Below are 230,686 nucleotides of genomic sequence, written 5' to 3'. Positions count from 1 at the left end.
CAACCCCGCCACATACGCGGCGGCCAACTCACCGATGGAGTGCCCGCCGACCACCTCCGGGCGCACCCCGAACGACTCAGCCAGACGGAACAACGCCACCTCGACCGCGAACAGAGCAGGCTGGGCGAACTCCGTGCGCTCCAGCAGCTCGGCATCCGAGCCGAACATGACGTCCTTCAACGGCCGGTCCAACAACCCGTCCAGGTGCGCACACACCTCGTCCAGCGCATCCGCGAACACAGGGAACGCCTCGTACAACTCCCGGCCCATACCGACCCGCTGACTGCCCTGCCCGGTGAACACGACCCCAAGACGCCCCTCGACCACCGAACCCGACACCACTCCCGGCCCGTGGCCGCCGGAGGCCAGTGCCTCCAGGCCGGTCAGGTACTGCTCGCGGCTCCGGCCGAGGACGACGGCGCGGTGTTCGAGGGAGGAGCGGCCCGAGAGGAGGGACCAGCCGACGGCGACCGGGTCGGCGTCGGTGTGCGTGACGACGTGCTCGCGGAGGCGGTCGGCCTGGGCGCGCAGCGCGTCGGCGTTGCGGCCCGACACCAGCCAGGGCAGGGCGGTCGTGGGCGTGCCGGTGACCGGCTGGGCCGCGGCCGTGGGCTCGGCCGTCGGTGCCTGCTCGACGATGACGTGGGCGTTGGTGCCGCTCACGCCGAACGAGGACACGCCCGCGCGGCGGGGGCGCCCGGCCTCCGGCCAGGCACGCGCCTCGTCGAGCAGCGCCACGGCGCCGGCCGACCAGTCGACGTGCGTGCTCGGCTCGTCCACGTGCAGGGACTGCGGCAGGACGCCCGCACGCATCGCCATGACCATTTTGATGATTCCGGCGACGCCCGCGGCGGACTGGGTGTGGCCGATGTTGGACTTGATGGAGCCCAGCCACAGCGGCTGCTCGGCAGGGCGGTCCTTGCCGTAGGTGGCCAGGAGCGCCTGGGCCTCGATGGGGTCGCCGAGGGTGGTGCCGGTGCCGTGGGCCTCGACGGCGTCGACGTCGGCGCCGGTGAGTCCGGCACCGGTGAGGGCGGCGCGGATGACGCGCTGCTGGGACGGGCCGTTGGGGGCGGTCAGGCCGTTGCTGGCACCGTCCTGGTTGATCGCGGAGCCACGGACGACCGCGAGGACTTCGTGGCCGTTGCGGCGGGCGTCGGACAGGCGCTCCAGGAGCAGCAGGCCGACGCCCTCGCCCCAGCCGGTGCCGTCCGCGGCCTCCGCGAAGGGCTTGCAGCGGCCGTCGGCGGCGAGGCCGCGCTGGCGGCTGAACTCGTGGAAGGCCGCCGGGCTGACCATGACGGTGGCGCCGCCCGCGAGGGCGAGGTCGCACTCTCCCTGGCGCAGGGCCTGCGCGGCCAGGTGCAGGGCGACGAGGGACGACGAGCAGGCCGTGTCGACGGTGACGGCCGGGCCTTCGAGGCCGAAGGAGTACGAGAGGCGGCCGGAGATGACGCTGGTGGCGTCGCCCGTCATGAGGTAGCCCTCGACGCCTTCCGGCGCGTTGGCCAGGCCCGCGGACCAGCCCTGGGCGCAGGCGCCGACGAAGACGCCGGTGCTGCTGCCGTGCAGGGCCGACGGAGCGATGCCCGCGCGCTCGAAGAGTTCCCAGGAGGTTTCCAGGAGGAGCCGCTGCTGCGGGTCCATGGCCAGGGCCTCGCGCGGGGAGATCCCGAAGAGTCCGGCGTCGAACTCGGAGACGTCGTAGAGGAATCCGCCCTGCGCGGCGAAGCTCGCCTCGGCGGCGCGGCCCTCCTCGGGTTGGAAGAGTCCGTCGGGGCCCCAGCCGCGGTCGGCGGGGAAGACGGAGATGGCGTCGGTGCCGTCGGAGACCAGGCGCCAGAGGGCGTCGGGGCTGGTGGCGCCGCCGGGGTAGCGGCAGCTCATCGAGACGATGACGATCGGGTCGTCCTCGACTCCGGCGCCCGTTCCGGCCGGGGCGACCGTCCCGCTCGGGGCCGCGCCCGGCTTGCTGTCGCCGGTCAACTGCGCCCGCAGGTAAGCAGCGAGGACGGCCGACGTCGGGTAGTCGAAGACAAGGGTGGTGGGGAGCTTCAGGCCGGTCGCGGCGGCGAGGCGGTTGCGCACCTCGACGGCCGTGAGCGAGTCGAACCCCAACTCGCGGAAGGCGCGCCCGGGTTCGACGGCTTCCGCGCCCGCGTAGCCGAGGACGGAGGCCGCCTGCCCACGCACCAGATCGAGCAGCAGTCGCTCCTGCTCGCGCTCCGCGAGACCCGTGAGCCGGTCGGCCCACTCCGAGCCCGTGCCCGAGCCCCGCGTGGGCGACACGACCGCCGTCTCGGGCCCGGCGAGCGCCCGCCGCACCTCCGGCAGGTCCCCGAGGAACGGGCTCGGCCGCACCGACGTGAACGAGGGCACGAACCGCTCCCAGTCCACGTCCGCCACGGCCAGGAACGTCTCGTCGTACGCGACCGCCTGTGCGAGAGCCGCCACCGCGCGCTCCGGCGCCATCGCCGTCACGCCCCGGCGCCGCAGGTGCTCCTCGGCCTCCTCGGCCGCCGCCATGCCGCTGCCGCCCCAGGCGCCCCAGGCGACGGAGGTGGCACTGAGGCCGCGGGCGCGGCGGGCCTCGGCGAGCGCGTCGAGGTAGGCGTTGGCCGCCGCGTAGGCGCCCTGGCCCCCACCGCCCCACACGCCGGAGTTGGACGAGAACAGCACGAACGCGTCCAGCGCGTCGCTGTCGAGGAGTTCGTCCAGGTGCGTGGCACCGGCCGTCTTCGCGCCGAACACCTCCGCGATGTCGGCGGGGGTCATGTCCTCGACGGTGTACGCCGGGCTCACGCCTGCCGCGTGGAAGACGGAGCGCAGGGTGCGGCCGTCGGCGGCCAGACCCTCCAGGAGCCCGGCGACGGCGTCACGGTCGGCGATGTCGCAGGCCGCGAGGGTGACTCCGGCGCCCAGCTCCTCCAGCTCGACCTTCAACTCGGCGGCGCCCGGGGCGTCCGGGCCACGACGGCTCGTCAGGACCAGGTGCTCGACGCCCGCACGGGCCAGCCAGCGCGCCACATGCCCGCCGATCGCGCCGGTACCGCCGGTGACCAGCGCGGTGCCGCGCGGCGACCACTCCGGCTCCGTACCCGTGCCGGTCTCCAGGGGGGCGTGCGCGAAGCGGCGTGCGAAGACGCCCGTGTCCCGCACCGCGAGCTGATCCTCAGCGCCCGAGCCCGCACCGGAATCCGAGCCCGCGTTCGCGCCCGCAAGGGCCGCCGCGAACCGCGATGCGACGCGCTCGCCGTACGCCTGCGGCAGGTCGATCAGACCGCCCCAGCGGTCCGGGTGCTCCAGGGCCACGACCCGGCCAAGACCCCACAACTGCGCCTGGGCGGGGCTCTCCACGCGGTCGCTGCGCCCGATGGACACGGCACCGGAGGTCACCGCCCACATCCGAGCGCCGATCCCGGTGTCGCCGAGTGCCTGCACCAGCACGACAGTGCCCGCGAGACCGACGGGCACGCCCGGGTGCTCCGCGTGCGCGGACGTGTCGAGCCCCAGGAGGGACACGACACCGGCGGGCTCCGTACCGTCGGCCGCCACCGCCTGCCGCAGGCGCTCGGCCAACGTCTCACGCGTCAACTCCTGCGAAGACACGGCCAGTTCCGCGACCTCCGCACCGGCACGCGTCAGCGCGTCGACGGCGCCCGCCGCCCACTCCCGTTCCGTGGCGCTCTCCGGTACGACGACGAGCCAGCGCCCCGAGAGCGCGGCGGTCGGAAGTCCGCTCGGCAGCGGCTTCCAGGTGACCCGGTAGCGCCAGCCGTCGAGCGTGGACCGCTCGCGCCGCTGCCGCCGCCAGGACGCGAGCCCCGGCAGGACCGCGCTCAGCGAACGCTCGTCCACGTCGACGAGCGTGGACGTCAACTGCTCCAGGTCCTCGCGCTCCACGGCCTCCCAGAACCGCGACTCGACCTCGTCCACGCTCAGCGCGGCGGCCTCGTCGTCCGCGTCGCCGTCCGGGGCCACCATCCAGTAGTGGTCGCGCTGGAAGGGGTAGGTGGGGAGGTCGACGGTGGTGCGGGGGCCGGGGAAGAGGGCGCTCCAGTCCAGCTCCGCGCCGTGCGCGTGTGCTTCGGCGAGGGAGGCGGCGAGGCGGTCGGCGCCGCCTTCGTCGCGGCGCAGGGAGCCCAGGGTGGCCGCGGGGCTGTCCGTGGCGTCGATGGTCGCCTGCACCGGGACGGTGAGCACCGGGTGCGGGCTCATCTCGACGAACAGGCTGTGGCCTTCGACGAGGAGGCCTCGGGTGGCGTGCTCGAAGAGGACGGTCTGACGGAGGTTGCGGTACCAATAGCCCGCATCCATCGGAGTGTTGGCGTCCAGCCACTCGCCGGTCAGGGTGGAGTACAGCGGGATCCGCGCCGCCTGCGGGGTCACCGAAGCCAGCGTCTGGGCTGTCTGGGCCTCGATCTGCTCCACGTAGGAGGAGTGGGAGGCGTAGTCGACGGGGATGGTGCGGGCGCGGATGTCCTGGGCGACGCACTGGGCGACCAGCTCTTCCAGGGCCTCGGGCTCGCCGGAAACGACCACCTGAGCAGGACCATTGACGGCGGCCAGCTCGATCCGCCCGTCCCACGCGGCGATCAGCGCACGCACCTCGCCCTCGGGCAGCGGCACGGACACCATCCCGCCCTTGCCCGACAGCTCACGAATGGCGAGGCTCCGCAGCGCCACGACACGCGCCGCATCCCGCAAGGTCAGCGCCCCCGCGACGCACGCGGCGGCGATCTCACCCTGGCTGTGCCCGACGACAGCGGCGGGCTCCACACCCGCCGCACGCCACACCTCGGCCAGCGACACCATCACCGCGAACAACACCGGCTGGACCACATCCACCCGGTCGAAGTTGTCCCCGCTCAGCTCATCGAGCAGATTCCACTCGACGAACTCCGAGAGCGCGTCCCCGCACTCCCGCATCCGCTCCGCGAACACCGGGCTGGAGTCGAGCAGTTCACGCGCCATCCCGGCCCACTGCGACCCCTGCCCCGGGAACACGAACACCGGACGGACCGATCCACCCAGCGCCCGCCCAGTGACAACGCTCTTGGCAGTCGCGTCGCCCTGGGCCAGCTCGGCAAGCCCGGCGAGCAGCTCGTCCCGATCACCGCCGAGGACCACAGCCCGATGCTCGAACCGCGACCGCGACACCGCCAACGACCAAGCCACATCACCCAGTTCGAGGCCGTCCCGCGCGAGCAGAAGTTCCCGCACCTGTCCCGCCTGCGCCCGCAACGCCTCCGGCGACTTCGCCGACAACGCCAGCGGGACCACACCCGACACGACCGAAGAGACCGAAGGCGCGAGGGGCTCTCCAGCCTCAGCCTTCCCGGGCTCAGGCTTCCCGGCCTCGCCGGACTCCGGCTCATCGACCGGCGCCTGCTCCACGATGACATGCGCGTTCGTACCGCTGACGCCGAACGACGAGACGCCCGCGCGGCGCGGCCCGCTGCCCTCGCGGCCCGGCCATTCGCGGGACTCGGTGAGCAGCTCGACGGCCCCGGCCTCCCAGTCCACCTGGGGGGTGGGCTCGTCCACGTGCAGGGTCTTCGGCAGGACGCCCTGCCGCATGGCCATCACCATTTTGATGACGCCGCCGACTCCGGCAGCGGCCTGGGTGTGGCCGATGTTGGACTTCAACGAGCCGAGCCACAGGGGCTGTTCCTCGGAGCGGTCCTTGCCGTAGGTGGCGATGAGGGCCTGGGCCTCGATGGGGTCGCCGAGCGTGGTGCCGGTGCCGTGGGCCTCGACGGCGTCGATGTCGCCCGGCTTCAGGCCGGCGCTGGTGAGGGCGTCGCGGATGACGCGCTGCTGGGACGGGCCGTTGGGCGCGGTGAGGCCGCTGCTGGCGCCGTCCTGGTTGACGGCGGAGCCGCGGACGACGGCGAGGATCTTGTGGCCGTTGCGGCGGGCGTCCGAGAGGCGTTCGAGGAGCAGGAGGCCCGCGCCCTCGCCCCAGCCGGTGCCGTCGGCGGAGGCGGCGAAGGACTTGCAGCGGCCGTCCGTCGACAGGCCGCGCTGGCGGCTGAAGTCGACGAAGGTGCCCGCCGTGGGCATGACGGTGACGCCGCCCGCGAGGGCGAGGGTGCACTCGCCCTGGCGCAGCGCCTGGGCGGCCAGGTGCAGGGCGACGAGGGAGGACGAGCAGGCCGTGTCGACGGTCACCGCGGGGCCTTCGAGGCCGAGGGTGTAGGCGACGCGGCCGGAGACGACGGAGCCCGCGTTGCCGGTGCCGATGTAGCCCTCGACGCCTTCCGGCAGGGCGTGCAGGCGCGTCGCGTAGTCGTAGTACATGACACCGGCGAAGACACCGGTGCGGCTGCGGCGCAGCGAGACCGGGTCGATGCCCGCGCGCTCGATGGCCTCCCAGGCGGTCTCCAGGAGGAGGCGCTGCTGGGGGTCCATCGCGAGGGCCTCGCGCGGCGAGACGCCGAAGAACGAGGCGTCGAACTTGGGGGCGTCGTAGAGGAAGCCGCCCTCGGCGGTGGTGCTGGTGCCCTGGTTGTCCGGGTCCGGGTCGAACAGTTCGTCCGTGTCCCAGCCGCGGTCGGTGGGGAACGGGGAGATGGCGTCGGTGCCGTCGGCCACGAGGCGCCACAGGTCCTCGGGCGTGGTCACGCCGCCCGGGTAGCGGCAGCTCATGCCGACGATGGCCACGGGCTCCTGGCGGTTGTCCTCCAGTTCGCGCACCCGGCGGCGGGCGTCGCGCAGATCAGCCGTCGCCCGCTTCAGGTAATCGAGGTACTTCTCCTCGTCCGCCATTTACAGCGCCTCCTCGAAGCGGCCGGGACGGTCGGTGTCCGAGCCGGTGTCTGAGCTGTTCGGATGTGATTCCGAAGGGGTCTGAAGTTCGTTGTCGAGCAGGTCGAAGAGTTCGTCGGCGGTGGCGCCTTCGAGGTCTTCGCGCTCCCGGTCGTCGTCCGCGACGGTGCCGCGGTCGGTGGGGCGGGAGCTGTCCCAGGCCGTGAGGAGGGAGCGGAGCCGGTCGGCGACGCGGTCCCTCTCGGTGCCGCCCGCGCTGTCGCCCACGGCCTTGAGGACGCTCTCCAGGCGGTCCAGCTCGCCGTCCAGGTCACCTGGGTCGACGGGGCCGCCGGGGAGTGCGCCGACCGTGGTGGGCAGTTCCTCCGACAGGTGCTCGGCGAGGGCCGCCGGGTTCGGGTAGTCGAAGATCAGCGTGCTGGGCAGCCGGAGTTCGGTCTCCGCGGTCAGGCGGTTGCGCAGTTCGACGGCCGTGAGGGAGTCGAAGCCGAGCTCCAGGAAGCCGCGGCTGAGCTCGACTGCGTTCGGGGACGCGTAGCCGAGCACTCCCGCCACGTGGGTGCGGACCAGGTCGAGCAGGATCCGGTCGCGCTCGGCGCCCGGGCGGCCCGCGAGGCGGTCCGCGAGGGATTCGGCGCGGGCGGCCGCGGGTGCGGTGTCCGTGCCGGAGCGCGCACGCCGGACGGTGGGCCGGACGAGGCCGCTGAGCAGGGCGGGGACGGCCTCCGGCGGCTGGGTGCGCAGCGCGGCGGTGTCGATGCGGATCGGTACGAGGGCCGGGTGCTCGCTCGCCGGGGCGAGGTCGAGCAGCGACAGGGCCTGTGCGGTGTCGAGCGCGAGGACGCCTCCGCGTGCCATGCGCTTGAGGTCCGTGTCGGCCAGGGTGCCCGTCATGTCGCTGTCCTGGGCCCACAGGCCCCAGGCGAGCGACGTGGCCGGGAGGCCGTGGGCGCTGCGGTGCTGGGCGAGCGCGTCCAGGTAGGCGTTGGCGGCCGCGTAGTTGGCCTGGCCCGGGCCGCCGAAGACTCCGGAGGCCGAGGAGAACAGGACGAACGCGGACAGGTCCAGGTCGGCCGTCAGCTCGTGCAGGTTCAGGGCCGCGTCCACCTTGGGGCGCAGGACCGTCGCCAGGCGCTCGGGCGTCAGGGACGTCACGACGCCGTCGTCGAGGACTCCGGCCACGTGCACCACCGCCGACAGGTCCGCGCCCCGCTCCGCGAGGAGGGCGGCCAGGGCGTCGCGGTCGGCGACGTCGCAGGCGGCGACGGTGACGCCGGTGCCCAACGCGGCCAGTTCGGCCTGGAGTTCCACGGCTCCGGCGGCGTCGAGGCCGCGGCGCGACACCAGGAGCAGGTCCTGGACGCCGTGCCGTTCGGCGAGGTGCCGCACGACGACCCGTCCCAGGCCGCCGAAGGCGCCGGTGACCAGGACCGTGCCCGTCGACCAGGGCGTGGGGGCGTCCCCGGCCGGGGTCAGGGCGGCCCGGGCGAGGCGCGGCACCCACACCTCGCCGTCGCGCAGGGCGACTTCCGGCTCGGCGGAGGCGAGGGCGGCGGCGAGCGGAGACGCGGTGGCCGGGCTGGTGGCGGAGTCGGCGCCCGTGTACGCGTCCAGGTCGGCGTCGGCGAGGACGAACCGGCCCGGGTGCTCCGACTGCGCCGAGCGCACCAGGCCCGACACGGCGGCGGCGACCGGGTCAGGCGCGGCCGCGTCGGCACTGTCGGCGCTGTCGACCACCACCCCACCCCGCGTGAGCACGACGAGGCGGGACGTCTCGAACCGCTCGTCGGCCAGCCATCCCTGGACCACGCCCAGCGCGTCGGACAGCGTCGCGGAGACGTCCTCGGGGCGGGCCAGGCCGTCACGTCCGGTGGTCTGCGAGCCGCCGGGCGACCACACCACGGCCGCCGGAAGCTCCTCCCCCGCGTCCACGGCCGCGCCCAACGCAGCCAGATCGGCGTACGACGTCGCCGTCGGCACCGTACCGGCGTCGCCGAGCAGCGCCAGGGACACCGGCTCGGCGGCGGTGGCGGCGGGCTGCCGCTTCCACTCGACGCGGAACACCGAGTCCGCGTGCGGGTCGGCCCCGCTCATCCGCTCGATGAGCTCCTTCGACATGGGGCGGAAGAGGAGGGCGGCCACCGAGGCGACCGGTGTGCCGGCGGAGTCGGCGACCTCCAGGGAGACCCCGTCCGTGCCGTTCGGCCGCAGCCGTACGCGGACGGTGGCGGCCCCGGCGGCGTGCAGGGTGACGCCGGTCCAGGTGAAGGGCAGGCCTCCCGCGGCGGGCTTGTCGTCTTCGCTCCGCGTGACCGCGCTCGCGGCGCGGGCGTGCAGGGCGGCGTCGAGGATCGCCGGGTGGAGGCCGAAGGAACCGGCCGTCGTGTGCTCGTCCTGCTCCAGCTCGACTTCGGCGAACACCTCGTCGCCGCGCAGCCAGGCTCCGCGCAGACCCTGGAACACGGGCCCGTAGTCGAAGCCCGCCTCGGCCAGGTCGCCGTAGAGCCCGTCGACCGCCAGCGGCTCCGCGTCGCGCGGCGGCCAGGTGGTCAGGTCGGCGGAGACCGCGGCCGTCGCGTTCGTCGCCGCGTCCGGTGCGGACTCGGTCAGGGTGCCGGTGGCGTTCTTGGTCCAGGTGTCGGCCGCGAGGCCCTCGGCGGCGGCGCCCGGCTCCGGGCGGGAGTGCAGGCTCAGCGGCCTGCGCCCGGTGGCGTCGGGCGCCTCGACGCGCAACTGCACCTGGACGCTGCCCTGTTCGGGCAGTACCAGCGGGGCCCCGAGCGTCAGCTCGTCGAGCGTCCCGCAGCCGACCTGTCCGCCCGCGTACACGGCCAGCTCGACGAACGCGGTGCCCGGAAGCAGCACGCGCCCGGCGACGGCGTGGTCCGCCAGCCACGGATGCGTGGCCAGGGACAGGCGCCCGGTGAAGACATAGCCGTCGGTGTCGGCCAGCGGCATCCCGGCCCCGAGGAGCGGGTGCTCCGCGGAGACGAGCCCCGCCGACTCGACGTCGGCCGCCCCCGCGGTCTGCCGGAGCCAGTAGCCCTGGTGCTGGAAGGCGTACGTGGGCAGGTCCACACGTACACGGGTCCCGGCTGTGGCGTACAGCGGAGCCCAGTCGACGTCGACTCCGCGCACGTGTGCCTTGGCGAGGGCGGTCAGGAACGTGTCCGGCTCGGGGCGGTCCTTGCGCAGGGCCGCGATGAGACCGGCCTGCGCGTCCGGGTCCGTGACGGTGTCGTGCGCCATCGCCGTCAGTACGGAGTCGGGGCCCAGCTCGAAGAGGCTCGACACGCCCTGGCCGGTGAGGGTGGCGAGGCCGTCGTGGAAGCGGACGGCCTCGCGGATGTGGCGGACCCAGTAGTCGGGGTCCTTCAGCTCGTCCGGGGTGGCGAGCTGACCGGTCAGGTTCGACACGACCGGAAGGCTGGTGTCCTGGTACGTCAGCTTCTCGGCGACCGCACGGAAGTCCTCCAGGACCGGGTCCATGAGCGGCGAGTGGAAGGCATGGGACACCTTCAGCCGCCGCACCTTGCGACCCTCACCACGAAGCTTCTCCTCCAGGCCCCCCAGCGCGACCCGCTCACCGGAAAGCACCACCTGCGACGGCCCATTCACCGCCGCCAGGCCGACACGATCCTCCAAGCCCTCAAGCAACGGCAGCATCTCGGCCTCGGCCGCCTGCACGGCCAGCATGGCCCCACCCTCAGGCAGCGACTGCATCAACCGACCGCGCGCGGCCACCAGTCGAGCCGCATCTTCGAGAGACCACAGCCCGGCCACATACACGGCCGTCAGCTCACCGATGGAGTGCCCACCGACCACCTCCGGCCGCACCCCGAAGGACTCGGCCAGGCGGTAGAGCGCCACCTCGACGGCGAACAGCGCGGGCTGCGCGTACTCCGTGCGCTCCAACAACTCGGCATCCGCACCGAACATGACGTCCTTCAACGGACGCTCCAGCAGCCCGTCCAGGTGCGCGCACACCTCGTCCAGCGCATCGGCGAACACAGGGAACGCCTCGTACAACTCACGCCCCATACCGACCCGCTGGCTGCCCTGCCCGGTGAACACGACCCCAAGACGGCCCTCGACCACTGAACCGGTCACAACACCCGGACCACTGGCGGCAATCGCCCCCAGCCCGGCCAGGAACTCCTCGCGTCCCTCACCGAGCACAACCGCCCGGTGCTCAAGCGCCGCCCGCCCGGACAGCAGAGACCAGCCCACACCGACAGGCTCAAGGCCCTCGTGCCCGGCGACGTGCTCCCGCAGCCGCTCGGCCTGCGCCCTCAGCGCCTCAGCGCTGCGACCCGACACCACCCACGGCACGACCGTCGTCAGCGGCGCGTCGAGCACCGGTCCAGTCACCTCGGCGGGCTCCGTCAACGGCGCCTGCTCCACGATCACATGGGCGTTGGTGCCGCTCACGCCGAACGACGACACACCAGCGCGACGCGGCACGCCCCCGTCCCGCTCGGCCCACTCCCGGGCCTCCGTCAGCAGCTCGACAGCCCCCGCCGACCAGTCCACGTGCGAGCTGGGCTCGTCCACGTGCAGGGTCTGGGGCAGTACCCCGTGGCGCATGGCCAGGACCATCTTGATGATGCCCGCGACACCGGCGGCGGACTGGGTGTGGCCGAGGTTGGACTTCACCGAGCCGAGCCACAGCGGCTGCTCGGCGGGGCGGTCCTGGCCGTAGGTGGCGAGGAGCGCCTGGGCCTCGATCGGGTCGCCGAGGGTGGTGCCCGTGCCGTGCGCCTCGACGGCGTCCACCTCGGCGGCGGACAGGCCCGCGTTCGCGAGGGCGGCGCGGATCACACGCTGCTGGGACGGGCCGTTCGGCGCGGTCAGACCGTTGCTCGCGCCGTCCTGGTTGACCGCGGAGCCGCGGACGACAGCCAGCACCTCATGACCGTTGCGGCGGGCGTCGGACAGGCGCTCCAGGAGCAGCAGGCCGACACCCTCACCCCAGCCCGTGCCGTCGGCCGCCTCGGCGAACGCCTTGCAGCGGCCGTCGGCGGCGAGGCCGCGCTGGCGGCTGAACTCGATGAACGCGCCGGGGTTGGACATGACCGTGACGCCGCCCGCGAGGGCTAGGTCGCACTCACCCTGGCGCAGTGCTTGCGCGGCCAGGTGCAGGGCCACCAGGGACGACGAGCACGCCGTGTCCACCGTCACCGCCGGGCCCTCAAGGCCGAACGCGTACGACAGGCGGCCGGAGATGACGCTGGTCGCGCCGCCCGCGAGGAGGTAGCCCTCGACGCCTTCGGGGGTCTCCCGCAGGCCTGAGCCGTAGCCCTGCGAGGACGCGCCGACGAACACACCGGCCTGGCTGCCGTGCAGCGTCGCCGGGTTGATGCCCGCGCGCTCGAAGAGTTCCCAGGAGGTTTCCAGGAGGAGCCGCTGCTGCGGGTCCATGGCCAGGGCCTCGCGCGGGGAGATCCCGAAGAAGACCGGGTCGAACTGGTCGGCCTCGTGGAGGAATCCGCCCTGGCGTGCGTAGCTGGTGCCGCGCTGCTCGGGGTCGGCGTCGTAGAGGGCCTCCAGGTCCCAGCCGCGGCCGCCGGGGAAGTCGGACATCGCGTCCGCACCGTCGGCGATGAGGCGCCAGAGGGCGTCGGGGCTGGTGGCGCCGCCGGGGTAGCGGCAGCTCATCGAGACGATGACGATCGGGTCGTCCTCGACTGCCGTAGAACCGGCCGAGGTCATGGCCGCGCCCGTGGCGGTGCGCCCGGCGTCCTGCTCGCCCACGAGCCGCGCCCGCAGGTGGCCCGCGAGGACGGCCGACGTCGGGTAGTCGAAGACGAGGGTGGTGGGGAGCTTCAGGCCGGTCGCGGCGGCGAGGCGGTTGCGCACCTCGACGGCCGTGAGGGAGTCGAAGCCCAACTCGCGGAAGGCGCGCCCGGGTTCGACGGCTTCCGCGCCCGCGTAGCCGAGTACCGAGGCCGCCTGCCCGCGCACCAGGTCCAGCAGCAGCCGCTCCTGGTCCGCCGTCGACAGGGCCGCGAGCCGGTCGGCCCACTCGGAGCCGGTGGCGCCCTTCTTCTCGGCGGCCGACGTGGCCTCGGGCTCGGCGAGCGCGTGCCGGACCTCCGGCAGGTCCCCGATGAGGGGGCTCGGCCGCACCGACGTGAAGGAGGGCGCGAACCGCTCCCAGTCCACGTCGGCGACGGCCAGGAACGTCTCGTCGTACGCGACCGCCTGCGCGAGGGCAGCCACCGCGCGCTCCGGCGCCATCGCCGCGAGGCCGCGACGCCGCAGGTGCTCCGCGCCGTCGTCCCCGGCCATGCCGCCACCGGCCCACAGGCCCCAGGCGACGCTGGTCGCGGTCAGGCCGCGGGCGCGGCGGGCCTCGGCGAGCGCGTCGAGGTAGGCGTTGGCCGCCGCGTACGCGCCCTGACCGCCACCGCCCCACACACCGGAGTTGGACGAGAACAGCACGAACGCGTCCAGCGCGTCGGCGTCGAGGAGTTCGTCCAGGTGCGTGGCACCGGCCGTCTTCGCGCCGAACACCTCCGCGATGTCCGTCGCGGTCATCCCGTCCAGGGGCTGCGTCTGGCCGACGCCCGCCGCGTGGAAGACGGAGCGCAGGGTGCGGCCGTCGGCGGCCAGGCCCTCCAGGAGCCCGGCGACCGCGTCACGGTCGGCGATGTCGCAGGCCGCGACGGTGACCTCGGCGCCCAACTCCTCCAGTTCGGCGCGGAGTTCAGCCGCTCCGGGCGCGTCCGGTCCACGACGGCTCGTCAGGACCAGGTGCTCGACACCCGCACGGGCCAGCCAGCGCGCCACATGCCCGCCGATCGCCCCCGTACCGCCGGTGACCAGCGCCGTGCCGCGCGGCGACCACTTCTTCGACGCCTCGGCCGACTCGGCCCGCACCAGGCGGCGCACGAGCACGCCGGAGCCGCGTACCGCGAGTTGGTCCTCGTCCTGCCCGGCGAGGGCCGCCGTGAGGCGGGCGCCCGCGCGGGTGTCGTACGCCGACGGGACGTCGATCAGGCCGCCCCAGCGGTCCGGGTGTTCCAGGGCCACGACCCGGCCAAGACCCCACAGCTGCGCCTGTGTCGGATTCTCGATCCGGTCGCTGCGACCGGTCGACACCGCGCCCCGGGTGACCGTCCAGAGCCGCGCGCCGATCCCGGCGTCGCCGAGGGCCTGCACGAGCGCCACGGTCCCGGCCAGGCCGACCGGCACACCGGAGTGCTCGGCGTGCGCGGTCTCGTCGAGGCCGAGCAGCGACACCACACCGGACAGCTCACCGGAGGCGACCTCCGCGAGCCGCACGGTCAGCGCCTCGCGCGTCAACTCGTCGACTGATGCGCGCAGTTCGACCGCTTCGGCACCGGCACGCTCCAGCGCCTCGACGGTGTCGGCGACCCACGGCTGTTCCGTCGCGCTCTCCGGCAGCACGACCAGCCAGCGCCCGGAGAGCCCGGACGTCGGCAGGGCGCCGCCGGTCAGCGGCTTCCAGGTGACCTGGTAGCGCCAGGCGTCGACGGTGGAGCGCTCGCGGCGCTGCCGCCGCCAGGAGGAGAGGACGGGCAGCATCTCGCCGAGCCCGGCGGCGGAGCCGTCCGCCATCTCCAACTCGGCGGCCAGTTGCTCCAGGTCCTCGCGCTCGACCGCGTCCCAGAACCGGGACTCCACCTCGTCCACGGTCGACGCCGCCGCGTCATCGGGGACGGCGAAGTCGGGCCAGTAGTGCTGGCGCTGGAAGGCGTACGTGGGCAGGTCCGCGATGACGCGGGCGCCGGGGACGAGGGCCTTCCAGTCGAGCCGCGCGCCGTGCACGTGTGCCTCGGCGAGGGACGCGGCGAGGCGGTCGGCGCCGCCCTCGTCGCGGCGCAGGGAGCCCAGGGTGGTCGCGGAGCTGTCGGCGGCGTCGATCGTGGCCTGCACCGGGACCGTGAGGACGGGGTGCGGGCTCATCTCGACGAACAGGCCGTAGCCCTCGGCGAGCAGGCCGCGCGTCGCGTGCTCGAACAGCACGGTCCGGCGCAGGTTGCGGTACCAGTAGCCCGCATCCATGGGCGTCTCGGCGTCCAGCCAGGCGCCCGTGAGCGTGGAGAACAGCGGGACCGTCGCCGTCCGCGGAGCCACGTCCGCGAGCGCCTCGGCGATCCGCTCCTCGATCTGCTCGACGTACGCGGAGTGCGAGGCGTAGTCGACGGGGATGGCGCGGGCGCGGATGTCCTGGGAGACGCACTGGGCGACCAGTTCCTCCAACGCGTCGGGCTCACCGGAGACCACGACCTGGGCGGGGCCGTTGACGGCCGCGACCGAGATGCGGTCGTCCCAGGCGGTGATCAGCTCACGCACATCCTGCTCCGGCAGCGGTACGGACACCATGCCGCCCTTGCCCGACAGCTCGCGGATGGCCTGGCTCCGCAGCGCCACCACACGGGCGGCGTCACGCAGGCTCAGCGCACCCGCCACGCAGGCCGCAGCGATTTCACCTTGGCTGTGACCGACGACGGCGGCGGGCTCCACACCCGCCGCACGCCACACCTCGGCCAGCGACACCATCACGGCGAACAGGACCGGCTGGACCACATCCACCTGGTCGAAGTTGTCCCCGCTCAGTTCGTCGAGCAGATCCCACTCGACGAACTCGGAGAGCGCGTCACCGCACTCCCGCATCCGCTCCGCGAACACCGGTGACTCGTCCAGGAGTTGGCGCGCCATCCCGGCCCACTGCGACCCCTGCCCCGGGAACACGAACACCGGGCGCCCGGCGCTCTCGGCGCGCCCGGTGACGACCCCGGCGGCCGTGAGGTCGCCTTCTGCGAGGCGGTCGAGCCCCGCGAGGAAGTCCTGCCGGTCGCGTCCGACGACGGCGCCCCGGTGCTCGAAACGGGACCGCGCCGTCGCCAACGACCAGACGACGTCGTCCAGTTGGAGGCCGGTGTCGGTCAGGAGCCGTTCCCGCAGCCGGGCGGCCTGCGCGCGCAGCGCCTCGGGGGTCTTCGCCGACAGGGCCAGCGGCACCGCGGCGAGGAGCGGCTCGGCGCCGTCGGACGTCTCGTCCGGCCGGACCGGCTCGTCGGCTGTCGGGACCTGCTCGACGATGACGTGGGCGTTCGTCCCGCTGACGCCGAACGACGACACACCGGCGCGGCGCGGCGCGCCGCCGTCCCGCTCGGCCCACTCGCGGGCCTCGGTCAGCAGCTCGACAGCGCCCGCCGACCAGTCGACCTCGGGGGTCGGCTCGTCCACGTGCAGGGTCTGCGGCAGGATGCCGTGGCGCATGGCCATGACCATCTTGATGACTCCGGCGACACCGGCGGCGGCCTGCGTGTGCCCGATGTTCGACTTCAGCGAGCCGAGCCACAGCGGCCGGTCGGCCGGGCGGTCCTTGCCGTACGTGGCGATCAGGGCCTGCGCCTCGATGGGGTCGCCGAGGGTGGTGCCGGTGCCGTGGGCCTCGACGGCGTCGACGTCCGTGGTCGTGAGGCCCGCGTTGGCGAGGGCGGCGCGGATGACGCGCTGCTGGGCGGGGCCGTTGGGCGCCGTCAGGCCGTTGCTCGCGCCGTCCTGGTTGACGGCCGAGCCGCGGACGACCGCGAGCACGCGGTGGCCCTTGCGGCGGGCGTCGGACAGGCGCTCCAGGAGGAGCACGCCGACGCCCTCGCCCCAGCCGGTGCCGTCGGCGGCGGCAGCGAAGGACTTGCAGCGGCCGTCGGCGGCGAGGCCGCGCTGGCGGCTGAACTCGATGAACGTGCCGGGCGTCGACATGACGGCGACGCCGCCCGCGAGGGCCATGTCGCACTCGCCCTGGCGCAGGGCCTGCGCGGCCAGGTGCAGGGCCACGAGGGACGACGAGCAGGCCGTGTCCACCGTCACCGCCGGGCCTTCGAGGCCGAAGGAGTACGAGATGCGGCCCGAAGCGACGCTCGCGGCGCTGCCGTTGCCGACGTAGCCCTCCAGGTCGTCGAGGCCGCCGGGGGCGCTCAGGAGGTGGGTGGCGTAGTCGTTGTACATGACGCCGACGAAGACACCGGTCGAGCTGCCGCGCGCGGTGGCCGGGTCGATGCCCGCCCGCTCGAACGCCTCCCAGGTGGTCTCCAGGAGGAGCCGCTGCTGCGGGTCGATGGACAGGCCCTCGCGCGGGGAGATGCCGAAGAAGGCCGGGTCGAAGTCGGCGGCGTCGTAGAGGAAGCCGCCTTCGCGCGTGTAGAAGGAGCCCGCGCTGTCCGGGTCGGGGTCGTAGAGCGCGTCGACGTCCCAGCCGCGGTCGCCGGGCAGGTCGCCGATGGCGTCGACGCCGTCGGCGGTGAGGCGCCACAGGTCCTCGGGGGTGCTGACGCCGCCGGGGTAGCGGCAGCTCATCGACACGATCACGATCGGGTCGTCGTCCGTCGAGGCCGTGGCCGCCGTCGGCCGTGCGGTGCCCTGGGCGGGCGCCGTGGCGTCGGCGCCCAGGACCTCTTCGAGGATGTGGCGGGCCAGGACGGTGGCGGCCGGGTAGTCGAAGGCGAGGGTGGCGGGCAGGCGCAGGCCGGTCGCCGCGGTGAGGCGGTTGCGCAGTTCGACGGCGGTGAGCGAGTCGAAGCCGACTTCGCGGAAGGCGCGGTCGGGCGCGACGGCGTCGGCCGACGGGTAGCCGAGGACGGCGGCGGCGTGGCCGCGTACGAGCGTGAGGACTTCCTGCTCGCGGTCCGCCTCCGGGAGCGCGGCCAGGCGCTGGGCGAGTGCGGAGCCCTCCTGTCGGTCCGCGGCGGCGGTGCGCCGCTGGGGTGCGCGGACCAGGGTGCGCAGGAGCGGCGGGACGCCGCTTCCGGCGGCGGCCTGGGCGCGCAGCCCCGCGAGGTCGAGGCGGACCGGGACGGTCAGGGGGTGGTTCGCGGCGTGCGCGGCGTCGAAGAGGTCCAGGCCCTCCTCCGAGGTGAGGGGGGCCGCTCCGGCACGCGTCCTGCGGTCCAGTTCGCCCGCTCCGAGGTGGGCGGTCATCTCGCTGGCCTCGGCCCACAGGCCCCAGGCGAGGGAGGTCGCCGGGAGGCCGTGGGCGCGGCGGTGCTGGGCGAGCGCGTCCAGGTAGGCGTTGGCGGCCGCGTAGTTGGCCTGGCCGGGGGTGCCGAAGACACCGGCGGCGGAGGAGAACAGCACGAACGCGGACAGGTCGAGGCCGGCCGTCAGCTCGTGCAGGTTCAGGGCCGCGTCGGCCTTGGGGCGCAGGACGGTGTCCAGGCGCTCGGGCGTCAGGGCGGTGACGACGCCGTCGTCGAGGGCTCCGGCGACGTGCACGACGGCGGAGAGGCCGGAGCCGACCTCGTCCAGGAGGGCGGCGAGTGCGGTGCGGTCGGCCGTGTCGCAGGCGGCGAGGCGCACGCGGGCCCCCGACTCCTCCAGGTCCTCGCGGAGTTCGGCGGCGCCGGGCGCGGCGTCACCGCGGCGGGAGACGAGGAGCAGGTCGCGGACGCCGTGGCGGGCGACCAGGTGGCGGGCCATGAGGGCGCCAAGGGTGCCGGTGCCACCGGTGATCAGGACGGTGCCGTCACCCCAGGGGCCGGTCTCGGCGGTGGACGCGGAGTCGGTCCCGGCAGCGGTGGCGGAGTCGGTCTCGGCAAGCGGTACGCGGGCCAGGCGCGGCGCGCGCAGGGCGCCGTCGCGGAGCGCCACCTCGGGCTCGTCCGTCGTGAGGGCGGCGGCGACCAGCGCCTCGCCCGCGCCGGTGGCGGCGTCCTGGTCCGGGTCGAGGTCCAGGAGGACGAAGCGGCCCGGGTGCTCGGACTGTGCCGAACGCAGCAGGCCCCACACGGCGGCGGCCACGGGGTCCGGGGCGGCGGTGGCGACCGCGCCGCGCGTCACCACGACGAGCCGGGACTCCTCGAACCGCTCCTCACCGAGCCAGCCCTGCACGACCTCAAGAGCCCGCTCCAACTGGCCCCGCACCGCGCCGAGTTCGGCCGCTCGGCCACTCCCGGCGGACGCGTCGGTGGCCGTCAGGAGCGGCAGGAACAGCGTCGCGGGCTGCTCGGCTCCGTCGTCGAGCGCGGCGGTCAGGGCCGCCAGGTCCGCGTACGTGTGGCGTACGAAGGGCAGGGCGGCGCCCGCGTCCGGACTGCTGTCGCCGAGGAGCGCCGCCGCGGCGAGCTGCCCGGCTCCGTCCATGGGGGTGCCGAGGGTCGTCCACTCCACCTGGAACAGCGCGTCGCGCCGCGCCGAACCGGTCAGTTGCTCCTCGGACAGCGCGCGCAGCGCGAGCGACCCGACGGAGACGACCGGCTGCCCGGTGGCGTCGGCGGCCAGCAGGGTGACGGTGTCCGCCCCGGCGGCGGCGACGCGCACGCGGAGCGTGGTGGCGCCGGTGGCGTGCAGGGTGACGCCGGACCAGACGAACGGCAGGTGCGCGCGGTCGGTGCGGGCGATGAAGTCACCGAGCCCGATGGCGTGCAGGGCGGCGTCGAAGAGCGCCGGGTGCAGCCCGAAGGACTCCGTGTCGGCGTGCGCCTCCTGCGGCAGGTCGATCTCCGCGTACACGTCGTCGCCCTGCCGCCAGGCGGCGCGCAGGCCCTGGAAGAGCGGGCCGTAGCCGTGCCCGTTGGCGGTGAGTCGCTCGTACAGGTCGGACACGTCGACGCGCTCGGCCCCCGCGGGCGGCCACACGGACAGGTCGGCGGCGGCCTCGGTGGCCGCGGGGGCGGTCGGCAGCAGGCTGCCGGTGAAGTGGCGTGTCCAGGGGGTGTCGTCGGCGTCGTCCTGCGGGCGCGCGAACAGGCTCAGCTCGCGCCGCCCGGCGCCGTCCGGGCCGCCCACGGAGATCTGCAGCTGGACGCCGCCCTGCTCGGGGACGACTAGGGGCGCTTCCAGGGTCAGCTCTTCGAGGTGGCCGCAGCCGACCTCGTCGCCCGCGCGCAGGGCGAGTTCGACGTAGGCGGTGCCGGGCAGCAGGATCGCCCCGTCGACCGCGTGGTCCGCGAGCCACGGGTGCGTCTGCGTCGAAAGGCGCCCGGTGAACAGGTACCCGTCCGCGTCCGCGAGCGCCACGGCGGCCCCGAGCAGCGGGTGCCCGGCGGCACGCAGCCCCGCGAACACCACGTCACCGGCTCCGGCGGGCGCGGCCTTCGGCCAGTAGCGCTCGCGCTGGAAGGGGTAGGTGGGGAGGTCGACGGTGGTGCGGGGGCCGGGGAAGAGGGCGCTCCAGTCCAGCTCCGCGCCGTGCACGTGGGCTTCGGCGAGGGACGCGGCGAGGCGGTTGGCGCCGCCTTCGTCGCGGCGCAGGGAGCCGAGGGTGACGGCCTGGCTGTCGGTCGCGTCGATGGTGGCCTGGACGGGGACGGTCAGGACCGGGTGGGGGCTCATCTCCAGGAACAGGCCGTGGCCCTCGGCCAGGAGGCCTCGGGTGGCGTGCTCGAACAGGACCGTCTGACGCAGGTTGCGGTACCAATACCCAGCATCCATAGGGGTGTTGGAGTCCAGCCACTCCCCCGTGAGCGTCGAGAACAGCGGCACCTCGGCCACCTGCGGGGCCACCCCGGCCAGCGCCTCGGCTATCTGCGCCTCGATCTGCTCCACGTACGAAGAGTGCGAGGCGTAGTCGACGGGGATGGTGCGGGCGCGGATGTCCTGCGCGACGCACTGGGCGACCAGCTCCTCCAGCGCCTCGGGCTCGCCGGAAACGACCACCTGAGCCGGGCCGTTCACAGCGGCCAACTCGATCCGCCCGCCCCAGGCGGCGATCAGCGCACGCACCTCACCCTCGGGCAGCGGTACGGACACCATGCCGCCCTTGCCCGACAACTCACGAATCGCCAGACTCCGCAGCGCCACCACACGCGCCGCATCCCGCAAGGTCAAGGCACCCGCCACACACGCGGCAGCGATCTCACCCTGACTGTGACCCACCACAGCAGCAGGCTGAACACCCGCCGCCTGCCAGGTCGCAGCCAGCGACACCATCACCGCGAACAACACCGGCTGGACCACATCCACCCGGTCAAACCGATCCCCGCTCAACTCATCGAACAGATCCCAGTCCACGAACTCGGACAGCGCCTCCGCACACTCCCGCATCCGCCCCGCGAACACCGGACTGGAATCAAGCAGCTCACGAGCCATCCCGGCCCACTGCGACCCCTGCCCCGGAAACACGAACACCGGCCGGACCGAACCACCCAGCACCCGCCCGCTGACGACGTTCTGCGCGCCCGGACCGTCCTGAGCCAGGGCCTCAAGCCCGGCGAGCAGTTCGTCCCGGTCCCGCCCGAGGACAACGGCCCGCTGGTCGAACCGCGACCGGGCGACAGCCAACGACCAGGCCACATCGCCCAGTTCGAGTTCGCCCCGCGCGAGCAGCAGCTCCCGCATCCGCTCGGCCTGGTCCCGCATCGCACCCTCGGTCTTGCCCGAGAGGACCAGCGGCACGACGCCCGACAGCACGGCCGAAGAGGACGGCGCGGCGGCGGTCTCGGCTTCGCCCGGCCCCGTCTCATCGCCCGGCGTCTGCTCCACGATGACGTGCGCGTTCGTACCGCTGACGCCGAAGGACGAGATGCCCGCGCGGCGCGGCGCGCCGTCCTCGCGCTCGGCCCACTCCTGGGCCTCGGTCAGCAGGGCGACGGTGCCGGAGGACCAGTTGACCTGGGAGGTGGGCTCGTCGACGTGGAGGGTCTGCGGGAGCACTCCGGCGCGCATCGCCATGACCATCTTGATGATGCCCGCGACACCGGCGGCGGCCTGGGTGTGGCCGATGTTCGACTTGATGGAGCCGAGCCACAGCGGCTCGCGGCCGCCTGCCGGGGCTTCGGGGCGCTCCTGGCCGTAGGTGGCGATGAGGGCCTGGGCCTCGATGGGGTCGCCGAGCGTGGTGCCGGTGCCGTGGGCCTCGACGGCGTCGACGTCCGCCGCGGTCAGGCGGGCGTTGGCGAGGGCCTGCATGATGACGCGCTGCTGGGACGGGCCGTTGGGGGCGGTCAGGCCGTTGCTGGCGCCGTCCTGGTTGACGGCGGAGCCACGGACGACGGCGAGGACCTGGCGGCCCGCGCGGCGGGCGTCGGAGAGGCGCTCGACGAGGAGCATGCCGACGCCCTCGCCCCAGCCGGTGCCGTCGGCCGCGTCCGCGAAGGCCTTGCAGCGGCCGTCGGCGGCGAGGCCCTGCTGGCGGCTGAACTCGGTGAAGACGCCGGGGGTGGAGATGACGGTGACGCCCGCGACGAGGGCCATGCCGCATTCGCCCTGGCGCAGCGCCTGCACGGCGAGGTGCAGGGCGACCAGGGAGGAGGAGCAGGCCGTGTCGACGGTGAGGGCGGGGCCTTCGAGGCCGAGGGTGTAGGCGATGCGGCCGGACTCGACGGCGGCGGCGTTGCCGGTGCTCACATAGCCCTCGACGTCCTCCTCGGCTTCGAAGAGGAGCGGGGCGTAGTCCTGTCCGTTGGTGCCGACGAATACGCCGGTGCGGCTGCCGCGCACCGTCGCCGGGTCGATGCCGGCGCGTTCGAGTGCCTCCCACGCGGTTTCCAGGAGGAGCCGCTGCTGCGGGTCCATGGCAAGGGCCTCGCGCGGGGAGATGCCGAAGAATGCGGCGTCGAATTCGGCGACACCGGTCAGGAAGCCGCCGTGCGCCGTGGAAGTCGTTCCCTGCTTTCCCGCGGCGTCCGGGTCGTAGAGGGATTCGAGGTCCCAGTTACGGTCCGTGGGGAGGCCTGAAATGGCGTCCCTGCCCTCGGAAAGGAGTCGCCACAGATCTTCGGGGCCACCCACGCCGCCGGGGAAGCGGCAGCTCATCGCTGTGATCGCGATGGGCTCCTGAGCAGCGGCCTCGATGTCCTTCAGACGTTGCTGCGTCTGATGCAGGTCCGCCGAAACCCACTTGAGATAGTCGCGCAGCGTCTCTTCATTCGCCATCAAATGTCACCTGTTCAGGACGTGTGCCGCACCCTCTGGCATACAACGGACCTGTCCGCAGCCGTTTTCTCGATGACGCTATGGGGGCCCCATACGACCAACAACCCCTACCCTCCCCCTACTCGCCCCTACGGGATTGCCTCGAAATGAGGCCGGGGGCGAGTGCGTGAGCAAAGGGGGTGGGTAGGGGCTGCCGTTTCAATTAATTACCTTGACGGGCGCTCCTTGTCCATCCTTCGACGAAGACGCGGTTTATCGCTGTGGGGTTGTCAGCCCCTGCCGAGTTGCTTCTTGATGAATTCGAGCATCTCGTCGTCGCTGGCGGCGGCGAGTTGTTCGCCGACGTCGGGGGTGCCGGTGGTGGTGGCGGTTCCGGCGCCCGGCTGCCCGCCCGCGCCATTGGCTGTGCTCTTCCAGCGGTCGAGTGCCGCCTGGAGGCGCACGGCGACCTTGGTGCGGGTGATCTCGTCGGCGGATCCGGCCGCCGCGAGGCTGCCTTCGAGCCGGTCGAGGTCGCCGAGCAGAAGCAGGGCGGGGTCGGCTGCGTCCGGGGCGAGTTCGGTGCGCAGGCAGTCGGCGAGTGCCGTGGGGGTCGGGTGGTCGAAGACCACGGTGGCGGGCAGGACGAGGCCGGTGAGGGCGTTGACGCGGTTGCGCAGCTCGACGGCGGTGAGGGAGTCGAAGCCCAGCTCGCGGAAGGCGCGGGTGGGTTCGACGGCTGCCGCGCCGCTGTAGCCGAGGACGGCGGCGACCTGTTCGCAGACCAGGTCCAGGAGCAGCCGGTCCTGTTCGGGCCGCGCGAGTACCGCGAGGCGCGCCGCCAGGTCCGGGCCGCCCTGTCCCGCGGCGGTTCCGCCGACGCCGGTTCCGGTGTCGCCGGTGCCGGACAGGCGTGCCGCTTCCGCTTCCGGCAGTTCGGCGTAGAGCCTGCTGGGCCGGACGGCGGTGAAGGCGGGTGCGTACTGCTGCCAGTCGACGTCGGCGACGAGGACGGCGGTGCGGTCCTGGGCGAGCAGTCGCTGAAGGGCGACGACGGCGCGCTCCGGCTCCAGGGGTGGCAGAGCCCCGCCGCGCAGTCGTTCCGCGGCCACTCCCTCGGCGGCCATGCCGCTGCCCGCCCACGGGCCCCAGGCCACCGAGGTGGCGGTCAGGCCCCGGGCCCGGCGGGCGTGGGCGAGCCCGTCGAGGTAGGCGTTGGCGGCCGCGTAGCTGCCCTGTCCCGCGCCGCCGGCCACGCCGGCGAAGGAGGAGAACAGGACGAACGCCGACAGGTCGAGACCGGCCGTCAGCTCGTCCAGGTTGCGGGCCGACTCCGTCTTCGCGCGGAAGACGGTCGCGAGCCGCTCGGGTGTCATCGCGTCGAGGACGCCGTCGTCGAGGACACCGGCCGCGTGGAACACGCCGGTCAGCGGCGCGTCGGCGGGGATCTCCGCGAGGAGGCGCGCGAGCGCGTCCCGGTCGGCGGCGTCGCAGGCCGCGACGGTCACGCGGACGCCCGACTCCTCCAATTCGGTACGGAGTTCCTGCGCACCCGGCGCGTCCAGGCCCCGCCTGCTGGTCAGGACGAGGTGGTCGGCGCCCTCGCGGGCGAGCCAGCGGGCCACGTGGCCGCCCAGGGCGCCGGTGCCGCCGGTGACGAGCACGGTGCCGTGCGGCGCCCACGCGGCGGCCGGTTCACCGTCGTGCGGGGCGCGCACCACGCGGCGCCCGAACGCGCCGGAGCCGCGCACCGCCACTTGGTCCTCACCGGCCCAGGCGCCCCCGATGACCCGGCCGAGCCGGGACAGGGCGGCCGTGTCGGCGGTGTCGGGCAGGTCGACCAGACCGCCCCAGCGCTCCGGGTACTCCAGGGCGGCGACCCGGCCGAGACCCCACAGGGCGGTGCGGGCGGGCGCGGTCCGCGCGTCGGCGTGTCCGACGGCGACGGCGTCGCGGGTGGCGCACCACAGGGGTGCGTCGACGCCGGTGTCGCCCAGGGCCTGGATCAGTGCCAGCGTGAGCGCGACCTCCGCCGGTGCGGCACCGCCGTCACCGGCCGCGTCGGCTTCCACGTCGTCGGCGGCGAGCAGCGACAGCACACCGTCGAAGGCGGCCACGTCGGCCGCCGCGCCGAGTGCGGCACGCAGGGGTCGGGCGAGCGCGTCCCGGGTGGTGGCGTGCGCGGGCACCTCCACCGTCACGAGCCGCACGTCGTGCTCGGCCATGAGGGCGGCCACGGCCGCGCGCCACGACGCGCCGTCCGCGCTGTCCGCGCTGTCCGCGCTGTCCGCCGGACCGTCGATCTGTCCGTCGGCCTGACCGTCCGTCCCGTCGGCCGTCCGGCTTTCCGGTACGACGACGAGCCAACTGCCCGTCAGCTTCCCCGCCGCCGACTCGGTGAGCGGCGTCCAGGACTCGTGGTAGTTCCACTGGTCGAGGGTGAAGGTCTCGCGCCGCTGCTTCCGCCAGGCGGTCAGCGCGGGCAGGACCTCGGTGAGCGGGGCGTCGTCCGGCACCTCCAGGGTCTTGGCCAGTTCGGCCAGATCCGCGCTCTCCACGGTCTCCCAGAACCGCGACTCCACCTCGTCCACCGCACCGGAGCCCGCCAAGCCCGTCGTGTCCGACGCCGCCTCCAGCCAGTAGTGCTCGTGCTGGAAGGCGTACGTGGGCAGGTCCACGCGGCGCCGCGCCTCGGCCGGTGCGTACAGCGGCGCCCAGTCGGCCTCCGCGCCGCGCACCTGGACCTTGGCGAGGGCGGTCAGGAACGTGTCCGCCTCGGCGCGGTCCTTGCGCAGGGCCGCGATGAGACCGGCCTGCGCGTCCAGGTCCGTGATCGTGTCGTGCGCCATCGCCGTCAAGACGGCGTCCGGGCCCAACTCCAGGAGTGTCGAGACTCCCTGGCCGGTGAAGGTGGCGAGGCCGTCGTGGAAGCGGACGGCCTCGCGGACGTGGCGGACCCAGTAGTCGGGGTCCTTCAGCTCGTCCGGGGTGGCGAGCTGACCGGTCAGGTTCGACACGACCGGCAGGACGGTGTCCTGGTACGTCAGCTTCTCGGCGACCTTGCGGAAGTCCTCCAGGACGGGGTCCATGAGGGGTGAGTGGAAAGCGTGCGACACCTTCAGCCAGCGGACCTTACGACCCTCACCACGAAGCTTGCCCTCCAGGCCCTCCAGCGCGGCCCGCTCACCGGAAAGCACCACCTGCGAGGGGCCGTTGACAGCGGCCAGACCGACATGGTCCTCCACGCCCTCAAGGAGCGGCAGCACCTCAGCTTCGGCCGCCTGCACCGCCAGCATGGCCCCACCCGCAGGCAGCGACTGCATCAACCGGCCACGCGCGGCGACCAGTTGAGCCACGTCCTCCAGGGACCACAGCCCGGCCACATACGCAGCCGTCAGCTCACCGATGGAGTGCCCACCGACAACCTCCGGCCGCACCCCGAACGACTCGGCCAGACGGAACAGCGCCACCTCGACCGCGAACAGAGCAGGCTGGGCGAACTCCGTCCGCTCCAGCAGCTCGGCATCCGAGCCGAACATGACGTCCTTCAACGGCCGGTCCAACAACCCGTCCAGGTGCGCACACACCTCGTCCAGCGCATCCGCGAACACAGGGAACGCCTCATACAGCTCACGCCCCATACCAACCCGCTGACTGCCCTGCCCCGTGAACACGACCCCAAGACGGCCCTCCACCACCGAACCCGACACAACACCCGGCCCCTGGCCACCGGAGGCAACCGCCCCCAGCCCGGACAGGAAGTCGTCACGGTCTCGACCGAAGACCACGGCGCGGTGTTCGAGGGAGGAGCGGCCCGTGGCCAGGGACCAGCCCGCGTCGGCGAGTCCGGCGCGGTCGGCGGCGAGGGCCGGGTCGGCGACGAGGCGTTCGCGCAGGCGGGCTGCCTGGGCGCGCAGGGCGTCGGTGGTGCGGGCCGAGAGCTGCCAGGGGACGGCGGTGCCGGTGGTGTGCACCTCGCCGGGGCCCTGGGGGGTGGTGGGCTTGCGCCGGGGGGCCTGTTCCACGACGACGTGGGCGTTCGTGCCGCTGACGCCGAAGGAGGAGACGCCGGCGCGGCGCGGGGCGCCGTCCCGGTCGGGCCACTCGCGGGCGCGGTCGAGCAGCTCCACGGTTCCGGCGGACCAGTCGACGTGGGTGCTGGGCCGGTCGACGTGCAAGGTCTGCGGGAGCATGCCGTGGCGCATGGCCATCACCATCTTGATGATGCCCGCGACACCGGCGGCGGCCTGCGTGTGCCCGATGTTGGACTTCACCGAGCCGAGCCACAGCGGCCGGTCGGCGGGCCGGTCCTGGCCGTAGGTGGCGATCAGGGCCTGCGCCTCGATCGGGTCGCCCAAGGTCGTGCCCGTACCGTGGCCCTCGACGGCGTCGATCTGCTCGGGCGCGAGGCGGGCGTTGGCGAGGGCCTGGGTGATGACGCGCTGCTGGGACGGGCCGTTCGGGGCGGTCAGGCCGTTGCTGGCACCGTCCTGGTTGACCGCGGAGCCACGGACGACCGCGAGGACTTCGTGGCCGTTGCGCCGGGCGTCGGACAGGCGCTCCAGGAGCAGCAGGCCCGCGCCCTCGCCCCAGCCGGTGCCGTCGGCGGCTTCCGCGTAGGGCTTGCAGCGGCCGTCGGTGGCGAGGCCGCCCTGGCGGCTGAACTCGTCGAAGGCGCCCGCTGTCGCCATGACGGTGACGCCGCCCGCGAGGGCGAGGTCGCACTCGCCCTGGCGCAGGGCCTGGGCCGCGAGGTGCAGGGCGACCAGGGACGACGAGCACGCCGTGTCGACGGTGACCGCCGGGCCTTCGAGGCCGAACGCGTACGACAGGCGGCCCGAGATGACGCTGCCGGACGTGCCGGTCATGAGGTGTCCCTCGACGCCTTCGGGGACGCTGTCGAGTCCGGTCGCGTACCCCTGGAAGCCGGAGCCGACGAAGACACCGGTCGAGGTGGAGCGCAGGGACTTGGGGGCGATGCCGATGCGTTCGAAGAGTTCCCAGGTGGTTTCCAGGAGGAGCCGCTGCTGCGGGTCCATGGCGAGGGCCTCGCGCGGGGAGATCCCGAAGAGTCCGGCGTCGAACTCGGAGGCGTCGTACACGAAGCCGCCCTCGGGCTTGTACCGCGCGGCGCCGTCGAGGTCCCAGCCGCGGTCGGCGGGGAACACGGAGATGGCGTCGGTGCCGTCGACGAGGAGTTGCCACAGCCCCTCGGGGGTGGTGGCGCCGCCGGGGAAGCGGCAGCTCATGGACACGATGGCGATCGGGTCGTCGGCCACGTCTGCGGGCACCGCCACCGGGGCGGGGGCCGCTGTCGCGGCGGTGGTTCCGCCGGACAGCTCCGCCAGCAGGTGGCGGGCGAGGACCTCGGGCGACGGGTGGTCGAAGACGGCCGTCGCGGGCAGTTGGATGTCGGTGGCTGCGGTGAGGCGGTTGCGCAGTTCGACGGCGGTGAGGGAATCGAAGCCCAGCTCGCGGAAGGCGCGGGTGGGTTCGACGGATTCGGCGCCGCCGTAGCCGAGTGCGGCGGCCGCCTCGGCACGTACGAGGTCGAGGACCAGGCGCTGCCGCTCGGGCTCGGGGAGCCCGGTGAGGCGTGCGGCCCACTCCGAGACCGGGCCGCTGTCGCCCGCCGGGGCGGCCGTCGCCCGCTGCCGCTCAGGGCGCAGCGCGGGCAGGCCGCCGAGGAAGGCGCTCGGGCGGGCGGCGGTGAAGGTGGGCGCGAACCGCTCCCAGTCGACGTCCGCCACGGTCAGGCACGTCTCGTCGGACGCGAGTGCCTGGGCGAGCGCGCCGACGGCCAGGTCGGGGGCGAGCAGCGCGACGCCGCGGCGGCGCAGGTGCTCCTCGGCCTCGGCGGTGGCCGCCATGCCGCTGCCGCCCCAGGCGCCCCAGGCGACGGAGGTCGCGCTCAGGCCGCGGGCGCGGCGGCGTTCGGCGACCGCGTCGAGGAAGGCGTTGGCGGCGGCGTATCCGGCCTGGCCGCCGCTGCCCCAGACGGCGGCGATGGAGGAGAACAGGACGAAGGCGTCGAGGTCCGCGTCGGCGAGGAGTTCGTCGAGGTGGGCCGCGCCCGCGGCCTTGGCGGCCAGCGCGTGGGCGAGGTCCGCCGGTGCGGTGTCGGCGAGGGCGACGGCGGGGCTCACCCCGGCGGCGTGGAAGACGGCACGTGGGCCGCGCCCGGCCGCCTCCAGATCGGCGAGGAGTGCGGCGACGGCGTCGCGCTCGGCGACATCGCAGGCAGCGACGGTGACCTCGGCCCCCAACTCCTCAAGTTCCGCCTTGAGTTCGGGGGCGCCGGGCGCGTCGAGGCCGCGCCTGCTCGTGAGGACGAGGTGGTCGGCGCCCGCGCCCGCGAGCCAGCGGGCGACGTGCGCGCCGAGCGCGCCCGTACCGCCCGTGATGAGCGTGGTGCCGCGTGGCGCCCAGTCCCGTGCCGGGCGGGCGGCCAGCGGTGCGTGCGCGAGACGGCGTACGAAGATGCCCGAGCCGCGCACGGCGACCTGGTCCTCGAAGCCGCTGCCGCCGCCGCCCGCCGACCCGTCGGCGGGGATGCCCGCGAGGGCGGTGGCGAGCCGGGTCACGGTACGGCCGTCCGGGGTCTCGGGCAGGTCGACGAGACCGCCCCAGCGTTCCGGGTGCTCCAGGGCCACGACCCTTCCCAGGCCCCACAGTTGGGCCTGCGCCGCGCTCGTGAGCCGGTCGCTGCGGCCGGTGGAGACGGCTCCGCCGGAGACCGTCCACAGCTTCGCGTCGACTTCGGCGTCCCCGAGGGCCTGGACGAGCGCCAGGGTGCCCGCGAGGCCGAGGGGAAGCTCGGGGTGGGCCGGGTGAGGGTCTTCGACGAGGGCCAGCAGGGAGACGACACCGGCGAGTCCGGTCGCCGCGTCGGAGGCACCGGAGACGGAGGACGCCTCAGGCGCGCCGGGCACGTGCTCACGCAGGCGCGCGGCGAGCGCCTCACGCGTCAACTCCGCACCGCCGAGCCGTACTTCGGCGACGCTCGCACCAGCCTGCGTCAACGCGTCGGAGACACCGGCGACCCACGGGTGCGCGGCGGCCTCCTCCGGTACGACGACCAGCCAGCGCCCCGTGAGGACGGGCCCCGGAAGAGCCCCGCCCGCCAACGGCTTCCACGTGACGCGGTAGCGCCAGCTGTCCACGGTGGACCGCTCGCGCTTCTGCCGCCGCCACGACGACAGGACCGGCAGGACGGCACCCAGTTCGGCGGCGGACCCGTCCGCCACCTCCAGCTCGGCCGCGAGGCCCTCCAGGTCCTCGCGTTCCACGGCCTCCCAGAACCGCGCCTCCACCTCGTCGGTCGCGCCCCCCGGCGCTCCGCTCGGCGTGCGCCCGTCGACGAGCCAGAAGTGCTCGTGCTGGAAGGCGTACGTGGGCAGGTCGACGATGGCGCGGGCACCGGGGAAGAGGGCCTTCCAGTCCAACTCCGCGCCGTGCGCGTGGGCTTCGGCGACGGCGGCCATGAGCCGGTGGGCGCCGCCCGCGTCCCGGTGCAGGGAGCCGAGCGCGACGGCCGGGGCGCCGGTGGCGTCGACGGCGGCCCGGACCGCGGTGGTGAGCACCGGGTGCGGGCTCATCTCCGCGAACAGCCCGTGGCCCTCGGCGAGCAGCGCGCGGACGGCCTGCTCGAAGCGGACGGTGTGCCGCAGGTTGCGGTACCAGTACCCCGCGTCCATGGGGGTGCCCACGTCCAGCCTCTCCCCCGTCAGCGAGGAGAACACCGGCACGTCGGCCGGGCGGGACACCACCGGGGCGAGGACCTGCGCCAGGTGCGCCTCGACGGCTTCGACCTGCGCGCACTGCCCCACCGCGAGGGCATCGACCTTGACGCCCTGCTCGGCGCACCGCGCCACCAGTTCGTCCAGGACCTCGGTCGCGCCCGAGACGACGGTCTCGGCGGGGCCGTTCACGGCGGCGAGTTCGATCCGGCCGTCCCAAGCCGCGATCAGCTCACGTACCTCCTGCTCGGGCAGCGGCAGGGACACCGTCCCGCCCTTGCCCGACAGTTCACGGACCGCCAGGCTCCGCAGGGCCACGACACGAGCCGCGTCCTGCAGCGAGAGCACTCCCGCGACGCACGCGGCCGCGATCTCACCCGGGCCGTGGCCGACGACGGCGGCGGGCTCGACGCCGGACGCCTGCCACACGGCCGCCAGGGACACCATCACGGCGAACAGCACCGGCTGGACGACATCCACCCGGTGGAAGTGCTCCCCGCTCAGCTCGTCGAACAGATCCCACTCGACGAACTCCGCGAGCGCGTCACCGCACTCCCGCATCCGGTTCGCGAACACGGGCGACTCGTCCAGGAGTTGGCGAGCCATCCCGGCCCACTCGGTCCCCTGCCCCGGGAACACGAACACCGGGCGGACCGTGCCGCCCTGGGCCTGTCCGACCACGACATGCCCGGCGCTCACGCCACCAGCCGTGCCATCGCCCCACGAGGTCGTGCCGTCGCCCCGCGCAGTCGGCTGGTCGCCGCGCGCCAGCCGTTCGAGGCCGGCGAGCAGCTCGTCCCGGTCCCGGCCGAGGACGACACCCCGGTGCTCGAACCGCGACCGTGCCACCGCGAGGGACCAGCCGACCTCGGCGACATCCGACTCGACCTGGGCCAGCAGGTGTTCATGGAGCCGTCCGGCCTGCTCCCGCAGTGCCTCCGGGGTCTTCGCGGAGAGGGCGAGGGGGGTCACGCAGGTGGGCGGTTCGGCGTGGCCGGAAGGCTCGTCCGGCTCGACCGGGGTGTCCGTCGGTGCCTGCTCCACGATCACGTGGGCGTTGGTGCCGCTCACTCCGAAGGCCGAGACGCCCGCGCGCCGGGGCGCGCCGTCGGCGTACCGCGGCCAGTCGCGTGCCCCCGTCAGGAGCTCGACGGCACCCGCCGACCAGTCCACCTCGGCGGAGGGGGCGTCCACGTGCAGGGTCTTGGGCAGCACACCGTGCCGCATCGCCATGACCATCTTCATGACGCCCGCGACACCGGCGGCGGCCTGCGTGTGCCCGATGTTGGACTTGATGGAGCCGAGCCACAGCGGCCGGTCGGCCGACCGCTCCTTGCCGTACGTGGCGAGGAGCGCCTGCGCCTCGATCGGGTCGCCGAGGGTCGTGCCCGTGCCGTGCGCCTCGACCGCGTCGACGTCGCCGGGCGTGAGGCCCGCGTTCGTCAGGGCGGCGTGGATGACGCGTCGCTGGGAGGGGCCGTTGGGGGCGGTCAGGCCGTTGCTGGCGCCGTCCTGGTTGACGGCGGAGCCACGGACGACCGCGAGGACGCGGTGACCGTTGCGGCGGGCGTCCGAGAGGCGCTCGACGAGGAGCATGCCCACGCCCTCGCCCCAGCCCGTGCCGTCCGCCGCCTCGGCGAAGGCCTTGCAGCGGCCGTCCGTGGCGAGGCCGCGCTGACGGCTGAACTCCACGAAGGTCGCCGGGGTCGACATCACGGAGACGCCGCCCGCGAGGGCCATGGTGCACTCGCCCTGGCGGATCGCCTGCGCGGCGAGGTGCAGCGCGACCAGGGACGACGAGCAGGCCGTGTCCACGGTCACCGCGGGGCCTTCGAGGCCGAAGGTGTACGAGATGCGGCCGGAGGCGACGCTCGCGGCGTTGCCGATGCCGAGGTAGCCCTCGACCTCGTCGGGGACGTGGTCGACCCCGGCGGTGTAGTCCTGGCCGTTGGTGCCCGCGAACACGCCGATCTGGCTGCCGCCGAGCGTCGCCGGGTCGATCCCGGCGCGCTCGAAGGCCTCCCAGGAGGTCTCCAGGAGGAGCCGCTGCTGCGGGTCCATGGCGAGGGCCTCGCGCGGGTTGATGCCGAAGAACTTGGCGTCGAACTGCCCGGCGTCGTAGAGGAATCCGCCTTCGCGGACGTACGAGGTGCCGGCGCGCTCGGCGTCGGAGTGGAAGAGGCCCTCGGTGTCCCAGCCGCGGTCGGCGGGGAAGTCGGCGATGGCGTCGACGCCGTCGGCGACCAGGCGCCACAGGTCCTCGGGGCTGCGGACGCCGCCGGGGAAGCGGCAGCTCATGCCGATGATGGCGAGGGGTTCGTCGTCCGCGGCCGCGCCGGTGGTGGCGGGCAGCGGGGTCGCGCTCTCGTCACCGAAGAGTTCGGTGTGCAGGTGGGCCGCGAGCGCGGTCGCCGTCGGGTAGTCGAAGACCAGCGTCGTGGGCAGCCGCAGGCCGGTGGCGGCGCCGATGAGGTTGCGCAGTTCGACGGCCGTGAGCGAGTCGAAGCCCAGTTCCCGGAAGGCGCGGGTGACGTGCACGTCGTCCGCGCTCGCGTGGCCGAGGACGTCGGCGGCCTGCCGGCGCACCAGGTCCAGGAGGGCGGCCTCGCGGTCCGCGGGGGCCAGGGCGGCGAGGCGGTCGGCGAGCGCGTTCGCGGGGGCGGTGGCCGTGCCGGTGGCGTCGGTGCCGCTCGTGAGGGCCGCGTGGGCCTCGGGGATGTCCGCGAAGAGGCGGCTGGGCCGGGCGGCGGTGATGCCGGGCGCGTACTGGGCCCAGTCGACGTCCGCGACGACGGCGAGCGCCTGGTGGCCGCCGAGCGCCTGGTGCAGGGCGGTGATCGCGAGGTCGGGGTCCATGGGGGGCATCACGCCGTGCCGCAGCCGCTCGGCGGCCGCGCCCTCGGCCGCCATGCCGCTGCCGCCCCAGGGGCCCCAGGCGACGGAGGTCGCCGCGTGCCCGGCGGACCGCCGGGCCTCGGCGAGGGCGTCGAGGGCCGCGTTGGCGGCGGCGTAGCTGCCCTGGCCCGCGCCGCCGACGACACCGGCGAGGGAGGAGAAGAGGACGAACGCCGACAGGTCCGCGTCGCGCGTCAGCTCGTCCAGGTGCCGGGCCGACGCGACCTTCGCGCGGAACACCGAGGTCATCCGCTCCTCGGTGAGGCCTTCCAGGACGCCGTCGTCCAGGACACCCGCCGTGTGGAACACGCCGGTCAGCGGCGCGTCGTCGGGCAGGTCGGCGAGCAGGGCCGCGAGCGCCGCGCGGTCGGCGACATCGCACGCCGCGACCGTCACGCGTACGCCCGACTCCTCCAGTTCGGTACGGAGTTCCCGCGCACCCGGCGCGTCGATGCCGCGACGGCTCGTCAGGAGCAGGTGCCCGGCGCCCGCGCGGGCCAGCCAGCGCGCCACATGGCCGCCCAGGGCGCCCGTGCCGCCGGTGACGAGGACCGTGCCGCCGTCGGCGGACCACTCGGCCCCCGGCGCGTGCTGGGCGGAGGCCGCGCCCGGCGCCGCGTCGCCCAGAGGCGCGCGGACCAGTCGCCGCGCGAAGACGCCGGAGGCGCGTACCGCGATCTGGTCCTCGCCGGACCAGTCCGACGGGCCCGCCGAGCCCGCCGAGCCCGACGACGCCGAGCCCGCCGGTCCCGGCGAAGAGGCGAGTGCCTGGGTGAGGTGGGTGACCGCCGTGGTGTCGGCGGTCTCGGGGAGGTCGATCAGACCGCCCCAGGACTGCGGGTATTCGAGGGCGGCGACGCGGCCGAGGCCCCAGACGGTCGCCTGTGCCGGGTCACCGGCGGGCTCGGACGGCGTCGTCGCCACCGCGCCGCGGGTCGCGGCCCAGACGGTGGCGGTGCTGCCGGAGTCGCCGAGCGCCTGGAGCAGAACGGCCGTGCGCAGGGCGGCGGTCGGCGCCGCTGCCGTGTCGAGGGCCGATGCCGTGCCAGGTGCCGCGGTGTCGGGAGCCGATGCCGTGTCGGGCGCCGATCCCGTGCCATCGCCGGACTCGGCGGTGAGGGCGAGGAGCGAAAGGGCGCCGTCCCACGCGGCCGCCTCGTGCCGGCCGAGGAGTGCGGCGAGGGCCGCCCGGTCGGTGGCGGCGGCGGCCGGGACGCGCACCACCGTGACGCGGGCGCCGCCTGCGGCGAGGGCGCGCTCGGCCGCGCCGCTCCAGGCGTGGCCGGCGTGCTCGTCGGGGACGAGCAGGGCCCAGGTGCCGGTGAGGACGGGGGTGTCGCCCGGTTGCCGGGGCGGCAGCGGGTTCCAGGTCACGCGGTAGCGCCAGCTGTCCAGCGTGGACGTGGCTTGCCGGCGGCGGCGCCAGGCGGTGAGGGCGGGCAGGACCGCGGTCAGCGGGGCGTCGTCGGGCACGTCCAGGGCGCCGGTGAGCTCCGCGAGGTCCTCGTGCTCGACGGCCTCCCAGAAGCGGGCCTCGGCGTCGTCGGACAGGGCGGTCGCGGGGGTGGCGGCCGCGGCGGCCGGTGCGGTGGTGTCCAGCCAGTACCGCTGGTGCTGGAAGGCGTACGTGGGCAGGTCGACGCGGCGCCGGGCGCGCGTCGGCGCGTACTGCGGGGTCCAGTCGACGGTGGCGCCGCGCACGTGCAGCCGGGCGAGGGCGGTCAGGAACGTGTCGGGTTCGGGCCGGTCGCGGCGCAGCGCGGCGACGAGTCCGGCCTGGGCGTCGGAGCCGGTGAGGGTGTCGTGGGCCATCGCCGTGAGGACGGCGTCGGGGCCGAGTTCGAGCAGGGTGGTGACGCCGAAGCCGGTGAGGGCGCCGAGCCCGTCGTGGAAGCGGACGGCCTCCCGCACGTGCCGCACCCAGTACTCGGGGTCCTTGAGCTCGTCGGCGGCGGCGAGGCGCCCGGTCACGTTCGACACGACCGGGAGCGTCGGGTCCTGGTAGGTGAGCCCCTGGGCGATCTGCCGGAACTCGTCGAGCATCGGTGCCATCAGGGGTGAGTGGAAGGCGTGGCTGACCTTGAGCCAGCGGGTCTTGCGGCCCTCGGCGCGCAGTTGTCCCGCGAGGTCCTCCAGGACGCCGCGGTCGCCCGAGAGCACCACCTGGGCGGGGCCGTTGACGGCGGCGAGGCCCACCCACTCGGCGACCTCCGCGAGCAGCGGGGCGACGTCGGCCTCGGACGCCTGCACGGCGAGCATGGCGCCGCCCCGGGGCAGGGCCTGCATCAACCGGCCGCGCGCGGCGACCAGTTGGACCGCGTCCTCCAGGGACCACAGCCCGGCCACATACGCGGCCGTCAGCTCGCCGATGGAGTGGCCGCCCAGGATCTCCGGGCGCACCCCGAACGACTCGGCCAGACGGAACAGCGCCACCTCCACGGCGAACAGCGCGGGCTGCGCGTACCCCGTCTGCTCAAGGAGTTCGGCGTCCGTGCCGAACACGACGTCCTTCAGGGGCCGGTCGAGAAGCGGGTCGAGGTGTCCGCACACCTCGTCCAGGGCCGTGGCGAAGGCCGGGAACGTCTCGTACAGCTCACGCCCCATGCCGATCCGCTGGCTGCCCTGGCCGGTGAAGACGACGCCGAGGCGCCCCTCGGCGACCGAGCCGGTCACCGTGCCGGGGGCGGCGGGGCCTTCGGAGGCGAGGGATTCCAGGGCGCGCAGCAGTTGGTCACGGTCCTCGCCGAGGAGGACGGCCCGGTGTTCGAAGGCGGAGCGGCCGGTGGCGAGGGTCCAGCCGATGTCGGCGCGCGCGGCGCGGTCGGTGGCGAGGTCGGTGCGGTCGAGCAGGCGCTCGCGCAGCCGGGCGGCCTGGGCGCGCAGCGCCTTCGCAGTGCGGCCGGACAGGGGCCAGGGCGTCGGGCCGACGGCGGGCGGCAGGTCGGTGCCGGGGGCTTGGGGGGCGCCGTCCTGGGACTGGTCGGGAGCGTCCTGCGCCTGCTCCTGGGTGACGTCGGCGGGGGCTTCCTCGACGATCACGTGTGCGTTGGTGCCGCTGACGCCGAACGAGGAGACGCCCGCGCGGCGCGGCGCGTCCTCGCGGCCGGGCCAGTCGCGGGGCTCGGTCAGCAGCTCGACCGCTCCCGCGGTCCAGTCGACGTGCGACGACGGCTGGTCGACGTGCAGGGTCTGCGGCAGCAGCCCGTGGCGCATCGCCATGACCATCTTGATGACGCCCGCGGCGCCCGCGGCGGCCTGGGTGTGCCCGACGTTGGACTTGACGGAGCCGAGCCACAGCGGCCGGGTGCGCGGCCGTCCCTGCCCGTAGGTGGCGAGGAGCGCCTGGGCCTCGATGGGGTCGCCGAGGGTGGTGCCCGTGCCGTGCGCCTCGACGGCGTCCACGTCGCCCGCCGTGAGGCCCGCGTTCGCCAGGGCCGCGCGGATCACGCGCTGCTGGGCGGGACCGTTCGGGGCGGTCAGGCCGTTGCTGGCGCCGTCCTGGTTGACGGCCGATCCCCGTACGACCGCGAGGACTTCGTGCCCGTTGCGGCGCGCGTCGGAGAGGCGCTCCAGGAGCAGCAGGCCGACGCCCTCGCCCCAGCCCGTGCCGTCCGCGGCCTCCGCGAAGGCCTTGCAGCGGCCGTCGGCCGCCATGCCGCGCTGGCGGCTGAACTCGACGAAGGCGGTGGGCGTCGACATCAGGGACACGCCGCCCGCGAGGGCGAGCCCGCACTCGCCCTGGCGCAGCGCCTGCGCGGCGAGGTGCAGGGCGACCAGGGACGACGAGCAGGCCGTGTCCACGGTGACGGCGGGGCCCTCCAGGCCCAGGCTGTAGGAGAGACGGCCGGAGACGACGGCGGCGGTGTTGCCGGTGCCGGAGTAGCCCTCGGTGCTGTCGGCGGCCTCGGCGACGACGGCCGTGTAGTCCTGGCCGTTGGTGCCGGTGAACACGCCGGTGCGGCTGCCGCGCAGGCTCAGCGGGTCGATGCCCGCGCGCTCGACGGCCTCCCAGGCGGTCTCCAGGAGGAGGCGCTGCTGCGGGTCCATGGCGCGGGCCTCACGCGGCGAGATGCCGAAGAAGCCCGCGTCGAACTCGTCGGCGGCGTACACGAAGCCGCCCTCGCGGGCGTAGGTGGTGCCCTGGTGGTCGGGGTCGGGGTGGTAGAGCCCGGCCACGTCCCAGCCGCGGTTGGCGGGGAAAGCGGACACCGTGTCCACGCCGTCCCTGACGAGTCGCCACAGCTCCTCGGGGGTGCTCGCGCCGCCGGGGAAGCGGCAGCTCATCGCGATGATCGCGACCGGCTCCGCGTCCTTGGACTCGAGTTCGCGCACTCTCCGACGAGTCGTGTGCAGATCCGCCGTCACCTGCTTGAGAAGGCGGCGGATTTTGTCGTCGTTCACCATCTGGCCTAGCTCCTAGAGACAGTTCGGAGAGGGGAGAGTCGTGGGGTGAGGAGAGGGGCGGAGGGGAGCCCCGGGGTGGGCGAGGGGGCGGCGCGCCCCTACGAGCCCCGGCGCGGGCGGCACGTCATGAGATCCCGAACTCCTTGCTGATGAAGTCGAACATCTCGTCGTCCGTCGCGGACTCCAGCTCGCTCGCGACCTCGGCGCCCTCCTCGCCGTCCTGGCCCCGGGTGCACCGGTCGAGCAGCACCCGCAGCCGTTCGGCGATGGTGGCGAGGTCGGTGTCCGACGGCGTGCTCTCGGCGAGGCCCAGCTCCAGGGTGTCGAGCTGGGACAGGAGAGCCGCCGGGTCGGCCCCGTCGGTGCGCAGTTCGGCCTTGAGGTGGCCGGCGAGCGCGACGGGGGTGGGGTGGTCGAAGACGAGGGTGGTGGGCAGGGGCAGGCCGGTGGCCGTGCCGAGCGCGTTGCGCAGTTCGACGGCGGTGAGGGAGTCGAAGCCCAGCTCGCGGAAGGCGCGGGCGGGTTCGACCTGCTCGGGGCCCCGGTAGCCGAGGACGGCCGCCGCGTGGGTGCGTACCAGGTCCTCCAGGAACCGGTCCCGCTCCGGCTCGGACAGCGCGGCGAGCTGCCGGGCGAGGTCCGTTCCGGTGCCGTCGGCGCCGTCGCCGGGTCCGGCCGTGCGGTCCCGCAGGGCGCGGGCCTCGGGCAGGTCGGCGAAGAGCGGGTTGGGGGTGAGGCCCGGGCCGCCCGCGAGGTACTGGTCCCAGTCGATGTCGGCGATCACCGCGGTCGGCGCCTCGTGGCCGAGGGCCCGGCGCAGCGCGGCGACGGCGAGGCGGGGCTCCATGGGCGGCACGGCGCCGCCCCGCAGCCGCTCGGCGGCCACCGCGTCGGCGGCCATGCCGCCACCGGCCCAGGCGCCCCAGGCGATGGAGGTCGCCGTGAGGCCGTGCGCCCTGCGGTGCTCGGCGAGCGCGTCGAGGGCGGCGTTGGCCGCGGCGTAGCCGCCCTGTCCGGCGCCGCCGGAGAGGGCGGCGAAGGAGGAGAAGAGCACGAACGCCGACAGGTCGAGCCCGGCGGTCAGCTCGTGCAGGTGCCGCGCGGAGCGCACCTTCGCCCGGAAGACGGTGGCGAGGCGCTGTGCGTCCATCCCGTCGATGACGCCGTCGTCGAGGACTCCCGCCGTGTGGAACACCGACGTGAGCGGCGTGTGCGCGGGGATGTCGGCCAGGACGCGCGCGAGGGCGTCCCGGTCGGCGGCGTCGCAGGCGGCGATGGTGACCTCGGCGCCCAACTCTTGCAGTTCGGCGCGGAGTTCGGCGGCTCCGGGCGCGTCCGGGCCGCGCCTGCTGGTCAGGACGAGGTGCTGGGCGCCGTGGGCGGCGAGCCAGCGTGCGATGTGGCCGCCGACGGCTCCGGTGCCGCCGGTGACAAGGGCGGTGCCGTGCGGCGTCCACCCGGGCCGCCCGTCGAGGGCGTCCCCGCCTCGCCCGTCGCGCACGAGGCGGCGGGCGAACACCCCGCTGCCGCGTACGGCGAGCTGGTCCTCACCGGCCCAGCCGCCACCGAGGACGCCGGCGAGACCGGCGAGTTCCCGCGCGTCGGCCGCCTCGGGCAGGTCGACGAGGCCGCCCCACAGCTTCGGGTACTCCACGGCCACCACCCGCCCCAGACCCCACAGCGAGGCCTGTTCGTGGCCGGGCACCGGGTCGGTGCCGCTCACGCCGAGCGCGGCCCGGCTGCCGAGCCACAGCGGCGCGCCCAGGTCGGCGGCGTGCAGGGCCTGCACCAGGGTGAGGGTGGCGGCGAGGCCGCGGCTCACCCCGCCGCGTACGACGTGCTCCGACTCGTCGACGGCCAACAGGGAGAGCACACCGGCGAGTCGGCCACCCACAGCATCCGCTTCCTTGCGCAGCCGCTCGGCGAACTCCTCACGATCGGCGGCCCCTTCGGTGTCGACGACGACGGTCCGCACGTCGGCTCCGCGCCCGCCGAGCGTGTCCTCGACGGCCGCCGTCCAGGCGGCGTCCGCGCCGCGGTCCGGCACGACGAGCAGCCACGCGCCGTCAAGGCTCGGCGCGGAGGCCTGGCCCAGGGGCTGCCACGAGACGCGGTAGCGCCAGGCGTCCAGCGCGGAGGTCTCGCGCCGCTGCCGCCGCCACGACGAGAGCACCGGAAGCACCTCCCCCAGCGCGGCCACGCCACTGGCCTCGCCCTCGGCGCCCAGTTCGGCGCTCAGCGACTCCAGGTCCTCCCGCTCCACGGCCTCCCAGAAGCGCGCCTCGACCTCGTCGGCACCGAACCCGGTGCCACGGGCGCCGGTCGCCGGAGCCGCCTCCAGCCAGTAGCGCTCGCGCTGGAAGGCGTACGTGGGCAGCTCGACGCGGTCGCGGGACTCGGCCCGCGCGTACAGGGGCGTCCAGTCGACGTCGGCGCCTCGCACGTGCAGCTGCGCGAGGGCGGTCAGGAACGTGTCCGGCTCGGGTCGGTCCTTGCGCACCGCCCCGACGAGACCGGCCTGCGCGACCGGATCGGTGACGGTGTCGTGCGCCATCGCCGTGAGCACCGAGTCCGGGCCAAGTTCCAGGAGCGTCGCGACACCGAAGCCGGTGAGGGCGGTCAGGCCGTCGTGGAAGCGGACGGCCTCGCGGATGTGACGGACCCAGTACTCCGGGTCCCTGAGCTGGTCGGCTTCCGCCAGTTCACCCGTGACGTTGGAGACGACGGGCAGCTTCGGGTCCCGGTACGTCAGTCCTTGCGCGACCTTGCGGAAGTCGTCGAGCGCCGGGTCCATGAGGGGTGAGTGGAAGGCGTGGGAGACCTTCAGCCAGCGGACCTTGCGGCCTTCGCCGCGAAGCTTCTCCTCCAGGCCCTCCAGGACCGTGCGGTCACCGGAGAGCACCACCTGCGACGGCCCGTTCACGGCCGCCACGCCCACGCTCTCCGAGAGACCGTCCAGGAGCGGCAGCACGTCGGCCTCGGCGGCCTGCACCGCGAGCATGCCCCCGCCCGCCGGGAGCGACTGCATCAACCGACCACGCGCGGCGACCAGTTGGGCCACGTCCTCCAAGGACCAAAGACCGGCCACATACGCAGCCGTCAGCTCACCGATGGAGTGCCCACCCACGACCTCGGGCCGCACCCCGAACGACTCGGCCAGACGGAACAGCGCCACCTCAACGGCGAACAGTGCGGGCTGCGCGTACCCCGTCTGCTCCAGCGCGTCCGCGTCCGTGCCAAACATGACGTCCTTGAGCGGCCTCTCCAGCAACGCATCCAAGTGCGCGCACACCTCGTCCAGCGCATCGGCGAACACGGGGAACGTCTCGTACAACTCACGCCCCATACCGACCCGCTGGCTGCCCTGCCCGGTGAAGACAACCCCGAGACGGCCCTCGACCACTGAACCGGTCACAACACCCGGCCCGCCGGAGGCAATCGCCCCCAGCCCGGCCAGGAACTCCTCGCGTCCCTCACCGAGCACAACCGCCCGGTGCTCAAGCGCCGCCCGCCCGGACAGCAGAGACCAGCCCACACCGACAGGCTCAAGGCCCTCGTGCCCGGCGACGTGCTCCCGCAGCCGCTCGGCCTGCGCCCTCAGCGCCTCAGCGCTGCGACCCGACACCACCCACGGCACGACCGTCGTCAGCGGCGCGTCGAGCACCGGCTCAGCCACCTCGGCGGGCTCCGTCAACGGCGCCTGCTCCACGATCACATGGGCGTTGGTGCCGCTCACGCCGAACGACGACACACCAGCGCGACGCGGCACGCCACCGTCCCGCTCGGCCCACTCACGGGCCTCCGTCAGCAGCTCGACCGCCCCCGCCGACCAGTCCACGTGCGAGCTGGGCTCGTCCACGTGCAGGGTGCGGGGCAGGACGCCTTCGCGCATCGCCATGACCATCTTGATGACTCCGGCGACGCCCGAAGCGGCCTGGGTGTGGCCGATGTTGGACTTGATGGAGCCGAGCCACAGCGGCTGCTCGGCGGGGCGGTCCTGTCCGTAGGTGGCGAGGAGCGCCTGGGCCTCGATCGGGTCGCCGAGGGTGGTGCCCGTGCCGTGCGCCTCGACGGCGTCCACCTCGGCGGCGGACAGGCCCGCGTTCGCGAGGGCTGCCCGGATGACACGCTGCTGGGACGGGCCGTTCGGCGCGGTCAGACCGTTGCTGGCGCCGTCCTGGTTGACGGCCGAGCCCTTCATGACGGCGAGGACTTCGTGGCCGTTGCGCCGGGCGTCGGACAGGCGCTCCAGGAGGAGCAGGCCGACGCCTTCACCCCAGCCCGTGCCGTCCGCGGCTTCCGCGAAGGGCTTGCAGCGGCCGTCGGCGGCGAGGCCCTGCTGCTTGCTGAACTCGTCGAAGGCGGTGGGCGTCGACATGACGGTCACACCGCCCGCGAGGGCCATGGTGCACTCGCCCTGGCGCAGTGCTTGCGCGGCCAGGTGCAGGGCCACCAGGGACGACGAGCACGCCGTGTCCACCGTCACCGCCGGGCCCTCAAGGCCGAACGCGTACGAAAGGCGGCCGGAGACGACGGCTCCGGCGTTGCCGGTGAGGAGGTAGCCCTCGACGCCCTCCGGGGGCTCCACGCCGTCGCCGTATCCCTGGTAGCCGGAGCCGATGAAGACACCGGTCTGGTCGCCCCGCACGGAGGTGGGTGCGATGCCCGCGCGCTCGAACAGCTCCCAGGAGGTCTCCAGGAGGAGCCGCTGCTGCGGGTCGATCGACAGGGCCTCGCGCGGGGAGATGCCGAAGAAGGCGGCGTCGAACTCGGCGGCGTCGTAGAGGAAGCCGCCCTCGGCCTTGTACGCGGCCGCGCCGGAGTTCTCCCAGCCTCGGTCGGCGGGGAAGACGGAGATGGCGTCGGTGCCGTCGGAGACCAGGCGCCACAGGGCGTCGGGGCTGGTGGCGCCGCCGGGGTAGCGGCAGCTCATCGACACTATGGCGATGGGGTCGTCGGCGGGCGCGGGGGCGGCCGCCGTGGTCGCGGTGCCTCCCGGCTCGCCGTCGCCGACGACCTCGCGGAGGAGGTGGGCGGCGAGGACGTGGGCGTTGGGGTAGTCGAAGACGAGGGTGGTGGGGAGCTTCAGGCCGGTCGCGGCGGCGAGGCGGTTGCGTACCTCGACGGCCGTGAGGGAGTCGAAGCCCAACTCGCGGAAGGCGCGCCCGGGTTCGACGGCTTCCGCGCCCGCGTAGCCGAGGACGGCGGCGGCCTGTGCGCGGACCAGGTCGAGGACCGAGCGCTCCTGCTCGGCCGCGGGCAGGGCGGCGAGCCGCTGCGCCCACTCGGAGCCGGTCGCGGGGGTCCGCGCGTCGGGCGCGGTGGCCGTCTCGGGTCCGGTGAGCGCGCGCCGCGCCTCCGGCAGGTCCCCGATGAAGGGGCTCGGCCGCACCGAGGTGAAGGCGGGAGCGAACCGCTCCCAGTCCACGTCGGCGACGGCCACGAACGTCTCGTCGTAGGCGATCGCCTCGGCGAGCGCCGCGACCGCGCGCTCGGGTGCCATCGCCGTCACGCCGAGGCGTCGCAGCGCCTCCTCGGCGTCCTCGCCGGCCATGCCGCTGCCGCCGCCCCACAGGCCCCACGCCACGGAGGTGGCGGTGAGGCCGCGGGCGCGCCGGGCCTCGGCGAGGGCGTCGAGGTGCGCGTTGGCGGCCGCGTAGGCGCCCTGGCTGCCGCTGCCCCACACGCCCGCGTTGGACGAGAACAGCACGAACGCGTCGAGGGCTCCGGTGTCGAGGAGCGCGTCGAGGTGGGCGGCGCCCGCGACCTTCGCCTCCAGGACGTCGGCGATGTCGGCGGCGGTCATGTCCGCGAGCGGCTGCTCCTGGCCGACGCCCGCCGCGTGGAACACGGAGCGCAGGGTGCGGCCCTGGGCGGCCAGGTCGTCGAGGAGCCCCGACACGGCGTCCCAGTCGGCGATGTCGCAGGCGGCGACGGTGACTTCGGCGCCCAGCTCCTCCAGCTCCGCCTTCAGCTCGGCGGCGCCCGGGGCGTCCGGGCCGCGACGGCTCGTCAGGACCAGGTGCTCGACGCCCTCACGGGCCAGCCACCGGGCTACATGCCCGCCGATCGCGCCGGTACCGCCGGTGACCAGCACGGTGCCGCGCGGCGACCACTCCGGCTCCGCGTCGGCTCCGAGGGCCGTCTCCAGGGGGGCGTGTGCGAAGCGGCGTACGAAGACACCCGTGTCCCGCACCGCGAGCTGGTCCTCGGCGCCGGAACCCGCGCCCGCACCGGAATCCGAGCCCGTGTTCGCGCCCGCCACGATCGCGGCGAACCGCGAAGCGGCACGCGCGCCGAAGGCCTGCGGCAGGTCGATCAGACCGCCCCAGCGGTCCGGGTGCTCCAGGGCCACGACCCGGCCAAGACCCCACAACTGAGCCGCGACCGGGCTCACGTCCCGGTCCCCGCGCCCGGTGGCGACGGCTCCGCTGGTCACCGCCCACATCCGCGCGCCGATCCCGGCGTCACCGAGGGCCTGCGCCAGGGCGACGGTGCCCGCGAGCCCGACGGACACGGCCTCGTGCCCGTCCTGCGGGGACTCGTCGAGCCCGAGCAGCGACACCACACCGGCCAGGTCCACCCCGGTAGCGCCCCGCAGCCGCTCGGCGAGCGTCTCGCGCGTCAACTCCTGCGCGGACAGGCTTAGTTCCACGACCTCCGCGCCGGCGAGCGCCAGCGCGTCGCGTACGCCTGCCGCCCACGGGTGCCGCTCACCGCTCTGCGACTGTACGACGAGCCAGCGTCCGGAGAGCCTGGAGGCCGACAGGGCGCCACTGGCCAGAGGCTTCCAGGTGACGCGGTAGCGCCAGCCGTCGAGGGTGGACCGCTCGCGCCGCTGCCGCCGCCAGGACGACAGGACGGGCAGGATGGCTCCCAGCTCGGCGGCGTTCTCGTCCGCCATCTCCAGCTCGGCCGCAAGCTCCTCCAGGTCCTCGCGCTCCACGGCCTCCCAGAACTTCGCCTCCACGTCGGCCACGGCGGACAGCGGCGTGCCGTCGGGCACCCCGCCGTCCGTCAGCCAGTAGTGCTGCCGCTGGAAGGCGTAGGTGGGCAGGTCGACGACGGTTCCGGCACCCGGGAAGAGGGCCTTCCAGTCCAACTCGGCGCCGTGCACGTGCGCTTCGGCGAGGGACGCGGCGAGGCGGTCGGCGCCGCCTTCGTCACGGCGCAGGGAGCCCAGGGCCGTGGCGGTCTCCTCGCGCCCGGCGGCCTCGATGGTGGCCTGGACGGGGACGGTCAGGACCGGGTGGGGGCTCATCTCCAGGAACAGGCCGTGCCCCTCGGCGAGGAGGCCTCGGGTGGCGTGCTCGAACAGGACCGTCTGACGCAGATTGCGGTACCAATAGCCCGCGTCCATCGGGGTATTGGAGTCCAGCCACTCCCCCGTGAGCGTCGAGAACAGCGGCACCTCGGCCACCTGCGGGACGAGCCCCGCCAGCGCCTCGGCTATCTGCGCTTCGATCTCCTCCACGTAGGAGGAGTGCGAGGCGTAGTCCACGGGGATGGTGCGGGCGCGAATGTCCTGCGCGACGCACTGCGCGACCAGCTCCTCCAGCGCCTCGGGCTCGCCGGAAACGACCACCTGAGCCGGGCCGTTCACAGCGGCCAACTCGATCCGCCCGCCCCAGGCGGCGATCAGCGCACGCACCTCACCCTCGGGCAGCGGCACGGACACCATCCCGCCCTTGCCCGACAACTCACGAATCGCCAGACTCCGCAGCGCCACCACACGCGCCGCATCCCGCAAGGTCAGCGCCCCCGCAACGCACGCGGCAGCGATCTCACCCTGACTGTGCCCCACCACAGCAGCAGGCTGAACACCCGCCGCCTGCCAGGTCGCAGCCAGCGACACCATGACCGCGAACAACACCGGCTGGACCACATCCACCCGGTCAAACCGATCCCCGCTCAACTCATCGAACAGATCCCAGTCCACGAACTCGGACAGCGCCTCCGCGCACTCCCGCATCCGCTCCGCGAACACCGGACTGGAATCAAGCAGCTCACGAGCCATCCCGGCCCACTGCGACCCCTGCCCCGGAAACACGAACACGGCACGTCCAGCGCCGCTCCGCGCCCGCCCCGCCACGACATGCGCGGCGGTCGCGTCGCCCTGGGCCAGCTCGGCGAGCCCGGCGAGGAGTTCGTCCCGGTCCCGGCCGAGGACGACGCCGCGGTGCTCGAACCGCGAGCGCGCGACGGTCAGCGACCAGCCGAGGTCGGTCAGGCCGATGCCGTCTTCGGCGAGGAGTCGCCCGCGCAGCCGTTCCGCCTGCGCCCGCAGGGCGCCTTCGCTCTTCGCCGACAGGGCCAGCGGGACCACGCCAGGGACGACCGACGGCTTGCCGGTCGGGGCGGGGCCGTCGCCGTGGTCGGCGGGCAGTCGTTCCTCCACCGGTGCCTGCTCCACGATCACGTGCGCGTTGGTGCCGCTCATGCCGAAGGAGGAGACGCCCGCGCGCCGCGGCCGCCCCACCTCCCGCTCGGTCCATTCGCGCGCCTCGGTCAACAGCTCGACGGTCCCCGCGGACCAGTCGACCTCGGTCGTCGGCGTCTCGGCGTGCAGCGTCCTGGGCAGGATGCCGTGCCGCATCGCCATGACCATCTTCATGACGCCCGCGACGCCCGCGGCCGCCTGGGCGTGCCCGATGTTGGACTTGACGGAGCCCAGCCACAGCGGCTCCTGGTCGGCGGGCCGGTCCTTGCCGTAGGTGGCGATGAGGGCCTGGGCCTCGATGGGGTCGCCGAGGGTGGTGCCGGTGCCGTGGGCCTCGACGGCGTCGACGTCGGCGCCGGTGAGTCCGGCACCGGTGAGGGCGGCGCGGATGACGCGCTGCTGGGACGGGCCGTTGGGGGCGGTCAGGCCGTTGCTGGCACCGTCCTGGTTGACCGCGGAGCCACGGACGACCGCGAGGACCTGGTGGCCGTTGCGCCGGGCGTCGGACAGGCGCTCCAGGACCAGCATGCCCACGCCCTCACCGACGCCGAAGCCGTCGGCGCCCTCGGCGAAGGGCTTGCAGCGGCCGTCGGCGGCGAGGCCGCGCTGGCGGCTGAAGGCGACGAGCGTGTCGGCGTTGGCCATGACGGTGGCGCCGCCCGCGAGGGCGAGGTCGCACTCTCCCTGGCGCAGCGACTGCGCGGCCAGGTGCAGGGCGACGAGGGACGACGAGCAGGCCGTGTCGACGGTGACCGCCGGGCCCTCCAGGCCGAAGGAGTAGGAGATACGGCCGGAGATGACGCTGGTGGAGTTGCCGGTCATCAAGTGGCCTTCGAGGCCGTCGGGGATGACGCGGACGCTCTCGCCGTAGCCCTGGGACGAGGCGCCGACGAAGACGCCGCCCGCGCTGCCGCGCAGCGTGGCCGGGTCGATCCCGGCGCGCTCGAAGGCCTCCCAGGAGGTCTCCAGGAGGAGCCGCTGCTGCGGGTCCATGGCAAGGGCCTCGCGCGGGGAGATGCCGAAGAACACGGCGTCGAACTCTCCGGCGTCGTGCAGGAAGCCGCCGCCGCGCGAGTACGTGGTGCCCTGGTGGTCGGGGTCGGGGTCGTAGAGGGACGCGGTGTCCCAGCCGCGGCCCTCGGGCAGCCCGGAGGTGGCGTCGGCGCCTTCGCCGACGAGCCGCCACAGGTCCTCGGGGCTGGCGACGCCGCCGGGGAAGCGGCAGCTCATCGCGACGATGGCGATGGGCTCGTCGGCGACCGCCGCGACCGGTGCGGCCGAAGCCGCGGCGGTGTCCGTGTCGGCGCCGGTCAGTTCGGACTTGAGGTGGCGGGCGAGGGCGAGGGGGCTCGCGTAGTCGAAGACGAGGGTGGCGGGCAGGCGCAGGCCGGTCGCCTCGTTGAGGCGGTTGCGGAGTTCGACGGCGGTCAGGGAGTCGAAGCCCAGGTCGCGGAAGGCCCGCTCGGTGTCGACCTGGTCGCCGGAGGCGTAGCCGAGCACGGCGGCGGCCTGGCCGCGCACGTGGTCGAGGAGCGCCCGCTCCCGCTCGCCGTCGGGCAGCCCGCGCAGGCGCCGTACGAGGGCCGGGGCGTCGCCGCCGGACGTGTCCTGCCCCGCGGCGGCACGCCGGGCGGTGCCCTGGACGAGGCCGCTGAGCAGCGGCGGCAGGTGCCGGCCGTGCGCGGTGCGCAGGGCGGCGGTGTCGAGGCGCACGGGGACGAGGGCGGCGGCGTCCAGGCCGAGTGCGGCGTCGAGCAGGCCGAGGCCCTGTTCGGTGCTGAGGGGGGCGACGCCGGAGCGGGTCATCCGGTCGAGGTCGTCGGCGCTGATCTGCCCGGCCATGCCGCCGCGTTCGGCCCACAGGCCCCAGGCGAGGGAGGTCGCGGGCACACCCTGGCCGCGCAGGTGCTGGGCGTAGGCGTCGAGGAAGGTGTTGCCCGCCGCGTAGTTGCCCTGTCCGGCGCCGCCGAGGACGCCCGCGACGGAGGAGAACAGGACGAGGGCGGCGAGGTCGGCGTCCCGGGTGAGGGCGCGCAGGTTGAGGGCCGCGTCGGCCTTGGGCCGAAGGACGCGGTCGAGCTGGTCGGCGGTGAGCGAGGAGGTGATGCCGTCGTCGAAGACGCCCGCGGTGTGCACGACCGCGGTGAGGGGGTGCTCGGCGGGGACCCGGGCCAGCGCTTCGGCGAGGGCGTCCCGGTCGGCCGCGTCGCAGGCGACGACGTCGATGGTGGCGCCGGACTCCTCGATGTGCGCGGCGAGTTCGGCCGCGCCCGGCGCGTCGGGGCCGCGGCGGCCGAGGAACAGCAGGTTGCGGATGCCGTGTGCGGCGACGAGATGGCGGGCGACGAGTCCGCCGAGGCCGCCGGGGGCACCGGTGACGAGGGCGGTGCCCTGCGGGTTCAGGGCGGAGGCCTCGGGATCGCCGTCGTGGGCGCCGAGGTCGCGGGTGAGGCGGGGGACGAGTACGGCTCCGGCGCGGATCGCGCACTCGGGCTCGCCGTGCGCGTACGCGGCGGGCAGCGCGCGCAGCGACTCGGGGGCGCCGTCCACGTCGGCGAGGACGAACCGGCCCGGCTCCTCGGACTGCGCCGAACGCAGCAGGCCGAGGACCGCGGAGTGCGCGAGACCGGGCAGCGGCTCGTCGTCGGTGACGGCTGCGGCGCCGCGGGTCAGGACGACGAGGCGGGCGTCGGCGAAGGCGTCGGCCGCGGCCAGCCACTCCTGGACGAGGGCGAGGGCGTCGCGGGTGGCGGCGTGCACGGAGTCGGCGTCCGTGTCGGCGTCAGCCGCTGTGCCCGCGGAGGCGTCTGTGGCTCCGGCCGCGACGACGACACCCGGGACGGACGCGGTGCCCGCGGCCACCGCCTCGGTGAGGTCGGCGAGTGTCGGGTACGAGGTGGCGTCGACGCCGTCCGCGCCCAGGAGGCGGCACAGCTCTTCGGCGTCGGTGCCGTCCGCGCCGAGCACGGCCCAGGGGGCGGCCGTGGCGGCGTCCGCGCGGGCCGGGTCGGGGGTCGACGCCCGCACCCAGTTGACGCGGTACAGGTGGGTCACCCGGGTCCGGCGGGCGGCGAGGCCCTGCCGGACGTCGACGGGGCGGGACACCAGCGAACCGATGCGTGCGACCGGGGCACCGGAGTCGTCGGCGAGCAGCACGGAGACGGTGTCGCCGCCGCTGCCCGAGCGGGACAGCCGTACGCGCAGGGACTTCGCCCCGTCCGCGTACAGCGCCACGTCGCTCCACGAGAACGGCAGCCGGGGCGAGCCGCCCTCGTCACCGTCGGAGGGGTCCTGCGCGAGGTGTGCCGCCTGGAGCGCGGCGTCGAGGAGGACCGGGTGCAGGCCGAACCGTCCGGCCTCGTCGCGCCGCTCCTCGGGGACGCTCACTTCGGCGAACACCTCGTCGCCGAGCCGCCAGACGCCGCGCAGCCCCTGGAACGCGGGGCCGTACTGGACGTCGGCGGCGGCGAACTCCTCGTACAGGCCGTCGATCGCGACCGCGTCGGCGCCGTGCGGCGGCCACTGCGCGAGGTCGAACTCGGAGGCCTCGGCGGACGCGTCGCCGAGTGCGAGGACGCCGGTGGCGTGCCGGGTCCACGGCTCCGGCTCCGCGCCGTCCGTGTCGGGGCCGCTCTCCGGCCGCGAGTGGAAGCTCAGCGACCGCCGCCCGGAGGCGTCGGCGTCTCCCACGGTGAGCTGAAGCTGTACGCCGCCCGTCTCCGGCACGACCAACGGCGACTCCATGGTCAGCTCTTCGACCAGGTCACAGCCCACCTGGTCGCCCGCGCGCGTCGCCAGCTCCACGAACGCGGTCGCGGGCAGCAGCACGACACCCGCCACGGCGTGATCGGCCAGCCACGGGTGCGTGCGCAGCGAGAGCCGCCCCGTGAGCAGATGCCCGTCCCCGCCCGCCAGCGGCACCGCCGCCCCCAGCAACGGGTGCCGCGTGTCACCGAGCCCCGCAGCGGTGACATCGCCCGCCGTGAGGTCCGCGTGCAGCCAGTAGTGCTGGTGCTGGAAGGGGTAGGTGGGGAGGTCGACGGTGGTGCGGGTGCCGGGGAAGAGGGCACTCCAGTCCAGCTCCGCGCCGTGCACGTGGGCTTCGGCGAGGGACGCGGCGAGGCGGTTGACGCCGCCTTCGTCGCGGCGCAGGGAGCCGAGGGTGACGGCCTGGCTGTCGGTCGCGTCGATGGTCGCCTGCACCGGGACGGTCAGGACCGGGTGGGGGCTCATCTCCAGGAACAGGCCGTGGCCCTCGGCCAGGAGGCCTCGGGTGGCGTGCTCGAACAGGACCGTCTGACGCAGATTGCGGTACCAATACCCCGCATCCATAGGGGTGTTGGAGTCCAGCCACTCCCCCGTGAGCGTCGAGAACAGCGGCACTTCGGCGGCCTGCGGGGTCACCCCGGCCAGCGCCTCGGCTATCTGCGCCTCGATCTGCTCCACGTACGAAGAGTGCGAGGCGTAGTCCACCGGGATCGTCCGCGCACGGATGTCCTGCGCGACGCACTGGGCGACCAGCTCCTCCAGGGCCTCGGGCTCGCCGGAAACGACCACCTGAGCAGGGCCATTGACGGCGGCCAGCTCGATCCGCCCGTCCCACGCGGCGATCAGCGCACGCACCTCGCCCTCGGGCAGCGGCACGGACACCATCCCGCCCTTGCCCGACAGCTCCCGGATCGCCAAGCTCCGCAGCGCCACCACACGCGCCGCATCCCGCAAGGTCAGCGCCCCCGCGACGCACGCGGCGGCGATCTCACCCTGGCTGTGCCCCACCACGGCCGCAGGCTCCACACCCGCCGCGCGCCAAGTCGCCGCCAGCGACACCATCACCGCGAACAGGACCGGCTGGACCACATCCACCCGGTCGAAACGCTCACCACTCAGCTCATCGAGCAGATCCCACTCAACGAACTCCCCGAGCGCCTCACCGCACTCCCGCATCCGCTCCGCGAACACCGGACTGGAGTCAAGGAGTTCACGAGCCATCCCGGCCCACTGCGACCCCTGCCCCGGAAACACGAACACCGGACGGACCTTGCCCTTGGCGCCCAGCGCACGACCGGACACCACCCGCGTGGCCGTCGCGTCGCCCTGGGCCAGCGCCTCAAGTCCGGCGAGCAGCTCGTCCCGATCACCGCCGAGGACCACAGCCCGATGCTCGAACCGCGACCGCGACACCGCCAACGACCAAGCCACATCACCCAGTTCGAGGCCGTCCCGCGCGAGCAGAAGTTCCCGCACCTGTCCCGCCTGCGCCCGCAACGCCTCCGGCGACTTCGCCGACAACGCCAGCGGGACCACACCCGACACGACCGAAGAGACCGAAGGCGCGAGGGGCTCTCCAGCCTCAGCCTTCCCGGGCTCAGGCTTCCCGGCCTCGCCGGACTCCGGCTCATCGACCGGCGCCTGCTCCACGATGACGTGCGCGTTCGTACCGCTCATGCCGAAGGAGGAGACGCCCGCGCGCCGGGGCAGCCCGGGCTCCCGCTCGGGCCACTCGCGGGACTCGGTGAGCAGCTCGACCGTGCCCGCCGACCAGTCGACCTCGGAGGTCGGGGCGTCCACGTGCAGGGTCTTGGGCAGGACGCCCGCCCGCAGGGCCATGACCATCTTGATGACACCGGCGACGCCGGCGGCGGCCTGCGTGTGACCGATGTTCGACTTCAACGAACCCAGCCACAAGGGCTGTTCCTCGGAGTGCTCCTTGCCGTACGTGGCGAGGAGTGCCTGCGCCTCGATCGGGTCGCCGAGCGTGGTGCCCGTGCCGTGCGCCTCGACGGCGTCCACGTCACTGGCGGACAGGCCCGCGTTGGTGAGGGCGGCGCGGATGACGCGTCGCTGAGAGGGGCCGTTCGGGGCGGTGAGGCCGTTGCTGGCGCCGTCCTGGTTGACGGCCGAGCCACGGACGACCGCCAGCACCTTGTGGCCGTTGCGGCGGGCGTCGGACAGGCGCTCGACGAGGAGCATGCCGACGCCCTCGCCCCAGCCCGTGCCGTCCGCCGCGTCGGCGAACGCCTTGCAGCGGCCGTCGGCGGCGAGACCGCGCTGGCGGCTGAACTCGACGAAGGTCTCGGGTGACGACATGACGGTCACGCCGCCCGCGAGGGCCATGGTGCACTCGCCCTGACGCAGGGCCTGCGCGGCCAGGTGCAGGGCGACCAGGGACGACGAGCAGGCCGTGTCGACGGTGACGGCGGGGCCCTGGAGGCCGAGGACGTAGGAGAGGCGGCCGGACATGACGCTGGTGGTGTTACCGGTGAGGAGGTGGCCCTCGACGCCTTCGGGGGCCTGGCGGACGCCCTCGCCGTAGCCCTGGTAGCCGGAGCCGACGAACACGCCCGCGCGGGTGCCGCGCAGGGTCGCCGGGTCGATCCCGGCGCGCTCGAAGGCCTCCCAGGAGGTCTCCAGGAGGAGCCGCTGCTGCGGGTCCATGGCGAGGGCCTCGCGGGGCGAGATGCCGAAGAAGGAGGCGTCGAACTCGCCCGCGTCGTGCAGGAATCCGCCCTCGCGGGCGTAGAAGGTGCCCTGCTTGTCGGGGTCGGGGTCGTAGAGGGACTCGACGTCCCAGCCACGGCCTTCGGGGAGTTCACCGATGGCGTCGGCGCCGTCGGCGACGAGCCGCCACAGGTCCTCGGGGCCGCGCACACCGCCGGGGAAGCGGCAGCTCATGCCGACGATCGCGATGGGCTCCCTGGAGGCCGCCGCGAGCTGCTGGTTCTGCCGTCGCAGCCGCTCGGTCTCCTTCAGAGACGCGCGCAGCGCTTCAACGACCGTGTCCGAAGGCCTCGTCATGTCCGGCTCCACATCCGTGCTGCGTCCATTCGTGCTGCGTCGGCTCGCGCCCCGGCTCGCACCGTGTGTCGTTCGGCGGCTCGTGCCGCGTCCTGCGCTGCGTCTCGCACTGCGTCCCACACGGGGTCGTGCGCTGCGTCTCGTACTGGGTCAGGAATCACTGTTGTCCAAGGCCAGCTGGATCAGGTTGGCCACGTCCATGGCGTCGATGGAGGCGTCCGCGTCGTCGTCATCGGCCGGGGCCGCGCCCGCGTCCGGGGCGGCGAGGCCGAGGAGGGCGTCCAGGAGGCCCGCCTCGCGGATACGGGCGATCGGGACGGCCGCCAGAGCACGGCGGACCTCGGCGTCGGCCGGGTCGTCGGCCCCGCCCACGTCGCCCTCGGCGTCGTCCATGGCGTCGGGCAGGAGTTCGGCGAGGAGCTCCAGGGCCAGCTCGCCGGGGGTCGGGTGGTCGAAGACGAGGGTGCTCGGCAGGCTCAGGCCGGTCGCGGCGTTGAGTCGGGTACGCAGTTCCACGGCGGTCAGGGAGTCGAATCCGAAGTCCTTGAACGCGCGGTCCTCACGGACGGCTTCCGTGCCGGTGTGGCCGAGTACGGCCGCGACTTCCGTGCGCACCAGCTTCAGGACGGTCCGCTCGCGCTCGGCGGGCGTCGCGTCGGCGAGCCGGTCGCGCAGGGCGGCCGCCGCGTCGGCGGCTCCCTCGGAGGTGCGTGCGCCCGCGTCGCCGGACGCGGCGTCGAGGGCGCGGCGGGCCTCCGGCAGGTCGTCGAGCAGCGGGCTGGGCCGCCGCACGGTGAAGGCCGGGGCGAACCGCTCCCAGTCGACGTCGGCGACGGTGACGAGCGGGTCGCGCCGGTCGAGCGCGTGCCGCAGGGCCGCGATCGCCGACTCGGGCCGCATGACGGGCAGGCCGCGCTTGCTCAGGTGCGCCGCGGCGGCGTCGTCGCCCGCCATGCCGGAGCCGCCCCACGGCCCCCACGCCACCGACGTCACGGCCCGCCCCTGGGCCCGGCGGCGCTCGGCGAGGCCGTCGAGGAAGGCGTTGGCGGCGGCGTACGCGGCCTGGCCGCCGCTGCCCCACACTCCGGCGATGGACGAGAACAGCACGAAGGCGTCCAGCGGCGTGTCGCCGAGCAGGTCGTCCAGGTGCGCCGCGCCCGCGGTCTTCGCGGCGACGATCTCCGCGAAGTCCTCGGGCCCGGTCTCGTCGATCATCCGGTCCTGGCCGAGGCCCGCCGCGTGCACGACGGCACTCAGCGGCGCGTCGGCGGGGATCTCGGCGAGCAGCCGGGCGAGGGCGTCACGGTCGGCGACGTCGCAGGCCGCGACGGTGACCTTGGCGCCCAAGTCCTCCAGTTCGGCGCTGAGTTCGGCGGCTCCGGGCGCGTCCGGGCCGCGCCTGCTCGTCAGTACGAGGTGCTGGGCGCCGCCGCCCGCGCACCAGCGTGCGACGTGGGCACCGAGGGCGCCGGTGCCGCCGGTGATGAGGACGGTGCCGCGCGGCCGCCAGGGGGTGGCCGGTGCGGTGCTCCGGGGCGCCCGGACCAGGCGGCGCACGTGCACACCCGAGGGGCGGACGGCGAGTTGGTCCTCGGCGAAGCCGGGGGTGGCGGTGCGGGTGAGGAGGGTGGTGAGGAGGTCGCGGGCGCGGGCGGGGACGGTGGCTTCGGAGGCGTTCGTGGCGTCGCCGGTGGCGTCCGCCGTCTCCTTGGCGCCCGTGGTGCCGGTGTTGGCGCCCGTGGTGCTCGTGCTTCCCGTCGTCTCCGCGAGGTCGATGAGGCCGCCCCACACGTCCGGGTGCTCAAGGCCCACGACCCGGCCGAATCCCCACGCCTGCCCCTGCGTGACACTGCGTACGGGATCGGTGTCGCCGACGGACACGGCGCCGGACGTCGCGATCCACAGCCGCCCGCCGACCTCGGCGTCGACGACGGCCTGCGTGAGCGCGAGTGTCGCGGCCATGCCCCACGTCAGGGCGGGGGCGTCCGGCTCCGGATGATCGTTCGCGTCCTCGTCGCCGGGTACGGCGTGGCCGTACGGCCGCTCGTCCAGGGCGAGCAGCGACAGCACACCCGCCACGGCGGCGCCGCAGTCGGAGGCCGCGGCCCCCGCACCGGGCTCCCGCAGAAGCTGCGCCATCGCCGTACGGTCGACGGCCCCGTCACCCACGACGACACGCCGGACGTCCGCGCCCGCAGCGGCGAGCGCCTCTTCGGCGGCCGCGCTCCAGGGGTGTCCGACCGCACCGGCCGGTACGACCAGCGCCCAGGTCCCACCGAACGCCGGACCAGTGCCCGACGGCTGGTCGCCGGACAGCGGCTTCCAGGTGACCCGGTAGCGCAGGGCCTCCACCTGGTGCTGTTCCTGCTGCCGCCGTCGCCAGGTCGCGAGCGCGGGCAGGACGGACTTCAGCGAGGCCTCCTGGTCCAGTTCCAGCGTCTCCGCGAGACCTTCCAGGTCCTCGCGCTGCACGACCTCCCAGAACTCGGCGTCCACACCACCGCTGCGGTCGTCGGCCGACGGACCCGAGGCCTTCGCTTCCGGCCAGTAGGTCCGGTGCTGGAAGGCGTACGTGGGCAGGTCGACGCGGCGCCGGGACTCCGTGGTGCCGTACAGGGGTGTCCAGTCGACGTCGATGCCGCGTACGTGGAGGTGGGCGAGGGCGGTGAGGAAGGTGTCGGGTTCGGGGCGGTCCTTGCGGGCGGCGGCGACGAGTCCGGCCTGGGCGGCCGGGTCGGTGAGGGTGTCGTGCGCCATCGCCGTCAGGACGGCGTCCGGGCCCAGCTCAAGAACAGTGGTGACGCCGAAACCGGTGAGAGCGCCGAGTCCGTCGTGGAAACGGACGGCCTCACGAATGTGACGGACCCAGTACTCCGGGTCCCTGAGCTGATCGGCCTCCGCCAGTTCACCCGTGACGTTGGAGACGACGGGCAGCTTCGGGTCCCGGTACGTCAGCCCCTGCGCGACCTTGCGGAAGCCGTCCAGCGCCGGATCCATCAACGGCGAGTGGAAGGCATGAGAGACCTTCAGCCAACGGACCTTACGGCCCTCACCCCGCAGGGTCTCCTCCAGACCCTCCAGGACCGTGCGGTCACCGGAGAGCACCACCTGGGCGGGCCCGTTCACGGCCGCCACACCCGCACGCTCCTCCAGACCCACCAGCAGCGGCAGGACCTCCGCCTCACCCGCCTGCACCGCAAGCATCGCTCCGCCCGCCGGGAGCGCCTGCATCAACCGACCGCGCGCAGCGACCAGTCGAGCCGCATCCTCCAGCGACCACAGCCCCGCCACATACGCGGCAGCCAGCTCACCAATCGAGTGCCCGCCCACAATCTCCGGCCGCACCCCGAAGGACTCCACGAGCCGATACAGCGCCACCTCGACGGCGAACAGCGCAGGCTGCGCGTACCCCGTCTGCTCCAACAACTCGGCATCCGCACCGAACATGACGTCCTTCAACGGCCGGTCCAACAACCCGTCCAGGTGCGCACACACCTCATCCAGCGCATCCGCGAACACAGGGAACGCCTCATACAGCTCACGCCCCATGCCAATCCGCTGACTGCCCTGCCCCGTGAACACGACCCCGAGACGGCCGTCCGTCACGGAGCCCAGCACGGCTCCCGGTCCGCCCGACGCGACGGCGTCCAGTCCGGTCAGGAGTTCTTCCCGGCCGTGGCCGAGTACGACGGCCCGGTGCTCGTGCAGGGCGCGGCCCGAGAGAAGCGACCAGGCCACGTCGGCGGGCTCCCACTCGGCGCTTGCGGTCAGGTGCTGGACGAGCCGTCCGGCCTGGGCGCGCAGAGCCTCCGCGCTGCGGGCCGACACCAGCCACGGCACGGCAGTCACCGGAGTGGCCACGTCGGCGGCTTCGGCTTCGTCGGTGGGGTCGGCAGTCCCACCGGACTCGGCGGACTCCGTCCCCCGCGCCTGCTCCACGATGACGTGCGCGTTCGTCCCGCTGACGCCGAACGACGACACACCCGCGCGACGCGGCGCACCGCCGGCACGCTCGGCCCACTCCCGGGCCTCCGTCAGCAGCTCGACCGCCCCCGCCGACCAGTCGACGTGCGTGCTCGGCTCGTCCACGTGCAGCGTGCGCGGCAGCACCCCGTGGCGCATGGCCATCACCATCTTGATGACGCCCGCGACACCCGCGGCGGCCTGCGTGTGCCCGATGTTGGACTTGACCGAGCCGAGCCACAGCGGCTGCCCGGCGGCCCGCTCCTGCCCGTATGTGGCGAGCAGCGCCTGCGCTTCGATGGGGTCGCCGAGGGTGGTACCCGTGCCGTGGGCCTCGACCGCGTCCACGTCGGCGGGCGTGAGGCGGGCGTTCGCGAGGGCCGCGCGGATGACGCGCTGCTGCGACGGGCCGTTCGGCGCCGTCAGGCCGTTGCTCGCGCCGTCCTGGTTGACGGCCGAGCCGCGCACCACCGCGAGGACCTGGTGGCCGTTGCGGCGCGCGTCCGAAAGGCGTTCCAGGAGGAGCAGGCCGACGCCCTCGCCCCAACCGGTGCCGTCGGCGGCCTCCGCGAAGGCCTTGCAGCGGCCGTCCGCGGCGAGGCCGCGCTGGCGGCTGAACTCGATGAACGCGCTGGGCGTGGACATCACCGTGACGCCACCGGCGAGCGCCAGGTCGCACTCGCCCTGCCGCAGCGCCTGCGCGGCGAGGTGCAACGCGACGAGGGCGGAGGAGCACGCCGTGTCGACGGTCATGGCGGGGCCTTCGAAGCCGAAGGCGTACGAGAGTCGGCCGGAGACGACGCTGGCCGCGTTGCCCGTGCCGATGTACCCCTCGGCGCCTTCGGGGGCGTCCTTCAGGAGGTCCAGGTAGTCCTGGCCGTTCGTGCCCGCGAACACGCCGGTGCGGCTGCCGTGCAGGCTAGGGGGTGCGATCCCGGCGCGCTCGAACAGTTCCCACGCGGTCTCCAGGAGGAGCCGCTGCTGGGGGTCCATGGCGAGGGCCTCGCGCGGGGAGATCCCGAAGAAGTCCGCGTCGAACGCGCCCGCGTCCGGCAGGAATCCGCCCTGCCGGGCGTAGGTGGAGCCGGGCGTCGCCGGGTCGGGGTCGTACAGCGCCCCGGTGTCCCAGCCTCGGTCGGCAGGGAACTCCCCCAGCGCGTCGACGCCGTCGGCGACGAGCCGCCAGAGGTCCTCCGGGTCCCGTACACCGCCGGGGAAGCGGCAGCTCATCGACACGATGGCGATGGGCTCGTCGTCGACCGGGCCGGTGGGCGCGACCGCCGTGGGCGTGGCGGTGTCGGGGCTTTCGCCGGTGAGGAGGAGGCCGGAGAGGTAGTCGGCGACGGAGCTCGGCGACGGGTAGTCGAAGACGAGGGTGGCCGGGAGGGTGAGGCCGGTCGCGGCGCCGAGGCGGTTGCGGAACTCCACCGAGGTCAGCGAGTCGAACCCGAGCCCCTTGAACGCGCTGTCGCCGGGCACCGCCTCCGTACCGCCGTGCCCGAGCACCGCCGCGGCCTGGGTCCGCACCAGGTCGAGCAAGGCCCGCTCGGCGTCCGGGCGCGGAAGGGCGGCCAACTGGTCCTTCAGGGAGGTGACTTCACCGTCGCCCGTTCCGGCGGAGCGCTCCGCGCGGGCGGTCGCCGTCTCCGGCAGGTCGTCGAAGAGGGTGCTGGGCCGGGTGGCCGTGAAGCCGCCGGCGAACCGGTCCCAGACGATGTCGGCGACGACGAGGGCGGCGGTGTCGTGGCTTCGGGCGCGGTCGTTCGTCGCCCGGCGCAGGACCTCGATGGCACGCGAAGGGTCCATCACGGGCAGGCCCGCTTGGCTCATCCGCTCGTCGGAGCCGTCGTCGGCGGCCATGCCGCTCCCGGCCCACGGGCCCCAGGCGAGCGAGAGCGCGGGCCGTCCGGCGGCGCGACGCTGTTCGGCGAGGGCGTCCAGGAAGGCGTTCGCCGCCGCGTAGTTGCCCTGGCCGGGTGCGCCCACGGTCCCGGTGAGGGAGGAGAAGAGGACGAAGGCCGACAGGTCGGCGTCGCGGGTCAGCTCGTCCAGGTTCCGGGCCGACTCCACCTTGGCGCGGAACACGGAAGCCATCCGGTCCGCCGTCAGGCCGTCGAGGACGCCGTCGTCCAGAACACCCGCGGTGTGGAACACCCCGGTCAGCGGCACATCCTCAGGAATCTCCCCCAGGACCCGCGCCAACGCCTCCCGGTCCGCCGCGTCACACGCCGCGACCGTCACCCGCACACCCAACTCCTCCAACTCCGCACGGAGTTCCGGCGCACCCGGCGCATCAAGACCACGACGGCTCGTCAACAGCACATGACCGGCACCCGCACGCGCCACCCACCGCGCCACATGACCACCCAGCGCACCCGTACCACCCGTCACAAGCACCGTGCCACCATCGGCCGACCACTCCCCCACCGACGACTCACTCAACGACGCGTCGCCGAAGGCCGCACGCACCAGCCTGCGTACGAACACACCCGAGCCACGCACCGCCACCTGGTCCTCACCCGACGAGGCCCCGAGGACCTGGGTGAGCCGGGACATCGCGCGCGCGTCGGCCGTCTCGGGCAGGTCGACCAGACCGCCCCAGCGCTCCGGGTGTTCGAGGGCCACGACCCGGCCCAGGCCCCACACGGCCGCGCCGTCGGTGTGGGCCACGGAGTCGGAGGCGCCGACGGAGACCGCGCCCCGCGTCGCCACCCACAGCGGCGCGGACACGGCCGCGTCGCCGAGGGCCTGCACGAGCGCGAGGGTCGGGAGCACGTCGGCCGGCGCGCACGCGAGGAGGGAGAGGACTCCCGTCACGGCCGTGCCGTCGGCGGCGTCCTGGCCGTGGTCCGCGAGGACATCGGCCACCTGCGCCCGCAGCGTGTCGCGGTCGGCGTCCCGCGTGTCCACCCGCAGGACCCGCGCACGCGCTCCGGCCTGCTCCAGGGCGCGCACGGAGGCGTCGAGCCACGGCTCCTCCGTCGCACCGGCGCGGGCGACGACCAGCCAGGTGCCGGTGAGCCCGGCCCGCGACTGCTTGGCGAGCGGCTTCCACGCGATGCGGTACTGCCAGCGGTCCAGCTCGGACTGCTCGTGCCGCTGCCGCCGCCAGGCCGTCAACGCGGGCAGCACGGACCGCAGCGGCGCCTCCTCGTCGACGTCCAGCGCTCCCGTCAGGGCCGCGAGGTCCTCGTCCTCCACGGCCTTCCAGAAACCCGCGTCCGCGGGGTCGAACCCGTCCCCGGTGACGCCGGGGACCTGCTCCAGGGGGTTGAGCCAGAGGTGCTGGTGCTGGAAGGCGTACGTGGGCAGGTCGACGCGGCGGCGCGCCTCGACGGGCTCGAAGAAGCGGGACCAGTCGACGGTGGTGCCGCGTACGTGGAGGTGGGCGAGGGCGGTCAGGAACGTGTCGGGTTCGGGGCGGTCCTTGCGGGCGGCGGCGACGAGACCGGCCTGGGCGGCCGGGTCGGTGAGGGTGTCGTGCGCCATCGCCGTCAGGACGGCGTCCGGGCCCAGCTCAAGCACAGTGGTGACGCCGAAACCGGTCAGGGCCGTCAGGCCGTCGTGGAAACGGACGGCCTCACGGATGTGACGGACCCAGTACTCCGGGTCCTTGAGCTGCTCCGTGCCCGCCAGTTCACCGGTCACATTCGAGAGCACGGGCAGCTTCGGGGTCTGATACGTCAGCCCCTGCGCGACCTTGCGGAAGCCGTCCAGCGCCGGATCCATCAACGGCGAGTGGAAAGCGTGCGAGACCTTCAGCCAACGGACCTTACGGCCCTCACCCCGCAGGGTCTCCTCCAGACCCTCCAGGACCGTGCGGTCACCGGAGAGCACCACCTGGGCGGGCCCGTTCACGGCCGCCACACCCGCACGCTCCTCCAGACCCACCAACAGCGGCAGGACCTCCGCCTCACCCGCCTGCACCGCAAGCATCGCTCCGCCCGCCGGGAGCGCCTGCATCAACCGACCGCGCGCAGCGACCAGTCGAGCCGCATCCTCCAGCGACCACAGCCCCGCCACATACGCAGCAGCCAGCTCACCAATCGAGTGCCCGCCGACAACCTCGGGCCGCACCCCGAAGGACTCCACGAGCCGATACAGCGCCACCTCGACGGCGAACAGCGCAGGCTGCGCGTACCCCGTCTGCTCCAACAACTCGGCATCCGCACCGAACATGACGTCCTTCAACGGCCGGTCCAACAACCCGTCCAGGTGCGCACACACCTCGTCCAGCGCATCCGCGAACACAGGGAACGCCTCGTACAGCTCACGCCCCATGCCAATCCGCTGACTGCCCTGCCCCGTGAACACGACCCCGAGACGGCCGTCCGTCACGGAGCCCAGCACGGCTCCCGGTCCGCCCGACGCGACGGCGTCCAGTCCGGTCAGGAACTCTTCCAGCTCCCGGCCGAAGACGACCGCCCGGTGCTCGTGCAGGGCGCGCCCCGAGAGCAGCGACCACCCCACATCGACGGGCTCAAGGTCCGCACGCCCGGCCGCATGCTCCCGCAGCCGCTCGGCCTGCGCCCGCAGCGCCTCAGGGCTGCGACCCGACACCAGCCACGGCACCACACCCGTGGCCCGCGCCACGGCGCCCGGCTCGACCGGCTCGGACGTCTCCGCGGGCTCCTCCACGGACGCCTGCTCCACGATCACATGCGCGTTGGTCCCGCTCACGCCGAACGACGACACACCCGCGCGACGCGGCGCACCGCCGTCGCGCTCGGCCCACTCCCGGGCCTCCGTCAGCAGCTCGACAGCGCCCGCCGACCAGTCGACGTGCGAGTTCGGCTCGTCCACGTGGAGGGTGCGGGGCAGGGTCGCGTGCCGCATGGCCATGACCATCTTGATGACGCCCGCGACTCCGGCGGCGGCCTGGGTGTGGCCGAGGTTCGACTTCACCGAGCCGAGCCACAGGGGCGAAGTCCCGCCAGTGGTGGCTTCGGGGCGTTCCTGGCCGTAGGTGGCGAGGAGCGCCTGCGCCTCGATGGGGTCACCGAGGGTGGTGCCCGTGCCGTGGGCCTCGACCGCGTCCACGTCGGCGGGCGTGAGGCCCGCGTTCGCCAGGGCCGCGCGGATCACGCGCTGCTGGGCGGGGCCGTTGGGGGCGGTGAGTCCGCTGCTTGCGCCGTCCTGGTTGACGGCGGTGCCGCGGACGACGGCGAGGACCTGGTGGCCGTGTCGGCGGGCGTCCGAAAGGCGTTCCAGGAGGAGCAGGCCGACGCCCTCACCCCAACCGGTGCCGTCGGCCGCCTCCGCGAAGGCCTTGCAGCGGCCGTCCGCGGCGAGGCCGCGCTGGCGGCTGAACTCCACGAAGGTGTCCGGCGTCGACATCACCGTCACCCCCCCGGCGAGCGCCATGCTGCACTCGCCCTGGCGCAGCGCCTGCGCGGCGAGGTGCAGCGCGACGAGCGAGGAGGAGCAGGCCGTGTCGATGGTGACGGCGGGGCCTTCGAGGCCGAAGGTGTACGAGACGCGGCCGGAGGCGATGCTGCCCGCGCTGCCGTTGCCGAGGTAGCCCTCGAACTCCTCCAGGCCCTCGGGGCTGCTGAGGATGCGGTTGCCGTAGTCGCCGTACATGACGCCGACGAACACACCGGTCCTGGAGCCCCGCACGGACAGCGGGTCGACGCCCGCCCGCTCGAAGGCCTCCCAGGTGGATTCCAGGAGGAGGCGCTGCTGCGGGTCGATGGCGAGGGCCTCGCGGGGCGAGATGCCGAAGAACGCGGGGTCGAACTCCGCCGCGTCGTGCAGGAATCCGCCTTCGCGGGCGTAGCTCTTGCCCGCGCGGGTCGGGTCGGGGTCGTGGAGGTCCGCGTCCCAGCCCCGGTCGTCCGGGAAGGGGGAGATCGCGTCCCCGCCGTCGGCGACGAGCCGCCAGAGGTCTTCCGGGCCGCCCACGCCGCCGGGGTAGCGGCAGCTCATCGCGACGATGGCGATGGGCTCCCGGCTCACCGACTCGGCGTCCTGTAGACGCTGCCGGGTCTGATGCAGATCCGCGGTAACTCGCTTGAGGTACTCGCGGAGTTTCTGCTCGTTCGCCATTTCGGTGCGACTCCTTCAACGCAGAGGGCCGACCCCATCACATCGGCGGGAGGGCAGGGGCAACAACCCCTACCCTCCCCCTACGGACCCCTTGAGGAATTTCCAGGAATTACTTTCAGGAGACGCCGAGTTCGTTGTCGATGAAGTCAAACATGTCATCGTCGTCGGCGTCTTCGAGCTGATCCGCGATGGCGGGCCCCGCGGCCGTGCCCGGCTCAGCGGTGTCGAGCCTGCCGAGCAGCGCCCGCAGCCTGCCGCGCACCGCGGTCCGTTCGTCGCCTGCCAGGACGCCCGCGGCCAGCGCCGCTTCCAGCCCGGCCAGCTCGGCGATCACCCCGCCGGGCCGCGCTCCCGCGACCGGCAGCGCCGACTCCGTACCGCTCGGCAGGCTCTCGTCCAGATAGGAGGCGAGTGCCGCGGGCGACGGGTAGTCGAAGATCAGGGTGGCGGGCAGGCGCAGTCCGGAAAGGGAGTTCAGCCGATTCCGGAGTTCCACCGCGGTGAGCGAGTCGACGCCCAATTCCAGGAATCCACGGGTGGCCCCTATTGCCTCGGGCCCGGAATGCCCGAGCACCGTCGCCACATTACCCCGCACGACGTCGAGCAGGACCCGTTCCCGCTCCTCGGGGGAAAGTCCCGCCAATTCCCTGACGAGGGCGGGGCCCGTGCCGTTCGGCTCGGCCGGGTTCCCGGGGCGCGCGAGCGCCCTGTCGACGCGGCGGGCCGGGGCGGGGACGAGGTCCGCGAACACGGGCTGTACGCCGTCGGGTCCGGCGGAGGCCCGCAGGGACGCGGTGTCCAGGCGCAGCGGTACGAGGACCGCGGGGGCGTCGTCGCGCGGCGGTGCGGGGGTCGACGGGGCCGAGGTCAGGGTCACGGCGGCGTCGAGGAGCGCCAGGCCCTCCTCCGTGGAGAGCGCGGCCACGCCGCCCCGCGCCATCCGCCCCAGGTCCGCCCCGGCCAGCTTGCCCGTCATGTCGCTCTCCTGCGCCCACAGGCCCCAGGCGAGGGAGGCCGCCGGGAGGCCCTGGCTGCGGCGTACGACCGCGAGGGCGTCCAGGACGCTGTTGGCGGCCGCGTAGTTGCCCTGGCCGGGGCTGCCGAGGACTCCGGCGGCGGAGGAGAACAGGACGAACGCGGACAGGTCCAGGTGGGCTGTCAGCTCGTGCAGGTTCAGGGCCGCGTCCACCTTCGGGCGGAGCACCGTGTCCAGGCGTTCCGGTGTCAGCGACGTGACCACGCCGTCGTCGAGTACGCCCGCCACGTGGACGACCGCCGACAGTTCACCGCCCGCCTGCTCCAGGAGTGCGCCCAGTGCCGCGCGGTCGGCCACGTCGCACGCGGCCACGGTGACCCGCGCGCCCGTCGCCTCCAGCTCCGCGCGCAGTTCGTCGGCGCCCGTGGCGGCGGCGCCCCTGCGGGAGACCAGGAGCAGGTCGCGTACGCCGTGCCGCTCGGCGAGGTGCCGCGTCACGACGCGTCCCAGGCCGCCGAAGGCGCCCGTGACGAGGACGGTGCCCGCACCGAACGGAGCGGTCGCTTCCGGGGCCGGAGCGGCTGCTTCCGCGGCTGGGGCGCCGGCGACCCGGGCCAGTCGCGGCACCCACACCGCGCCGTCCCGCACCGCGGCCTCGGGCTCACCCGAAGCGAGCACGGCGGCCAACGCCGACGAGGCCACCGAACCGGCGTCCATGAGGACGTCCACGTCCGCACCCGCGAGCGCGCCCGCGTCCGCGTCGATATCCGCGTCGATGTCCACGCCGGTGTCCGCGTCCACGAGGGCGAACCGCCCCGGATGTTCCACCTGCGCCGACCGCACCAGCCCCCAGATCGCCGCGGCGGCGGGGTCGACGTCCGCGTCCATGCCCCCGGCGGGGACCGCGCGGCGCGTCACGACCACGAGCCGCGCGTCCTCGAACCGCTCGTCGGCGAGCCACGCCTGTACCACTTCGAGGGCGTCGGCCAGCGTCGCGGAGACGGCCTTCGGTCCCGCGAGCCCGGCACCCCCGGCGGCCGACGTCCCGCCCGCGCGCCACAGCACCGCGGCGGGAAGCTCCTCCCCCGCCCCGAGCGCCGCGCCCAGGGCGGCGAGGTCCGCGTGAACCCGTGCGCCCGGCACCGCCTCCGTGTCCCCGATGAGCACCAGCGGCACCTCTTCGGCGGCCGCGGTCCCGGCCTGCGGCTTCCACTCGACGTGGAGCAGCGAGTCGCCGACAGGGCCACCCCCACGGAGCTGCTCGTCCGAAACGGGGCGCGACACCAGCGAGTTGACGGTGGCGACCACCTGCCCGGCCTGGTCGGCGAGTGTCAGTGTCACGGCGTCCGCTCCGGCGCTGCGCAGGCGCACCCGGACCGTTGCGGCGCCCGCCTGGTGCAGCCGTACGCCGCTCCAGGCGAAGGGAAGGCCGAGGCCCTGGCGTTCGTCGTCGCCGTCCTGTGCCCTGGGCAGCAGCAGGGTGGCGTGCAGCGCGGCGTCCAGCAGGGCGGGGTGCAGGGTGAACGCCTCGGCGTCCGACTCCTCCGGCAGGGCGACTTCGGCGAAGACCTCGTCGCCGCGCCGCCAGGCCGCGCGCAGCCCCTGGAACACCGGGCCGTAGCCGTAGCCCGTGTCGGCGAGGCGGTCGTACAGCGAGGCCGCGTCGTCGATCGGCTCCGCGTCGCGCGGCGGCCACTCGGACAGGCCCTGGGGCTCTTCCTCGTCGGCCTCGGCGGCCAGGAATCCGGCCGCGTGCCGGGTCCACGGGCCCTCGGGGTCGGCCTCGTCGCGCGAGTGCACGCTCACCGGGGCACGCCCGTCGTCGTCCACCGCGCCGACGCTGACCTGCAACTGCACGGCGCCACGCTCCGGCAGCACCAGCGGAGCCGCCAACGTCAGCTCCTCAAGCACCCCGCAACCCACCTCGTCACCGGCCCGCACGGCCAACTCCACGAACGCCGTCCCCGGCAGCAACACCTGCCCGCCCACGGCGTGATCCGCCAGCCACGGATGCGTGGCCACCGACAGACGACCCGTGAACAGGTACCCGTCCGTACCCGCAAGCGGCACGGCCGCCCCAAGGAGCGGGTGCCCGGCCGACACCAGCCCCGTACCCGACACGTCGCCGACCGCGCCGACGGCCGCACTCGGCCAGTAACGGCGCCGCTGGAAGGCGTACGTGGGCAGGTCCACACGCTGACGGGTCCCGGCTGTGGCGTACAGCAGAGCCCAGTCGACCTCGACTCCGCGCACGTGCAACTGCGCGAGAGCCGCCAGGAAGGTGTCCGCCTCGGCGCGGTCCTTGCGCACCGCGGCGATCAGGCCCGCCTGCGCGTCCGGGTCCGTGATCGTGTCGTGCGCCATCGCCGTCAGCACGGAGTCCGGGCCCAGCTCAAGGAGGCTGGACACACCCTGCGCAGTGAGGGTGGCGAGGCCGTCGTGGAAGCGGACGGCCTCGCGGACGTGGCGCACCCAGTACTGCGGGTCCTGGAGCTGAGCGGCTTCCGCCAGTTCGCCGGTCACGTTCGAGACCACCGGCAGCGCGAGATCCTGGTACGTCAGGCTTTCGGCGACCTTGCGGAAGTCCTCCAGGACGGGGTCCATGAGGGGCGAGTGGAAGGCGTGGGACACCTTCAGCCAGCGGACCTTGCGGCCCTCACCACGAAGCTTGCCCTCCAGGCCCTCCAGCGCGGCCCGCTCACCGGAAAGCACCACCTGCGACGGCCCGTTCACCGCCGCCACACCCACACGCTCGGAGAGACCATCCAGCAACGGCAGTACGTCCGCTTCGGCGGCCTGCACCGCGAGCATGGCCCCGCCCTCGGGCAGCGACTGCATCAACCGACCACGCGCAGCGACCAGTTGGACCGCGTCCTCCAGGGACCACAGCCCGGCCACATACACGGCCGTCAGCTCGCCGATGGAGTGGCCACCGACGATCTCCGGGCGCACCCCGAAGGACTCGGCCAGGCGGTAGAGGGCCACCTCGACGGCGAACAGCGCGGGCTGCGCGTACCCCGTCTGCTCCAACAGCTCGGCATCCGAGCCGAACATGACGTCCTTCAACGGCCGGTCCAACAACCCGTCCAGGTGCGCACACACCTCGTCCAGCGCATCCGCGAACACAGGGAACGCCTCGCACAACTCACGCCCCATACCGACCCGCTGACTGCCCTGCCCCGTGAACACGACCCCAAGACGGCCCTCCACCACCGAACCCGACACAACACCCGGCCCGCCAGAGGCCACCGCCCCCAGCCCGGCCAGGAACTCCTCCCGCTCCCGCCCGAAGACGACCGCCCGATGCCCATGCAGGGCACGCCCCGAAAGCAGCGACCACCCCACACCGACGGCATCGAGGTCCTCGCGCCCGACGACGTGGTCCCGCAGCCGCTCGGCCTGGGTCCGCAGGGCGTCCGTGCTGCGGCCGGATACGAGCCAGGGCAGCGCGTTCGTCGACGCCACGACCGGAGGGGCGATCTCGGCGGGCATATCCGCCTGCGCCTGCTCCACGATCACATGGGCGTTCGTCCCGCTCACGCCGAACGACGACACGCCCGCACGACGCGGCGCACCCCCGTCCCGCTCGGCCCACTCCCGGGCCTCCGTCAGCAGCTCAACCGCCCCCGCCGACCAGTCCACATGGGAACTCGGCGCGTCCACGTGCAGGGTCCGCGGGAGTACGCCCTCCCGCATCGACATCACCATCTTGATGACGCCCGCGACACCGGCGGCGGCCTGCGTGTGCCCGATGTTGGACTTGATGGAGCCCAGCCACAGCGGCCGGTCGGCCGACCGCTCCTTGCCGTACGTGGCGAGGAGCGCCTGCGCCTCGATCGGGTCGCCGAGGGTCGTGCCCGTGCCGTGCGCCTCGACCGCGTCCACCTCGGCGGCGGACAGACCGGCGCTCTCCAACGCGGCACGGATGACCCGCTGCTGGGACGGCCCGTTCGGGGCGGTCAGGCCGTTGCTCGCGCCGTCCTGGTTGACGGCCGAGCCGCGGACGACAGCCAGCACCTCATGACCGTTGCGGCGGGCGTCGGACAGGCGCTCCAGGAGCAGCAGGCCGACGCCCTCACCCCAGCCCGTGCCGTCCGCCGCCTCGGCGAAGGCCTTGCAGCGGCCGTCCGTGGCGAGGCCGCGCTGGCGGCTGAACTCCACGAAGGTGTCCGGCGTCGACATGACGGTCACGCCGCCCGCGAGCGCCATGTCGCACTCACCCTGCCGCAGGGCCTGCGCGGCCAGGTGCAGGGCCACCAGGGACGACGAACACGCCGTGTCCACGGTCACCGCCGGGCCTTCGAGGCCGAAGGAGTACGACAGGCGGCCGGAGACGACGCTGGCCGCGTTGCCCGTGCCGAGGTAGCCCTCGCCGCGGTCGGGGGCCGTGCGAAGGACGTCTTCGTAGTCCTGGCCGTTGGTGCCGGAGAAGACGCCGGTGCGGCTGCCGCGCAGGGTCGCCGGGTCGATGCCCGCGCGCTCGAAGGCCTCCCAGGCGGTCTCCAGGAGGAGCCGCTGCTGCGGGTCCATGGCGAGGGCCTCGCGCGGGGAGATCCCGAAGAAGTCCGCGTCGAAGTCGGCCATGTCGTGGAGGAAGCCGCCCTCGCGGACGTAGCTCGTCCCCGCGTGGTCGGGGTCGGGGTGGTAGAGCGACTCGACGTTCCAGCCGCGGTCGTCCGGCATGTCGCCGATGGCGTCCTTGCCGTCGCTGAGGAGCCGCCACAGGTCTTCGGGGGACCGTACTCCGCCGGGGAAGCGGCAGCTCATCGCCACGATCGCGATGGGGTCACCGTCCACCGCGCCCGCCCGCGCCGGAGCGGGCGCCGGGGTGTCGTCGCCGTGCGGCGCGAGGTCGCCGAGGAGTTCGTCGCGCACGTGCGCGGCGAGGGCCTCGGGGGTGGGGTGGTCGAAGATCAGTGTCGCCGGGAGGTGGAGTCCGGCCGCCGCGCCGATGAGGTTGCGCAGTTCGACGGCGGTCAGCGAGTCGAAGCCGAGGTCCTTGAAGGGGCGGGTGGCGTCGACGGTCTTGGTCGCGGGGTAGCCGAGGACGGTCGCCACCCGTTCGCGTACCAGATCCAGGAGCGCCCGGTCCCGCTCCGCCGCCGGTAGCGCGGCGAGGCGTTCCGCGAGCGGGAGCGTGGAGGTGGCGGAGGTGGTGGACGCGGTCGCGCCACGGGCGCCCGCCGTCGAGGGCCCGGCCGGGCCGCCGGGGAGTGTGAGCTGGTCGAAGAGGTGGTTCGGACGGGCCAGGGCGTAGGTCGGCGCGCAGACGTCCCAGTCGACGTCGGCGAGCGTGACCGCTGCCGTGATCGGCCCCGCCTGGGCGTCGGGCCGTCCGGCGGCCGCCAGTGCGGCGGCCATCGCGGCGACCGCCAGGTCCGGCTCCATCGCGGGCATGCCGCTGTCCCGTACGCGCTGCTCGACCACGCCGCCGTCGACGGCCATGCCGCCGCCGGCCCACGGGCCCCACGCGAGGGACAGCGCGGGCAGGCCGAGTGACCTGCGGTGCTGGGCGAAGGCATCCAGGAAGGCGTTCGCCGCCGCGTAGTTGCCCTGGCCGCCGATGCCCATGGAGCCCGCGACGGACGAGAAGAGCACGAACGCTGTCAGCTGTTCGTCACGGTGTGTCAGCTCGTGGAGGTTCAGGGCCGCTTGGGCCTTGGGGCGGAACACGGTGGCGAACCGGTCCGCCGTCAGGCCGTCGAGGACGCCGTCGTCCAGAACACCCGCCGTGTGGAACACCCCGGTCAGCGGCACATCCTCAGGAATCTCCCCCAGGACCCGCGCCAACGCCTCCCGGTCCGCCGCGTCACACGCCGCGACCGTCACCCGCACACCCAACTCCTCCAACACAGCACGGAGTTCCGGCGCACCCGGCGCATCAAGACCACGACGGCTCGTCAACAGCACATGACCGGCACCCGCACGCGCCACCCACCGCGCCACATGACCACCCAGCGCACCCGTACCACCCGTCACAAGCACCGTGCCACCATCGGCCGACCACTCCCCCACCGACGACTCGCCCAGCGCCGTACCGCCCGAGGGCACGCGCACCAGCCTGCGCGCGAAGACGCCGGACCCGCGCACCGCCACCTGGTCCTCACCGGAGGCCGAGGCGGCGGCCAGGGCGTCGGCGAGCCGCAGCCGCGACCGCTCGTCGGCGCGTTCGGGCAGGTCGACGAGGCCGCCCCAGAGCTGGGGCTGTTCCAGGGCGGCGACGCGGCCCATGCCCCACACGGGGGCCTGCGCGGGAGCCGTCAGACGGTCCGAGCGGCCGGTGCTGACGGCGCCGCTGGTAGCGGCCCACAGGGGTGCCGCCACGTCCGCGTCACAGAGGGCCTGGAGGAGGGCGAGCACACCTTCGAGGCCGACGGGGACGGTCGGGTGCGCCGAGCCCTCGGAAGCGTCGAGGGCCAGCAGGGAGAGCACGCCCTGGGGGCGGCCCGCGCCCGACTCGGCCTGTGCGTCGAGGAGTTCACGGAGCTTGCCGCCGAGGACGTCGCGGCGGGTCTCGTCGGGGCGCACCGCAATCCGGACCACGCGCGCGCCACGGGCCGCGAGCCCCTCGGCCGCGGCGGCGACCCACGGGTACGCGTCCTCGTCCGCCGGCGCGACGACCCACCACGTACCGTCGAAGGCCGCCGGGGCGAGGCCGGTCAGCGGCTTCCACGACTCCTGGTAGAGCCACCGGCCGACCGTGGAGGCCTCGCGGCGCTGCCGTCGCCACGACGAGAGCACCGGAAGCGCCTCGCCCAGCGCGGCCATGCCGTCGGCTGCGCCCTCCGCGCCCAACTCGGCGCTCAGCGACTCCAGGTCGCCGCGCTCCACGGCCTCCCAGAAGCGTGCCTCCACCTCGTCGACGCCGAGCCCGCCGCCTCGGGTGACGGCTGCGGCGGACGCGGACAGGTCGAGCCAGTAGTGGTCGCGCTGGAAGGCGTACGTGGGCAGGTCGACGCGGCGGCGGGTCTCCGTCGGGGCGTACAGCGGCGCCCAGTCGACGTCGCGGCCGCGCGCGTGCAGTTGGGCGAGGGCGGCGAGGAACGTGGCCGGTTCGGGGCGGTCCTTGCGCACCGCCGCGACGAGACCGGCCTGCGCGTCCGGGTCCGTGATCGTGTCGTGGGCCATTGCCGTCAGTACGGAGTCCGGGCCAAGCTCCAGGACGGTCGACACGCCCTGCGCGGTGAGGGCGCCGAGCCCGTCGTGGAAGCGGACGGCCTCGCGGACGTGCCGCACCCAGTACTCCGGGTCCTGAAGCCGATCGGCTTCCGCCAGTTCACCGGTCACGTTCGAGAGGACCGGCAGCTTCGGGTCCTGGTACGCGAGCCCCTGCGCGACCGCGCGGAACTCGTCCAGGATCGGGTCCATCAGGGGCGAGTGGAAGGCGTGGGACACCTTCAGCCAGCGGACCTTACGGCCCTCACCACGAAGCTTCCCCTCCAGGCTTTCGAGGGCCGTGCGGTCGCCGGAAAGGACCACCTGGGCGGGGCCGTTCACGGCTGCCACACCCACGCTCTCCGAGAGGCCGTCAAGGAGCGGGAGTACGTCCGCCTCCGCCGCCTGCACGGCCAGCATCGCGCCGCCCGTCGGCAGGGACTGCATCAACCTGCCGCGCGCGGCGACCAGTTGAGCCGCGTCCTCCAGGGACCAAAGACCGGCCACATACACGGCCGTCAGCTCGCCGATGGAGTGGCCACCGACGATCTCCGGGCGCACCCCGAAGGACTCGGCCAGGCGGTAGAGGGCCACCTCGACGGCGAACAGCGCGGGCTGCGCGTACCCCGTCTGCTCCAACAGCTCGGCATCCGTGCCGAACATGACGTCCTTCAGCGGCCGGTCCAGCAACCCGTCCAGGCGCGCACACACCTCGTCCAGCGCATCCGCGAACACAGGGAACGCCTCGTACAACTCCCGGCCCATACCGACCCGCTGACTGCCCTGCCCGGTGAAGACGACCCCAAGACGCCCCTCGACCACCGAACCGGTCACAACCCCCGGACCACCGGAAGCAATCGCCCCCAGCCCGGCCAGGAACTCCTCCCGCTCCCGCCCGAAGACGACCGCCCGATGCTCATGCAGGGCACGCCCCGAAAGCAGCGACCACCCCACACCGACAGGCTCAAGGTCCTCGCGCCCGGCCACGTGTTCCCGCAGGGTCTCCGCCTGCGCCCGCAGCGCCTCAGCGCTGCGCGCCGACACCACCCACGGCACGACGGCCGTGACGGGCGCGTCGCCGACGGGCTCGGCCACCTCGGCGGGCTCGACCGCCTGGGCCTGCTCCACGATCACGTGCGCGTTGGTCCCGCTGACGCCGAACGACGACACACCCGCACGACGCGGCGCACCGCCTTCGCGCCCCGGCCACTCCCGGGCCTCCGTCAGCAGCTCGACCGCCCCGGCCTCCCAGTCCACATGGGAGCTGGGCTCGTCCACGTGCAGGGTCTGGGGCAGTAGGCCTTCCCGCATCGCCATGACCATCTTGATGACGCCCGCGACACCGGCGGCGGCCTGCGTGTGCCCGATGTTGGACTTGATGGAGCCCAGCCACAGCGGCTCGCGCCCGGCAGGGCCCTCCGGCCGCGTCTGCCCGTACGTGGCGAGCAGCGCCTGGGCCTCGATGGGGTCGCCGAGGGTGGTGCCCGTGCCGTGGGCCTCGACCGCGTCGATGTCACCGGCCGACAGTCCGGCGCTCTCCAACGCGGCGCGGATGACCCGCTGTTGGGACGGCCCGTTCGGGGCGGTCAGGCCGTTGCTCGCGCCGTCCTGGTTGACGGCCGAGCCGCGGACGACAGCCAGCACCTCATGACCGTTGCGGCGGGCGTCGGACAGGCGCTCCAGGAGCAGCAGGCCGACGCCCTCACCCCAACCGGTGCCGTCGGCCGCCTCCGCGAAGGCCTTGCAGCGGCCGTCCGTGGCGAGGCCGCGCTGGCGGCTGAACTGCACGAAGGTGTCGGGGGACGACATGACGGTCACGCCGCCCGCGAGCGCCATGTCGCACTCACCCTGGCGCAGCGCCTGCGCCGCGAGGTGCAGGGCCACGAGCGATGCCGAGCAGGCGGTGTCGACGGTGACGGCGGGGCCTTCGAGGCCGAAGGCGTAGGAGAGGCGGCCGGACATGACGCTCACCGCGTTGCCGGTGAGGACGTGGCTCTCGATGTCCTGGGGGACGGCGGCCATGCGGGAGATGTAGTCGTCGCCGTTGGAGCCGACGAAGACGCCCGCGCGGGTGCCGCGCAGCGTCGTCGGGTCGATGCCCGCGCGCTCGAACAACTCCCATGAAGTTTCCAGGAGTTGGCGCTGCTGCGGGTCCATGGCGAGGGCCTCGCGCGGGGAGATCCCGAAGAAGTCCGCGTCGAACTCGCCCGCGTCGGAAAGGAAGCCGCCCTCACGGACGTAGGTCTTGCCCGCGCGGTCGGGGTCCGGGTCGTAGAGATCGGCGAGGTCCCAGCCGCGGTCGCCCGGGAACTCGCCCATGGCGTCACGGCCCTCGGCGACGAGGCGCCACAGGTCCTCGGGGCCGCGCACGCCGCCGGGGAAGCGGCAGCTCATCGCGACGATGGCGATGGGGTCGTCGTCGCTGGAGGTGGTGCCCGCAACGGCGCCACGGGGCTCCGCGGCGGCCCCCGTCGCGTCGGGGCCGAAGGTCTCCTCGGCCAAGTAGGCGGCGAGCAGGGCGGAGTTGGGGTAGTCGAAGACGAGGGAGGCGGGCAGGCGCAGGCCCGTGGCCGCCTGGACGCGGTTGCGCAGTTCCACGGCGGTGAGGGAGTCGAAGCCCAGCTCGCGGAAGGCCCGGCCGGGGTCGATGGCCTCGGGGGCGGCGTGGCCGAGGACGGCGGCAGCCTGGGCGCGGACGAAGGTGACGAGGGCCGCGTCGCGCTCCGCTCCGGGGAGTGGGGCGAGCTGCCGTATCCAGTCGGGTCCTGTGACGGTGTGGCCGGTGGTGTCGGGGGTGGCGTCCGCCGGGGCGGCGGTCCGCTCCCGCACCTCGGGGATCTTGGCGAAGAGGGGGTTGGGGCGGGACGCGACGAAGCCCGGCAGGAAGGTGTCCCAGTCGACGGCGGCGACTACGACACTGGCGTCGCCGCGCCCGACGGCGTCCCGCAGGGCGGCGACGGCCCGCTCGGGCGGCATCGGCGGCATGCCGTCGCGCCGGGTCCGCTCGGCGCGCACGGCGGTGTCGGCGAGCCCGCCGCCGTCCCAGGTGCCCCACGCGATGGAGGTGGCGGGCAGGCCGTCGGCTCGGCGCTGTTCGGCGAGGGCGTCCAAGTAGGCGTTGGCGGCGGCGTAGTTGGCCTGACCGGCGTTGCCGAGCGCGCCGGACGCCGACGAGTACAGGACGAACGCGTCCAGGTCCAGGTCCCGGGTGAGGTCGTGCAGGACGGCGGCCGCCGGGGACTTGGGGCGCAGCACGCCCTCGAAGCGTCCGGGGGTGAGGCCGTCGACGGTCCCGTCGTCCAGGATCCCGGCCGTGTGCACGACGGCCGTGAAAGGTGCGTCGGCGGGTATCCCGTCCAGGACCCGCGCCAGCGCGTCCCGGTCGGCGGCGTCGCAGGCCGCCACGGTGACGCGTACGCCCGACTCCTCCAGTTCGGCGCGGAGTTCGGGGGCGCCGGGCGCGTCGAGGCCCCGCCTGCTCGTGAGGACGAGGTGGTCGGCGCCCGCACCCGCGAGCCAGCGGGCGACGTGCCCGCCGAGGGCGCCCGTGCCGCCCGTGACCAGGACGGTGCCGCGGGGCGTCCACGGGGTGTCGCGGGTGAGGTCGGCGCCCGCCGCCTCGCCGCGCAGGAGACGGCGTACGAAGACGCCGGAGCCGCGCACCGCGAGCTGGTCCTCCACGGCGGTGCCGGGGGCGTCCGCCTGGGGGCCGTCGGTGGCCGCGGTGAGGATCGCGGTGAGGCGGGCACCGGCACGGGTGTCGTAGGAGCGGGGCACGTCGACGAGTCCGCCCCAGCGGTCGGGGTGTTCGAGCGCGGCGGTCCGGCCGAAGCCCCACAGATGGGCCTGGCCGGGGTGGTCGAGGCGGTCGCTGCGGCCCGTGGAGACGGCTCCTTGGGTGAGGGCCCACAGACGGGCCTCGGCTCCGGTGTCACCGAGGGCCTGTACGAGGGCCAGCGTGGCGGCGAGCCCGGCGGGCACGGCCTCGTGCCCGGCCAGGGGGGACTCGTCGAGCCCGAGGAGGGAGAGGACTCCGGCTAGGGGGGCTCCGCCACGGCTCACGTCAGCGGCGGGACCAGCTCCGGGAAGGCCCGCGTCGGCGCCGAGTTCAGCGCCGTCCGAGCCCGCCTCGGCGGATGGGGCGTCCTCAGGCCGCGTACCCGCGCCGGACACCCCACCATCGCGCCCGGCGGCGGAACCCGAGCCCTCGCCGACCGCACCGCCGTCACGGGACACACCACCCCCGGCCGCCTCCCGCAGCCTCTCGCCCAGCAGCTCCCGCGTCGCCTCGCCCGCCGCCACGCGCAGCTCGACCGGCTCGGCGCCGGAGCGTGCCAGGGCCTCGACGACCCCGGTCGCCCACGGGTGGTCCGCCGCGCTGTCGGGCAGGACGACCAGCCAGCGCCCCGAGAGGCGGGCCGACGGCAGGTGGCCGCCGGGCAGGGGCTGCCAGGCGACCCGGTAGCGCCAGCTGTCGATGACGGCACGTTCGCGGCGGCCGCGCCGCCACGCGGACAGGCCGGGCAGGACCTCGCTGAGCGCGCCCTGGGCGACGCCCCCGAGCGTGGTCGTCAACTGGTCGACGTCCTCGCGCTCGACGGCCTCCCAGAAGCGGGCCTCGACCTCGTCCGCGGCGGCGGGCTGCGCGGCGTCGGACGTGCGCTCCTCGGTCAGCCAGTAGTGGCGGCGCTGGAACGGGTACGTGGGCAGGTCGACGACGGTGTGCTCGCCGGGCAGCAGGGCGTGCCAGTCAAGGTCGGCGCCGAGCGCGTGGGCCTCGGCGACGGAGGCGAAGAGACGGTCCGCGCCGCCCTCGTCGCGGCGCAGCGAGCCGAGGGTGGCGGCCGGGGTGCCCGCCTCGTCGATGGTGGCCTGGACCGGGACGGTGAGGACCGGGTGCGGGCTCATCTCCAGGAACAGGGTGTGGCCCTCGGCGAGGAGGCCGCGGGTGGCCTGCTCGAAGAGGACGGTGTGGCGCAGGTTGCGGTACCAGTAGCCCGCGTCCATGAGGGTGTCGTCGGTCAGCCAGTCGCCGGTGAGCGTGGAGTACAGCGGCACGTCGGGCGAGCGGGGCGCGACGGGGGCGAGGACCCGCGCCAGGTGCTCCTCGATGGCTTCGACGTGGGCGGAGTGGGAGGCGTAGTCGACGGGGATGGTGCGGGCGCGGATGTCACGGGCCACGCAGCTCGCGACCAGCTCCTCCAGGGCTCCCGTGGCGCCGGAGACCACCACGTGCGAGGGGCCGTTGACGGCGGCCACGGACAGGTCGTCGCCCCACTGGGCGAGGATGGCGCGCACCTGCTGCTCGGGCAGCGGTACGGAGACCATGCCGCCGCGGCCGGACAGTTCGAGGATGGCCTGGCTGCGCAGGGCGACCACCCAGGCCGCGTCCTCCAGGGACAGCGCGCCCGCGACGCACGCGGCGGCGATCTCGCCCTGGCTGTGCCCGACGACGGCGGCGGGCTCGACACCCGCGGCCCGCCACACGGCGGCCAGGGACACCATCACGGCGAACAGGACCGGCTGGACCACGTCGACGCGGTCGAAGTTGTCCCCGCTCAGCTCCTCGAACAGGTCCCAGTCGACGAACGGGCCGAGCGCGTCCGCGCACTCCCCCATGCGGTCGGCGAACACCGGTGAGGAGTCGAGGAGTTCACGCGCCATCCCGGCCCACTGCGAGCCCTGCCCCGGGAACACGAACACCGGGCGGACCGTACCGCCTTGCGCGCGCCCCGCGACCACGTTCCGCGCGGTCGTGTCGCCCTGCGCCAGCGCCTCAAGCCCGGCGAGCAGCTCCTCCCGGTCCCGCCCGACGACGACACCCCGCCGCTCGAACCGCGACCGCGCCACCGCCAACGTCCATGCCACATCGCGGGGTTCGAGGTCGGCGTCGGCCAGCAGGCGCGCGCGCAGCCGGGCGGCCTGCGCCCGCAGCGCGGGCTCGGTCTTGGCCGAGAGGGACACGGGGACGAGGCCGGGGACGACACCAGGGGCGGCAGGGGCGACGTCGGGCGCGGCGTCGGCGGCGAACGCGTCATCGCGTACGAGAGCGGACACGTCATCGCCTACGAGTGCGGGCGTGGCTTCCACGACAGGCGCGCCCTGCGGCGCACCCCCGGACTCCCCCGCCGGCAGCTCCTCCACCCCCGGAGCCTCCGCCGGCTGCTCCACCGGCGCCTGCTCCACGATGAGGTGCGCGTTCGTCCCGCTCATGCCGAACGACGACACACCCGCGCGCCGGGGTGCCCCGTCGGCCCGCTCGGGCCACGCCCGGGTCTCGGTCAGGAGCTCCACGGCCCCCGCGGACCAGTCGACGTGCGTGCTCGGCTCGTCCACGTTCAGGGTCTTCGGGAGCAGGCCGCGGTCGATCGCCTGGACCATCTTGATGACACCTGCGACGCCCGCGGCGGCCTGGGTGTGGCCCACGTTGGACTTCAGCGAGCCGAGCCACAGCGGCTCCTGGCTCTCGGGGCGGTCCTTGCCGTACGTGGCGATCAGGGCCTGCGCCTCGATGGGGTCACCGAGGGTCGTGCCCGTGCCGTGCGCCTCGACGGCGTCGACGTCCGCGGGCGTGAGGCCCGCGTCGGCCAGGGCGGCACGGATGACGCGCTGCTGGGCGGGGCCGTTGGGGGCGGTCAGGCCGTTGCTCGCGCCGTCCTGGTTGACGGCGGAACCACGGACGACGGCCAGGACCTGGTGGCCGTTGCGGCGCGCGTCGGACAGGCGCTCCAGGACGAGCATGCCGACGCCCTCGCCCCACGCCGTGCCGTCCGCGGCCTGCGCGAACGGCTTGCAGCGGCCGTCGGGCGCGAGGCCGCGCTGACGACTGAAGGCCAGGAAGGACCCCGGTGAGGCCATGACGACGACGCCGCCCGCGAGGGCGAGGGCGCACTCGCCCTGCCGCAGGGCCTGCACGGCCAGGTGCAGGGCGACCAGCGACGACGAGCAGGCCGTGTCGACGGTCATGGTGGGGCCCTGCAGGCCCAGGGTGTAGGCGATGCGGCCGGACGCGACGCTGGCGGCGGTGCCCGTGACGAGGTAGCCCTCCAGGCCGTCGCCGGCGTCGCTGAGGCGGGGGCCGTACTCCTGGGTCTCTGCGCCGACGAACACGCCGGTTCCGGAGTCGCGCAGGGCGGCGGGGTCGATGCCCGCGCGCTCCAGGGCCTCCCAGGACGTCTCCAGGAGGAGGCGCTGCTGCGGGTCGGTCGCGAGGGCCTCGCGGGGCGAGAGGCCGAAGAAGTCCGCGTCGAACTCGCCCGCGTCGTGCAGGAAGCCGCCTTCGCGGACGTAGCTGGTGCCGGGGCGGTCGGGGTCGGTGTCGTACAGGGCGGCGAGGTCCCAGCCTCGGTCGGCGGGGAAGCCGGAGATGGCGTCCACGCCGTCGGCGACCAACTGCCACAGCTCGTCGGGGGTCTCGACGCCGCCGGGCAGGCGGCAGCTCATGGCGACGATGGCGATGGGCTCGTCGTCGGCGCGCCGGGCCGCGGCGGGCACGTAGCCCGCGTCGGCGCTGTCGAAGAGTTCGGCGCGCAGATGGCGGGCGAGGGCGTCGGCGCTCGGGTAGTCGAAGACGGCGGTGACGGGCAGCTTGAGACCGGTGGCCCGCTGCAGTCGGCGGTGCAGTTCCACGGCGGTCAGGGAGTCGAGGCCGAGGTCGAGGAAGGGGCGGGAGAGGTCGCCGGGTGTGCGGGTGCCGTCCGCGCCGCCGAGGACCGCGGCGACCTGCTCGGCGACCACGGCGCGCAGCCGCCGTTCCTGTTCCGCGCGCGGGCGGCCTTCAAGGGTGTCGCGCAGTTCTTCCGCGGGAGTGGGGGCCTTCGCGTGAGAAGGGGTCTCCGGGTGAGGCCGGGCCTCCGGGTGAGAATGGGCTGCGAATTCCTCGAAGTCGCTCATTGTTCCACTCCGTAGCACCGGCCATGATGGCTTTCAACAAATCCCTGACTGCACTCCGGGCGAAATTCTCTGATGGTGCGAAGGGTCCTGCGGACTCCGCGAATCCGAGAATCCTCGACGATTCCCCGACACTCCGCGGATTCCTGCGGCCGCATGGATTCCTGAGGTTTCTCAGGAACACCGGTATCCCCGCCCCGACTTCAGACAGATTTGCCCACAATACCTGTGCAGGCTAACAGTGCGGCCTTCGTCGCCCCTACCCCTAATCGGCCCCTATGACGTCCGAGTGCGGGGCGGATATAGGGGTGTTCGCGATTCCCGCCCGGCCCTAGGGTCAGGATCGTGGAAAACGCTGTCCGGGTTGAGAATCTGGTGAAACAGTACGCGTCCAACGCACGCCGCGTGGTCGACGGCCTGAGCTTCGATGTGTATCGGGGCGAGGTGTTCGGACTGCTCGGCCCCAATGGCGCGGGGAAAAGCACCACGGTGGGGATGATGACCACCCGGGTGCGGCCGACTTCGGGCAGCGTCGTGATCGACGGTGTCGACGTGGTCGCGCGGCCGAGAGAGGCGAAACGCGTCCTCGCGGTGGTGCCGCAGCGCAACAACCTCGACCGGTCCCTCTCGGTGCGTCAGAACCTGCTGTTCCACGCCACGTACCACGGCATCCCGCGGGCCGAGCGACGGCAGCGGGCCGATGAACTCCTCGACCAGATGGGCCTGTCGGACTACCGCAAGTCGAAGGTCGACGACATGTCCGGCGGTCAGGTGCAGCGCGTGATGATCGCCCGCGCCCTGATCCACCGCCCGAACGTCCTGTTCCTCGACGAGCCCGCGACCGGCCTCGACCCACAGGCGCGCCTGTTCGTGCACGAGCGGGTCGCCGAACTCGCCGAACGCGGCGTGACGGTGGTCGTCACCACCCATGACATGGACGAGGCCGCCAAGCTCTGCGACCGCGTCGGCATCGTGGACCGGGGCACCCTGCTCGCCCTCGACACCCCGGAAGGGCTCGGCAAGCTGCTGCCCGCGCACTCGACGCTGGCCCTGACGGTGGAGTCGCCGCAGGGCGCCACGCCGGTGGTGAAGCTCCTCTCCGACCTTCCCGGGGTGCGGCAGGTCGACGAAGTGGACCCGGAGAACCCGCCCGCGGAGGGCGGCTTCCGGTTCCGCATCTATACGGACACGGAGCCGGTGGCGGCGCTCCAGCCGGCCCTCGCGGCGCTGACCGGCGGGGACTTCCGGGTGACGGACGTCGGCGTCGGAAAGGTGTCCCTTGAAGACGTCTTTCTCCACCTCACCGGAAAGAATCTGCGATGACTACGTCGGCCACGGCCGCACCGGCCTCGCGGCAGTTGCACACGTTCGGCGCCATCATGTGGCGCGACGTGTTTGTCGCCCTGCGCCAGTTCCCCACGTTCATCGGCCAGGCCATCATCCAGCCGTTCTTCACACTCTTCGTGTTCGGTGTGCTGCTGAGCGACGCGGGCTATGTGGACGGCGACTACAGCGCGGTCCTTCTGCCCGGCGTACTGGCCCTGAACGGATTCCTCGGCGGCATGCAGAACACGGCGCTGCCGCTCGTCGTGGACTTCTCCTACACGCGTGAGATCGAGGACCGGCTTCTTTCGCCGATCTCGCTGAGCCTGGTGGCCGTCGAGAAGATTCTGTTCGGCGCGCTGTACGGGTTCGTGGCGTCCCTGATGATGACGCCCGTCGGCATGGTCCTGCTGGATCTGTCGTGGCCGATCAGCAAGACCGTCCCCGCGCTCGGCATCGCCGGGCTCGGCGCTCTCGCGGGCGCCTCGATCGGCCTGTGCCTCGGCACGTCGGTGAGCAGCGACAAGGTGGACGTGATGTTCACGCTGGTCCTGATGCCGCTGCTGTTCACGGGCTCGACGCAGTTCCCGCTGGTCGCCCTGGACGAGGTGCGCTGGTTCCAGGTGATCTGCGGCGCCAATCCGCTGTCGTACGCCAGTGAGGGCATGCGGGCCGTGACGTCCCCGAACGTGGAGCACGTACCGCTGCCGATCACACTGATCGTGCTCGTCGGGTCGATCACGCTGTTCGCGTCCATCGGCATCCGCGGGTTCCTCAAGCGCGCACAGACATAAGAGGGACGGACAGGCACAGCGGAAGGGCCCCGGAGCGGTTGCGCTCCGGGGCCCTTCGTCCGTCCTCGCCGGGACAGGAGCCCGGACGGGAGCCGCTCAGTCCTCGGGCAGGTCGACCGGCGCCAGCTCCGCGAACAGGTCGCCGGGTCCGGGGTTCAACGGCATGGTGGCGCCGCCGAGATGACGCTGCACGCCCCAGACGGCGTTGAGGCCCGTCGTCACGGCGCCCTCGGCGAAGCCCGCCGTCCAGGAGACGTCGTCACCGGCGAGGAAGAAGCCGCGCTGACGTGGCGTCAGTTCCTCCTGCATGAAATGGGTGAACAGCCGCCGCTGGTAGCGGTAGTGGCCCGGCAGGTTCGCCTTGAAGGCGCCCTGGAAGTGCGGGTCGGTCTCCCAGGTCACCGTGCGCGGAGGCGCGATGACGCGGGAGCGGATGTCGACGCCGGGGTAGATGTCGGCGAGCACGTCGAGGACGCCGTCCAGGCGCTCCTCGGGGGTCAGCGGCGCCATCTTCAGGGAGTCGTCGTTCCAGGTGTACGACAGGCACATCACGCCGGGGCGGTCGGGGCCCTCGTCGAAGAGGTAGACGCCGCGCGGCATCCGGTCGGTGAGGGTCGTGCTCATCACGTCCCGGCCGGTGCGCGGGTCGCGTTCGCGCCAGAACGGGCGGTCCACGAGCACGAACAGCTTGGAGGAGCCCATGTAGTGGCTGCGCTCCACCGCCGTCCACACGGGCGTGGGCAGCAGCGCCTGGTCGCAGCGGACGTTGGTGACCAGGGTCCGCTTGTGCGGGGTGAAGACGGCCGCCGCGAAGGCCTGGGAGCCGCCGCCCCGCTCGTGCACGGTGATGCCGCGCGAGGTGCGCTCGATGCGGGCGACGCCGCCGCGGGGGCCGCCGCGGTGCAGGGACTCCAGGGACGTGCCCGCGGGCCAGTGGGCGGCGTCGTCGGGGGCGTGCGACCACAGCCGCAGGGGCAGTTGCTGGGAGCCGCCGACCACGAGCCGGTGGTCGTCCTCGGCGCCGGTGTAGACGACCCGCAGGATCTCCAGCATGGAGTTGGGGAAGTCGGTGTCCCAGCCGCCCGCGCCGAAGCCGACCTGACCGAAGATCTCCCGGTACTTGAAGGACTGGAAGGAGGGCGACTGCGCGATGAAGCCGTAGAAGGACTGGTCGTCGAGGGCGCGCACCAGCGGGTTCCAGATGGCCTTGATGGCGGCGGTGTCCCGGCGGCGGATCGCGTCGTCCATGGCGAACAGCTCGGCGTGCTCCTGGAGCGTCTTGTCCCAGGCCATGCCGACTTCCTGGTAGACGTCGGGGAGTTCGGTGGCCCGCCGGGCGTAGTGCCGGTCGCCGTTGAGCGCGACGACGGTGCTGCCGCTCGCTGCGGTCAGCGGGTTGGGGAAGGGCCGGGTCTCGAGGCCGACCAGGTCCAGGTAGTGCCGCAGGGCGAGCGCCGATGCGGGGAAGCGCATGGCGCCGAGCTCGGCCACGGCGTCGGGGTGGCTGTCGAAGGCCGCGGAGCGCATGCGGCCGCCCATCTGCCCGGTTTCGTACACCACGGGCCGCAGCCCGAGGCGCAGGAGCTCATAGGCGGCGACGAGGCCCGATATCCCGGCCCCGATCACCGCAACCGGTGTCCCGAACTCCGCTTCCGGTATTTCGCCGAGCCCGTGCGCGCTGGACAGCCATTCGTCGTAGGCGAAGGGAAAGTCCGGGCCCAGCATGGTAATGGATTCTGCCGCGCCGGGACGCGAACTGCCGTTGAGGGCAACCAACGGATACTCCTCTGACCGTGGTGGAGGCCGGCCCGGCGGTACGTTCAGACGGCCGCGGTGAGCCGGGCTGCGGCAGCAGGAGAAGGGTCTGCGACGTACGCGGCCGAGCCTTGCCCCACGGGGCCGTCGGGCTCGCGAATCGCCTCCGATACACGGCGCGTCTGACGGTGCCCTTGATTATGACGACGGCGCACGGGGGCGGAGAAACCCCTCAACATCCCCTTACGCCTCCTACGTTCACGCACCGGGCGCCCCAGGGGCACCGCGGGCCACCGTGGCGACGGGGCCGAAAAAGACGCGCGACACGCAATGAGTACTTTAGTAGCCAGGCCTCGATCCTGAAGACTGTACGAAAGTCAGGAGACGCCTTGGAATGATCTATGGTGTCCGCACCACGCACCCCCACACAGTCCCCGTGTACCCAACTGTGCAACATTCGCAATGAAGGAGAGGCTTCATGCATCGAGGGTCGGACGGCCGAAGGTTCGCGGTGCATGATCACCGGCCGGGCGGCGCGCCCGGCGGAGCCCGGTCGGAGCCCATGGCCCTGGAGGTACGGCACACGACGGACGGCGGATCGGAGGCGTGCGGCAGCGGTTCGGGGGGCCGGGAGCGCGTCCTGCGGATCGAGCCGCACACGTGCGTGGCGGCGGTCTCCGACGACGACGCGGCGGACCGCTTTCTGGCGCGGCTGCTGTGCGACGACAGACCCGGCCGTGCCGTGTCGGTCCACGGCCTGGACCCGCGCGCCGACCCGACGGCCGTGCGACGGCTCGTCGGTGTCGTGTCCGTGGGCATGCCGCTGCCCGAAGTGATGGTCCACGAAGCGCTGGTGGCCGCGGGCAGACACAAAGGGCTCTCGCCGGAGACGGCCACGCAGCGCACGGCGGACTTAACTGACGTCCTCGGGCTGCGGGCCGTCGAGCGGGTGCCCGTGTCCGGGCTCTCCCCGGGGCAGCGCTCGCGCACCGCCCTGGGGTGCGCGCTGCTGCACGTACCGAAGTTGCTGTTGCTGTGTCATCTTCTGGACGACGTGGACAGCACGTCGGAGAAGATCATCTGTCGGGTGCTGAGCCGCTACACGGCATCCACCGGGACCGTGGTGTTCTCCACCCGCTCCTGGCAGATCGCACACGCCATGGCGGACCGCGCCTTCGCGGTCCACGACGGCGAGATGTGCCTCGCCTGCCGGTCAGCCGCTCACTGACCGACTCGGGCCCGCGCGCCGCCGGTCACGCTCCGGGCGGCCCGCCCCTTCCGGTTCTCCACGCCTCCCCAGGTCATCGGACATTCAGCTCCGTTTCCCCAGCGGATCGTTGACCGTGGAGAACCATCAGCACAACGTTGTCATCGCGCGACGGACCGTGGCCGGTCATCTCCTCGGCACACCGTTTCAGCCGTATCGGCGCACCGCGTCAGGGGATGTCAGCACGCCGTGTCGGCGAGCAGATCGTGTGGCAGATCCTTGCGCCGTGACACGTTCAACTTGCGGTAGACCCGCGTCAGATGCTGCTCGACCGTACTGACGGTGATGAACAGTTTCCGTGCTATCTCCCGGTTGCTGTGCCCGAAGGACGCCAGTGAGGCCACGCGCCGCTCCGCGTCGGTCAGTTCCTCCGAGGGGCAGCTCTCGCCGTTGCCCGTCGGCCGGTCCACCGCGCTCACCTCGCCGTCGCCGTACGGCAGCAGCTGCTCGCACAGCGCCTCGGCCTGGGCGTCGCGCGCGATGCGCCAGGCCCGCCGCGCCATCATGCGCGCCTGGCCCAGCTCGCCGAGGGCGTGGTGGGACCGGCTGAGCGCCCCGAGGACCCGCACCAGTTCCAGCCGGTCCTCGCACTCCTCCAGCTCCTCGATCGCCTCGTGCAGCGCGTGGTGGTGGCGCCGCAGTCCGGCGACCTCGGCGAGCACCCGCAGGGTCAGCGCGCGCGTACGCGACTGTCCCGGGCCGCACTTGGCCAACTGCTCCTTGACGAGCCGGTCGGCCTCGGCCTCGCCGCCGGTGCGCAGGTGCATCTCCGCGGCGGCGGACCGCCAGGGGATGAGCGCGGGCTGGTCGATGCCCCAGCGCGTCATCAGCTCCCCGCAGGTGAGGAAGTCGTCCAGGGCGGGCCGGACCCGGCCGGTGGCCGCGTAGAGCTGGCCGCGGGCGTGGATCAGCTCCAGGCCGTAGCGCGTCTCCGGCAGGCCGTCGGGGACGTGGTGGTCGAGGTAGGTCATCGCCTGGTCGTACTGCCCCATCGCGGTGTGCGCGGAGACCAGGGTGGCGAGGACCGAGCCGATGCCGACGCCCCAGCCGAGCGGTGTCATCCACGCGAGCGCGTTGACGGCGTAGCGGACGGCGTCCCCGGCGTTGCCCTGCCGCAGCGCGATCTTCGCCCTGACCGCGGACAGGGGTGCCTGCCAGCCCGGGCCGCCGAGCTTGGTGGCCTCGCGAAGGAGCGCGTCGCACCAGTGCGCGGCGTGGGTGAGCCGGTCGGAGTAGATGAGGACGTTGAGCGAGCAGGTCAGCGCCTCCAGGTTGGCGTCGTTCAGCGGGGTGCCCTGCAGCACGGCCTCGGCGAGGTCGGCGGCGTGCGGGTCGACGCCGCGGGTGAGCACCGTGTTCAGGGCGGCGCCTGCCCGGCTGCGGGGGTCGCTGCCGCGTCCGGTGACGGCGTCCGCGTTGCTGTGCGGGGCGGGCCAGTTGTCGGGGCCGACGCGCTCGCGCAGCGCGGGGTAGGTGGTGCGTACGGCACCGGCGGCTAGGTACGCGGAGACGGCGGAGGTCCCTTCGTACGCGCCCTGGCACTTGCGGGCGATCTCGGCGGCCTCGTCGAACCTGCCCTGCCAGAGCAGACCCGCGAGGAGCGCGGGCACGGCCTGCTCGGTGAGCCAGCCCTCGTCGAACGCGGCGCGCAGGGCGCGCAGATGCGGGCCGACGGTGGACGGGCGCACCCGCCAGACGCAGCGCGTCAGTTCGGCCAGGATCTCGCTGCGCCGCGCACCGCGCGGGCAGGCCTGGTCGGCGAGCTGGAGGCAGGCGATGGCGAGCGAGACGTCCTCGTCGCGCCGGGCGCGGGTGGCCGTCTCCCACAGCACGTCGAGGGACTCCTCGTCGGTGACCTCACCGGCGGCGACGATGTGCCGGGCGACGACGGGCGGTTCGGCGCCGCCGCGGCGCAGCAGGTCGGCGGCGCGGCGGTGCAGGTCGATCCGGTCGTCGCGGGTCAGGTCGTCGAGGACGGCGGTTCTGGCCAGCGGGTGCCGAAACGTTCCCGCCTCGGCGAGGCCGGCCGACTCCAGGACGCGGCGGCTGAGCGTGACGGTCTCGTGGTCGAGTTCGAGCAGTCCGGCGAGTGTCGTGTCGGACGCGGCGTCGTCCAGGATCGCGAGGCCGCGGGCGACCGCGAGCACGGAGTCCTCGCCCCGGTGCAGGCAGCTGAGCACGGACTGGCGGTAGGCGTCGCCGACGGTGAGGGCGTGCAGGGCGGGCAGGGAGGGGTCGGTGGGGGGACGGTGGGCGAGGATGTCGTGGGTCAGGGCCCGGATCAGCAGGGGGTTGCCGCCGCTGACGCGGTGGACTTCGGGGGCGAGGCGGCGCGCGGTGGCCTCGTCCAGGTGCTCGCGCAGCATCTCGGCGGTCGCGCGCTCACCGAGGGTGGCGAGGCGCAACTGGGTCAGCCGGGGGTGGCGCAGCAGTTCGGCGCTGAACATGGGGCGTTCGGCGCGCGGCCCGGTGCGCAGGCCGAGCACGATCACCAGGGGCTTGACGCGCAGTTCCCGCATGGCGTGCTGCAGGCACTGCAGGGACGGGATGTCGGCGTACTGGACGTCGTCGACGAGGATCGCGAGCGGCCGGCCCTGGGCCGTGGCGTGCAGGGCGGCGGTCAGCGACCGCATGACGTGGGCGCGGACGTGCTCCTCGCGTTCACAGTCGGGGTCGCGCAGCATCGCGGTGAACCTCGCGTCGTCGAGCAGTTGCTCCACGCGCGCGGTCGCGCCGTTCTCTCGCTCTTCCCCCTGCTCGGGCCGCGCCCGGCCGTCCCGCTCCGCCGGGTCCAGGGGCCCCTCGGCCCGGCCCGCGTTCAGGAGCAGTTGGCCGAAAACAGCCATGGGGGTCCTGCGCTCGGCTCGTAAACCCGTCGCCCTGACGACCGTGAGCCCTCGCGCCTCGGCCTGGTCGGCGACGCCGTTCAGCAACTCGCTCTTGCCGGTGGCCACCGGCCCTCTCACCACAACAACACGGGAAGGCCCCTCCGCGCTGTTCGCCAGAACCTCCTCCAAGAGAGCCCATTCATCGACTCGCTCGACCAGGCTCATTGTGCGGTTTCCTCCCCGTAAGAAATTATCGCAAAGTGCACTGGTGCCTTATTTGCATAACGCACTCTCAAGTATCCACTGGAACCGCTTCGCAGGATACCAGGGCATATTCCAGATATCTCTCCCGTGCTTCTGGCGGCACTCAGTCAACAACACAACTATGACTGAAACTTGACGACGAGGTAGCCCCGAAAGAAGTGAGCCCACCCCCCAAATCCACCACGACTCGCAACGTTCAGCCCTCCCCACTCCGGCCCTGGATGTGGTATTGGGCCGCGCGGAGGCCGCCCGCACATACGGAACTTTGAATTCCAATTGAAAGAAAGGAGAAGAAGAACCAGCCATGAGGCCAACGACACAGTGATCATCCAGCCACCCTGTCCGGAAACACCCCTGGCCACGCGCGCGGCCAGGGAACCGGTCGGCAGACCCCTCGTACCCGCCCGGCGCCGGTCCAGTACTCCCGGCCTCCAAGCGGAGCGACTCATACCGCCCTCCGCGCGCCACGTCTAACACCTCGCGGCGCAACCGGCGTTGACCTCCAGGCGGGTCCGCCGGGCCCCTCCCCCGGGCGCGGCCGTTAAGGATGCGTTAGGCGCTCGTGTCCGGGAAAGTTCCTCGCGGAGACTCCGTAACGGTCCGCTGAAGACAATCCAGAGGCAATTTGACGGCAAAATTCACCAAGGAAGTCCATGGTGTTCAGGCGGCTTCGGGAGCTGCACACCGGTTGTGCAACCGGAACCACCACTGCACACCCGGTCCATACCTGTCGGCGCTGCCAGATGCGTCACATTGTTACGTCGCCGTTTCTGGCCAACGGTCATTTCGTGAGGGTTGTACGGAGCCCAACTCGCCTCCGATGTACGCGAACTCGGGAGTACGGCGGCGTCCCGGCCACGCGCCGCGCCGCACCGGCCCGTCGGGCGGGCCCTAGGGGACGGATAGGGGTGGAGCGCCGCAGGAGCCGCGGATAGCCTCCGGCAGGAGGAATCACCGAGGGTCTCCGGCACCGTGGCGCGGGCACGACGGACGCCACCCCTGATCCTCCGGAACGCGGCTCGGCTCCCGGACGACGGCCACCCCCGGCCGACGGCCTTCTCCCCCGCTCGGTCACCGGGGCTCCCGTGCCCAGCAGACAGGTTCACCGCCCGCAGCCGGCCCCGGTCGGTCAGGGCACGCCGATGCGACGCGCAGGCGCGCAGACCGTAGAGGACGACCATGGCGAGAATGCACACCGCGGGCTCCACCACCACCCGGAGCGTGCCGCGGCAGGCGGACGCACCCCACCAAGGGAGCGTGCCCCGATGAGCGCGTCCGGCCCCGGCGCAGAGGAGACCGAGGGCCGCGGGCCCACCGCCCCGGAAGAAGTCGCCGCCCTGGAAGAGGCCGTCGCCCTGGAAGAAGTCGCCGCCCTGGACGGGGCCGCCGCCCTCGACCCGGCCCTCGCCCCGGACGGAGCCCGGACCACCGTCACCGTGATCATCCCGACCTTCAACGAGGCCGGGAACGTCGAGGAGTTGCTGAGGCGCCTGGCCGCCGGGCTGCCCGCGCACCTGGAGTGCGAGGCCCTGTTCGTCGACGACAGCTCCGACGACACCCCGGCCGCGATCGAACGCGCGGCCCTCACCTGCCCGTTCCCCGTGAACGTCATCCACCGCGAGGTGCCGACGGGCGGCCTGAGCGGCGCCGTGGTGGAGGGCATGAAGGCCGCCGCGTCCGAGTGGATCGTCGTCATGGACGCCGACCTCCAACACCCGCCGTCCCTGATGCCCGAGCTGATCGAGACCGGGCGCCGCGCGGGCGCCGACCTCGTCGTGGCCAGCCGGTACGCGGGCGGCGGCAGCCACGCCGGGCTCTCCGGCCGCTACCGCGTCGCCGTGTCACGCACCTCGACGCTCGCGACCAAGGCGCTGTTCCGCTCGGCGCTGCGGGGCATCAGCGACCCGATGAGCGGCTTCTTCGCGATCCGCCGCAGCACGGTGCACGCCCACTCCGACATCCTCAAGCCGCTGGGCTACAAGATCCTCCTTGAGCTGGCGATCCGCTGCCGGCCGCGCGTCGTCGCCGAGGTGCCGTTCTCCTTCCAGGAGCGGTTCGCGGGCGAGTCGAAGTCGACCGTGCGCGAGGGGCTGCGGTTCCTCGCCCACCTGGTGTCGCTGCGCACCGCGACCCCGGTGGCGCGGATGGTGGTCTTCGGCCTCATCGGCCTGACCGGCTTCCTGCCGAACCTGTGCGGCCTCGCCGCGCTCACCGCCATGGGCCTGCACTATCTGCCCGCCGAGGTGGTGGCCAACCAGTTCGGTGTGCTGTGGAACTTCCTGCTCATCGATCTGCTGCTCTTCCGCGACCGGCGCGGCCACCGCCACTGGGCCGACCGCCTCGGCCGGTTCGCGCTGCTCGCCAACGCCGACCTGGTCCTGCGCATCCCGCTGATCGCGCTGCTCGTCGACGGCGTGGGCATGTCGGTGCTGCCCGCCACCGCTCTGGCCCTCCTGACGACGTTCGTCATCCGCTTCATCGCCACCGAGCTGTTGGTCTATCTGCCCCGGCGCGGCCAGGCCAAGGGCGCCGACGCTCCACCCGCGCGAGCCGCGTCGGCGCGGGACGGCCTCGGGACCACGGAAGACCTGGACAAGCTGGACAAGCTGGACAAGGCGGAGGGCCGGGAGAAGGAAGGCACGCCATGACCCTCGGGACACAGCACAGTCGTACGGGGGCCGAGGCGCCGCGCTCCGCCACGCGGCCGCTTCCCGCCGCGGAGCCGATCCCCACCCCGGCGCCGCCCGCCCTGCTCGCGCGCATCGTGCCCGAGGACGTCGTCTGCCGCGAGGCCTTCGGCGACCCGGACGGCGTCGCCCTGCACCCCGACGAGCAGGCCCTCATCGCCCGGTCGGTGCCGTCGCGGCGCGGCGAGTTCACCACGGGCCGCCACTGCGCGCACCGCGCCCTGACCGCCCTCGGGCAGCCCGCCGTGTCGATCCTCCCCGACGCGAAGGGCTGTCCGGAGTGGCCCGACGGCGTCGTCGGCAGCATCACGCACTGCGACGGCTACCGCGGCGCGGCCGTCGCCCGTACCGCCCGCGTCCGCTCGGTCGGCATCGACGCCACCCCGGGCGAGCCCCTGCCCGACGGCGTACTGGAGGCGGTGGCACTGCCCGAGGAGCGGCGGCGGGTGGGCGAACTCCTGGCCCGGTGGCCCGCGGTGCGCTGGGACCGCGCCCTGTTCAGCGCCAAGGAGAGCATCTACAAGACCTGGTATCCCCTGATGCGCGCGCCCCTGGGCTTCGAGGAGGCCGACGTCACCTTCCACCGGTCGCAGGCCCCGGACACGGGCACCTTCACCGCGCGGCTCCTTCCTCCCGTACGGGAACGGGGCTTCCCGCAGGAGCTGACGGGCCGCTGGCTGGCGCGGGACGGCCTGGTCCTCACCGCGATCACGCTGCGCCCGGCGGCCTGAGCCGGGGCGGCGGGGCAGCGCTCGGGCGTCCGCCGGGCCGGGGACGCACCGGCGGACGCCTCAGCGCAGGACCCGCTGCGACAGTTCCTCGATGAGCGTGTCCGTCGAGTACGGCGCGAGCAGGTCGGGCACGGTCAGGTCGTCCACGATCAGGCCCAGCATGCCGAGGTAGAGGAGCACGACGCCGGTGCGGTCGCCGGGCAGGCCCGCGCCCAGGTGGAAGGCGATGTTGGCGTCGAGCTGCTCGGCCATGAACTGGGTGAGCTCGGCGTGCAGTTCGGGGCGACGGGTGGCCTCCAGGCGCAGTTCGAGCAGCGCGAGGTGGCTGGCCCGGTCGGCCCGCGTCCGCTCGAGGAGCTGCTTGAGGAGCGTCACGACGAGGGCCGAGTCCGGCTTCTCGCTCATGGTGTCGGCGAGCGCGGCCTCCTCCGGCGTGAGCCGCTCCAGGATGCGCCGCATGACCTGCGCGAGGAGTTCCGCGCGGTGCGGGAAGTAGTTGCTGGCGGTGCCCTTGGGCACCGCCGCCTCCGCGTCCATGGCTCGCAGCGTCAGCCCCCGGGACCCCTCGCGCGCGAGCACCTCGATCGCTGCGTCCAGCAGCGCGGTGCGCCTGGCCGGGTTCTGTCGCATGACGGTCCTCCCCTGTCCTCTCCTGTACTTCCAGTGCGGCGGCACCCCACCCTAACCACTGCGGGCGGAGTGCCCTGCACGTGGCGGTCCCACGGCCGCGGCGCCGTCGTGGACCTTCAGGCAGGGGGCCGGAGTTCTTGCCCTGCCGCGGTCGCGCAGGTCGTCCACCACCTCGGCGCAGGTGGAGGGGTCGTCGACCTGGGGGCGTGTACGCGCGCAGCGCCTCGGTCAGGCCGTTGCGGGTCAGGCCCTCCTCGGCGACGGCGAGCCGGTTCAGGGCCGTCCAGTGCCGCGGGCTGGTGCCGAGGGCGGACTGTTCGGCGTTCATGAAGGCGATGACCGCGGTGTGCGCGGCGCCGGTCCAGTACGCGGCGGGCTGGTCGGCGAGGTGCTCCGCGTCGTGCTCCCGGGGCGGCTCGGCACCGTGTCGCCGAGGTCGCCGAGGTCGCCGAGGTCGCCGAGCAGCGTCCCCGCGGGCACGCCGAGGACATTGGCGGCCGTGGCCCCGCCGCATCGGACCGGCAGGGCGGAGACCACCGCCGCGTCAGACGACCACGGCCACATCCGCGCCGTCGGCCGGGTCGGCGCAGCCCGCCGGGTCGCCGCAGTCCCCCGCGATCACGCAGCCCACCGCACCCGCACCGCCCTCCGTGTCCGGCTTCCCCGCGAACTGCGTCCGGTACAGCTCCGCGTACCGCCCGTCGACCGTGAGCAGTTCGTCGTGCGTGCCGCGCTCCACGATCCGCCCGGCCTCCACGACGAGGATCTGGTCGGCCGCCCGCACGGTGGAGAGCCGGTGCGCGATGACCACCGCCGTACGGTCCGCGAGGGCCTCCGCGAGGGCCTCCTGCACGGCGGCCTCGGACGTGTTGTCGAGGTGGGCGGTCGCCTCGTCGAGGATGACCACCCGCTGCTGGGCGAGCAGGAGCCGCGCGATGGTCATGCGCTGCCGCTCACCGCCGGAGAGCCGGTAGCCGCGCTCGCCGACCACCGTGTCGAGGCCGTCCGGCAGCGACCGCACCAGGGTGTCGAGGCGGGCCCGGCGCAGCACGTCCCACAGCTCGTCCTCGCTCGCTCCGGGCCTGGCGAGCAGCAGGTTGGCGCGGACCGACTCGTGGAAGAGGTGGCCGTCCTGGGTGACCATGCCGATGGTGTCGCGCAGCGAGTCGGCCGTCAGGTCGCGCACGTCCTCGCCGCCGACGCGTACGGCTCCGGAGTCGGCGTCGTACAGGCGCGGAAGGAGTTGCGCGATGGTGGACTTGCCCGCGCCGGAGGAGCCGACGAGCGCCACGGTCTGGCCGGGTTCGGCGCGGAACGACAGGCCGTGCAGCACCTCGTCGCCGCCCCGGCCGTCGAGGGAGGCGACCTCTTCCAGGGAGGCGAGGGAGACCTTGTCGGCGGAGGGGTAGCCGAAGCGGACATCGTCGAACTCGACGGCGACGGGGCCCTCGGGCACGGTCCGTGCCTGCGGCTTCTCGTCGATGAGGGGCTTCAGGTCGAGGACTTCGAAGACCCGCTCGAAGCTCACCAGGGCGCTCATCACCTCGACGCGCGCCCCCGCGAGGGACGTCAGCGGCGCGTACAGCCGGGTCAGGAGCAGTGCGAGCGAGACGACGGCGCCCGCTTCCAGCGTGCCGTCGAGGGCGAAGTACCCGCCGAGTCCGTAGACCAGGGCGAGCGCGAGCGCCGACACCAGGGTCAGGGCGGTGATGAAGGCCGACTGCGCCATGGCGGTGCGGACCCCGATGTCGCGCACCCGGCGGGCCCTGGCCGCGAACTCGTCGGACTCGTCGGCGGGGCGGCCGAACAGCTTGATGAGGGTGGCGCCGGGCGCCGAGAACCGCTCCGTCATGCGCGTGCCCATGGCCGCGTTGTGGTGCGCAGCCTCCCGCTGGAGGCGGGCCATCCGGGTGCCCATGCGGCGCGCGGGCACCACGAACACCGGCAGCAGCACCAGCGCGAGCAGCGTGATCTGCCAGGACAGGGCGAGCATCACGGCGAGGGTGAGGACGAGGGTGACGAGGTTGGACACCACTCCGGAGAGGGTGTTGCTGAACGCCCGCTGCGCGCCGATCACGTCGTTGTTGAGGCGGCTGACGAGCGCGCCGGTGCGGGTGCGGGTGAAGAAGGCGACCGGCATGCGCTGCACATGGTCGAAGACGGCGGTGCGCAGGTCGAGGATCAGGCCTTCGCCCAGGTTCGCCGACAGCCAGCGGCTGAGCAGTCCGAGGCCGGCCTCGGCGATCGCGATGACGGCGATGAGCACGGCGTAGCGGACGACGGTCGAGGACTCGGCCCCGGACACGATGGCGTCGACGACACGCCCGGCGAGGACGGGAGTCGCCACGGCGAGCAGCGCGGTCACGACACTCAGCAGGACGAACTGGGTGATGCGGCGGCGATGCGGAGCGGCGAAGGCGGTGATGCGGCGCAGCGTGGCGCGTGCGAAGGGTCGGCGTTCCTGCTCGGCGTTCATGACGCTGTGCAGTTGGGTCCAGGCTGTGGTCTCCATGCTCATAGGCAGCACCGTAGAACCTGAAGTTATCTTGAGGTCAAGCGTCGCACCCCGCGCCCCGGGCTCCCCTGTCACATCTATTGACCCTCCTGTAACCGGCACGTACTTTCGCTTCAATTCTTGAGCGCATCACTCCGGTTACTCGTGTCCTGACGTGAGAAGGCGAACGCATGCGAGATGTACGAAGGCGCACTGTGCTGTCCGCGATCGGCGGCACCGCCGTCGCGGGCGGTGCTCTGAACTCCACGGTCGCCGAGGCGGCGCCGACCGCACCCGCCCCGGGCGCCGCCGCCGGGGATCGCGACACCGCCCACGACGGCAAGGTCCGGCGGCTCCTCGACCGTATGACTGTCGAAGAGAAGCTGGGCCAGCTCCAGCAGCTCGCCTGGTCCTGGGACACCGGCCCGGGCGGCGGTGAGACCAAGGACGTGGAGGACGCGGCGCGCGCCGGACGCCTCGGCTCGGTGCTCTCGATCTTCGGCGCCAAGAGCAGCAACGCGCTCCAGCGCATCGCGGTCGAGGAGTCGCGGCTCGGCATCCCGCTGCTGTTCGGCCTGGACGTCATCCACGGTTTCTGGACGACGTTCCCGATCCCGCTCGCGCAGGCGGCGAGCTTCGACCCGGACGTGACGCGGACGGACGCCGAGGTGTCCGCGAAGGAAGCCCGTTCCAACGGCGTGCACTGGACGTTCTCACCGATGATGGACGTCACGCACGAGCCGCGCTGGGGCCGTATCGCCGAGGGGTGCGGCGAGGATCCGTACCTGACGGCCGAGTTCGCCGCCGCCAAGGTCGAGGGCTACCAGGGCCCGGGCAAGGGCGAGTTCGCCGCCAAGGACCGGGTCGCCGCCTGCGCCAAGCACTTCGTGGCGTACGGCGGGGCCGAGGGCGGGCGCGACTACAACACGGTCGACGTGTCGGAGTCCCGGCTGCGCAATCTCTATCTGCCGCCGTTCAAGGCCGCCCTGGACGCGGGCGCCGCCACGGTGATGGCGTCCTTCAACACCGTCGGCGGCGTCCCCGCGCACGGCAACTCCCACACCCTGACCGGCATCCTCAAGAAGGAGTGGGGCTTCGACGGAGTCGTCGTCAGCGACTGGACCGGCGTCCAGGAGCTGATCGCGCACGGCTTCGCCGAGGACGGCGCGGCCGCCGCCCGGCTCTCGCTGAACGCGGGCGTCGACATGGAGATGGTCAGCACCAACCTCCGTGACCACGGCAAGAAGCTGCTGCGCGCCGGGAAGATCAGCGAGCGCCGTCTGAACGACGCGGTCGCCCGTATCCTGCGGCTGAAATTCGCCCTGGGTCTCTTCGACCGTCCTTATGTCGACGAGGACGCGGCGATCGACGGGCCGACCGCCGCCACCCGCAAGGCCGCCCGCGAGAGCGGCGCCCGCTCGATGGTGCTCCTCAAGAACGAGAGCGCCGGGGGCGGCGGCAAGGTGCTGCCGTTGAAGTCCACCGCCAAGTCCATCGCCGTCGTCGGCCCGTTCGGCGACTTTGACGACCTGCTCGGCACCTGGGTGGTCCCGGCCGCCGCGAAGAAGTACCCGTCGGTGAAGGTCCTCGACGCGGTGCGCCGCGCGGCCCCGGACGCGAAGGTCACGTACGCGCGCGGTGTCGACCCCGAGGGCAAGGACACCGGCGGCATCCCGGCCGCGGTCGCCGCCGCGAAGGCCGCCGATGTGACGGTCGTCGTCGTGGGCGAGCCGCCGTCGATGAGCGGCGAGGCGGCGGCGCGCAGCGACATCGGTCTGCCCGGCGCGCAGGAACGTCTCGTCGAGGCGGTCGCGCGGACCGGCAAGCTGTTCGTGGTCGTCCTGGTGGGCGGCCGCCCGCTGACCATGGGCGGCTGGCTGGAGTCGACGCCCGCCGTCCTGGAGGCCTGGCACCCCGGCGTCGAGGCCGGGAACGCCATCGCCGATGTCCTCTTCGGCAAGGTCAACCCGGGCGGCAAGCTGCCCGTGTCCTTCCCGCGCACGGTCGGCCAGATCCCGATCCACTACAACCACGAGTCGACGGGCCGCCCCTACGACGCCGACAACAAGTACACGTCAAAGTACCTGGACCTGCCGCCGGACCCGCAGTTCCCCTTCGGCCACGGCCTCAGCTACACGACGTTCGAGATCGGCGCGCCGAAGCTGAGCCGCGCCGCCGTCCCCGCGGGCGCCCTGCGAGACGGCGACACCCTGGAGGTGTCGGTCACCGTCTCCAACACCGGCCGCCGCAAGGGCGACGAGGTCGTGCAGCTGTACGTCCACGACGTCGCGGCGAGCATCACCCAGCCGGTGCGCAAGCTGCGCGGCTTTCGCCGGGTCACGCTCGGCGCGGGCCGCTCCACCGTCGTCCGCTTCCGGCTCGGCGCGGCGGACCTGGGCTTCTGGACGAACGACACGCACGGCGAGTTCCTCGTCGAGGAGGGCAGGTTCGACCTGTACGTGGGCAACAGCTCCACGGCGAAGAGCAAGGTCACGCTGGCGGTGACGTGAGCGGGACGCGGTAGGCGGGGGTGGGCGACGCCGGGCCGCCCGCCCCTCTCAGCCGAGTTCCAGCGTGGTGATCCCGAAGACCCGCTCGCGCGCGAACTCCCGTACCGGGCCCGTGTACATGCGCGCCGTCTCGAACGACGGCTTCATGCCGCGCCCCTCCGCGAGCGCGACGGCCTGAGTGTTCGTCTCCGGTACGTCCAGGGCGACGGCCGCGCCGCCGGACTCGGCCCCGAGCGCGTCGAGCAGCGCCTCGGCGTCGGCGCGGGTGTCGGCGAACAGCGGGCCGACGCGCGGTGAGTCCCGGCCCGGGCGCAGCACCCCGTACCCGGTGACGCGGCCGTCGACGACGCTCGCCAGCGCGGGGTGGCCGGGCGCGGTCAGCCAGACGTCGAGGAACCGGGGCCGGTCGGCGGGGTAGCAGGCGCTGTCGTACGCGGCGACGGCGCCAAGGCCCACGTCCGCCACGGGTTCGATGTGCGCGGGCGGCGGGCCCGGCGCGCCCAGGGGGCCGACGTAGCGCAGGCTGCCGTGCTCCCGCTGGAAGCCGGAGCGCCGGTAGTTGTCCTGCTGCGCCGGAACGCCGTCGAGGCCGACGACCCGGTCCCCGGCGTGGGCGAGGGCGGTCCGCCAGGTGGTGAGGCCGTGGCCGCGGCCGCGCAGGTCGGGGCGGACCAGGTAGAAGCCGAGGAAGGCGTACGCCGGGCCGTAGGTGACGACGGAGATCGCCGACACCGGCTCGCCGTCGACGCGGCCCACGAAGAACCCGTCGGGATCCTGCGCGAAGAACGCCGCCGCGTCGCCGACACCCGGGTTCCAGCCCTCCCGCGCCGCCCACTCGGTGACCGTGCGCCAGTCGTCGGGCGTCGCCGTCGAGACGACGAGCTGTCCGGGGGCCGCGTTCTCCATCGCCGCACCTTCCTCGAACGGGGGTTCCGCCTGCTTGCACGGGTGGGCCGCCCCCTGGAACGGGGGTTGCGCCCGCTTGACCGCGTGGTCCGCCCGCCTGACCGGGCGGTTGTGCGCAGCGGGCCCATCCTGCCCCGCCGGGCGCGGTCGCATCCGGCCCACCGAGCCGATCAAGCCGTCCGTGTCACCGGGCCGGCCCCCGAGGGAGTCACCGGGCCGGCCCCGGCAGCCCCATCGCGTCGGCCAGCGCCTCCATCTCGGCCTTGAGCAGCGTGCCGGGGCGGTGCCCCATCCCCCCGAACAGGCCCTGCACTTCAAGGCTGACGATCCCGTGCAGCCGGGCCCACGCCGTCACCGTGCCGGCGAGTGCCGTCGCCGGGTCGACGTCCGGGGCCCATGCCTTGACCCACTCCTCGACGGCCGGGGTCTCGTTCAGCCAGAAACGCATCTCCGCGCGCAGTTCGAGGGCGGCGCCCGCGCAGTTCCCCTGCCCGAGCACGCCGAGCAGCGGGCCGAGCACCGCGCGGGCCCGGTCGGTGGTCTCCGGGGGCGCCTGGTAGCCGGGGGACGGCGTACCGGCCAGGAGCTGGTAGACGTGCGGCGCCCCGATCGCCCAGTCGCGCAGCGCCGTGCCGAGGGCGAGGAGCCGGTCCCGGGGCGGGGCGTCCGCCGCGCCGTCGGCGGCCTCGCGCATGGCGACGGCCGCGGCGTCGTAGCCGTCGCAGATCAGCTCGGTGAGGAGGTCGTCGCGGTTGCGGAAGTACTTGTAGAGGGCGGGGCCGGTGAGGCCGAGCCCCTTGGCGACGGCGTTGAGGCTGAGCGCGGGCGCGCCGCCCGCCCGGATCTGTTCCAGGGCGGCGGCCTTGATCTCGCCGCGCACCTGGTCGCGGTAGCGCTGGCGCGGGGTTGAGGGGTCTGCCACGGCGGTGGCTCCCTTCCTTGTCGCTCGACTATCACTGTGGTTAGAGACTCTAACTCAAGGAAGAGGGGCTTGACAGGGCTTCGAGTGCGGGCCATTCTCCAGTTAGAGCTTCTAACCGAAGCGATAAGCACTACCCGCCGAGAGAGGCAAAACCATGCGCGAGACGCACACGATCGAGAACCAGCCGACGACCACGCAGACCACGACCACGCAGACCACGGCGCCCGCCGCCGGGACCGTCGCGACCGAGGTCGTCCTGCCCGGCGTCGTCGAGCCCGACGGGCTCGAGGTCCGGCACGTCGCCGCCCCCACCCCCGGCCAGGGCGAGGTGCTGCTCGCGATGGAGGCCACCGGCGTCTCGTTCGCGGAGCAGCAGATGCGGCGCGGGAAGTACTACGACCAGCCGCCGTTCCCGTTCGTGCCGGGGTACGACCTGGTGGGCCGAGTGGTGGCGACCGGCCAGGGGGTCGAACCCGCGCTGGCCGGGCGGCGGTTCGCGGCGCTCACCAAGACCGGCGGCTGGGCGAGTCACGTCGTGGTGGACGCGGCGGACCTCGTCGAGGTGCCGGACTCCGTGGCGTCGGCGGACGCCGAGACCCTCGTGGTGAACGGCATCACGGCCTGGCAGATGCTGCACCGCACGGCCAGGGTCGAGGCGGGCGACACGATCGTCGTGCTCGGCGCGAACGGCGGCGTCGGCTCCGCCCTCGTGCAGTTGGCGCGGATCGCCGGTGTCCGGGTGATCGGCACGGCCTCGCGGCGCCACCACGACAAGCTCCGCGCGCTCGGCGTCACCCCCGTCGACTACCGGGACCCCGACCTGCACGGGCGGCTGCGCGGCCTCGCGCCGCACGGCGCGCGGGCGGTCTTCGACCACGTCGGCGGCGACGGCATCGTGGACTCGTTCCGGCTGCTCGCACCGGGCGGCACGCTCGTGTCGTACGGCACCGCGTCCACCCGCGACGCCGCCGGGTCCTCCAAGGCCCCCGTCCTGAAGCTCTTCGCACGCCTCGCGCTGTGGAACGCGCTGCCCAACTCGCGCCACGCGCACTTCTTCAACATCTGGGCCGGGCGCCGCCGCGCCGACGCCTTCCGCGCCCGGCTCGGGGCCGACCTCGGGCAGGTCTTCGCGCTGCTGGCGGAGGGAAAGCTCGAGCCGCAGGTCGCCGCGCGGATCCCGCTGTCGCGGGCGGCCGACGCGATGCGGCTCGCGGAGTCCGGCACGGTCACGGGCAAGGTCGTCCTCGTACCGGACGAGGTACGGGAAGAGGCGCGGGAAGAGGTGCGGGACGGTCAGTCCGGGCGATGAGGGGCCACGGACGCAGCCGGCGGCCAAGCCTCGGCAGTGTCCGGCGACTCCAGGGCACCGGGGGGACCTTGCCTCCGGAGGCGGCGGTCGGCGCGGGTGGTGACCACCAGGGCCAGCACGGTCACCGCGGACAGCAGGACCCAGACCACGGTGAAGCCGCCGGTCAGGTCGCGGAGCAGGCCGAGCGCGGGCGGCATCACGACGATGGCGACCTGGTTGCCGGACATGGCGAGGCAGAGGGTGAACCCGGTCCGGCCCGCGGGGGCCGACTCGGTCACGTGGGCGACCCAAGGGCCGTACCAGCCGAAGCCGAAGAAGCCGAGCCAGACGAGCACACCGCAGGCCAGGGCTGGGACGCGGCCCGGCGGAGTCATCAGCACCACCATCCCCGCGACCACGGCGACCACGCACAGGGCCATGGTGCCGTGCCGACCGGAGGGGCCGCGGTCGCTGCGTACCGCGAGGGCGACGCGGCCGACCACGCCCGCGCCCTGGGCTGCCACCAGGACCAGGGCCGCCGTCCCGGCTCCGACCGAGGCCGCCTCGTGCAGGTGCAGGACGGCCAGGACACCCACGGCGTACTGCACCGAGATCAGACTCGTCCCGGACAGCACGATCGTCACCATGGAGGGTGCGCGGAGCAGCCGCAGCCGGGCGGCGAGTCGCGCGGAGAGCGGAGAGCGGAGTGGAGGGTCGCTTGAGCGCGGGTCGAGGTGCGGGCGGCGCGGACCAGGCCGAGGGGGGTGGACAGGGTGGGCGAGACGGATGCCGTGGACGACACGGACGGCGCGGACGACACGGACGGCGTGGACGACACGGACGGCGGCCGCCGGTAGCCGCCCACGAAGACGCCCGCCCCGAGCAGCGCGACGCCGGCGCCGACGACCAGCAGGACGCAGAGCAGCGGGACATAGCCGGGCGCGGCGCTCCCCGCGCCACGGATCCCGGTCGCCCGCGGCCGGACCCTCGCCCCTCGCGGACGGATCCCCGTCACCCGCGGCCGGGCCCTGGCCTCTCGTACGTCGTCCCATGCGGATCAGGCCGCCGCAGGACCTGGACCGCACCCTGGAGGCGCTGACCGCGTGGGAGGAGGTCGTCGACACCGCCGACGAGGAGACCCGCGCCGGGCTGCTCAACCGGATGCTGGCGGCTGCCACCGCCCACCCGCGACTGACCGACCACGCCGGCACGGGCCGGCACCTGCACTACCGGGACGACGAACAGCCGCTCGGCCCGCTGCTGTTCAAACTGATCTCCGTGGGCACGGCGCTGCACCTGACGGGTCGGGGCATGCACCGGCTGCGGCGGTGCACCGCGACGGAGTGCACCACGATCTTCGCCGACACCTCCCGCACCGGGCGGCAGCGCTACCGCTCACAGCGGTGCGCCAACCGGGACGCGGTTCGCCGCCACCGGGCGCGCGCTCTCTCCTGAGCCCCGGCCGCCCCCTCACGCCCCCTCAACTCCCTTCAAAACAGGACGCTTTCAGACATTCGTCCGAAAGTTTCGTCCGGGGTGCCCCGTCGCGGCGATCCGCCGATGAGGATCGACGGAGCCGTCCGGGGCAGGTTCCGGACGGACGACCCCTGATCAGGGAGGAACTTTGGCATCACTTCCCCCGGCTCCCGGGAAGCGCCGCCCCGGCACCCCCACGCCGCCCGAACAACTGCTCTTCGGTGGGCGGTTACGCGGCTCATGGGGCTGGACCACCCATGAACTGGCGCGCCTCAACGCGTCGTTCCTGTCGATCCTGCGGCAGATCCCGCGCCTGTTCCGGCACACCGTGACACTCGCCTGGCGCGCCGACCCACTGGCGCTCGTGGTGGTCGCGGTGGCCCAGCTCGGCCAGGCCGCGGCGACCGCGTTCGGGCTGCTCGCCACCAACCGCGTCCTGGTGTCCCTGTTCGCCGCGGGCCCCACCGCCGACCGGGTGCGCGACGCGCTGCCGTCCCTGGTGTGGGTGGCCGCCGCCAGCGCGTTCGCGGCGACGCTGCGCGCCGTGTCGTTCGCGGCGGCGGGCCGCCTCGGCCCGAAGGTGGAGCGCGTGGCGGGGCTCTCCATGATGAAGGAGGTCATCCGGGTGGAGATGGAGCACATCGAGCGCTCCGACTTCCACGCGGTCCTCGACTCCGGACAGCACGGCCAGACCGCGGCCCGCCGTCTCATCGAGCACACCCTCGGCATCGTCGAGGCCCTGATGGCGCTGCTCGCCGTCAGCGGGGTCCTCGCCGTGCTGCACCCGGTGCTGCTTCCGCTGCTGCTCGCGGTGGTGGTGCCCAAGGCCTGGGGCACGGTGCGGGCCGCTCGGCGCACGTACGAGTCGGTGCAGATCTGGCTCGAACACGTGCGCCAGCAAGGGGCGTTGCGGCGTCTTCTCATCTCGCAGAAGGCGGCGCCGGAACTGCGGGTGCACGGCGCGGGCCCGTTCCTGCTCGACCAGTTCGACCAGATGGCGGCGCAGGCCGCGGACGAGCAGACGCGCCTCGCGCACCTGGAGGCCCGCACCGAGCTGGCCACGTCCGCCCTGTCGGGCCTGACCGCGGGTGGCACCTACGCCCTGCTCGCCTGGCTCCTGACGACCGGTCATCTGCCGCTGGCGTCCGGCGCCACCGCCGCGCTCGCGCTGACCAGCGGCACGGCGGGACTGCGCCGCATGGTGTCGCACATCCACCACCTCTACGAACAGAGCCTGTTCATGAACGACTTGATCCGCGCCCGCGAGGAGGCCAAGAAGCGCGCCATCCCCGCGACCGGCGTCCCGGTGCCGCGGCCGCCCGCCGTGATCGAGTTCGACCGGGTGAGCTTCCGCTACCCCGAACGGGAGACCCCGGCCCTCGACAACGTGTCCCTGACCATCCGCAAGGGCCAGGTGATCGCGCTGGTCGGCGCGAACGGATCGGGCAAGACGACCCTGAGCAAGCTCCTCGCGGGCCTCTATCTGCCGACGTCGGGCGCCATCACCTGGGACGGCACCGACCTGTGCGCGCTGCGCCGCGACGACGTCTTCGACCATGTGGCCCTGGTCCTGCAGGACTTCCAGCGGTGGCCGTTCACCGCCCGCGCCAACGTCGCCATCAGCCGCCCCGGCGACATCCACGACACGGCACGGCTCGACGCGGCGGCCGCGTACGCCGACGCGCACCGCGTCCTCGACGACCTGCCGCACCGCTGGGACACCCTGTGCGAAAAGGGCTACGAGGGCGGCGTCGACCTGTCCGGCGGCCAGTGGCAGCGCATCGCCCTGGCCCGCGCCTACTTCCGCGACGCCGACATCCTCATCTGCGACGAGCCGACCAGCAGCATGGACCCCGCCGCCGAGATCGACGCCTTCCGCAAGATCCGCGCGCTCGCGTCGGCCGACCAGACCATCGTCCTGGTCACGCACCGCCTGCACAGCGTCAAGGAGGCCGACGTGATCTACGTCCTCGACGAGGGCAGACTCGTCGAGCAGGGCGACTTCGCCACGCTGATGTCCGCCGACGGACCGCACCTGTTCCGGCGCCTGTTCGAGCTCCAGTCGCTCCAGTACCGCACCGACACCCTCGACGCCGTGCCCACGCAGCGCCGCCGGACCCGGGACGCTACGCCGGACCAGTCCCCGGCGGGCGGCGCAACCGGCTGAGCCGCAGGGCCAGTTGGAGCTCCAGGGCCCGGTCGGGACTGTTCCAGTCCGGGCCCAGGAGGCGTGCGGCGCGGTCCAGGCGCTGCACGACGGTGTTGACGTGGACGTGCAGCGCGTCCTTCGCGCGGGACAGGCTCGCGCCCGCCTCGAAGTAGGCGTCGAGGGTGCGGACGAGTTCGGTGCCGCGCCGGGTGTCGTAGTCGATGACGGGCCCGAGGACGCGCTGGACGTAGCCGTCGATGCCGTCGACGTCCGTGTGGTCGCCGAGGAGTACGCCGACGAACCCCAGGTCGGACAGGCTCGCGCCCTGGCCGGTGCGGCCGAGGACCGTCAGGGCGCGCAGACACCGCAGCGCCTCGGCATGGACGGCGGGCAGCCGGGCGGGGCCTTCGGCGGGTCCGGCGGCACCGCACGTCACGGGCGCCCCGACGGCCCGGCCGAGGTCGGCGGACAGGCGCTCGGCGAGCGGCCCGGGCGCGGCGGTGGGCGCGAGCAGGACGACATGGCCGCCCTGGGGTCCGGCGAGGCCGCGCAGGGTGCGGGCGTGCCGGGCGGCCTCGGTCAGCAGGCGGGTGCGCAGGTCGGGTTCGCAGGTCAGGACGAGGACGGAGGTCGGTTCCGCGAGGTCGACGCCGAGGCGGCGGGCGCGCAGGCAGAGGCGTCCGGCGCGGCGCGGGTCGGTGGCGTGGGCGGGCTTGAGCAGGTCGTCGAGGAGTTCGCCGCGCACCCGGTCCTCCGCCTCGGCCACGGAGCGGCGCAGGAGCAGCAGCAACGCCGTGTCCAGGCCCGCGCGTTCGAAGAGGCGCCGGTCGCTGTCGGTGAGGTCGGGGCGGCCACTGAGCGCGATGCTGCCGAGTGGTTCGGGTCCGGCGAGCACGGCGGACACCCAGACGCCGTCGACGGCCACGGCGTGCCCGCTGGCGCGGGACGCGGCCACGCCCCGCGCGGGCGCGGTCGCCGAATCGGCGCCGACGCGGGCGAGTTCGGTGCCGTCGGCGTCCTGGACGACGAGGCCGCCGTCGAGGAGCGCGGCTATCTCGGCGGCGAGGTCGGACACGTCGCCGCCGCGGAGGACCAGGTCGGTGAGCCGGTCGTGGGTCTCGGCGGCGCGCCGCATGGCCTCGCTCTGGGCGTGGGCGGTGGCGGTCGCCGCGTTGAGTTCGACCAGGGCGGCACGGGTCTCCTCCAGGAGGCGCGCGCTGTCGATGGCGACGGCCGCGTGGTCGGCGAGCGAGGCGAGCAGCGCGATCTGGTCGGGGGCGAAGTCGCGCGGGGTGCGGTCGGCCGCGTACAGGACGCCGATGACGCGGCTGCCGACGCGCAGCGGTACGCCGAGGATGCCGCGCAGGCCCTCCTCGCCGACGCCCGCGTCGATGACGGCGGTGTGCTTGAAGCGGGTGTCGGCGCGGTAGTCGGCGCTGGCGTAGGGCCGGGCGGTCTGCGCGACAAGCCCTCCGAGCCCCTCCCCCATGCCGAGCCGCAGGAGCTGGAACTTCGCCGACGTGGAGCCGTCGGTGACTCGCATGAAGGTGTCGCCCTCGGTCGGGTCGTTGAGGGTCAGGTACGCCACGTCGGTGCGCAGGAGCAGCCGTGCCCGGCGCACGATGGCGCGCAGGACCGCGTCCAGGTCGCTGAGGGCCGCGAGGTCGCCCGCGGTGTCGAACAGCGCGGACAGTTCGGCCTCGCGGCGCCGGTGCTGGTCGAGGGTGCGGCGGATGCCGAGGGCGGCCTCGGTGGCCGCCTCGACGCGGGCCAGTTCCGCCGGGCCCGCCCCCGCGTCCCGGGCCGCGGCGGAGGCGGCGGCGAAGCTCTCGGCCGGGGCCTGCCGCCCGAGCAGGTCGAGCAGGTGCCACAGAGCGTCGGCCACGGTGTCGCCGGGGGCCGTCGGCGCGGTGGTGCGGGGGCGGGCGGATGCCATGGGTGGCGGCTGCCTTCCGACGTGCGGTGCGGGGCTTCAGGAGGGTTCGCCGGAGCGTACTGCCGTCTCCTCGGTACGCGCAGCGGGTGCGTCTTCGGTACGCGCGGCGGGTGCGGCGGACCGTACCGGCGCCGGGTTCGGGCCCGCCGTCGGCAGGTCGCCCGCCTCGGTGCGCAGGTCGCGGCCCCGGGTCTCGCGGGCGAGGGCCACGGTCACCGTCGTCACCACGGCGGCCAGGGACAGATAGAGGGCGACGGGCACGGAGGAGTCGTACTCCTTCAGGAGTTCCACGGCGATGATCGGGGCGAGGGCGCCCGCGACGATCGAGGCGAGCTGGGAGCCCATGGAGGCGCCGGAGTAGCGGACCTTGGTGTCGAACATCTCGGAGATGAACGCGGCCTGCGGCCCGTACATGGCGCCGTGGAACAGCAGCCCCACCGTCACCGCCGCGGTGATCACGGAGAACGACTCCGAGTCGACGAGCCCGAAGAACGCGAAGGCCCACAGCGCCATGCCCACCGACCCGATGAGCGTCACCGGGCGCCGCCCGATCCGGTCCGAGAGGGCGCCCCAGGCGGGGATGGTGACGAAGTGCACGGCGGAGCCGATCAGGACGGCGTTGAGGGCGGTGCTCTTGGGCAGGTCGAGGTGTTTGGTGACGTACACGAGCACGAAGGAGGTGAGGACGTAGTACGAGATGTTCTCGCCGAAGCGGGTGCCGATCGCGGTCAGGACCTCCCGCCAGTTCCTGCGGAACACCTCCACGACGGGCGGCTCGTCCTTGGCCCCGTGCGCGGCGGCCGCCTCGGCCCTGGCCTGCGCTTCGAGGAAGACCGGCGACTCGGAGACGGACAGGCGGATCCACAGGCCGACCATCACCAGGACGCCGGAGAGGAGGAACGGCACCCGCCAGCCCCACGCCTGGAACGTGGACTCGGACTGCACGGCGGCGAGCAGCGCGAGGACACCGGTGGCCAGGAGGTTGCCGCCGGGGGCGCCCGACTGCGGCCAGGAGGCCCAGAAGCCGCGGTGCTTGTCGCCGCCGTGCTCGGAGACGATCAGCACGGCGCCGCCCCACTCTCCGCCGAGCGCGAAGCCCTGCACGAGGCGAAGGACGGTCAGGAGGATGGGAGCGCCGACGCCGATCGCGTCGTACGTGGGCAGCAGGCCCATCGCGAACGTCGCGCCGCCCATCAGGAGCAGGCTGAGCACGAGCAGCTTCTTGCGGCCGACCTTGTCGCCGAAGTGCCCGAAGACGACGCCGCCGAGCGGCCGGGCGAGGAAACCGATGGCGTAGGTGATGAAGGCGATGAGGGTGCCGGTGAGCGGGTCGGCCGTGGGGAAGAAGATCTCGTTGAAGACGAGTGCGGCGGCGGAGCCGTAGAGGAAGAAGTCGTACCACTCGATGGTGGTGCCGACGAGGCTGGCACCGACGATCTTGCCGATGCTGCTGCGGGGACGGGCCATGGGGATCACCGGGTTTCACTCGCGGGTGGCACAGGCATGAGCGGGGGTGTGCGGGGAGGTCGTGGGCGGGCGGGCCGGTCAGGTGGCCGCCCAGCCGCCGTCCATCGAAAGGGACGTGCCGGTGACGAAGCCGCTGTGGGGGCCGCACAGCCACAGGACGGCCGCGGCGACCTCCTCGGGTTCGATGAGGCGCTTCAGCGGTGAGCGGGCGAGCAGCACCTCGGCGACGACGGCTTCGTCGCTGATGCGGTGGGCGGCGGCCTGGTCGTGGATCTGCCCCTGCACGAGCGGGGTGCGTACGTAGCCGGGGCTGACGCAGTTGCTGGTCACGCCGTGCGGGGCGCCCTCGACGGCGGCGACCTTGCTCAGGCCCTCAAGGGCGTGCTTGGCGGCGACGTAGGCGCTCTTGTAGGCGCTGGCGCGGTGGCCGTGGACGCTGGAGATGTTGACGACGCGACCCCAGCCGTGCGCGTACATGTGCGGCAGGCTCTGCCGCAGGAGCAGGAACGGGGCGGTGACCATCACCTGCTGGATCAGCGCGAAGCGCCCGGGCGGGAACTCGGCGATCGGCGCGATGTGCTGGAGCCCGGCGCTGTTGACGAGGATGTCGACGTCGGTCGGCAGCGCGGCGACGGCGTCGGCGTCGGCGAGGTCGGTGGTGTGCGCGTGGCCGCCGACGGTGTCCGCGACGGCCTTGGCGGCGGCCGCGTCGACGTCGACGACGTGGAGTTCCGCGCCCGCCGCCGCGAGGGCCACGGCGCAGGCGCGGCCGATGCCGCTGCCCGCGCCGGTGACGAGGGCGACGCGGCCGCTGAGGCCGACGGCGCCCGGGGCGGCCGGAGCCGGGGTGTCCCGCATGGGGTGAGGTCCGCTGGTCATGGCCGGAAACATAGGCACGGCGCGGGGTGGCGCCCATGTGGCCCGGCACCACACTCTGGCCCGGACCCATGGCGTCGACCGCCAGGGGCGGGGTGTGCCTCCCGGTGGGGTCGCCGCCTCGGCCGCTTGCGTTCAACTCGGGTTGAGGGGCAAGGGTGGCGTGCCACCGGCCGCCGGTCCTCGGCGGCGTACGCGGAGGTGGAACATGAGCGAACCCTTGACCCGGCCCCTGGCCCCGACCCTGTCCGGGACCGCACTCGCGCTGCGGGACGGCACCGTGACCAGCGTCGGCCTCACCGAGGCGGCCATCGCGGCGGCCGAGCGGCACGACGGGGCGCTCGGGGTGTATCTGGCGCGGTTCGACGAGCGGGCGCGCGCGGCCGCCCGGCGCGCGGACGAGGAGCTGGCGCGCGGGATCGACCGCGGGCCGCTGCACGGGATCCCGTTCGGCGTGAAGGACACGATCGCGGTCGCCGACGGGCCGACCACCGCGCAGAGCCTCGTCCACGACCGGGCCTGGTGGGCCGGGCGGGACGCCCCGGTGGTGGCACGGCTGCGCGCGGCGGGCGCGGTCATCACGGGGAAGACGACCGCGATGGAGTTCGGCTGCGGACTCCCCGAGGAGGACAAGCCGTTCCCGGTCCCGCGCAACCCGTGGCGGCCCGACCTGTGGGCCGGGGGGTCGAGTTCGGGCTCCGCGAGCGGGGTCGCGGCGGGTCTCTTCGCGGCCGCGCTCGGCAGCGACACGGGCGGGAGCATCCGGATGCCCGCGGCGTTCTGCGGGGTCAGCGGGTTGCTGCCGACGTTCGGGCGGGTGCCGGCGGCCGGGTGTGTGCCGCTCGCGTACAGCCTCGACCGGGTGGGGCCGCTGGCACGGGGCGCGCGGGACTGCTCGGCGGTGCTGAGCGTGCTCGCCGGGGGGCGGGACGGCGGCGGGGCGGCGTCCGGCGGCGGGGCGGCGGGCAGTGGCCGTGGGACGGCGGGCAACGGCGGCGGGAAGGCGGGCCGCGGGAGCCGGATGACTGCGGGCGGCCTCGAAGTGCCGTTCACCGAGCCCCGGTTCGGCGGTGGTCTGGACGGGCTGCGCGTCGGCGTCGCGCGCGAGCACCACTTCCCCGCCGACGGCGACCCCGCGCTGCCCGGGGTGTTCGACGCGGCCGTGTCGGTGCTCACCGGTCTGGGCGCGGACGCGGTGGAGGTGCGGCTGCCGTACTGGCGGGAGCTGATCACCACGGTGTTCGTGACGGCGGCCGCCGAGGGGCTTGCCCACCACCGCGCCGGTCTGTCGCGCCGCTGGGACGACTACTGCGTGGCCGCGCGCGGGCTCCTCGCGACGGGCGCGCTCGTGTCCGGCGCGGACTACGTCCAGGCGCAGCGCGTGCGGACGGTGGCGCAGCGGGCCGTGGACGCCCTGTTCGCGGACGTGGACGTGCTCGTGTGCCCGACCGCGTCGATCGGGGCACCGCCGTTCGACGCCCTGGCGGACGCGGCGGGCCACCAGGACCACGCGGGCGTGTTCGGCAAGGTCCACACGCCGTACTGGAACGCGCTGGCCAACCCCGTCCTCGCGGTGCCGATGGGCGTCACAGGGGCCGGGCTCCCGCTGTCCCTGCAGATCGCGGGGCCGGTGGCGGACGAGGCGACGGTCCTGCGCGTCGGGGACGCGTTCCAGGAGCGCACCGACTGGCACCGGCGCGCCCCCGGTCCTGCGGCGTACGCGGCGCGGGCGTCGGGCGGCCCCACCGCCGCGGAGGGGCGCGCATGACCACCGACCACGGCGGGAGCGCCGACCGGCAGGACATCGGCGTCCGGGTGCGGAGCCTGCTGGCCGCCGCCGGACTGCCCGCGGGCGAACGGGAGATCGCCGGGCTCGTGGCGGCGTACGCCGTGCAGCGCCCGGCCGTGGACGCGCTCTTCGCCGTACCGGACGCGTCCGACGCTCGGCCCGTGCTGCGCCGGGAGGTCGTCGTGCCGCGCGACTAGGGCCTGTCCGACGGGTCGGCGCGGCCCAGGGGGACGGTCGCGCGGAAGTCGGGGCAGCGTTCCAGGTCGTCGCCGTGGGTGCAGGAGAGCAGATGGCCGAGGTAGGTGCGGGCGGCTTCGAGGCGGGCGATGTGGGCCTGGAGCGCGGCGGCGCGGGCGTGCACGGTCCGCTGCCAGTCGGCGGCGGGGTCGTCGCGGCGCAGCAGGGTGTCGATCTCGTCGATGGACATGTGGCCGGTCTCCCGCCACAGCTTGACGAGTGCCACGCGGTAGACCTGCTCGGTGTCGAAGTACCGCCGTCCGGAGCGCCGGTGCGGCGCCACCAGACCGCGCCGCTCCCAGTAGTGCAGCGTGGACAGCGGCAGTCCGAAGCGGTCCGCCACGTCCCGTATCGGGGTGAGGTCGTCCATGACCCCATGGTCCATGGGTCACCGGGCCCGCGCGTGCGCGCGGGCCCGGTGGTGCCGGTGAGGGGCGGTCGCCCGCCCCTCACCGGCGGGGTCAGGCGGCGTTCACGGTGTTCTGCGGGGCGACCTTGCCGAGCTTGTCGACGGCCTGGTAGTAGGTCCAGGCCAGCGCGTCGCAGGAGACCTTCTTGGCGCCGCTGTAGGTGGCACAGACCCGCTTCAGGTCCGCGTAGAAGGCGCTGTCGACGCGGGCCTTGTTGGCGTCGAAGGTGCCCATCTCCTTGTAGTTGCGGTAGCCGAAGTCGTGCCGGGCACAGGCCGTCTGGAACGGGAAGCCGAACGGGTTGTCCGGGGAGGAGGAGCAGTAGTCCGTGGACCAGTTGAACTTGTACGCGCTCCACGCACCCTGGTTGTTGCGGGCCGAGACCCACGTGTTGTAGCTGCCCGCGTCGGTCTGCGTCCAGCGGCTGAGCACCTGCGCCTTGTCCGCCGGGACGGCGGACGCCGGGGCGGCCGCGAGGCCCGTTCCGAGGGTGAGGGCAGCGGCGCTCACGGCCACAGCGGCGAGTCGACGACGCATAGGGATCCTCCTTGTGGGGGTCATGACACGACTCCGGGCCCGAGTGCGCGGAGCCATGGCTTTCATTGATCACCGCCGGCCTGTCGGCCGGCGGTCGTGCGCGCCGCGTGGGGGTGGCGCCCCGATGACGGGTTCTTGACGGCATCTGAGCCATACGCCAGGGGACTTGGCCCCAAACCACCACGCTGACGCTGTCGGGGCACACGCTCACGCGCGTGCCTCAGAGCGGGGAGTGCTCCTGCCATACGACGGACACGACGCACTCCCCCTCCGGCGGGACGCCCACGTACTCGACGTGCCGCGCCACACCGGACGTTCTTGGTTCCCGGCACCGGCCCCGGGCGAGGGCGCCCGAACCCGCCGCGAGCCGGGCCGGTTTGCGGGCCCGCAGCAGCGCCTCGCGGTCCTGCCCGCCGGGCACCGCGAGGCCGAGGCCCACCGGCGCCGCCGCGAGCGCCAGCACGACGAGGTCGCCGTGCGCCGCGGTGGCGACGTACAGGGGCGGCCTGCCCCGCGCGCTCGCCGTGCGCCCGTGATCGGCGCCGCAGTGCGGACAGGGACCCGCGTCGACGGCGATGCCCTGCGGCGCCGCGCCCAGACACGAGGCCAGGAGCAGCCGCAGTCCGGCGCGCTCGGCCACGTACCGCCGCCGCTCCGCCGCGTCCCCGGGCAGCCGGGCGCGTTCGCCGGCGCTCAGGGTGTCCTCGCGGGCGGGCACGACCGCCGGGTCCTGCGCGGACACCAGCAGCGTGCGCAGGACGACCGTGCCGACGGGCCGGGCGACCTGGGGCAGCGGCACGCCGAGGTCGAGTGCGGGCGCGGGCAGCGGGACCTTCGCCCGGCCCCAGCCCCCGTCGGGGTTGGCCGACGGCACCGAAGGCACCACGGCACCGTCCTCGGCCTCACTCATCGCGTCCCCTCTCGCCGGAAGCCCGCCGGAAGCCCGCCGGAAGCCCGCCGGAAGCCCGCTGCTGCCCGCCGGACCCCGCCCGTTCCCGCCCCGTTCGCACCCGTTCCCGCTCATGCTTAAGGCCGTGCCGCCGCGATCCGCTCCACCATCGACACGAATTCACCCGTCTTGGCGTCGAACCGGGGTGACGCCATGTAGCCCCGGGTGTCGGAGATGCTGTTGAGGCCGCCGATGTAGCCCGAGCCGGTGTCGTAGTCGTAGTCGAGCAGCCAGGGTGAGCCGCTGGAGCCCGGCGTCATGTTCGGGCACTCGACCTGCCACATGTTCATCGGCGGGACCGTCGGCTCGATCAAGTCCTGGCAGAACTCCTGGTGTTCGCCGTCGTAGGGCGGCCCCGAGTAGCCCATGACCGACACCTCCTCGCCGGTGCGCGCGTCGGGCACGATCTGGTAGCCGCCCGCCGCGTCGAAGACGGTCTCGCCCTTGGCGTTGTCATTGGTGATGACCAGGCCGTAGTCGTGCTCCCAGTCCGGCTTGGCGCCGCTGCTCCACAGCGCGGAGGTGGCGACGTTCCAGGCCGTGAACCGGCCGAAGGGCTCGCTGCCGCCCTCGCGCGCCGGGATGAACACGACGTTCTTCGTCCAGTTGCCGCCCGGCCCCTCGTGGAGGCAGTGCGCGGCGGTCAGGACGAGGATCTCCGAGTCGCTGTCGACCGCGGTCGCGGTGCAGTGGTCGGGCTTGCCGTTGGCGTGCTCGAACACGAGCTTGCCGACGGCGGTGGAGTGCGGTCCGGCCGCCGCGAGGCGCGGGTCGGCCCGGTCCACGGCCGGCGCCGGGGCCTTCTTCTCGCCGGTGGCGCGGCGGACCCGCTCCGGCGTCCAGTAGTCGAGCAGCGCCTGCTCGCGCTGCGCGGCCGTGCCGCCCTCGGCGCCGGGCACGTCGACGACGGCCGCCCTGCTGACCACGCCGGGGGTGTCGTCCGCCGCCCGCGCGGGCGTGGCCGCGGCGAGTCCGGCGGCGGAGACGGTCAGGGCGACGAGCAGGGTCCGTACGCGGCCGAACCGGGAGCTCCCGGCTCTGTCCCGTCCGCCGGACACGCTTGAGTCCTCAGACACAGTTGAGTTCCTTTCGTGGCGCGCCCTGGGTGAAGCGCTCCGCGGAGAGGGCCGAGACGTCGACGAAGGGCCGTCGTCCCAGGTAGAGATCGCGGACGACCTCGCCGACCGCGGGCCCCTGGAGGAAGCCGTGGCCGGAGAAGCCGGTCGCGTACAGAAAGCGGCCGGGGCCGGGGGCCTCGCCGATCAGCGCGTTATGGTCGGGCGTGACCTCGTAGAGTCCGGCCCAGCCCGTGACGACCTCCGCCTCGGCGAGCCGGGGCGCGCGCAGGGCCATCGCCTCGGACAGGCGGGGCAGCCAGGCGTCCGAGCGGGACAGGTCGAACCCGGAGGGCTCGTCGGGGTCGGACATGCCGAGCAGCACGCCCCGGCCCTCGCCGTGGAAGTAGAAGCTGGTGGTGAAGTCGATGGTCATGGGCACGCGTTCGGGCCGGTCCGCCAGCGGTCCCGTCACCAGGACCTGCCGCCGGTAGGGCCGTACGGGCAGGTCGACCCCGGCCATCGCGCCGAGCGCCGCCGACCAAGCACCGGCCGCGCAGATCACCGTGCCGGCCGTGACCGTGCCGCGTTCGGTGACCACGGTGGTGGCCCCCGAGAGGCCCACCGCCCGCTCCATACCGCTGACCTGACAGTTCGTCAGAAGCCGGGCGCCGTACCGCCGGGCGCCGACCGCGTAGCCGAGAACCACCGACTCCGGCGCGCAGTAGCCGTCGTCGGGCGAGTACGCCGCGGCCAGCACGCCGTCCGTGGAGATCAGCGGGGACAGCGCGCGGGCCTCGGCCGGGTCCAGCATCCGGCTGGGCACCCCGAACTCGTTCTGGACCGCCACGTTCCGCTCGAAGGCCGTCACGTCCTCGGGCCGGGAGAGCAGGAAGAGATAGCCCTCCCGGTGCAGATCGATCTCCTGACCGGGACGGTTGCCGAAGTCCTGGAACAGCTCCAGGCTGCGGGCGCCCAGCTGGATGTTGACCGCGTCCGAGAACTGCCCCCGGATGCCGCCCGCCGCCTTGCTCGTGGACCCCGAGCCCAGTGCGTCCCGCTCCAGGAGCAGCACGTCACGGACCCCGGCCTCGGCCAGGTGGAAGGCGATGCTGGTGCCCATCACCCCGCCGCCGACGATCACCACGTCGGCGGCGGGCGGCAGCTCGGCCGCGGGTACGCGCGCCCCCATCAGCCCGCCAGCTCGGCGGCGCCGTCGGGCAGGAACGCGGGCATGTGGCGCGGGAGTTGGCCCCACACGCGTGGAGTGAAGAAGTGCCCGCCCGGCAGGACCGCCCGTGTGAAGGGCCCCTCCGTCAGCTCCTCCCAGCCGTCGTGGGCGGGCGTCAGCTCGTCCTCGCCGACCATGAGGTGCAGGGGCGCGCGCAGCCGGGGCGCGCGCCGGAACTCATAGGCGGCGTACGCCTCCAGATCCATGCGGAGCAGGTCCACGGCCATGGCGAGCAGGTCGGGGTCGCTGACGACCGACTGCGGCAGGCCGCCGCCCGCCTCCAGGGACGCGGCCAGCTCCTCGTCGGAGGCCGTCGCGAGCTTGGCCGAGCGGACCCCCGTCCAGTGCTGCGGCGCGATGTGCCCGGAGAGGATCACGCTCTCGGGGCCCTGGGCGCCCCGCTCCTGGAGCAGGCGCGCGGTCTCGAACGCGAGCAGGGCGCCCATGCTGTGGCCGTACAGCACGTACGGGGAGCGCACCTCGGTGGCGACGGCGTCCGCGCAGTCCTCGACGAAGCCGTCCCAGCCGCCGGTGATCTCGTCCGCGTACCGGTACTCGCGGCCCGGGTAGCACAGGGTGCGCAGCTCCACCTCGAGCGGCAGCAGCCGGGCCCAGGGCCGGAAGGCGACGGTGCCGCCACCGGCGAAGCCCATGCAGACGAGCCTGCGCGCCGCCCAGGGGCGTGGCTGCGGTCGGGCGATGCGGTTCATGCCTGGTCCTCCGCGGCGATCTCCTTCAGGACGGCGCGCAGCGCGCTGACGCCGAGGTCGAGCTCGGTCTCGGTCACCGACAGCGGCGGCCGCCAGCGCAGCTCGCGCACGCCCGAGCCGAGGAAGATCACTCCGTGGCCGCTGTACGCGCGCTGCAGGACCCGGTCGCGCAGCGCGCCGTCGGTGAGCGTGATCGCGCACATCAGGCCGCGGCCGCGCGGGGCGGACACCAGGTCGGGGAACTCGGCGGCGATCTCGCGGAGCTGGCCGACCAGATGGGCGCCGGTGCGGGCCGCGTTCTCGAACAGGCCCTCCTCGCGGACGACCTTCATGATCCGGGTGGCCCGGATCATGTCGACCAGGTTGCCGCCCCAGGTGGAGCTGAGCCTGCTCGACGTACGGAAGGCGTTGCCCTCCACCTCGAGCACCCGGCGCCCGCCGATGACGCCGCACACCTGGGTCTTCTTGCCGAAGGCGATCACGTCGGGGCGCAGCCCGAGCGCTTCGCTCGCCCAGCGCTCACCGGTGATCCCGAAGCCGCTCTGCACCTCGTCGGCGACGAACAGGGCGTCGTTCTTCCGGCACAGCTCCGCCATCGCCTTCAGGAACTGCGGCCGCAAGTGGCGGTCGCCGCCCTCGCCCTGGATGGGCTCGAAGACGAAGCACGCGATCTCGTCGGCGAACCGGTAGAAGGCCGCCGCGGCGGCGTCCAGGGCGGCCTGCTCCTCGGGGAACAGCTCCGGCTCGTCCCAGCGGCTCATGTCGTTGACGGCCGGGCTCGGGATGCGCGGCCAGTCGAAGACGGGGAAGTCGCGGATCTTGGACGGGTCGGTGTTCGTCAGCGACATCGTGTAGCCGCTGCGGCCGTGGAAGGCGCGCTCCAGGTGCATGGCGCGCGAGCCGCGCACGGCGATCCCGCGGGCGGCGTTGTGCTGCGTCTTCCAGTCGAAGGCGACCTTCAGGGCGTTCTCGACGGCGAGCGCGCCGCCGTCGATGAAGAAGAGGTACGGCATGTCGTCGGAGCCGAGCAAGCCGATGAACTCCTCGACGAAACTGGCCTGTTCGCGGGTGCCGTAGTCGGGGTTGGCGGGCTTCATCCGGGCCGCGGCGAGGAACGCGTCGTCGAGTTCCGCGTCGCCGTGCAGGGCCGGATGGTTGTGTCCGAGCGGCGCCGATGCGTAGAACATCGACATGTCCAGGTAGCGGGAGCCGTCCCGCTCGTCCACCAGCCAGCAGCCCTGGCTGTTGCGGACGTCCAGAATGATGTCACCGAAGTCCCCGCTGACGTGGTCGCGCAGCAGGTCGATCCCGGCCTGGCTCATGGCTGTCCCCTTGTCCTGTGACGTGGCGTGTGACTGGTGCTGTGGCGTGGTGTGCGACGGGTGTGGCGCTGTCGCGTGCGGTGCTGTGTGGTGCGGTGTCGGCGCGTGCGGTGCGTGGTCGTTCACGGGTCGCGGGCGGCGCGCGCCGTCAGGCCCGGGCCGTCTGCTGGCGCGTGCGCACGCTGCGCGGCCGGATGTCCGTCCAGACGCGGTCGATGTGCGCGACGCACTCCTCGCGGGTGCCGCTGGTGCCCTCGCGGTGCCAGCCGAGGGGCAGTTCGCGGTCGGCCTCCCAGAGGGAGTACTGCTCCTCGTCGTTGCGGACGACGTCGTAGCGGGGCGCTTCGGACATGGCTGTCTCCTTGAAACGTGGTGAGGCGTGGTGAGCGGGAACGGGTGCGCTGGGCGTGCGTGACCCGGTGCGGTGGGGGGTGTGGTGGAAGCGGTCAGAGCGCGGCGGGTTCGGCCGCGGGGCGGGCCGGTTCCGTGAGCTCGGCGATGGTGCCGCGGTCGAGCTTGAGGATCTGGTCGGCGATGTTGAAGTAGCGGTCGTCGTGAGTGATGGCGATGACGGTCTTGCCGCGCTTGCGCAGCGCGGGCAGGACCTCGGTGTAGAAGAACTCCCGGAACTCGGGGTCCTGGTCGGCGGCCCACTCGTCGAACAGCAGCACCGGCCGGTCCGAGAGCAGCGCCGCCACCAGGGCGAGGCGTTTGCGCTGCCCGGTGGACAGGGAGATGGTGGAGAACTCCCCGTCGCGCACCGTCACCTTGCTGTCCATGCCGAGCTGGGCGAGCAGCCGGTTGGCCTCCTCGTCGCCGTCGGGGTGGGCCGGCAGGGTGCGGAAGAGGTGGACGTCGGCGAAGACCCCGGCGACGCTCCCCCGCAGCTCCTCGACCCGGTCCCCGGCCACGGGCGTGCCGTCGAGGACGATCTCGCCCGCGCTCGGCGGGTAGAGGCCGCACAGCATCTTGGCCAGCGTGGTCTTGCCGCTGCCGTTGCCGCCGATCAGACAGGTGAGGGTGCCGGGGGCGAACCGGGCGTCGATCGGGCCGACTTGGAAGCCCGTCTCGTCCCCGGCGGTGTCGTAGTGGAAGACCGCGCCGCGCAGCCGCAGCTCGGCCCCCGCGTCCTGCTCGGCGTCGGCCCGCTCGGGGGATCGCAGGCCGCTCTCGTCGCCCAGGTCGAGCGCGTCGAGGGAGCGCAGTGCCGTCCCGGCCCGGCCTAGTGCCGGGATCAGGTTGAGGACCGTCACCAGCGGGGTGTTGATGTAGATGACGGCGAGGGTGAAGCCGGTCAGGTCGTCGGCGGGGATGTCGAAGTGGGGGCCTGCGAACAGCATGATGCCGATGCAGGCGAGGAAGAGCAGCTGCCCCCAGGAGCCCGCGATGGTGTAGAGGCCCACGCCCCGGGTGGTGTCCCGCACCAGGAGCTTGCCGGTGGCGCCGACGCCGCCGTCGAGGACCTCGTCGCGGCGGCCGCGGTCCAGCTTCAGCTCCTTGGCGCCGCGCGTGACGCTCTCCAGGTGGCCGTGCATGGCGTCCTGGTGCTCACGGGCGCGGCGCAGATGAACTCCGGCCCGGCGTACGGGGAGTTGGTAGAGCAGCAGGCCGACGGCGAGCACGCCGATCATGCCGAGCAGCATCTTCCAGGACAGCACCCCGATGTAGACGAAGGCGCCGATGACGATGGAGCCGTTCATGGAGAGCAGCGGCACGCTGCTGACCGCGCTGGTGATGATCTGGACGTCGTCGGTGAGGGCGGACTGGAGCCGGGCGGGGCCGATGCGCTCGATGCGGCGCATGCCGCTGTCGAGGATCCGGCGGCACAGCTCCATCCGCAGCTCCTGGATGGAGCGCTGGGCGAGTCGGATCAGCAGGATGGACGAGACGGCCCCGGCGAGCATCACGGTGAGCGCCGCCGCGATGAAGGCGGCGAGCAGCCCGGTGCCCGGGTCGTCGAGCCGTTCGAGCACCCGCTGGAGCACCGCGATCAGGGCCACGGTCGCGCCGCCCGAGAGCAGGCCCGCGACCACCGCGGCGATCACGGTCGTCCGGGACCGGGTGGCGAGGAGGGAGATGAAGTTCATCGACGTCCCGCTCTCCGCGCCGAGGCACCGTCGGTGCTCTCCCGCGCCGACTTGATGAGTTCGGCGAGGCCCGCCACGGTGAAGTCCGCCATGGCCTGCTGTATCCGCAGCCGCACCCCGAACTCGCGCCGCACCCGAAGGAGCAGCCGGGTGGCGAGCAGCGAGTGGCCGCCCGCCTCGTAGAAGTGGTCGCGGATGCCGAGGCCCTCCAGGCCGAGCAGGTCCTGCCAGATCGCGAGGAGTTCGCGTTCGACGTCGTCGCGGGGCGGTTCGGCGCTGCCCGACGTGCCGAGGAAGTCGTCGGCGGTGGGCGCGGGCAGTCGGCGCCGGTCCAGTTTGCCGCTGGGTGTCTGCGGGATCTCCTCGACGAGGCGGATCGCCGCGGGCAGCGCGTAGCGCGGCAGGCGTCCGGCGGCCCGGGTGCGCAGCTCGCCGCGGTCCAGGCCGCCGGTCTCCGGCACCACGTACGCGACGAGGCGCGGGGTGGCGCCGGCGGCGCCGTGCACCACCACGACGCAGTCGGTCACGCCCGGGTGGTCGACGAGGACGGACTCGACCTCGCCGAGCTCGATGCGGTGGCCGCGCAGCTTGATCTGGTTGTCGAAGCGGCCGAGGAACTCCAGCTGGCCGTCGGCCCGGTGGCGGGCGCGGTCGCCGGTGCGGTAGAGCCGCGCCCCGTGTTCGGCGGCGAACGGGTCGGGGATGAAGCGTCCGGCGGTGAGGCCGGGGCGCCGCCAGTAGCCCTGGGCCACCTGGACGCCGCCGATGTACAGCTCGCCCGCGGCGCCGGGCGGCACCGGCTGCATGTGCTCGTCGAGGACCCAGATGGTGGAGCCCGGCACCGGGCCGCCGATGGGGGCCCGCTGTCTGCGGGTGACCTCGGCGGTGAGTTCGGCGACGGTCATCAGGACGGTGGCCTCGGTCGGGCCGTACCAGTTGAAGACCCGGCAGCCCTGCGCGGAGGGCCCCTCGAACCAGTCGGCGAACCGGGCGGGCACGACCTCCTCGCCCGCGAGCAGCAGCGCCCGCAGGCCGAGCGGGGCGCCGCCGGTGTCGCCGCTGCCGTCCACGGCGGCCAGCTCCTGCGCGATCGTCGGGGTGGTGGCGAGCATGGTGACGCCCTCGCCCCGCAGATGGCCGTGCAGTTGCTGTGCGTCCGCGGCGACGTCGCCGGGCACGAGGTGGATCCGGGATCCGGCCACGAGGCCCGCGAACAGCTCCCACACCGACAGGTCGAAGGTGAAGGTGGAGCGGACCGCGACCACGTCGTCGGCGGTGGGCGCCACGACGGTGGCGGAGGCCTCCAGGTAGGCGAGCAGGTTGTGGTGGCTGACGCCGACGCCCTTGGGGGTGCCGGTGGAGCCGGAGGTGTAGATGAGGTACGCCAGGTCGGCGGCGTCGGCGCGCTGCGGGGGCCCGGCGTCGGTGGCCGCGGCCGCCTCGGCGACGGTGCGGACCGTGATGCCCTCGTCGGCGAGCAGCGCGAGCACGGCCGCGTCGTCGTCGGTGAGGTGCGCGGTCACCGCCGTGCGGCAGCCCGAGTCGCGGATCAGGTGCGTGATGCGCTCCAGGGGCAGCTCCGGGTCGACGGGGACGTAGGCCGCGCCCGCCGTCATGGCGGCGAGCAGCCCCGTCACCAGGTCGACGCCGCGCCTGGCGACGACCGCGACCAGGTCGCCGCTGCGCACTCCGGCGGCGGTGAGGCCGTCGGCGGCGGCGCGGGCCCGCTCGGTGAGCTGGCGGTAGGTCAGGGCGCCGCCGGGTCCGGTGACCGCGACCGCGCCGGGGCGGGCCGCAGCGACGGCCTCGATGGCCTCGTGCAGGGTGCCGCCGGGCACCTCCAGCGGGCCGCCGTCGGCGCGGCGGGCCGCGGCCGCGGCGTCGTAGGGCAGCAGGCTGGCCTCGTCGTGCGGGGCGTCTGGGTCGGTGGCGAAGCGGCGCAGGGCCTGCGCGTACATCGTGGCGAGGTCGGCGGCCCATTCGTCGGAGACCCGGTCGCTGTCGTAGGCGAGGATCAGGCCCAGCTCGTTGGCGGGCGGGTGCACCGAATAGGTGCTCATGACCGCGTAGTTGGTGTCCTCGGCGGACGCCGGGTGGTGGTCGATGAGTTCGACGACGCCGGTGTCGAGGACCTCGCTGAGCGCGTGGAAGCGCACGAAGTTCACGCCCACGTCGAACAGCGGGTCGTTGCCGAGCGCCTGCTGCACGTTGACCAGCGGGGTGTGCCGGTGCTCCAGGAGCCCGCGTTCCTCGTCGAAGGCGCGCCGGGCGAGGTCGCGCCAGCTGCCGCCGGGCACGGACATCGAGGTCGGCAGCATGTTGATGAACAGGCCGCGCAGGTCCTTGGCGCCGGGCAGGTCGGGGCGGCCGTGCAGCACCATGCCGGTGACCGGGTCGGTCACGGCCAGGGCCTCGGCGAGGACCTTGAAGTGCACGCCCACGGCGAGGCTCTTGAAGGGCAGGCCCTCCTCCTTGGCGAGCCGCGCGAGGCGCTGGGAGGTGTCGGGGTCGATGTCGACCTGGACGCGGCGCACCTGCGGGAGCCCGGCGGGGCGCAGGTCGGCGACGGAGCGCGGTTCGGCGTCGGCCATCCGCTGCCGCCACACCTCCGCGACGTCCGTCCCTTCGAGGGCGGCCCGCTCCGTCTTGATGAAGTCGGCGTACCGGAGCGGCAGTTCGGGCCAGCGGGTGCCGTAGTCGGGGGCGTCGTCGAGCAGCGCCGCCTGGCGGCTGAAGATCTCCGTGACGGTGGACGTCCAGCTCCAGCCGTCGAGGATGACGTGGTTCTCGCTGACCGTCAGCTGGAACTCGTCGTCGCCGAGCAGGTGCACGGCGAGCCGTTGCAGCGGGGCGCGCTCCAGTTCGAGGTGGTCCTCGCGCTCATGGGCGACGAAGTCGTCGATCTCGGCGCGCTGTTCGGCGGCGTCGAGCCCGGACAGGTCCCGCACGGTCAGGAGCGGCTCCACGTCCCGGTGCACGATCTGCAGCGGCTCGGAGTAGCCGTCCAGGGAGATGCTGGTGCGCAGGACGGGGTGGCGGTCCATGGTGTCGGCGAGTGCGCGGCGCAGCAGGTCCGCGTCCAGGCGGCCGCGCATCCGCACGCTGACGGTGTTGTGGTAGATGCCCGCCTCGGGGTGCAGATGCAGGTGGTAGAGCATGCCCGCCTGGGTGGCGCTGAGCGGGTAGGCGTCCTCGGCGTCGGCGGGCAGCGCGGCCCGGTCCTCGGCGCTGATCATCTCGAACGGCTCGGCGCGGGCCAGGGTCTCGGCGCCGCTGCCCGCGAGGTGGGTGGCGAACTCGGCGACGGTCTGGTGCTTGAACACGGCGTGCACGCGGGTCTCGTGGCCGAGGGCGCGCAGCGTGCCGGTGATCTCCACGGCGCGGATGGAGTCCCCGCCGAGGGCGAAGAAGTTGTCGTGCACGCCGATCCGCTCGACGCCGAGGACGTCGGCCCACACCCCGGCGACGGTCTCCTCCAGGCCGGTGCGCGGGGCGGTGTACTCGGTCCCGGCGTCCAGGCGGGCCTCGGCCGGGTCGGGCAGGGCACGCCGGTCGGCCTTGCCGTTGACGGTCAGCGGCACCTCGTCCAGGGCGGTGTAGACCGCGGGCACCATGTACGAGGGCAGCAGCCCCGAGGCGTGCTCGCGGAGTTCGGGCACGTCCGGCAGTTCACCGGCAGCGGGCACCAGCCACACCACGAGCTGCTCGCCGCGCACGTCGGCGACCGCGGCGGCGACGCCGGGGTGGGTGGCGAGGGCGACCTCCACCTCGCCCAGCTCGATCCGGAAGCCGCGGATCTTCACCTGGGCGTCGGCGCGCCCCCAGTACTCGAACTCGCCGTCCTCGGTGACCCGGGCCAGGTCGCCGCTGCGGTAGAGGCGGGCGCCCGGCACGTCGGAGAACGGGTCGGGCACGAACCGCTCGGCGGTGAGCCCGCCGCGTCCGGCGTAGCCGAGGGTGACGCCCGCGCCGCCGACGTGGAGTTCGCCGACGAGACCGGCGGGCAGCGGGTTGAGGGCCGCGTCGAGGACGTACAGGGTCAGGTCGTCGATCGGTACGCCGATGGGGCTGCCGGTGCGGTCGCCCAGGTCGTCGGCGGTGATGACGCGGAAGGTGGAGTGCACGGTGGTCTCGGTGATGCCGTACATGTTCACCAGGACCGGGGCCCGGTCGCCGCGCGCCTCGATCCACGGCCGCAGCGTGTTCGGGTCGAGCCGCTCGCCGCCGAACACGACGTGACGCAGGGCGAGTTCACGGGTGGAGCCCTCGGCGGCGTCGGCCGCCACCACGCCCTTGAAGGCCGACGGCGTCTGGCTGAAGACGGTGACGCCGAGCCGTTCGACGAGTGCGAGCAGGTCCGCGGGCGACTGGGCGGTCTCGTCCGGCACCAGGGCCAGTTTCCCGCCGTGCAGCAGCGCGCCCCACAGCTCCCAGACGGACACGTCGAAGGCGTAGGAGTGGAAGAAGGTCCACACGTCGTGCGGCCCGAAGTCGAAGCGCCGCGCGGTCGACGTGTACAGGCGCAGGACCTGCGCGTCGGCGACCTCGACGCCCTTGGGGCGGCCGGTGGACCCGGAGGTGTAGATGACGTAGGCGATGTCCCCGGGGTGCCGGGCGGGCAGCGCGATGCCGTTCCTGGCCTCGGGGTCGACCCCGACGAGGGGGCGGCCGTGTCCGTCGACGCACACCTGCGGCAGGCCCGTGCCGAGCGTGCCCGCGCCGTCGGCGCCGCACACGATCAGGCGGCCGCCGCTGTCGTCCAGGACGTGCCGGATGCGGTCCGCGGGGTTGCGCAGGTCCAGCGGTACGTACGCGGCGCCCGCGCGCAGCACCGCGAGGATCGCCACGATCTGCGCGGGCCCGCGCTCCAGGTACAGCGGGACGCGGTCGCCGGGCGCCACGCCCTGGTCCACCAGGTGGCGGGCCAGGGTCTCGACGCGGTCGGCGAGGTCCGCGTACGCGATGTCCTCGCCCTCCCAGTGCAGGGCGACGCGGGCGGGGTGGCGGGCGGCCGAGCGCAGGAAGGCGTGGTCGAGGCCGTGCGTCACCAGGGACTCGGCCATCGGGCCCTCCGGTGCGGCGGGCGCGGCGAGCGGCAGCAGCCGCACCTCGCGGTCCGGGGCGGCGAGGCCGGCGGTGAGCAGTTGGACGTACGCGTCGAGGAGGGCGCCCGCGGTGTGTTCGCGCAGCAGCTCCGTGTCGTACTCCAGCATCAGTTCCAGGTCGTCGCCGCGGTGCGAGACGCTGAGGGTGACGTCGGTCTTGGAGGCGGCCGTCTCCACCGGGACGGGGGTCATGACGGCCTCACCGAGGCGCAGCGCGGAGCGGTCCTCGCCGAGATAGGCGAACATCGCGCCGAACAGCGGGGCGCCGGTGCTGCCGCCGACCGCCGACACCACCGACGAGGTCAGCACGTGCTGGTGGTCCAGGGAGGCGGCGACGGTGGCCGCCGACTCCTGGGCGAGGTCGCGCAGCGTCGCGCCGTCGCGCAGGCGGCTGCGGAGCGTCAGCGTGTTGATGAACGGGCCGACGGTGGTGCGCAGTTCGGGCCGGACGCGGTTGGCGACCGGCACCCCGATCACCAGGTCGTCGGTGAGGGCGGCCCGGTGCAGCGCCGCCCGCCACGCGCCGTACAGGACCGCGAAGACGGACACGCCGCAGCCCGCGGCGAACTTCTCCACGCGGTCGCGCAGCGCGGGCCCGGTGGGGCGCACCAGATGGTGGCCCTGATGGCCGCGGGTGTCGGGGCGGGGATGGTCGAAGGGCAGGCTCAGACCGCGCGGGGCGCCGTCCAGCTCGGCCCGCCAGTGGGCGAGGGACGCCTCCCGGGAGGGCGCGTCGTCGCTGGTGCGCTCCCACCAGGCGTAGTCGGTGTACGAGGGGCCCTCGGGCTCGGGCGGCGGGGCGGAGCCGGTGCGGAACGCCTCGTGGGCGGCGGTAAGTTCCTGGATGAGGACGCTCACCGACAGGCCGTCGACGACCAGGTGGTGGAAGGCCACGACGAGCCGGTGCCGCTCGGGCGCGAGGGCGATCAGCAGGCCCCGGGCGAGCGGGCCGCCGGCGTCCAGGGCGAAGGGGGCGCGCAGTTCGGCGTCGGTCAGCTCGTCCCTGCGCCGCTCGGCGGCCGCGGCGTCCGTGGCGGCCAGGCGGGTCAGGTCGGTGCGGCGCAGCGGGGGCAGGGTGGGCAGCAGCCGGGCGTGCGGCTTGCCGCGGACGTCCTCGGTGACCAGGCGCAGCCCCTCGTGCCGGGCGAGCAGCCAGTCGAAGGCGCGGGTCAGCGCGTCGGCGTCCAGCGGGCCCTCGATGTCGAGGGCGGCGGGGACGGTGTAGGCGCTGCCGGTGGGGTCGAGGGCGTGCGCCGTCCACAGCTGGAGCTGGCTCTCCGAGAGGACGACCTGGGTCTGGTCGGCCCGCCGGGGCACGCGGGAGGTCGCGGCCTTGCGCCCCGGGCGGCGGGCCGCGAGGGCGCGCCGGGCCTGCTCGAGGCGATCAGAACCATCGGAGCGTTCGGGTGCGGTCATGACTGTTCCTTGGGGGCGTCGTGGGCGGGGCCCTCGGTGGGGGACTCCGGGTCGTCTGCCGTGCCCAGGGCGGCGAACGCCTCCGCGAAGTCGCGGACGGCGCCGTCCTGGTCGTGGGCGAGGAGCAGGTTCGCCTGGTCCGCGACGGTGGGCGCGGTGAGCAGGTCCTGCAGGGGCAGTTCGGTGCCCATCAGGTCGCGGACCTGGGCGACGGTGTGCATGGCGCGGATGGAGTCGCCGCCGAGGGCGAAGAAGCTGTCGTGCGCGCCGACCCGCTCGACACCGAGGACGGTGCGCCAGATCTCCGCGACGACCATCTCGACGGGCGTGCGCGGTGCGGTGAACTCGCCGCCCTGCTCCAGGTGCCCGTCCGCCGGGTCCGGCAGCGCGCGCCGGTCGGTCTTGCCCTGCGGTGTCAGCGGCACCCGCTCCAGGGCGACGAAGAGCCCCGGGACCAGGTACGCGGGCAGCACGGCGGCGCAGTGCTCGCGCAGCTCCGCCACGGTAGGCGCGCCGTCCGGTCCTGGCACGAGCCAGGCGACGAGGCGGCTCTCGCGCGCGTCGACCACCGCGGCGCGCACGCCGGGGTGACGCAGCAGGACGGCCTCGACCTCGCCGGGCTCGACGCGGTAGCCGCGCACCTTCAGCTGGCCGTCGGCGCGCCCGCAGAACTCCGGCAGACCGTCGGCGCCGATGCGCACGAGGTCGCCGGTGCGGTACAGGCGGGCGCCCGCCTCGGTGGCGAACGGGTCCGGCAGATAGCGCTCGGCGGTGCGGCCGCCCCGGCCCGCGTAGCCGCGGGTGACCCCGGCGCCGCCGACGTACAGCTCACCGATCACGCCGGGCGCGACCGGCGCGAGCGCCTCGTCCAGGACGTGCAGTGTGGTGCCGCCGACGGGTCCGCCGAGGCTGACGCGGCCGTCGGCGCCGACGATCCCGGCGGTGGCGTTGGCGGTGGTCTCGGAGGGCCCGTACAGGTTCCACAGGCGTGCCTTCGGCAGCAGGCGGTACGTGCGTGCCACCAGGTCGGCGGTGAGGGCCTCGCCGCCGAGGAGCACGTCCAGGGTCCGCTCGCGCGGGTCGGCCGTGCCGTCGGCGGACTCCAGTGCGCGCAGGGTCTCGTCCCACAGGCGGGGCACGGTGTTGACCGTGGTGACGGTGGTGGCCTCCGCGCCGGAGACGGCCGCCGCCAGCGTCTCGGCGGGCCGCTGTCCGGCGGGGGGCAGCACGACCGTGCCGCCGAGCACCAGCGGCCCCCACACCTGCTTGACGGAGGCGTCGAAGACGGGCGCGGCCGTCGCGGGCAGCACGATGTCCGGGCCGATGAGGCTCGCGTCGGCCAGCCAGCCGAGGTAGTTGACGACGTTGCGGTGGGTGACGGCGACGGGCTTGGGCCGCCCGGTGGAGCCGGAGGTGAACAGGAGGTAGGCGAGGTTGTCGGGGGCAGCGGGGCCGTCCTTGGCCGCCGCCGCGTCGGCTTCCTCACCGCCGAAGTCGATGGCGTCGGCGGTGAGGACGACGACGGCGCGGCCGCTGCCGACGCCACCCTTGCCCGTGCTCTCGCTGTCGCCCAGCAGGGCCGCCGTGTCCGCCGTGGCGACGCACGTCCGGACGGACGCGTCGCCGAGGAGCGCCGCGATCCGGTCGGCCGGGTCGTCCGTGTCGACGACCAGGTACGCGGCTCCGGCGCGCAGCACGGCGAGCTGAGTCACGAGGCGGGCCACGGGGTCCGGCACGAGCACGGCGACGGCGGCCTCGGGGCCGACGTCCAGGCGGGCGGACAACCGGTCGGCGGTCGACAGGAGTTGACGGTAGGTCAGCTCCTGGTCGCCGCAGCGCACGGCGGTCGCGTCCGGAGTGCGCCCGGCGGCACGGACGATCAGGTCGGGCAGGGTGGACTCCTGCCAGTCGGCGGCCGTGGGCGACACGGGCGCCGCCAGCGGAGCCGCGGCGGGGCCGAGGGCCGTCCGGCCGATCCGCGTTCCCGGCTCCCGCGTGCCCTGGTCCACGACGGCGGCCAGGGCGTCCAGGATCCGGTCGGCGACCGGGCCGCCGATCCCGGCCGCGGCGGCGCCGTCCAGGCGGACCTCGACGCGATCGCCGTGGCGCACGGCGGCGAGGCGCAGCGCGGGCCCCGTGCCGCGGGCCACGAGCGACTCGACGAACCAGTCGCCGACGCGCTCGGGCACCTCCGCGTACGAGAAGGCGAGCGGCCCGCTCACGGCGGACAGATCGCTGATCAGCTCGACGCTCTCGCGCTGCTCGGCCCGCGCCGCCCGCACCGCGGACACCACGTCCGCGAGGGTGCGCCCGGATCCGAACGCGTAGCGCAGACCCGGCCAGGCGCTCAACGGGCCGAGTGACGACTGGAGTTGGGGCACCTCGCGCAGGCCGGTGCGCACCCGCACGGTGAGCGTCTCGGCGCCGCCGAAGCGGTGCAGGACCACGAGCCAGGCGGCGAGGAGCAGCGCCTCGGCCTCGACCGTGGGGAAGGTGGCGGCGGGCAGGGTGAGGGAGCGGACGGAGTCGGCCGTGGGTCGGCCGCCCTCCCCAGCCGTCGCCGCACCCGCCTCGACCGGCGTGGCCGCAGTGGCTGCCGACGCCGACGTGGCCGTCGCGCCCGCCGCGGGGGCCAGCGAACGCACCCGCGCCACCGCGTCGCCCGTCTCGTCCGCCGCGTCGGCGCCGCCGTGCGCCGACTCCTGGCTCGCCCGGGCGGCGGCCGCCTCGGGCTCGGCGAGCATGTCGTGCAGCCACTCCGCGACGTCGGCGTACTGGAGGGACTCGCCCTCGTCCTCACCCGTGCCGTCACCGGCCGTCCCGGCCAGTTCACGCTCCAGTTCGGCCGCGAGGAGCAGCAGGCCCTCGTGGTCGAGGACGTGGGCGGACGCGGCGAGCTGGACGCGGCCTCCGGGTCCCGCCAGGGCGGACCAGGGCCGGGCAAGGGCGGCCCCCGCGGCGCCGTCCGTTTCGGCGGCGGCGGGCTCGGGCGGCGCCCCGGTGAACACGTGCTGCGTGGGCGGGCCGCCCGCGGCGGAGGCCACCAGTGCGGTGCGCAGCACCTCGTACCGGCGTGTGAGGGCGGCGACGGCGGCGGCCAGGCGCTCTCCCGCCACGGCGGCCGGAGCCTGGAGCACGAGGGTCGTCACCGTGTCGTCGCCGGTGGCGTCGTGCTGCTGCGGTCCCGCGCGGAAGATCTCCGCCGCGGGCGCGGCCGTCCCGTTCGCGGCCGCTGTCTGTGTCGATGCCGAAGTCACCGTGGTCACCGTCTGTCCCCCTGTGTCTGCGTGGTGGTGCCGTCCTGCGCCCGGGCGCCGCTCGGCGCGGGCCGGGTCTCCAGGTCGTGCCAGGTCGCCGCGCCCGCCATGGCGACGCGGATCTGCCGCTTGCCGGTGAAGGGCGCCCGGCCGTGCGAGGCCAGCAGGTTGTCGACGACGAGGACGTCGCCGAGCTGCCAGTCGAAGGCCGTGGACTCGGCGTCGAACGCGCCCCTGATCGCGTCGAGGTCGGCGCGGCTGAACTCACTGCCGTCGCCCGCCAGGCTGGTCTTGGGCACCCGCTCGGGGCCGACCTGGCTGAGCAGCTCGGCGGCGAGTTCGTCGCCGAGCGTGCTCAGGTGGAAGCTGGTGGCCTGGTTGAACCAGACCCACTCCCCGGTGACCGGGTGCCGGGCGACGGCGGGCCGCAGGGCCTCGGTGCGCAGGTGGTTGTCGGCGACGCGCTCGACGCGCACCCTGGTCTGCTCGGCGTACGCGTCGAGGCCGCTCTCGTCGCAGCCGAGGGCCTCCTGCCAGGGGATGCCGACGCCCGGCGTGTAGTTGCGCACGTACCGCACGCCGTGCTCCTCGACGCGGGCCACCAGGTCGGCGGGCAGCCGGCCGAGCACCTTGCGGGAGTCGGCGAGCGGGGTCTGGCCGCCGGTCTCCGAGGGCAGCGCGCAGGAGAAGCCGAGGACGCGCGGCCAACTCCAGCTGTAGCAGGCCTCGTTGTGCATCTCGATGGTCTGGTCGGCGGGGTACTCGGTGGAGGAGTAGATGCCGTCGCCCAGGTCGCTGCGCGGCGTGGCGCCGTCCTGGTAGGCGAGCGCGCCGTCACCGGCGACGGCCTCGACGACGGGGCGCAGCGCGTCGGCGCCCTCGTCGAAGCCGCGGAAGAGCACCGCGCCGTGCTCGTGCAGCCGCGTCCGCACCAGCTCCGCGTTGGCCCGCACCCACACGGTCAGCGGGACACCGGGCCGCTGCGGGGTGGCGAGCACGGGCAGAGCCGCGGGCTCCAGGGGACCGAAGGCGACGACTGACGCATCCGTCAGGGACCGTCGCCTGACCGGCTCCTGGGGCATGCGGGACGTACGAAGGGACATGGGTGCTCCGTTTGCTTGTCGGTATGGCCCGCGGGGACCTGGGCGGGTCCGGGCGGGCGGGGCCGGACCGGCCGCGACGGGGCGGCCCTCCGGGGTGGTGCGGTGCTCGGTGCGCTGTGTGGTGCGGTGCGGTGCACTGCCGTGCCGCGCTGTGCCGAATTGAAGTGCCGAGCTGTGCAGTGCCGAGCTGTGCAGTGCAGTGCCGTGCTGTGCTGGGCTGAGCGTGCTGCGCTGGGTGTGGTGTGCGGTGCCGTGCGGTGGCGCGTGGTGCGGCCGTGGCCTGGCTCAGGCGCGGGCCCGGGCGGCGGGGCCGAGGCGTGCGGCGCGCCGGGCGCGTCCTGCGGCGCGTTCGCCGCGTGCCCGCTCGCCGAGCGCGGCACGGACCTCGCCGACGGTCGCGGTGTCCTCGGCGAGCGCCGTCAGGGCGCGACACAGTTGGTCGGCGAGGGCGGCGGCCCGCTCGGTGGGGACGCGGACGGTGTCGTGGTTGAGTGCGATGACGAGCCGGTCCCCTTCGGGGGCGGCGGAGACGGTGACGGGCAGTTCGGTCTGTTCGAGCGCCTCGGACCGGGTCACCGACAGGCCGGGAAGTCCCGTGCCGAGGTCGGCGAAGGGGAAGTTGGCCACGATCACGGAGGTGTCGAAGAGTCCGGCGGAGCTGGTCCGTCCGCTCCACACGGCGATCCGGGCGAGCGGCGTGTGGATGTGTTCCTGCGCCTGGTGCAGTGCCTGCTGCACGTCCCGGGTCCAGGTGCCGACCGGCAGGGCGGCGGGCAGCCGGGTGCGCAGCGGCACGGTGTTGATGAACATGCCGACGGTACGGTCCACGTCCGCGAGGTCGGCGGGCCGCCCGGAGCCCACGCTGCCGAACACCACGTCGTCCGTGCCGGTCTCGGCGGCGAGGGTGAGGGCCCACGCCGCGTGCACCATGCCGCCGAGGGTGACGCCGAGACGGCCCGCGGTGTCCCGCAGGCGCCCGGTGTCCGGCGCGGGCAGCGCCACCTCGTGGTCGCGGTGGACCGCGGGCCGGTCCGCCGCCGGTGCGAGCGGGACCGGGCCGCACCCGGCGAGGCTCCTGGTCCAGAACTCCCGGGAGGCGTCCGGGTCCTGGCGCGCCACCCACCGGGCGAACGCGCCGAAGTCCGGCGCCGGGGCGAACCGCGGGGTCTCGCCCCGGCCGTGCGCGGCATAGTGCTCCAGGACCTCGCCGAGCAGGATCGGCAGCGACCAACCGTCGAACAGCACATGGTGGTTGGTCCACACGAAGGCCCAGCGGTCGGCCGCGAGCCGTGCCACGGCGAGCCGCGCGAGCGGCCCTTCACGCAGGTCGAAGCCGGTGTGCCGGTCCTGTCGCACGTAGGCGTCGAGGCGCTCGTCGGCGTCGGTGCGAGCGTCGGCGTCGACGGAACCCGCCGGTTCCCCGGCACCCTGGCCCGCTCTCGCGTCCCCGCCCGCCCGACCGTCCCCGCCCGCCCGCGCTTCCCCGCCCGCTCTCGCCGCCGTACCGTCCGACGTGAAGTCCAAGAAGGTGACGGGCAGTTCACACGCGGCGGGCACCACGAGCAGCGGACGCGGCACGTCCTGCCACACCGGTACGCCCCGCAGCACGGCGTGCCGGTCCACGGCCGCCTGCCACGCCCGCGCGAACGCCTCCTGGTCGAGGTCGCCTTCAAGGACGCAGACGAGCTGCTCCACGTAGACCCCGCTGCCCGCCGCGCCGTCCTCGGCGAGGCTGCGGAAGACCATGCCCTCCTGGGTCGGCGTGAGCGGCCAGACCGCCGTCAGGCCGCCCCGGCGCGCGGCCCAGTCCCGCACGGCGGCGACGGGCGCGGTGCCGTGCCGCAGTCCGGCGGCGAGCACGGGCGCGTCGGACTCGGCGGTGAGCGCCCGGAGTTCGTCGAGGACGGCGTCCGCGAGCGTGTCCGCGGCGGCCTGTCCGGTGTGTTCCACCTCGACGGCGAGGCAGCCGTCGGTGACCAGGCTCTCCACGACGACCGCCGCGGGACGCGTCCCGTGCGGGTCGCGGACCTGGCCGAAGCCGGGTGCGAGGAGTTCGAGCGTGGCCCGCGGGTCGGCGCTGGAGCTGACCCGGCCCAGGTAGTTGAAGTTGACGTGCGGCACGGGCAGTTCGGCGAACCGGCGGGCCAAATCCCCGTCGTGGGCCAGGTGCCGGACCACGCCGTGGTCGATGCCCCGGTGCACCAGGTCCCGCAGCCGGGCGCGAACGTCCCACAGGGTGCCGAGCGGGTCGTCGTCCGCGGTGGCCACCGGGAACGGCGCGAGGGTGGTGAACCAGCCGACCGTGCGCGACAGGTCGAGGTCGGGGTGCAGGTCCTCGCGGCCGTGGCTCTCCAGCTCCACGACGACCGAGGGCAGCGCGTCGACCCGGGCGAGGGCACGGGCGGTCGCGGTGATCAGACCCTCTTCCAGGGTGCCGCCGAGCCGCCGTACGAGCGCCTGCTGGAGCTGTTCGGTCTCCTCGGCGGTGAGGGCGCGCCGGGCGCGGCGCGCGGCGCCCTCGGTGCCGGGGGCGAGCGGGTCGGCGCTCGGCCCGGCGAGCGCCGCGATCTCGTCGAGGTCGGCGCGGACCCGATCGAGGACCTGCGGGTCCAGGGCCCTGCGCCGCAGTTCGGCGGTCCACTGCCGGTGCGTGGTGCCCTCCGGCTGGAGGACGGGGGGCTCGCCCGCGCGGACGGCGTCGAGCGCGAACTCCAGGTCCTCCAGGACGATGCGCCAGGACACCGCGTCCATGACCAGGTGGTGGGCGGTGAGCAGCAGCCGCTGCGGCACGTCGGGGCCGAGGTCGGCCAAGTGGGCCCGCAGGAGCGGCCCCTGGGCGGGGTCGATGCGGGTGTTGAGTTCGTCGGCCAGCTCCCGCAGCCGCTCGTCGACGCCGTCTTCGGACAGGTGGCCGTACTCCACCGGAACGTCGACCTTCGGATCGACCACGGCGCGTACGCCACGCCCGTCACCAGCGGCTTCGCCGCCCTCGGCGTCCCCGTCCACGAACCGGGTCCGCAGCGCCTCATGGGCCTCGGCCACGGCGTTCAGCGCCGCGCCCAGCTCGTCGGGTTGGACGCGGGTGCGCAGGCCGAGGAGCAGCCCCATGTTCCAGTGGGCCGGGGTGTCGAGGTCGAGTTCGTGGAACCACCGCTGGATCGGGCTGAGCGCGTCCGTGCTGTCGCCCTGGGCGCGGCTGCCGGTGCTCGCGCCGGTGGTGACGTGCGGGGCGAGGTCGGCGATCGTGGGGTACTGGAACATCTGGCGCGGGGTCAGGTGGATCCCGGCGCGGCGGGCCCTGGCGACGACCTGGATCGACAGGATGGAGTCCCCGCCGAGGGCCAGATAGCCGTCGTGGACGCCGACCCGGTCCAGGCCGAGCACCTGGCACCACACCTCGGCGAGGCGCCGCTCCACCTCGGTGCGGGGCGCGACGTACTCCTGGTCGTCGGCCTCCCAGGTGGGGGCGGGCAGGGCGCGCCGGTCCACCTTGCCGTTGGCCGACAGGGGCAGCGCGTCCAGGACCACGACGGCGGCGGGGACCATGTGCGCGGGCAGCCGCTCCCCGGCCCACGCCCGGACCGTCGCCGGTTCGCAGGCGGCTCCGGCGCGGGCGACGACGTACGCGACCAGGCGCGGCTCGCCGCCACCCGTGGGTGCCACGGCGGCGACCGCCGCGTCCGCCACTCCGGCGGCGTCCCGCACCACGGCCTCGATCTCGCCCAGCTCCACCCGGAAGCCGCGGACCTTGACCTGCTCGTCCACGCGCCCGTGGAACTCCAGGGCACCGGCGCTGTCGAACCGTACGAGGTCTCCCGTGCGGTACAGCCGCGCGCCGGGCTCGGACGTGAAGGGGTCCGGCACGAACCGCTCGGCGGTGAGCCCGCCCCGGCCCGCGTAGCCGCGCGCGACACCCGCCCCGCCGACGTACAGCTCCCCCACGCCACCCGGGACCACCGGACTCAGCGTCTCGTCGAGGACGTACACGGTGCGGCCCGGCAGGGGCCGTCCCAGGGGGACGGTGCCGGTCGCGCCGTCGACGCCGACCTCGTGGACGGTGGCGGTGATGACGGTCTCGGTGGGGCCGTAGGCGTTGATGACGCGGCCGCCCACCGTGCGCCGCCAGATGCCGGTCTCGGCGGCGGGCATGGCGTCGCCGCCGACGACGGTGAGGCGGACGGCGAGCGCGGCGGGCACCGCGGCGCCGTCGGCGAGCGCGGTTGCCAACTGCCGCCACAGGCCGGTCGGCGGGTTGAAGACGGTGACCCCGTGCTCGGCGAGGAAGGCGAGGAGTTCGTCGGTGGCGAGGAGCCCGTCGGGGCGGAGCACGGCCGCGCCGCCGCCCGTCAGCGGCGCGAGCAGTTGCTCGGTGCTCACGTCGAACGAGAAGGAGCCGAAGACCAGGACCCGGTCGGCGGCGGTGAGCCCGAAGGCGCCACTGATCTGCGCGAGGTGGACGGCGAGTTGGCCGTGGGTGACGGCGACGCCCTTGGGGCGTCCGGTGGAGCCGGAGGTGAAGACCAGGTACGCCAGGTCGTCGGCGTGCGCCGCGTCCAGACCCGTCCGGTCGACGTCCGCCGTCAGGTCGAGGCCGTCGATCTCCAGGACCGGGGTGTCACCCGGCAGGAGGCCGTCGAGGACGTCCCGCTGCGCCGCGCCGCGCACGACGGCCGCGCAGCCCGCCTCGCCCGCCATCAGCCGAAGCCGCTCGGCCGGGTACGAGGGGTCGAGCGCGAGCCACGCGCCTCCGGCCCGCGCGACGGCGAGCATCGCCACCGCCATGAGGGTCCCGCGCGGCAGGCACAGGCCCACCACGTCGTCCGGACCGACGCCCGCCGCGCGCAGCCGCACGGCCACCGCGGCCGAAGCGCGCTCCAACTCCGCGTACGTCCAAGACCGTTCGCCGTCGACCAGGGCCACGTCGTCCGGCTGCTTCCGGGCGTGCGCCACGACCGCCCCGGGCACCAGGCACGCGCTGTCCGCCGCCGGAGCCCCGGCGCCGGACCAGGCGAGGAGCGCCTCGGTGTCGCTCGTGCCCAACTCGCCCAGGGTGATGGCCGGGTCGCCGGTGAGGGCGTCCAGGGTGCGGTCGAGGTCGTCGAGGAGCCGCCGCGCGGTGTCGGCGTCGTACGCGGCGGCGTCGACGCTCAGGCGCAGCTCCAGGTGCTCGCCGGGCATCACCTGGACGCTGACCGGGTAGGTGGTGCGCTCCAGGAGGCGGCCGCTCTCCAGCGTGAAGCCCTCGGTGGCGAAGCCCTCGAAGGGGTAGTTCTCGACGACGACGATGGAGTCGAAGAGCGGGGCGCCCGCGGGGGCTCCGGCCCAGGACGTCACGTCGGCGAGCGGGGCGTGCTGGTGGTCGGTGAGTTCCTGCAGGCTCTGATGGACGGCGCCGAGCCACTGGTCGGCGCGCAGGTCGTCGGCGATCCGCACGCGCAGCGGCAGGGTGTTGATGAACAGGCCGACGGTGCGTTCGATGCCGTCGATCTCGGCGGGGCGGCCGGAGAGCACGCTGCCGACGGCCAGGTCCTTGGCGCCGGTGCGCCGGGCGACGACCAGCGTCCAGGCGGCGTGGACGAGCGCGGCGAGGGTGACGCCGCGGTCGCGGGCGGTCTCGCGCAGGGCCAGGGCGCGCTCGTCGGGCAGCCGCAGCGCGGGCTCGTGCGTGCCGGTGCGGTGGTGCTCGGCCTGGGCGCGGCCGGGGGCGAGCAGCGCGGGCGCGGTGAAGCCGGTGAGCTGCTTGCGCCAGAACGCCTCGTCCTCGGTGCGGTCGCGGTGCTCGTTCCAGCGCACGAAGGTGCCGTAGTCGGGGGCGGGCACCAGTTCGATGTCGGTACCGGCACGCAGCGCCGGGTAGAGCGTGAAGGCGTCGCCCGCGACGACGGGCAGGGACCAGCCGTCGATGAGGATGTGGTGGTTGGTCCACACGAAGGTCCACTCGTCGGCGCCGGTGCGCAGCAGCGCGAGGCGCACCAGCGGGCCGCCGCTCAGCTCGAAGCCCTCGCCGCGGTCGCGCGCCAGGAAGTCGTCCAGGCGCTCCTGCCCGGTCCGCGCGGAGCTGTCGTCCGCCGTCCAGTCCTCGTACCGCGCGGGTACGTCGATGTCGCGGGGCACGACGAGCAGGGGGCGGTCGGTCTCCTGCCAGGAGCAGCGGGCGCGCAGGGCGGAGTGCCGGGCGATGGCGCCGCGCCAGGCGTCGAGGAAGGCGCGCGGGTCCAGGTCGCCGCGCAGGACGCACACCAACTGCTCGGTGTAGGCGTCCGACGCGGGCTCGGCGAGGGCGTGGTACAGCATGCCCTGCTGGAGGGCGGACATGGGCCACACGGCGTGCAGCGGGCCGAGGTCGCGTTCCCAGGAGGCGAGCAGTCCGGCGGGCAGACCGGTGGTGTCGACGCCGCCCGGCGCCAGGTCGTCCAGGGTCGGCTCGGCGGCCGGCAGGAGTTCGGCCTGTGCGGCGAGCCCGGCGACGGTGGGGTGTTCGAAGAGCTGGCGCGGGGTGATGCGCAGTCCGGCCCTGCGGGCCTTGGCCACCACCTGGATGGACTGGATGGAGTCGCCGCCGAGGGCGAGGAAGTCGTCGTGCACGCCGACGCGTTCGAGGCCGAGTACCTGGCACCACACCTCGGCGAGGCGCCGCTCCTCGTCGGTGCGGGGCGCGACGAAGTCCTTGGCTGCCGTCTCCCAGCGGGGCGCGGGCAGGGCGCGCCGGTCCACTTTGCCGTTGACGGACAGGGGCAGCGCGTCGAGGGTCACGACGGCGGCGGGGACCATGTGCGCGGGCAGCCGCTCCCCGGCCCAGGCGCGCAGGAGGCCGGTGTCCACCGGGGTGCCGTCGGCGGCCACGACGTAGGCGGCCAGGCGCAGTTCACCGCCGCCGGGCGCGGGCACGGCGGCCACGACGGCGTCGGTGACCGGGTCGGCGGACCGGAGCACGGCCTCGATCTCGCCCAGCTCGACGCGGAAGCCGCGCACCTTGACCTGCTCGTCGACCCGCCCGTGGAACTCGAGCGCACCGGCGCCGTCGAACCGGACGAGGTCACCCGTGCGGTAGAGCCGCGCACCGGGCACCGTCGAGAACGGGTCGGGCACGAACCGCTCGGCGGTCAGGTCGCCCCGGCCCGCGTAGCCGCGCGCCACGCCCGCCCCGCCGACGTACAACTCCCCCACGCCGCCCGGGACCACCGGGCGCATCGCGTCGTCGAGGACGTACACGGTGGTCCCGGCGATCGGGGTGCCGATGGGGACGGTGCCGGGGTCGCTCGCGGCGCAGAAGTGGCCGGTGGCCCAGACGGTGGCCTCGCTGGGGCCGTACTCGTTGACGAGGGCGCAGTCGGGAAGCGTCGCGCGGTGCTCGGCGACCAGGTCGGCGGGGCAGGCCTCGCCCGCCACGACGACGGTCCGCAGGGAACGTCCGGGCCCGCCGGGCCGGTTCAGGAGGGCCCGGTAGAAGGAGGGGACGGTCAGGGTGTGCGTCAGGGCGTGCCGCTCGACCAGACCGGCGAGTTCGTCGGCGTCCTTGACCTGGTCGGCGTCGGGCACGGCCAGCGCCCCGCCGAGGGTGAGCGTCCAGAAGATGCCCGCGTAGGCGCTGTCGAAGGAGAAGGACGAAAGGAGCAGGAAGCGGGGCGGGTTCGGCCCGTAGAAGGCGGCGCGCGCCGCGGTGGAGCGGGCCAGCGTTCCGTGGGTGACGGCGACGCCCTTGGGGCGTCCGGTGGAGCCGGAGGTGAAGACCAGGTACGCCAGGTCGTCGGCGTGTGCCGCGTCCAGACCCGTCCGGTCGACGTCCGCCGTCAGGTCGAGGCCGTCGATCTCCAGGACCGGGGTGCCCGCGGGCACGACGTCGTCCGCCAACTCCCGCTGCGCCGCGCCGCGCACGACGGCCGCGCAGCCCGCCTCGCCCGCCATCTGCCGAAGCCGCTCGGCCGGGTACGAGGGGTCGAGTGCCAGCCACGCGCCCCCGGCCCGCAGCACCCCCAGCATCGCCACGGCGGTCGCCGCGCCGCGCGGCAGGCACAGCCCCACCACGGACTCGGGACCGACGCCCGCGTCCCGCAGCCGCACGGCCACCACCGCCGACGCGCGCTCCAACTCCGCGTACGTCCAGGAGCGTTCGCCGTCGATCAGGGCGACGTCGTCCGGCGCGGTCCGCGCGTGCGCCAGGATCGCCCGGTGCACGGGCTCTCCGTCACCCGCCGCCGGGACCCCGGCGCCCGAGTGGCGCGGGCCCGCGCCCGTGTCGGCGCCGAGTTCGGCGACGGGGGCGGCCGGGTCGGTGACGGCCTCGGTCACCAGGGTCTCGAAGAGCCGGGCGTATCCGGCGACGGTGTCCGCGTCGAGCCGTGCCGGGTCGAAGTGCAGGACGCCGTACACCTCGCCGTCGACCTCGCCCGCCTGGACCCGCAGCGGGAACTGCGCCACCTGCTGGCGCACCGGTACCGGCTCGGTGTCGTAGCCGGAGAGGTGGACGGTGCCCAGATCGCCGGTGATGGACCGGGTGCCGTACGAGAGCCGGTCCGACTCGAACTGGAAGCTCACCTGGTACAGCGACTGGCCGGACAGGGCCGAGCCGGGGTTCAGACGGCCGAGGACGGTCGGGGTGGGCAGGGCCCGGTGCCGGACGGCTTCGACGTGCGCGGTGCGGGTGGCGTCGAGCACGGCGGTGAAGGTGGATTCCGGCCTGATCCGGGTGCGCAGGAGCAGCGAGTTGGTGAAGTGGCCGACGGTCCGCTTGACGGAGGTCTTGCGGCCCTCCACGGGGAAGCCGACGACGAGGTCGTCCCCGCCGGTGAGCTTGTGCAGGAGCACGTTGAAGGCGGCGAGCAGCACGGTGGCGGTGGTGCTGCGGCTGGATCCGGCCAGCTCCCGGACCCGGTCGACGGTCGTGGCGCCGAGGCGGAAGGGGACGTGGGCGGGGGCGTCGGGGTCGGTTACCGGGCGGGGCGCGGTCATGCCGGGCAGGTCGAGGGCGAAGCGGCAGCCGTCGAGTCGGCGCGTCCAGTAGTCGCTCAGGGCCTCGGCGCGCGGCCCGGCGAGGAAGGCGTGTTCGGCGGCGACGTGACGCGCGTAGGAGGTGTCGGGCCCGGCGGGCAGACCGGGGGCGCCCTCGGCCTCGGACCGGTAGGCGGTGAGCAGGTCCTCCAGGGTGATGAACAGGGAGCTCATGTCGCCGGCGACGTGGTGCAGGACGAGGTGCACGGTGGTGGCGGCGGTGTCCTGGTAGACGAAGAGGCGGGCGGGCGCCTCGTGGGCCAGGGCGAAGGGGCGCTCGTAGTCGCGGGTGGCGAGGATCCGCAGCTCGTCGTCGGCGATGCCCGGCGTGTCGCGGACGGCGAAGGGGGCCTCGGCGGCGTACCAGCGCTGCACATAGCCCTCGGTCCCCGGGGCGACGGTGCTGGTGAGCACCGGGTGGCGGGCGCAGACGGCGTCCCAGGCGCGGCGCAGCGGTTCGGCGTGGAGGCGCTCGGTGACCTTGACGGTTCCGGCGACGTGGTACGACGGCGAGTCGGGCGCGAGTTCCTGGAGGAAGAAGAGGGAGGCCTGTCCGACCGAGAGTGGAACTTCCCACTCCGCCTCTGGTCGTCTTTCGGCCTGGCCGTGATTTCCCCCGTGCACGACATCCACTGCGACGCCCTCCCCGTGAGCTGTCACAAAAAATGACAGAGCCCGTCAAACGTGTGACAGGGCCTGTCACACGAGGCACAACAGTAGACACGCCCCTGTCACACTTCAAGCCAAAAATTGCACGCACCGTGCGGTAGGGCGTTGACCTGCAATGGTGTTAAGAAGTCGCCAAGTTCACGACGCGGCTGCGCACCGGTTCGACAGCCATACCCCCTTCGCCCTACTCTGCCGCCGTAATAGCCGGTGACAGGGCCGCACGTTCCTTGCGGTCCTTGACCAAGAGCGGTGCCACGCGGCGTGCCCGGCGGCATCCGCTTGTCGCCTCCCGGCAAGCCGGGGCGATCCCTGAGGACGAAGATGATCGAACAGCCCGCGTTCGGACGCAGACTGCGGATGCTGCGCGTGCAGCGTGGCCTGTCCCAGACCGAACTGGCGGGCGACGAGGTGTCGGCCAGCTACGTCTCCCGGGTGGAGAGCGGCCGGCGTTCGCCGAACGAACTCATCGCCGCCTTCTTCGCGCGCCGGCTCGACGTCCCCCTGGACGCCCTCACCAACCCCGCGGCCCAGGACGAGGGCGAGCACCGCAGCCGCCGGCTCGACATCGCGGGCAAGCTCCTCGAAGCCCGCGCCCTGCGCAAGGACGGCGAGCTCACCGTCGCCGCCGAGCTGCTGCGCGGCATCGGCGCCGCGGCCACCGGGCACGCCGAGGAGGACGTGCTGTGGGAGGCCACGTGGGAGCTCGCCGACGTCCTGCGCGAGCTGGGCGACACCACCGCCGAGCACCGGGTCCTGGCCGGCCTCGCCGACACCGCGCTGTCCCAGGAGACGCCCCGGCTCGGCGCGCGCGTCGCCACCGCGCTCTCGGAGAGCCTGCGCCGCCAGGGCCGCCTCGGCGAGGCCGTCCGCACCGCCGAGCACGCCGTGTCGGTCACCGTCGCCCTGCCGCCCACCGCCCACGAGCGGGTCGGCGCGATGCTGGCGTTGATCAACTCCTACACCGACAGCGGTGAGCTGGAGAACGCGGCCGGTCTCGCCGACACCCTCCAGGAGACGGCCGAGGACATCCCCTCCCGGCAGTTGCGCGGCCAGGTCTACTGGGCTGCGGGCAGCGCCCGCTTCCTGTGCGGCCGCCCCGAGGACGGCGTCCACCTGCACGAACAGGCCTTCGCGTGCCTGCGCCCCGAAGTGAACCTGGGGGCCTGGGCGCGGCTGTGCCGGGCGTCCGCGGCGCTCCGCCTGGAGTACGACCTCTCGCAGGACGCCACCGGGCACGCGGCGCGGCTGCTCGCGCGCGCCCGCCAGGCCCTCGAACTCGTCGGCCGCGACGACGACATGGCCGAGCTGATGCTGGCCGAGGCTCACCTGGCGCTGCGCCAGGGCAAGCCGGAGCGGGTGCTCGAACTCACCACCAAGGTGTGCGACTGCGACGCCGAGCTGCCGCTGGCCGGGCTCGGGCAGTGCCAGTTGCTCGCGGCCCGCGCGCACGCCCTGGCCGGGAACTCGGCGGCGGCCCGGGACAGCTACCGGCTCGCGGCCGAGACGCTGGACCGGGCGGGTGCCTATCGCAAATCGTCGGAGGCCTGGCGGCAGTTGAGCGAAATGCTCGCGGCCGGCCCCGGGGACGGGCCGGCCGCGGCCACCGACTGACGGACCGGAGTGCCAGGGGGTTGTCGTCCGTATCCGGTCAGTCGGAGTTCAGCACCACGGGCGCCCCACCGGACCTCGGTGGGCCCGGCCGGACCCAGCGGGTCCCGGCCGGACCCAGCGGGTCTCAGAAGGAGTGCGCCTCGTGGAAAGTCGGGTTGAACGTCCAGGTGTGCAGGGCGGTCACGGGCCCCGCGGCAGCGACGGCGGCCACGGTGCCGCGCCCGCTGGGCAGGTCACGGACCTGCACCTCGGTCATGCCGGAGCCGTCGGGCAGCGGCACCGCCACCACGCCCGCGCCGTCCTCGACGAGCACGTCCACCTCGTCCGGCGGGACCCTGAGGCCGTAGCCCGCCGCCCGCAGCACCGCCTCCTTGCGGGTCCACAGGCTCAGGAAGAACATCTGCCGGGCGTTCGGGGACAGCCTGCGCAGCAGCCGCTGCTCCCACTCCGTCAGGGCCAGGTGCAGATTCTCGCCGTAGGCCACGTCGCCGTCCTGGATGTCGACGCCGACCTCGCTGATCAGTGAGACGGCGACGAGCTGCTGATCGCCGACGTACGCGGAGCTGAAGCACACCTCGTGGTCGACGAGGGCGAGGCGCCCGTGCTCCGTACGGCAGAACTCGACGCTCCTGGGGTTGCGCCCGAGCACCCAGCCGAGCACCCTGCGGGTCGTGGCCCGGGCGCTCAGGAAGGCCCAGCCGTCGCCGGAGCGGCCGAAGGCCTCGGCGGTGGCGCGCTCGGCGTCGGTGACCAGCTCCAGCGCCTGAGCGATGGCCTGACGCGCCGGCTCCAGGCCCACCCGGAACACATGGAGTTCGCCCGACCGTACGACCAGACCGGAAGGAACCGCGGCCCACCCACCCATCTACCTGATCTCCTTAGTTCGCTGGCCGCCGGACACACGGAGGGCAGGACCGGGCAGGACCCGGCCCTCCCTCGCGCGGGCCGATCAGTCGTGGGAGGCGGCCGGGACGGTGCGCGGCGATCGCGGCGCGCGCCACGCCTTCGAGCCCAGCAGTTTGAGCGCGGCGGGCAGCAGCACACCGCGGATCAACGTGGCGTCGAGAAGGATGGCGACGGCCAGTCCCACGCCCAACTGCTTCATTTCCAGGGTCGAGAGCGTCGCGAAGACCGCGAACACGGCGACCATGATCACAGCGGCTGTGGTGACCACACCGGCGGAGGTGAGAATGCCGTGCCTAATCGCCTCATGTGCAGAGCCCCCCCGGCTGACACCCTCACGAATCCGGCTCAGCACGAAGACGTGGTAGTCCATCGACAGGCCGTAAAGAACTACGAACAGGATAAGCGGCAGCCAGGAAACGACCGCTCCATTTGAGTCAAAGCCCAGGATGTTTTCGGCCCACTCGTGCTGGAAGACCAGGACGAGCACGCCGTAAGAGGCCGTCACGGAAAGGACGTTGAGGACACCTGTGAGCAGCGCGAGCGCCACGGAGCGGAACGCGAGCAGCATGATCCCCAGGCAGAGCAGCATCACGAAGCCGATCACCATCGGCAGCCGGTCCTTGAGCGTCTTGGAGAAGTCCGTGGAGAAGGCGGTGGCGCCGCCCACGGCCCAGTTGTCGACGTCCGCGCCCTTCAGGGCCTGCGGCGCCAGGTCCGAACGCAGCAGCTTCAGCGTGTCCTTGGCCTGCTTGCCGCCGGCGTCGCCCTTGACGTGCAGCTCGAGGCGGGAGACCCGGCCGTCCTTCGACACCGAGAGGTCCGGCTTGTCAGATGCGGCGAAGCGGCCCGTCGCCATGGCCTTGGTGTGCAGCCCGGTCAGGAGCTTCGCCACCTCGCCGGAGCGGGCCTTGTCGGCCTGGACGGCGACGGCGTGCGAGGTGCCCTCGCTCGGGAAGGCCTCGACCACGCGGTCGTAGGTCTGCATGACCTCGTAGGAGCGCGGCAGGTCCTCGTCGCCGGGCATCTTCAGCTTCATGCCGAGCGCGGGCGCGGCGAGCGCCAGCATCGCCACCAGGCCGATGGTCAGGCACACTCCGGGCGCCTTCAGGACGGGGCGCAGGACGGCCCCCCACAGCCTGCTCTCCTTGCCGACGTTGGTACGCCGCCACAGCAGCGGGATCCGCGGCCGGTCGATCTTGTCGCCGAGCCCGGCGAGCGCCGCGGGCAGCGCCGTCAGCGAACCGAGGACCGCCACCAGGACGACCAGGACGGTGCCGAGGGCCAGCGAGGAGAACAGCATGCTGCCGGAGAAGAACATTCCGGCCATCGCGATGGCCACCGTCAGACCGGAGACCAGCACGGCCCGCCCCGACGTCGCCACCGCGATCCGCAGCGCCGCCTCGGGCGACTTGCCGAGGGCACGCTCCTCGCGGCGGCGCCGGATGTAGAAGAGCGAGTAGTCGACGCCGACGGCGAGCCCCATGAGCAGGATCAGGCTGGCCTGGTTCTCGTTCACGGGGACGAGCAGCGAGGTGATCCCGGCCAGGCCCATGGCGAAGACCACCGCGGTGATGCCGAGCAGCACCGGCAGCCCCGCGGCGAGCAGCGCGCCGAAGGCCACCAGGAGGATCACCAGGGTCAGCGGCAGGCTGATGAACTCCGCCCGCTGGAAGTCGGCGCCCAGCTTGGCGCTCAACTCCTTGGTCACGGAGCCCTTGCCGAGCTGCTCCACGCGCAGGTCCCCGTGGGCCTTCTGCTCCGCCTCGGTGGCCTTCAGCATGGGGCCGACGACGGCCTTGGGCTTCTTCTTGTCGTCGCCGGTGCCGAGGTCGAGGGTGACCGGGAGCAGCACGCTGCGCCCGTCCTTCGAGGTGACCGGGTCGCCGACGCGTGCCACGTCCGCGACGTCGGCGTAGCGCCCCCGCAGTGACGTGACCACGGAGTCGGCGGTGGCCTCGGAGAGCTTGCCCTCGCGCGCCTGGATCAGCACGCGCTCGACGCCCTCGTCGGCGAAGTCCGCGTCGTCCAGCATGCGTTCGGCGACGGCGGCCTGACCGGTCAGACTGTCGGCGTCCTCCTGGTCCTCGACGCCGGTGACCATGCTCGCCCCGTACGCGAGGATCACCGCGAGGACCCACAGCAGCAGCGTGGTCTTGCGGTGGGCCATGCTCCAGGCGGCCGTGCGTTCCACGACTCCGCGCGGCGGAGCGCTCCCCGATGGGGCGTTGCGCTGGCGCGCTGCGTCCCTCTGGTGCGATTCCTCGGTCACTGACATCGTCAAAGCTCCTCGTCAGGGGGTACGCCGTGACGCTACGCAGCGGCCCCCCGCACGGTCAGGCGTGCAGCCACCCATCGACCGGTAGTGCTGCCACTACCGGGGAAGGAAGCGCCTGCACGCTCGGAGAACAGCCGATGGGCTGCCTAAGATCCCTGGTAGTCGAGTTGGAGACCGGAGGGGCGCCGTGAGGCTGAGACCACCGCGGATACGTGCGGCCTTGTACCGCGTCGCACGGGGACCGCTCGGCCGGGACACCCGAAACGACCTGTTGCAGTTGCTGACGACGCTGGCGATGACACCGCTGTACTGCGTGCCCATCATCCTGTTCACGCTGGGCGCGGGCCTCACGCCGCTGCTGCTGCTCGGTCTGCCGCTGCTGCCCCTGGCCATGAAGCTGGCCGGGTGGATCGCCCGGGTCGACCGCGAACGGCTGTACTTCCTCCAGGAGTTGGACATCGACATGCCGCTCGCGCAGTCCGGCAGCGGCTGGAAGGACCGCCTGGAGCGGCTCTTCGGCCGCCGGGCCTGGCGCGAGTTGGGCTTCACCGCGGTCATGACGATGTGGGGGCTCGGCGTGGGCGGCCTGGTGGTCGGGCTGCTCGCGGCAGGGCTGCTGCTCGCGGTGCTTCCCGTGCTCGGCTGGTTCCTGCCGAGCGGCGCCTCGCTGCTCGGCGTGGACCCCTCGACCGTCGCCGGGATGGTGCTCGGCCTCGCCATCGGGCTCGCGCTGCTCGCCGCCGGGCTCTGGCTCAGCGGGCCGCTGGCCAGGACCGAGTCCGCCATGGTCGCCCGGATGCTCGGCGCCAACCAGGTCGACCATCTCGTACGCCGCATGATGGACCTGGAGGACAGCCGCTCACGGATGGTCGACGCGGCCGAGGTGGAGCGGCAGCGCATCGAGCGCGATCTGCACGACGGGGCGCAGCAGCGGCTGCTCTCGGTCGCGATGAGCCTCGGCCGGGCCAAGTCCCGCTTCGACCGGGACCCGAAGAAGGCACGGCAACTGCTGATGGCCGCGCACGAGGAGGCCAAGGCCGCCATGCAGGAGCTGCGCGACGTCACCCGCGGCCTGCACCCGTCCATCCTCACCGAGCAGGGCATCGAACCCGCCCTGACCACGATCGTGGCCCGCAGCCCGGTCCCCGTCACGCTCTCCGTGGGCCTCCCGGAGCGCCCCACGCCGCGCGCCGAGGCGGTCGCGTACTACGTGGTGTCCGAACTGCTCACCAACATCGCCAAGCACGCCGCGGCGAACCGGGCGGCGGTGCGGGTCTTCCGGGAGGAGAACCTGCTGCGTCTGCTCGTCACCGACGACGGGATCGGCGGCGCCGACGCCGACCGGGGATCGGGCATCCGCGGCCTGCGGGACCGGATCCACGCGGTCGACGGCCACCTCACTCTCTCCAGCCCCGCCGGTGGCCCCACCGTCGTCGACGTCACGCTTCCCTGGAAGGCCTGAGCATCACCATGTTGCGCGTTGTCATCGCGGAAGACTCCGTCCTGTTGCGCAGCGGCCTCGCCAAGCTGCTCATGGACGAGGACATCGACGTCGTGGGGCAGGCCGGGGACGCGGACGAACTGCTCGCCCTGGTCGCCGACGTCGCGCCCGACCTGTGCCTGGTGGATGTGCGCATGCCGCCCACCCACACCGACGAGGGGCTGCGCGCCGCCCTGACGATCCGCGCGGGCGACCCCCGCCAGCCCGTCCTCGTCCTGTCGCAGTACGTGGAGGCCAGGTACGCCTCCAAGCTGCTCGCCAACGGCAGCGTGGGGCTCGGCTATCTGCTCAAGGACCGCGTCGCCGACGTCGACGAGTTCGTGGCCACCCTGCACCGCGTCGCCGAGGGCGGCACGGCCCTGGACGCCGAGGTGGTCAGCCAGGTCCTCGCGGGCACGCAGAAGCAGGACGGCCTCGCGCCGCTCACCGCGCGCGAACGGGAGGTGCTCGCGCTGATGGCCGAGGGGCTGAACAACGGCGGCCTCGCGGAGCGCCTGTTCATCACCGAACGCGCCGTGGAGAAGCACATCCGCTCCATCTTCACCAAGCTCGACCTGCTCCCCGACGACCAGGGCCACCGCCGCGTCCTCGCCGTCCTGCAGTACCTCGACTCCCTCGCCGACACGCGCAGATCCCCGGAGTGAGCATGTCACCGAGCCGCGCTCACCATCCAAGACCGGAGTTGGACATGTACGAGACCCTCACCTCGACCGGCTCGGCGCCGAGCCCGGCGGGCCGCCCCCGGCGCTCCGTCGTGCGGCGCGTCATCCGCATCATCGCGATCCTCACCGGCATCACGCTCGTCGGCGGGGCCGCCTGGTACCTGCTGCTGTTCCTGGTCACCCGCACCGACACCGGCACCTCCGCGATCGACAAGTCGACTCGCAACGTGGTGGTCGACATCGACAGCGGCGACGTCGAGATCGACGTGGCCGGGCAGGGCGAGAAGCCGGAGCTGCACAAGAAGCTGACGAAGTCGCTGCGCTCGCCCGACGAGAAGATCGAGCAGGACGGCGACACCCTGCGCGTCAGCACCGACTGCGGCGAAGGCATGGGCAAGTGCGGCTCCGACTACCGCCTCACGGTGCCGGCCGGCACCCGGGTGAAGGTCCAGACGCGGCTCGGCGATGTGACCGTGAAGGGTGTACGGGGCTCCGTGGACGCCCGCACGAAGATCGGCGGCGTCCGCCTGGAGCACATCACCGGTGCCCGGCTCGTCGGCTTCAGCAAGACCGGCGCGGTCACCCTCAAGCACGTCGACTTCGACTCCGCCGAGGCCACGTCGAAGCTGGGTGACATCCGGTTCGAGGACATCGAGCCGTTCGAGAAGCTCAAGGCCGTCAGCAAGATGGGCGACGTGGAGCTGCACCTGCCCAGGAACTCGGGGCCGTACGACGTGAACGCCTTCACCAAGATCGGCGACCGGAAGGTGGACGTGGACCGGGACTCCTCGTCCGGCACGCCGGTGGAGGCCCGCACGAAGATCGGCGATGTGACCGTGCGCGGCGACTGACGCGCCGACCGACCTCGCCGCCGCCGGGACCCCCGCCCGGCGGCGGCGCCCGGGCCCGCGGCACCCCCCGCGCCGCAGGCCACACGAAGGACGCCTCCGACACCGTGGTCGGAGGCGTCCTTCGCCCGTTCCGGGCGGTACGCGCGCGGGGCTCGGGCCTTCGGGCTGCCGCGTCAGGACAGCCGGAACCCGAGGTCCGCGTCGATGTCCTGGACGTCCATCTGCGCGCGCTGCAGCGTGCCCGCGTAGTCCCAGTTCACCGACTGCCACGAGGTGAACTGGTCGATGACCCAGATGCCCGACTGACGGCTCCCGTTGCCGGACAGGCCGTTGCCGCCGAAGGGCAGGTGCGCCTCCGCGCCGACGGTGGAGTTGTTGACGCTGACCATGCCCGCCGTGCAGCGCTCACGGAAGGAGAACGCCGTCCGCGCGGAGCCGGTGTAGATCGCGGCCGACAGACCGTACCCGTGGCCATTGGCGAGGTCGACGGCCTCGTCGAAGGTGTCGTACGCCATCACGGACACGAGCGGGCCGAACGTCTCGGTGCGGTACAGCTCGTCGTCGGGGCGCACCCCGGCCACGATCGCCGGGTGCGCGAACACGCCCGCGTCCGGGTCGCCGACGAAGCCCTTGCGCGGGCTCGCGGAGGTGATCCGGCCGGTGGCGGTGGAGCCGGACAGGGCGTGGTGGGGGCGGACGAGGTCCAGGGAGCCGAGGAAGTTCTCCAGGTACCGCTCGCCGATGAGCGGGCCGTAGAACACCTCCTCGCGCCGCGGGTCGCCGACGGTCAGGTCCGCCACGGCCGCGCTGAAGCGGCGCAGGAACTCGTCGTGCACATCGCGGTGGACGATCGCCGTGCCCAGGGACGTGCAGCGCTGCCCTGCGGTGGCGAAACCGCTGAACACCGCGCCCTGGACGGCGAGTTCGAGATCGGCGTCGTCGGTGACGACCAGCGGGTTCTTGCCGCCGAGCTCCAGGCAGGGCGACTGCAGGTGACGCCCGGCGAGCTCGCTCACCTTGCGGCCCGCGGCCGTCGACCCGGTGAAGCCGATCTTCTGGACGAGCCCCTCCTCCAGGGCCCGCTCCAGGCCCGCGTACGTGGCCTCGCCGTCGGCGTGCACCAGGCGAAGGACGTCCTCGGGCACCCCGCCCGCGGTGAACAGCGCCGCGAGGGCCTCCGCGACGGCGACCGCGGACTCCGACGGCTTCCACACGACGGTGTTGCCGCACAGCAGCGCCGGTACGAGGTACCAGGCGGGCACCGCGGCCGGGAAGTTCGCCGCCGTGACGATCACGGCGGTGCCCAGCGGCTTGCGGTAGGTGAACAACTGCTTGTCGGGCATCTCGCTGGGCACGGTCTGGCCGTACAGGCGCCGCCCCTCGCCGAGGAAGAAGTCGCAGGTGTCGATCACTTCCTGCACCTCGCCCAGGGCCTCGCCGTAGGGCTTGCCGACCTCCCGGGTGATCAGCGCGGCCAGCGCCTCCTTGTTCTCGGCCACGAGCCGCCCCACGTTCTGCGCGACCCGGCCCCGCAGCGGCGCGGGCAGCGCCGCCCACGCGGCGCGCGCGCCGTGGGCGGCCCTGGCGGCGGCGACCAGGCCGTCCGCGTCGCTCAGCGCCCGCTCCGCGACGACGTCCCCGAGATCGGCGGGATTGCGCGACACGGTCTGCCGCGCGGTCGCGGCACTCTTCGACTCAGCCATGTTGGCCAGCCCTCTCTTCACGTGTGAATGCCGACACGCACAGGGACGCGCGTGTCGGCACACGGCCGGAAAGCCGTGTCAATGGACCCTTCGCCACCTTGATTTCCATGTCACAACTTTTGCCGAAGATCGTGACAACGGGTACATCGCCGTCAGGCGGTGGCGGCCCGCCGCTGCTCCCGCTCGGCCAGCAGATAGGTGGCGAGCCGCGCGACCGTCGGGTGGTCCCACACGGCCGTCGGCTCGACCTGGATCCCCAGCCAGTCCTCCACGTCGGCGGCGAAGGCGACCACCGCGACGGAGTCGAGGCCGTACTCCCCCAGCTCCTGCTGGGGGTCGACCGGCGCGTCGAGGTCGGGGACGTACTCGCCGACCCGGTCGACGAGCCAGCGCTCCAGCTCGTCGAGGGTGAGCGTGTCGGAAGCCGTGTTCTCCATCTGATTGCTCCTCAAGTCACTTGTCGCACGGGTCGCTTGCCGCACGGGTCGCGTGCGCACATGCGGGATGGTCTTGATCGGTCGGGCCGGTCAGCGGTACTGGCGCGCGGAGAGTCCGAAGCTCACCGTGCGGTCGTCGCGGCTCAGGAGTTCGTCGACGAGGGCGCCCTCCACCTCGGCCGGCACGTCCTCGGGCTGTCCGGCGGCGATGCCCTCCAGGCGGGTCAGGGCGGCGACGAGCCACTCCGGGCGGGCCAGGAAGTCGTCGCCGGGCGCGTGCCGCCACACCCCGACGCACGCGGCGGCGGCGAGGGCCGTGGTGTACCGGGCGGCGAGGTCGCGGACCTCGACGGTGGCGGCGATCGACAGGTCACGGGGCTTCAGGCCCGCGCAGGCCTCGGTGAGTCCGCGCATCCCGCTGATCTGACGCTCGATCAGGGGGCGCAGCGGCGTGGGGACGTCGTCGTCGAGGGCGGCGTTGAGCGCCATCACGAGGCCGTCCTTGCCGCCCGCGGTGACGCGCAGTCCTGGCAGGTCGAGCGGCGGGAGTTCGGCGTCGGGGACGAACAGGGCGGCCGGGGCGGGGGCCGCGTCCCGCCACGAGCGGCGGGCGAGCACCGGCAGTTGCGGCAGCACCGCGGACAGGCAGGCGGCGCGGGCGATGTGCCCGAAGCCGACCGGCTTGATGTCCCTGGCCATCTTCTGGAACACCCCGTGCTGCCCGTCGCGGCGGTAGAACTCGGAGCCCATCACCAGCGACAACTGCTCGAACGCGTCGAGCGTCACCCCGGCCAGGAGGTACTTCACGGCGGGCGCGTAGGCGCTGCCGGACTCCGGCAGGGCGTGCAGCGACCGGGCCGCGACGGTCCCGAACGCCTCGCTCAGGAGCAGGTCGGCGAAGGTGTTGGCCAGGGTGGTGCGCACCATCGGGATGGACGCGGCGTCGCGGCCGTAGAGACGGCGCTCGCGTACGTGGTGCAGGGTGACGCGCAGACCGGTGTCCAGCATCGCGGTGCTCATCGCGGGCATGGCGATCCGGGTCAGCTGGAAGGCGCGGTTGGCCGTCTCCAGGCCGGTGCCGGGGGCTCCGAGCAGCGCGTCGTCGTCGACGGGGAAGGAGTCCACGGCGATGCCTCCGAGGCGCACGCCGCGCATCCCGACGGAGCGGAACCGCGGCAGGAACCGCACCCGGTCCGGGTCGAGATCGGCCGTCGGCACGAGCAGCTGCGAGCAGGAGCGGGGGCCGCCGGAGGGGTCGGTGCGGGCCAGGAACACCATGGCGTCGGCCCGGTCCAGGTTGGTGATGGACTCCTTGCGGCCGTTCAGGACGAGGCGGCCGTCTGCGGGCGTGGCCGCGAACTCGACGGAGCCGATGTCGTTGCCGTGCGCGAGTTCGTGGAACGCGCAGGAGACCTTGTTGCCCGCGAGCAACAGTTCGGCCGTGTCGCGGCGCTGGTCGGGCGATCCGGCGGTCCAGACGTTGACCGCGCCGAGCAGGGAGCTGGAGCAGTGGCCGAGGCCGAGGCTCGGGTCGCGCCGGTAGACGGACCGCATCAGCTCGACGAGGTGGTCGACGCGTTCGAGACGGCCGCCGAGCGCGCCGGGGACGAACTCGGAGAGGATCCCGAACTCGTCGAGGGCGGCCGCGCCCCCGACGGGCACCTCCTCGCGTTCGTCGGCGGTCAGGACGGCGGCGAACCCGGCGCCGTTCGCGGCGTCGAAGGGGTCGCCGAGGCGTTCCTCGAGCGTTTCCATGCGTGCGTGGACGTCACTCATGCGGACACCTCCACCGGCGTGCCGAACAGGGAGATACGGGCGCCGTCGTCGCTGAGGAGCAGGCGGCCGAGTTCGTCGAAGACGCCGTTCGCCTCCGGGGGCCGGTGGCCGAGGCCTTCGAGCACCAGGGCGAGCGCGCCGCGCAGCCACAGTCCGTCGCGCCACGCGGGGCGGTCGTGGGCCTGCGGGTTGGCGGCCCACACGGCGAGGGCGGCGGCGCCGGCGAAGCACCATTCGTAGTGCTCCGCGAGCCGCATCGTCGCCGTCGCGGGCAGGCCCGCGGCCGGCCGGAGCGCGGCGATGCGCGTGCCCAGCTCGCCGTGGGCGTCGAGCAGGCGGGCGGCGAGGCGGTCGGCGCCGCCGGGCGGGTCCGCCGTGACGGCGGCGACGAGTTCGCCGAGGGCGCCGAGGACCGAGTCGCGGCGCGGCATCACGCCGAGCCGGGTCAGGTCGAGGGCGGCGGGCTCGTGGTCCGCGCGCAGCCACTCCCGCACGGGGCGGCCGGTGCCCGGGCGCGGGCGGCGGCCGGGACGCAGGGCCGGCAGGCTCGTCGCGAGGGCGCTGCGGTTGACCCAGGTGCTGCCGTCGAAGATGCCGACGACCTGGTGGTCCCGCTCGATCTTGGCGAAGCCGCCGTAGCCGTCCACGCCGGTCAGGAAGGAGCGGGCGCCGAGCAGTTCGCCGACGAGACGGAGCTGGCCCTGGACGAGGGTCGGTACCAGCGCCTTGGTGATCGCGGACACGGTGCTGAGCTCTTCGGGCACCTCGTGGGCGGCGCGTGCCGCCGTGAACGAGAGGGCCTCGGCGAGCAGTTGCCGGGCCACGGCCCGGCCCGCGACGGCGCGGGCGTGCGGCAGGTCGGCCAGGCGCCTGCCGTGCAGGCGGCGCTCGGCCAGGAAGTCCCGGCCGATCTCCAGGGCGTGGTCGCCCGCGCCGAGGGACAGCGCCACGCAGGCCACTCGGGTCAACTGGAGCGACTTCAGGACGAGTTCGAGGCCGCCGCCGACGGTGCCGATGAGGGCGTGGGCGGGCACGCGGGCGTCCCGGAACTCCACGCCGCTGATGTCGGCGCTGCGGATGCCGTGCGTGGGCACCTTCGGCAGGTGGCGTACGGTGCCGCGGGGCGTGGCGTCCTTGTCCACCAGGAAGACGCTGAAGCCGCGCGGCCCGCCGCCGGGGTCGGTGCGGGCGAGGACGCAGACGAAGCGGCCGCGGGTGGCGTTGTTCACGGGCCACTTGCGGCCGGAAAGGCGCCAGCCGGAGCCGTCCCTGACCGCGGTGACCTCGCCGGAGAGCAGGTCGCTGCCCCGGTCCGGCTCGGTGAGCCCCCAGGCGACGGGCTCGCCCGCGAGGACGTGCCGGGCGAGGGAGGCCGCCGCCGCGCTGTCGCCCGCGGCCCACACCGACGCGGTGCCGAGGAAGGTCTTGCCGTGCGCGACGGCGACGGTCACGTCGCGGGCCGCCACCGTGCGCAGCAGGCTGTGCACCTCGTCCAGGCGCTCCAGGCGGCCGCCGTGCCTGCCGGGGACGTAGTGGTCGGGCAGTCCCCACTGGTCGAGAGCCGCGCAGGCCTGGGCCGGGAACGTCTCGGCCTCGTCGTGCGCGGCGAGCAGCGCGGGGTCGAAGGGGCCGCCGGGCCGCGACCAGAGGTCGACCTCCGCGGCCAGCTCGGATGTACTCAACTCAACTCTCCTGTCGCGGATACGGCCGGCTCGGGCCGCTGCTCATAGCCGTCGGACCACAGCGGTTGCAGCGCGCCCTCCAGGTACAGCGCGCGCATCGCGGACCGCTGGACCTTCCCGCTCGTGGTGCGCCGCACCCCGCCGCGCCGCATCAGCAGCACCGAGTGGGCGCGCAGCCCGAACTCGCGGGACACGGTGTTGCGCATCCGCTTGGCGAGCGCGGCCAGTTCGTCGTCGGGGGCGCGGCGGCGGACCTCGTGGATGACCACGAGCTGCCCGTCGTCGCTGTCGTCCGCGGGCACCGACACCACGGAGCCGACGGTGTCGCGCAACGGCTCGTGGTGCAGGCGCAGTTCGTGCTCGATGTCGTGCGGGTAGACGTTGCGGCCCCGGATGATCATCATTTCCTTGATGCGTCCGGTGATGTACAGCTCCCCGGCGACGAGTACGCCGAGGTCCCCGGTGCGCAGGAACCCGCCCTCGTCACCCAGCTGTTGGCCAAAGGTCGCGCCGGTCACCTCGTCGTTGCGCCAGTAGCCGCGCACGACCGAGTCGCCGCGCAGCCACAGCTCGCCGATCTGCCCCGGCGGCAGCTCCTCCAGGGTCGCCGGGTCGACGATCCTGGCCTCGATGTCGAGCAGCGCGCCGCAGCTCACGAGCGTGCGGGCCGGGCCGTCGGCGGCCGGTTCCAGGCGGCCGCGCTCCAGGGCGCCGGGGGCGCAGCGCAGCACGACCGGGGTGCGGCGCGGGGAGCTGGAGACGAGCAGGGTCGCCTCCGCCATGCCGAAGCACGGCGCGAAGTGCTCGGGCCGGAACCCGGCGGGCGCGAACCGCGCGGCGAAGTCGTCGAGGACGCTGGCCTTGACCGGCTCGGAGCCGCTGACGGCGTACTTCCAGCGGGACAGGTCGAGTCCGGCCACGTCCTTCTCGGCGACGCGGGTGACGCAGAGTTCGTACGCGAAGTTCGGCGCGGCCGAGACGGCGATGTCGAAGTTCTCGATCAGTTCGAGCCAGGCCCGGGGCCGCCGCAGGAAGGCGGCGGGCCGCATCAGGACGGTGCCGTGACCGGCGAGCAGCGGGGACAGGATCAGCCCCATCAGGCCCATGTCGTGGTAGTTCGGCAGCCAGCCGCCGAACGTCTCGCCCTCGGCGAGGGGGAACGCCGCGTCCGTGGTCGCCGCGTTCGCGAGGAGGTTGCCGTGCGTGACGATGCTGCCCTTGGGGTCGTTCGTCGAGCCGGACGTGTACTGGAGCACGGCGACGGCCTCGCGGTCGGCGGCGTGGACGGCGAAGTCGTCGGCGCGGCGGGCGAGGTCGATGCTCGGGGAGAGGACCGGCGCGGTGATGCCCTGCTGTTCGCTCCAGGCGAGGACGTCGTCGCGCTCGTCGGGCGCGGTGAGCACGCAGCCGATGTCGGCGTCGTGGGCGATGCCGCGCACCCTGCGCTGGTCCTGCTGGTAGCGCCCGGGCATCGAGGAGGGCACCGCGACCAGACCCGCGTAGAGGCAGCCGAGTACGGCCGCGACGAACTCCGCCGAGGTCGGCTGGAGCAGCAGGACGCGGGCTCCCTCCGGGCACACCTCGCGCAGGTCGCGGGCGAACACGCGGGCCGCCTGGTCGAGTTCGGCGAACGTGAGCCGCTGGGCGGATGCGGGATCCGTGGGGTCGCTGACGATCACGACGGCCTGCCGGTCGCCGATCTCGCGTGCGTGCCGCGCGAAGACCTCGGACACGCTGGTCGCACCGAGAAGGTCCACCATGCTTCGTGTACTCCTGAGTCGAGGGGTCGAGGAGCCGCTGGTCACCGTCAGGACGGCGGTGGGCACGGGCAGTCGGGGGCGCGGCCCTCGCGGGCGGCCCCCGTACCTGCCGTCCCGCACACCCCACCGATCCGCTCTATGCGGTTTCTATAAGCGGCGCCGCGCGACTTCTCCAAGCGGCGCCGCGCGACGGTTTCCGCATGTGGCGACGCACGGCTCGATCACCCCGGGACAGCGCCCCGTACACTCGATCTTCCGTTCGACCCGGAGGAGGCGGGCAGCAACCGCCGGACGGCTGGGGGCAGTACGAGCAGGGGGGCTCGCAAGCGATGGAATTCCGCATTCTCGGCCCGGTCGAGGCGAGCGCGCACGGCACCGCGGTCACGCTGTCCGGCGCCAAGATCCACACCGTGCTCGCCACCCTGCTCCTTGCCCGTGGCCGCCCTGTGACGTACGAGCAGTTCAGCTCCCGACTGTGGGGCTGGGAGCCGCCGTCCTCGATGCACGCGCAGATCCATTCGTACATCCACAAACTGCGCAAGAGCCTCGGCGAGACCGTGCTGCTGACCCGGCAGCACCGGGGTTACCGACTCGACGCCGCCGACTCGGTGTTCGACCTGGTGCAGTTCGAGGAGCTGACGGAGGCCGGGCGCCGCGCGGCCGACCGCGGCGACCCGCGCACGGCGACGGCGAAGCTGGCGGCCGCGCTCCGGCTCTGGCGCGGCACCCCGCTCGCGAACGTGACCGACCAGCTCGCCGAGTTGGAGCGCCCGCCGCTGGAGGAGGCGTATCTGACCACCATCGAGCAGCGGGTCACGGCCGACCTGGCGCTCGGCGCGGACGCCCGCCTCGTCCCCGAGCTGACGGGCCTGGTGCGCGAACACCCCCTGCGGGAACGTTTCCGTGCCCAGCTCGTCATCGCGCTCGGCCGCAGCAACCGCCAGGCCAACGCGCTCCTCACGTACCACGAGGGGCGCAGGCTGCTCGCGGAGCAACTGGGGGTGGACCCGGGGCCGGAGCTGTCCGAGGCGTATCAGTCGGTGCTTGAGGAAGGGGCGGCCACGACGGCCGGGGCGGCTGGCGCGATCGGCGCCGCCGGGGCCACCGGGACGCCGAGGACAACACCGCCCCTATCCCCCGCACCCGCGGGGGCGTCCCCCGAGTGGCCAAGACCCCCGGCGGTCCTCCTGCCGCCGAACATCGACCCCTACCTGGGCCGCGCGGCCGAACTCCGCACCGTCGAACGGAAAGTCGCCGCGGCGGCCGGCGCCGGGGAAACCGCGGGCAAGGACGCACCCCCCGGCCCCACCCCGAACCACACCCGCACCCCCGACTCCCCCGCCACCCCCACCCGCGTCCTCATCACCGGCCCGGTCGGTTCCGGCCGGACCGCGCTCGCCGTCCGGGCCGCCCACGCCCGCGCGGATCTGTTCCCCGACGGGGTCCTGTTCGCGCGGGCCGCGGCGCCGGACGGCACCCCGCACAGCGCGGAGCACATCCTCACCCTCCTCCTCACCAGCCTGGACGAGCGCCCGCCGCCGGACGCCGACGTGGCCGAACTGCTCCGCCGGTACCGCCTCGCGTCGTACGACCGGCGTCTGCTCGTCGTCCTGGACGACGTGGTCGCGGAGCAGGACGTCGAGCAGTTCGTGCCGAACAGCCCCCGCGCGGCCGCCATCCTGACCGGCGACCGCAGGCTGCCGACGGTGACCCACGAGGACACGGTGTGCCTCGGCCCGCTGGCGACCGCCGACGCCGTGGAACTCCTGGCCGCGATCGGCGGCCGGGAGACCGTGCTCGGGGATCCGGAGGCGGCACGCGAGGTCGTCGCGTTCTGCGACGGCCTGCCGCTGGCCCTGCGCCTGGTCGGCGCGCGGCTCGCGGCCCGCCCGCTGTGGACCGTCGCCGACCTCGCGGCCCGACTGGCCGACCCGGCCCGGCGCCTGCGCGAGCTGGGCTACGGCGGGCAGAGCCTGCACGGCACGCTGATGGCGGTGGTACGCCGACTCCCCGAGGGCGTACGGGCGCTCCTTCCGCGCCTGGGCGCGCTGTCGGAGCCGGAGTTCGGGCCGGGGCGGGGGCCGGGTGCCGGGCCGGAGTTCGGCGCGGCGGACCTCGTCGAGGAACCGGGTCCGGAGCCGGTCGTCGAGGCGGGGTTGGAGCGGTTGGCCGATGTGTGGCTGGTGGTGCCGTCGGCGCCCGACGAGCGGGGCGGGGCGCGGTTCCGCTGCACCGCGCTGACGCGTCTCGTCGCCGAGGAGCTGGCGGCCGGACCGGGAGCGGACGGGACCGGAGGCGCGGGCGCCACGGGGCCCGCGCGGCCACGCCCGCACCCCTGACGTACGCTGCCGCGATGACTTCCCCTCAGCGGCGTGACCAAGGACCGGCCAGGGACGAGGACGGTGTGCTGCTGCCGCGGCTGCGGTTCACGAACGTGCTGGTGCGGGGCGCCCTGTTCGGGGTCGCCGCCACCGTCGTGCCACTGGTGGGGCTCGGCGTCGTCGAGGACCACCACGAACGCGGGACGTTCCTCGCCGTCGTGTCCGGTTTGGGCCTGACAGCGGGTGCTTTCTGCCTCCTGGTCGGCCTGTTCTTCTGGTCGGCGTGCGGCAGCGACGTCCGCCGCTGGCGCGACCTGCGCACGATCACCGGCCAGACCGAGGCCGTCACCGTCATGGCCCCGGCCCTCGTCCGCCTGGGCATGACCGGCCTGCTCCTCTCCCCCGGCACCTACGCGCTGTACCACCTCGTCGACAACGCCGCGTACGACAGCTGGCTCTACGGGAGCTGACCAGGTCCTGGGAACGGTCGAGGGACCGACGAACGACCGAGGGGCCGTACCGGATTTCTCCGGTACGGCCCCTCGCTCACGACTTCAACAGTCGGGACGACAGGATTTGAACCTGCGACCCCTTGACCCCCAGTCAAGTGCGCTACCAAGCTGCGCCACGTCCCGTCGCGATCCCCCGCGGTGCCCCGCGTGATCACGTAGGTAGAACTCTACCGCACGCCGCGGGGTGGTCCGGTGCGTGTGGGTCCCGCCGGGCGCGAGGGGTGTGCCCCGGCCTGCCTCGGTAGGCGGGGCGCGGGAGAATCGGCGCATGACTGGCGCACTTGGACCGAACGGCGCGGGCCGTGGCCGTGACCGTGACGCGGAGGGGCGGGCCCGCAACGCCCGGCCGCGCGACGGGCTCGGGCGGCCGTTGCCGTACGGCTCCGACGGGGTGGAGCGACAGCCGGAGGGCGTGGCGCGCACCCCCCGCGAGACCGTCGCCGAGGCGCAGGCGCTGCTCGACGCCGGGCGGCCCTTCCACGCGCACGAGGTGTTCGAGGACGCCTGGAAGTCCGGCCCCGACGAGGAACGCGGCCTGTGGAAGGGGCTCGCTCAGATCGCCGTCGGGCTCACGCACTCCGCGCGCGGCAACACCACGGGCGGGGCCCGGCTGCTGCGGCGGGGCGCGGGCGCCGTCTCGGCGTGGACCGAGGAGGCGCCGGGGCGGAACCGTCCTTACGGGATCGGCGTACCGGAACTGGTCGCGTGGGCGCGGGAGTTGGCGGCGCGCGTGGAGCGGGACGGGCAGCTCGCGGACGCCGCCGCCTGCGCGCCCACGTTGCGCCCCGGCGGCGAGGGCGATGGCGCGGGCGGCGTCGACGGCTGAGGGCACGGTGGTGGTCCCACAGCCGGCACCGGTCCCGCTCCCGACAGCGGGCCCGCACCCGGCGGCGGCCCCCGCGCCCCGGTGCGGCACACTCGCCCCGTGCGAAAGATTCATGTCATCGGCATCGGCGCGGGCGACCCCGATCAGCTGACCCTGCAGGCGGTCAAGGCGTTCGGGGACACCGACGTGTTCTTCCTCCTCGGCAAGGGCGAGGAGAAGGCGGACCTCGTGGCGCTGCGCCGGGGCATGCTCGACGCCCACCGGCCGGACGGGGCCTACCGCGTCGTCGAGGCCCGCGACCCCGAGCGCGACCGCCGGGCGGGGGGCGCGGACTACTCGCCCGCCGTCGACGACTGGCGCAGCCGCCGCGCCGACATCTACGAGCGGCTCATCGCCGAGGAACTGGGCGCGGACCAGACGGGGGCGTTCCTCGTGTGGGGCGATCCCGCGCTGTACGACAGCACGATCGGGATTCTGGAGGAGGTGCTCGCGCGGGGGGCCGTCGCCTTCGGCTACGACGTCGTCCCCGGCATCAGCAGCGTCGCCGCCCTCGCCGCCCGCCACCGCACCGGCCTGAACCGCGTCGCGCGCCCCGTCCAGATCACCACGGGCCGCCGCCTCGCCGACGAGGGCTTCCCGGCCGGGGTCGACGACGTGGTGGTGATGCTGGACGCCCGGCAGGCCTTCCGGCGGTACGCCGACCGCGACGACGTCGAGATCTACTGGGGCGCCTACATCGGCACCCCCGACGAGATCCTGGTGTCGGGGCCGCTCGCGGAGGCCGCCCCGCGCATCGAACGGCTGCGCGCCGAGGCCCGCGCCCGCAAGGGCTGGATCATGGACACGTACCTGCTGCGCAGGCGCACGGACGGCTGACCCGCCCCGCGGCCCACCGCGGGGCGGGCCCGTCACCGGACCGGACGGCCCCGCATGCACACCCCCGGCGCGAGTGTGAGGGTGAGGCTGTGACCGTTACCGATCAGCCCGTGGCCGCGGCGGAGCAGGGGCCACCGGTCCTGGACAAGCGCCGGCGCAATGTCGTCTTCGTGACGATCATGCTGGGGGTGCTGCTCGCCGCGCTCGACCAGACGATCGTGGGGACCGCGCTGCCGACGATCGTGTCGGACCTGGGCGGGGCCGAGCACATGTCGTGGGTCGTGACGTCGTACCTGCTCGCGGAGACGGTCGCGACGGTGCTCGTCGGCAAGTTCGGCGACCTGTTCGGGCGCAAGATCGTGTTCCAGGTGTCGGCGATCGTCTTCATCACCGGCTCGTTCCTGTGCGGCCTCGCCACGAACATGACGCTGCTCATCGCCTGGCGGGCGCTGCAGGGCATCGGCGCGGGCGGTCTGATGGTCACGGCGATGGCGCTGATCGCCGATGTCATCCCGCTGCGGGAGCGCGGCAAGTACCAGGGCGCGATCGGCGCGGTCTTCGGCGTGTCCACGGTCATCGGGCCGCTGCTCGGCGGCCTGTTCACGGACCATCTGACCTGGCGTTGGGCGTTCTACGTCAACGTGCCCATCGCGATCCTCGTGGTCGCGGCCGCCGCCCGCACGATCCCGGTGGTGAAGTCGGCGTCGAAGCCCGTCATCGACTATCTGGGCATCGCGCTGGTGGCGGTCGGCGCGAGCGCGTTGATCCTGGCGACGAGCTGGGGCGGCAACGAGTACGCGTGGGGCTCGGGCACCATCATCGGGCTGTTCGCGGGCGGACTGCTCGCGCTCGCGGGCTTCTGCTGGGTGGAGACACGCGCGGCGGAGCCGATGCTGCCGATGCGGCTCTTCGCGAACCCCGTGTTCACGGTCTGCTCGATCCTCAGCTTCATCGTCGGCTTCGCGATGCTCGGCGCGATGACGTTCCTGCCGACGTATCTGCAGTACGTCGACGGGGACTCGGCCACGATCTCCGGCGTGCGGACGCTGCCGATGGTCGTCGGCCTGCTCATCGCGTCGATCTTCAGCGGCAACGTGGTCAGCAAGACGGGCACGTACCGGATCTTCCCCATCGTGGGCTCGCTGGTGATGGCGCTCGGGCTCTTCCTGCTTTCGCTGATGGGCAGCGAGACCAGTACGTGGCTGGAGTCGCTGTACATGTTCGTGCTCGGCGCCGGGATCGGCCTGTGCATGCAGGTGCTCACCATCGCCGTCCAGAACACCGTCGCCTACGCGGACCTCGGCACCGCGACGTCCGGCGTCACCTTCTTCCGCACGCTGGGCAGTTCGTTCGGTACCGCCGTGTTCGGCACGATCTACGCCAACACGCTCGCCCCGAACCTGCGGGACGGGGTCGCGGAGGCCTCCCGTACCGGCGCCGCGCCGCCCGACGTCGTCGCGAAGGCCTCGCAGAGCCCCCAAGGGCTGCACGACCTGCCGGGCGCGGCCGCGGCACCGCTGGTCAAGGCGTACGCGGACACGCTCCAGACGGTGTTCCTGTGGACGGTGCCGGTCGCGCTCGTCGGGTTCGTCGTGGCGCTGTTCCTCAAGCAGGTCGAGCTGCGCGACAGCGCGCGGATGAGCTCGTCCGACATGGGTGAGGGGTTCGCGTCACCGCAGACGGGCGACTCGGCCAGGCTCCTCGAACTCGCCGTCGGCAACATCCTGCGCGCCAAGGGCCCGCAGACCGCGCGCGCCATCATCCAGCGGTCCGACACGCGCCTGGACATGGCCGGGGCCTGGGCGGTGATGCAGGTCGCCCTGTTCACCCGGATGGTCGGCCACGCCAACCTCAACCTCATCGCGGCCCGCCGCCAACTGCCGCCGGAGGTCCTGGTGCCCGTGTTCGACCGCATGGTCGAGGAGGGCTATCTGACCCGCACCGGGACGTTGTTCCAGCACACGGCGGCGGGCGCGCGGGAGGCCGACGTGATCGGTACGGCGTGGGGGGCCTGGCTGCGCGAGCAGTTGGAGAAGGACGGCGGCCGCGCCCTGGAGGGGGCGGCCGGGGGCGACGGGAAGCTGATGGCGGCGGTCGACGCGATCGCGAAGCGGCTCCTCGCGGAGGACCTCGCGCACGGGCTCGCGCTGGACCGGCGGCAGGGGGCACGCCTGGCGGTGAAGACGCCGGCTTAGGGCGGGCCCGCGTCCCTACGAGGACAGGGCGCGCCCGCGGCCACGCGAGCCGGACCCATCGGACAGGCGCCCTAGGGTCCGGGCACCCCGAGCCGCGCGAGCGCCGACTCCACGTCGGCCACCACCGGCATCCCCGGCGGCGGCTCGGGGCGGCGCACGACCACCACGGGCAGGGACAGGGCACGGGCGGCCGTGAGCTTGGCGGCTGTCGCCCCGCCGCCGCTGTCCTTCGTGACGAGCACGTCCACGCGGTGGTCGCGAAGGAGTGCCGTCTCGCCGTCGACGGTGTACGGGCCGCGGTCGAGGAGGATCCGTACGTCGCGGGGCAGCGGCGGCTGCGGCGGCTCGACGGAGCGTACGAGGAAGTGCAGCGCGTCGTACGGGGCGAAGGCCGCGAGACCGAGACGGCCGGTGGTGAGGAAGACACGGCGGCCGAGGGTCGGGAGCGCGGCGGCGGCGTCCTCCAGGGAGGCCACGTCGTGCCAGTCGTCGCCGGGGCCGGGGCGCCAGCCGGGGCGGCGCACGGCGAGCGCCGGGACGCCGGTGGCCCGTGCGGCTCGCGCCGCGTGCGCGCTGATCGTGGTCGCGAAGGGGTGTGTGGCGTCGACGAGCGCGGTCACGCCGTGGTCCCGCAGCCACCGCGCGAGGCCGTCGGGCCCGCCGAAGCCGCCGACGCGCACGTCGCCTTCGAGCGCCGCGGGCCGGGTGACGCGGCCCGCGAGCGAGGTGGTCACCCGTGTGTCCGGCCGGGCGGCGAGGGCGGCGGCGAGGCGGCGGGCCTCGGTGGTGCCGCCGAGAACGAGCACGTGGGGCATGGGGTCGAGGGTACGTGGGGCCCGGTGTCGGCCAGGCGGGGGCGTCAGCGCAGCAGGAGCTGGAGGCCGCCGAGGACGGTCGCGCCGATGACGAGCTGTTCGAAGAGCCGCTGGTTGATGCGATTCACGCACGCCTTGCCGATGAGGGCGCCCGGGATCACGAACAGGACGAGGGTCGCGTCGAGCAGCAGCGAGGGCCCGTCGATGAGGCCGAGGCCGACGCTGAAGGGCACCTTGGAGGTGTTGACGATGAGGAAGAACCACGCCGAAGTGCCGAGGAAACTCAGCTTCTTGAAGCCCGCCGAGAGCAGATACATCGACATGACCGGTCCGCCCGCGTTGGCGACCATGGTGGTGAAGCCGCCGAGCACGCCGTAGGAGGGCGCGGCGATCCCGGCCCTCGCCCGCGCCGTCCCGCCCTCGCTGTCCGCCGTGGGTCCGGTCGCGGCCGACCGGCGCCGCCACACGGTCACGGCGGCCATGAGCAGCAGGATCGCCCCGATCGACGTACGCATCATGGCGTCGTCGGCGAACATCAGGAACACCGTGCCCAGGGCGACGCCCGCGCCGACCGCGGGGAACAGCCGCCACAACGTGGGCCAGTGGGCGTGTCTGCGGTAGGTGAGGACGGCGAGGACGTCCCCGGCGATGAGGATCGGCAGCAGCACGCCCGTCGACGCGCGGGCCGGCAGGACCGCGGCGAAGACGGCGAGGCTGACGGTGTTCGCGCCGCTGACGGCGGTCTTGGAGAAGCCGACGACCCCGGCGGCCAGGGCCAGGGCGCCGAACTCCCAGACGGTCAGGGCGGATAGGGCTGAGGTGGCGGCTGAGGCGTCCATGCTGGGCACCGATGGTATGCCCACGCACTTTCCGCCGGGGCGGGCCGGGGCGGACCGGTCGGCGAGCAGGGCCGGGTCAGTCCCGCTCGGCGGGCAGGCCCGGGGTCAGTCCCGTTCGACCAGCAGGGCGGTGCCCTGGCCCACACCCACGCACATCGTGGCGAGGCCGCGGGTGGTGCCGGTGCGGCGCATGCGGTGCAGGAGCGTGGTGAGGATGCGGGCGCCGGAGCAGCCGAGGGGGTGGCCGAGCGCGATGGCGCCGCCGTCGGGGTTGACCAGTTCCGGGTCGATCCCGAGGGCGTCCACGCAGGCGAGCGCCTGGGCGGCGAACGCCTCGTTGAACTCGGCCTCCTGGACGTCGGCGACGCTCCAGCCGACCCTGGCCAGGGCCTTGTGGGTGGCGGGCACGGGGCCGATGCCCATCACGTCGGGGTGCACACCGGCGGAGGCGCCCGTGACGTACCGGCCGAGGGACTCGAGCCCCAGGTCGTGCAAGGCCTCCTCGCTGACCAGGAGCAGGCCCGCCGCGCCGTCGTTCATCGGCGACGCGTTGCCCGCCGTGACGGTGCCGCCCGCGCGGAACACCGGACGCAGCCCGCTGAGCTTGTCGTACGAGGTGTCCTCGCGGATGCTCTCGTCCGCGTCGACGACCGTGCCGTCGGGGGTGGTGACGGGGAGCAGTTCGTCGTCGAAGTGGCCGCCCTTGCGGGCGGCGGCGGCGCGTTGGTGGCTGCGCAGGGCGAAGGTGTCCTGGCGCTCGCGGGAGACGCCGTGCCGGGTGGCCACCTCCTCGGCCGTCTCGCCCATGGAGAGGAGTCCGTGCAGTTCCTTCATCCTCGGGTTGACCAGGCGCCAGCCGAGGCGGGTGTCGGCGGTCTCCATGCGGTGCGGCAGGGTCTCGTCGGGGCGCGGCAGCACGAAGGGGGCGCGGCTCATGGACTCGGAGCCGCCCGCGAGCACGATGTCGGCGTCGCCCGCGGCGATGGTGCGGGCGGCCAGGGTGACCGCTTCCAGGCCGGAGGCGCACAGGCGGTTCACCGTGGCGCCGGGGACGGAGTCCGGGAGGCCGGCGAGGAGGACGGCCATGCGGGCGACGTTGCGGTTGTCCTCGCCCGCCTGGTTGGCCGCGCCCCAGTAGACCTCGTCGACGCGGGCCGGGTCGAGCCCCGGCAGGTCGTCGAGCAGGCCGCGGACGACGGTGGCGGCGAGGTCGTCCGGGCGGACGGCGGACAGGGCACCGCGGAGCCGCCCGATCGGTGTGCGGCGGGCGGCGGCGAAGTGGACGGTGCGCACGGGGCGGCTCCGAGACATGAGCGGTTTAATTAGCGCTGCTAGTTTCGGAGTGTACGGGGGATCTCAGGCGGCCGTCCAGGCGCGGAAGACTCCGACGCAGCCGTGCCGGCAGTTCGTGGCGGTCGAAGTGCCGGTCGAACTGCGCGCGGACGTCGTCGAGGGTGTGGGCCTCGTTGTGGAACGCGCCCCGTTCGTTCAGGGTCCGCATCGCCCGGCGGGCGCCGCCGGACACGGGCGCCGCCGGACACGGGCGCCCCGGCCGACGGGACCGTGGCGCCGCAGACGATACCGCCGGGCCGGACCACGGCCGCGGGCCGTGTGGGCCAGGAAGGCACAGGGCCCTCACACCCCGCGCGCCACGAGCGGCCACTGCCCGGACAGCAGATGGCGGCGCACCGACGCCGCGGCGCGCCACCCCTCCGCGGCCACCGCCGCGGCGGGCTCGACGGCGTGCGCCACATTCCCGACCGCGAAGACCCCGGGGACCTCCGTACGGAAGTCCGCGTCCACCGCGGGCCCTCGCGTGCCGGGGGCGAGCGGCACCCCGCCCCGGCGCGCCAGTTCGTGATCGGGCACGAAGTCACCCGTGAACACGACGGTGTCGCAGGGAAGTTCAGCGAGGAGCCCGGTGCGATGCCGCAGCCGCACGGCGGAAATCCGTTCCCTGCCGACGAGTTCGGCGACCTCCGCACCGGTGAGCAGCGGGACGCCGTGCCGCAGCCGGGACTCGGCGGCACGCCAGGGCGTGGAGCGGTGCCGGGCCTCCGCGGTCACCTGGGCGACCACGGCGACACCCGCGCGCCGCAGCGTGTCCAGCGCCGCGTACGCGACGGGCTCGGCGCCCACGACCACGGCCCGGGTGCCGATGTGCTGGCCGTACAGGTGGACGGCCTGCTGGAGTTCGCCGGTGGTGTAGACGCCCGGGGCGCGGCCGCCGGGCACGAGGCGCGCGGCGCGGGGGCGTTCGCGGGCGCCGGTGGCGAGGACGACGGCCCGCGCGGTGAGGCGTTCCAGGCCGAGGGGCGAGGTCGTGTCGAGGCTGAGGGGGCCCGCCCAGCCGGTGGCGGTGACGCCGGTGCGCACGCGCGCGCCCGCGCGGCGGGCCGCGTCGACGCGGGCGCGCGCGTACCGCGGCCCGCTCGTGCCGGGGCCGGTCAGTCCGGCGAAGGTGCGGGCCCCGAAGCCGCCGTGGTGGCAGTGGCGGGGCACGCCGCCCGCCTGCTCCTCGCGCTCCAGGACCTCGACGCGGCCCACGCCCGCCGCCGCGAGCCCGGCGGCGGCCGCGAGCCCCGCGGGTCCGGCGCCGACGATCAGCACGTCCACGCTGCGCTCGTGCCTCATCGCGGTGCCTCCACACGGCCGCGTCCTTCGAGGAGCGCGCGGACCGCGGCGCCGCAGTAGAAGCCCTGGCAGCGGCCGCCGCGGGCGCGGGTGCGGCGGCGCAGCCCGTCGACGGAGGCGGGCGGCACCGTACCGGCCAGGGCGTCGCGGATCTCCCCGTGGGTGACGCGCTCGCAGTGGCAGACGAGGGTGCCGTACGCGGGGTCCGCCGCGATCAGGTCGGCCCGCTGGTAGGGGCGCGGGAAGCGCTCGCCGATGTTGGGCATGGTGACGGGCGCGAGGTCCCCCGGCTCGCCCAGGTCGAGGCCGCAGTCGGCGAGCAGGCCGGTGACGTGCGCGGCGATGGCCATGGACGCGGTCAGGCCGGTGGAGCGGATGCCGCCGACGGTGACGTAGCGCTGCTCGGGCCAGGGGCTGATCCGGTAGTCGTCGTCCTCGGTCGCCGCGCGCAGCCCCGCGTAGGCGGCGGTGACGTCCTCGTCCAGGAGGTCCGGCAGGATGCGCGCGCCCCGCTCGCGCAGGGAGGCGAGCCCGTCGGCGGTGGTGCCGGTGGCCCGCTTGTCGTCCAGGTCCTCCGCCGTGGGGCCGAGGAGCACGTTCCCGTACACCGTCGGGGCGACGAGGACGCCCTTGCCGAGCGCCGTCGGCACCGGCAGCAGGATGTGGTTCACGAGGTCGCGGGCGAGCTTGTCGAAGACGATGAGCTGGCCGCGGCGCGGGGTGACCGTGAACGTGTCGTGGCCGAGCATGCGGTCGACGGTGTCGGCGTGCAGGCCCGCGGCGTTGACGAGGTAGCGGGTGCGCAGCTCGCCGCGGCTCGTGGTGAGCACGCGGGGGCCGTCGCCGGGCGCGTCCGCACCGGCGTCCGTCAGACGGCAGTCGAGGTGCAGGTCCACGCCGGAGCGCACGGCCTGGGTGGCGTACGCGAGGGGGGTCGTCCAGGGGCAGATGATGCTCTCGTCCGGCACTTCGAGGGCGCCGAGGGCGCCGGGGCCGAGCCTCGGCTCACGGGCGCGCAGCTCGGCGGCGTCAAGCAGGACCGTCCGGGCGTAGCCGTTGCGCTCGGCCTTGGCCCGGAGGGCGGGCAGGGCGGCGAGCTGATCCTCGTCCCAGGCGACCAGGAGCGCGCCGACCCGCTCCACGGGGATGCCGCACTCGGCGGCGTACGCGGCGAGGCGGCGCTGTCCCTCCCGGACCAGGCGGGCCTCCAGGGAGCCCGGCACGGCGTCGAACCCGGTGTGCAGGATGGCGGTGTTGGCCTTGGAGGTGCCCTCGCCCACGTCGTCCGCCGCCTCCACCACGGCGACGCGCAGCGGGTGGCGGGCCAGTTCGCGGGCGATGGCGGTGCCGACGACTCCGGCGCCGATGACGGTGACGTCGTACGGCTCGCGCGTCGACGCCGATGCCGGTCCCGGACCCGGGCCCGGCCCCCGGCCCGATGCGGCGGGCGCGGGCGGCAGGGTTCCGGCTCGGGTGACGCGGCCGGGTCCGCCGCGCCCTGGCGCCCCGGCCCCGCTCACGACGGTGTGCGTTCCGTCAGGACCGCCACCTGCGCGCGGAACGCCTCACGGCGGGCGGCCGCCTCGTCGGCGCCGACGCGGGGTTCGTAGACGGCGGCCGGGCGCCAGTCGGGCACGACGTCGCGCAGGGTGAGCGCCGGGTCGAGGCCGAGGCGGGCGACCGCGCCCACGCCGAGGGCCGTGACGTCGGGGAGCGCCGAGACCTCCACGGGCAGTTGGAGCAGGTCGGCCTGGGTCTGCATGAGCAGGCCCGAGCGGGTCAGACCGCCGTCGACGCGCAGGCTCCGCAGCGGCTCGCCGAGGTCGGCGGCCACCGCGTCGGCGAGTTCGGCGACCTGCGCCGCGATGCCCTCGCACAGCGCCCGCACCAGGTGCCCGGCCGTGGTGTCCAGGCCGAGCCCGGTCAGGGAGCCGCGCAGGTCGCCGCGCCACCAGGGCGCCGCGAGCCCGGCGAGTGCGGGCACGAAGGTGACGCCGCCGGTGTCGGGGACGGCCGAGCCGATCGGGTCGATGTCCTCGGCGCCGCCGATGACACCGAGGTCGGTGAGCCAGCGCACGGCGGAGGCGGCGGTGTAGACCTGCCCGTCGAGGCAGTAGCTGCTGCGGCCGTCCAGGCGCCAGGCGACGCACGCGACCAGCCCGGAGTCGCCCCGGCGCGGGCTGGTGCCGGTCTGGGCGAGCAGGAACGCCCCCGTGCCGTAGGTGCACTTGGCGCTGCCGGGCTCGGTGACGTCCTGGGCGAGGAGCGCCGCCTGCTGGTCGACGAGGAGCCCGGTCAGCGGGATCTCGGCGCCGAACGCCGTGGTGGTGCCGACCGGTTCGGCGGCGTCGACGACGCGCGGCAGCCGTTCGGCGCCGAGTCCGAAGACGTCGAGGGCGCGCGGCGACCAGGTGACGGAGTCCAGGTCGAGGAGCTGGGTGCGGCCCGCGGTGGCCGCGTCGGTGACGAAGGCGCCGGTGAGGCGGTGCGTCAGCCAGGCGTCGCTGGTCGTGACCACGCCGCGCCGGGTGAGGTGGCGGCGTATCCACGCCATCTTGGGGGCGGCGAAGTAGGGGTCGAGCGGAAGGCCGGTGAGCGACTTCAACTCGTCGGAGTGCCGGGCGAGTTCCGCGCACAGGTCGTCGGCGCGCCGGTCCTGCCACACCAAGGCGTCGGTCAGGGGCTCGCCGGAATCCGGGTCCCAGGCGAGCACCGTCTCGCCCTGGTTGGCGAGGCCCACGGCGGCGACCGGCTCGCCCGCCCGCGCGAGCGCCTCGCGGCCGGCGTCGAGCACGGAGGTGAGCAGGTCGTCGGGCGTGACCTCGACGCGGCCGCCGGGCAGATGGCGGGGGCGTACGGGTGCGGCGCCGGAGCCGATCACGCCGCGCTCGGGGCAGACCACGAGCGCCTTGGTGCCGGAGGTGCCCTGGTCGACGGCGAGCACCGGGCCGGTCATCGCCGCGCTCCGCGGCGGTGGGGCGGGCGGGCTGCGGGGCGCGGGCCGCGGTCAGTCGTGATCACCGCGGAAGCCTGCTACAGCGGGCGCGGGGCCGTCAAGGGTCGACTCATGCGTCAAATGCCGCAATCAGTGCTGTTGTTGAGCAACAGAGAACGCAACGTTCACACCGGCGCGCCGCGTTGACACAACTTGGTCAAGAAAGATCCGGGGACCGGCCGGTAATCGTAAGACTCCGCTCTACACTGACCGCCGAACAACGTCCGTAACTCGCACACCACTTCGCCGACCCGTACACCTCTTCATCATCTGTCGCTCCACCCCCTACGGCACGTTCACTCCCCGTTCACCCCTTCGTCCGTCGCGGAACACCCCCAACCCGCTCAGCCAGAGCCCAGAGGACCCATGCCGATGCCGTTAGCCCGCCCGGTGTACCACCCGGCCGGCCACGACGCTCCCCTGCGTGCCGTGCTCCAGGACCTCAAGGCAGGCCGCTGGGTGTCGACGAGGAACCTGCTCACCGAGACCCCCGACTGGGGACTGTGGACGCAGCGTACGCAGATCCTGGCCGCGGCCGTCGCCGGTTCCGACGTGGTGCGCGCCTGGCTCGCCGAGGAGCCGCGCAGCGTCGCCGCGACGGTGCTGCACACGCGCGTCACGGTGGAACGCGCCCTGCGCGCGCACCGCGCGGGCCACCGCCACACCAACGAGCTGTGGCGGGAGGCCAACGAGGCCTGCCGCATCGCCTCGCAGACCACGCCGGAGGACCCCGTCCCGTGGATCTGCCTGCTGGCCCTCGCCCAGCTCGACGAGGGCCAGCGGTGGGACGAGCACCGGGTGGCCGCGCCCGAGCCGATGCTCTTCCCCGGCCCCTGGCACATCCTCGCCGAGGCCGACAAGCGCGATCCCGGCAACCGCGAGGCGTACCACCGCATGCTCCAGTTCGCGTACAACCGCAGGCCCGGAGCGCCGCTGACCGAGGCGGTCAACTTCGTGCACTGGGCGTCCGCGGCGGCCCCCGCGGGCTCGGCACTGCACGTCCTGCCGCTGTACGCGCGCGTGGAGCGCTACCGCCGCGAGGGCGGCAACGAGCGCGCCCTCGACCTGCACTGGGTCGCGGAGGACGCCACGCGCAGCGCGCTCAGGGCGCTCCAGTTGTGGTTCGACCACGCGCGGCCGGAGTCGACGTCACTGCTCGACCTGAACCATCTGGCGCACGCGCTGTGGGGAGCCCACCAGTTCCACGACGCGGTCCGGGTGTTCGAGGCGCTCGACCCCTTCTACACGACCGTGCCGTGGACGTACCGCACGCACGCGCCCGGTGACGCGGACGCGGCCGCGGAGGCCTTCGTCCAGGCCCGCGCGCGCTGCTACCACGCGGCGCGCGGCCAGGGCACCGGCCCGCACGGCTGATCCCCCCTTCCCCCCGCTTCCCCGCGTTCGCAGAGACCCCACACCCCCCGCGCCCCCGCACCCCCCGCTCTTCCCCCGGAGGTTCACCAGTGTCCCGCACCACCGTGTCGAGCTCCGTCCCGGCGCCAGCGCTCCCGGACGAGGAACAACGGCTCCGAGAGCTCGGCTACCAGCCCGTCCTGGCCCGCCGCATGGGCGGGTTCGGCAACTTCGCCATCAGCTTCTCCGTCATATCCATCCTGTCCGGCTGCATGACGCTGTACGGGTTCGGCCTCGGCACCGGTGGCCCCGCGGTGATGATGTGGGGCTGGGCGGGCGTCGGTCTGATGGTGCTGTTCGTGGGTCTCGCCCTCGCGGAGGTCACCAGCGCCTACCCGACGTCGGGTGCGCTCTATTACATGGCCGACCGGCTCGGCGGGCGCCGCTGGGGCTGGTACACGGGATGGCTGAACCTGCTCGGCCTGCTCGGCGCGATCGCGGGCATCGACTACGGCGCGGCGCTGTTCAGCGGCGCCCTGCTGAGCATGCACACGGACTTCACGCCGACGGCCGGGTCCACCTTCGTGATCTTCCTGTGCATCCTGCTCCTGCACGCGCTCCTGAACCTCTTCAACGTGCGTCTGGTCAGCCTCTTCAACTCCATCTCCGTGTGGTGGCACCTGGCCGGCGTCGCGGTCATCGTCGGTGTCCTCGCGATCGTCCCCGACAGCCACCAGTCGCCGTCGTTCGTCTTCGGCGAGTTCGTCAACGACACGGGCTGGTCGAGCCCGCTGTACGTGGCGATGATCGGCCTGCTCCTCGCTCAGTACACGTTCTCCGGGTACGACGCGTCGGCGCACCTCTCGGAGGAGACCTCCAACGCCTCGGTGACGGCGGCCCGGGGCATCGTGCGGGCCATCTGGGTCTCCTGGATCGCCGGTTTCGTGCTGCTGGCCGGTCTCACGTTCGCGATCCAGGACTACGTCGGCACCCAGGAGAGCGCGACCGGCGTGCCCCCGGCGCAGATCTTCATCGACGGGCTGGGCACGTCCGGCGCCACCGCCCTGATGCTCATCGTGATCGTGGCGCAGTTGTTCTGCGGCAACGCCGAGACGGCCGCGGCCAGCCGCATGGTGTTCGCGTTCAGCCGTGACAACGCCCTGCCCGGCTCCAAGCTCTGGCGCAAGGTCAGCCCCAAGACGCAGACTCCGGTGCCCGCGGTGTGGCTCTCGGTGGGCCTCGCCGCCGTCATCGCGCTGCCCTCGCTGTACTCCAAGACGGCGTACGGCGCGGTCACGGCCATCAACGTCATCGGCATCACACCCGCGTACGCGATCCCGGTGCTCCTGCGCCTGCGGGCCGGCGACCGCTTCCAGCCGGGCCCGTGGAACCTCGGCAGGTGGAGCAAGCCGGTCGGCTGGATCGCGGTGTGCTGGGTCGGCTTCGTGACCGTCCTGTTCTGCCTTCCGCAGGCCTCGCCGGTGAACGTCGAGTCGATGAACTACGCGTCGATCGCCCTCGCCGTCGTCCTGGTCCTCGCCACCGTCTGGTGGTTCGTGGCGCGGCGCTCCTACAGCACGCCGTCGGCGTACGGCACGGACAAGGAGCAGGCGGAGATCGCGGAGGACATCGTCTGACCGTGGCGGCCGGACGCTACGGCACCGGATGAAAGGGGCGGTCCACCGGGTGGACCGCCCCTTCACGCTGTCAGGACCCCTGGTGACTCAGGACGCTCAGATGGCCTCCCACAGGGCGGGGACGTTCGGGGGCTCCCAGCCGGGGTAGGCGGTGTGCCCCTGGATGCAGCGGTAGCGGATGCCTTCGTACGTCACCACGTCCCCGGCCGCGTAGGTCTCCCCCAGCTTCCAGGTGGTCTCGCCACCGCCGTCGCCGGGCACGGTGAGGGTGTAGGTGGTGGTGTGGCTGGTCTTCCCCGCGCCCGTGAAGGTCAGGGTGTAGGTGCCCTGGGCCGTGCCCGCGGCGACCTCGACCGAGGCGGTCGCGGACTCGCCGGAGGTCACGGAATCCGGGCTGACGGACACGCTGACGCCTGCCGGGGCGCCCGAGGCCGAGAGAGCCACCTTCTGCGGCTCACCGGCCGTGGTGGTGGTGTTCACGGTGACCTTGGCGGACGAGCCGGGCTCGATCGTGCCCGAGGCCGGGTTGGCGGAGATCGAGAAGTCGTCCGCCGGGGCGGGCGTGTCGCTCACCGACGTCTTCCAGATCGTGTACGCCACGCCGTCCGCGCTGCGGTCAAGAGCGGTCGCGTTGATGTTGCTGGTGGTGTCGCAGGCGGAGTGGTAGCAAGAGTCGTAGGCGCGGCCCGCGGTGCCGCCCCACTTCGCGGCCTCGGCCGCGGACTTGGTGGCCGACGCGCCGGTGGCGTAGCCGGACGTGGGGATGCCGACCTGCTGGAAGGAGTAGTCGTCGGAGCGGCCCCGGCCCTCGACGTTCTCCTGCGGGGCGAGGTTGAGCGACGTCCAGTACTCCCGCATCGGCGCCGAGGCCGCGGAGTTCACGTTGTTGATGAAGTAGCCGGCGTTGGTCGAGCCGACCATGTCGAAGTTGTAGTACGCCTTGATCCTGGCGCGCTCGGTGCCGGAGAGCGAACGTGCGTAGTAGTCGGAGCCGTTCAGGCCCTGCTCCTCGTCGGTCCACCAGGCGAAGCGGACCCGGTTCTTCATGGTCGGGTTGTTCTGCGCCAGGGAGAGGGCCGCCTCCAGGAGGGTGCCGGAGCCGGAGCCGTTGTCGTTGATGCCGGGCCCCGCGGCCACGCCGTCGAGGTGCGCGCCGAACATGTAGACGTTGTTGGCGTCGCCCTGCGGCCACTCGGCGATCAGGTTGTTGCCCGCGCCCGCGGTGCAGCCGGAGGCGCAAGTCTGCTCGGTGACGGTGTAACCGGCGGCCTGGAGCTTGCCCTTGACGTAGGCGAGCGAGGCTCGGTAACCGGCTCCGGTGGCGCGGCGGTTGCCGCCGTTCTGCGAGGCGATGGTGTTGAACTGGGTCAGGTGCTCGCGCACCTTGGCGACGTCGACGTCCGGCGGCTGCGTCGGGTTGCCGCCGCCTCCGACCGTCAGGTTGTACTGGGCGGTGTGGGTCTTGGTGCCCGCGGTGCCCGTGACCGTGATCGGATAGGTGCCGGCCTTCGCGGACTGCGCGGCGGTGACCTTCATGGTGGCGTCGGAGCCGGAGGTGACGGTCCCGGGGGTGAACGAGACGTCGACGCCCGTCGGGGCGCCGCTCGCGGTCAGCGTGATCTGCTGGGCGCTGCCCGTGACGGTCGCGGTCGTGACCGTGGCGTTGACCGTGGCGCCCGGATCGACCTTCCCCGAGGACGGGTTGAGCCCGAGGGAGAAGTCGTTCTGCTGCCCGGTGCAGGTGGGGTCACCGCTCTGGGTGGGGATGCTGATGGCGTCCCAGGCCGCCTTGGTGGCCTCGAACAGGCCGCAGCTCGCGTCCAGGTTCTTCGCCGAGGTCAGGGTGGCGGTGCGGTAGCGCTTGTACGTCATGCCGCTGGTCTTGAGCAGCATGGCCCCGTAGAAGATCTTGCCGGCGTTCTGGATGCCCACGCCGGTCACGGCCTTGCTGTTGCAGGTGGGGCTTGAGGGCTTGCCGCCGCCGGGGTTGGAGCCCTCGGCAAGGAGATAGAACCAGTGGTTCATCGGCCCGGCCGCCTTGTGCTCCTCGGTCCCGGGAATGGACGCGGAGTAGCAGTTGGGGTCGTTGTTGATCCGGCTCGGGTCGTACATGTTGCGGATCGGGCCGCGGCCCTGGAGGTTGACCATTTCACCGACGGTGAAGTCGGGGGTGTCGTACGGGGCGGACTGGGCGGAGTACGCCTCGGTCAGGGCGCCCATGATGTCGCCGGTCGCCTCGCCGAGTCCCCGCTCGTTGTTCGCCCCGCCGGGGGTGTTGGAGTCCAGGCCGTGGCCGAACTCGTGGGCGACGACGTCCATTCCGGCGATCCACTCGTTGGCCGTGTTGCGGCCGATGGTGACCGTGGAGCCGTCCCAGTAGGCGTTCAGTTCGTTGAGGCCCACGCGCACCGGCCAGCTGCGGCCGTTGCCGTCGTGGCCGTTGCGGCCGAACCACTCCTTGAACATGTTCCACTGCTTCTGCGCGGCGAACATGACGTCGACGCAGCCGGTTTCCTTGCTCTTGGGGTCGCCGGTGCCCCAGTCGTCGGTGGCCTTGGTGAACAGGCCGCCGCTGTAGTCCGAGCACTGGAGCCCAGGGCGGGTGGTGTCGCGCAGCACGTAGTTGTTGCCCGACCGGGAGGTGTCGATGGTCAGCGGGCTCGGGCCGTTCCACTTGCTGCGTCCGGTGCCCGCGCGCACGTCGTCGTAGGTGTCGACGACCTTGCCGGTGCGGGCGTTCACGAAGACGTGCAGCTTGCTGGGGTCGCCCGCCTTGGTGCGGCCGGTCAGCACGGTCTCCCAGGCCAGGGTGGGGGCGTCGTCCTTGACCCGGACGACCAGGCGTCTGGAGTCGACCTTCTTGACCGACGCCAGTCTGGCGCGGCTGGTCTTGACGGCTTGCGCGGCCTTCACCTGCGCCTTGGTGGTGACGGAGATCCGGGCGTCGGTGGCGGCGTGGACGGACCGCACCTTGCCCTTGCCGTCGGCGAGGACCACGGCGTCGCCGCCCACCACCGGCAGTCCCCGGTAGGTGCGTTCGTAGGCGACGGAGTACAGGCCCTTGCCGAAGCGGGTGACCTGCTGCCGGTCGTACTGCTCCTCGGGCCCCTTGGCGAGCGCGTCGAGGCCGCTCCGCGCCGCCTGGTCGGCGGCGGCGACGGCCTTCGCGAGGGGGTCCGGCTTGCCTTCAGGGGGCGAGGTGCGCGCCGCGGCCGAGGCGAGGGTCGCCGGCGCCACCACCCCTCCGAGTACCAGGGCCAGGGTTATCCCGGCCGCCATGGACTTTCTGGGCATCGCGGCTCCTTGTGAGAGGTGTGGAGGCCCCGTTCAGCCGGCGAGATCCGGAGGCGGGGATCTCCCGGCGCCCGGTACCGCTCTCACGCTTCAACTGACCGTGACATGACACAGATGGGGTTGGGCGGAACCCTCACACCGGACCGGGCCGCGGTCAATGAATTCCGACCGCCCGGGACGTCCTGGCAAGATCTGGCAAGTCCCGCCCGCGAGGACGGGGCCCGGCTCACTCCGAGGCGTCCCGCAGCCTCTCCCGGTGCTCCCGGACCTCCGGCAGGTCGCCCCAGCGCCCGGCGAGCCGGCTCCGCAGCCCGCGCAGCTCGGCGGTGATCACCAATTCGCGGGAGCGCATGGCCTCGGTGAGGACCGGCTCGGCCAGGGCGACCGCCGCGACCTGGTCACCGGCGCACGCCCAACTGTCCGCGAGCCGCAGGGTGAGCAGCACCCGGGTGGTGCGCATCAGCGGCGGAAGGAGCGCGCACGACTGCGCGGTGGCCTCGATCGCGCGCCGGGCCGCCGCGCGGTCACCGGTCGCCACCGAGAGGTCGCGCAGCGCGCCCCCGATCGCCGACTCGAGGCGCAGCACGCCTTCGGCACCGCCGAGCCAGGGCGCTTCCAGGCGGTCCCGGTCGTCCAGGCGCGCGAACCTGCGCCGGGCCATCGTGATGTGGCGCCGGCACTCGACGGCGTCCTGACCGAGCGCGTACGCACGCGCCTGATAGAGGTCCCCGAGCATCGCCATCCAGCGCCGCTTGGCGTCGACCGCGCCGATCGCCTCCGCGTACACGAGCATCGAGGTGGCATCGCCGTCGAGCCGGACAAGGGTGCACACATCGCTCAGGAGGGTCGCCCGGGCCCCGGCGTCCTGGGCCGCGTCCGCCCACCGCAGGCCCTGCCCGAACCAGGCCATGGCGACACCGCTCTGCCCCCGCTCCATCCGCAGGCGCCCGGCGACCTGGGCGTACTGAGCGGCAAGCCGCAACTGTCCGTACGGAAGCCGGCCCGTGGAGTCGACCGCCTCGGCCCAGCGCACCACACCGCGAAGCAGCCGTTCCACGGTCGCCGCGCAGACGTCGGTCAGATGGACGAACGGCTCGCGGACCAGGCAGGCGAGGACGGCGGTGAGGCCGTGCAGCAGGTCCGACTCCGCGCCGGTCGCCTCGCCGACGCCGTCGAAGGACCCGCTCGCTCCCTTGAGCAGGACCGCCACCTCGCTCTGGTCGGGCACCGCACACCCCACCGTGCCGTGCAGCGGGCAGGCGAGTCCCTCGGCCGGGAGCCGAGCGGGCCACGAAGGAAAGACCGGGGGCGCCTCGTCGCCGGGTGAGTCCGCTCCGGGTATCGGGGAGAACAGCGTGGGGGCCGCCGGGCTCCGGCCGGGCGCCCGCGGCACCTGACGCGGCGTGGCGAGGGCCGCCGCGAGCCGACCGCCGGTCTCCAGGACGGTGTCCAGTCGGCACACCAGGTCGAAGGGCGGCTCCCGCAGCCCCCCTTCGAGCCTGCTGATGAAGGTGTGGTGGTACCCCACCCTCCTGCCGAGCTGCAGCTGGGTGAGTCCGGCTCGCCTGCGGTGGAAGCGCAGCTGCCGCCCGAACTCGGCCCAACCCGACTCAACCGTCTCTGACATCCCGGCGGACATGGCCCCTCCCCATCGGGCTTTCACCCTGGGGGCAGTGTGGCACCGGAGGTTGGTACGTACCAATACCCTTAAGGGGTGCGGTCGTTGAGAATCCGCTGGAAGAGGCGGTGGTCGCGCCAGGCGCCGTTGATGTGCAGGTACTCGCGGGCGAGGCCGAACTCCTCGAAGCCGCACTTGGCGAGGACCCGCTGCGACGCCGCGTTGTCCAGGAGCGTGCCGGCCTCCACGCGGTGCAGGCCGAGGCGCTCGTCGGCGGCCCGGCACACGGCGGTCGCGGCGGCGGTGGCGAGGCCGCGACCGGCGTACGTGACGTCGATCCAGTAGCCCAGGCTGGCGCTGAGCAGCGGGGCGGGGGCGATGTGCGAGAGCGTGACGGCGCCCGCGACCTCCCCCGCGCCCTCGTCCCACAGCAGCCACGCCGCCATCAGGCCCGCCGCGCTCTTCTCCGCCTGGGCGCGCAGCCGCTCCACCTGGCCCTCGGTGGTGTAGAAGGACTCGGGGCGTTCCGGGTCCCAGGGGCTGAGGTGGACGCGGCTGCGGCGGACGGCGCGGGCCAGCGCCTCGGCGTCGTCGAGGGACGCGGGGCGCAGCACGATGCCGTCGGTGAGCCGCTCGGTCTCCGTGATCATGGGATGTGCCGCCTCACATTCCGCCCGCGACGCGCAGGACCGCGCCCGTCGTGTACGACGCGTCGTCCGACAGGAGCCACGCGACGGCGCCGGAGATCTCATCGGGCCGTCCCGAGCGGCCCATGGGGATGGTGTGGGCGAGCTTCGCGGGGCGCTCGGGGTCCTCGTGGAACTCGGTCCAGATGACGCCCGGAGCCACGCAGTTGACGCGGATGCCGAGCGGGGCGACCTCCTTGGCGAGGCCCACGGTCATGGTGTCCGTCGCGGCTTTGGTGGCGGCGTAGTGGACGTACTGGCCGGGGCTGCCGAGGGTGGCCGCGCCGGAGGAGATGTTCACGATCGCGCCGCCGCCCGTGCGGGTCATGTCGCGCACCGCGCGGCGGGCGCAGAGGAGATAGCCGAGGACGTTCACGTCGATGGCGCGGCGCATGCCCTCGGCATCGGCCTCGGCGAGGGGGCCGTTCGGGCCGCTGACTCCCGCGTTGTTCACCAGTCCCGTGACGGTGCCGAGTTCGGCCGCGGCGGTCTCGAAGAGCCGGTCCACGTCCTTCTCGTCCGTCGTGTCCAGGCGGACGGCGACACAGCGGCGGCCGGTCGCGCGGACGGCCTCCGCCGTGCGCTCGGCGGCCTGCCCGTCCGAGCGGTAGCCGACGGCGACGTCGTGGCCGTCCCGCGCGAGCCGCAGGGCGATGGCGGCGCCGATCCCTCGGGTGCCGCCGGTGACGACGGTGACGTGCTGGTACATGGGGCCTCCGCCCGGGGTCGTCGGAACGGGGGTCACGCGGGGAGGCTGTCCATGAAACTGCTCACCGAGAAGACGGCGTTGCCGGGGCCCGCGGGGCCGTATCCGGGCGGCGAGGACAGGCCGAACTCCTCCATCGTCGCGCGGTACTCCTGGAGCAGCCGCACGTGGTACTCCAGGGGCGCGCCAAGGGGGTTGGCCTTGCCGAGCGGCGTCGTCGGCTCCGGGCACCAGGTGGTGAACCGGGGCGTGATGCCGTGCGCCATGAAGTAGCGCAGGCCCTCGACGGTGGAGTCGATGGCCTCGTCGACCGTCTTGAACCCGAAGGGCTCGGCCATCTCGACGCCCGCGACGAAGTTGGGGATGACGTTGCGCGGCCCGAACACCTCGGCGGAGTCCAGGATGCGCCGGTGCCACTCGTCGCGGCCGACGTAGCGCTCCTTGCCGGGGCAGTAGCGCTCGAACAGATACGGGTCCCACACCTCGTAGTTGGGGTGGTAGATCCGCACGCCGTAGTCGTGGAAGCGCTGCACGTCCTCCTTGGGCAGCGCCTGTGCGACGACCTTGCCGATCCAGCGGCCGGGGAAGCGCTCCTCGATGGCCTTCGCGTACTGGCCGTAGAAGTCGGCCTCGTCCTTGCCGCCGATCGTCGAGGTGACCGCGCCACCGGTCAGGGTGTACGCCGTGGAGGTCTTCGCGGTGTCGTACTTGTCGATGATCTCCAGCGCCTCCAGGACCTCCTCGACGGGCTTGACGCCCGTGTAGGGACGGCCGGCGGCCTTGTGCTGGCGCCAGTTGTGGTTGATGTCGCAGTACTGGCACTCCTCCTTGGCGCCGAAGTACTGGCAGACGCGGAAGACCGTGAGGTAGACCAGGTAGCCCCACTGGATGGTCGGGGCGACCTCCATGACGGACTTGCCGTTCGCGAGCTTGTGCCGGTAGTAGTCCGGCATCGGCGGCAGGCCCACGTCGGAGATGCGCCGGCCGTCCAGGTAGAGACCGAGCAGTCCGTCGGCGTCGGCGGCCACGCGGTACGGCGAGGAGGGGTTCACCCGCACCGACACCACCGTGCGGCGCAGCTCGTAGGGACCGCCGGTGAGGACGATCTCCTCCGGCGGGCGGCGCAGCGCGGCCTCGCCCAGCTCGGGCAGGGTGCCGTGGTCGAAGGAGAAGATGAAGTACGACTTCGGCTTGATGTCGCCGGATGCCTCATTGGCGCTGTCGCTGAGCGCCGACTCGTCGAAGGCGATCCCGCCGCGCAGCAGGTCCTCCTTGATCACGGCCTCGCGCGGCACCCGGGAGTGCCGCTGCATGAGTCCTTCGATCAGCTCCGTACGCCTGGGCATGGGGCGGGCACCTCGGATCCTGTAGAGCTTTGACGTTGTTTGTCTATTTACGTCCGGTTTTACGGTCGCGCCCGGGATCACCGTGCGCAAGGTCCACGCTAATACCGGCGCTCTCGTCTCCGAATCCGCCTCCGGTCCCGACCGTGCTCCGCCTCTGGTCCCACGGGGCGGATGCCGGGAACCCGGCCGCCCGGCCCGCGCGTTCTCCAAGTCACCGCACGTGGTCACGGGGGCCGCGGCGGCCGGCCCGAACCGACGCGCAGGGGAGCCCATGAACGATCTGGTGGCGGGAGGCAATCTGCCCCTGCCGGACGGCCCCCTCACGCTCCGCGTGCCCGGCCCCTTCGACCTGTCGGTACTGATCACGGGCGACAGCGGCAAGGTCGCGGGCGACGGCGACTTCGTCTTCTACAACCAGCCCGCCGCGTCCGGCGCCCGCCTCAGCGGCGACACGGTCACGGTCGACGCGCGCCGCCTGCGCCCGGGGGCGAGCCGGGTCACCGTCGTCGTCAGCCCCGCCGAGCCCGGCACCACGCTCGGGCGCCTTCCCGCGATAGCCCTCCAGGTCAGCAGCGTGCGCGGGGAGGCCGTCGCCCGCTTCACGCCCCCGCGCGCGCAGCACGAGACGGTGCTGCTGCTCGCCGAGATCTACCGCCGAGGCACGGGCTGGAAGCTGCGCGCGCTCGGCCAGGGGTACGCGGACGGTCTTGCCGGTGTGGCCAGGGACTTCGGCCTGGATGTGGCCGACGACACACCGCCTCCGGCGCCCGCCCCGCCCCCGACGCCCCGGCAGCCCCCGGCCCCGGCGCCCCGGCACTCCGCCCCGCCACCGCCCGCCGCACGCCGGTTCCCCGCCCCTCCCCCGCCGCGCGCGCCAGCCCACCCCGGCCACCCCGCGCCGCACGCCCCACCACCCCCGACGGCCGACCCCTTCCTCACTCTCGTGAACTCCGCGCGCGCCCGCGCCGGTGTCCCGCCCGTGCGGTCGGACGTCCGCCTCACCGAGGCCGCCCGCGCCCACGCCGCCGCGATGGCGGCGCGCGGCAGGCTCGGCTCCGAGGGCCCGGACGGCGTCTCACTGCACCAACGCGTCACCGCGGGAGGCTTCGCGTATCTGGCGATCGGCGAGCACCTGGTGTCGGGCCCGCGCACCCCGGCCGACTTCCTCGACTACTGCCTGGGCGACGACCGCTCCCGGCGGACGGTCCTGGAGCCCGCCTACAGCCACGTCGGTGTGGCGTCCGCCCCGCACGCAGGCTCCGGGGACGTCTTCTGGACGGCGCTGTGGGCCGAGCCGTACTCCCCGCAGGGCCTGGCCAGCACGGCGGCCGACGTCCTGGCCCGCACCAACGCCCACCGGGCGGCGGCAGGACTGCGGCCCCTGGCCCCCGACCCTCGTCTGACCGCCGCCGCCCAGGCCCACAGCGCCGACATGGTCGCCCGCGCCTTCTACTCCCACACCGCCCCGGACGGCAGCGAGCCCTGGCACCGCGCCGCCGCCGCGGGCAGCGCGCACCGCACGGTCGGCGAGAACATCGCGTGCGGCCAGCGCTCGGCCGCGGAGGTCGTCGAGGGCTGGATGAACAGCCCCGGCCACCGCGCGAACATCCTCAAGCCCGCCTTCACCCACCTCGGCGTGGGCTTCGCGGGCGGCGGTTCGGCGGGGACGTACTGGACGCAGCTCTTCGGGGGCTAGGGCGCGGGCCGGGCGGCGGGTTTCCGGACAGCGCGGCAGCGCACAGCCGCAGCCGCCGTTGTGCTCCGCCAGGTGCGCCTCGCAGCTGCCGGTGCGGTACGACGCTCCGCCAGGTGCGCCTCGCAGCTGCCGGTGCGGTACGACGACGTCTTGTCGTTGAAGTTGTAGCGGTCGAGGTTCTCGTAGGCCCCGCCCTTGTCGTACGAACCTCAGGTCGCGGCCGCGGCCGTCGTTGTGCTCGTACAAGTGCAGCGACCTCGCGCAGGACGCCGCCGCGGCGCGCGGGCCCCTCACACCTCCGCCACAGCCACCGGCACCCCCGTCCGCGCCGACGCGTACCCCGCCGCCACGATCCGCAGCGTGCGCAGCCCGCCCTCGCCGTCGGCGACGTCCATGCCGTCCGGCCCGGGGCCGTACAGGAAAGCACGGAGCATCGCCGCGTCCAGGTCGACGCCGAAGGGGAGTTCCAGGGCGCGGCCGTGGCGTTCGCTGTGGCCGTGCACCTTCTGGTCGAAGGCGTCCATCTCCAGCGTGGCGTGCTCGCCGACCAGGGTCATCTCCAGGCCGCCCCAGGCGGGGTGGGAGCGCGGGTGGGACCAGGAGCAGTCGATGGTGGCGACGGTGCCGTTGTCGTACACCACGGTGACCAGGCCGCTGGTCTCGGCGGTCACCTCGTCCTCGTACAGGAGGTTGTTGGTCTGCGCGTAGACCTCCACCGCGCGGGCCGCGAACAGGTCGTCGAGGAGGTCGGCGATGTGGACGGTGTGGTCCATCAGGGCGCCGCCGCCCGCGAGTTCGGGGTCGGCGAACCAGCGGCGGGCGCGGGTCGGCATATGGCCGTTGTTGGCGCCGGACACGGTCAGGACGCGGCCGGTGTCACCGGCGGCCACGGCCCGTTTGACGGCCGCGTACGCCGGGCTGAACCGCACCGGGAAGGCGACCGCGAGCCGCACCCCGGCCGCCCGGCACGCGGCGACCATCGCCTCGCCGTCCGCGACGGTGGTCGCCAGCGGCTTCTCGCACAGGACGTCGACGCGGCGCGCGGCGGCCAGCTCGACCAGGGGGCGGTGCCGGGCGTTCTCGGCGCAGACGATCACGGCGTCCGGCCCCCAGGCGAAGGCGTCCTCGTACGTGTCCGCGTACGGGACGCCGTGGCCCTCGGCGAACGCGCGGCCCCGGGTCTCGCCCGGCGCGGCGAGCGCGGTGTCGGGGTCGCTGCCGATGACCTCCACGCCGGGCAGGTCGCGCAGCAGGGTCAGATAGGCCGCCGCGTGGACATGGGCGAAGGAAAGGACGGCGACCTTCATCGGGCGGACTCCTCGTTCTCGGCGTTCTCGGCGTTCGCGGCGTTCTCGGCGTTCTCGGCGCTCGGGGCGGGGGCGGGGCCCGTCACCGGGGCGGCGGACAGTTCGACGGCGCGGCCCGTGCGGCTCGACTCCACCGCCGCGCGCGCGACCCGCACCGCCTCGATGCCGTCGCGGGCGCTGACCCGCGGCCGGATGCCCGCGTCGTCCCAGGACGCGGCGAACTCCCGGAGTTCGGTGAGGTAGGGGCTCTCCGTCATGGGGCTCGACGGGATGCCCTCGTTGGCGGCGCGCTCGCCCTGCGCGGTGATGCGGAAGCCGGGCACGGCGGTGGAGTCGTGGCGCAGCAGCCCGTCGGCGCCCGCGATCCGGAACGTCGTACGGAACTGCTGGTCGGGCAGCCCCCACAGGCCGCTGACGTGGCTGACGGCGCCGGAGGCGTGGGTGAGGACGGCCGTGGCGGTGACGACGCCGACCGGTGCGCCCGTGGCGTGCTCGACGCCGCGCGTCTGGGCGTGCACGCGCACCACGTCGCCCGCGACCCAGCGGGCGATGTCGAAGTCGTGCACCATCAGGTCCATGATCACGCCGCCGGACTGGGCGGGGTCGCCGAACCAGGGCGCCCACTGCGGCCGCGCCCCGCCCCGGGTGAGGCGGAGCACGGCGAGGGCGCCGAGTTCACCGCGTACGACGGCGTCCCGCATGGCCGCGTACGCCGGGAAGTAGCGCACCACGTGCGCCGGGTGGAGGCGGACGCCCGCGGTGTCGGCGGCGGCCGCGATGTCCTCGGCGTCGGCGACGGTCAGCGCGAGTGGCTTCTCGCAGACGACATGCCGGCCCGCGGCGATCGCGGCGAGGGCGAGGTCCTTGTGGGTGGGGGTCGGGGTGCAGATGTCGACGGCGCGGCAGTCGGCGAGGAGGTCGTCGAGCGCGGGCACCGCGGTGACGTCGTGGCCGCGCGCCGCGTACTCGGCGGCGAGCTTGTCCGCGGAGCCGTCCTGGGTGTGGACGCTGACCCGCGCACCCAGTTCCAGCCAGCCGGGCAGATGCGCGCGGGCGATGCCGCCCGCGCCGAGCAGGCCGATGTGAAGCGGTGGCATGGAGGATCTGGCCTTTCTCTGTACGTCGGTGTGCCGTCAGCCCTTGGAGCCGGAGAAGGCGACGCTCTGCACGAAGTGCCGCTGAAGGAAGACGTAGACGAGCAGCATCGGCAGGCTCGCGATCAGCGAACCGGCCATCATCACCGGGTAGTTGGTCTCGTACTGGCCTTCCAGGGAGGTCAGGCCCGCGCTGATCGGCATGGTCTCGGGGTCGGTGTTGACGATGAGGGGCCACAGCAGGTCGTTCCAGGCGGTCATGGCCGTGATGACGGCGAGCGCGGCGAGCGCGGGCCGGATCAGCGGCAGCATGATCGACCAGAAGATGCGGAAGGAGCCCGCGCCGTCGATGCGCGCGGCCTCCTCCAGTTCCTTGGGCAGCGCGAGGAACGCCTGCCGCAGCAGGAAGGTGCCGAAGGCGCTGAACATGCCGGGCAGGAACAGCGCGGGCGTGGAGTTGAGCAGCCCGAACTGCTGGATGATGTCGTACTGCGGCAGCACGAGCAGCGAGCTCGGCACCATCAGGACGGACAGGAAGAGCCCGAACAGCAGGTCGCGGCCGCGGAATCGCATGCGTGCGAAGGCGTAGGCGGCCAGCGAGCAGAACACGAGCTGGCCCGCCGTGCGTCCGGCGGTGGCGAGGGCGCTGTTGGTGAGCATCTCGCGGAACGGCAGCGCGGTGAAGACCTCGTCGAAGCTCGACCAGTTCCAGTCGTCGGGCAGGAACGTGGGCGGGACCCGGGAGACCTCGGCGAGCGACTTGAGCGCGGTGAGGGCCTGCCACAGGAACGGGAAGACCATCACGACGGCGCCGAGCGAGAGGACCGCGTGGGTCGCCAGGGAGCCGGTGTCGATACGGCGCCGGGGCCGCGGCGCCGTCGCCCGCGCGCCGGTGGTCCGCGCTCCGGTGGTCTCGGTGTCAGCCATAGTGCACCCACTTCCGCTGGAGCCGGAACTGCAGATAGGTGAGGCCCGCGATGAGCAGCATCAGCAGGAAGGCGAGGGCGGCCGCGGCGCCTTGGGCGTTCTCGATGAACGCCCACTTGTAGAAGAGGCCGACGACCGACTGGGTGTCGCCGACCGCGGGGTTCTTCTCGCCCATCATGATGTAGATCAGGTCGAAGGTCTGCAGGGACTGGATCATGCAGATGACGGAGGCGAAGAACAGCGTGGGGCTGAGCAGCGGCAGCGTGATGGTGAAGAAGCGGCGCAGCGGCCCGGCCCCGTCCAGCTCCGCGGCCTCGTAGTAGTCCTGCGGGATCGCCTTGATGCCCGCCATGAAGATGATCAAGTAGTAGCCGGTGGTCGACCAGACCATGACGGCGCCGATGGCGAGCACGGCCGTCGAGGGGTCGGAGACCCAGTAGTGCCGGTCGACGCCGAACCACCCGAGGATCTCGTTCAGGAGCCCGAAGTCACCGTTGTAGAGCCAGTTCCAGACCAGGCCGACGGCGACGGGCAGGGTCACGAACGGCACGAAGTACAGGGCGCGGTAGACGGCGACGCCGCGCAGCCCGCGCCGGTTGAGGAGCGCGGCCACGACGATGGCGAGGGGCAGCGCGATCAGCCCGATGCCGCAGTAGACGAGGGTGTTGCCGAGGGCCTGCCAGACGGTGACGTCCCGCAGCACGCGCGCGTAGTTGTCGGTGCCGGTCCAGGTGTGGCCCCCGAAGGGGCCGAACTCGGTGAAGCTGAAGTAGAAGGTCTGGATCATCGGCCAGAAGTAGAAGACGGCGAAGCCGATGCCGAGCGGCGCGATGAACCCGTACGCGGCCCGCCGGCCGCGCGAGGCGGGCCGCGCCGCGGACTTCGGGGCCCGGGGTCCGGCCGACTTCGCGGCCGCCGTGGCGGGAAAGAGACTCATCAGCTCCGCTCCTCCTTCAGGGCCCGGTCCATCTGTTCGCCGAGTGTGCGGGCGGCGTCCTCGATGCCGCCCTTGCCGCTGAACGCGGCGCCGAGGAGCGGGTATTGGAGGTTCTCCCAGACGGCCGTGTTCTTCGAGCTGGGGTACGGCACGCCGTACTTCTCCATGTCGATGAAGTGCTTGAGGTCGAACTCCGGCATCGACTTCAGCCAGGCGTCCTGGGTGCCCGCGTAGCTGGAGATGGTGACGCCCGAAGCGGCCTGGATCTCGGCGGCCCCGCGGCCCGCCATGAAGTGCACGAACTTCCAGGCGGCGGCCTTCTTGTCGCTCTTGGCGGAGATCACGTTGGCCAGGCCGTGGATGACGGTGGTGCGCTCGCGGCCCTTGGGCAGCACGGTGACCCCGGCGTGGTCCTTGAGGGCGGGTACCGCGTACATCTGCCCGGCCATCGCCGACAGGTCGTGCACCATGGCCACCTTCTCGGACCAGAAGCGCACCCGGCCGATGTTCTCCACCATCGCGGACTGCGGCGGCGACCAGCCGCGGTCGATCATGTCGGTGAGGAACCGCAGCCCCTCGACGGAACGCTCGTCGCCGAAGCCGGAGTGCCCGTCGCGCAGGACGTAGCCGCCCGCGGCGTGGATGGCCGGGTAGAGGACGATCTGGCGCTGCATCTCGGAGCAGAAGCCGTGCACGCGCTCGCGCGGGTTGGTGAGTTCGGCGGCGGCGTCCCGCAGGTCGTCCCAGGTCCAGGTGGTGTCCGGGTACGTGATGCCCGCTTTGTCGAAGAGCGCCTTGTTGTACCAGAGGCCGATGGTGTCGAAGTCCTTCGGCAGGCCGTACTGGACGCCGTCGTACGCGTAGAGCCGCACGAGCTGCTCGGGATGGCTCTCGACCGGGGTCCGGTCGTTGTCGATGTGCTCGGAGAGCGGCTCCAGGACGTCGTGGGCCGCGTACAGCTGGAAGTTGACGGCGTTCATCCAGAACACGTCGGGGGCGGTGCCGCCGCGCATCGAGGTCTTGAGGGTGGTCCAGTAGCTCGCCCAGGGGGTCAGCTCGATGCGCACCGAGATGTCCGGGTGCTCCTTCTCGAACGCCGCGATGATCTTCTTCATGCCCGGGACCTGGGCGGGGTCCCACATGCCGTACGAGACGGTGGTGCGGCCGCCGCCGTCGGCGCTGCCGCCCTCGTCCGAGCAGGCGGCGAGCACCGGTGCCGATGCCGCGGCCAGGCCTGAGCAGAGGAGGGTCCTCCTGCGCATCACGCGCCTCCGCTTGTGTTGGGGGGGGTGGGGGTCGTGGGTGCCCCGTCCGGGCGGGCACCGGCGGAGCGGTCAGCCGACCGGGTCGGCGAGCAGTTCCTCCTCGACGCGGTCGAGCGCCTTGCGCACCGCGCCGAGGGCGACGCCGCGCTCGCCGAGGGAGCTCAGCGCGATCCGGGGCACGTGCAGCGTCAGGGGCCGCAGCCGTTCCTCCAGGAGCGGCACGAGGTGGGCGCCGAGGGGGGTGGCGCCGCCGGTGAGGACGACGAGTTCGGGGTCGAGGGCGAGGGCGAGGGCGGCGATGCCGGGGGTGATGCGGTCGGCGAAGTCCGCTATGGCGTCGAGCGCGCGCGGGTCCGCGGCGTCGGCCGCGCGGGCGAGCGCGGCCACCTCGGACTCGCCGTCGCGCAGCCCGTCCTTCCAGGCCAGGGCCTCCTGCGCGCTGTCCATGCCGAGCAGCGGCAGCAGGCCCAGTTCGCCCGCGCCGCCCCGGCCGCCGCGGTGCAGCCGCCCGCCGATGGTGAGGCTGCAGGCGACGCGGTGGCCGGTCAGGACGCAGACCACGTCCCCGGCGAGGGTCGCGGCGCCCTGCCAGCGCTCGGCGAGCACGGCGAGGTTCACGTCGTTCTCGACGAGCGTGTGGCCCGTCTCGCCGTCGGCGAGGAGACGGCCGAGGTCGACCCCGGACCACTCGGGCACCACGACGGAGGTGATGTGGCCGCTCGCGTCCACCACGCCGGGCACGCCGACGCAGCGGGCGAGGACCAGGTCGCGGCGTACGGTGTGGGCGTCGAGGAAGGCGTCGAGGCCGTCCTGGAGGAGGGCGAGGCGGGGGCCGCCGCCCAACTCCGGGTCGATGTCGGCGCGTTCGGCGGCGAGGACGTTGCCGCCGAGGTCGGCGAGGAGCAGCACCATCTTGTGCAGCCCGATGTCGGCCCCGAGCACGTACCCGGACTCGCCCCGGAACCGGAACCGCCGCGCCGGGCGCCCCCGCACCCGCTCCCCCGCGTCGGCCTCGGTGACCCACCCCTGCGCGGTGAGCTCCTCCAGGGCAGCGTCCACGGTGGGCCGGGACAGGCCGGTGCCCGCGGCGAGTTCGGCGAGGGTCTGGGGGCTGCGGCGGTGCAGGGCGCGCAGGACGACGGTGGTGTTGAGTCGGCGCAGGGCGGCCAGGTCGTGGCCGCGCGTCCGTTTTCGCATCGGTTCTGCACCCCGGAAGATGTGGTGAGCCAGCCCAAGTACAGCCCCATTGAGGGGTCGTGGCGGAGCTCCCGTCAAGATTTGGTAGGAGAGTTCCATAAAGCCGGGCCGCCGGGAAGGCCTCGCGCGCAGCCGATTCCCGTACGGTCACGGACACGTGCCCGCTACCGTCTCCTGGCCGGGCTCGCGCGGCCCGAACCACCGTCCCCCACCGAGGAGTTGCCCCGTGACCGCAGTCCCGCCCGCCGCCGAATCACTCGACACCGGCACCCCGCACCCCGCCCGCGTCTACGACTGGTTCCTCGGCGGGACGGACCACTACGCGGCGGACGCGGAGCTGGGGCGGCAGTTGGTCGCGCTGGACGCGAACACCAAGTACTGCGCACAGCACAACCGTTGGTTCATGCAGCGCGCCACCCGGCACCTCGCGGGTTCGGCCGGAATACGCCAGTTCCTCGACCTCGGCAGCGGCATACCGACCGAGCCGAACCTGCACCGCGTCGCGCAGTCCGCCGCGCCGGACGCGCGCGTCGTGTACGTGGACAACGACCCGATCGTCCTCGCGCACGCCGGGCCGCTGATGGCCGGGACCGCGACGGGTGTGAGCACCTTCCTCCAGGCGGACGTCCGCGAGCCGGACCGGATCCTGGAACTCGCCGCGTCCGTCCTGGACTTCGACGAACCGATCGCCCTCTCCCTGATCGCACTCCTGCACTTCGTCAGCGACGACGACGGAGCACCGGAGATCGTCGCGCGCCTCGTCGAGGCCCTCGCGCCGGGCAGCCACCTGGTGCTCTCACAGATGGCGGGCGACTGGATACCCGAGCGCACCGACCGCGCCGTGCGGATGTACAAGGCGGGCGGCGTCACGCTGGTCCCCCGCTCCCGGGCCGAGGTCCTGCGCCTCTTCGACGGCTTCGACCTCCTGGAGCCCGGCCTGGTGTGGCCGCCGGACTGGCGCCCGGAGCTGGGCGTGGCGGAGGTGCGGGACGGGACGGAGGTGCCGTTGTACGCGGGGGTGGCGCGGAAGCGGTGAGGCCGAGTGGAACCCCACCCTTTTGGTCGCCTTGACGATAAGCATCTCGAACCAATATCGTCGGGGTGACGAAAAACGGGAGGGGTTCCACCATGGCCGACATCACCCGGCGCCCGGGCCTGCGCCATCTGCGGTCCGCGCCGACCGCCCACATCCGCCACCACAGGAACGGCAAGCTCGCCCACGACGGGACCGGGCTGAGCTTCTGGTTCCGGCCGCTGAGCGCCGCGCTGTCCGAAGTGCCCGTCGATGACCGGGAGTTGGCAGTCGCCTTCCATGCGCGCACCGCCGACTTCCAGGACGTCACGGTCCAGGCCGCGGTGACGTACCGGATCAGCGACCCGGCGGCGGCCGCCGCCCGCCTGGACTTCTCCGTCGACCCCGACACCGGGGTCTGGCGGTCGGCCCCCCTGGAGCAACTGTCCACGCTGCTCACCGAGTCGGCCCAGCAGCACGCCCTCGACGTCCTCGCCCGGATGCCGCTCGCGGCCGCGCTCGCGGAGGGCGTCGCGGCGGTACGGGACCGGGTCCGCTCGGGGCTCGGCTCCGAGCCGCGGCTGCCCGCCACCGGCATCGAGGTCGTCGCCGTACGCGTGGTGGCGATCCGGCCCGAGCCGGAGGTGGAGCGCGCGCTGCGCACCCCGGCCCGCGAACGCATTCAGCAGGACGCGGACAGCGCCACGTTCGAGCGCCGGGCCGTGGCCGTGGAGCGTGAGCGCGCCATCGCCGAGAACGAGCTGGCAAGCCGCATCGAACTCGCCCGCCAGGAGGAGGAGTTGGTGGCGCGGCGCGGTACCAACGCGCGGCGCGAGGCCGAGGAGAAGGCCGCCGCGGACGCCGTCCGCACCGAGGCCGAGGCCGCCCGCACGGTGGCGCTCGCCCAGGCCGAGGCCGAGGCGGCCCGGACCGTCGGCGAAGCACGCGCCGCCGCGCAGCGGTCCTGGCTGACGGCCCACGCGAGCGCCGCCCCGGCGACCCTGCACGCCCTGGCGGCGACGCGGCTCGCCGAGAACGTCCCGCGCATCGAGAGCCTGACGCTCACGCCGGACGTGGTGACGGGGCTGCTGGGGAGGCTGGGGCGCGGCGGGGGCACCGGGGTGGCCGAGGCGGGTGCGGGCGCCTCGGCGGGCACGGGTGCGGGTGCGGGTGCCCCGGCGAGCACGGGTGCGGGCGCCTCGGCGAGCACGGGTGCGGGTGCGGGTGCCCCGGCCGGGGCGGACGCCGGTGCGGACATCGGTGCCGGGGGCGATCCGGGCACGCGGGGCGCTCGCGACGCGCACGGCGGCGGTGGCCCGGGCGGAGGGCGGCGGTCATGACGCTCGCCCCACGTGCCGTCCTCGTCCACCGCACCACCGAGTACGAGGAGTTGCTCGCCCGGCACGGCACGCACGGGCAGGCCGCGTTCTTCCTGTCCTCGCGCGGCCGGACCATCGACGAGGTCGCCGGGCGGCACCGGCGGGCGCAGCGGGCGCTCGCCGACGTGGCGGCCGCGGTGCCGCTCAGATGGCGGACCGCGCGGGTGGAGCGGGGCGATCTGGACCGGTTCCTGTTCGGGCCGGAGGACGTGGTGGTCGTGGTGGGGCAGGACGGGCTCGTGGCCAACGCCGCCAAGTATCTGTCGGGCCAGCCCGTCGTGGGCGTCGACACCGAGCCGGGGCGCAACCCCGGGGTGCTGGTGCGGCACCGGGCGGCCGACGCGGCCAAGCTCCTTCCGTACGCGGCGGCGGGGGCGGCCGGGGCCGACGAACTCACCATGGTCGAGGCGGTGACCGACGACGGTCAGCGGCTGTGCGCGCTCAACGAGATCTACGTCGGCGCCGCCGGGCACCAGACGGCCCGCTACCGCCTCAGCTGCGGCGCGGCCCCGGAGGGCGCGGAGGCCCAGGCGTCCTCCGGGGTGGTGGTCGGCACCGGCACGGGCGCCACCGGCTGGCTGGGCTCGCTGCGGCGGCAGGCCGGAGGCGGCCCGCGCCCGCCGGAGCCGCGCGAGGCGCGCCTGCTCTGGTTCGTGCGGGAGGCCTGGCCGTCCCCCACGACCGGCACCTCCCTCGTCCACGGCGAACTGACCGCCGGCCAACGCCTGTGGCTCACCGCCGAGTCGGACCACCTCGTGGCCTTCGGCGACGGCATGGAGACCGACGCACTCGGCCTCGGCTGGGGGCAGAGCGTGCGAGTGGGGGTGGCGGAGGGGGCGCTGCGGCTGGTGGGGTGAGGGTGCGGTCGCCTCCCTCCCGGGCGACGGGCTCGCGGCGCCCCGCGACAGCGACAGCGACAGCGACTACGCGAACCCGGCAAGGGGACTGCGCGAAGAGTCAAGGGCGCGGGGCGACGGGCCGGGGCCTGCGACGAACGGGCTTCGGGGACGAAGGCCCGGTTCGGGTACGAAGATCGCAGGTGGGGCCCGGTGCGAAGGACTCCGGCGGGTAGGGCAGGATGGGCGGCCGTGTCACCGGGCGCGGCGGCGAGTGCGTCGTCGGGCACGGGAGCTGACCGGCCGACCACGGGAGCCCATTGATGGACCGAGCCCTCACCTTGCACGACTGGACGATCGCCGGAATAGCGGTGTTCTGCGGGCTCGCCGCGGCCCTGCTCCTTCGCACGACGCTGCGCTGGCTCGGGGAGCGGGCCAGTCGCACCCGATGGGGCGGGGACGACGTCATCGTCGATGCCGCCCGCGCGCTCGTGCCGTGTGCGGCGATCGCGGGCGGGCTCGCCGCGGCCGCCGCCGCGCTGCCGCTGACGCCGCGCACCGGACGTACCGTCACCCTCGTCCTGTCGGCGCTGCTCATTCTCGCGGCCACGGTCACCGCGGCCCGGATCGTCGCGGGGCTCGTCAAGTCGCTCGCCCAGTCGCGCTCCGGCGTGGCCGGCTCGGCGACCATATTCGTCAACATCAGCCGGGTCGTGGTGCTCGCCATCGGCTGTCTGGTGGTGCTGCAGACGCTCGGCGTCTCCATCGCGCCGCTGCTCACCGCCCTCGGCGTGGGCGGTCTCGCGGTCGCGCTCGCCCTCCAGGACACCCTCGCGAACCTGTTCGCGGGCGTGCACATCCTCGCCGCGAAGACCGTGCAGCCGGGCGACTACATCGAGCTGACCAGCGGCGAGGAGGGCTATGTCGTCGACATCAACTGGCGCAACACCTCGGTGCGCAACCTCTCCAACAACCTCGTCATCATCCCGAACGCCAAGCTCGCGGGCACCAACATGACCAACTACAGCCGCCCCGAGCAGGAGCTGTCGATCATGGTGCAGGCGGGCGTCGGCTACGACGCCGACCTCGACCGGGTCGAGCAGGTCACCATCGAGGTCGTCGACGAGGTGATGACGGACATCACCGGGGCCGTCCCCGACCACGAGGCCGCCATCCGCTTCCACACGTTCGGGGACTCCCGGATCGGCTTCACGGTGATCCTGGGCGTAGGCGAGTTCAGCGATCAGTACCGGATCAAGCACGAGTTCATCAAGCGGCTGCACCGGCGCTACCGCGCCGAGGGCATCCCCGTCCCCGCCCCGACGCGCACCGTGACCGTGCGGCAGGGCGAGCTTCCCGCGCTCATCCCCCACCAGAGGGAATCGGCACAGCGGGATGCGGCGGCTGTTCCGTCGAAGGCCCGGGACGACGGTCGGATCTGATCTCGGGCGCGGCCTCTCTTACGGGCCGGAAAGCCCTTGCATAAGAGGGCGTTGGGGGGCCACGAACTGCCCGTAGGGGAGCAAAACCAGTCGCATATGACGGGCGGGCAGTCACCTCGGTCCGGGGCCCCGGGCCACACCCCCGCCATGCAGCGCCGGAATCCTCGCCCCCGGATCCCTGGTCGGTCATTTCCGGCCGATTGCGAAAAGTAGTTGAAAAGATACGCCTTGTGGTCACGGAACCGCACGAAGACGATCGGCCCCTGCCCGTCTTCGAGGAGGCTCCCATGACCGTGAACGATCGCCTTTCGCTCTCTCCGGATTCAGCACGGCAACTCGCGACCGCCACCAAGACCGCGCCGCAGATGCGCGGCACCACACCGCGCTATCTGCTGCGCGCCCTGCCCTGGGTCGACCTCAAGTCCGGTGTGTACCGCGTGAACCGGCGCCGGACCTTCGTGCTCGGCGACGACCGGATCAGCACCCACAACGACGGCGGTTCCCCCCGCGTCATACCGGGCGACCTGCGCGAACTGCCCTATCTTCGGGACGCCGAGGAGTCCTGCCTCACCGAACTCGCGGGCGCCTTCAGCGAGGTCAGCTTCGAGGCCGGGCAGGTCCTCGCCCAGGAGGGCGACCCCGCCGAGCGGCTGTGGATCATCGTGCAGGGCCGCGCCGAGAAGCGGGTGACCGGGCGCTACGGCGAGGAACAGCTGATCGAGGTCATCGGCGACGGCCAGTTCTTCGACCTCGGCGCCTGGACCCGCGAGGAGCAGACGCCGTACCGCGTCAAGGCCCTCACCCCCGGTACCGCCCTGTGCGCCGAGCGCAGCGCCCTCGCCGCGCTCGCCGACCGCGACGAGCGGGTCCGCACCTCGATGACCGCGTACGTCTCCGGCAACGGCGTCCGGCCCGGCGCCGAGGTCCCGGTCGAGCTCACCTCCGGCCACGTGGGCGAGCCCGACCTGCCGGCCACCTACGTCGACTACGAGGACGCGCCCCGCGAGTACCACATGACGCTCGCGCAGACGATCCTGCGCGTCCACACCCGGGTCCACGACGTCTACAGCGGCGACGTCGACCAGACCCGCCAGCAGGCGCTGCTCACTATCGAGGCGCTGCGCGAGCGGCAGGAGGCGGCGCTGCTCAACCACCCGGAGTTCGGTCTCTTCCACAGCGTGGCGCCGGGCCAGCGGGTGCAGACGCGCACCGGTTCGCCGACCCCCGACGACCTCGACGAGCTGCTCTCGAAGGTGTGGAAGCAGCCCAGCTTCTTCCTCGCGCACCCCAAGGCCATCGCCGCGTTCGGCCGTGAATGTACGCGGCGGGGTGTGCCCCCGGTGACGGACAGCCGCTTCGGCAGCCCGCTGCTGACCTGGCGCGGGGTGCCGCTGCTTCCGTCGGACAAGGTGCCGTTCAGCAACGGCGTGAGCGGCAACGGTTCGGGCGCGGCCCTCGGCACCACGGAGATCCTGCTCATGCGGATGGGCGAGGCCGACCGGGGCGTGGTCGGGCTGCGGCCCGCGGAGGTCGCCGACGAGGTCGAACCCGGCCTGTCCATGCGGAACATGGGCACCGACCAGAAGGGCATCAGCTCGTACCTGATGACGGCGTACTTCAACACGGCGGTGCTCGTCGAGGACGCCATCGCGGTGCTCCAGAACGTCGAGGTGAACAACTACCATGACTACTCCTGATCTCAGGGCGCTGTTGCGTTCCCCTGAGCAGGTGCCGTCGCCGACGGCCACCTCGGCAGCCGGGATTCCGGCGACTCCGACGGTGCCCGCGATGCCGGGGGTGCCCGCCACGCCCGCGCCCGGGGCGGTGCCCACGACGACGACCCCGGCGGTGCCCACGACCGGCGTGCCCGGGGCGACGGCCTCCGTCCCCGCGGAAGTGCCCGCGACGGCCCCAGCACTCACCGCCCCCGCCGAGACGCCGACGGGAACCACGAGTGTGCCCGCCGCACCCCCGGCCGACCTCTCCGGCCTCGCCGCGACACCCCCCGGCGCCTTCTCACCCGAGGCCGCCCGCAAGGACGTGCCGATTCTGCACCGCACCGTCAACGGGCATCCGCTCGTCTGGCTCGACAACGGGGCGACCACGCAGAAGCCCCGGCAGGTGATCGAGGCCGTCAGCGCGTACTACAGCGCGGCCAACTCCAACATCCACCGCGGCGCGCACACCATGGCGCGCGAGGCCACGGAACTGTACGAGGCGGGGCGCAACGCGGTCGCCCAGTTCCTGGGGGCGCCCTCGCCCGACACGATCATGTTCGTGCGGGGCACCACCGAGGCGATCAACCTGGTGGCGCAGAGCTGGGGCCGGGCCCATCTCGGCCCGGGGGACGACATCCTCGTGCCCGTCCTCGAGCACCACTCGGACATCGTCCCCTGGCAGTTGATCGCCGAGGAGACGCGGGCGCGGGTCGTCCCCGTGCCGCTGACACCGGACGGGGAGATCGACCAGGCCGCGTACGCCGACCTGCTGTCCGCGCGCACCCAGATGGTCGTGGTCAGCCAGGCCTCGAACGTGCTCGGTACGGTGCCGCCGGTGGCCGAGATGACGGCGTTGGCGCATCGCTACGGCGCGAAGGTCCTGGTGGACGGCGCGCAGGCGGTGGCCCACATGCCGGTGGACGTCACGGAGTTGGGCGCGGACTTCTACGCCTTCTCCGGGCACAAGCTGTTCGCGCCCACGGGCATCGGCGCCCTGTACGCGACGCCGGAGGCCATGGCGGAGATGCGGCCGTGGCAGGGCGGCGGCAACATGATCGAGTCGGTGAGCTTCGAGCGGACGACGTTCGCGGCGATGCCGCACATGATGGAGGCCGGGACCGGTCATATCTCGGGTGTGGTCGGCCTGTTGGCGGCGATCGACTGGCTGCGGGGCTTCGACCAGAGCGCCGTGGCGGCGTACGAGCAGGAACTCATGGCGTACGCGATGCAGGCGATGGCGACCGTGCCGGGCCTGGAGGTGATCGGGTCGGCGGCCGAGCGGATCGCGGTGATGACCTTCACGATGGCGGGCCACGATCCGGGGTCGATCGCGGACTGGCTCGACCGGGACGGGATCGCGGTCCGCGCGGGCCACCACTGCGCGCAGCCCGCGCTCGCGCACTACGGCCTGGAGTCCGCGGCCCGCGCCTCGTTCGCGCTGTACAACACCTCGGACGAGGTGGACCAGTTGGTGGCGTCGCTGCGGCGGCTCGGCCAGTCCGGTCAAGCGGGTCAGCCCAGCAGGACCGGCCAGCCCGGCCAGGGCGCCCCGGCGCAGTAACCGCCGTGTTCCGACCGGGATCCGGGGCCGTCAGCCCGTGGGGCGGCGGCTCCGGGTCCTGAAGTGGAACACGATCAGGCCGATGACGGCGAAGGACGCGGCCCAGATCAGGCCGAGGCCGAGACAGCGCCACAGGACGGTGTCGCCGAGCGAGCCGCCCACGGAGAACTGCATCGGCCCGAAGGAGGGGAAGTACTGCAGGACCGGCTTGTTGGCGGCCGGGTTGCCGAGCGGGTTCTGCAGGAACGTGTCGGTGAGGCCGCCCATGATGATGAGGAAGAAGCCCTCCAGGTCGTTCTTGACCAGGACGCCGAGCAGCAGGCCGAGCGAGCCGTAGGTGAGGGTCATGGTGACGAAGCCGGCGAGGATCGTCGCCCAGCCGGTGAACCCGGGGCGCCAGTAGAGCAGCAGGGCCAGGGCGGTGTAGAGCGCGATGGTGCCCGCGACGATGCCGATGGCGAGCATCTTGGCGCCGATGAGGGTGGACTGGCCGAACCCGGCGAAGGCGAGGCGCTTGTCGAAGGCCAGGGCCTTGCGGACGGCGTCGAAGACGACGAAGCCGGAGATCATCGTGAGGGAGTTCAGCCCGGCGGTGATCAGCGTGATGTGCTTGCCGTTGACGCCGATCATCTCGCCCGTCGCGTACAGCTTGAAGTCCAGGCCCTTGTCGCCCGCGATGGACGTCATCAGCAGATACCAGAGCGGCACGAACAGGAGAAGGAGCAGCGCGGCGAGGCGGTTGCGGCTCTGTTCGCGTACGGAGAACCGCAGCGCGGTCGGGAACTGGGCGTGGAGCGGGGTGCCCGTGAGGGTGTCAGGCGCCGGCATGGCGGGGCTCCTTCACGGTCGCGTCGCGCGGCGTGAGCCGCCCGTCGACGAGGTCGGCGAGGACGTCGAAGCGCTCCTGCTCGAAGACGAGGTGGGTGATGACGACGACGGCCTTGTCCCGCTCGTGCAGTTGGTCGACGAGGTCCCAGAAGCGCAGGTACGTCTCCCAGTCGAAGCCCTGGTACGGCTCGTCGAGGAGCAGGACGTCCGGGTCGTGCAGGAGCGCGAGCGTCAGGTTGAGCTTCTGGCGGGTGCCGCCGGACAGGTCGCCCGCCGCGGTGTCGCGGTACTTCTCGTAGCCGAGCAGGCGCACCAGTTCGTCCGCGCGGTCCAGGCTGGTCAGGCGGTGGGCGGCGGCGAAGTAGCGCAGGTGCTGGTCGACGGTGAGGTTGGTGTTGAGGACGGGGTCCTGCGGGCAGTAGCCGAGGGCGCCGCTGAGGGCGACCTCGCCCTTGTCGACGCGCAGGGTGCCTGCGATCGACTTCAGGAGCGTCGACTTGCCGGAGCCGTTCTCGCCGACCACGGCGACCAGTTGCCCGGGCTCGACCGTGAGGTCCACGCCGCGCAGCACCTGATGTCGGCCGTAGGACTTGTGGATGTCCCGGGCGGTGAGCGCGGGCTCGGGGCGTGCGGTCATGCCTGGCCTCCTGCTGCTTCCGGTGCCTGGGGAGTCGCGTTCAGCCCGCCCGCGTAGATGCTCAGGAGCTCCGGGCCCCAGCGGGCCAGGCCCGCCGCCGACAGCGGGTCGACGCCGAGCACCCCGGTGAGCTGGTCGCGCAGCAGGAACACCGAGAGGTCGTTGACCAGCAGCAGCGCGGCGCGGACCTGCGGGTCGCCGCCCCTGGCCGCGGCGCCCGACTCGGCGAGGTCGTCCAGCGTCTCCCTGCTCATCGCGTACAGCCGCCGGAACAGGCCGCGGCCCGCCTCCGTGTCGGACAGCAGGAGCCTGCGCAGATAGCCGGGCAGGGGTGAGCCGACCGGCAGGTGGCGCAGGAAGACCTCGCCGAGGGAACGCGCCGCGGCGGTCGACTCGTCGAGCAGCTCCGGGCCGTTCTCGCCGGTCAGCTCGCTGAGCATGCCCTCGAAGACGGTGATGACGTACTGGTCGACCTCCTGGCGCAGGCCGTCCTTGGAGCGGAAGTGATGCACCACGAGACCCGGCGAGACGCCGGCCGCGGTGGCGATCTGCCGGACGGTCACCACGTCGGGGCCGTGCACGGCGAAGAGGCGCAGGGCCTCGTCTCTGATGACCGCCCGTGTGGTGCGATCCTCTGGCATTGAACGCATGTACAGCAGACTAAACGCGCGTTCAGTCGACTGTCCAGTGCCACCCGTGGCAGCGGGCCGTCAGTCATCCGTGGAGGGCCGCGGCGCCCGTCTCCACGGATGATGGAGGCGGATATGCGGAAATTGATCGGGACCCGCGCGGGCGAAACCCGTCAGGTGATCGATGGCATCCGGACATCACCCCTGCGAAACTCGTGCCGAGTCGAAATATCAGGGCCAAGAGGGGGCCAAAGGGGGACTTGCGCTCTCTTCTCTCCAAGCGGCCAGTGCTGCCCTCTGCCGCCCAGTGATGCCGTTTGCTGCCATCGGGGGGAACGTCATGCACATCAATATCCTGGGACCCTTATCCGTGGCCGCGGACGGAATACCCCACGGGATCCAGGCCAACAAGGTACGGGCCATGCTGGCCACGCTCGCCCTCGACGCGGGCCGCGCGGTCGCGCACGGGGACCTCGCCGACGAGCTGTGGGCGGGCCAGCCGCTCGGCAACACCCGCAACGCGCTCCAGGCGCACGCCACCCGACTGCGCAAGGTGCTCGACGGCCACCATCCGTGCCGCCGCGGCGCGACCGTCCTGCGCGCGGTGCGCGGCGGCTATCTGCTCGACGTGCCGCCCGGCTGCGTCGACGGCGACCGCTTCCTCGACCTGGCCACGCGCGGCTCGGCGGCACTGCCCATGGCCCCCGAGCGCGCGATCGAGCTGCTCCAGGCCGCGCTTGAGCTGTGGCGGGGGCCCGCGCTGCTCGACGCGGGCGACGGGCTGCGCTGCCGGGGCGCGGCCGCGCTCTTCGACGAGCGGCGCCTGACGGTCCGGGAGGATCTGATCAGGGCCCGGCTCGCGGTCGGCGACGCCGCCCGCGCGGTGGCCGAGCTGCGCCGCCTGGTGGCGCAGCACCCGCTGCGCGAGCGCTTCTGCGAACTGCTGATGCTCGGCCTGTACCGCACCGGGCGGCAGGCGGAGGCCCTGGAGCTGTTCCATGTGACGCGGCGGCGCCTCGACGAGGAACTCGGGGTGCGGCCGGGAATCGTGCTCCAGCGCCGGCACACGGAAATCCTGTCGCAGGATCCGGCGCTTTCCCTTTCAACCGCCACAGCGGCCACGTGAATCGCGGCGACTGACTCGACACCCGTTTCACACCAGCCGCCCCACTTCTCGGAATGCGACGTCGAGAGGTGTTTCCTCGCGCGCGCAACAAGAACTCACCGCCAGGCAAAACGTCTGGTTCGCCGACCGCAGGAGCAGCCGCGTGACGACCTCCGATCCGCAACCGCCCCGGGCCGCCCCCGCCCGGCCCGGGGAGCCCGTCGCCATCGTGGGCGTCGCGACGCTCGACCCGGGCACGCTCGACGACGTCGTGGTGGACGTCGCCCGGTTCGGCATCCCGCCCCTGCAGGCCAGGTCCATGAACCGGATGCAGTTGCTGATGCTGGAGGCGGCCCGCCGGTGCCTGACCGACGCGGGCCACCCGGCGCGGCCGCTGCCCGCCGAGCGCACCGACGTCGTCGCCGGCCTGTGCTTCGCCCTCGACCGGCAGCACGCGAACGCACTGCGGGTCGAGCTGCCCCGGTACGCCCGCGAGGTGGAGCGCGCGGCCGTCGCCGCGGGCGCCGACCCGGACAGCGCCGCGCGCGCCGGGGACGAGCTGCGCGGGTTGCTCACACGGCGGCTCGGCGGGTCGCCGCACGACCGGGTCGGCGAGATGGCGAGCACGATCCCGGCGCGGATCGCGGCGGCCTTCAAGCTCCGCGGCCGCACCCTCGCCGTGGAGTCCGCGGAGGCCACGTCGTTCGTGGCCCTCGCCCACGCGCTGGAGCGGCTGCGGGCGGAGGGCTCGGACGCGGTGCTCGTGCTGACGGGGCAGCGGGACGAGAGTCCTTATGTGGCTTGGGCGTTGGGGGCGAAGGGGCGGGCCGGTGGGGGGCAGGTAGTCGGCGCAGGGCAGGCATCCGGTGCGGGGTGGCCATCCGGTGCGGGGCGGTCGGCCGGGGCCGGGGGGACGTCCGGCGAGGGACTCTCGCCAGGCACCGGACTTCCGCCCGGCGTAGGACAGCCCCACGGCACCGAAGCCCCACCCCCCGGCGCCGAACCGCAGAGCGCCTCAGCTCCCCCGCCCCCCGACAATCCCCCGCCCACCCGCCCCCTCACCGAAGGTGTCGGCGCCGTCCTCCTGAAGCGGCTCTCGGACGCCGTCCGGGACCAGGACCGCGTCTACGCCACGATCCTCGACTGCACCCTGCGCCACGACCCTCAGCCCGGCTGCTTCCGCCCTTCCCGCTCAGCCGGACTGCGGCAGCGCGCGGCCGCAGCGTCGCTGCGGGCGGCCGGGGTCGACCCGGACACGGTGCAGTACGTCGAGTACGTGGACTCCGCTGTCGCCACCGGACCCGGACCTGAACCCGCAACCGCCTCACCCCACCCCACCCCACCCCCCATCACCCCCGGCACCGGCGACGGCCGCGCCTTCGCGAACGCGGGTCTCGCCTCCCTCACGAAGGTCGCCCTGGCCCTGTACCGGGGCCGCTATCCGGACCAACCAGCGGCCATCGGGCCGGAGTGGGACGGCACAGCGGCCCAGGCGCCGGGGCCGGGCGCGCCCTGGCCGACGGGCGTACGGGACGACGTGCCGCGCCGCGCCGTGGTCCAAGGAGCGTCCCTCACCGGGACGTTCAGCCACCTCGTGCTGGAGGAGTACCCCGGCCCGGGGGCGGGCGGGCGCCGGGACGGGGACCGCGCGGGCCCCCGGGGACGTACCCGCCGGGCCTGGGCCGCCGCCACGCGGGCCGTGCCGGTCGCGGTGGTCGGGCTCGGCGGGCGGTTCGCCGGGGCCGCGGACGCCGCCGGGTTCTGGCGTGTCGTGTCCTCGGGGCGGACCCGGATCGGGCCCGTGCCGGAGGCGGTGCTCGACCGGGAGCTGTACCACTCCCCCGGCGCGCTCAGCCTCACCCACTCGTACACCGACCAGGGCGGTCACGTGCCGGTGCCCGACGAGCCGCCGGAGGACCTGGCGGTGCTTCCGCCCCGGTACGCGGTGCTCGACGGCGCGCAGCGGCTCGCGCTCGCCGTCGCGGCCGAGTTGTTCGCGCCGCGCCGCGTGCTCAGCGGGCGCGGCGTGGTCGCGGTCGGCGGCACGCTGGGCCTCACGCGGGAGCGCCGCGCCCACGCCGGGCTGGTCCTGGATGGCCTCGACGACACGATCACGGGGCTCCCGGCACTCGCCGGGCTCTCCGCGCTGGGTCGCAAACGGCTCCTGGAGCGGCTGCGGGAGCGCACCGACCGGCTCGCCGACGGCCTGCCGCCCGCGCTCCTCGACGGCTGCCTGGCCAGCGGCGTCGCCGCGCTGCTCGCGAACGAGTACGGGCTCGCCGCGGTACCCCTCGCCGTGGAGGCGGCCTGCGCGTCGTCGCTCGCCGCGCTCGACATCGCCGTCGGCGCGCTGCGCTCGGGCGCGGCGGACTACGCGATCGCGGGCGGCGTCGAACTCGCCTGCAACGTACGGGACATGGTGCTGTGCTCGGCGCTCGGCCTGCTGTCGCACAACAGGAACGCGCCGTTCGACGCGGGCGCCGACGGGTTCACGCCGGGCGACGGCTGCGGGCTCTTCCTGCTGAAGCGGTACGACGACGCGCGACGCGACGGCGACACCGTGCACGGCGTGATCCGTGCCGTCGGCGCGTCCAACGACGCCAAGTCGCTCATCGCGCCGGACGTGGCGGGCCAGGTGCGCGCCATGCAACGCGCCTTCGCCCAGGTCGACTTCGAGCCCTGCACGGTCGACTACCTGGAGGCGCACGGCACCGGCACCAAGGTCGGCGACCGCGTCGAGATCGCCGCGGCGGCGCGCCTGTACGCGGGCGGACCGCGGGCCGAGCCGCTGCGCATCGGCTCGGCGAAGTCGTTCTTCGGACACACCTTCGCGGCGGCGGGCAGCGCCGGGCTGCTGCGCGCGCTGCTCGCCCTGCGGGCCGGGACGCTGCCGCCCAACACGCTGCTGCGCACGATCAATCCGGCGCTTGGGCTCGCCGCCATCCCCGCCGAGATCCTGACCGAGGCTCAGCCGTGGACCCGGCCGCCGGGCAGGCCGCGGCGTGCGGCCGTCAGCTCCTTCGGCACCGGCGGCATCAACTACCACGTGCTCGTAGAGGAGCACCGCGAGGAAGGGTCCGGACCGCGATGACCTTCGTCTTCGGCGCCGACGCCGACACAGCCGGCGCCATCGGCGCCGACATCGACACCGACGCCGCGGAGATGTGCCGCATGGTCGAGGCCTTCGCGCGGCGCGAACTCGGCGACTTACCGGGCCCGTTCGACCCCGCCGAGTTCCGGAGGCGCTGGCTGCTCGCGGGCGGGCAGGGCCTCGTCGGCAGCGTGGTACCGACGGCGTACGGCGGCAGCGGCCTTGACCCGGTCACGGCCGCGGCCGTCCTGGAGGCGCTCGGCTACGGCTCGCCGGACACCGGGTTCGCGTTCTCCGTCGCGGCGCATCTGTTCGCCGCGGTGATGCCGGTCGTGGAGTTCGGCACGGAGCGGCAGAAACAGCGGTGGCTGCCCGCGCTGTGCTCGGGCGAGCGGATCGCGGCGCACGCCATCACGGAGCCGGAGGCCGGTTCGGACACGCTCGCGCTGCGGACGCGCGCGGTGCGCGAGGGCGACCACTACGTCCTCGACGGCGCCAAGGCGTTCACGACGAACGCGCCCGTCGCGGACGTCTTCGTGGTGCAGGCGGCGACCGCGCCCGGCGGCGGCTTCTTCGGTCTGACGGCGTTCGTCGTCGAGGCGGACACTCCGGGGCTCACGGTCGGGCCCGCGTACGACAAGGTGGGACTGCGCGGCTCGCCGACGGCCGATGTACGCCTGGACGGATGCGTGGTGCCCGCGAGCCACGTCCTCGGCGCCGAGGGGGCGGGGGCCAGCGTGTTCGCGGGCTCCATGAAGTGGGAGCGCACCTGTCTGTTCGCGGCGTATCTCGGCGCGATGCGGCGCGTGGTGGAGTCCACGGTCACGTACGTCAAGGAGCGGGAGCAGTTCGGTGTGCCCATCGGCGGCTTCCAGGCGGTGAGCCATCGCGTCGTCGACATGACGCTGGCCCTGGAGTCGGCGCGGCTGCTGCTCCACAAGGCGGCACGGGGCCTCGCGCGCGGCAGCGAGGACGAGGTCGCGCCCGCGCTCGCGAAGCTCGCCGTCAGCGAGGCGGCCGTCCGGATCGGCCTCGACGCGGTCCAACTGCGGGGAGCGCTCGGCGTACTCACCGGCGGCGACGCCGAGACGCTGCTGCGGGACGCGCTGCCCGCGCGCATCTTCTCCGGGACCAATGAGATCCAGAAGAACAACATCGCCCGCGCCCTGGGCCTCGGCGGCAACCGCCGCGCGGGCGGCAGGCACTGACCGTAGGAGCACCGCCTGCGGCAGGCACTGACCGTACGGGCACCGCTCTCCGACCGACCGCACCCCTCCGACTGACGGGATGTCCTTCACCATGTCGCTCACCACATCCGGCACCGCTCGGGACGGCGGCGCCGACGCGCCCGCCACCACCGTCATCGTGCATCGCATCCGGCTGCTCGATGGCGTGGACCCGGAGCGGTTCGAGTCCTGGGTCCGGGACGTGGACTACGCGGCGTGTCCGCGGCTGCCGGGGGTGGTGGCGTTCGCCGTGCAGCGCGTCACGGACGCCGAGGCCTCGGCGCCCGGAGAGTACTTCGAGATCATCGAAGTGACTGACCGAACGGACTTCGAACGCGATATGCGGTCCGACACATTCCGTGGACTGGTCGCCGAATTCGAGAAGATGGCCACGGTGGTGGCCGAGTTGACCGGCGATCGCGTGGGGGCCGGATACCGGTCCCGATAATTCTGTGATACGGAATCAGGCAGTGTCGTCATTCCCGGCCAGGGCCCGTTCATCCCTCTTGGCCACGGAATTCAGCGGTCCGCCCTATTGCCGCCATCAAACCGGTTTCATAGGCGATGGCCACTGCCTGGGCGCGTGTGCTCACACCCATCTTTCGAAGCACATGGTGAACATGAGACCGAACGGTCGCGAGGGACACCGAGAGTTTCTCGGCGACTTCCGCGTTGGACTTCCCCTGGGCGAGCAGCACGATCACCTCGGACTCACGCGGCGTGAGATCGACGGCCCTGCGCTCGGTCCCGCACGAACGCCCCTGCCGGGGCAGGCCCTGGAGGCTGCGCCGGGCGGCCGCCGGCATCACCATGGAGGCACCCGCGCTCACCGTGCGCAGCACGTGGATTAGGTCGTCCGCGGAGGAGTCCGGGGCGAGGACCGCTCTGACGCCGACACACAGGGCCTCGACGGAACGGTGCGCGGACTCGGCCTTGGCGATCAGGACTATCTTCGTCAGGGCGGCGAGCTCCGCCAGCTCACGGCTGTCGTCCAGGCCGAGTGCCGACGCCACCACGATCATGACGTGAGGCGTCAACTCGGCCACGGCCACGGCGGATTCACGTCCGGTGGTGAATCCGAGGACCTCTAGGTCGGGCTGCTGATCGAGCAGCGCGCGCATCGCCGCGGACATGATCGACTCGTCGCAGCACACCAGGACGCGGATCTTCATGGATCGCCGCCTCACCGCGTCTCGCCCGGCCGCGGGCCGTGCCCGCGCCGGTCGCACCGGACCGTCCCTCCCGTCCCTCTCCCCTCGCCCGTCACGGCATCACGCCCGAGCGGGCCGGCCTCCCCGGCCCGCGAGTGACTTCCGGCAGGTGCCCCTTGCAGCAGTTCCCCATCTCGCCGCCCCCCTTTTAATGACACGAACATGCGCCTTCGGGTCCCCCTCGTCACTGCTGCCCGTAAACATATCCGGCTACTGTTCGAATCTCCGCTTTCCCTGTCCGCACGCCCCCGCTCGCGGCGTATCCGGGCAGACTCACGGGTGCGGAATATGCCGTCCGCACTGCAACATTATGTGGGCGCAACTGGCATCTGGTCGAGGATTGTTTAAAGAAGCGTGAGAATGGCTCGAAACGGCGTGACGGGAAAGTCAGATCCTCCGCAGGTGTGCGTCGGCAGGGCGACGTGGGGAGCACGGGAACTCGATGACGGGCCAGCCGAGGCGGCTGATGAAGAAGGCGCGCCCCGGCATCCGGAGGCTCGACTGGAAGGCCGTCCGCAGGTCTTCGTGCTGGAGTACGACACTCACGGGGTGCAGGGCGAGCCCGGCGGTGGTCACGCGCAGCCAGTAATCGGCCAGTCGTGCTCCGCCCTTGACGGCGTCCGCGAGCGTCGGCTCCGTCCGGTCGAAGCTCATGGCGACCACGACGGGCGTGAGCCGCATCATCCGGGCGAGGCCGTGGGCGAGGCGGCGGCCGACGAAGCGGTCGTAGCCGACGGGGCCGAGCAGCCGCATCGTCGCGGGCGCGAGGGCGGCGCGCAGGGTCTGCCTGCTCGGCCACGACAGCGGCCCGAACAGCTGGTCGAGGGCGAACCCGTCGCCGCGCGCGGCGGCTTCGGCCCGGTCGGCCCGCAGGAACGCGTACGTCTCGCGCCAGGCCTCGCGGTGACTGAAGTCGCGGCCGCCGTGCTCGGCCACGAGGTCGGCGACCGCCGCGCGGTCGGCGCCGGACGTCAGATGCCGCACGGTGACGTCCGCGCCGCGTGCCGCCGCGCACCCCGAGGGGGCGAGCAGCCCGTCCAGGAGAGCGGGCCGGACGGGCTGCGGGTGGTAGGGGGCACGGTTGGTGCGGCGGGCGCGGGCGGCGGCACGCAGGGTACGCAGCTCCGCGCCGCCGTCCCGGGCACCGGGGCCGACTTCGCCTCCGGCCCCGGCGCCGATCGTGGGCCCGGCAGCGGTCGTGGGCCCGGCACCGGTCATGGACCCGGCACCGGTCGTGGGCGCGCCATCGGTCCCGGCTCCGGCCCCGTCCCGGGCATCCTTTCCGGCCCCAGCCCTGCCCCGGGCTTCCGCACCAACCGCGCCCCGCGCTTCGACACCGACCCCCGCCCCCGCCCGGCAGCGCAGCCGCGCCACGCACAGCCCCGTCCACGACCGGGGCCACGTGGTCCCGGGCAGTTCGACCCCGCGCGCCGCCCCCGGGTCCAACGGGCCGTCCGCGAAGCGCAGGGCGTCCACCGACCAGCCCTGCGCCTCCAGGGCCCGGAGCAGGAGCTGCCAGTACAGGCCGCAGCTGAGCAGCATCTCGACGGCGTGGGCGGGCAGCGACCGCAGCTCCCGGCTCCGGTCGAGTCCGAGGACGAGGTACTGACACGTCCCGTCGCCACGCCCGCCTCCGGGACCATCGGCCCCCTGAGGCACCTCGGACGTCGCGGGCACCCCGGCCTCCCCGTCCAGCACCCGCGCGGCGGCCGCACGGGCCCCCTCGCTCCTGGCCCACGCCACCGCCCACGGCTGGCAGTTGTGGGACGAGGGGCTGAGCACGGCGATCCGGGCCGCTTCCCGCAGGGCGTCGGCGAAAGCGGCGGAGACGGCTGAGGCGGCGGAGGCGGCGGGGGCACCGGTCGTGGGCGCGGCGGGGACACCGGGGGTCGGGGCCCGGTCTGTGGTCATCGTCGTGTTCTCCTCGGCTCCACACGGGGGGCAGGTGAGCAGTCGTCGATCGCACGGGCCCGGCTGTCCGGGCGTCAGCGGTCCACGGGCGGCGGCAGCAGGAAGGGGTAGGGCCTGCGCCGGATCTTGCGGTGCCAGAGGCGGTCGGCGGCGCGCAGGCGCTGGATCAGCTCCCACATCCGCGCGTCGTCGCGGTAGTACGCGGCGACCTCGGCGGCCGTGATCGGCTCGGTGAGGCGGGCGTTGGCCTGCTCCAGGAAAGCGGGGACGAGCGCGTCGAGGTGTTCCTTGTGGAGGTTGCCGAGGAAGTCCAGGAGCACGCCGCGCGTCGCGTAGAACTTGTCGAAGATCGACTTGGCCACGGAGACGCGGACGACGTCGCGCAGGATCCACGGCAGCGAGGTGAAGAAGAGCCGCACGTCGAGGAGTTCACGGCCACGGCCGTCGCGCATGAGCGGTGTGGTGACGTCCAGGTACGTCAACTCTCCTTGGACGTCGACCCAGTTGGAGGCCTGCGCGTCCAGGCCGAGCGTCGGGTGCACGGCGGTGTCGACGCGGTCGAGGAAGCGGGCGAAGAAGTTCTTCGCCCATGCCTCGTCCTCGGTGTGCAGAAGGCGGGAGCAGAGCCGCTCCGGCGGGAGTTCACGCTGCACGCAGTACGCCGTGATCCGCCCGGAAGGACCGGCCGTGTGCCAGACCTCGGTGGGCGCGACGGTCAGGCCCCGGTCGGCGAGCCGGCGCAGATACGCGTCGAGCGAGTGCCGGTAGCGATCGAAGCGGCCCCGGTCGGGGAAGACGGGCAGCCGTTTGCAGGCGAAGGAGCCCGCGTCGGTGCGGAGCCGGAGCACAAGGGTGATCTCGCCGTACCCCAGCACGTCGAGGGCGCTGTCGTCGGCTCGGCGCAGCGCGTCCTGGACCTGTTCCTCCAGGTGGGCCAGCGCGGTGTGCGGGACCGTGAGGGTCATGGGTGCCTCGCTCTCGGCGGACCGGCGCCGCCGTGGGGCGGGGCTCGGGCCCGGGGTGCCGGGCAGGGGGTGCGGGGGTGGGTGGGGGGACGGGCGTGCCCCGGCTCATGGCGCGGTCACCACCAGGACGGCGTTCTGGCCGCCGAAGCCGAAGGAGTTGCTGACCGCGACGTCCAGCTTCCGGGTGCGCGCGGCCCCGGAGACGATGTCGAGGTCGATGTCGGGGTCCTGGTCGTGGAGGTTGGCGGTCGGCGGCACCGTGCCGTGCTGGACGGCGAGGACGGTCAGCGCGGCCTCGATCGCGCCGGCCGCGCCCAGGGTGTGGCCGAGCACCCCCTTGGCGGAGGTGACCGCGGCGCCCGCGCCGAGGAACTCGCGCAGCACCGCCGCCTCGGCCGCGTCGTTCAGGGGCGTCGAGGTGCCGTGCGCGTTGACGTGGTCGACCTCGTCCGGCACGACGCCCGCCCGCGCGAGCGCCGTGCGCAGCGCGTGCAGCACGCCGGTGCCGCGCGGGTCGGGCGCGGTCATGTGGTGCGCGTCGGCCGACGCGCCGTACCCGGCGACGCGGGCCCGCACGGTGGCGCCGCGCGCCCGGGCGTCCGCCGCGCGCTCCAGGACGAGCATGCCGCTGCCCTCGCCGATGACGAACCCGTCCCGGTCCCGGTCGAACGGCCGGGAGGCGGCGGCGGGTTCGTCGAGCCGCCGGGACAGCGCGCCCATCTGCGCGAAGCCGGTGACCATCAGGGGCGTCACCCCGGCCTCGCCGCCGCCCGCGACCACCACGTCGCAGTTGCCGTCGCGCAGCAGGTGCAGCGCCGTGCCGATGGCGGTCGCGCCGGACGCGCAGGCCGTCGCGGTCACCAGGTTCGGTCCGGTCGCGCGCAGGTCCATCGCGAGGTGCCCGGCGACCATGTTCGGTACGAGCATGGGGATCAGGAGCGCCGACACCGCCTGCGGTCCCTGGTCGAGCAGGCGGCGGTGCTGGGCCTCCCAGGTCGCCACGCCGCCGAGGCCGCAGCCGACGACGACGCCGACGCGGGCCCCGTCCCAGGTGTCCGGGTCGAGCCCGCTGTCCGCGACGGCCTCGCGCGCGGCGGCGACGGACAGCTGGCTGAACCGGTCCTGCGTCAACGCGCTGCGTCGGCCGACGTGTCGGCGGGCGCTGAAGCCCGGCACCGTGCAGGAGATGTCCACGGGCAGCCCGGCGAGCCCCGGGTCGGTGGCCGCCGCGGACCGCCCCCGGCACACCCCGGCCCAGGTGTCGGCCACTCCGATGCCCGCGGCGGTGACGAGTCCGAGGCCGGTGACGGCGATGTCGTCCGGGCCGCGCGCGGGTGCGGGGCGCGTCATGAGGCGGGGGTGGACGCAGCGGGGGCGGACGCGCCGGGGGCGGGGCTGGTGCGGTCGGCTGCCGTGGGCGGGGCGGGCGCCGGTGCCGGTCGCGGGGGCCGTGCCGGTGCGGGCGCCTGTTCCTGCGCTGATGTCCGCGCAGGAGCCGATGTCCGTGCAGGAGCCGATGCCTGTACGGGAGCCGGTCGTCGTTTCGAGTCGGGTGGCCGTCCTGAGACCGGTGGCCGTACCGAAGCCGAGGCTCGTACCGGGTCGCGTCCTCGTACCGGAACCTGGCCTCGTACCGAGGCCCGTCCCCGTACCGCATCCGCAGCCCGCGCCGATCCCGACACGCGCACCGGCCCCGACACCTCCGCCGCGCCCGCGTCCGCCCCCACCTCCGCCCTCCGCGCCAGCATCTCCGCCACCGCCCCGATCGTGGCCCTGGGTGTCGCCGCGTGCTCGCCCACGGCCACGCCCGGTTCGGCGTGGCCGACGAGGAACAGTTCGAGCAGGTGGAGCGAGTCCATGTCGAGGTCCGCGAACGTGGTGTCGGGAGCGAGCTCCGCGGGGTCCACGTCGGAACGGTCGACCGGCAGACCGGCCAACCTGCCGTGCATCGCGCTCATCTAATGCGCCCCACCTCTCCGGTCGCCTGGGGTCGAGTCTGCGGGCCGCGCCTGACCGCCCGCCGCGCCGGACGCTGACCGATGGCTGACCCCGAGGGCCGCGGGGACGCCCGCAGCCGCGCCGCCGGGGGCGATCAGCGGGCGGTCAGCGAGCCGTCAGCACGCGCGGCCTCTTCCCGTCAGCCCGCCCGGCGAGACTCGGTAACCGCACCCACGTCCTGCCGTCCGGGAGACCGAGGAGCACGCGTGACCGCACCCCCACCGAGCCGACCGTCACCGACCCGTGCCGCGGTGCTCACCGGGGTCGGCGGCTGTCTGCCGCCGACCGCCGTCAGCAACGACGAGCTGGCCGCGCGCCTCGACAGCTCCGACGCGTGGATCCGCTCCCGCACCGGGATCCGGCAGCGTTACTTCGCCGCGCCCGGCACCGCCACCTCCGATCTCGCGGTCGGCGCGGGCGCCAAGGCCCTGAAGTCTTCCGGCACACCCGTCGTCGACGCCGTGCTGCTCGCCACCACCACTCCGGACCGGCCGTGCCCGGCGACCGCGCCCGTCGTCGCGGCGCGCCTCGGCCTGACCGGGACCGCCGCCTTCGACGTCTCGGCGGTGTGCACGGGCTTCGTGTACGCCCTCGCCACGGCGGCCGGGCTCATCGCGGCCGGCGCCGCCGACCGGGTCCTGGTGATCGGCGCGGAGACGTTCTCCACGCTGCTCGACCCGGACGACCGCTCCACCTCGGTGATCTTCGGCGACGGCGCGGGCGCGGTGGTGCTGCGCGCGGGCGATCCCGCGGAGCCGGGCGCGCTCGGCCCGTTCGACCTGGGCAGCGACGGCGGGCGGGAGGACCTGATCACGGTGCCCGCGGGCGGCTCGCGCCAGCGTCTGTCGGGCTGCTCCCCGCGGGCCGGCGACCGCTATTTCACGATGGACGGCAAGGAGGTCTTCCGGCACGCCGTGCAGCGCATGTCCGCCTCGGCGCGGGCCGTGCTCGACCGCGCCGAGTGGACATCGGCGGACGTCGACCACCTGGTCGGCCACCAGGCCAACCTGCGCATCACCCATCACGTGGCCGACGAGGTGGGCGTCCCGCGGCCGCGCTGCTTCAGCAATATCGCCGACGTCGGCAACACCGCCGCCGCGTCCATCCCCCTCGCCCTGGACCAGGCCCACGCCGACGGCGTCCTGCGGGTGGGCGACCGGGTGCTGCTCACCGCGTTCGGCGGGGGCCTGACCTGGGGGTCGACGGTGCTGACCTGGCCACGCCTTGACCACATCTGAGGAGAACCGCATGAGCGAGACGTACGACAGGCTGGTCGAGCTGCTGGTCGACCGGTTCGAGGTGGACCGCTCGGAGATCGGCCCCGACACCAAGTTCGAAGAGCTCGACATGGACTCGCTGTTCCTCGTCGAGCTGCTCCTCGTCATCCAGTCCGAGTTCCAGGTCGCCGTCGGCGAGGACGCGGCGACGCCGGGCGACACGGTCGCGGCGGTGGCCGGGCTGATCGAGGACGGGCTCCGCGTGCCGAGCCCGAGCGCCCCCGCGGCGTCGGCCACCGGAGAGCGAGCGTAGGGCGGCCATGACCACCGAGCAGTCGATCATCAACTACATCGCCGACGTGTGGCTCGACGGCGACACCGAAGGCCTCGACGCCCAACTTCCCATAGCCGAGCTGAACATCATCGACTCGGCCGGGATCTTCGACCTCGTGCACTACCTGCAGAGCGACTTCCGCATCACCGTGCCGCTGCGGGAGATCTCCCCGGCGAACTTCCGATCCGTCGACACGATCGCCGCACTCGTCGAACGGCTGCGGGCCCAGGGGGAGGGCGTGCGATGACCGATGCCACCACTGCCACCGAGAAGGGCCACGAGGGCGCCGCCGTGCAGCGCGCGATCGTGGACATCGTCGCCTCCCGGACGCTGTACGACGAGTCGTACCTGCTGCCCGAGAGCCACTTCGAGGCCGACCTCGGCATCGACTCCGTCATCCACGAGTCGATCCTCGCCCTGGTCAAGGAGCGCTTCGCGCTCGGCTCGCCGCTGCCCGACGGCCTGCACACGATCCGCGAGCTGACCGCCGCCGTCGAGGAGGCCCTCACGGCCTCGGGCCGGCCCCCCGGTGCCGCCCCCTCCCCCGCCGCCGGGTCCGCACCGGCACCCGCCCCCGAGGACCCCGTCCTGGCGGCCGTCCTCCGCGCCGCCATGCACCACACCCAGTACCGGCGCGACCAACTCCCCCTGGACGCCGACTTCGAGGGCGAGTTGGGCATCGACTCGGTGGTCCTGGTGTCGATCTTCGCCGACTGCGCCCGCGACCTCGGCCTGCCCGACGACCTCGCGGGCACCCTGACCGCGCAGTCCCCGCGCGACCTGATCGCCGAGCTGCGGGCGTACCGCGACACCGGCCGCGACGACGGAGCGGGCCCAGCCACCGGCACCGGCGACCCGGACCGCGCCGCCTCCTGGGACAGCCGCTCCATGAAGGACTTCGTGGAGGGCCGCGACGGCGACCTCTTCGCCAAGACCCGCAGCTTCCGGAGCCATCTGCGCGGCCGCGAGGCCGAGCACCTGTACTGGTACGGGATGCCACTGCACTCCCGCTGCGGCGGCCGCGCCCTCATTCTCGACGAACTCACCGGCCGCAAGCGCGAGTTCCTGATGTTCGCCTCCAACAACTACCTGGGCGTCGCCAACCACCCGAAGGTCATCGAGGCGGTCTGCGAGGCCACCCGCGCCTTCGGCGCCACGCACACCGGGTCGCGCTTCATCGGTGGCACGAACATGCTGCACAAGGAGCTGGAGCGGCGCCTGGCCGCGTTCAAGGGCCGCCCGGCGTGCATCGTCTATCCGGGCGGGTACGCCGCCAACCTCGGCACCATCTCCGCGCTGGTCAAGAGCTACGACACGCTGATCGTCGACAAGCTCAACCATATGAGCATCGTCGACGGCGCCCGGCTCTCCGGCGCGGTCCGCAAGATCTACCAGCACAACGACATGGCGGACCTGGAGCGCGTCCTCAAGCGCTGCGACGACCGGACCGCGGGCAAACTCATCGTCGCGGACGGCGTGTTCAGCATGCACGGCGACATCTGCGACCTGCCCGAGATCGTCCGGCTCGGCAAGGAGTACGGCGCCCGCGTCATGATCGACGACGCGCACGCCACGGGCGTGCTCGGCGCGCGCGGCTCGGGCACCGCCGAGCACTTCGGCCTCAAGGGCGAGGTCGACCTGGAGCTCGGCACGATGAGCAAGTCCCTCGCGGGCATGGGCGGTTTCGTCGTCGGCGACGAGGACGTCGTCGAGTACCTGCGCTTCTACGCCCACTCCTACGTCTTCGCCGCCAACATCCCCGCCGGGGTCGCCGCCGGGCTCATCGCCTCCCTCGACCTGATCGAGGCGGAGCCGGAGCGGATCACCCGGCTCTGGGACAACATCCGCTCCCTGCACCGCCTGCTCGCCGACGCGGGCTTCGACCTGGAGCACACCGAGAGCGCCATCCTGCCGCTGGTCATCGGCGACGAGCGGCGGGCCCTGGAGATGGGCCGGGCCGTGCGGGCCCGTGGTCTGTTCTGCCAGACGGTGGTGTTCCCGGGCGTGCCGCTCGGCGACGCGCGGCTGCGGGTCAGCGTCACCTGCGAGCACACCCGCGAGGATCTCGAGACCGCCGCGGGCGTTTTCGTCGACGCGGCCCGCGAGACCGGCGTCCTGCCGTCGGCCGGGTGAGCGCGATGACCGAGCCGCCCCAGGAGCCCCGCCTGTCCGACCTCTCGAGGACGCCCGATCTTCCGGGGCCGTCCGGACCACTTGGCCTGCCGGAGCTGTCGGACGTCGCGCTGATCCGCAAGCCCTGGCCGCCGAGCGCCGAACAGTCCACGCGACTCGCCTTCGTCGGGCCCGACGCCCGCACGTACGGCGAACTCGCCGGGCAGGTCGCCGCCGTCGCCGCCGGGCTGCTCGGCCTGGGTGCCGAGGTCGGCGACCGGGTCGCCATCTGGACGGACAAACAGCCGCGCTACGCCGAGGCGATCCTCGGCGCCCTGCACGCGGGCTGCGCGTACGTCCCGCTGGACGGCGGGCAACCGGTGGCCCGCGTGGAGACGATCCTCAGGGACGCGGAGCCGGTCGCGCTGGTCACGGACAGCCGTCGCCTGGACATGCTGATGGAGCGTCAACTGCCGGATTCTGTACGGGTGGTCGTACTCGTGGACGAGTACGAGTACGGGTACGGGGACGGGGGTGGGGGTGGGGTCGAGGGCCAGGTAAGGCCGGATCAGGTCCGCCCGCGCCACCCGGACCCCGCACACCACGGGGCCTCCGTCGCCCGGTCCACCGTCACCTGGTCCGCCTTCACCGCGGGCGCCGCGGGCCACGTCGTCCTGCTGCCGCCCCTGGGCCGCGACGACCTCGCCGCGATCCTGTACACCTCCGGGTCGACCGGCACGCCCAAGGGCGTGCGGATCAGCTACCGGAACCTGGCGTGCTTCATCCGGTGGGCGCGCGAGGAACTGGACGTCGGCCCTGGTGACGTGTTCGCCAACCACGCCTCGTTCAACTTCGACCTGTCGACGTTCGACCTGTTCACCGCCCTGTCGGTGGGCGCGGGCCTGTGGATCGTGCCGGACGGGCAGGCCCGCGATATGGCCGCGCTCGCCGCCGGGATCCGTGACCACGGCGTCAGCGTCTGGTACTCGGTGCCGTCCGTGCTGCGGCTGCTCACCGTGTCGGGCGCGCTCACCCCCGACGCAGCCCGGGGACTGCGGTACGTCCTGTTCGCGGGCGAGGTGTTCCCGATCCCCCACCTACGCGCCCTGGCGGAGAAGTTGACGCCGGACACCGCGCTCTACAACCTGTACGGGCCGACGGAGACGAACGTCTGCACCTACCACCGGGTGCGCCCCGAGGACCTGGACCGCCACGAACCCGTCCCCATCGGCACCCCCCTGCCCGGCGCCAAGGTGTCCGTCGTCGACGCCGACGGCCGCGCCCTGACCGGCCCGGACGCGTTCGGCGAACTCGTCGTCGAGGGCGACTGCGTCACCCCCGGCTACTGGCGCGGAGAGGTCGAGCCCGCCGCGGCCGGACACCGCGGGGGCCGGCACGCCACCGGCGACCTGGTGAGCCACGACGTGCGCCACGGCGGCGGCGCCCTGGTGTACCGGGGCCGCAAGGACCGCATGGTGAAACTCGCGGGCCATCGCGTGGAACTCGGCGAGATCGAGGCGGCCGTGCTGCGCCACCCCGGCATCGCGCACGCCGCCGTCGTCGCCGACACCGGCGGCCCCGACACCGCCATCGCCCTCTACTTCACCCTCAACGGCGAGACGCCCCGGCCCGGCCTCATCGAGCTGAAGCGGCACTGCGCGCGCTATCTGCCGCGCTACATGCTGCCGCGCACGGCCACCTGCCTGGACGAGCTGCCGCACAACGCCAACGGCAAGACCGACTACCGGCGCCTCGGCGGACCGGCGCCCACACCTCGCCCGGCGCCCACACCCCGGCCCGCGCCCGGCCCCGCCCCGCGTGCCGTGCCCGGCAAGTGACGGAGACGTACATGACCCAAGGCCCGACCGAGACCCACGGACGCGGCGGCGAGCCGCAGACCCTCGTCGCCCTGCTGCGCCACCACGCGGCACGGCGCCCGGACGCGCTCGCCTACCGCTTCCTCGGCGGCTCCGAGGCCCCGGTGCGGGGCGGCACAGCCGACCCGGGGCCCGGCGAGCGCTCCTGGACGTATGCCGACCTCGACCTGCGGGCCCGGCACGTCGCCGCCCTGCTCCGGCGCGAGGGCGCGGCGGGCGACCCGGTGCTGCTCCTGCACCCGCCCGGCCTCGACTACATCGCCGGTTTCCTCGGCTGTCTGTACGCGGGGGCCATCGCCGTCCCCGTGTATCCCCCGGACACCCGCAGGTTCGGGCAGACCATGCCCCGGCTCGCGGCCATCGCCCGGGACGCGCGGGCCACGCACGCGCTCACCACGGGCGGCCTCTCGCGGTTCGCGGGCGACCGGAAGGACGACCTCGCCGCGCTCGGGCTCGGCGGGCTGCGGTGGCTGGTGACGGGGGGCGGGTCCGGCGCGGCGGACGGCGCGGACGCGGTGGCGGGCGACGGCATGGACGGGCAGGCGGACATCGCGGAGGCGGGCGACTGGCGGGCGCCGGACCTCACCGGCGACTCCCTCGCCTTCCTCCAGTACACCTCCGGCTCGACGTCCGCCCCGAAGGGCGTCATGGTCAGCCACAGCAATCTGCTGCACAACCTCGCCGCCATCCACCGCAGGCTGGCGCACGACGCGGACTCGCAGATGGTGTCGTGGCTGCCGCCGTACCACGACATGGGCCTGATCGGCGGCATCCTGTCGCCGCTGTACGGCGGGTTCCCCGCGCACCTGATGGCGCCGATGTCGTTCGTGCGCCGCCCCCTGCTGTGGCTGCAGGCCCTGTCCGACACGGGCGCGTCGACCAGCGTCGCCCCCAACTTCGGCTTCGAGGCGTGCGTCCGCAGGATCACCGACGAGGAGCGCGACCGGCTCGACCTGCGGCACTGGCGGCTCGCCCTGAACGGCGCGGAGCCGGTGCGCGCCGACACCCTGGACCGGTTCGTCGAGCGGTTCGGCGCCCGCGGGTTCCGGCGGAGCGCGCTGCTGCCCTGCTACGGCCTGGCGGAGGCCACCCTGATGGTGACGGGCGTGCGCGCCCACGAGCCGCCCGCCGTCGGGGAGTTCGACGCGGCGGCGCTCGGCGCGGGCGTCGCCACGGAGGCCACCGAAGCCGGGAAGGCCGCCGGACACCGAGTCACGCGGGTCGTCGCCTGCGGCCCCGCCGTCGACAGCGTGGACGTGGCGGTCGTGGACGCGGCAGCGCGGCGGCGGGTCCCCGGCGAGGGCACGGTCGGCGAGGTGTGGCTCACGGGCGCCAGCGTGGCGCGCGGCTACTGGCGCCGGCCCGAGGCCACCGCGGACACCTTCGGCGCCTATCTGGAGGGCGAGCCCGACACGCCGTATCTGCGCACCGGCGACCTGGGCTTCCTGCGCGACGGCCAACTGCACGTCGTCGGCCGCACCAAGGACGTCGTCATCGTGCAGGGCCGCAACCACTACCCCCACGACATCGAACTGACCGTGGAGCAGGCCGACCCGGCCGTCCGCGCGGGCTGCGGCGCCGCCTTCGCCGTCGAGGTCGACGGCGCGGAGCAGTTGGTCGTGGCGTACGAGATCGACGGCCGTCGGGCCGCCGACGCGCCGGGCCTGCTCGCCCGGCTGCGCTCGACGATAGCCGACGAGCACGAGGTGACGCCGCACGCCGTCGTCCTGCTCAAGCGGTCCACGGTGCACCGGACCACCAGCGGGAAGATCCAACGCCAGGCGTGCCGCGCGGACTTCCTCGGCCTCGGCCTGAAGGTGGTCGCGGCCAGCGTCGCCCGCGACACGCCGGTCCCGGCCGCGCCACTGGGACAGCGGCGGGGGCAGCCGGTGGGCGCGGCGGTCGAGGAGGTCTTGCGCGCGTACGTCCCCGACGTCTCCGGCGGCGCCACCCGCACGTTCGCCGACCTCGGCCTCGACCACCCCCGGCTGCTGCTCGTCGTACGGGAGTTGGAGCGGCGCCTCGGTGTGCCGATCCCGGTCGGGGAGCTGCTCGTGCGGCCGCGGCTCGACACGCTGACCGGGCTGCTCGCCGAGCGGGTGCCTGATGCCGACGGGACCTGGGACCCGGACTCCGTCGAGGCGTGGCTGACCGCCCGGGTCGCCGAGCGTCTGGGGCTCGCCGCGACGGCCGTCGACCCGTCCCGGCCGCTCGCCTCGCTCGGTCTTGACTCCAAGCAGGCCGTGGCGGTCCTGGCGGAACTGAGTGCCCGTACCGGCCGCGAGATCCCCGCGTCCGTGGTCTTCGACCATCCGACGATCCGCGCGATCGCCGCCCATCTCGGCGCGGCGGGCACGACGACGGCCGCGACGCCCGCCGCCGTGGCTGCCGGTCCCGGCGACGCGCACGAGCCGATCGCCGTCGTCGGGATCGGCTGCCGCTTCCCCGGCGCGCCCGACCCGGACAGCTACTGGCGCCTCCTTCGCGACGGCCGCGACGCGATCACCGAGGTCCCGCGCGGCCGGTGGGACGCCGCGCGGGTGGCGGCCCCGGACTTCGGCGGGTTCGTCGACGGCGTCGAGGAGTTCGACGCCCGCTTCTTCGGGCTCTCGGCGCGGGAAGCGGTCCGCATGGACCCGCAGCAGCGGCTGCTCCTGGAGACGGCCTGGGGAACGCTGGAGGACGCGGGCCACGACCCGACGTCGTACGCGGGCTCCGCCACCGGCGTGTTCGTCGGCATCAGCAGCCACGACTACGCCGAGCTCCAGATGGGCCGCCTCGACACGGTTGACGTGCACGGCGCCACCGGCAACGCGCACTCCATCGCCGCCAACCGGCTCTCCTACACCCTCGACCTGCGCGGCCCGAGCCTCGCCCTGGACACGGCCTGCTCCTCGTCCCTGACGGCCGTCCACCTGGCGTGCGACAGCCTGCGCCGGGGCGAGTGCGGGGCGGCGCTCGCGGGCGGGGTGAACCTGATGCTGACGCCCGGCCTGTCCGTGGCGTTCACGGACGGCGGGATGCTGGCGGCGGACGGACGCTGCCGTACGTTCGACGACGCGGCGGGCGGCTATGTGCGCGGCGAGGGCGCGGGCCTGGTCCTGCTCAAGCCCCTTTCGGCCGCCCTCGCCGACGGCGACCGCGTGCACGCGGTGATCAGGGGCTCGGCCACCGGGCACGGCGGGCGCGCCAACGGCCTGACCGCGCCGAAGGGCTCCGCGCAGCGCGCCGTCGTCGAACAGGCCCTGGCGCGGGCCGGGTTGAGCGGCAAGGAGATCGACTACGTCGAGGCGCACGGCACCGGTACGCCGCTCGGCGATCCGGTCGAGTGGGAGGGCCTCGCGGCCGCGTACGGCATGGGCCGTCCGGACGGCGCCCGCTGCCTGGTCGGCTCCGTCAAGACCAACATCGGGCATCTGGAGGCGGCCGCGGGCGTCGCGGGCCTCATCAAGGCGGCGCTCGTCGTCCGCGAGCGCGAGGTGCCGCCGACGCTGCACCTGACCACGCCGAACCGCCAACTCGACTGGAACGGAGCAGGGTTGGATGTACCGACCCGCCTGACACCCCTGCCCGGCACGGGCCCGGCCCGCGCCGCCGTCAGCTCCTTCGGCTTCGGCGGGGCGAACGCCCACGTCGTCCTGGAGTCCCCGCCCGCACCCGACCCCGCGCCCGCCCCGACCGCGCGGCCGGTACACGCCTTGTGCCTGTCGGGCCACACACCGACCGCCCTGACCACCCTGGCCCGGCGCTGGCGCACCCACCTGGCCGCCCACCCCGACGCGCCCCTCGCCGACCTGTGCCGCGCCGCGCACACCGGCCGGGCCGTGCTCACACACCGCGCCGTCGTCGTCGGCGGGTCCGCAGCGGCGCTCGACGCCGGGCTCGACGCGCTGTCCCGGGGCGAGGCCTCGACGGCCGTGGTGCGCGCCGCCGCCGGGCACGGGCCCGAGCCGCGCACGGCGTTCCTGTTCAGCGGCCAGGGCACGCAGTACCCGGGCATGGGCAGAGGCCTGTACGACACGCACGAGCCGTTCGCCCGTGCCATCGACCGCGCGGACGACGTGCTGCGGCCGCACCTCGGCGCCCCCCTGACCGACGTCCTGTTCGCGCCGGACGGCACGGACCGGCTGCGCGCCACGCGGTACTGCCAACCCGCCCTCGTCGCCCTGGAGATCGCGCTCGCCGAGCTGTGGCAGTCCCTCGGCGTGCGGCCCACCGCCGTGCTCGGGCACAGCGTGGGCGCGTACGCCGCCGCGTGCGTGTCCGGCGCGCTGACCTTCGGGGACGCCCTCACGCTCGCCGCGACCCGGGGGCGGCTCATGGACGAGCAGCCCGGCGACGGCGCGATGGCCGCGTGTGTCGGGGACGCGGAGACGGTACGAGAAGTGGCGTCGCGGTATGGGTCGTTGGCGGTGGCCGCCGTCAACGCGCCGACCCACCTGGTGCTCTCCGGGGACCGGGCGGAGGTCGAGCGGGCCCGCGCGGACCTCGCGGAGCGGTCGGTCGTCGTCAGGCCGCTCGCGGTCTCCGGCGCCTTCCACTCGCCGCTGATGGCGGGCGCCGCCGAGCCGCTGCGCGCGGCCGCCCGCTCCGTGCGCTTCGCCGAGCCCGTCATCACCTGGGTGTCGGATGCCACCGGGGAGCCCGTCGGCCGGATCGACGCCGACGCCTTGGTGGACCATCTGCTCGGCACCGTGCGCTTCGCCGACGGCCTCACGGCCCTGCGGCGCCTCGGCTGCACCGCGTACGTAGAGATGGGCCCGCACCCGACGCTGCTCGGCCTGGGCCGCGCGACGACTCCCGCCGACGCCGGGCCCGACGCTCGGCCCGCCCTGTGGCTGCCGTCGCTGCGGCGGGGACGGGGTGGGGCCGTGCCCGGCGCGACGGGTGACTGGGAGACACTGCTCACGTCCCTCGGGCGGCTGCACTGCGCGGGCGGCACGGTGGACTGGGCGGCGCTCGACGCGGGGCGGCGGGCGCCTCGGGTGCCGGTGCCGCACGCGGTGTGGGAGCGGGAGCCGTACTGGTTCACGCCGACCGGGGTGGTGTCCGGGGCAGAGCGCGCCGCCGCCGCGACGGACGCGTCCGCGGAGGGGCGCGCGCATGCCCCCGCCCGCGTACCGCGAGAGCCTGCCCACGCGACGCAGGAGCCCGCGTCCGTACCGCGAGAGCCCAGGGACGTACCGCAAGCGGTGCCTCCCGCCCCTCCGGCGGCCGACCACCCCCGCACCGGACGGCAGGAAGTGTTCGCGCAGGTGTCGCGCGTCTGCGGGTACGCCGTCGCGCAGATCGCGCGTGACGCCCGGCTCGGCGCGGACCTCGGCTTCGACTCGCTGATGCGCGCCGAGCTGGAACGGGCCCTGACGCGGCGGTTCCCCGGGCAGCTGAACGGCAACCGGGAGCGGCTGCCCGAGGACCCCACGGTGGAGCAGCTCGCCGACCTCCTCGCGGGCGCCGTGCCCGTGGCCGACGAGACGGCCACGGTCGCCGAGGTGTCCGTGGCACCCGGGCCCGGCGTCGAGACCGCGCCCGCCGTGCGGCAGGAGCGTGTCTTCGAGGAGTGGCCCGAGTACCGCGAACTGCGGGGGCGCCTGCGGCAGGCGACGGCCGACGGCGACAACCCGTACGGGCGCACGCACGAGGGTTTCAACAGCGGCCGGTCGTGCGTGGACGGCCGCCCCGTCCTCAACTTCGCCGCCTTCAACTACCTCGCGCTGTCCCATCATCCACGGGTCCGCGCGGCGGCGCGCGCCGCCGTCGACCGGTACGGCACGTCCTGCTCGGCGACGCCTCTGCTGTTCGGCGAGACGCCGCTGCACCACCGGCTCGACGCCGAGATCGCCGCGTTCCTCGGCACCGAGGCCGCGATCGTGTTCGCGGGCGGGCACGCCACGAACGTCGCGACCATCGGGCACCTCTTCGGCCCCGAGGACCTGATCCTGCACGACGAGTGGATCCACGACAGCGCGGTGCGCGGCAGCGTCCTGTCCGGCGCCCGGCGCAGGCCGTTCCCGCACAACGACTGGCGCGCCCTCGACCGGCTGCTCACCGCGGGCCGGGCCGGGGCGCGCCGCGCGCTCGTCCTCGTCGAGGGCGCGTACAGCCAGGACGGGGACCTGCCCGACCTGCCCCGGTTCATCGACGTGAAGCGGCGGCACGGCGCGATGCTGATGGTCGACGAGGCCCACTCGCTCGGGGTGCTCGGCCGCACCGGGCGCGGCATCGGCGAGTACTTCGGCGTCGACCGCGCCGACGTCGACCTGTGGATGGGCACGCTCAGCAAGGCCGTCGGCAGCCTCGGCGGCTATGTGGCGGCGCGCCGCCCCCTCGTCGAGTACCTGAAGTTCACCGCGCCGCTGCACATCTTCAGCACCGGCATCTCGCCCGCCAACACGGCCGCAGCTCTGGAGGCGCTGCGGGTCGTGCGGGACGAGCCGGAGCGCGTGGCGCGGCTGCGGCACCTCTCCGAGCACTTCCGCGACGCGGCCCGCGCCCGCGGGTACGACATCGGCGTGTCGCGGGCGTCCGCGGTGATCCCGGTCGTCATCGGCGGCTGGGAGGAGACCATGGCGCTGTCCAACGCGCTGCTCCGCCTCGGCGTGAACGTGATGCCGATCGGCCACCCCGCCGTCCCGCGCGACGAGTGCCGCCTGCGCTTCTTCGTCAACGCCGACCACACCGAGCACGAACTCGACCGCGCACTGGACCTGTTGGGGCGAGCCATGGCCGAACGCAAGCAGACGAACGGGACCTCGCGGACGGTGCGGCACACGGGGACGGCGGCGCGCCGCGAGGCGGGGCCGGGCCAGGAGGCCGAGCCGGACCGCGAGTTGACGGCGCCGCGCGCGACAGAGTCGGTCGGCGGGGCCGAGCCGGACACCGTCCCCTCCCCCGCACCCGCGCCCGCACCCTCCGCCCCCGACGTCCTCGTGACCGGCGCCGGCGGCTTCATCGGCGGCCACCTCACCCGCCGCCTCGCCGAACGCGGCCACCGCGTGCGGGTCCTGGTCCGCGAGGGCAGCGACCGCTCGGCGTTCGCGGGGCTCGACGTCGACGTGGCCGTGGGCGACCTCGGCGATCCGGACAGCCTGCGGCGGGCGGCGGCCGGGGTGCGGCACGTGTACAACTGCGCGGGCCTGTCCGCCGACTGGGGCCCGTGGGCGGACTTCCAGCGAGTCAACGTCGACGGCAGCCGCAACCTCGTCGAGGCGGCCCGGCACGCGGGCACCGTCGAGCGTTTCCTGCACGTCAGCACCACCGACGTCTACGGCTACCCCGTGCGCCCCTGCGGCGAGGACACCCCGCCGCGCGACATCGGCCTGCCGTACAACCGCAGCAAGCTCCTCGGCGAGCAGGCCGTGCGCGAGACGGCCGCGCGCGCCGGGCTGCCGCTGACCGTGGTGCGGCCGGTCAGCGTGTACGGGCCGCGCGGCAAGGACTTCGTCATCGAGATCGCGACGCTGCTCCTCAGCCGCCAGATGGTGTACATCCGCGGCGGCGACGTACCGGCCGGACTGCTGTACGTGACCAACGCGGCCGACGCGATGATCGCCGCCTGCGCGTCCGACGCCGCCGCGGGCCGCACGTACAACCTCCGCGATCCCGACCGCACGACATGGCGGGCGTACGTCGAGGCGCTGGCCCGCGGCCTCGGCGTGAAGTCGCCCTCGCTGAGCCTGCCCGCGCCCGTGGCACGCGGCGTGGCGACGCTGTCGGAGGGCCTGTACGGGGCGCTGCGGATCAAGGCACGCCCGGTCCTGACCCGGCACGCGGTGCACCTCTTCGACCGCGACCAGTCGTACGCCATCGACCGGGCCCGCGACGACCTCGGCTTCAAGGGCGACGTGGGCTTCGAGGAGGGGGTGCGGCTCACGCTCGCCTGGCTCGACTCGCCCGAGGGGCGTGCCCGCGTCCCCCGCTGAGGCCCGCCCCGCCCCGACCGGCCCGAGCCCGAGAGGAACCCGCTGTGCACCTCACCGAACGGCCGCAGGCACCGGCCCGAGCCTGGTTCGCGGGCCCCGGCTTCGGGCCCCCGCCAGGAGCCGACGCCGGTTCCGACGCCGATCCCGGCGCGCTGCCCACCGCCGGGCCCACGCCCGCACCCGCGCCGGACGCCCCCGACCTCCGCCCCCGCCTGATCTGCTTCAGCTACGCGGGCGGCACCCCGTCCGTGTACCGCGACTGGCCGCACCTGCTCGGCCCCGGCGTGACGGTCGTACCGGTGCTGCTCCCGGGGCGCGGCCTGCGGCTCGGGGAGGCGCCGTACACCGACATGGCGCCGCTGGCCCGCGATGTGACCGACGCGCTCGTGGCGGCCGGACACGTCGACGACTACGCCCTGTTCGGGCACAGCATGGGCGCGCTCCTGGCGTACGAGGTCGCCTGCGAGCTGCGGGCGCGCGAACGCCCCGGCCCCACGCACCTGTTCGTGTCCGGCAGCAGGGCACCACACCTGTACGGCGGCCCCGACGACCAGGCGCTCGGCGACGACGACCTGCGCCGTCTCGTGCGGGACCTGGGCGCCCTGGATCCCGACGACCGGGTGGGCGGCTCCTACCTGGAGCGCAGGCTGCCGGTCCTGCGCGCCGACCTCACGCTCTGCGCCCGCTACCGCTGGCGGCCGCGGCGCCCCCTCGACTGCCCGATGACGGCGTTCTCCGCAGCCCGGGACCCGGTGGCGCCCCCGGACCGCGTCGAGGCGTGGCGGGCGTACACCAGCGCCTCGCTGCTGCACCGCAGGGTGGCGGGCGGCCACTTCTACCTGACGACCGGACCCGCACGGCTTCCGCTCCTTCGTGAGCTGCGCGCCGAACTCACCCGCACCACCGAGGAGAGGGAACCCGCATGGACCTACTGAGGCTGGCCAGGGCCGTCAAGGACCGGGCACAGGCGCCGTTCACCGGCCTTGCCGCGAGGGCGCGGATCGTCGCCGACCCACGGCTTCCGCTGCTCCTCGTCCTCAACCGGACGCTGTTCACGCCCCTGTACCGGGCGTCGTTCCTCGCCGCGGCGGCGGGCTCCGGCGTCCTCGGGTGCCTGGCGGCCCGCCCGTGCGACCTGGAGAGCCTGGCCGAGCACCTGGAGAGCGGGCCCGAGGACCGGCAACGGCTGCGCGCCTGGCTCGACATCGGCGTGCGACTCGGCGAGCTCGACCGGCGCGAAGGCTGCTACCGCCTGCGCAGCCGCACCGCCAAGGCGCTCGCGCAGGTCGGCAACGACGCCGTCGCGGGAGCACTCGAAGAGCTGCTGCGCTTCCATGTGCCCGCGCTCCGCGACGCCCCGCGCATGCTCAAGGACGGCGGCCGCTTCGAGCTGTCCGACCAGGACGGCCTGGTCATCGCCCGCTCCACGCTGGTGGTGCGCGGCTTCGTGGAGGAGGCCATCAGCCGGACGCTGTCGCGCACCGCGCCGGTGCGGCTCCTGGAGGTCGGCTGCGGCAGCGGCGCGTACGTCCGGTACGCGGCCGGGCTCAACCCGCGTCTGACGGCGCTGGCCGTCGACCTCCAGCCGGAGGTCGCGGGGCAGGCCGCGAAGAACATGGCGCAGTGGGGCCTCGCCGACCGCGTCGAGACCCGCAGCGGCGATCTGCGCACGCTGGACCTGCAACCGCAGTTCGACGTGGTGACGCTGCACAACAACATCTACTACTTCCCGCAGGAGGAGCGCGCCGAGGTCCTGGCCCGCGCCCGGTCCTTCCTCGCCCCCGGCGGCACCCTGCTGCTCACCTCCTCGTGCCGGGGCGGCGGCCCGCTGGGCCTCGACGTGCTCAACCTCTGGTTCGAGTACGCCGGTTTCGGCGGCTCGCTGCCACTGGCCGAGGAACTGCTCGGCCAGTTGCGGGATGCGGGCTTCACCGAGGTGCGGGCCACCCGGCTCCTGCCCGGCCAGGCGTTCCGCTCGTTCGTCGGCATCAACCCCGGGGCCGGGCCCGCCGCACTGCCCCCGGCCCGCTCCGGCTCCCCCACCACCGCCGAGGAGGCCGCGTCATGACGACGAAGGCGACCACCGATTCCGCCCCCACCACCGAGGTCACGGACACCACCGCCACGGACGAGGCAGCCGACTCCGCACCCGCCGCCGACGAGGCACCCGCCACCGAGGAGACCACCACCCCGACCCCGCCCCCCGCTCCGCACTCCGGCCTCGTCGCCGTGCTCGGCCGTCCGCACGCCGCCACCCCGGCCGAGCTGGGCGGCAAGGCGGCCCGGCTCGACGAGCTGACGGCCGCGGGGCTGCCGGTGCCGCCCGCGTTCTGCCTCACCACCACCCTCTTCGACGTCTTCCTGCGCGAGAGCGGCCTCGGCGCCGAGATCCGCGCCGCCGAGGCCCGCGGCGAACCCGCCCTCACCGTCCGCGAGGCGGTCCTGGCCCGCGACATCCCGGAGCCGGTCGCCCGCACGATCCTCGCGGCGTACGAGGACCTGGGCCGCCCCCGGGTCGCGGTGCGCTCCTCCGCGCCGCGCGAGGACTCCGCCGAGCGGTCCTTCGCCGGCCAGCACGACACGGTCCTCGACGTGTCGGGCGACGCGGCGCTGCTCGACGCGGTCCGGGTCTGCTGGGCCTCGCTGTGGTCGGACCGGGCGGCGGCCTACCGCGCGGGAGACGGCCCGGCGAGCTCCATCGCCGTCGTGGTGCAGGAGATGGTGCCCGCCGACGTCAGCGGGGTGCTGTTCACCGTCGACCCGGTCGGCGGCAGGCCCAACCGGCTCGTGGTGGAGGCCTGTTGCGGGCTCGGCGAGGGCCTGGTGTCGGGCAGGGTCTCCAGCGACTTCTTCGTGGTGGACGACCGTACGCTCGACGTCGTCGAGGAACGCGTGCGGTACAAGGTCACCAAGTGCGCCACGCTCGCGCCCGGCCGCATCGGGATGGCGAAGGTCGACGCCGCCGACCGGGACGCTCCCTGTCTGACCCGGGACCAGCTCGCGGCGCTCGCCCGGATCGCCCTGGAGATCCGGGACCGCCACGGCGCGGAGCAGGACATCGAGTGGGCCATGCGCGACGGCACGCTGTATCTCCTCCAGGCCCGCCCGATCACCACCCGCCCGAGGTCCGAGACCCCCGACGGCGCCCGCAGCCCCTATCTGCCGGACCTGTTGGAGCAGCAGCCGGACGCCGTGCGGCACGGCACCCTGTGGTCGCGGATGGACATCGGGGAGATCTTCGTCGGCCTGATGTCCCCGCTCGGCCTGAGCTTCGCCCGGCACTACCAGGACCACGTCCACGGCGACTGCGCGGCCGCGCTCGGCGTGCGTGACACCGGCGACGTCGGCCTGCACATGGGCTTCTTCCAGGGCCATGTCTATCTGAACATCTCCTACACCGCGTATCTGCTCGGCCAGGCCCTGCCCACCCGCGACCAGCGCCACTTCACCCGCCGCTTCGTCAGCGAGGAGGTGGACCTGGCCACGTACAAGAACCCCTTCGGGACGTTCCCCGGCGGCCTGGAGGATCTGCTCTCGACGACGCACTGGCTGCGGGCCACGGCCAACGAGATGCTGGTGATGAAGGACCGCGCCCGTGACATGGCCGAAAGTCGTCTGTACGAGTTCGACCGCGCCCGGCGCCTGGACCTCAGCCGCATGGGCCGCCGCGAGCTGCACGCCGAACTCGGCCGCTACCTCGACTACTTCCACGACGCGCACGTCGGCTACATGCCGTACTACATCAACGCGTTCGGGTTCTACGGCATCCTGACCGAGCTGTGCGCCAAGTGGCTCGGTGCCGCGGGCGACAACCTGCAGAACCGCATCAAGACGGACATGTCCAGCCTGCGCACGGTGGCGTCGGCGCAGGAGATCTGGAGCGTCGCGCAGGCCGCGAAGGCCAGGCCCCGGGTCATGGAGATCATCGAGGCGGCCCCCCTCGACGAGGTCGCGGACCGGCTGCGCGCGGACCCCGACGGCGAGGCGTTCTGGCAGTCGCAGCTGGAGCCGTTCCTGCGCGCCAACGGCACCCGGGGCCGCCAGGAGATGGAGCTCACCCATCAGCGCTGGATCGACGACCCGTCGTACGTCTTCCAGATGATCCGCCGCTACGCCGCCGACGGCTTCACCGCCGACGACATCATGGGCCGCAGCCGCGCCCGCCAGGAGGGCGACGTCCGGGCGGTCCTCAAGAAGCTGCCGCTGCCGCGGCGCACGACCATCGAGGGCGTCATCTCGATGTACGCCCTGTGCAGCGAGCTGCGCGAGGCCACCCGCATGTCGATGATCACGTCGATCTGGCTGGTCAGGAACGTCGTGTACGAGGTGGGGCGGCGCCTTGTCGACGAGGGTGTGCTGCACTCCCTGGACGAGGTGGCCTTCCTGGACTTCGCCGACGTACGCCGCTACTTGGCCGGTGAGCTGCCCGCGCGCGAGGCGTTCCCGAGGGCCGCCGTCGAGGAGCGGCGGCGCGTGCACGAGTACCACAACCGGCTGCCGGAGCCGCCGCTCACCTTCGTCGGCGAGCACGACGGCACCCGCGCGGTGCGGCCCGTGAAGGACGGGGCGCGCCTGGACGGGCTCGGTTCCAGCCCGGGGCGGATCGTCGGCCGGGCCCGCATCGTCGAGGACCTGGTGTGGCAGGCCGACGAGTTCCAGGCGGGCGAGATCCTCGTGACCCGGCACACCGACGCGTCCTGGACGCCGCTGTTCGCCATCGCCGGCGGCGTCGTCACCGACATCGGGTCGATGCTCTCGCACAGCTCCATCGTGTCGCGGGAGTTCAACGTGCCCTCGGTGGTCAACACCAAGTACGCGACGCAGGTGATCAACACCGGCGACATGGTCATGGTCGACGGCGACACGGGCGTCGTCGAGGTCGTGGAGGGCTGAGCCCACCGCACCGCCCGAGGAAGGCAGGACTCCAGAGGAAGGCAGGAAGTTCCAGATGATCCCGAATCAGTGGTATCCGATTCTCAGGACCGAGGACGTCAAACGTGACGCGCCGACCGGCGTGCGCCGCATGGGCGAGGAACTGGTGCTCTGGCGCGACCTGCGCGGCAACCTCGTCTGCCAGTCGGCGCGCTGCCCCCACAAGGGCGCGAACCTCTCCGAAGGCCGCCTGGTGGGCAATTCGGTGGCCTGCCCGTACCACGGCTTCCGGTTCGGCGCGGACGGGACGTGCAGGCTGGTGCCCGCGCTCGGCTCGGAGGGCCGCATCCCGGCGTCGCTGCGGGTCGACACCTACGAGGTGCGGGAGAAGTACGACCTGGTGTGGCTGTGGTGGGGCGACAAGCGCACCCAGCTCCCCGACATCGAGCTGCCCCATGAACTCGCCGAGCAACCGCGGCCGTACGAGACCATCACCTTCAGCCGCCCGGTCCACTACACGCGCTACATCGAGAGCCTGCTCGAGTTCTACCACGTGACGTTCGTGCACCGGGACCACTGGGCGAACATCATCGACTACACGTTCATGTACGGCAGTTGGAAGAAACTGTGGACGGACGGCCGCGAGCGCTACATCGCCGCCAACAAGATCGTCAACCATCGCGTGGACGTCGACGGCACGATCATCCGCAACACCTTCGACCAGTGCGAGGAGGGCAACCCCTCCAACACCTGGCACTTCGACCTCATCTACCAGGCCCCGTGCATGACGCACGTGCGCCAGGGCCTCCTGGAGGTCACGACCTGGCTCGTGCCCGTCGACGAGCACCACACCCAGGCGATCATGCGCCTCTACGAGTACCCGCTGCTCAAGTGGATGGTGCCCGTCAAGCCGCTGCGGCCGCTGGTCCTGCGGCTCTCGCTGATGATGGAGCAGTACGTCCAGGACCAGCAGGACAACGACATCATGGCGCGCCAGGAGCCGAAGGTCAGCGAGCGAGGGGCGAACAAGTTCATCGCCGTCGACGAGATGAACGCCAAGTACCTGCAGATGCGGGACCGGTTGAAGGCGGAGGCACGGGCGGAGGCGCAGGCCCGGGAGGCGGGGGGCCTGGAGGCGGGAGCCCGGGACGCGGGCCGTGCGCCGGAGCCGGTGGCGGGCGCCGACGAACCGGTGGCGGCGGGCGGCACGAACGGGAACGGGGCCGGGAAGGGCAACGGGAGCGGCGGGGGCGCCAAGCGGTCCGGGAAGGGCGCCCGCGCGGGCGGGCTCAGCAGGACCTCGACCTGACCCCGGTGCGCGTTCCGGCGCGGACGGCCGGAACGTGCACCGCGCGCCGGGCCGAGGCGCGGTCGGAGCGAGGCGCGGCCCAGGACGAAGCGCAGGTCAGGACGAGGCGACTCGCAGCGACCCGCGGCCCGTCCGACGGCGGCTCTCGCCGTCCGTGAGCTCCCTCGTCACGCCCGCCCACCACTGGGCGCCCTCCTCGATGTGGCGCAGCAGGATGCCCTCGCGGACCGCCCAGGGGCAGATGTCCGCCGACTTGACACCCATGAGTTTCATGGCCGTGTGCCCGACGACCGCCCCGGCCAGGCTCTGGGCCGCCCGCGGCGCCGAGATCCCCGGAAGCCGGGCGCGCTCGGCCGCGGGCAGCAGCGCGAGCCGGTCCTTGGCCCGGCGCAGCGCGGACCGCTCGAGGCGCCGGGGCGCGAACAGGCCGTGGCGGCCGGGGACTTCACCGGTCAGCCGGGCCAGCTGCTGGAACGTCCGCGAGGTGGCGACGGCCGAGCGCGGGCCCTCCCAGCGGATCCGCGCGGCCACGTCCCGCAGCTGATGGCGCACCCGGCGCCGCAGCGCCTTGAGCGCCTGCGGGGACGGCGGGTCCGCGTCGTGCAGGAACTCGTGCGTCAGCCTGTTCGCGCCGAGCGGCAGGCTCGCCGCGAAGTCCGGCAGCCGCCCGCGCCCGTACGCCACCTCCAGTGAGCCGCCGCCGATGTCGAACAGGACGAGCGGTCCCGCCTGCCAGCCGAGCCATCGCCGCGCGCCGAGGTACGTCAGCTCCGCCTCCAGCTCACCGGGCAGGGTGCACAGACCGACGCCGGTGCTCGCCCGGACGGCGTGCAGCACGTCGAGGCGGTTCGGCGCGTCCCGCACCACCGCGGTCGCGAAGGCCAACGGCTCGTCGGCGCCCCACCGTTCGGCCGTCACCGCGGCCTCGTCGACGGCGCGCACGAGATGCCGCACGGCGTCCTCGTCCAGCGGCCCGCCGGGCTCCACCCGCTCGCCGAGGCGCAGCCGCCACTTCGCGGTGTGCACGGGCAGCGGCGCCCCGCCCGTGGCATCCGCCACCACCAGGCGCACCGTGCGCGATCCCACATCCAGCACGCTCACTCGCATGAGCCCTCAGTACCCCCGGCACGTCCTGACACGCGCCACGATTCGGACACCTGTCGTTTTCTCACACTTCTTCTGTACGACATCTTTTCGTCAACCGTCGCGCATGGAAAGGTCATTTCACCCCTTGATCCCTGGTCCATGATCCCCTGGCGGCTTCCCGGTCGACCGCGAGGCGCCGGATCTCCCCATGGCTTCATGTCCTCGGATGAAGCATCCCCGGCTCGAAACGCGGCCGGGAGCGGGGAGTCGGGCACCGCGCGATCGACTCCGGTCCGGCGGACAGGCCCTAGCGTGGCCGTATGACTTCTCCCGCCGCACCGCCCGGACACCTTCACGATCTGGTCCTGCGCGGGGGCCGGGTCCTCGATCCGGAGACCGGTCTCGACGCGATCGCCGACGTGGCCGTGACCGCGGGGACGATCTCGGCGGTCTCGCCGACGGCCCCGGCCGCTCCCGCGCCCGAGGCCTCCCCTCAGCCGCCGTGGCGCCTGGCCGCCCGCCGGACGCTCGACGTGACGGGCCTGGTCGTCGCCCCGGGCTTCATCGATCTGCACAGCCACTCGCACACCGTGCCCGGCCACCGTCTGCAAGCCCTCGACGGGGTGACGACGGCTCTGGAACTCGAACTCGGCCTCTCCCCCGTCGCGGAGGCCTACCGGCAGGCCGCCGTCGAGGGCCGCCCGCTCAACTACGGCTTCTCCGCCTCCTGGGCGCAGGCCCGCATGGCCGCCGTCGGCGCGCTCCCGCACGGCGGCGGCGCGACGGCCGCCCTGGACCACCTGGGCGACGCGGCCTGGCAGCGCGAGGCCACCCGGCCCCAGGAGGACGCGCTCCTGGAGCTGTTGCGCCGCGACCTCGCCGACGGTGCCCTCGGCATCGGCCTCATCGTCGGCTACGCTCCCCGGATCCGGCCCGAGGAGTACCTGGCCGTGGCCCGCCTCGCCGCGCTCGCCGGGCTGCCGACGTTCACCCACGCCCGGAGCCTCGTCGAGCAGGTCGTGGACACCCCTGTCGACGGCGCCGAGGAGATCGCGCGGGCCGCGGGCGAGACCGGTGTGCACGCCCACTACTGCCACGTGACGTCGACGTCCCGGCGGCACACCGACCGGGTCCTCGCCCTCATGGACCGGACCCGGGCCGAGGGCGGCCGGATCTCCACGGAGGCGTATCCGTACGGCGCGGGCATGACCGCCGTCGGCGCCGCGTTCCTCGCGCCGGAGCTGCTGCCCGCGGCCGGGCTCGACGTCACGGACGTGGTCCTCGCGGCGACGGGCGAGCGGGTCCGCGACACCGGCCGGCTGCGCGAGCTGCGCGCCGCCGACCCGGGCGCCCTCGCCGTCCTGCACTTCCTCGACGAGGCCGACGCGCACGACCGGGCGTTCATCGACCGGGCCCTGCTGCACCCCGCGACGGTCGTCGGCTCCGACGCGATGCCCCTGACCTGGACCGGCCCGGCGCCGGACCCGCTGGCGTGGCCGCTGCCGCCGGGCGCCGCGGTCACCCACCCGCGCACCGCGGGCACGTTCGCCAGGATGCTGCGCCGCTACGTGCGCGAACTCGGCGCCCTCGACCTCCTCGACGCCGTCGGCCGCGCCACGCTGCTGCCCGCACGCGTCCTGGAGTCCGGCGTGCCCGCGCTGCGCCACAAGGGGCGCGTCCAGGTCGGCTGCGACGCCGACCTCGTCGCCTTCGACCTCGCGACGGTCGGCGACCGGGCCACCTACGCCGACAGCACCCTGCCGTCGGTGGGGTTCGCCCATGTGCTGGTCGGCGGGGTGCCGGTGGTGGCGGACGGGGAGGTGGTGGCGGGGGCGCTGCCGGGGCGGCCGGTGCGGCGCTGAGCGCCCGGGGCCGGACACCCACAAGCCGAGGACACCCCTCGGGCCCAGGGCGTCCGAAGACCCCGGGCGCAGGGCGAAAAGGCGAGGGTCTCGGAGTCCGCCGACTCCGAGACCCTCAGTTCAGGGGGAGCGTCGCTCCTACCGCTTGGCGTCCTTGTTGAAGGAGGCCTTGGCCCACAGGTAGCCGACGATGGACAGGCCCAGGAGCCAGGCCAGGGCGATCCAGGCGTCGTTGCC

Annotated in this window: 105 protein-coding genes, 1 tRNA gene and 2 pseudogenes (1 of these 108 cut by a window edge); 44 read left to right on the top strand and 64 right to left on the bottom strand. The window is 73.8% G+C overall.

Features of this window, described 5'->3' with window-relative positions:
- The 7 genes and pseudogenes from ACZ6BG_RS33515 to ACZ6BG_RS33485 all read right to left on the bottom strand — a co-directional run.
- Positions 1–6,741: the 5' portion of a type I polyketide synthase gene (locus ACZ6BG_RS33515; protein WP_469008511.1), read on the bottom strand. The gene continues 3,666 nt to the left of window position 1, outside the view; only the first 6,741 of its 10,407 coding nucleotides appear in the window; its start codon is at positions 6,739–6,741; its stop codon lies off the left edge, out of view.
- A gap of 30 nt (positions 6,742–6,771) precedes the next feature.
- On the bottom strand, positions 6,772–22,617 hold the full coding sequence (locus ACZ6BG_RS33510) for a type I polyketide synthase (RefSeq protein WP_469008475.1): 15,846 nt from the start codon (positions 22,615–22,617) through the stop codon (positions 6,772–6,774).
- A gap of 269 nt (positions 22,618–22,886) precedes the next feature.
- On the bottom strand, positions 22,887–37,631 hold the full coding sequence (locus ACZ6BG_RS33505; RefSeq protein ID WP_469008508.1) for a type I polyketide synthase: 14,745 nt from the start codon (positions 37,629–37,631) through the stop codon (positions 22,887–22,889).
- Positions 37,632–37,758: 127 nt separating this feature from the next.
- Positions 37,759–52,869, bottom strand: a complete 15,111-nt coding sequence (locus tag ACZ6BG_RS33500) for a type I polyketide synthase (protein WP_469008471.1) — start codon at positions 52,867–52,869, stop codon at positions 37,759–37,761.
- A gap of 150 nt (positions 52,870–53,019) precedes the next feature.
- Positions 53,020–62,736, bottom strand: coding sequence for a type I polyketide synthase (locus tag ACZ6BG_RS33495; RefSeq protein ID WP_469008507.1), 9,717 nt, complete (start codon positions 62,734–62,736; stop codon positions 53,020–53,022).
- A 93-nt stretch (positions 62,737–62,829) separates the two neighbouring features.
- Positions 62,830–62,880 (bottom strand): annotated as a pseudogene (locus ACZ6BG_RS33490) (polyketide synthase docking domain-containing protein); the annotation flags it as partial.
- Positions 62,881–62,995: 115 nt separating this feature from the next.
- A complete protein-coding gene (locus ACZ6BG_RS33485) occupies positions 62,996–78,748 on the bottom strand; it encodes a type I polyketide synthase (protein WP_469008504.1) in 15,753 nt (5,250 codons plus the stop codon).
- Between the two features lie 528 nt (positions 78,749–79,276).
- On the opposite strand from ACZ6BG_RS33485, the gene ACZ6BG_RS33480 reads away from it, so the two are divergent.
- Together ACZ6BG_RS33480 and ACZ6BG_RS33475 are read left to right on the top strand one after the other, a co-directional pair.
- Complete coding sequence (locus ACZ6BG_RS33480) at positions 79,277–80,224, top strand: ABC transporter ATP-binding protein (RefSeq protein WP_469008467.1); 948 nt, start codon at positions 79,277–79,279, stop codon at positions 80,222–80,224.
- Positions 80,221–81,018, top strand: coding sequence for an ABC transporter permease (locus ACZ6BG_RS33475; RefSeq protein WP_405652508.1), 798 nt, complete (start codon positions 80,221–80,223; stop codon positions 81,016–81,018). Before ACZ6BG_RS33480 ends, ACZ6BG_RS33475 begins: the two co-directional genes overlap by 4 nt.
- 96 nt (positions 81,019–81,114) lie before the next feature.
- On the opposite strand, the gene ACZ6BG_RS33470 is transcribed toward ACZ6BG_RS33475, so the two are convergent.
- Positions 81,115–82,743 (bottom strand): flavin monoamine oxidase family protein, encoded by a 1,629-nt coding sequence (locus ACZ6BG_RS33470; RefSeq protein ID WP_469008460.1) that lies wholly within the window; start codon positions 82,741–82,743, stop codon positions 81,115–81,117.
- A 592-nt stretch (positions 82,744–83,335) separates the two neighbouring features.
- On the opposite strand from ACZ6BG_RS33470, the gene ACZ6BG_RS33465 reads away from it, so the two are divergent.
- A complete protein-coding gene (locus ACZ6BG_RS33465) occupies positions 83,336–84,001 on the top strand; it encodes a P-loop NTPase family protein (protein WP_469008457.1) in 666 nt (221 codons plus the stop codon).
- Positions 84,002–84,219: 218 nt separating this feature from the next.
- On the opposite strand, the gene ACZ6BG_RS33460 is transcribed toward ACZ6BG_RS33465, so the two are convergent.
- Positions 84,220–87,093 (bottom strand): helix-turn-helix transcriptional regulator, encoded by a 2,874-nt coding sequence (locus ACZ6BG_RS33460; protein ID WP_469008454.1) that lies wholly within the window; start codon positions 87,091–87,093, stop codon positions 84,220–84,222.
- Positions 87,094–88,397: 1,304 nt separating this feature from the next.
- Between ACZ6BG_RS33460 and ACZ6BG_RS33455 the strand changes: the two genes are divergently transcribed.
- The gene (locus ACZ6BG_RS33455) at positions 88,398–89,780 is read left to right on the top strand and encodes a glycosyltransferase (RefSeq protein ID WP_469008451.1); all 1,383 of its coding nucleotides are present in this window, start codon (positions 88,398–88,400) and stop codon (positions 89,778–89,780) included.
- Positions 89,777–90,550, top strand: coding sequence for a 4'-phosphopantetheinyl transferase family protein (locus ACZ6BG_RS33450; protein WP_469008448.1), 774 nt, complete (start codon positions 89,777–89,779; stop codon positions 90,548–90,550). Before ACZ6BG_RS33455 ends, ACZ6BG_RS33450 begins: the two co-directional genes overlap by 4 nt.
- 60 nt (positions 90,551–90,610) lie before the next feature.
- On the opposite strand, the gene ACZ6BG_RS33445 is transcribed toward ACZ6BG_RS33450, so the two are convergent.
- Entirely contained in the window at positions 90,611–91,180 is a 570-nt protein-coding gene (locus tag ACZ6BG_RS33445; RefSeq protein ID WP_469008444.1) for a TetR/AcrR family transcriptional regulator, read from the bottom strand.
- 544 nt (positions 91,181–91,724) lie between these two features.
- Positions 91,725–93,698: an ABC transporter ATP-binding protein gene (locus tag ACZ6BG_RS33440; protein WP_469008441.1), complete on the bottom strand. Its 1,974-nt coding sequence runs from the start codon at positions 93,696–93,698 to the stop codon at positions 91,725–91,727.
- A 167-nt stretch (positions 93,699–93,865) separates the two neighbouring features.
- On the opposite strand from ACZ6BG_RS33440, the gene bglX reads away from it, so the two are divergent.
- Complete coding sequence (bglX, locus tag ACZ6BG_RS33435) at positions 93,866–96,184, top strand: beta-glucosidase BglX (protein WP_469008437.1); 2,319 nt, start codon at positions 93,866–93,868, stop codon at positions 96,182–96,184.
- A gap of 48 nt (positions 96,185–96,232) precedes the next feature.
- Here the strand turns inward: bglX and ACZ6BG_RS33430 are convergent, their stop codons facing one another.
- Together ACZ6BG_RS33430 and ACZ6BG_RS33425 are read right to left on the bottom strand one after the other, a co-directional pair.
- Positions 96,233–97,090: a GNAT family N-acetyltransferase gene (locus tag ACZ6BG_RS33430; RefSeq protein ID WP_469008434.1), complete on the bottom strand. Its 858-nt coding sequence runs from the start codon at positions 97,088–97,090 to the stop codon at positions 96,233–96,235.
- A gap of 208 nt (positions 97,091–97,298) precedes the next feature.
- Complete coding sequence (locus ACZ6BG_RS33425) at positions 97,299–98,012, bottom strand: TetR/AcrR family transcriptional regulator (RefSeq protein ID WP_469008432.1); 714 nt, start codon at positions 98,010–98,012, stop codon at positions 97,299–97,301.
- 154 nt (positions 98,013–98,166) lie between these two features.
- On the opposite strand from ACZ6BG_RS33425, the gene ACZ6BG_RS33420 reads away from it, so the two are divergent.
- Positions 98,167–99,321: a medium chain dehydrogenase/reductase family protein gene (locus tag ACZ6BG_RS33420; RefSeq protein WP_469008430.1), complete on the top strand. Its 1,155-nt coding sequence runs from the start codon at positions 98,167–98,169 to the stop codon at positions 99,319–99,321.
- Here the strand turns inward: ACZ6BG_RS33420 and ACZ6BG_RS33415 are convergent.
- Together ACZ6BG_RS33415 and ACZ6BG_RS33410 are read right to left on the bottom strand one after the other, a co-directional pair.
- Positions 99,306–99,971: an MFS transporter gene (locus tag ACZ6BG_RS33415; RefSeq protein ID WP_469008503.1), complete on the bottom strand. Its 666-nt coding sequence runs from the start codon at positions 99,969–99,971 to the stop codon at positions 99,306–99,308. The two genes, ACZ6BG_RS33420 and ACZ6BG_RS33415, sit on opposite strands and share 16 nt — an antisense overlap.
- Entirely contained in the window at positions 99,941–100,315 is a 375-nt protein-coding gene (locus ACZ6BG_RS33410) for a hypothetical protein (protein WP_469008514.1), read from the bottom strand. The genes ACZ6BG_RS33415 and ACZ6BG_RS33410 overlap by 31 nt, the downstream gene beginning before the upstream one ends.
- A gap of 35 nt (positions 100,316–100,350) precedes the next feature.
- Here ACZ6BG_RS33410 and ACZ6BG_RS33405 point away from each other — a divergent pair, with 35 nt between their 5' ends.
- The gene (locus tag ACZ6BG_RS33405; protein ID WP_469008428.1) at positions 100,351–100,755 is read left to right on the top strand and encodes a CGNR zinc finger domain-containing protein; all 405 of its coding nucleotides are present in this window, start codon (positions 100,351–100,353) and stop codon (positions 100,753–100,755) included.
- 169 nt (positions 100,756–100,924) lie between these two features.
- Positions 100,925–102,943, top strand: a complete 2,019-nt coding sequence (locus ACZ6BG_RS33400) for an ABC transporter ATP-binding protein (protein WP_469008425.1) — start codon at positions 100,925–100,927, stop codon at positions 102,941–102,943.
- Here the strand turns inward: ACZ6BG_RS33400 and ACZ6BG_RS33395 are convergent.
- The 3 genes from ACZ6BG_RS33395 to ACZ6BG_RS33385 all read right to left on the bottom strand — a co-directional run bounded on the left by ACZ6BG_RS33395 (position 102,903) and on the right by ACZ6BG_RS33385 (position 107,207).
- A complete protein-coding gene (locus ACZ6BG_RS33395) occupies positions 102,903–104,861 on the bottom strand; it encodes a helix-turn-helix domain-containing protein (protein WP_469008422.1) in 1,959 nt (652 codons plus the stop codon). The two genes, ACZ6BG_RS33400 and ACZ6BG_RS33395, sit on opposite strands and share 41 nt — an antisense overlap.
- 36 nt (positions 104,862–104,897) lie before the next feature.
- On the bottom strand, positions 104,898–106,328 hold the full coding sequence (locus tag ACZ6BG_RS33390) for an MFS transporter (RefSeq protein ID WP_469008420.1): 1,431 nt from the start codon (positions 106,326–106,328) through the stop codon (positions 104,898–104,900).
- 78 nt (positions 106,329–106,406) lie between these two features.
- Entirely contained in the window at positions 106,407–107,207 is an 801-nt protein-coding gene (locus ACZ6BG_RS33385; RefSeq protein ID WP_469008416.1) for a 3-hydroxybutyrate dehydrogenase, read from the bottom strand.
- Between the two features lie 205 nt (positions 107,208–107,412).
- Here ACZ6BG_RS33385 and ACZ6BG_RS33380 point away from each other — a divergent pair, with 205 nt between their 5' ends.
- Together ACZ6BG_RS33380 and ACZ6BG_RS33375 are read left to right on the top strand one after the other, a co-directional pair.
- The gene (locus ACZ6BG_RS33380; protein ID WP_469008414.1) at positions 107,413–108,972 is read left to right on the top strand and encodes an amidase; all 1,560 of its coding nucleotides are present in this window, start codon (positions 107,413–107,415) and stop codon (positions 108,970–108,972) included.
- On the top strand, positions 108,969–109,190 hold the full coding sequence (locus tag ACZ6BG_RS33375; protein ID WP_469008412.1) for a hypothetical protein: 222 nt from the start codon (positions 108,969–108,971) through the stop codon (positions 109,188–109,190). The genes ACZ6BG_RS33380 and ACZ6BG_RS33375 overlap by 4 nt, the downstream gene beginning before the upstream one ends.
- On the opposite strand, the gene ACZ6BG_RS33370 is transcribed toward ACZ6BG_RS33375, so the two are convergent.
- The 13 genes from ACZ6BG_RS33370 to ACZ6BG_RS33310 form a co-directional block, all read right to left on the bottom strand.
- The gene (locus ACZ6BG_RS33370; RefSeq protein WP_469008409.1) at positions 109,187–109,600 is read right to left on the bottom strand and encodes a MerR family transcriptional regulator; all 414 of its coding nucleotides are present in this window, start codon (positions 109,598–109,600) and stop codon (positions 109,187–109,189) included. The genes ACZ6BG_RS33375 and ACZ6BG_RS33370 overlap by 4 nt on opposite strands.
- Positions 109,601–109,691: 91 nt before the next feature.
- A complete protein-coding gene (locus tag ACZ6BG_RS33365; protein ID WP_469008407.1) occupies positions 109,692–110,177 on the bottom strand; it encodes a phospholipase in 486 nt (161 codons plus the stop codon).
- 220 nt (positions 110,178–110,397) lie between these two features.
- Positions 110,398–111,087, bottom strand: a complete 690-nt coding sequence (locus tag ACZ6BG_RS33360; RefSeq protein WP_469008405.1) for a hypothetical protein — start codon at positions 111,085–111,087, stop codon at positions 110,398–110,400.
- 116 nt (positions 111,088–111,203) lie between these two features.
- The gene (locus ACZ6BG_RS33355) at positions 111,204–112,202 is read right to left on the bottom strand and encodes a trypsin-like serine peptidase (protein ID WP_469008402.1); all 999 of its coding nucleotides are present in this window, start codon (positions 112,200–112,202) and stop codon (positions 111,204–111,206) included.
- Complete coding sequence (locus tag ACZ6BG_RS33350; RefSeq protein ID WP_469008400.1) at positions 112,195–113,373, bottom strand: NAD(P)/FAD-dependent oxidoreductase; 1,179 nt, start codon at positions 113,371–113,373, stop codon at positions 112,195–112,197. Before ACZ6BG_RS33350 ends, ACZ6BG_RS33355 begins: the two co-directional genes overlap by 8 nt.
- Positions 113,373–114,122, bottom strand: a complete 750-nt coding sequence (locus ACZ6BG_RS33345; protein ID WP_469008397.1) for a thioesterase II family protein — start codon at positions 114,120–114,122, stop codon at positions 113,373–113,375. Before ACZ6BG_RS33345 ends, ACZ6BG_RS33350 begins: the two co-directional genes overlap by 1 nt.
- Positions 114,119–115,444, bottom strand: coding sequence for an L-lysine 6-transaminase (lat, locus tag ACZ6BG_RS33340; protein ID WP_469008391.1), 1,326 nt, complete (start codon positions 115,442–115,444; stop codon positions 114,119–114,121). The genes ACZ6BG_RS33345 and lat overlap by 4 nt, the downstream gene beginning before the upstream one ends.
- Before the next feature lie 148 nt (positions 115,445–115,592).
- Positions 115,593–115,796, bottom strand: coding sequence for an MbtH family protein (locus tag ACZ6BG_RS33335; protein ID WP_385713736.1), 204 nt, complete (start codon positions 115,794–115,796; stop codon positions 115,593–115,595).
- A gap of 94 nt (positions 115,797–115,890) precedes the next feature.
- Positions 115,891–117,531 carry a cyclic peptide export ABC transporter gene (locus ACZ6BG_RS33330; RefSeq protein WP_469008388.1) on the bottom strand — a complete coding sequence of 547 codons (1,641 nt, stop codon included), beginning with the start codon at positions 117,529–117,531 and terminating at the stop codon, positions 115,891–115,893.
- Entirely contained in the window at positions 117,528–124,052 is a 6,525-nt protein-coding gene (locus ACZ6BG_RS33325; RefSeq protein WP_469008385.1) for an amino acid adenylation domain-containing protein, read from the bottom strand. Before ACZ6BG_RS33325 ends, ACZ6BG_RS33330 begins: the two co-directional genes overlap by 4 nt.
- The gene (locus tag ACZ6BG_RS33320; protein ID WP_469008383.1) at positions 124,049–127,309 is read right to left on the bottom strand and encodes an amino acid adenylation domain-containing protein; all 3,261 of its coding nucleotides are present in this window, start codon (positions 127,307–127,309) and stop codon (positions 124,049–124,051) included. The genes ACZ6BG_RS33325 and ACZ6BG_RS33320 overlap by 4 nt, the downstream gene beginning before the upstream one ends.
- Before the next feature lie 5 nt (positions 127,310–127,314).
- A complete protein-coding gene (locus ACZ6BG_RS33315; RefSeq protein ID WP_469008380.1) occupies positions 127,315–128,412 on the bottom strand; it encodes a TauD/TfdA family dioxygenase in 1,098 nt (365 codons plus the stop codon).
- 285 nt (positions 128,413–128,697) lie between these two features.
- A complete protein-coding gene (locus ACZ6BG_RS33310; protein ID WP_469008377.1) occupies positions 128,698–138,024 on the bottom strand; it encodes an amino acid adenylation domain-containing protein in 9,327 nt (3,108 codons plus the stop codon).
- 366 nt (positions 138,025–138,390) lie between these two features.
- Here ACZ6BG_RS33310 and ACZ6BG_RS33305 point away from each other — a divergent pair, with 366 nt between their 5' ends.
- Entirely contained in the window at positions 138,391–139,680 is a 1,290-nt protein-coding gene (locus ACZ6BG_RS33305; RefSeq protein ID WP_469008375.1) for a helix-turn-helix domain-containing protein, read from the top strand.
- A 124-nt stretch (positions 139,681–139,804) separates the two neighbouring features.
- Here ACZ6BG_RS33305 and ACZ6BG_RS33300 read toward each other — a convergent pair whose 3' ends face one another.
- Both ACZ6BG_RS33300 and ACZ6BG_RS33295 read right to left on the bottom strand, forming a co-directional pair.
- Positions 139,805–140,545 carry a 4'-phosphopantetheinyl transferase family protein gene (locus ACZ6BG_RS33300; RefSeq protein ID WP_469008373.1) on the bottom strand — a complete coding sequence of 247 codons (741 nt, stop codon included), beginning with the start codon at positions 140,543–140,545 and terminating at the stop codon, positions 139,805–139,807.
- Positions 140,546–140,629: 84 nt separating this feature from the next.
- Positions 140,630–142,777, bottom strand: coding sequence for an MMPL family transporter (locus ACZ6BG_RS33295; protein WP_469008370.1), 2,148 nt, complete (start codon positions 142,775–142,777; stop codon positions 140,630–140,632).
- 304 nt (positions 142,778–143,081) lie between these two features.
- Here ACZ6BG_RS33295 and ACZ6BG_RS33290 point away from each other — a divergent pair, with 304 nt between their 5' ends.
- Genes ACZ6BG_RS33290 through ACZ6BG_RS33280 form a run of 3 tightly spaced genes read left to right on the top strand, consistent with a single transcriptional unit; the run spans position 143,082 to position 145,875 of the window.
- On the top strand, positions 143,082–144,323 hold the full coding sequence (locus ACZ6BG_RS33290; protein ID WP_469008368.1) for a sensor histidine kinase: 1,242 nt from the start codon (positions 143,082–143,084) through the stop codon (positions 144,321–144,323).
- Positions 144,324–144,334: 11 nt separating this feature from the next.
- Entirely contained in the window at positions 144,335–145,006 is a 672-nt protein-coding gene (locus ACZ6BG_RS33285; protein WP_405657045.1) for a response regulator transcription factor, read from the top strand.
- A gap of 44 nt (positions 145,007–145,050) precedes the next feature.
- Positions 145,051–145,875: a DUF4097 family beta strand repeat-containing protein gene (locus ACZ6BG_RS33280; RefSeq protein WP_469008366.1), complete on the top strand. Its 825-nt coding sequence runs from the start codon at positions 145,051–145,053 to the stop codon at positions 145,873–145,875.
- A gap of 173 nt (positions 145,876–146,048) precedes the next feature.
- Here the strand turns inward: ACZ6BG_RS33280 and ACZ6BG_RS33275 are convergent, their stop codons facing one another.
- From ACZ6BG_RS33275 to ACZ6BG_RS33255, 5 genes are all read right to left on the bottom strand, one after another.
- Positions 146,049–147,578, bottom strand: coding sequence for an aldehyde dehydrogenase family protein (locus tag ACZ6BG_RS33275; RefSeq protein WP_469008364.1), 1,530 nt, complete (start codon positions 147,576–147,578; stop codon positions 146,049–146,051).
- A 152-nt stretch (positions 147,579–147,730) separates the two neighbouring features.
- The gene (locus tag ACZ6BG_RS33270; RefSeq protein ID WP_469008362.1) at positions 147,731–148,015 is read right to left on the bottom strand and encodes an acyl carrier protein; all 285 of its coding nucleotides are present in this window, start codon (positions 148,013–148,015) and stop codon (positions 147,731–147,733) included.
- Positions 148,016–148,105: 90 nt separating this feature from the next.
- Positions 148,106–149,791, bottom strand: coding sequence for an acyl-CoA dehydrogenase (locus ACZ6BG_RS33265; protein WP_469008358.1), 1,686 nt, complete (start codon positions 149,789–149,791; stop codon positions 148,106–148,108).
- The gene (locus tag ACZ6BG_RS33260; protein WP_469008354.1) at positions 149,788–151,473 is read right to left on the bottom strand and encodes an acyl-CoA dehydrogenase; all 1,686 of its coding nucleotides are present in this window, start codon (positions 151,471–151,473) and stop codon (positions 149,788–149,790) included. Before ACZ6BG_RS33260 ends, ACZ6BG_RS33265 begins: the two co-directional genes overlap by 4 nt.
- Positions 151,470–153,233, bottom strand: a complete 1,764-nt coding sequence (locus ACZ6BG_RS33255) for a fatty acyl-AMP ligase (RefSeq protein WP_469008351.1) — start codon at positions 153,231–153,233, stop codon at positions 151,470–151,472. The genes ACZ6BG_RS33260 and ACZ6BG_RS33255 overlap by 4 nt, the downstream gene beginning before the upstream one ends.
- Before the next feature lie 329 nt (positions 153,234–153,562).
- Here ACZ6BG_RS33255 and ACZ6BG_RS33250 point away from each other — a divergent pair, with 329 nt between their 5' ends.
- Positions 153,563–155,572, top strand: a complete 2,010-nt coding sequence (locus ACZ6BG_RS33250; RefSeq protein WP_469008347.1) for an AfsR/SARP family transcriptional regulator — start codon at positions 153,563–153,565, stop codon at positions 155,570–155,572.
- Between the two features lie 14 nt (positions 155,573–155,586).
- Positions 155,587–156,024 carry a DUF6336 family protein gene (locus tag ACZ6BG_RS33245; RefSeq protein ID WP_469008344.1) on the top strand — a complete coding sequence of 146 codons (438 nt, stop codon included), beginning with the start codon at positions 155,587–155,589 and terminating at the stop codon, positions 156,022–156,024.
- 91 nt (positions 156,025–156,115) lie between these two features.
- Here ACZ6BG_RS33245 and ACZ6BG_RS33240 read toward each other — a convergent pair.
- Positions 156,116–156,189, bottom strand: a tRNA-Pro gene (locus ACZ6BG_RS33240).
- A 145-nt stretch (positions 156,190–156,334) separates the two neighbouring features.
- Here ACZ6BG_RS33240 and ACZ6BG_RS33235 point away from each other — a divergent pair.
- From ACZ6BG_RS33235 to ACZ6BG_RS33225, 3 genes are all read left to right on the top strand, one after another.
- Positions 156,335–156,892 (top strand): DUF309 domain-containing protein, encoded by a 558-nt coding sequence (locus tag ACZ6BG_RS33235; RefSeq protein ID WP_469008340.1) that lies wholly within the window; start codon positions 156,335–156,337, stop codon positions 156,890–156,892.
- Positions 156,893–156,991: 99 nt separating this feature from the next.
- On the top strand, positions 156,992–157,768 hold the full coding sequence (cobF, locus tag ACZ6BG_RS33230) for a precorrin-6A synthase (deacetylating) (RefSeq protein WP_469008335.1): 777 nt from the start codon (positions 156,992–156,994) through the stop codon (positions 157,766–157,768).
- Between the two features lie 89 nt (positions 157,769–157,857).
- Positions 157,858–159,963 (top strand): MDR family MFS transporter, encoded by a 2,106-nt coding sequence (locus tag ACZ6BG_RS33225; protein WP_469008332.1) that lies wholly within the window; start codon positions 157,858–157,860, stop codon positions 159,961–159,963.
- A 71-nt stretch (positions 159,964–160,034) separates the two neighbouring features.
- Here ACZ6BG_RS33225 and ACZ6BG_RS33220 read toward each other — a convergent pair whose 3' ends face one another.
- The 6 genes from ACZ6BG_RS33220 to ACZ6BG_RS33195 all read right to left on the bottom strand — a co-directional run bounded on the left by ACZ6BG_RS33220 (position 160,035) and on the right by ACZ6BG_RS33195 (position 167,207).
- Positions 160,035–160,778: a cobalt-precorrin-6A reductase gene (locus ACZ6BG_RS33220; RefSeq protein ID WP_469008329.1), complete on the bottom strand. Its 744-nt coding sequence runs from the start codon at positions 160,776–160,778 to the stop codon at positions 160,035–160,037.
- Positions 160,779–160,822: 44 nt separating this feature from the next.
- Positions 160,823–161,617: a sulfite exporter TauE/SafE family protein gene (locus tag ACZ6BG_RS33215; RefSeq protein ID WP_469008325.1), complete on the bottom strand. Its 795-nt coding sequence runs from the start codon at positions 161,615–161,617 to the stop codon at positions 160,823–160,825.
- Positions 161,618–161,722: 105 nt separating this feature from the next.
- The gene (locus tag ACZ6BG_RS33210) at positions 161,723–162,910 is read right to left on the bottom strand and encodes a thiolase family protein (RefSeq protein WP_469008322.1); all 1,188 of its coding nucleotides are present in this window, start codon (positions 162,908–162,910) and stop codon (positions 161,723–161,725) included.
- A 342-nt stretch (positions 162,911–163,252) separates the two neighbouring features.
- Positions 163,253–164,251, bottom strand: a complete 999-nt coding sequence (locus tag ACZ6BG_RS33205; protein ID WP_469008317.1) for an NAD(P)/FAD-dependent oxidoreductase — start codon at positions 164,249–164,251, stop codon at positions 163,253–163,255.
- A complete protein-coding gene (locus ACZ6BG_RS33200) occupies positions 164,248–165,618 on the bottom strand; it encodes an FAD-dependent oxidoreductase (protein ID WP_469008500.1) in 1,371 nt (456 codons plus the stop codon). Before ACZ6BG_RS33200 ends, ACZ6BG_RS33205 begins: the two co-directional genes overlap by 4 nt.
- Before the next feature lie 149 nt (positions 165,619–165,767).
- Positions 165,768–167,207, bottom strand: coding sequence for an FGGY family carbohydrate kinase (locus ACZ6BG_RS33195; protein WP_469008314.1), 1,440 nt, complete (start codon positions 167,205–167,207; stop codon positions 165,768–165,770).
- 405 nt (positions 167,208–167,612) lie between these two features.
- On the opposite strand from ACZ6BG_RS33195, the gene ACZ6BG_RS33190 reads away from it, so the two are divergent.
- On the top strand, positions 167,613–168,620 hold the full coding sequence (locus ACZ6BG_RS33190; RefSeq protein WP_469008311.1) for a hypothetical protein: 1,008 nt from the start codon (positions 167,613–167,615) through the stop codon (positions 168,618–168,620).
- An 89-nt stretch (positions 168,621–168,709) separates the two neighbouring features.
- A complete protein-coding gene (locus ACZ6BG_RS33185; protein ID WP_469008308.1) occupies positions 168,710–170,236 on the top strand; it encodes an amino acid permease in 1,527 nt (508 codons plus the stop codon).
- Between the two features lie 96 nt (positions 170,237–170,332).
- Here the strand turns inward: ACZ6BG_RS33185 and ACZ6BG_RS33180 are convergent, their stop codons facing one another.
- From ACZ6BG_RS33180 to ACZ6BG_RS33160, 5 genes are all read right to left on the bottom strand, one after another.
- A complete protein-coding gene (locus ACZ6BG_RS33180) occupies positions 170,333–173,515 on the bottom strand; it encodes a M20/M25/M40 family metallo-hydrolase (protein WP_469008498.1) in 3,183 nt (1,060 codons plus the stop codon).
- 241 nt (positions 173,516–173,756) lie between these two features.
- A complete protein-coding gene (locus ACZ6BG_RS33175; protein ID WP_469008305.1) occupies positions 173,757–175,157 on the bottom strand; it encodes a helix-turn-helix domain-containing protein in 1,401 nt (466 codons plus the stop codon).
- 80 nt (positions 175,158–175,237) lie between these two features.
- Positions 175,238–175,798, bottom strand: coding sequence for a GNAT family N-acetyltransferase (locus ACZ6BG_RS33170; protein WP_469008301.1), 561 nt, complete (start codon positions 175,796–175,798; stop codon positions 175,238–175,240).
- A 13-nt stretch (positions 175,799–175,811) separates the two neighbouring features.
- Positions 175,812–176,543 (bottom strand): SDR family NAD(P)-dependent oxidoreductase, encoded by a 732-nt coding sequence (locus ACZ6BG_RS33165; protein WP_469008298.1) that lies wholly within the window; start codon positions 176,541–176,543, stop codon positions 175,812–175,814.
- 32 nt (positions 176,544–176,575) lie between these two features.
- Complete coding sequence (locus tag ACZ6BG_RS33160; RefSeq protein WP_469008295.1) at positions 176,576–177,886, bottom strand: radical SAM protein; 1,311 nt, start codon at positions 177,884–177,886, stop codon at positions 176,576–176,578.
- A 271-nt stretch (positions 177,887–178,157) separates the two neighbouring features.
- Here ACZ6BG_RS33160 and ACZ6BG_RS33155 point away from each other — a divergent pair, with 271 nt between their 5' ends.
- Positions 178,158–179,582 (top strand): CAP domain-containing protein, encoded by a 1,425-nt coding sequence (locus ACZ6BG_RS33155; RefSeq protein WP_469008293.1) that lies wholly within the window; start codon positions 178,158–178,160, stop codon positions 179,580–179,582.
- A gap of 290 nt (positions 179,583–179,872) precedes the next feature.
- On the opposite strand, the gene ACZ6BG_RS33150 is transcribed toward ACZ6BG_RS33155, so the two are convergent.
- The 6 genes from ACZ6BG_RS33150 to ACZ6BG_RS33125 all read right to left on the bottom strand — a co-directional run bounded on the left by ACZ6BG_RS33150 (position 179,873) and on the right by ACZ6BG_RS33125 (position 186,309).
- Positions 179,873–180,889 carry a Gfo/Idh/MocA family protein gene (locus ACZ6BG_RS33150; RefSeq protein ID WP_469008290.1) on the bottom strand — a complete coding sequence of 339 codons (1,017 nt, stop codon included), beginning with the start codon at positions 180,887–180,889 and terminating at the stop codon, positions 179,873–179,875.
- Positions 180,886–181,986, bottom strand: a complete 1,101-nt coding sequence (locus ACZ6BG_RS33145; RefSeq protein WP_469008286.1) for a Gfo/Idh/MocA family protein — start codon at positions 181,984–181,986, stop codon at positions 180,886–180,888. Before ACZ6BG_RS33145 ends, ACZ6BG_RS33150 begins: the two co-directional genes overlap by 4 nt.
- A 36-nt stretch (positions 181,987–182,022) precedes the next feature.
- Positions 182,023–182,910, bottom strand: coding sequence for a carbohydrate ABC transporter permease (locus ACZ6BG_RS33140; protein WP_469008282.1), 888 nt, complete (start codon positions 182,908–182,910; stop codon positions 182,023–182,025).
- Positions 182,903–183,847, bottom strand: coding sequence for a carbohydrate ABC transporter permease (locus ACZ6BG_RS33135; protein ID WP_469008280.1), 945 nt, complete (start codon positions 183,845–183,847; stop codon positions 182,903–182,905). The genes ACZ6BG_RS33140 and ACZ6BG_RS33135 overlap by 8 nt, the downstream gene beginning before the upstream one ends.
- Positions 183,847–185,109 (bottom strand): ABC transporter substrate-binding protein, encoded by a 1,263-nt coding sequence (locus ACZ6BG_RS33130; protein WP_469008276.1) that lies wholly within the window; start codon positions 185,107–185,109, stop codon positions 183,847–183,849. The genes ACZ6BG_RS33135 and ACZ6BG_RS33130 overlap by 1 nt, the downstream gene beginning before the upstream one ends.
- A gap of 72 nt (positions 185,110–185,181) precedes the next feature.
- The gene (locus ACZ6BG_RS33125; protein WP_468458617.1) at positions 185,182–186,309 is read right to left on the bottom strand and encodes an ROK family protein; all 1,128 of its coding nucleotides are present in this window, start codon (positions 186,307–186,309) and stop codon (positions 185,182–185,184) included.
- A gap of 226 nt (positions 186,310–186,535) precedes the next feature.
- Between ACZ6BG_RS33125 and ACZ6BG_RS33120 the strand changes: the two genes are divergently transcribed.
- The 6 genes and pseudogenes from ACZ6BG_RS33120 (at position 186,536) to ACZ6BG_RS33095 (ending at position 194,257) form a co-directional block, all read left to right on the top strand.
- On the top strand, positions 186,536–187,345 hold the full coding sequence (locus ACZ6BG_RS33120) for an SAM-dependent methyltransferase (protein WP_469008271.1): 810 nt from the start codon (positions 186,536–186,538) through the stop codon (positions 187,343–187,345).
- 92 nt (positions 187,346–187,437) lie between these two features.
- A pseudogene (locus ACZ6BG_RS33115) lies at positions 187,438–188,466 on the top strand (SPFH domain-containing protein); the annotation flags it as partial.
- Positions 188,467–188,657: 191 nt separating this feature from the next.
- Positions 188,658–189,557, top strand: a complete 900-nt coding sequence (locus ACZ6BG_RS33110) for a hypothetical protein (RefSeq protein ID WP_469008268.1) — start codon at positions 188,658–188,660, stop codon at positions 189,555–189,557.
- A 302-nt stretch (positions 189,558–189,859) separates the two neighbouring features.
- The gene (locus ACZ6BG_RS33105) at positions 189,860–190,978 is read left to right on the top strand and encodes a mechanosensitive ion channel family protein (protein WP_469008265.1); all 1,119 of its coding nucleotides are present in this window, start codon (positions 189,860–189,862) and stop codon (positions 190,976–190,978) included.
- A gap of 287 nt (positions 190,979–191,265) precedes the next feature.
- Positions 191,266–192,675 carry a family 2B encapsulin nanocompartment shell protein gene (locus tag ACZ6BG_RS33100; protein WP_469008261.1) on the top strand — a complete coding sequence of 470 codons (1,410 nt, stop codon included), beginning with the start codon at positions 191,266–191,268 and terminating at the stop codon, positions 192,673–192,675.
- The gene (locus ACZ6BG_RS33095; RefSeq protein ID WP_469008257.1) at positions 192,662–194,257 is read left to right on the top strand and encodes a SufS family cysteine desulfurase; all 1,596 of its coding nucleotides are present in this window, start codon (positions 192,662–192,664) and stop codon (positions 194,255–194,257) included. The genes ACZ6BG_RS33100 and ACZ6BG_RS33095 overlap by 14 nt, the downstream gene beginning before the upstream one ends.
- 30 nt (positions 194,258–194,287) lie before the next feature.
- On the opposite strand, the gene ACZ6BG_RS33090 is transcribed toward ACZ6BG_RS33095, so the two are convergent.
- The 3 genes from ACZ6BG_RS33090 to ACZ6BG_RS33080 are packed head-to-tail and all read right to left on the bottom strand — an operon-like array spanning position 194,288 to position 196,372.
- Positions 194,288–195,085 carry a hypothetical protein gene (locus ACZ6BG_RS33090; protein ID WP_469008255.1) on the bottom strand — a complete coding sequence of 266 codons (798 nt, stop codon included), beginning with the start codon at positions 195,083–195,085 and terminating at the stop codon, positions 194,288–194,290.
- Entirely contained in the window at positions 195,072–195,722 is a 651-nt protein-coding gene (locus ACZ6BG_RS33085; protein WP_469008250.1) for an ABC transporter ATP-binding protein, read from the bottom strand. The genes ACZ6BG_RS33090 and ACZ6BG_RS33085 overlap by 14 nt, the downstream gene beginning before the upstream one ends.
- A complete protein-coding gene (locus ACZ6BG_RS33080) occupies positions 195,719–196,372 on the bottom strand; it encodes a TetR/AcrR family transcriptional regulator (protein WP_469008246.1) in 654 nt (217 codons plus the stop codon). Before ACZ6BG_RS33080 ends, ACZ6BG_RS33085 begins: the two co-directional genes overlap by 4 nt.
- A gap of 400 nt (positions 196,373–196,772) precedes the next feature.
- Between ACZ6BG_RS33080 and ACZ6BG_RS33075 the strand changes: the two genes are divergently transcribed.
- The 4 genes from ACZ6BG_RS33075 to ACZ6BG_RS33060 all read left to right on the top strand — a co-directional run bounded on the left by ACZ6BG_RS33075 (position 196,773) and on the right by ACZ6BG_RS33060 (position 202,221).
- Positions 196,773–197,477 carry an AfsR/SARP family transcriptional regulator gene (locus ACZ6BG_RS33075; protein ID WP_469008242.1) on the top strand — a complete coding sequence of 235 codons (705 nt, stop codon included), beginning with the start codon at positions 196,773–196,775 and terminating at the stop codon, positions 197,475–197,477.
- 142 nt (positions 197,478–197,619) lie between these two features.
- Entirely contained in the window at positions 197,620–200,547 is a 2,928-nt protein-coding gene (locus ACZ6BG_RS33070) for a polyketide synthase (protein ID WP_469008239.1), read from the top strand.
- Positions 200,544–201,755, top strand: coding sequence for an L-prolyl-[peptidyl-carrier protein] dehydrogenase (gene redW / locus ACZ6BG_RS33065; protein WP_469008235.1), 1,212 nt, complete (start codon positions 200,544–200,546; stop codon positions 201,753–201,755). The genes ACZ6BG_RS33070 and redW overlap by 4 nt, the downstream gene beginning before the upstream one ends.
- 79 nt (positions 201,756–201,834) lie before the next feature.
- Positions 201,835–202,221 carry a RedY protein gene (locus tag ACZ6BG_RS33060; protein WP_469008232.1) on the top strand — a complete coding sequence of 129 codons (387 nt, stop codon included), beginning with the start codon at positions 201,835–201,837 and terminating at the stop codon, positions 202,219–202,221.
- A 49-nt stretch (positions 202,222–202,270) separates the two neighbouring features.
- Here ACZ6BG_RS33060 and ACZ6BG_RS33055 read toward each other — a convergent pair whose 3' ends face one another.
- From ACZ6BG_RS33055 to ACZ6BG_RS33040, 4 genes are all read right to left on the bottom strand, one after another.
- Complete coding sequence (locus tag ACZ6BG_RS33055) at positions 202,271–202,945, bottom strand: response regulator transcription factor (protein WP_469008229.1); 675 nt, start codon at positions 202,943–202,945, stop codon at positions 202,271–202,273.
- Positions 202,946–203,371: 426 nt separating this feature from the next.
- Positions 203,372–204,895, bottom strand: coding sequence for a RedV protein (locus ACZ6BG_RS33050; protein WP_469008225.1), 1,524 nt, complete (start codon positions 204,893–204,895; stop codon positions 203,372–203,374).
- Positions 204,896–204,969: 74 nt separating this feature from the next.
- Positions 204,970–205,860: a DUF6206 family protein gene (locus ACZ6BG_RS33045; RefSeq protein ID WP_469008222.1), complete on the bottom strand. Its 891-nt coding sequence runs from the start codon at positions 205,858–205,860 to the stop codon at positions 204,970–204,972.
- 105 nt (positions 205,861–205,965) lie between these two features.
- Positions 205,966–207,210: a beta-ketoacyl-[acyl-carrier-protein] synthase family protein gene (locus ACZ6BG_RS33040; protein WP_469008218.1), complete on the bottom strand. Its 1,245-nt coding sequence runs from the start codon at positions 207,208–207,210 to the stop codon at positions 205,966–205,968.
- An 854-nt stretch (positions 207,211–208,064) separates the two neighbouring features.
- On the opposite strand from ACZ6BG_RS33040, the gene ACZ6BG_RS33035 reads away from it, so the two are divergent.
- The 10 genes from ACZ6BG_RS33035 to ACZ6BG_RS32990 are packed head-to-tail and all read left to right on the top strand — an operon-like array spanning position 208,065 to position 227,501.
- Positions 208,065–209,096 (top strand): beta-ketoacyl-ACP synthase III, encoded by a 1,032-nt coding sequence (locus ACZ6BG_RS33035; RefSeq protein WP_469008217.1) that lies wholly within the window; start codon positions 208,065–208,067, stop codon positions 209,094–209,096.
- 10 nt (positions 209,097–209,106) lie between these two features.
- Positions 209,107–209,388 (top strand): acyl carrier protein, encoded by a 282-nt coding sequence (locus ACZ6BG_RS33030; protein WP_469008214.1) that lies wholly within the window; start codon positions 209,107–209,109, stop codon positions 209,386–209,388.
- Between the two features lie 7 nt (positions 209,389–209,395).
- A complete protein-coding gene (locus ACZ6BG_RS33025; protein WP_468458576.1) occupies positions 209,396–209,656 on the top strand; it encodes an acyl carrier protein in 261 nt (86 codons plus the stop codon).
- The gene (locus tag ACZ6BG_RS33020; protein WP_469008211.1) at positions 209,653–211,542 is read left to right on the top strand and encodes an aminotransferase class I/II-fold pyridoxal phosphate-dependent enzyme; all 1,890 of its coding nucleotides are present in this window, start codon (positions 209,653–209,655) and stop codon (positions 211,540–211,542) included. Before ACZ6BG_RS33025 ends, ACZ6BG_RS33020 begins: the two co-directional genes overlap by 4 nt.
- A gap of 5 nt (positions 211,543–211,547) precedes the next feature.
- A complete protein-coding gene (locus ACZ6BG_RS33015; protein WP_469008209.1) occupies positions 211,548–213,359 on the top strand; it encodes an AMP-binding protein in 1,812 nt (603 codons plus the stop codon).
- 11 nt (positions 213,360–213,370) lie between these two features.
- Positions 213,371–221,320, top strand: a complete 7,950-nt coding sequence (locus ACZ6BG_RS33010) for an aminotransferase class I/II-fold pyridoxal phosphate-dependent enzyme (protein WP_469008207.1) — start codon at positions 213,371–213,373, stop codon at positions 221,318–221,320.
- Between the two features lie 44 nt (positions 221,321–221,364).
- Positions 221,365–222,255 (top strand): thioesterase II family protein, encoded by an 891-nt coding sequence (locus ACZ6BG_RS33005; protein WP_469008206.1) that lies wholly within the window; start codon positions 221,365–221,367, stop codon positions 222,253–222,255.
- On the top strand, positions 222,243–223,388 hold the full coding sequence (locus tag ACZ6BG_RS33000) for a methyltransferase (protein ID WP_469008205.1): 1,146 nt from the start codon (positions 222,243–222,245) through the stop codon (positions 223,386–223,388). The genes ACZ6BG_RS33005 and ACZ6BG_RS33000 overlap by 13 nt, the downstream gene beginning before the upstream one ends.
- Complete coding sequence (gene redH / locus ACZ6BG_RS32995; RefSeq protein WP_469008203.1) at positions 223,385–226,213, top strand: undecylprodigiosin ligase RedH; 2,829 nt, start codon at positions 223,385–223,387, stop codon at positions 226,211–226,213. The genes ACZ6BG_RS33000 and redH overlap by 4 nt, the downstream gene beginning before the upstream one ends.
- 55 nt (positions 226,214–226,268) lie before the next feature.
- Complete coding sequence (locus ACZ6BG_RS32990) at positions 226,269–227,501, top strand: Rieske 2Fe-2S domain-containing protein (RefSeq protein ID WP_469008202.1); 1,233 nt, start codon at positions 226,269–226,271, stop codon at positions 227,499–227,501.
- Between the two features lie 96 nt (positions 227,502–227,597).
- On the opposite strand, the gene ACZ6BG_RS32985 is transcribed toward ACZ6BG_RS32990, so the two are convergent.
- Positions 227,598–228,608, bottom strand: a complete 1,011-nt coding sequence (locus ACZ6BG_RS32985) for a Ppx/GppA family phosphatase (RefSeq protein WP_469008200.1) — start codon at positions 228,606–228,608, stop codon at positions 227,598–227,600.
- 299 nt (positions 228,609–228,907) lie between these two features.
- On the opposite strand from ACZ6BG_RS32985, the gene ACZ6BG_RS32980 reads away from it, so the two are divergent.
- Positions 228,908–230,449, top strand: coding sequence for an amidohydrolase family protein (locus tag ACZ6BG_RS32980; RefSeq protein ID WP_469008198.1), 1,542 nt, complete (start codon positions 228,908–228,910; stop codon positions 230,447–230,449).
- Positions 230,450–230,686 lie beyond the last annotated feature (237 nt).

Source organism: Streptomyces sp. NPDC041205 (genome assembly GCF_055591765.1).
Note: the sequence above shows the minus strand (reverse complement) of the source record. Positions and strands in the feature narration are given on the sequence as shown.

Excerpts from the sequence above, each read along its gene's own strand:
- ACZ6BG_RS33165 (WP_469008298.1), bottom strand. The coding sequence starts at position 176,543 with ATGTACCAGCACGTCACCGTCGTCACCGGCGGCACCCGAGGGATCGGC.
- ACZ6BG_RS33235 (WP_469008340.1), top strand. The coding sequence starts at position 156,335 with ATGACTGGCGCACTTGGACCGAACGGCGCGGGCCGTGGCCGTGACCGT.
- ACZ6BG_RS33095 (WP_469008257.1), top strand. The coding sequence starts at position 192,662 with ATGACTACTCCTGATCTCAGGGCGCTGTTGCGTTCCCCTGAGCAGGTG.
- bglX (WP_469008437.1), top strand. The coding sequence starts at position 93,866 with ATGCGAGATGTACGAAGGCGCACTGTGCTGTCCGCGATCGGCGGCACC.
- ACZ6BG_RS33015 (WP_469008209.1), top strand. The coding sequence starts at position 211,548 with ATGACCGAGCCGCCCCAGGAGCCCCGCCTGTCCGACCTCTCGAGGACG.
- ACZ6BG_RS33375 (WP_469008412.1), top strand. The coding sequence starts at position 108,969 with ATGACCACCGACCACGGCGGGAGCGCCGACCGGCAGGACATCGGCGTC.
- ACZ6BG_RS33150 (WP_469008290.1), bottom strand. The coding sequence starts at position 180,889 with ATGAAGGTCGCCGTCCTTTCCTTCGCCCATGTCCACGCGGCGGCCTAT.
- ACZ6BG_RS33125 (WP_468458617.1), bottom strand. The coding sequence starts at position 186,309 with ATGCGAAAACGGACGCGCGGCCACGACCTGGCCGCCCTGCGCCGACTC.
- ACZ6BG_RS33510 (WP_469008475.1), bottom strand. The coding sequence starts at position 22,617 with ATGGCGAATGAAGAGACGCTGCGCGACTATCTCAAGTGGGTTTCGGCG.
- ACZ6BG_RS33360 (WP_469008405.1), bottom strand. The coding sequence starts at position 111,087 with ATGAGTGAGGCCGAGGACGGTGCCGTGGTGCCTTCGGTGCCGTCGGCC.
- lat (WP_469008391.1), bottom strand. The coding sequence starts at position 115,444 with ATGAGCCAGGCCGGGATCGACCTGCTGCGCGACCACGTCAGCGGGGAC.
- ACZ6BG_RS33220 (WP_469008329.1), bottom strand. The coding sequence starts at position 160,778 with ATGCCCCACGTGCTCGTTCTCGGCGGCACCACCGAGGCCCGCCGCCTC.
- ACZ6BG_RS33110 (WP_469008268.1), top strand. The coding sequence starts at position 188,658 with ATGACGCTCGCCCCACGTGCCGTCCTCGTCCACCGCACCACCGAGTAC.
- ACZ6BG_RS32980 (WP_469008198.1), top strand. The coding sequence starts at position 228,908 with ATGACTTCTCCCGCCGCACCGCCCGGACACCTTCACGATCTGGTCCTG.
- ACZ6BG_RS33075 (WP_469008242.1), top strand. The coding sequence starts at position 196,773 with ATGCTGGCCACGCTCGCCCTCGACGCGGGCCGCGCGGTCGCGCACGGG.
- ACZ6BG_RS33405 (WP_469008428.1), top strand. The coding sequence starts at position 100,351 with ATGCGGATCAGGCCGCCGCAGGACCTGGACCGCACCCTGGAGGCGCTG.
- ACZ6BG_RS33020 (WP_469008211.1), top strand. The coding sequence starts at position 209,653 with ATGACCGATGCCACCACTGCCACCGAGAAGGGCCACGAGGGCGCCGCC.
- ACZ6BG_RS33135 (WP_469008280.1), bottom strand. The coding sequence starts at position 183,847 with ATGAGTCTCTTTCCCGCCACGGCGGCCGCGAAGTCGGCCGGACCCCGG.
- ACZ6BG_RS33500 (WP_469008471.1), bottom strand. The coding sequence starts at position 52,869 with ATGACGAGGCCTTCGGACACGGTCGTTGAAGCGCTGCGCGCGTCTCTG.
- ACZ6BG_RS33460 (WP_469008454.1), bottom strand. The coding sequence starts at position 87,093 with ATGAGCCTGGTCGAGCGAGTCGATGAATGGGCTCTCTTGGAGGAGGTT.
- ACZ6BG_RS33385 (WP_469008416.1), bottom strand. The coding sequence starts at position 107,207 with ATGACCAGCGGACCTCACCCCATGCGGGACACCCCGGCTCCGGCCGCC.
- ACZ6BG_RS33105 (WP_469008265.1), top strand. The coding sequence starts at position 189,860 with ATGGACCGAGCCCTCACCTTGCACGACTGGACGATCGCCGGAATAGCG.
- ACZ6BG_RS33155 (WP_469008293.1), top strand. The coding sequence starts at position 178,158 with ATGAACGATCTGGTGGCGGGAGGCAATCTGCCCCTGCCGGACGGCCCC.
- ACZ6BG_RS33090 (WP_469008255.1), bottom strand. The coding sequence starts at position 195,085 with ATGCCGGCGCCTGACACCCTCACGGGCACCCCGCTCCACGCCCAGTTC.
- ACZ6BG_RS33335 (WP_385713736.1), bottom strand. The coding sequence starts at position 115,796 with ATGTCCGAAGCGCCCCGCTACGACGTCGTCCGCAACGACGAGGAGCAG.
- ACZ6BG_RS33445 (WP_469008444.1), bottom strand. The coding sequence starts at position 91,180 with ATGCGACAGAACCCGGCCAGGCGCACCGCGCTGCTGGACGCAGCGATC.
- ACZ6BG_RS32990 (WP_469008202.1), top strand. The coding sequence starts at position 226,269 with ATGATCCCGAATCAGTGGTATCCGATTCTCAGGACCGAGGACGTCAAA.
- ACZ6BG_RS33465 (WP_469008457.1), top strand. The coding sequence starts at position 83,336 with ATGGCCCTGGAGGTACGGCACACGACGGACGGCGGATCGGAGGCGTGC.
- ACZ6BG_RS33475 (WP_405652508.1), top strand. The coding sequence starts at position 80,221 with ATGACTACGTCGGCCACGGCCGCACCGGCCTCGCGGCAGTTGCACACG.
- ACZ6BG_RS33280 (WP_469008366.1), top strand. The coding sequence starts at position 145,051 with ATGTACGAGACCCTCACCTCGACCGGCTCGGCGCCGAGCCCGGCGGGC.
- redW (WP_469008235.1), top strand. The coding sequence starts at position 200,544 with ATGACCTTCGTCTTCGGCGCCGACGCCGACACAGCCGGCGCCATCGGC.
- ACZ6BG_RS33370 (WP_469008409.1), bottom strand. The coding sequence starts at position 109,600 with ATGGACGACCTCACCCCGATACGGGACGTGGCGGACCGCTTCGGACTG.
- ACZ6BG_RS33040 (WP_469008218.1), bottom strand. The coding sequence starts at position 207,210 with ATGACGCGCCCCGCACCCGCGCGCGGCCCGGACGACATCGCCGTCACC.
- ACZ6BG_RS33345 (WP_469008397.1), bottom strand. The coding sequence starts at position 114,122 with ATGAACCGCATCGCCCGACCGCAGCCACGCCCCTGGGCGGCGCGCAGG.
- ACZ6BG_RS33130 (WP_469008276.1), bottom strand. The coding sequence starts at position 185,109 with ATGCGCAGGAGGACCCTCCTCTGCTCAGGCCTGGCCGCGGCATCGGCA.
- ACZ6BG_RS33300 (WP_469008373.1), bottom strand. The coding sequence starts at position 140,545 with ATGGGTGGGTGGGCCGCGGTTCCTTCCGGTCTGGTCGTACGGTCGGGC.
- ACZ6BG_RS33030 (WP_469008214.1), top strand. The coding sequence starts at position 209,107 with ATGAGCGAGACGTACGACAGGCTGGTCGAGCTGCTGGTCGACCGGTTC.
- ACZ6BG_RS33450 (WP_469008448.1), top strand. The coding sequence starts at position 89,777 with ATGACCCTCGGGACACAGCACAGTCGTACGGGGGCCGAGGCGCCGCGC.
- ACZ6BG_RS32985 (WP_469008200.1), bottom strand. The coding sequence starts at position 228,608 with ATGCGAGTGAGCGTGCTGGATGTGGGATCGCGCACGGTGCGCCTGGTG.
- ACZ6BG_RS33330 (WP_469008388.1), bottom strand. The coding sequence starts at position 117,531 with ATGAACTTCATCTCCCTCCTCGCCACCCGGTCCCGGACGACCGTGATC.
- ACZ6BG_RS33195 (WP_469008314.1), bottom strand. The coding sequence starts at position 167,207 with ATGACCGGCCCGGTGCTCGCCGTCGACCAGGGCACCTCCGGCACCAAG.
- ACZ6BG_RS33175 (WP_469008305.1), bottom strand. The coding sequence starts at position 175,157 with ATGTCAGAGACGGTTGAGTCGGGTTGGGCCGAGTTCGGGCGGCAGCTG.
- ACZ6BG_RS33050 (WP_469008225.1), bottom strand. The coding sequence starts at position 204,895 with ATGACCACAGACCGGGCCCCGACCCCCGGTGTCCCCGCCGCGCCCACG.
- ACZ6BG_RS33085 (WP_469008250.1), bottom strand. The coding sequence starts at position 195,722 with ATGACCGCACGCCCCGAGCCCGCGCTCACCGCCCGGGACATCCACAAG.
- ACZ6BG_RS33100 (WP_469008261.1), top strand. The coding sequence starts at position 191,266 with ATGACCGTGAACGATCGCCTTTCGCTCTCTCCGGATTCAGCACGGCAA.
- ACZ6BG_RS33350 (WP_469008400.1), bottom strand. The coding sequence starts at position 113,373 with ATGGGGGCGCGCGTACCCGCGGCCGAGCTGCCGCCCGCCGCCGACGTG.
- ACZ6BG_RS33140 (WP_469008282.1), bottom strand. The coding sequence starts at position 182,910 with ATGGCTGACACCGAGACCACCGGAGCGCGGACCACCGGCGCGCGGGCG.
- ACZ6BG_RS33250 (WP_469008347.1), top strand. The coding sequence starts at position 153,563 with ATGGAATTCCGCATTCTCGGCCCGGTCGAGGCGAGCGCGCACGGCACC.
- ACZ6BG_RS33245 (WP_469008344.1), top strand. The coding sequence starts at position 155,587 with ATGACTTCCCCTCAGCGGCGTGACCAAGGACCGGCCAGGGACGAGGAC.
- ACZ6BG_RS33080 (WP_469008246.1), bottom strand. The coding sequence starts at position 196,372 with ATGCGTTCAATGCCAGAGGATCGCACCACACGGGCGGTCATCAGAGAC.
- ACZ6BG_RS33025 (WP_468458576.1), top strand. The coding sequence starts at position 209,396 with ATGACCACCGAGCAGTCGATCATCAACTACATCGCCGACGTGTGGCTC.
- ACZ6BG_RS33265 (WP_469008358.1), bottom strand. The coding sequence starts at position 149,791 with ATGAGTGACGTCCACGCACGCATGGAAACGCTCGAGGAACGCCTCGGC.
- ACZ6BG_RS33170 (WP_469008301.1), bottom strand. The coding sequence starts at position 175,798 with ATGATCACGGAGACCGAGCGGCTCACCGACGGCATCGTGCTGCGCCCC.
- ACZ6BG_RS33010 (WP_469008207.1), top strand. The coding sequence starts at position 213,371 with ATGACCCAAGGCCCGACCGAGACCCACGGACGCGGCGGCGAGCCGCAG.
- ACZ6BG_RS33325 (WP_469008385.1), bottom strand. The coding sequence starts at position 124,052 with ATGACCGCACCCGAACGCTCCGATGGTTCTGATCGCCTCGAGCAGGCC.
- ACZ6BG_RS33205 (WP_469008317.1), bottom strand. The coding sequence starts at position 164,251 with ATGAGGCACGAGCGCAGCGTGGACGTGCTGATCGTCGGCGCCGGACCC.
- ACZ6BG_RS33045 (WP_469008222.1), bottom strand. The coding sequence starts at position 205,860 with ATGACCCTCACGGTCCCGCACACCGCGCTGGCCCACCTGGAGGAACAG.
- ACZ6BG_RS33395 (WP_469008422.1), bottom strand. The coding sequence starts at position 104,861 with ATGGCATCCGCCCGCCCCCGCACCACCGCGCCGACGGCCCCCGGCGAC.
- ACZ6BG_RS33270 (WP_469008362.1), bottom strand. The coding sequence starts at position 148,015 with ATGGAGAACACGGCTTCCGACACGCTCACCCTCGACGAGCTGGAGCGC.
- ACZ6BG_RS33365 (WP_469008407.1), bottom strand. The coding sequence starts at position 110,177 with ATGCGTCGTCGACTCGCCGCTGTGGCCGTGAGCGCCGCTGCCCTCACC.
- ACZ6BG_RS33160 (WP_469008295.1), bottom strand. The coding sequence starts at position 177,886 with ATGCCCAGGCGTACGGAGCTGATCGAAGGACTCATGCAGCGGCACTCC.
- ACZ6BG_RS33420 (WP_469008430.1), top strand. The coding sequence starts at position 98,167 with ATGCGCGAGACGCACACGATCGAGAACCAGCCGACGACCACGCAGACC.
- ACZ6BG_RS33190 (WP_469008311.1), top strand. The coding sequence starts at position 167,613 with ATGCCGATGCCGTTAGCCCGCCCGGTGTACCACCCGGCCGGCCACGAC.
- ACZ6BG_RS33055 (WP_469008229.1), bottom strand. The coding sequence starts at position 202,945 with ATGAAGATCCGCGTCCTGGTGTGCTGCGACGAGTCGATCATGTCCGCG.
- ACZ6BG_RS33180 (WP_469008498.1), bottom strand. The coding sequence starts at position 173,515 with ATGGCGGCCGGGATAACCCTGGCCCTGGTACTCGGAGGGGTGGTGGCG.
- ACZ6BG_RS33380 (WP_469008414.1), top strand. The coding sequence starts at position 107,413 with ATGAGCGAACCCTTGACCCGGCCCCTGGCCCCGACCCTGTCCGGGACC.
- ACZ6BG_RS33145 (WP_469008286.1), bottom strand. The coding sequence starts at position 181,986 with ATGCCACCGCTTCACATCGGCCTGCTCGGCGCGGGCGGCATCGCCCGC.
- ACZ6BG_RS33430 (WP_469008434.1), bottom strand. The coding sequence starts at position 97,090 with ATGGAGAACGCGGCCCCCGGACAGCTCGTCGTCTCGACGGCGACGCCC.
- ACZ6BG_RS33000 (WP_469008205.1), top strand. The coding sequence starts at position 222,243 with ATGGACCTACTGAGGCTGGCCAGGGCCGTCAAGGACCGGGCACAGGCG.
- ACZ6BG_RS33255 (WP_469008351.1), bottom strand. The coding sequence starts at position 153,233 with ATGGTGGACCTTCTCGGTGCGACCAGCGTGTCCGAGGTCTTCGCGCGG.
- ACZ6BG_RS33315 (WP_469008380.1), bottom strand. The coding sequence starts at position 128,412 with ATGTCCCTTCGTACGTCCCGCATGCCCCAGGAGCCGGTCAGGCGACGG.
- ACZ6BG_RS33275 (WP_469008364.1), bottom strand. The coding sequence starts at position 147,578 with ATGGCTGAGTCGAAGAGTGCCGCGACCGCGCGGCAGACCGTGTCGCGC.
- ACZ6BG_RS33440 (WP_469008441.1), bottom strand. The coding sequence starts at position 93,698 with ATGAGCATGGAGACCACAGCCTGGACCCAACTGCACAGCGTCATGAAC.
- ACZ6BG_RS33305 (WP_469008375.1), top strand. The coding sequence starts at position 138,391 with ATGATCGAACAGCCCGCGTTCGGACGCAGACTGCGGATGCTGCGCGTG.
- ACZ6BG_RS33455 (WP_469008451.1), top strand. The coding sequence starts at position 88,398 with ATGAGCGCGTCCGGCCCCGGCGCAGAGGAGACCGAGGGCCGCGGGCCC.
- ACZ6BG_RS33215 (WP_469008325.1), bottom strand. The coding sequence starts at position 161,617 with ATGGACGCCTCAGCCGCCACCTCAGCCCTATCCGCCCTGACCGTCTGG.
- redH (WP_469008203.1), top strand. The coding sequence starts at position 223,385 with ATGACGACGAAGGCGACCACCGATTCCGCCCCCACCACCGAGGTCACG.
- ACZ6BG_RS33470 (WP_469008460.1), bottom strand. The coding sequence starts at position 82,743 with ATGCTGGGCCCGGACTTTCCCTTCGCCTACGACGAATGGCTGTCCAGC.
- ACZ6BG_RS33060 (WP_469008232.1), top strand. The coding sequence starts at position 201,835 with ATGTCCTTCACCATGTCGCTCACCACATCCGGCACCGCTCGGGACGGC.
- ACZ6BG_RS33390 (WP_469008420.1), bottom strand. The coding sequence starts at position 106,328 with ATGGCCCGTCCCCGCAGCAGCATCGGCAAGATCGTCGGTGCCAGCCTC.